The sequence below is a fragment of the Streptomyces sp. GLSS-08 genome (assembly GCF_056387915.1).
On record NZ_JBWJAQ010000002.1, the window covers coordinates 1 to 228,521 of the forward strand.

Below are 228,521 nucleotides of genomic sequence, written 5' to 3' on the forward strand. Positions count from 1 at the left end.
GTCGCGAACATCAGCAGCATGATCGTGCCGTGCATCGTGAACGCCTGGTTGAACTGCTCGTTCGACATGACCTGCTGACCCGGGCGCGCCAGCTCGGCACGCATCAGCAGCGCCATGACGCCACCGACGCAGAAAAACGCGAACGACGTGATCAGGTACAGCGAGCCGATCGTCTTGTGGTCCGTGGTGGCCAGCCACCTGACCACCGCTCTTCCGGGGCGGCGCGCGGATACGGGGGCGGGCGGCGCGGTGCGCGTCGCCGGCACAGTGTTGCTCTCCATGCCCCGCCTGTGTCCGCACCCCGCGCCGCCGTCACACTGGGGCAGAGCGACGAGCGTCACACCGACGGGTGTGACGATCACGGACCTGCCGGACACCTACGGAGCATGAGCGACGACGAGACCTTCGCCGCTGCCTATCGCGAGCACTACTGGGCGGTCAGCCGCTACGTCGCGCGGCGACTGGACGGCCGGACGAGCGAGGTGGAGGAAGTGGTGGCGGAGGTGTTCACCGTCGCCTGGCGCCGGCGTTCCGAACTGCCGCGGACCCCGCTGCCCTGGCTCTACGGCGTCGCGCGCAACTGCCTGGCCAACGCCGTACGGGGCTACGGCCGCCGGCGACGGCTCGTCGACCGGCTCGGCCATCACGAGACCGCGCACGGCCGGCAGATCGTGGACAGCCCCGACGCCGAGAGCCCCGGCGACTGGGTGCACGACGCGCTCGCCCGCCTCACCCCCGCCGATCAGGAGGTGCTGCGCCTCACGGCCTGGGAGGAACTCGGCATCGACGAGGTCGCTGTCGTGCTCGGCTGCGGCAGCCGGGCGGCTGCGATGCGACTGCACCGCGCCCGCCGCCGCCTGAGAGCAGAGATCGACCGCATGTGCGGCCCCGGCGGCCCGCCGACTGCCGAGGCGCTCGCAGCACCGGCACGCCGCCACGGCACCACGAAGGAGCACGGCCATGGCTGACGAACTCGACCTGCTGCGCCGCGCCAACCCGGTGCCGTCCGGCGATCCCCGCTTCCGGGACCGGCCGCTGGACCACCATGCCGAACGCCGGCTGAACCGCCTGCTGCCGGCCGCACGGCCGGAGCGAGGCGCATCGCCCCTGCGCGGCTGGGCCTGGGGCATCGCCGCGACCGTCGTCGTGGCGGCCCTCGCACTCACCCTGCTGCTGTCCGGGACGACGGCACCTCCCGCCGTCGCCGCGCCCCGCCCCCTCGTCGTGCAGACGGGTTCCGCCGCCGTGCCCCTGGACCGCGTCGCCGACCGGGCGGCGTCGGCGGGCGACGCGCCACGACTTCGCCGGGGCACGCACGTCCAGACCTGGAGCCTTGCCATGACGAGCGGCCCCGGCGCCCGGCCGCCGCTCACCCTGCCCGAGGAACGCGTCGTGCGCTGGAAGGCGGACGGCAGCCGCACCGAACTCGTGGTGGCGACCGACCCGCGCCGTCCGGGCAGGCCCGTCATCACGGGCGGCGACGACAAGCCCCGCACCGTCGAGGACGGACATGTGCTCAGCCGGCGGACCTACCCGCCGAGCTGGAGCGATGCCCCTCCCGAGGCCCGCCCGCCGCACGACGCCCGCCGGCTGCGCGCCTATCTGGAGGAGATCGACCCTCTCGAGGCGATGAACACGCCCCGCCTGCTGGACGCCACCGCCGTGCTGCTGGACCACTGGACCCCGGGCGGTCGCGAGTCGGCCGCGCTCGTGCGTCTCCTGGCCGACGCTCCGGGGCTGCGCCCGGCCGGCGCGGTCACCGACCGGCTGGGGCGCGAAGGGCAGGCGTACGTGTACGACGACAAGGCGCATTCCACGCGCCGGATGCTGATCCTCGATCCCGGGACCGGCGCCGTCCTAGGGCTGGAGGACACCGTGACGAAGAACGCCCCCGAGTACGGCGTCGAGGCGGGGGACGTGATGTCGTACAGCGCGTGGATGCGCTGACCGGGGTCCCCGCGTGCTGCCCGCTCACCGCGGCGGCAGGCGCCTGCGAGGGGCGGGCGGTACCGGGGGGCGCGGGCGGCGGGACACCGTGCGCAGTGCCGACCGCAGCAGACGGAGCGACGCCCGCCTGTCGGTCGCCGCCGGGGCCGGTCCCGGCCGGCGGGGCGGAGCGGGACGCGACCTGCCCAGGGTCGCCCGCGCCGAGAAGGTCCAGCTCAAATGGGACGTGAACCGGACCGAGGGCCACTGCCCGGCTACTCGTCCCATGCCTGCAGCAGTGTGTGATCGACGATCTTGCCGTCCCGCAGCGCGACCATGGACTGGGACAGCACCCTCACGCCGTCCGGGTACACGCAGGACTCCGTGAAGGCGACGTGATCGCCCTCGATGACGCACTGCTCCAGCTTGTGGGTCATGTCCCGGCTGTACACATCGTCAAGCATTTCGCCGATCCTGGCCCGTCCGTGCACGACCATCGGGTGGCTGGGCTGCGTGTTGCGGTCGACGACGCGTACCTCGGCGTCGTCCGCGTAGAGCGACAGAAGCGTCGCCGCACTGTGTCCTTCGATGCCCCGGCGCAGGGCTTCGGTGTCGAACGCGGGGCCTGCTGCGGTGCCCATGATGACCTCCTCGCGAGGGCGCGGCCCGGCAGGGAGCGGGCCGCGAGGGCCTCTCCCCTCGAGCGTCCTCCCCCGCGACGCGGGAGGCAAGCGCGGCCCCTCCTGTGCGCCTCCCGGGTGAGGAGCCCGGCGCGGCCGTGTCCGGCCGGGGCCGCGGCCGTTGCTGAAGGCATGATCTCAACACGACGCATCGTTGCCGCCGTTGGTCTTGCCGTCAGTGCCACGGGCCTCGCCGCTCCCGCCGCGAGCGCACTCGGTGCCGACACCCTGGGCGTGGCGCCGATCAGCCCGGTCGCCCAGCTCGACGCGATCGCCCAGAGCAATGTCCCGGCGCAGCACCGGGAACAGCTCCCGCACGTCTCCAGCCAGCTCGCGGGGCTCAACCGACTGCACGACCTCGACCAGCTGCACCAGGCCACCGACCTCGTCGCCCCCGTCTTCGGGCTGCTCCCCGTCGGCTAGCACCGGACGCGCCGGACGGTCACCGGATCCGGACGCGCCACTCTCGAGGGCCCCCGCCCCGGCGGGGGCCCTCGACTCTGTCCGGGCGGGGCGCAACCTTCAGTGGTTGCATGACGGAAATTTCACTGTGCGAACAGAAGGGTCACGCGGCAACCACTCCGACCAGGGGGACTCCGGGCATCCTGGATGTGTACCGCCGCAGTGATACCGAAGGAATCCGCGCATGGCCATCACCCGTGAACTGCTGATCGGCGGCGAGGGCGTTCCCGCCGCCTCGGGCCGCACCGCCGAGGACATCGATCCCTGCACCGGCGAGGTGTACGCGACGGTCGCCGCAGCGGGGCCGCGCGACGTCACCCGGGCCGTGGACGCGGCCGACGCGGCCTTCGACGCGTGGGCGGCGCACGCCCCCTTCGCCCGCCGGGCGATCTTCCTCAGGGCGGCCGACCTCCTCGACGCCAAGGGCGACGAGGTGGCGGAGCTGATGGCACGGGAGGCGGGCGCCACCCGTCCCTGGGCGCACTTCAACGTGGCGCTCGCCGCCAACATCCTGCGCGAGGCCGCCGCCGCGATCACCGCCCCGCGCGGCGAGGTGCTCAGCGCCCAGGAAGAGGGCGTGCTGGGACTCGCGGTACGCGAGCCGCTGGGCGTCGTCGCCGCCTTCGCCCCGTGGAACGCGCCCGTCATCCTCGGCGTGCGGGCCGTCGCGGCGCCGCTGGCCGCGGGCAACACCGTCGTCGTGAAGGCCAGTGAGGACGCGCCGATCGCCTGTGCCCTGCTGGTCGCCGACGTGCTGCGGGAGGCGGGGCTCCCCGACGGGGTCCTGAACGTGATCACCAATGCGCGCGAGGACGCGGCGGAGATCGCCGAGGCGCTGATCGCCGACCCCCGCGTCCGCGCAGTCAACTTCACCGGCTCCACGGACGTCGGCCGCATCATAGGTACGCATGCCGCGACCCATCTCAAACCCGCCGTACTGGAGTTGGGCGGCAAGAACGCGGTGCTCGTCCTGGACGACGCCGACGTGGACTACGCCGTCGACGCCGTCACCTTCGGCGTGTTCATGAACTCCGGCCAGATCTGCATGTCGGGCGACCGCGTCCTCGTCCACGAGTCCCTCGCCGAGGAGTTCACCCGAAAGTTCACCGCGAAGGTCGCCTCGCTGAAGGCCGGCGACCCCGGGCACCCGCACACCGTCCTCGGCCCGCTCGTCAGCGCCTCCGCCGCCCGGCGCGTCGCCGCGCTCGTCGAGGACGCCGTATCCAAAGGGGCCACCGTCCTCACCGGAGCCGGCGAACCGGAGGGTGCGGTGCACCGGGCGACCGTGCTCACCGACGTGCCGAAGGAAGCCGAGCTGTACTACGCGGAGGCGTTCGGCCCCGTCTGCGTGGTCGAGACCTTCACCGACGACGACAGCGCCGTCGCCGCGGCCAACGACACCGACCACGGACTGACCTGCGGCGTGATCACCGAGAACGCCACCCATGGGCTCGCCGTCGCGCGCCGGGTCCGTACCGGCATCGTGCACATCAACGACCAGTCCGTCGCCGACGAGCCGCACGCGCCCTTCGGTGGCGTCAAGGCGTCCGGCTACGGCCGCTTCGGCGGGCGCTGGGGCATCGAGGCGTTCACCAGCACACGCTGGGTGACCGTCGCCACGCGGCAGGCGCACTACCCGTTCTGACGCTCCGTCACCGACGGGCGCCCGAACGTCCGGTCAGGGGCGACCCGGCGAGCGCGGTCAGCCCGCGGTCGCGAGGAACTGCGTGGCGGCCAGCTCGGCGTAGAGCGGGTCCCCGGCGACGAGTTCACGGTGGGTGCCCACCGCGCGGACCCGGCCCGCGTCCATCACGACGATCCGGTCCGCCATCGTCACGGTGGACAGCCGGTGCGCGACCACGAGGACCGTCGTCGTACGGGACACGTCGGCGACCGTGTCGCGCAGCGCCGCCTCGTTCACGGCGTCCAGCTGCGAGGTGGCCTCGTCGAGGAGCAGCAGACGGGGCCGGCGCAACAGGGCCCGGGCGATCGCCACGCGCTGGCGTTCGCCCCCGGACAGTTTGGTGCCCCGGTGGCCGACGAGCGTGTCGAGTCCCAGCGGCAGCCGCTCGACCAGGTCCTCCAGACGGGTGGTCTTCACCACCCGGTCCAGCTCGGCCTCGTCCGCGTCCGCGTTGCCGAGGAGCAGGTTGTCGCGCATCGACCCCGAGAGCACCGGGGCGTCCTGCTCCACGTAGCCGATGGCCGCGCGCAGCCGGGGCAGCTCCCACTCCTCCAGCGGACGGCCGTCGACGCTGATGACGCCCGCCTCCGGGTCGTAGAACCGCTCGATGAGGGAGAACACGGTGGTCTTGCCCGCGCCGGAGGGGCCGACGAACGCCGTCATGCCCCGGGCCGGGACGGCGAACGTCACCCCGTGATGGACGTACGGCAGATCGTCGGCGTACCGGAAGCGGACGTCCTCGAAGGCGAGCGCGGCCGGTTCCGCGCCGGGCGAGGGCAACGGCGCGGGGCGGGCGGCCGGTTCGGCCGGCAGGCTCAGTGCCTCCTGGATCCTGGCGAGGGCCGCGGCGCCGCTCTGGTACTGCGTGACGGCGCCGACGACCTGCTGGATCGGCGACATCAGATAGAAGACGTAGAGGAGGAAGGCGACCAGCGTGCCGACGTCGATGGCGCCGGTCGCGACACGGGCGCCGCCCACCGCGAGCACCGTGATGAACGCGATCTGCATCGCCAGGCCGGCCGTATTGCCCGCGGCGGCCGACCACTTGGCCGCGCTGACGCTCTGCCGCCACGACTCCTGCGCCGCCGCGTGGACGGTCCGCTCCTCGCGGTCCTCGGCGCCGGACGCCTTCACCGTGCGCAGCGCGCCCAGGATCCGCTCCAACGCGGCACCCATGACGCCGACCGCGTCCTGTGCCCGGCGGCTCGCCCGGTTGATGCGCGGCACGATGACACCGAGCACGGTGCCCGCGCCGAGGATCACCGCGAGGGTGACGCCGAGCAGCACCGGGTCGACGAACCCCATCATCACGACCGTCGCGACGAGGGTCAGTCCGCCGGTGCCGAGGCCGACCAGCGAGTCCGTGGTGACCTCCCGCAGCAGCGTCGTGTCGGAGGTGACGCGGGCCATCAGGTCACCCGGCTCGCTGCGGTCCACCGCCGGAACGCGCAGCCGCAGCAGATACGACGAGAGCGTGCGCCGCGCGCCGAGCACCACGGACTCGGCGGTGCGCCGCAGGACGTACGAACCCAGCCCGCCCACCGCCGCGTTGGCGACCACCAGCACCGACATGCCCAGCAGGGCACCGGTGATGGAGCGGTCGTGCTCCAGGTCGTCGATGAGCCCCCTGGCCACCAGGGGCAGCACCAGACCGGTGGCCCCGGTGCCGAGCGCGAGCAGCGCGCCCCCCAACAGGGCCCACCGGTGGGGCCGTACGTAGCCGAGGAGCAGGCGCCAGGCGGGCGGGGCGGCTTCGGACCCGGTGCTGCTCACGGCGCTCCTCGGGGAGTCGGGGCGGGGCACTCAGGCTACGTCGCCCGGTGGCCGCGCCGGCGCCGGGGACGCCGGGCCGCCTGGCCTGCTACCGGCCGGTCACCCCGTAGGGTCGGTCGACGGAACGTCGACCGAGGAAAGGTTGCTCACATGGCGCAGGAAGTACGTGGCGTGATCGCACCGGGGAAGGATCAGCCGGTGCGCGTCGAGACCGTCATCGTGCCCGATCCGGGGCCCGGCGAGGCCGTGGTGCGGATCCAGGCCTGCGGGGTGTGCCACACCGACCTGCACTACAAGCAGGGCGGCATCAACGACGACTTCCCCTTCCTGCTCGGCCACGAGGCCGCCGGCGTCGTCGAGTCCGTCGGCCCGGATGTCACGGACGTCGAGCCCGGTGACTTCGTGATCCTCAACTGGCGTGCCGTGTGCGGGCAGTGCCGCGCGTGCCGGCGCGGGCGGCCCTGGTACTGCTTCGACACGCACAACGCCCGGCAGCGGATGACCCTCACGGACGGCACGGAGCTGTCACCGGCCCTCGGTATCGGCGCGTTCGCCGAGAAGACCCTGGTCGCCGCCGGACAGTGCACCAAGGTCGACCCGGCGGTGTCGCCGGCCGTGGCCGGGCTGCTCGGCTGCGGCGTGATGGCGGGCATCGGGGCCGCGATCAACACCGGCAACGTCGGACGCGGGGACTCGGTCGCCGTCATCGGCTGCGGCGGCGTCGGCGACGCCGCGATCGCCGGGTCCCGGCTGGCCGGGGCGGCGCGGATCATCGCCGTCGACATCGACGACCGCAAGCTGACCACCGCCCGGGAACTGGGCGCCACGCACACGGTCAACTCCCGCGAGAGCGACCCCGTCGAGGCCATCCGCGAACTGACCGGCGGCTTCGGCGCGGACGTCGTCATCGAGGCCGTCGGCCGCCCGGAGACGTACCGGCAGGCCTTCTACGCCCGTGACCTCGCCGGCACGGTCGTCCTCGTCGGGGTGCCCACACCGGAGATGGAGCTCGAACTGCCCCTGCTGGACGTCTTCGGACGCGGCGGATCCCTCAAGTCCTCGTGGTACGGCGACTGCCTCCCGTCCCGGGACTTCCCGATGCTGATCGACCTGCACCTCCAGGGCCGCCTGGACCTCGGTGCGTTCGTGTCGGAGGCGATCGCGCTCGACGAGGTGGAGCAGGCCTTCGAGCGGATGCACCAGGGCGACGTCCTGCGTTCGGTGGTGGTGTTCTGATGACGCACACACGCATCGACCACCTCGTCACCTCGGGCACGTTCTCGCTCGACGGCGGCACCTGGGACGTCGACAACAACGTCTGGATCGTCGGCGACGACCACGAGGCGATCGTCATCGACGCCGCCCACGACGCCGACGCGATCGCCGAGGCCGTGGGCGACCGCACGCTGCGGGCCATCGTGTGCACCCACGCGCACAACGACCACATCGACGCCGCGCCCGCCCTCGCCGAGCGGACCGGCGCCACGATCTGGCTGCACCCCGACGACCTGCCCCTGTGGAAGCAGACCCACCCCGGCCGCCTCCCCGACGCCTGGCTGGCCGACGGCCAGGTCATCGAGGTGGCGGGCACCGACCTCACCGTCCTGCACACACCGGGCCACGCCCCGGGCGCGGTCTGCCTGTACGCCCCCGGTCTGGGCAGCGTCTTCACCGGCGACACGCTCTTCCAGGGCGGACCTGGAGCCACCGGCCGCTCCTACTCGCACTTCCCGACGATCGTCGAGTCGATCCGCGAGCGTCTGCTCGGCCTCCCCGCGGACACCGTGGTGCGGACGGGGCACGGGGAGACGACCACCGTCGGCGCGGAGGCCCCGCACCTGCAGGAGTGGATCGCGCGCGGCCACTGAGAGCCCGGCCCCCCGGCCGTGCGGGCCTCCTACGGCCGGGACCCGCCCACCCGTGGCCGGCCACCCGGGACCCGCGTGGCCAGAACCCGCGCGGGTCCCGGGTGGGCGGGTCCCGAGCCCGCCGCAGGTCGCCGAGAAAAGGCGACAGAGGATGTCCGCCTTTTACGACACCCTCGGAGCGACACCTGCCGACGCGCCGCGTCGGTCAAGGTGGTGTCACGGAACACGGGAGGTCGGGAAATGGCGGGAGCGCTGGACGGCAGGGTCGCGCTGGTCGCGGGGGCGACCCGGGGCGCGGGCCGCGGAATCGCCGTGGAACTGGGCGCGGCCGGAGCCGTCGTCTACGTCACCGGACGCAGTACGCGCGCCCGGCGCTCGGAGTACGACCGGCCGGAGACCCTGGAGGACACCGCGGACCTGGTGACCGAGGCGGGCGGCCACGGCATCGCCGTACCCACCGATCACCTGGTGCCGTCCGAGGTCCGCGCGCTCGTGGACCGGATCGCGGACGAGCGGGGCCGGCTGGACGTACTCGTCAACGACGTCTGGGGCGGCGAGCTGCTCTTCGAGTGGGACACCCCCGTCTGGGAGCACGACCTCGACAACGGGCTGCGGCTGCTGCGGCTCGGGGTCGAGACCCACGCGATCACCAGCCACCACGCCCTGCCGCTGCTGCTGCGTCACCCCGGCGGCCTCGTCGTGGAGATGACAGACGGCACCGCCGAGTACAACCGCGCCAACTACCGCGTCTCCTTCTTCTACGACCTCGCCAAGTCGTCCGTCCTGCGCATGGCGTTCGCCCTCGGCCACGAAATCGGGCCGCGCGCCGCCACCGCCGTCGCCCTCACGCCCGGCTGGCTGCGCTCCGAGATGATGCTGGAGCACTTCGGGGTGAGCGAGGACAACTGGCGCGACGCCCTGGAGCGCGTCCCGCACTTCGGCATCTCCGAGACGCCCCGCTACGTCGGCCGTGCGGTGGCCGCCCTGGCCGCGGACCCCGGACGGGCCCGCTGGAACGGCCAGTCGCTCTCCAGCGGCGGGCTCGCCGGGACCTACGGCTTCACCGACCTCGACGGCAGCCGCCCCGACGCCTGGCGCTACATGGACGAGGTCCAGGACCCGGGCCGTCCTGCGGACCCGACCGGCTACCGCTGAGCGCGGTGCTCGAACCCCGCACGCGGCTGTCGGGGTGATCTCCGGAGCACTACGGTCGCCCGTATGACTGCGACGAGACGTTTCGAGGGGTACGGAGTTCTCATCACGGGCGCGGCCCGGGGGATCGGTGCCGCGACAGCCCGCCGCCTGGCCGAGGAGGGCGCCGCGGTCCTCGTCACCGACATCGACACGGCCGAGGCGGAGCAGACCGCCGGGGCGATCCGGGCGGCGGGCGGCCGGGCCGAGGCATTCCTGTGCGACGTGGCAGAACGGGCCTCCGTGGAGCGGGCGGTGGCGTACGCGGTGGAGGCGTTCGGCTCGCTGGACGTGCTGGTCAACAACGCGTACGGGTGCACCCCGGACCAGCCGCTCTTCGAGGACGAGCCCGACGAGGTCTGGGCACGCGATCTCGACCTCACACTGACCGGCGCCTACCGCTGCTGCCGCGCCGCGCTGCCCCACCTGGTGGCCTCCGGCCGCGGCGCCGTCGTCGGCATCGGCTCCGTCAACGGCTTGCAGGACTTCGGCAACCACGCCTACAGCGCGGCCAAGGCGGGCCTCGTCTCCCTGACCCGCACCCTCGCCGGGCACGCGGCCCCGCGGGGAGTGCGCGTGAACCTGGTGGTGCCGGGCACGGTCCGCACCACGGCCTGGGCGGGCCGGGACGCCGACCTCGCCGCGGCGGGAGAGCTGTACCCGCTGGGCCGGGTGGGGGAGCCCGAGGACATCGCCGCCGCCGTGGCCTTCCTGGCCTCGCGGGACGCCGCCTGGATCACCGGTACGGCACTGTGCGTGGACGGCGGCCTCACGGCGGTCAACACCGGCTGGCGGCAGGCGGTCCGGCACCACGGTGACTGATCCAGCCCGCCCGTGTCACGAGAGCGCGGACGGGCACCGCTCACGGCTCCAGGGTGTCCAGGGCCCGCACCAGCGCGTCGAGCACCAGGTCCGTGTCCGCCTCCGACGTACGCCAGTTGCTGAACGCGGCCCGCAGGGCATGCGTCCCGTCGTACACGGTCGGGGTCAGGAAGGTCTCGCCCGACGCGGCGACGGCCGCGGCGAGTGCGTGCACCCGTTCCCGTGTCGCGTCGCCCGCCGGGGTGAAGCAGACGACGTTGAGACGCACGGGCGCCAGGAGCCGCAGGCCCGGGGTGGCCGCGATGCGCTCGCCGAGCCGCCCGGCGAGCGCGATGTTGCGCTCCACGATCTCGCGGTGCCCCTCGCGCCCGTACGCCAGCAGGGAGAACCAGGACGGCAGGGCGCGCAGCCGCCGTGAGTTCTCCGGCGTCAGATGCAGGAAGTCGGGTTCCTCGGTGGGGAGTCCCAGGTAGGGCGAGGCGTTGTGGAAAACCCGGACCTGGAGGTCCTGGCGCCGGGTGAACTGGACGGCAGCGTCGTAGGGCACGTTCAGCCACTTGTGCAGGTCCACACAGACCGAGTCGGCCGCGTCGAGACCGTCGGTGAGGTGGGCGTGCGCGGGGGAGAGGGCGGCGAAACCGCCGAAGGCCGCGTCGACGTGGAGCCAGAAGTCGTGGCGCTCCTTCAGTGCGGCGATCGCCCGCAGGTCGTCGAAGTCGACCGTGTTGACGGTCCCGGCGTTGGCCACCACCACGGCCGGCCGCCCGTCGAGAGCGTCGAGCGCCTCGGCCAGCCGCCCGACGTCGACGGCCTCGCGGTTCCCGGCGAGTACGGGAACGCGGCGCAGCCGTTCCCGGCCGACGCCGAGCACGGACAGGGCCTTCGCGATGCTGGAGTGGGGGCTGCCGGACAGTACGTCGACGGGCCCCAGCGCCGCGGCGCCCTCCCGCGAGACGCAGACCCCGAGGCGCTCACCGAGCCATTCGCGGGCGACGGCGAGACCGACCGTGTTGGAGACGGTCGCACCGGTCACGAAGGCCCCGGCGTGTTCGTCGCCCAGGCCGAACAGCTCGCGCAGCCAGCCCAGCGTCTCGCGCTCCAGGGCGGTCGCGGACGAGTCTCCCGCGCCGGACACGTTCTGGTCGTACGTGCCGGTCAGCCAGTCCCCGGCCAGGGCCGCCGGAGTCGCGCCCCCGGTGACGAAGCCGAGATAGCGGGGGCCGGCGGAGCCGGAGAACCCGGGTGCCCACCGCTCGGCGAAGTGAGCCAGCGCACCTTCGGCCCCGAGGCCCCCGGCCGGGAGCCGCTCGGCGGCCGGCGCCTGCCCGGGCCGGGCGACCGGCCGGTCCGCGAGGCCGCTCACCTCACGGGCGGCGAGATCGCGCGCGGACTGCAGGAGTGCGGTGAACCGGGCCAGATCCTCGGCGAGAGTGAGGTGCATGTCCGCAGGGTAGGCAGTCCACTGCACGGAATTCAGGGGCCAGTCGGGGAAAAGTGGCCCCTTTGCACGCCGAGCCCGGGGCGAGGCGTAATGTCACCGTTCCGTCGCAGCGCGCGGGGACCTACAACCGATTCCCCCGGCGGTCGGTCTAGGTGTCAGAGATCGCAAGACCGAATGAAGGGGAAGGGCCTGCCATGGGGGACATCCGCAGACGGGGCGCCGTCGCACTCGGGATCACCGGGCTGATCGCACCGCTCTCGCTCGCGCTCGGGACCTCGCCGGCGCACGCCGCGAGCTGCACCACGCAGACCGGCCCGTATCAGAAGCAGGTCGAGAAGTTCCTCGGCCGCCCGGTCGACGGCAGGCAGTCCAGCGCGGACTGCAAGGCGACCCAGGCCTTCCAGACCAAGCACGGCATCAGCCCGAACATCGGCTACGCGGGGTCCGTCACCTGGGGTGTGATGGATCTCATGAACAAGCAGAAGGCCGTCGGGAGCAACCCCAACCGGGACGGCGCGTGTCCCGTCAACAAGGGCCGCATCGCCTGCGTGAACCTGACGCTCCAGCTGAGCTGGATCCAGGACGGCAGCACGCTCGTCTACGGCCCGGTCCCGGTGCGGACCGGGCGCGACGGGTACGAGACCCGCACCGGCCTGAAGAAGGTCTACTGGCGTGACATCGACCACGTGTCGAGCATCTACAACGTCCCGATGCCCTACAGCCAGTTCTTCGACGGCGGTCAGGCCTTCCACTCCGTCGGCGTCAGCATGTGGAACCCGCCGGGCTCACACGGCTGCGTCAACATGACCACCACCACCGCGAAGAAGTACTGGTCGCTGCTGAAGAACGGCGACGACGTGTTCGTGTACGGCCGCAAGCCCGGCACCTGACCGGCCGTCCCGTGGGCGGCGGGCCCGCGCCCCGATGCCCGGTCACGAACGGGACAGTTGCGACAGGAGTGATCAGCTTCACGGTCCGGGATGCCCCTGAATGCGCCTTTACTCACATCGCCTTCACTCTCGGCGCCGTATGCTTCACATCATGTCCACCACTCCTGAATCCGCTTCGGCGCGCTCCGCGGCCGAGGTCAACGAGGAGATCCGGGCTCTTTGGTTCCGGACGGGCGGGACGCTGACCATGGACGAGCGGCGGGAGTACCAGCGGCTCGTCCTCGAGTGGGCAGCGGCCTCCCCGCGCACCACGCAGGTTGCGTGAGCGCGCCTCCCACCGACCGATCACTCACCCTCCGCCGTCACAGGGCGGTCGCGCCCGCCGGTGCCCCGGCCCGGCCGCCCGGCGGAGATCATCCCCAACTCTGCGCATAGTGGCGCCGGTAGCGGCTGCGGTCCTGTTCCGTCCGGATGTACCGGGTGGCGACCAGGGCGACGATGCTGCCCGCGATGACCAGCAGGCCGGGCCCGATGTTCCTGGGGTCCGTGAGCCGCGACACAAGCGTCTCCGCGGTGCCGGGTGTGCCCACCGGCTCGACCGAGCCCGGCGCCGCCGCACCCGGCGCGACGGCGGCACCCTGCGTGGCCGAGGGCGCCGGCGCGGCCTGACCGCCGGCCGCCGACGCACCCTGCTGTCCGGCCAGGCGCACACCGAGCGCGGTGAGCGCCTTGGTCACCGGCTGGAAGAACGTCGTGCCGCCCGTGTCGCAGTCGCCGTTGCCGCCGGACGTCACGCCCAGGGCGACACCTTCCGAGAACAACGGGCCGCCGCTGTCGCCCGGTTCGGCGCACACCGTGGTCTCGATGAGACCGGTGACCGTGCCCTCCGGGTAGTTGACCGTGGCGTTGAGCGCGGTCACCTCGCCGTCGTGCAGCCCGCTGGTGCTGCCGCTGCGGAAGACCCGCTGGCCGACCGCCGGATCGGCGGCCGCCGTGATCCGCACCCCGCGGTCCCCGCCGATGGCGACGACGTTGCTGTCCGTGCCGGTCTGGCCGTCCGCGTACCGCACGAGCGAGAAGTCACCCCCGGGGAACGACCGTGACACCGTCCGTCCCACCTGCCGGGTGCCGTTGGTGTCGGAGAACCAGACGGAGCCGGCCGGACCGCAGTGCCCGGCCGTCAGGATGAAATCACCGCGCCCGTCGGTCACGTTGAACCCCGCCGAACAGCGCCCGCCGCTCGAAAGGATCGGCTGCGCGCCGTTGAGCCGTGTGGTGAACGCCCCCCGGGTCCGCTCCATGCGGACCCGGTCCCCGCTGCCGTCGGCCAGCTTCGTCATACGGGACCAGTCGGAGGCGGAGACGGTGCTGTCGCCCCGGACCACCACCTTGTTGTGCGCGTAGTCGACGGCCCAGGCGGTGCCGGGCACCCGGGGAGCCGAAGCCAGGCTCTCCGTAACGGACTTGAGGTCCCGCAGGCTGTGGTCGACGATTCTGGGCCGGGCACCGGCCTTCCGCACCTCGGCCGCCGCCCCCGCGTCCGTGACGCCCACGACCGGGCGGCCGTCGGAACCGATCCAACTGCCCGCGGCGCGGTCCGTGCCGAGGCGGGCGACCAGCCCGGACCCCGTGTCGGCGGCGGACGCCGCGGAACTCCCCTGCGCACGTGAGACGTCGGACGGCTCGCTCGCCACGGCGTGCGTGACCATCAGCCCACCGCAGAGCAGTCCGCCCACGGCGGCGAAGCGCGCTCCCCGTCGGACGATCCGTCGTCGTGCGTGCCTCATCCATGGCTCCCGAAGCCGAGCTGCGCGGCGTCACCACCGCCCGGGCGCCGGTCGAGCGCCCCCCTTGCATACGTGCGTACGCGCCGCGGTGTTCACCTCTCGGCGCCGAGGTCTCCCGGCACGGCCGCCGTCAGAGCTTGCGCCCCACCCCGCCGAACATGGCCACCTCCTCCGGCTCCTCGCCGGAGGAGGTCTCCGGGCGCCAGCGCGAGCAGGAGACCACGCCCGGTTCGAGGAGTTCCAGCCCGTCGAAGAAGCGGGCGACCGCCTCCGGGGTGCGCTGGGTCAGCTTCGGGGTGCCGTGCTCGTTCCAGAAGGCCACGGCCGCGTCCACGTCGGGCATCGCGGGGCTCGTGACGGTGTGCGAGAGGACGAGGTGGCTGCCCGGGGCGAGGGCGTCCAGGAGGCGGCGCACGATGCCGTACGCCTCCTCGTCGTCGTTCACGAAGATGACGACGCCGAGCAGCATCAGCCCGACCGGCAGGCTCAGGTCCAGTGTCCTGGCGGCGTGTTCGAGGATCGCGTCGACATTGCGCAGGTCCTCGTCGAGGTAGTCCGTGCTGCCTGCCGGGGTGCTCGTCAGGAGCGCGCGGGCGTGGGCGAGGACGAGCGGGTCGTTGTCGACGTACACGATCCGCGCGTCGGGGGCGAGGCGCTGGGCGACCTCGTGGGTGTTGTCCGCCGTCGGCAGCCCCGTGCCGATGTCGAGGAACTGCGTGATCCCGCGGTCGGCGACCAGATGCCGTACCGCCCGTCCCAGGAACAGGCGGTCGGCCTGGGCGTAGTCGCCAATGCCGGGGTGCAGTTGACGGATCTGGTCGCCGGCGGCGCGGTCGACCTCGTAGTTGTCCTTGCCGCCGAGCCAGTAGTTCCAGATCCGCGCGGTGTGCGGCTGTGTGGTGACGATGCGGCTGCGCACCGGCTCGGAGGGGTGTTCCGCGGCTGCCTGGTTCTCGGGCACGGTCGGCTCCTGGGTTTCTGGGGTCACTGGGGTCACTCGGTCAACAGGCAATCTAGACTGCCGAGTTGCCGCCCACCTAAGTGCGCACCCATCCCGACGACGTACTGCCGCTGTGGGTGGCCGAGATGGACGTGCCGTCGGCCGCGCCGGTCGTGCGGGCGGTCACGGACGCGCTCGCGCGGGGCTACACCGGCTAGCCGGCCGGTACGGCGTACGCCGAGGCGCCGGCCCGGTTCGCCGTCGCCGGCCCCAAGGCGGCGGACGATCTGGACCGCCTTCCGGAGTAGGTCGGACACAATCCCAGCCATGTCGGCGTGATCGCCCACGCCGCCGTGCTGCGGGAGGGCACCGCCCGGCTCGACGCCCTGCTGGCCGGCCTGGACGAGAACCGACGGCTGCTCGCCGCCCTGCCGGCCTAGCACCTGCCCGAGGTGCGGTACCGCCGGCGGAGGCCGCCTTCCTCGCCTGGCTGGACTGCCGCGCCCTCGGCCTCGGCGGCGACCCGGCGGTGGTCTTCCTGGAGCGCGGCCGGGTCGCCCTCAACTCCGGGCTTCCCTTTCGGACCGGCGACGCGGTCCACGTACGCCTGAATCCGGCGACTTCGCCGGAGCTGATCACGGAGGCGGTGCGACGGATGGCCGCAGCGGCCGGACAACTCTCTACCAAGAGGTAACTTTCGCGTCGCCTGCTCTCCACTTCTTGTCGTGACCATGGCTGAAGCGGCGTGGGAGGTCTATCCTCGCCGCTTCGGGTCGACGAAGGGGACGGACATGAGAGCACGCGGTGCGGGGCGTCGGATCGGTGCCATCTCGGTGGTCGTGGCGCTGGGCCTCGGCGGAACCGCCGGGGCGACGGGGGCCGCCGCCGCGGCCCCGCGCGCGGCAGCCGTGAGCGCGGCGACGGCGCAGGCGGCCGACATCGACTACGCCACCTGGCAGCGTGACGTCCAGGCCGTCATCGACCAGGCACAGCCCTACGTGCAGCAGCGCACCGCGCACCCCGGTGGGCAGAAGCTCGCGGTCGTCTTCGACATCGACAACACCGCGCTGGAGACGGACTTCCACCCGTGGTACGAGCTGCCCACCCCGGCGCTCAAGGCCTCGCTGGCGCTGGCCCGTTACGCCCACGCGCAGGGCGCCGCCGTGTTCTTCGTGACCGCGCGTCCGGGCATCATCGCGAGCGAGACGAAGTGGAACCTCAAGGCCGTCGGCTACCCCGTCGACGGACTGCACGTGCGCAGCCTGCCCGACCTCTTCGACGAGGTCAGCGCCTACAAGACCGGCAGGCGCGCGGCGATCGAGTCGCAGGGATACACGATCATCGCGAACGTCGGGAACAACACCTCCGACCTCGTGGGCGGCCACGCCGAGCGGACCTTCAAACTGCCGGACTACGACGGCCAGTTGTCCTGACGCGGCGGCACTGCGGGCCGGCGGCGGAGCGGGGGCGGGGGCAGGTCCGGCCCGAGTGGACCGGCCGGACAGGGCCTAGAATTCAGGTATGGACGATTCCCCGCTGGACGCGCTCGCCGCAGGCAAGTACCTGCTCGTCACCAGCTACCGCAAGAACGGCACGGGAGTCTCGACACCGGTCTGGGTGGTCCGCGACGGCGACGCCCTCGGCATCTGGACGGCCGCGGACACCGGCAAGGTCAAACGCATCCGCAACCGCCCCGACGTCCTCGCCGGCCCCTGTGACCTGCGCGGCCACCCGACCGGCGCCCAGCTCCCCGCCACGGCGGAGATCCTGGACGAGGCGGGGACCGACCGCATCCGCCGGCTCATCGCCCGCAAGTACGGCCTTTCCGGCCGCCTCACCCTGCTCGGCAGCCGGCTGCGCCGCGGCCGCGGCGGCACGCTCGGGATCCGGATCACCCCGGGCTCCTGAGCGGGCGCGGCGCCTCGGCGCCCCACCGGGACCGGCGGGCGCCCGGTCAGGCCCGCCTGCGGACCAGCAGCAGAGCCACGTCGTCGTCGGGTTCGGGGCGCAGGGCGGCGAGCAGCTGGTCGCTGGTCGTCTCCAGCGGGCGCTGGGGCCCCTGAAGCAGTCGCGTCAGCGTGTTCAGACCCGTGTCGATGGGGTCGTAGCGGTTCTCGACCAGCCCGTCGGTGTACAGGGCGAGCAGGGAGCCCGGGGCCATGGCGACTTCCATGGTGCCGAAGTCCACGCCGCCGACGCCCAGGGGTACCCCGCCGGGGATCTCCAGGAGCCCGGCGCCGCCGTCGGGCCGGATGAGGACGGGCGGCAGGTGGCCGGCGCTGGAGAGTTCGCAGCTGCCCCGGCCGAGGTCGCACACCGCGTAGACGCACGTGGCGATCGTGTCGCCGAGCGATCCCGTGATGTCGTCGAGATGGCGCAGCAGCTCGGCGGGCGGCAGGTCGAGCCGGGCGAGTGCGCGGGTGGCCGTGCTCAACTGCCCCATGACCGCGGCCGACTGGACGCCCTTGCCCATCACGTCGCCCACGATGAGTCCGGTCCGGCCGGGCCCCAGGGAGAACACGTCGTACCAGTCGCCGCCCACCTCGCTCAGCGCCGGGAGATACCGCGCGGCGATGTCCAGGCCCGCGTGCTCCGCGGGCGCGGGCGGCAGCAGACTCCGCTGAAGGGTCAGCGCGGCCGCGCGTTCCCTCCCGTAGAGGCGGGCGTTGTCGACGCAGATGGCCGCCCGCGCGGCGAGCTCGGAGGCGAGGATGCGGTCCTGCTCGTCGAAGGCGCGCGTGTTGACCGAGCGGTAGAGGCTGAGCGTGCCGAGGACCTCTCCCCGGGCCACCAGCGGGACGGCGAGATAGGAGTGGACGCCTGCCGTGTGCAGGGCCTGGGCGGCGTGCGCGTCCCTGGCGATGCGGCGCATCATCGCCGCGTCCACCCGCTCCACCAGCACCGGCCGGGCCTCGCGGACGCACTGCGTGATGATCCTCGACGAGCTGTACGTGGCCAGCTCGCCCACCGGGTCCGCCGCGTGGATCGCGTCGGTGAGGTAGCCGGCCGCGACCGCGAGCGCCCTGAACTCGGCGTGCGAGTCGCCGGTGACCGCCGAGGTGGTGCCGTGCGTGACCACCGTCTCCAGCACGTCGACGGCGGCCAGGTCGGCCAGCTGCGGCACCGCCACGTCCGCGAGCTCGCGGGCGGTCTGCTGAAGATCCAGTGTGGTGCCGATGCGGGCGCCCGCGTCCGCGATGACCGAGAGCCGTTCGCGTGCCTCGGAGACCTCCGTCGCCGCGTTCTGCCGCTCGGTCACGTCGATGATTGCCATCGCCAGCCCGAGGACGCGGCCGTGCGTGTCCTCGATGCGGTGGTACGACTCGGAGAACGCCCGGGGATCCGGGTGCCCCGGCGTCCGGCCGACGGTCATCTGGTCCAGCAGGGGCCTGCCCGTGATCAGCACATGCCGCATCCGCGACTCGATCGCCTCGACGTCGAGATCCGGCAGGACCTCCCCGATGCGGCGTCCGAGGACCGCTTCCCCGGGCACGCCGTTCATCCGCTCCAGGGCGGGATTGACGCTCACCCACCGCAGATCCGTGTCGAACACGGCGATGCCGAGCGGCGTCTGCCGGACCAGACTGTGCGACAGGGCCAGGTCCCGCTCGACGCCCCGTACGGTGGTGGCGTCCGCCGCGAGGCCCAGCAGGTGCGTGTTCCCCCGGCGGTCGCGCAGCCGCATGGTGCGGAACTCCACCGGGACCTCCGTGCCGTCCCGGTGCTGGAGCGGGAACACGCCCGCCCATCCGGCACCGGACCGCACATGGGCGAACAGGTCCCGAGCCCGCTGCCGGTTGTCCGGGGACACCAGCAGCTCGTCGGCCCTGCGGTTCAGGGCCTCCCGCGCCAGGTATCCGAGCAGCTGCTCGGCCTCGGGGCTCCACAGCACGACCCGTCCGTCGCCGTCCAGGACCACGGCCGCCACCTGCAGCAGGTCGAGCAGGCCTCCCGGCGTCGCGGTGGCCCCGTCGCCCGACCCGGATGCGTACTCGTGCATTCCAGCCGCTCCTTCCGGCGCGGCTCCGACACCGCGAAGATCCGCCCCGCGGATTCTTCGATTACGGCACAGCACGGGCGGCCGGGCAACCCCTGCACCACGCGTCACCGGGGCCGCGCGCCCGCCGACCGGCCGTCCCGGCCGCGCCCCCGGCCGGCCAGTGCCCGCAGCACGGCGGAGCGTCCGCGGTCGGGCACGGTCCACAGGGTCTGGCCGCGCACGCCCCAGCCCTCCAGCAGCGCGTTCGCGGCCAGGAACCCGGAGGTCGCCGCGCGCTCCATGAGCGCCACGGGCAGATCCGTGCGGACCAGGTCGCCCGCCACCGTCAGACCCGGGTCCGGCGTCCGCACGGTGGGCCGGTCGGCGTATCCGCCCACCGGGAAGAGCGGGCAGTCGGCGCGCCACTCGTGCCGCACGTCGACGACGCCGGCCCCCCGCGTCTCCGTATACACCCGGTGCAGCTGGTCGACGACCCGCTTCTCCTCCACGTCCCGTACGCAGTCCTCGGGCAGCGCGTAGGCGTGCAGTTCGACCACGGAGCCGCCCGTGCGGGCGGCCCAGCGGGCGGCCTCGCCCTCCCAGCCGGAGACGACGCTGACGTTGTCCAGGGAGCCGAAGCCGCTCGTTCCCAGAAAGCCGGGGCGGCGCGGGGCGACCGGGCGGTCCAGCCACAGCCGGGACACGAGGAACGGGGGAGCGGTGCGCAGCCCCGCCACCCGGGCGCGCCAGCCGGCGTCCCCCAGCTCCGGGGATCGGCCCACGACGGTACGCAGCCCCTCCGTGTCAAGGGCGAGCACGACGGTGTCGTGGTGCCGTTCGCCCCCGGAGTGCACGACGCGGTAGCCGCCCCGGGGAGCGGGCTTCACGCACTCGACGGGGGTTGCGGTGCACACCTGTGCGCCGAGGGCGTCGAGACGGCGGGCCAGGGGTTCCCACAGCGCGGCCGGAAAGGGTTCGCGGGGGACGTCGAACAGCAGGCCCTCGGAGGAGCCCAGGAAGTAGATGTGGAACATCAGCACCATCTCCGCGGCGGACAGCGTCCGCGGATCGGCGAAGAAGCTGCGGGAGAAGACCTCGAAGGCCAGATGGTGTGCCGCCGCGGGAAAGCGGATCGAGGCGAGGAAGTCGTGGGCGCTGGTGCCGTCCAACCGGTCGTAGACGTCCGGGACACGCACGTCCAGCAGCGGAAGGGCCGCCGACGGGTTCATCCGCAGCAGATCGCGTGCTCCGAACGTGGGACTGAGGGCGGCGAAGCCCAGGGCACTCCAGGGCGGCGTGCGCGGCACGTGGCGGAAACTGTCGTGCACGCCGCTGCTGTGCCGCAGGGGATAGTCGGGCAGGGCGGTGAGCATGCCGAGGTCCGGATCGGCCCGGCGCAGCAGGCCCCGCAGGTTGTAGTACTGGCGGAAGAACGCGTGGAAGCCCCGGCTCATCGTCGCCGGACTCCCGTCGGCGAGCGTGACGGGCCGGCCGGAGACCCGGCCGCCGAGCACCTGGTCGCGTTCGTAGAGCGTCACCCGCACCCCCCGCTCGGCGAGAGCGGTCGCGGCGGCGAGCCCCGCGACACCGCCGCCGACCACGGCAGTGGAGGGCGCTTCCCCCGTCACCCGCGGACGGCCCGGACACGGGAGGAGCACCCGGGCGCGCCGGTCCCGGCCCCGCCGCGGCGCGCCGCCCGTACGCCGGTTCACGCGGCACCGCCGTGCGGGCCGGCCTCGCGCCTGCCGACCACCGTGTGCACGATGCCGGTCTGCCAGCCCGGGACCGGCAGCACCCGCACCCGCCCGAAGCCCGCGCGCCGCACCCGCTCGCCGAAGGCCTGCGCCGTGTCGAACTCGACGACACTGCGCCACAGATGCCGGTAGAGGCGGCCATTCCCGGCCGCCGTGCCGGCCGGCAGGACGATGCCCCGGCACACCGCGTTCCACACCGCGCGGTGGGCGGGCAGACCGCTGAGCGTGTACTCGTGCACCGCGAGTCTGCCGCCCGGGACGAGCAGGTCGCGCACGGCCGCGAGGATCCGGTCGGGATCGGCGACGTTGCGGAACAGGTACGCCGCCAGGACCGCGTCGAACGGTCCCTCCACCCCTTCCACGGCCAGGCGCTCCGCCGAGGAGTGCCGGAACGTCACCCGCGCCGGCCAGTTCTTGGCCGCCGCCCGCTCCAGCATGCCCGCCGACGCGTCCACCGCGACGATGTCCGCCTCGGGCAGCACGGCGGCGAGCGCCGCGGTGGACGCCCCCGTACCGCAGCCGAGGTCGAGCACCCGCCGCCCGGCCCCGCCGTCCGGGAGGGCCAGGCGGCGCACCGAGCGCCGTAGATGGGCGTGGTACCCGGGATTGAAGGCGACCAGGCGGTCGTAGGTGCGGGAGGCGCGGTCGAACGCCGTGGCCAGCTCCGCGTCGCACAGCAGGGGCATGCAGTCTCCTCGTTTTCCGGAAGGGGGCGGTCGCTTCGGCGGCGTCAGGTCTCCGCGGACGGCCGGCGGGGCAGCCAGGGCAGTTCGGCCGCCGTACGCAGCATCGGCAGGACGGGGGTGTGCAGGCCGACGGCGATGTCCTCGCGCAGCCGCGTGCGTCCGTCGAGGAAGCGCAGCAGACGCTCCGCGGGGACGCGTCCGAACAGGTGGGAGAAGAAGTCCGCCCCGTCGATCCGTCCCGCGGCAAGCGCGCGCAGCAGCACGGCGTCCATGGCACGGGAGCGGACCGAATGCGCCGGCGGAGGCGCCGGGCGGCGCCCGGCCCGGAACGCTGCCGCGACGGCGCGCGTCTGACGCTGCACGGCCGCGAAGGTGTATCCGGTCGACGGCCGGGTGGCTCCGCCGGCCGTGCCGATCCTGAAGATCGCCTCGCCGGTCTGCCGGGCGAACACGGCGTCCGTCATGGGAATCGCGCCCGTCTCCCGCGCGGTGACCTCGAACGCGCCCAGACCGAGAACGTCGCCGGTGTAGTGGCGCAGGGCGGCGTCGTACTGGTGCGCGGTCAGCGGCGCGGCCGAGAACTCGGTGTACTCGACCAGCGCGGTGCGGCGCCCCGTGGGCAGCACGTAGCCGAACGAGAGACCCCGGGCGGGCTGCGGGGTCCGGAAGTCCATCAGGTCCACGACGTCCCGGTCGAAGGCGGGGCGGTCGGTGCGCACGAACCAGCCGTGGAAGTGCTGCAGCAGGGTGGTGCGGGCCGCGGGAAGCGCCTCCAGCGGGCGCGAGTCGAACACCCAGCGCGCACGCACGTCCACCGACGCGCCCGCCGCGGTGGACCCGCGGACCTGAGCACCACCGCCGGACAGGCCCTCGACACTGTCGACGACGGCCTCGACCACGCGGACCGAGGCCCGGTCGGCGAGATCGTGGTGGACGAGTTCCTCGAAATCGTCCGAGCACAGCATCTTGTAGCGCAGGGGAGCGATACGGCTCTCGGTCGAGGAGCCCCCCTTGCCCCGGACCCTGAGCCGCTGCCAGGAAGCCGTCAGCGCACGGTCGTAGACACCGGGCCCCGCCTCCCAGAAGCACCAGGTCCGGCGGGGTGGGCGCAGCGGTCCGGGCGGCGCCGTGAGCAGGACGACGGAGGGGGTACGGCGGCCCGCGGCACCGGACGAGAGGCGGTGCGCCAGGGACAGGCCCGCGGCTCCCGCGCCGATGATGGCGACGTCCGCGTCGAGCACAGGTTCCACTCCTCGGGTGTACGGCGGGGAAGACGGCGGGCACGGAGATGCGCCCGCCGAAGCATTCCGCGTGCACCCCTTCCACGGATGCGCGCCGCACCGAACCCGCGGGCGGGGTAGGCCGGTCGGCGCATCGCCACCCCGCGAGGGTGAGCGGACCGGGGCACGCCGGCACGGGTGCGGCGACTGCTGTGACCACCCACGGCCGGGCACGGTGACGCCCCGTCGGCCGAGTGCCGTGACCGCTCACCCGGTAGGGCGCCGTGCCCCGCCGCCCTGGTGGGGTACGACGTACCGTCGGCCGGACGCCGTGACCCTGCCGCCCCGGTGGGGTACGACGCACCGCCAGGTGGGCCTGGTCGCTCACCCGAACAGCGTCCGATTCGGGTGCCGCTCGTGTGTCGCCGCGCTCCCGGCCGGAGCCCGCAGTAGCTTCACCGCTCGCGGCCGCCCCCGTCCGGATCGGCCCCGGCACCCCCCAACTACCCCGGCGGACGGGAAAAAAGGACGCCATCGCATCCGCCACCCCCACCCCCGCCGAATCAGCTCCGGCAAACCCGCGTCCGCAACGACGAGAGGAACCGGGATGCGTCGTACGAGGGCCGGGGGGCACCCCGCGATCGGCCCGGCACCCCTGACCCCGCACAACATCCGGGAGGCGAGCGCCTCTTCGGGCCCGCCCGGCGGCTCGCACCCGCACCCGGAGGCGGTGGACGCGGACGTGCCCGCCGCCGTGGGACGCGTGCTGGACACGGTCCTGCGTGAACGCGTCACCCAGGCGTCCGCGCTGGACACCGACTTCGGAGCCGACGTGGCCGAGCGGGTGGCCCGGTTCACCCGGCAGGGCGGCAAGCGGATGCGTCCGCAGTTCCTGTGGTGGGCGCTGCGCGGCTGCGGCGGCGGACGGAATGCCGTCCAGACCGAACACGCCCTGCGGATCGGCGCGGCGCTCGAACTCATCCAGACCTGTGCGCTCGTCCACGACGACGTCATGGACGCGTCCGTACTGCGCCGGGGCCGGCCGGCCCTGCACGTCGACCTCTGCGCGCAGTACGCCCGACTGGGCGGCCGGCGGGCCCGGTCGCTGGGCGAGGCCGGGGCGATCCTCGCCGGCGACCTGGCCCTCGCCTGGGCGGACGACGTCGTCGCCGACCTGGGCGCCGACCCGGGGACGCCGCCCGCCGTCCAGCGGATCTGGCGGGCCATGCGCACCGAGATGGTGGCGGGCCAGTACCTGGACGTGCTCGACCAGGCGAGCGTCTCCGGCTCTCCGGCACGGGCCATCCGCGCCGCCTGCCTCAAGAGCGCCCGCTACTCCGTGGAGCGGCCACTGGCTCTGGGCGCCGCGCTGGCCGGAGCGGACCCCGGCACGACCGACGCCCTGTGCGCGGCGGGGCGCTGCGCCGGAGTCGCCTTCCAGCTCCGGGACGACCTGCTGGGCGTCTTCGGCGACCCGCTCGGCACGGGCAAGCCGTCCGGCGACGACATCCGCGAGGGCAAGCGCACCTACCTGGTCGCTGTGGCGCGGGCGCGTGCCACGCAGGCCCGGGACACGGCGGGCATCGAGGTTCTCGACCGGTGCGTCGGCGCCGGTGACCTGACCCCGGCCCAACTCGCCGAGGTGCGGCACGTCCTGGAGGCCACCGGCGCGCGGACCGCCGTCGAGCGGAGGATCGGGCGGCTCGCGGACCGCAGCGCCCAGCACCTCGCCGCGGCCGCACTCCTGCCATCTGCCAGGACCCGCCTGCACGCCCTCATGTGCGCGGCGGCCGGGGTGACACCGGCCCCGGAGCCGGCGGCGGAACCGCCGGGCACCGCCGGGCAGGACCCGACCGCATGTCTCACCGGCGCCGGAACCGCGGGAGGAACACGATGACGAGGACGATCCCCGGCCGCACCGACCACGTGGTGGTGGTCGGCGCGGGCCTGGCCGGGCTGTCGGCGGCACTCCACCTGCTGGGAGCGGGCCGCCGGGTGACCGTCGTCGAGCGCGGCACCCTGCCGGGCGGACGGGCCGGCCGCATCGACCGCGCCGGGTACCGGATGGACACCGGCCCCACCGTGCTGACCATGCCGGACATCGCCGACGAGGCGTTCGCCGCCGTCGGCGACAGCCTCCACGACCGCGTGGACCTGATCCCCCTCCACCCCGCCTACCGAGCGCGCTTCGCCGACGGCAGCGAACTCGACGTCCACACCGGGGCGGACGCCATGGAGGCCGAGATCGAACGCTTCGCCGGGGCCGGCGAGGCCGCCGGCTACCGACGGCTGCGCCACTGGCTGGAGCGGCTCTACGCCGTGCAGCTGCGCCGCTTCATCGACGCGAACTTCGACTCGCCGCTGCAACTGCTCACCCCGGACCTCGGCCGACTCGCCGCACTCGGCGGGTTCGGCAGACTGGACGCCCGTATCGGACGCTTCCTCGGCGACGAACGCCTGCGCCGCGTCTTCTCCTTCCAGGCCCTGTACGCCGGAGTGCCCCCGGAGCGGGCCCTCGCCGCGTACGCCGTCATCGCGTACATGGACACCGTCGCCGGTGTGTACTTCACGCGGGGCGGCATGCACGCCCTGCCGCAGGCCATGGCCGACGCCGCCGCGGACGCGGGTGCGGAACTGCGCTACGAGCACGACGTGACGGGTCTCGAACGCTCCGGCGCGCGTGTCACCGCGGTCCTCACCTCCCAGGGCCGCATCCCGTGCGACGCCGTCGTGCTCACCCCCGACCTGCCCGTCACCTACGGCCTGCTGGGCCGCCGCCCCCGCCGGCCGCTGCGCCTGCGGCACGCGCCCTCCGCCGTCGTCCTGCACGCGGGCACCGACCGGACCTGGCCGGGCCTCGGGCACCACACGCTGTCCTTCGGCCGGGCCTGGAAGGGCACGTTCGACGAACTGACCAGGACCGGGAGCCTGATGACCGACCCGTCCCTGCTGATCACCCGTCCCACCGCCACCGATCCGTCACTCGCCCCCGAGGGCCGCCACCTGCACTACATCCTGGCGCCCTGCCCCAACACCGACATCGGACCCGGGGCCGCCGCCTGGGGCGACCTCGCGCCCCGCTACCGCGACAGCCTCCTGGACGTCCTGGAGCACCGCGGACTCACCGGGATCACCGCGTCGATCGAGGAGCAGTGCCTGGTCACCCCGGCCGACTGGCACGGCCAGGGGCACGCCGCAGGTACGCCCTTCTCGGCGGCGCACACGTTCACGCAGACCGGCCCCTTCCGCCCGCGGAACCTCGTCGCCGGCACCGAGAACGCGGTGCTGGCGGGCTGCGGGACCACCCCGGGCGTCGGCGTACCGACCGTCCTCATCTCCGGCAAGCTCGCCGCGGCCCGCATCACGGGCCCCCGCGCCCGCCGGGGCCCCCGCCCACCCGTCCGCCGTACGACCGTTGAAGGCGTCCGCCCATGACCGACCGCGAACTCGATGCCGCCGGCATCCACGAACCGGACCTGCGCGCCGCCTACGCCCACTGCCGCACGCTCAACGCGCGGCACGGGCGGACCTACTTCCTCGCCACCCGGCTCCTGCCCGTGGCGCGTCGGCCGGCCGTGCACGCACTGTACGGATTCGCCCGCTGGGCCGACGACATCGTCGACGCCCTGGACGAGCGCCGCACCGTCCACGACCGCACTGCGGCGCTCGCCCGGCTGGAGACCCGCCTGAGCCGCGGCCTGCGCCGGGACGGCCCGGTGGACGAGCCGGTGGTCGCGGCCCTCGCCGACACCGCCGCCCGCTACCGCATCGACCACCGCCACTTCACCGACTTCATGGCCTCGATGCGCAGCGACCTGCACGTCACGGACTACGCGACCTACGCGGACCTGTACGGCTACATGCACGGTTCGGCCGCCGTCATCGGGCTCCAGATGCTGCCCGTGCTCGGCACGGTCGTACCGCGCGAGGAGGCCGCCCCGCACGCGGCGGCGCTCGGCGTGGCCTTCCAGCTCACCAACTTCCTCCGCGACGTGGGGGAGGACCTCGACCGGGGGCGCGTGTACCTGCCCGCGGACCTGCTGGGCGCCCACGGCGTCGACCGGGCCCTGCTGCGCTGGAGCCGGGACACGGGCCGCCGCGACCCCCGGATCACCGCGGCCCTGCGCGCCGCCGAGGACCTGACCCGCGGTGTCTACCGCGCGGCTGCCCCCGGCCTTGCCATGCTCGACCCGGTGTCACGGCCCTGCATCCGCACCGCTTTCGTCCTCTACGGAGCCATTCTCGACACCCTCGCCGACGAGGGATACGCCGTGCTGCACCGCCGTGCGGTGGTGCCCCGGCGCCGGCGGACCGCGGTCGCGCTGGACGGCCTGGTGCGCGTGGTGGCCGCGCGGACCAGAGCCCGCGGCGCGGACCGCACGGCACCGGGGTCCGCCGGCCCCGCCTCCCGCGAAGGCCGCGCGCGGCCGTCCCGGCGCAAGGAGGCGGCGTGAACAGCCCGCGCCGGCCTGCCCTGCGGCGGCTGCCGCTGCGGCTGCGCCACCGTCCCGTCGCCTGGGAGAAGCAGCGGCCCACCTGGCGCGAGGCGCGGCCGGGCGTCATCGCCGACGCCCTGAAGCGGGCCCTCGCCCGCCCGTCGGGCAACTGGTACGTCGTCGGCGCCACCCGGGACCTCGGTCCGGCCCGCCCGCTGGCCTGCTCCGTCGCCGGGCAGGAAGTCGTCGTCTGGCGGGACGCCGGCGGACGGCTCGTGGCCGGGCCGGGGGTGTGCCCGCACCTGGGCGCACCGCTGGCCCGCAGCCCCGTCCGCTGCGGCACTCTCGTCTGCCACTGGCACGGCCTCGCCCTGGACGGCGGCCCCGCGGCCGGCTGGGACCCCCTGCCCGTGCACGACGACGGGGTGCTGGTGTGGGTGCGCCTCGACACGGTCGGCAAAGAGGAGCCGCTGCCCGCACCGGTGGTACCGGCACGACCGCCGCTGCCGGGTGCGGTCGAGGCCGTGTACGGCGCGGTCGGCGGGTGCGAGCCGGAGGACGTGGTGGCCAACCGCCTCGACCCCTGGCACGGGGCCTGGTTCCACCCGTACTCCTTCGTGGACCTGACCGTCGTCCGCAGCCCCGCCGACCCGGGGTCCGGCTCCGGCGACGGCGACGCCGACCGTGACGACGGGTTCGCCGTGGACGTCTCCTTCAAGCTCACCGGCCGGCTCGTCGTGCCGGTACGGGCGGTGTTCACGGCGCCGGAACCCCGCACGGTGGTCATGCACATCACCGACGGGGAGGGACAGGGCTCAGTGGTCGAGACCCACGCGACCCCGCTGGCCCCGGACGCACTCGGCCGCCCGCGCACCGCGGTGACCGAAGCCGTCGTGGCCGCGTCGGACCGCCGCGGCTTCGCCGTCGCCCGCGGCGCGGCGCCCCTGCTCCGCCCGCTGATCCGAGCCGCCGCGGGCCGCCTGTGGCGCGACGACCTGGCCTACGCGGAAAGACGCTGGCAGCTACGCCACACGGGACGGTTCCCGGGCTGAGGCAGGGGCCGGCACTGCCACGTCAGGCCGTCGACCCCACCTGCGCGCTCTCCCACGCGAATCCGTCCGGGTCGGTGAACGGTGCGCCGTCGCCGCCGATCGTCAGCCGGTGCGATCCCGTGCCGTCGGGGGAGACCCCGGCGTCCTTGGCCAGGGCGCGGCGCCGGTACAACGCCAGCTTGACGGGGCTCGGCCCGGCCTCGAACTCGACGTACACGCGGCTGAAGCTCTTGGCCACGGCGAGGCCGTGCTCGACGTAGAACCGCTTGCTCGCGGCCACGTCCGCCACGCCCAGCAGGAGCACGATGTCGTCGATCTGCCGGGTGCCCGGGCCGGTGTCCTTCTTCGCCGACGTCGCCACCTTCCAGATCGTCCCGTCCGGAGCCCGGACGACACCGCCGTAACCCCAGAGCGACTTCGCGGCGGGCTTCAGCGGCTCGGCACCGGCGTCCAGGGCGGCGCCGATGAGGTTGTCGACGGTGGCCGGCTGCGACACCGTGAGGGACAGCGTGAATCCGCGGAAGCCGGTGGTGGGTGCCTGTGAGGCGCGCAGACGTACCTGCGAGCCGAGACCGAAGGCGGTGGTGCAGAAGCGCCGGGCGGCCGTGGGGTCGGCCACGTGAAGGGTGACGGATGCGATGGATGCCATGCCCGTCACGCTAGTTGCGCCCGACCGACGCGCGCTTCTCCGATCCTGACCGGTTCGGGTGACGGCCGGGTCGTCGTACACCCGCCGGCCGCGCACCCTGTGCCCCCGCGTGCCGAGCAGCGCGCCCCCGGGAGAGGGCACTTCCCCGCGGCGGGAAGTGCCCCGCCCGTCACTGGCCCCCGACGCGCTCCCGGAGCTGCTCGGGCGTCAGATAGGCGTTCGTGTACTCGAAGTCCCGCAGGGTCGCCGGCGTACGGGTCAGGAATCCCGTACGGACGAAGTCGTCGCCGGCCACCGAGTTCAGCGCCCAGTTCGTCGCCACCCTGACCTTCGCCACGTTGGTGCGCAGCGCCGACCAGTGGTAGCCGCGGGCGGCGATCAGAGCGGGCAGTCCGCGCAGCTCGACACCGAGCGGCTTGGACACGGCGTCCATGCCGCCGAGGTCGACGACGAGCCCCAGATCCTTGTGCACGTACGGCGTCATCCGCTGCCCGCGCAGCGACGCGATGACGTTGTCCGCGACGTGCCTGCCCTGCCGCAGCGCGTGCTGCGCGGTCGGCGGGCAGATGGCGCCCGCCGTGTCCTTGGCCTCGTCCGGCACGGCGGCGGAGTCACCGAGCGCGAAGACGCCGTCGTGGCCGGGCAGGCACATCTCCGAGGTGACCGCCAGCCGCCCCTTGACCGTCTCGGCCCCCAGGGTGGCGATCAGCGGGCTCGCCGCGACACCCGCGGTCCAGATCAGGGTGTGGGTGGGGATCACCCGTCCGTCGGTGAACGTGACCTCGTCGGGGCCCGCCTTCGCGATGGACACCCCCAGGGAGACGTCGATGCCCCGCTTGCGGAGGATGTGCAGGGCGCTGCGCCCCAGCTTGTCGCCCAGCTCGGGCATGAGCTTCGGCGCGATGTCGATCAGGTGCCATTTGATCAGCTTCGGGTCGAGCCTCGGGTAGCGCTTGACGGCGTTGTGCGTCAGGCGCTGCAGGCACGCGGCGGTCTCCGTGCCCGCGTAGCCCCCGCCGACCACCACGAACTGCAGCCGCGCCGCCCGCTCCGTCTCGTCCTCGCTGGCGTCGGCGATGTCGAGCTGCGAGATGACGTGGTCACGGATGTACACGGCTTCGGCGAGCGTCTTCATCCCCCGGGCGTGCTCGGTGAGGCCCGGGATGTCGAAGGTGCGGGTGATGCTGCCCGGTGCCAGCACGATGTGGTCGTACCGCTCGTTGACGATCTCGCCCGAGATCTTGCGGACGACGCACACCTTGGCCTTCAGGTCCACGCCGATGGCACCGCCGGGGATGATGCGCGTGCGGTACTTGCGGCTCCGGCGCAACGACACCGCGACCGACTGGGGGGTCAGCACCCCGGAGGCGACCTGCGGCAGCAGTGGCAGATACAGCTGGTAGGAGAACGGTGTCACCAGAGCCAGTTCCGCCTCGTTCGGTGTGAGCTTGCGTTCCAGCCGCCGTACGCACTCCACTCCCGCGAAGCCCGCTCCCACTACCAAGATCCTCGGTCGTGACACGATGTTCATCCCTTCACCGGCTGCCGACTGTCTGGCTTCCACGGGTTCCTCTGCCCCCGGTCCGCCGCCTCGCACATGATTGATCCCACCGCGCTACGAGCCGGCGCGCCACCGGGCGCCGCTGCGCGCCGCATCGGTGTTGGACAGTCACGGAGCCGGGCGCTTCGAGGATCACTCTGCTGAGGCCCGGTGCGGCGCCGGCGGGAGGGACAGCCGGGTAGCTTTTCCGGACTCGGACGCCTCAAAAAGTCCACTTCCCCGTGTCGTAGGAAATCTGTCGTGGCGGGAGTAGACATTCGGCGTTGCGTGAGGTTAGTGTCTTCCTCGTAGCCAAGAAGTCGTTGAGGCGGCAGGGACGAACTGCCGTATGTGCAGTACCCGCAGTGCCAAGGCACGGCAGCGGAGTGACAGGGCCGGAGAAAGCCGGGGTCCTGTGGCTGGCTGCCGGGCCTGGCGGCTCACAGGAGCCGCCAGTCGTACGCAGGAACCGAAGCTGCAGGTCGATCGAACAGGACAAGCACGAAGGAGGTCGACACCATCAGGATCGCCCGGGTGAGCGCGTAGTCGTCCCGGGTACCGCAGGCCCCGGATCGGAAGGTGGTCACACGGTTAAGCATCAGCGATCCCCGCACTCGCCCACGTCCCCCTGGCGACCGTGCGGAAACAGAAGGCCGGCGCAGACGTAGGCCGGCAGATGGTGTTGTAGAACCAGGGGCTCCGGTGCCGTACGGCACCGGAGCCCCTCGACTTGCGCCCCGCGCCGGGCCTCGCCACACCCGCCCGTGGCCGTCCACCGGCCGGCGGGGGCTGCTCCCCGCGCCGCCGTGCCGTACTCCGCGCCCCTGCCGGTGAACACCGGTCGCCCCCGCGGTTCCTGACAGCGGATCAGCCGGACGGCGACGTCGATGACCGGTCCCGGCCCCCGCGCACCGGGCGGGTCGTAGTATCGGGTGATCTCGGGTGGGAGATGGGGGTGGGGTATGGGCAGGCAGCGTCCCGGTGTCCCGACGCTGGAGGAGGTGGCCGCCCGCGCCGGTGTGGGGCGCGGCACCGTCTCCCGCGTCATCAACAACGCGGTGGGCGTGCGCGCTTCGACCCGGGACGCGGTGCGCCGCGCCATCGACGAACTGGGCTACGTGCCCAACCTGGCCGCCCGCTCACTGGCCGGACGTCGCGCCGACGCCGTGGCGCTGGTGATGACGGAGAAGGACTGGCGGCTGTTCGGCGAGCCCTTCTTCAGCGAGATCGTCCGCTCGGTCGGCGACGCCCTGACCGACAGCGGGGTGCAACTGCTCCTGACGCTGATCCGTTCCGAGACCGAGCGGCAGCGCTTCGTGGAGTACGCGCGCGGCGGCCGGGTGGACGGGGTCCTGATGATGTCCGTCCGCGCCCAGGACCCGCTGCCGGACATGCTCGCGCAAGCCGGTCTGCCCACCGTCCTGCTGGGGCGGCGCACGGGCGACGAGTGTGTGACGTACGTCGACGCGGACAACGTCGGCGGTGCTCGCGACGCGGTCTCCCACCTGCTGGACAGCGGACGCAGGACCATCGCCACGATCACCGGTCCGCTCGACATGTACGTCGCCCAGTGCCGGCTGCGCGGCTACCGGGAGGCGCTGCGGCGCGCGGGAGCCGAGGACGTGCCGTCCCTCGTCGTGGAGGGTGATTTCACCGAGGAGAGCGGACGCCGGGCGATGACCGGCCTCATCGAGCGGCACCCCGGGATCGACGGGGTGTTCGCCGCTTCGGACACCACGGCCGCCGGTGCGCTGACCGCCCTGCGCGCGGCGGGCCGCCGGGTTCCCGACGACGTCGGAGTCGTCGGCTTCGACGACTTCCTGCTGGCCCAGCACACGGATCCCAAGCTGACCACGGTCCGTCAGCCGGTGGAAGAGATCGGCCGGGCCATGGTGGGACTGCTCGAGGAGGAGATGAAGGAGCCGGCCGTGGCCTGGCGCCATGTCATCCTCCGGACGGAACTCGTACTGCGCGACTCCGCCTGAGCGCGCGGTACCGAAGGACCCCCGCACCGACGGGCTCGCCGCCGCCGGCATCCGGTGCCGTGCCTCGGAGTTGCGGACCCGGCGACTCCGGGGGCGCGAGGCGTGGTCCGGGAGCGCTCCCGGAAAGAACGGACCCGGAGCCCCGCCGAGGTAACACTCCTCGGACCAGCGGTTTCGGGATTGCGTCCACGCCGTCCCGTCCACCCTCTTGTCAGGGACATGGGTGACTCCTACAGTCCCTCTCGAACCACGCATGGGAGCGCTCCCACTGATTCCGGGACGAACGGTTACGCCGCACACCCCGGCCGCCCCTCCGAGAGAGGACCCCCCGCATGCGACCGTCGCAGTGCATCACCGCCACCGACGCCGGGTTCCGCGCCGCATTCGCAAAGCCGACGGCCTTCAGCCTGAACGGGGCCGCCTGCACGACCGCGTGACGTTCCGTGTGGGGTTTGCCGCGCATCGCTCGCCGGCCCGGGAGGCGGTGCGTGCCTGACTCCCCGCCCGTCCGGCCGGCACCCTCGCCGGACGGGCGGGGCTTCCAACGCCCCGGCCCCTGGGCGGTAGCCGTTTCCCGACCGACGCGTGCGAACCCGACGGCACCCGTCGGCCGGGGGGCGCACCACCCCGCACACCCGACCGAGTACGACCGGAAGGAGAAAAGCATGGCTCGACGCAGCACCGTACTGTCGATGGCGGCCGCCTTCGCCACCCTGCTCGCGGCGCTCGGCATGACCCTGCTGGGGCAGGGCTCCGCCGAGGCGCACGGGGTGGCGATGCTTCCCGGCTCGCGCACCTACCTCTGCTACCTGGACGCCCGTACGGGCAACGGAGCACTGGACCCGACGAATCCCGCCTGCCGGGACGCTGTGAACAAGAGCGGCACCACGCCGCTGTACAACTGGTTCGCCGTGCTCGACTCCCAGGCGGGCGGCCGGGGCGCCGGTTATGTGCCGGACGGCACCCTGTGCAGTGCCGGCGACCGGTCGCCGTACGACTTCTCCGGCTACAACGCGGCCCGCGCCGACTGGCCCAGAACGCATCTGACGTCGGGGAAGACCATGCAGGTGCAGTACAGCAACTGGGCGGCGCACCCGGGTTCGTTCCGGGTCTACCTGTCCAAGCCCGGCTGGTCGCCCACGTCCCAGCTGGGCTGGGGCGACCTGGACCTGATCCAGACCGTCACCAATCCGCCCCAGCAGGGGTCACCGGGTGCCGACGGCGGCCACTACTCCTGGGACCTGGCTCTGCCCTCCGGCCGTTCGGGCAACGCCCTGATCTTCATGCAGTGGGTGCGGTCCGACAGTCAGGAGAACTTCTTCTCCTGCTCGGACATCGTCTTCGACGGCGGCAACGGAGAGGTGACGGGCATCAGGAACCCGGGCGGCACGCCGACGCCGACGCCCACACCGACGCCCACCCCGACCCCGACGCCCACCCCGACCCCGACGCCCACCCCGACCCCCTCGGATCCGCACACCGGATCGTGCATGGCCCAGTACACCGTCGTGAACTCCTGGAGTGGCGGCTTCCAGGCGTCCGTCGAGGTGATGAACCACGGCACGGAGCCGCGCAACGGCTGGGCCGTGGCGTGGAAACCGGGCACGGGGACCAAGATCAGTAGCGTGTGGAACGGGTCCCTGTCCACCGGCACGGACGGCACGGTCACGGTCAGGAACGTCGACTACAACCGCGTCATCGCCGCCGACGGCAGTGTCACCTTCGGCTTCACCGCCACCTCCACGGGCAACAACCTGCCCGCGGGCTCCATCGGCTGCGTACCGGCCTAGGTTCTGCATGTGACGTGACGTGACGTGACGTGCCGGTCGCAGTCCGCACGGAGGGCTGCGACCGGCACGTCGCATCACCATGCCGCGTGACGATCCGTCATGGACGTCCTGCCGGGGGACTCCCGTCCGGCTCGCGCGAGTCGGCCCCGGACAGGCCCCGGCGGGGAGCGGTGAAGCGGGTCCGCCACAGATCGCGGAGCAGGGCGATCTCGGCCATGTGATGGATGAACTCGAGGTTGGCCCCCGACAGCACGGTGATGAACGGGTCGTCGGGGTCGGAGCCGTACGGATACTGCGAGAAGCCGACCCTGTCGAGCTGTTCGTCGGTGACGGCACCGACACTGTCGCGCCAGCGGTCGATCAGTGTCCAGAAGCGCTCGAGTGCCAGGGCGGGGGAGGGAGTGAAGTCGACCAGCAGCTTCGGTTCGTGCCGCCGTTCACCGAAGGTCCACTCCCATCCGCCCGCGAAGTGGAAGTGCAGGTGCGCCAGCCGCCAGGCGATGGTCGTGACGGGCGTCTCGTCGGGCTCGGGCGTACCGGTGTGGGCGAGGATCTGCTCGACCCGCTCGACACCGACACTCCAGTCGTCGGCGATCTTGGCCACGGTCATGCCGCCGGCCGCCTGCCGGGCCACCTCGGCGTACTCGCTCGCCGGGATGTCCGGGTTTCCCAGGTCGAGAACCCACTCGCCCGGCCCGAACGCCCTCGGTGTCGTCGCCTCGCCCCGGCGCCGGAGCGACCAGCAACCGGGCACCGGCTCCCACAGGTACTCCTCCTCGCCGAGCCCCGCCAGCCGTACCTGGGCCATCTCCCTGGCGTGGTCGAACTGATCGAGCAGCAAACCCAAGCGGTCGGTTCGCGGGCCCTGACTGTCCATACCCGGCTGCTCCCTCATGTCGCGTCTCACCGCACCACAGCCGGAAGGTAGTCGCTCACCCCACAGCGCGCGACCGGTTAATCCGCCCGTGAAGCGGTGCCGCCCGCCGGCGACGGCGTTCGCCGCGCCACCGGCGCACCAGGTCGCGCCCGGCGTCCGGCCACTGCCCGTGGTCGAAGCGGAAGCCCGCGGCCGGCAGGCGGCCGGGGACGACGCGGCGGCTCTTCAGGAGGAGTTCGGTGTCCGAGCGCAGCGCGAAGGCGCCGAGCTCGGCCATCCACGTCGTCGCCGGCAGGCCGACCGGGACGCCCCAGGCCGCGCGCAGCTCCCGCATGAAGGCGCGCTGCGGAAGGGGAGCGGGGGCGGCGAGGTTCACCGGTCCCGCGATGTCGTCCCGGTCGATCAGGAACTCGACGGCACGCACGAAGTCCCGCTCGTGGATCCAGGACACGTACTGCCTTCCTCCCGCGACCGGGCCGCCGAGCCCGAGCCGTGCCAGTCGAGACAGGACGTCGAAGACCCCGCCCCGGTCGGGGCTCATGACCATCGCGGAGCGCAGGGCGACCTTGCGGGTGTGGGGTGTCGCGGCCTCTTCCTGCGCCCGCTCCCAGGCGCGGGCGATCTCGACGCTGTAGGCCCAGTACCCCGGTACGCCGGGTTCGGCGCCGCCGAGCACGCCGGTCGCCTCGTCGTTCGGTGCGTCATGGCGATGTGCGTAGATGGTGGCGGTGCTCATCTGCAGCCACACCCGGGGCGGCCGCGCCGCGGCATGGATCGCCTCGCCCACCACCCGGGCGGAGTTCACCCGGGAGTCCATCATGGCCCGCAGGTTGTCCGCGGTGTAGCGGCAACTGACGCTGCGTCCCGCCAGGTTGACGACGACGTCGCTGCCGTCGATCGCCTCGGCCCAGGGGCCCGGAGTCTCGCCGTCCCAGTGGATCTCGCGTTCGCGCACGGGCCGCCTGGTCAGGATCAGGACGTCATGACCCGCCGCCGTCAGCGCCCGGTCGAGGATCGTGCCCACCTGCCCGGTTCCCCCGGGTATCACTATCCTCATCGGGCTGCCTCTCCCTTGTCGGCCCCTGGTGCAATGAGTTGAACACGTTCAAAAATCTCGCACAAGGCGGCAGGACTGAACGGCCGGACGGCGATCGGCACGGATCACCTGGCCTGGGGGCGGGGGAGCGTCGCGGCTGAACCTGCGGCTCGGTGTCCACGTATCTCTGCACAGGGGATGCCGACGACCCACGCCCGCGGAAGGAGAGCAGTGTGCCGACACCGCCCGAACCCGGCCCGCGGCCGGAGGGCCCGGCGATAGAGCCCACGCACGTCGAGCGAGGGCGCGCGCCCGATTCGCTGGCGGACCTCCTGAGGCGGGTGCGCGAGAAGGAGGACGGCAGGGCGGCGGCCCGCGACCCACGGGACACCTCGGACCAGGAGCGCGCGTCAGGTCAGTCGTACGTGCCTGACCCCGGCGCGGTTTCCGGGCAGCCCTACGAGTCTGACCCCGGCGCAGCTTCCGGGCGGTCGTACGTGCCTGACCCCGGCGCGGTTTCCGGGCAGCCGTACGCACGTGACCCCGACGCGACTTCCGGGTCCCCGTACGGGACTGACGGTGGTGGGGCTTCCGGGCCGCCGTGTCCGTCCGTGCCGGACCCCGGGTTCACGCCGGGGGCCTTTAGCGAGCCCGGCCACGAGTTCTCCTTCGTCGACCCGCCCGGGGCGCCGCCGTTCGCGGAGGAGGACACGCAGGAACTGCCGCCCGTATCCGAAGGGCCCGAGCCCGCCTCCGGGAGAAGCGCGCCCACTGGAGGCGCGGTTACCGGGGGCGGGGCTACCGGAGGCGCGGCCACGGAAGGCATGCCTGCGGGAAGTCCCCCTGTCGAGGGCGCGTCCACCGGGATCGCGACCGCGGATGACGGGGCGGCGGAATCACCGCCGCAGGGGAAGCCGGCGACAGGAATCGGGCCGGCGCCAGGGAGGCAGAACGGCGCTAGGCGGGTGGCGGCCGGCCGAGGGGCCCACGGGTGGACGGCTGGAACACCCGGCGGGCGGGCGGCCGGGCGGCGCGCCGCCGCGAGGGCCGCGGGGCGCCGACGCGTACGAGGGCTCGGCGAGAGACCGGCCCTGCGCCGTGCCGCCATCGGCGTGGCGATGGTAGCGGCGGCCGTGCTCGGCTTCGCCGTCGCCGTGCTGCTGCCCGGCGACGACGAAGCGCGCGCCGCCCGGCCCACCGCGCCAGCCGCTCCGTCCGCGACGCCCGCCGCCGGCGCGCACCCAGGGGACGGCGACCCCGACGGCGCCGGCACCCTCCGCGAGGGGGACAGCGGTCCGGAGGTGGCCGAACTGCAGGAACGACTGCTGCGCATCCCGGACGTGTACGAGGACGGACCCACCGACGGCACCTACGACGCCGCGCTGACCGCCGCGGTCGCCCGCTTCCAGCGCTGGTACGGCATACGGGGTGACGAGACGGGTGTGTACGGGGACGACACGCGTCACGATCTGGAGGCGCGGACCACGCCGGCTGCGGGATGAACGACGCCTCCAGGTCCGCACCGCGAAGCCCTGCACCCCGCGCCCCCGCCCGCGAGGGCACGCGGTCGGTACAGGTCACTTGGCTGGGCGGCGTCGCAAGGGCACGCATCATCGATGGTCGCGACCCCGCCCCCTTGCGGACGCACCCGGGCCGACGGCAACAACGGCCTCGCTATCTCCCACAGTCCGTCCGGAACGATCCATCCCCACCGTCCACTCCCCATGCCCAGGACAACTGTCAACTGACCATGCAGGAAACGGTCCGCGTGCTCCTGGACGGCACCCTCAGCGAGTGCGACCGCCTGGGCGACGGACGAGCCGACTACTCCCACAAGCACCGGCGCCACGGCGTGAACGTGCAGGTCGTCACCGATCCCGAAGGCCAGCTTCTGTGGATCTCACCGGCCTTGCCGAGCCGCGCTCGCGAGCTGACCGCCGCACGCACCCACCGCATCATCCGAATCTGCGAACGCCAGGGCGCCCCGATCGTCGCCGACCGCGCCTACATCGGCGCCGTTTCCTGGGTCACCACCGCCATCCGCCGCCCGCCCAACGGCGAACTGTCGTCACTGGCGATGAAGTAGTTGTATGCGGCGCGCGGGAGGGACCGCCATCTCCCGTTGGACTGGACCTCGAGTCGCGTGACAGGATTCCGGTGGTTGCGGAGCTGGATTGCGCACCAGTGTGCTGTCGAGCGCTCCTTGTATCGGATTGACAGTATGTTGCCGGTGGCGGGGCTGACGAGCTTCCACGACACACGGACCCGCGCCCCGCCTGCGGGTTTCCGATCCGGCTGAACACAGCGCGGTTGAGATCAATGTCGCCGGGTCTGCACTCGGGGCACCGATCGATGATCTCTACTGTTTCGGTGCCGCGGGGACCGGTGACCTGGATATGGGCACCGCACATGCGTGCGTTGTCGTAGTCGGCGCTGTTGAGGGCAGCGATTCTGGTGATCAGTCGTGCTGCCCCGCAGAAGTTCGTTGAAGGGGTTGATCATGTTGTCCCCGTCATCGGGAAGGTGCTGGAGCCCGCTCGTTCACCGGATTCCGGAGTCGGGATATTCGGCATCCCATTCCTGGCGTGCTTGCGCGATGGCGTCGCGGTGTTCCGCCGACCAGTCCGTGAGGGCCTTGACCAGATAGGTGAGGCTGTGGCCCATCGCCGTGAGCTCGTACTCGACCTGCGGGGGCACCATGGGGTGCACGGTCCGGGTGACCAGGCCGTCGCGTTCCAACCGGCGCACGGTGAGTGTCAGCATCCGCTGTGAGATACCTGGTATGGCGCGCTGTAGCTGTCGGAAACGGCGGACACCCTGGGCCAGTTCGACGACGACCAGGACCGACCATTTGTCGCCGATCCGGTCGAGTACATCGCGGATCCCGCAGTCCTCGTGCTCGTCGCCGCAGCTGACGACGGGTTCGGTGGTTACCCCGGTGTGCCCCACTGACATGGAAGTGCCTCCTTACGCTCCCTGCCGCAAAACCGCAGGATGATCCCGGTTACCGAAGAGAACCTACCGGAACGGGAAAACCCTGATGATGCTGATTACTGGCGCCACCGGCGCCTTGGGCACGCTGATCGCCGAGCGGCTGGCCGACCGCGACGACACCGTTCTTGGAACGCGCGAACCTCAGCGGCTCAAGGCCCCGCTGCCGGTTTGCCACATCGACTTCGACGAGCCCGGCACCCTCGCCGGGGGCTTCGAGGCTGTGGATGTACTGCTGCTGATCTCCGCGGGCTACGGCGAGGATGACACCGTCATAGCCCGGCACGGTGCAGCCATCGACGCCGCGGAGAAGGCCGGTGTGGGACATGTCGTCTATACGAGCCTGACCGCCGACGGCGATCACCTTCCCTACGCGCTGCCGCACCGTTGGACCGAGCGTCGGCTCCAGGCGAGCACCATGGACTGGACTATCCTGCGCAATGGCCTGTACGCGGAGTTGCTGGGTGGCCTCGCGGCGCCGTCAGCCGACGGTCGGATTACCGCCCCGCTCGGCGAGGGCCAACTGGCCGCCGTTGCACGGGCGGATCTGGCCGATGCCGCGGCACGTGTGACGGTGGATGCGCCCGCTCATGCGGGGCGCATCTACGAACTCGTCGGCGAGCAGGCCATCAGCGGCGCCGACCTGGCCCGCGCTCACGGCCCACAGGTCACCTACGAGCCGGAGACCCTCACCCAGGCCCGCACCCGTATCGCCGCGTCCGGCGCCGAGCCGTTCCAGGTGCCGATGCTGGTAGGCACCTACTCCGCCATCGCGGCCGGGTTCATGTCCCGCACCGGCGGTGATCTGCGTCAACTGCTGGGCCGCGCACCACACTCCGCGCTCGCAGCAGCCCTCGCGTAGCCCACACAGCAACCAATCCGCGCCGCCAGGAAAGAACGATGCCCCGCGCAACCAAGAGGGTTCCGACGGCGGTTGTGGTGGACCTTGCGGAGCCGGTGTGTGCGCGCCTGCGGCGGCTGACAGCGTTTGTGACCGCACAGGTCCGGCAGGTCCTGCGGGCGAAGAGCGTTCTTGCTGCGGCTGACGGGCTGGCCGACGCCGCGATCGCACGCGAGCTGAAGGTCTGCGTCAACACGGTGCGCAAGTGGCGGGGCCGGTTCGCCGCCGCTGGCCTGGCAGCTCTGGCCGACGCGAAACGCTCCGGCCGGCCCTGTGTCCACGGCCGCAGGTGCGCGTCGCCGTAGTGGCCGCCGCCACCAGCGCGCCCCCGCACCCGGCGTCGAGCTGGTCGCACCGCAGGATCGCCGTGCAGGTGGCGGGCACGGCCTTCGCCGCGATCTCGCCGTCCCAGGTCGGCCGGATCCTGGCGGATCTGGATCTGAAACCGCACCGGGTGCGGGGCTGGCTCACCCGCCGGGATACCGGGCTTCCGGCAGCGGGCCGCCGACGTCTGCACCTTGTGCCTCCTCCCGCCCGAGGGCGCGGTGGTGCTGTCCGTCGACGAGAAGACCGCCAGCGCGCGACCCCGACGGGACCCTGGGCAGGCGCCCCGGCCCGGACGGATAGCCCGGCAGGAGTTCCGCACGTCGTCGCGGACCTGGTCGGCGTCCCACTTGGCCCGCCCGAGCAGGTGCTGCATGCCGTCCGGGGTCCTGTCCCCGGCCCACTCGGCGATGGTCCGGCAGTTCTCGCGCGGCAGGTCCGACAGCAGGCCGAGTACCAACTTCCGGGCCCGCCGTCGGGATTCCACCCGTGTGAACCGTCCCGCTATCCGGCTCATCAGGCCCTCGAACTCTTCCTGCCAGTGAGCAGGGTCTACGCTGTCACCTGCGACCACTGCATGATCGTTTGTCTTCACACGCCGATGATCAACGGTGGCCGCACCCGTCTCCACAGCGCGTCGGGGTCGCGCAGCGTCTGCCTGCCGTCCAGTATCTGGAGGACTTGTGCAACGTGGCGAAGTCTGGTGGGTTCAGTTCGACGAGCGCAGGTTGGTCGTACTGCTGTCGGGAGAGAACACGTCCGGGATCCAGGTGATGCAGGTCGTCCCTCCGGCGGGCGTCGACATCAGCGGTCTGGGCATCGAAGTGATGGTGGGCGCCGGTGAAGGACTGCCGTTCGAAGGCGTGCTGCGGCTCGCGCTCCCGCGTCCAGGCTTCACCCCGTGCACGTGGCTGACCACTGTGTCCCGGGACGACCTGATGGAGCGGGAGGCCGTCCTGTCCTCCCTGAAGCTCAGCGAGATTGACGACGCCCTCCGACTCGCTGAACAAGCGCACGAGCGTACCCCGGCAACGACCGCGAAGCTCAGCGAGATACGGGACGCCCTCCGTCTCGGTGAACTCGGGTAGACGAAGAAGAAGCCGACGCCCGCCACGGCGTGGGCGATCTCGGGCGAGATGATCCACGCTGGCCGCCTGCCGCCTCGGCGCCCTCACCATCGAGATCACGATCTACGGCTGGAGTATGAGGCACCGTTCGCGGCACCTCAGCCATCGGGGTGCTTCCGGCCAGACGCCACCTCCGGTCCGTGGGCCCGGCCAGCGTCCGTTCCTGACGTGACTCCACAACGTCGAGGTCGCACGGAACGGCGTTCGGGAAGGCGTCACGGCGACGCTCTTCACGCAGCGCGGCGACTTCCCTCTGCTCCTGCTCCGTCCAGCCCGGCGAGTCCGGGTACGCGCGGAACTGGAACGCGACCTCACCGCCGCGATCGACAACGCGATGGTGGCGCTCAACCTCGCAGGCCATCGTCTCCCGCTGCCGCCCGAAGTCGCCCGGCTAGTTCGTGCGCAACACGACCAGTGCCAGGCACGCTGGCAGCTCGATCAGACAGCCAGCGCAACACCATGGCTGTTCCCCGGCCAGGAGCCTGCCCGCCCTCTCGGAGCCACCTACCTCAATTTGAAGCTCCGCCGACACGGCATCGCGCCTCGCGCCGGCCGCAACAATGCTCGTCTCGCACTGGCCACAGACTTGCCGGCGTCCGTCCTCGCCGACTTCACCGGCACCAGCATCAGCAACGCCACCCGCTGGACCGGATACGCCAGACGCGACTGGCTCGACTACATCGCGTCCCGCACACAGATCTGACCGCTCCCCCGGGCGGCGGCCATGGTCCAGAGAAACCACCCCAAGATGGGGGCGGTCATAGCGCCTCTGCGCATTCGTCGACGAACGCGCAAAGCTGGCGAATGAGGCTCAAGAAGAAGGGGGTGGGGTCCGAATCGCCCTGCATGTGAGGTGCATCCTGAAGCCACTGCTGCCACAGGCCCCCCGGTTCCCGAAAGCGGTCGGCTTGACCACCTCCAAGGTTCAGGTCGATGAACTGGAGAGCGCCCATGACGACGGTCTGGTCGTAGGCGAGGTCAGGGCGACGAAGGTAGCGATCCAGGTAGGCAGCGAGCAGATCAGCGTCGCGCGCCGTTCCGAAACTGGCCAGGGCCACGCAATAGGCCAGCCCAGCACAGCAGACCTCGCTAGCCAGCAGGAGTTCCCCGAGGCGCTCACGGAACTCGGTCCGGCGGGAGACAGCTACGAGCCAAGCCGCAGTTCGTCGCTCGCGCCAGCCGCCCTCAAGAAGCTTGGCGATCTCATCTGCGGTGATGAGTCCAGCGTCCTCACGGAGATCTCGCATGAATCGGTCGTACGCAGGACTTCGCATGCGCAGCAAGCTGCCGCCGAGCTTCAGATAACGCCGCTCGGGCGTGACATAGCAGCGAACCAGAGCCAGCAACTCGGCATCGTCACGAGGATCGCGTATCACACAGCTGATCTTGCCTCGCTGGTGCAAAACGAGGCCATCCCATTCTTGCGCTCCTAGTCCGCCGCCCTCACCGGCACCAGCGCGACGGACTGGACGGAACTCGTCAAGCGCGACTGGACTGGGCCGCATCAGCAGCCCGCGAAGTGACAGCTGAGAAGTCGGTTTCCCTCGGGGGTGAGCCCCGGCATCATGGTCGTCGGTAAGTCCATACGCGAGAGGGGCGAGTGCGGGGGGTGTCTGGAGACGGGCAGGCGGATTTGACGGAGCTGTGGCGGCAGCGTTGGCCTAGTTGCCCTCCGGTTGGGTACAAGCTCCGTGACCCGTATCGGGATGTTTGGGTACGTTTTCACAGCTTGCCAGAGTCGAAGCGGTACGCGGACGACGAGAGCGAGCACACCGTCGTCCTGGAGCGCTACAACACCGTCCTCGATGAGTTGTTCGCTGGTGCGGACGTGTACGTGATCACTCCGCTCTGGACGACCGAAGCCGAGGTTCCGTCATCGCAACCCGTCACGGGCTATTGGCAGAGCTTGCTGGTGGAGGACGATCCTGACCCTGAGTTCCGCACGTACTGCCACCTCTTCGCCGCTCGCCTGCCCTGGCGGCGAGGCTGCATCGACGAGTTGCTCCGAGACATCGCCGTCGACAAGGTGGCGGGGGTCCTCATCACCGACACCCGGATGCAGCGCATCCATTACCCCTACGACGGTTGCGCCGACGTCTTCCTCGCCACGTCGCAGGAGCGGGACCGGATGCGCGATCGGCATGCCGATTGGCGTTCCAGTCATCTGTCGGGTCTCTGACCGGCTCGGATCGCCGCCCCGCTCAGAATGGTCTCCACCGCAAGTACCGGGTTGAGAGCTCCACGAGTTCCTTGGTGGCGACGGCGTGATGCATCGCGCTGAGCTGGGCATTTTCCTGTTGCATTGATGTTCGTTGGAGTCGTCGCCGCGCGGGGGCCTTTGTCCGGTTGATGGTCGGGGGGTGGTTTCGTGGCGTCGATCGAGCGGACGGCGTATCCGCGGTTGAAACACGCGGTGTCGGCGCGGGAGTTGCCCACCTCGGCAGCACGAATCCGGGAGGCAACGGCGCTGCCCCGGCTCGAGGCCGCGTCAGCGGCAGGCCGGAGAGGGCACGGAGGGTGGCGGTGCAGGAACTCGGCCGTTCAGCGGCTCCGGTCGACGCGGTCGACGAAGTCGCCGACCGCGGTGGCGAAGGCGGCGGGCGCCTCCTGCGCGACGAAATGCCCGACGTCCGGGATCGTGACCGCGGTGACGTCGCCGGCGACCTGGCGCATCGTCCGCTCGGTGAAGGGGGCGTTGATGCCGTCGACGGCGAGCACGGGAACGGTCAGCGGCCGCGACTCGGCCAGTGCCCGCATCCGGTCGCCGCCGGTCAGGGAGGAACGGTAGAGCCCCTCGGTGCCGCGCCAGCCGCCCGGCCGCGCGTAGGTGCGGGCGAACTCGTCGAGGTCGGCCTCGGTGACCCCGCGCGGCACCATCGTCATCACCGAGACGGCCCAGTCGAGCATCACTCGCTCGCGGCCGGCCAGGAACAGCTCCGGAATTCCCGGGGCGGCCAGGAATCCCACGTGCCAGGAGCCGCCGTTCCTCACGTCGGCAAGCATCTCCCAGCCGTACCCCGGAAGGGTGGTCTCGACGCCGGTGAAGCTGAGGACGTCGCCGGGGTGCGTGGCCGCGAACGCGAAGACCGGCCCGCCGCTGATGTCCTGGCAGGTCACGTGCACGGGCCCGACGCCGAGGTGGGCGACCAGCCGGTGCAGGTCCTCCGCCATGGTGGCCAAGTCGTGGTCGCCGTCGGCGATGCCGGAGTCGCCGAAGCCGCGCAGGTCGACGGCGAACACCCGGTGGGTGGCGGCGAGCAGCGGGATGACGTCGCGGAAGGCCCACCAGGACTCCGGCCACCCGTGCACCAGCAGGATCGGGGAGCCGGTGTCGCCCGCCGAGATGTAGTGCAACGTGGTGCCGTTGACCTCGGCGGTGTGGTGCGTGACGCCCGCCACGGCGGGCGAGGCGGTCACGAAAGAGCTGGTCATGCGATGACTCCCAAGATAGACAATCAGGTTGACTCCAGTGTTGGTCAACCTGGTTGTCCAGGTCAAGGGAAGATCTAGACTGTGGTCATGTCCTCACGATCCGGCGCCGATCTCGCCCTGCTGCTCCTGGGCAGCTATCGCAATCTGGTGGACGAAGTGGTCCGGGAGCTGGCGACCCGGGGATACCCCGACGCCCGGCCGTCGCACGAGTACGCGATCCGGGCCATCCGAGCCGGCGCCGACAGCGCCTCGGACTTGGCCCGCAGACTCGCCGTCACCAAGCAGGCCGCGGCGAAGACGATCGCCGCGCTCGTCGAACGCGGGTACGTCACCACCGAGACCGACCCCGCCGACATCCGCCGCAAGAACATCCGGATCACCGATCACGGGATCGGGCTGATCACCGAGAGCACGGCGATCTTCGACGAGGTGCGGGCCCGCTGGGAAGTGCGTCTGGGCGCCGCCGAACTCGCCGAGCTGGAAACGCAGCTCGCCCAATTCGTCGGCGACTCGCCCATCAACCTCGACGCTCCGGGCTGGGCGGCGGGACAGGAACTGCGCTAGCGGTCAGCCGAGGGTCGTGGTCGGCCGGTCGGCGCCGCGAGGCGCGCGGGTGCATCACCGTCCAGCAACGCCCTCACGTATTCGATGGGCTCCGCAGGCGAGAGCACAGGCAGCCTCTGGCGCAGTGTCCGCACAGCGTGCATGCGTCCGCGCGTAGCGGCGACTTCGCACAGCGCATCGTGTAGATCGTCTACTGCGGTGCGCACTGGCAGCCCACGTATCCGGTCTCTGTAGTCGGCCTCCCACTCTCCGGTTACCGCAGAGACGACGCCGATCTGGTGCAGTCCGCCGTCGACACGGTCGACCAGGTACGGCCCGTTGCCGGCCAGCATGAACTCCGAGTTCCGAGTGCGCACGAACTCCTCGGAGGTCCAGTAGACGATCCACACCAGCTCGTGCTTCTCGACGTCGACCACAGCCATCCGTAGCGCGTCCACACTCGCAGCCCGCCACTTTTGATAGTCGCGCTCCAGCTGTTCTTCGACAGCCCGAACGGCGGCTTCTCGCTCGATCACGCGTGCAGCATCCCGTACGGGCCCGGTTTCGACCAGCGAATTCCCACGGCTCAGGACCACGCAGAAGGGGCCAACGAACCTTCTCGCCCAGGAATAAAGCAGCTGAAAAACAAGTGCTCTGCGCCAGTACGCAACGATCCACGATTCCGGGCGGCGCCGGCGACCGCCGCCCGGTCGAACGCAGAGGGACGGCAAGACTGACGACGCCGTCCAGCCCGCAAAGTGCTCCGCCGCAGTGATCCGGCGCCGCGATCGCCGGGTATGGAATGCGCCGCCTGCGCCGGTCGACCGTTCTCGGCGTGGCGCCGGTGTGACCGGGCGTACGTCGGCCTGGCGGAGGCAGCGGGCCGTCGGGGGATTCGGCTCCGGTCGTCAGCCGAGTCGGGTCGAAGGAGGTCCGCGGCCGAGGCGCCGGCCGTTCCCGGCGGCTGCCCGTCGCGCGGCCGCCGCGCCCACTACGGCGTGCAGCCTCAGATCTTGTGACTGGTGATCGGTGCTGACCGTTGTCCGGTCATGCTGATGGATGTGAGGGTGGAGCACGTTGAGGGGTGGGCAGAGGAACTGGCTGCCCTGACGGGCGGGTTGGGGCATCCGAAGGGTGCCGCCCCTTCGCCCGGCCGGAGCCGCGGGAGGTGTTCGCCGATTTGATGGCGGCGCTGGAGCGGTATCTGCGCCAAGCCGAGGGCGCCGTCGTCGTCGACCTCGATGAGGACCGCGGGGGTGAGCTGCACGCCCTGGCGGTCACCGTGATTAAGGGCCTCGATGCGCGTGCTGGCCTGCTGACTGACTACGACCGCTCCCGGTTGAAGCTGACCGGCGACCATCTGGGGCACGCCCGGGAGGAACGGGGCCGGCACCGTGCCGCGGTCCTTCGCGCCGCCGCGGTCCTGGCTGCTGTGCAGGCCGGACCGCGGAGCGGAAGGCGGCCGAACTCGATTTCAAGACGTCCGTGCCACCCAAGGCCCGGGAGGTTCACAGCCGGATCGGGCCGCTGACGACCAGCGCGGAGGCGGCCCGGCAGAAGCTGGCGGCGGACGACGCTCTTCGGGCGAAGAACGCCAAGGTGATCGACGCGGGCCAGCGGGCGAACACGAAGCTGCGGCTTCGGCTGCGCAGCCGGCTCTCCGAAGCGCTCAGCGGCACGGAGCTGCTGCCGGTGTGGTTCGTCACCGCGCTCGGCTCGATGGCGCCTTCCCGGAACGCCAACGACTGGATGGACGCCGCGACCGATGTCCTGGCCTGCCGGGTTACCCACCGGATCGCCGATCCTGTGGTCGCCCTTGGCGCTCCGCCCGACGGCCACCGCGCCCCGCGCCGTACGGGGTGGCACCGGGAGCTGACTCGGGAGCTGAGGCGCTGGGGGTAGTGGGTCGAGCAGCCACCCTCTCCTTAAGCTGAGGAAAGGGCCCGGCCCATCCAGCCTTCTGGTGCCGCGGCCGCCGAAGTAGAAAGAGCCGGTGTGCCCCCACTGATAGGGGGAGTCCGGTTCAGCGCAGTAGCAGAACCGGTGAGACACCTGCGCAGGCAGGCCCCATCGCGGGTGGCACGAGCATTGTCTCGGCGTGCTGCTGCTCGTGCTGGGCAGCGTTCCGGCAGGGACCCCGGGCCGCATCGCCATCACGGTCGCCGCCCACTCCGACGAGGCGCGGCAGATGGCCATGCGCCTCGTGAACGACACAGGCTTCGACCCCTACGACGCCGGCGCACTGGCCGACTCCTGGCGCCAGCAGCCAATGGGCCCCGCCTACTGCACCGAGCTGACCCTCGAGGAACTGCCGGCGGCCCTGGCCGCGGCCGACCGCAAGGACACCCAGGTCCGCGACAGCATGATGGAGCGCTTCGACGCCCTCCCGGCCAACCCCACCCTCGCGGACGTCGTCGAGATGAACCGCGCCGCCCACCGCTGACACCTGCCCGCCGCTGACATCCTGCCGCAGGCCACCCACCAGCCCCGATCCGTCTACCGCACGGCCTTCTTCATCAGTCGACGGCCTTCAAGTGGCGCAGGGCCTCTCCTAGCGCGAGTTCGGTGGCGCCACGGGTTTGGAAGCCTCGCCTGAACAGCTCAGCCGTGCGCTGCTGCACCCCCTCACCTCGGACGAATTGCTGGAACAGTGCGGCGTCTGCGCGTACTTCGGCAGGAGTTGGCAGGCTGATGGCGTTGATTGCCGCCTTGGCTGCGATCAAAGCGTCACGGGGGAAACCGCTCATGCGCGCGGCGATGCCTGCTACGAACTCACCTCCTCCAGGTGGACCGATCGGGTGACAGATCCAGGCCGAACCGTCTTCCCCGCCCCGGCTCAGCCGCTCACACTGACCTCAGCGTTCTCGGTCGCGCGGTCCCCCTCCTCGCTGTAGTAGACACGCAGCTAGCTAGTCCGGGACCAGATGACAAACCGGCGATGCACGGTCGACTTGGACGCCCCGAAGCGCGGCGTCAACGCCAGCCAGGCACGCGCTCGTGGTTGCCGGTGTCTTGGCACGGCCCGATGCATGCTGGTGGCCGTGGTGCCGCACCCGTGCGTGCCGCGACGGCCGAACAGGGACGCGTGACCTGCGTCCCGTGACAGGTGAGGGGCATCGGGGTGGTGGACGACCAGCGAGCGGATCTGCCGCCTGGCACGGAGGCCGGCGCCCTGGCGGATCGTCTGAAAGAGCGCATCTACGCGACCATCACGATGATTGCCGTGGTCGTCGGTCTGTCCTCCGGTGATGTGGGTTCCCTCGGCGCTGTCGCTACGGTCCTCACGACCGCTCTGGGGCTGTGGCTCGCGGCGTTCGTCGCCGACCAGCAGGCGCACCGCACAGTGCACCGCCACCTCGCCACCGGCCACGAGCTGCGCCGCATGCTGTACGTCAGCAGCCCACTTCTGTCGTGCGCCGTGGGACCGACCGTGCTGATCGCTCTGGCCGCGCTGGAGGTTTTTTCCGTGCACACCGCACTGCTGGTGGCGGCGTGGGTGGGCGTCGTCTCCCTCTTCCTGTGGGGCTGCCTGGGCGGGCTGCGCATGGGAGGCGGCGCCTTGGCGGCGGTGGTGGCAGGCATCCTGGACGCGGTGATCGGTGTGGCGGTGGCCCTGGTGAAGGCCTCTGCCGGGCACTGACACACCGGGGGCGCCGCCAGTGTCAGCGCCCGGCCGCTCCTCGGCCCATGCGGATCGCGAGCACGAAATAGACCACCACCCGCGTCGGCAGCAACCGCGACCGCTGTTCCACGACCCCCAACAAAGTCACCGGTTCTGGAGATGACGCTCGCGTGGTCTCCAGCCCCGCTGAGATATCCCCCGACCTTGATTGACTCCTGGCTTATAACGCCTGCATTCAAACGGAACCGCACGTTCTCGATAGTGGCCCAAGCGCCCACCGCCCCCTCGGCACCGCCGCTGCGGATCAGGCTGCGCCTTTGGACCGTCCGCCTCGCGCCCGCGCCGCTGACCCGGTAGACCTCACGGACGACAGCTTCCGCAGCAGCGCCGTTCTCACCTCCGGGGCACACACTTCGTCCGCCGGGAGGTCCTGGCTCACTCTTCCGGGCTCCGGCGCGAATTTGGGGGTTCGTGACGATCACGAGCTGGTGGGCATCACCCATCTGAGGGGAATCCGGCGGTGAGGTAGGCCGACAGTTGCCCCGGTGCGTCTTCCTGGAGCAGGTGGCCCGCGCCCTCGATCCAGTGCAGCTCGGCGTGTGGGATTCGCTCGTGCAGCCACTCGGCGTACTCCGGGGGGAGGATGCGGTCCTCGCGGCCCCAGATGAGGCGTACCGGAAGGGACAGGCCGTCCAGCAGGTGCTCGTACGCGGCGGTGTCCGCCTGCCGGATCTGGCTGTACTGGCGGTAGAACGCGGCCTGCCCCGCGGCTCTCCGCCACGGTGCGAGAAACGCGTCGAGGACTTCCGGCCGGAAACCGACGTGCGTCGCGTGCCGCATGTGGCTGGCAACCAGCGCCTCGTGCGCGTAGTCCGGAAGCTGTTCGAAGGCCTCCGCGTGCTCCAGGATGAGCTGGAAAAGCCCTCGCTCCCACTCACCGCCGCTCACCGCGTCGAAGAGGGTCAGGTCCCGGTAGTTCCTCTCTTCCAGCAGTAGCGTCCGGAGGGCCACGGCCCCACCGATGTCATGGGCGACGACGCTGGGGCAGGACAGTTCCCAGTGGTCGAGGAGTTGGGCGAAGTTCCTCCCGTGAGCCGCCAGGCTGAGGTCCTGGCCCTCGCGCTGGTCCGACTGGCCGAAGCCGAGATGGTCGAAGACGAAGACCGTTCGGGTACGGGCGAGCGCTGGAGCGATGTCCCGCCAGAGAAGGGAGGAATACGGGGTGCCGTGCACCAGCACGATCGGGTCTCCGCTGCCGAGGACCCTCCAGCGCACCATCCCCTCAGGCGTCTGGAATTCCTCGCCAAGTTTCCAGTTCACCCTTGTTCTCCTCTTCTGCGGCATGACCAGCAACTTTCTCCAAGAGCATGGCCGATGCCGCCCTGGCAGGAGGTCCAGTGCGTCCGGAACTCATCAACATCACCCTTCCGTGATCTGGCGCCTCCCAAATCCATCGCTCAGGATCAGGCTTGTCGTGCGATCCGAAGCCATGAGTGCACCGGCCGCACGTCCTGCGCAGCTTCGCCGGCACCCGGTCGATCTCCGCCGTCATACGTCTTCCGTCAAGACGGATCCGGGCCGTGCCCCGCGCCGGAACCGTTCGACGGCGGCTGCCCAGACGTCCGGCCCCTGATCCGCCCTTCAGGCGCATCCAAAAGCTGTTGATCATGGGACTGTGGGCTTGTCCGCTCGTTGGTCTGGTCGTAGGGAAACGCCAGTCGCGACCGTGGATCGTGTCGGATGAACTCTGGTCGCTCATCGAGCCGTTGCTGTCCGTGCCGGCGCCGAAGCCGGCCGAGGGCAGACCTCGAGTGCCGGACTGCCTGGCCCTGTGCGGGACCCTGTTCGTCCTGCACACCGGGATCCAGTGGGAATACCCGCCCCAGGAGCTGGGCTTCGGCTCGGGCATGACCTGCTGGCGGCGTCTGTCGGCGTCTGGAGGCGTCTGGCGGCCTGGAACGAGGCCGGCGTCTGGGGTCGGCTGCACGTGCTGATGCTGGAGAAAGAGCTGCGGTCGAAGAACCAGCTGGACTGGTCCCGGGCGGTGATCGACTCCTCGCACGTCCGCGCGGCCCGACGGGGTTCAAAAGCGGATCCAGCCCGGTCGACCGCGCACGTCCGGGCAGCAAGCACCACCTCATCGTCGACGGCCAGGGCATCCCGCTCGCGGTGTCGCTGACCGGCGGAAGCCGCAACGACGTCACCCAACTCCTGCCCCTGCTCGACAAGATCCCGGCCGTCGCGGGCGGGGTCGGCAGACCCTGCCGACGTCCCGACGCGCGGCCGGCCGACCGCCGCCACGACCACGACAAGTACCGGCGCCTGCTCCGGCAACGCGGCATCCCCCCGTGATCGCGAAGCGAGGCCAACCCCACGCCACCGGCCTCGGCACCTTCCGCTACGTCGTCGAACGCACGATCGCCTGACTCCACAACTGCCGCTGCCTGCGCATCCGTTGGGAACCACGCGACGACATCCACGAAGCATTCCTCGGGCTCGCCGTCTGCCTGATCACCCACCGTCACGTCCAACGGCTGTGTCAGGGACAGTAAGCGGAGGCTTTGGCGCCGCGCCTCCGACGGGCGAGCGGCACGCACCGCGGCCATCGGTCGGCAACGCGGAACGGCAGCTTCACAGTTGGCCGGATGCATTCTGCGCGACACGTTGACTAGAAAGCGCTTTCCCCATACCTTCCCGTTCAGCAGCGTGACCCGCAGGCGTCCCCGCACGTACGGCATGTCGGTGCGCGAAGGCCGTGCGACCTGGGGAAGTGCACCTCCCGGAAAGCTTCACGATTCCTGCGGAAAGCGCTCGCATGCGCACCGAGTTCAACATGGCGTACGTCGTTCATGCACATAACCTCCGGATCGCACCCGAAGGGACACACCCGCATGCGTACTCACCCCCTGCGCACCCGCTCCCGCAGACCGGCCCTCGCGACGGGCGCCGCAGCCGTCCTGACCCTCACCGCCGCGCTCGTCCTCCCGCAGACCGCGAGCGCCGCGGAGACCGCACCGATCGGCTTCGGAGCCGGCACCACGGGCGGCGGCAGCGCCACCCCGGTGACCGTCACGACGCTCTCCGGCTTCAAGTCCGCCGTCGCCGGCGACTCGGCCAAGGTGGTCAAGGTCAGCGGCCTCATCTCACTGTCCGGGCAGGTGGATGTCGGCTCCAACACCACGGTCCTGGGCGTCGGTTCGTCGTCCGGCTTCACCGGCGGCGGCCTGCGCGTCAAGGAGGAGACCAACGTCGTCGTACGGAACCTGAACATCAGCAAGCCGCTCGCGCCCTCCGACGGCATCACCGTCCAGAAGTCGACGAAGGTGTGGATCGACCACAACTCGTTCTCGGCGGACCGTGATCACGACAAGGACCACTACGACGGCCTGCTCGACATCACCCACGCCTCGGACAACGTCACGGTCTCCTGGAACACCTTCAAGAACCACTACAAGGGCTCGCTCGTCGGACACAGCGACAGCAACGCCTCCGAGGACACCGGGCACTTGAAGGTGACGTACCACCACAACCACTTCAGCAACGTCTACTCGCGGATCCCCAGTCTGCGCTTCGGCACCGGGCACTTCTACGACAACTACGTCGAGGGTGCCGACACCGCGGTGCACTCCCGCATGGGCGCGCAGATGCTCGTGGAGAACAACGTCTTCCGCTCGACGAAGATCGCGGTCACCACCAGCCGCAGCAGCGACGTCGACGGCTACGCCAACCTCCGCGGCAACGATCTCGGCGGAGCCGCCACCGAGATCTCCCGCACGGGCTCCTTCACCAGCCCGCCCTACAGCTACACCGCCGAACCCGCCTCGTCCGTCGTCGCCTCGGTGACGGCAGGCGCGGGAGCCGGAAAGCTCTGAAACCCCCACGCACAGAAGGAATCGGGACATGACCTCATCAGTAGACCCGCAATCGCGTCGCCGCCCCCACCGGCGTCGCGCCCTGACCAGCACCCTCGCCGCCCTCGGCCTCACCGCCGGCACCTTCCTGGTGAGCGGCCTGGCCGGCACCGCCGACGCGGCGGCGGCCTGGCCGACACCGACGAGCAGCGTGGCGGTCACCGCCACGAAGTCGGTCTCCGGCACGTACGACGGCGGTCTCAAGCGCTTCTACGGCAGCGGTGACCTCGGCGACGGCGGTCAGGACGAGGGCCAGGACCCGCTGTTCAACCTCGCGGACGGCGCGGTCCTCAAGAACGTCGTCATCGGCGCCCCGGCGGCCGACGGCATCCACTGCGCCGGCACCTGCACGCTGCAGAACGTGTGGTGGGAGGATGTCGGCGAGGACGCGGCCACCTTCAAGGGCAAGTCGTCCTCGGCGACCTACCTGGTGAGCGGCGGCGGCGCGAAGTCGGCCTCGGACAAGGTGTTCCAGTTCAACGGGGCCGGCAAGCTGACCGTGACCGGCTTCCAGGTCTCGAACTTCGGCAAGCTGGTCCGCTCGTGCGGCAACTGCTCGACGCAGTACAAGCGCACGATCGTCGTGAACGACGTCGACGTGACGGCGCCCGGCAAGTCCGTCGTCGGCATCAACACCAACTACGGTGACACGGCGACACTGACGAAGATCCGCATCCACGGCGACAGCAGCAAGAAGATCAAGCCGTGCATCCGGTACACGGGCAACAACACCGGAGCGGAGCCCACCGAGACCGGCAGCGGTCCGGACGGCACGTACTGCAAGTACACGGCGTCCGACATCACGTACGGCTGATCCGGCGTCCCGGACCGGCGTGACCGGGCGGCCGGATCTGGGCCTGCCGGGGCGGAGGTCGCCCCGGTCAGTGCCCGGTGTAGACGAAGCCGACCTTGTCGACCCCGTCACCGCTGCGGCCGTGGAGTCCGGCGATGTGATGCCCGTCGGGCGCGGTGCGGGTCACGCAGTCGGACGTCGTCGTCCCGCCCGCGAGAACGCGGCCGAGGTTCGTCGTGAACTTCGCGTAGAAGATGCGGGTGCGGCCGTCCTTGGTGCCCCGGCACAGCTGGGCCGAGGCCAGGTACTCGTCGGCGCCGAGCGTCAGGGACGAGGCCGTTCCGCCGGTGCCCCCGTGGGCGAGTACCGTGCCGTCGCCCAGCGTCAGCCCCATCCGGTCGACGCGTGAGCCGCTGCGCAGGGAGACAGTGGTCACCCGCGCCCCGGGCGGTACGCGGTCGATGTCAGTGAAGTGGTCGCCGTGCGGTCCGCCGAACTGGTCGCTGAGCCGGTAGGCCGCGTTGCGGGACCAGGTGAAGCCGGCGGAGACGGGGTCGTGGTCGGAGAGCCTGAGTCCGTCGTCGGTCAGGAAGCGGGCGCGCTCGTTGTGGTGGGACGTGGCGTCGAGCGAGACGAGCCGGCTGCCCCGGTAGAGAATCTTGTCGACCACCTCGCAGGTGTCGGTGGCTGCCTTCTCGTCGCAGACCAGGGCGTCGCTGCCCTTGGCCGGCGGGGTGCCGCCGCGTACGAGCCGCACCCAGGTGTCGGTGAGCCCGTTGGCCGACGCGAACTCGGCGATCGTGTCGCCCGAGCGCGTGTAACGGGTGTTGGTGTCGCCCATGACGACGACGGCGTTGCCCGCGGAGTGGCTCCTGATGAACGCCGTGAGCTGGCGGAGGTTGTCCGCGCGGGAGGCCAGATCACCCTCGCCGGTACCGGCGTTGGTGTGCAGGTTGTAGAAATCCACGTAGACGCCCTCGGCGAGGCGCTCGCGCATGAAGGTGAAGCCCTTGGGGGTGAGGCAGTCGCCCGAGTCGAGCTGACAGGAGTTCCAGCGCACCCGCTCGAACTCGTCGGGGTCGTCCGGGAGTCCGGCCAGCGTGTTCAGCCCGCTGCCGATGCCCGCGCCCCCGCTGGTGGCGGTGCGGTACGGGTGGGAGTCGGCGGCGTACAGGTGGGCGTGGTAGTTGAAGTCCTCCTGCACGTGGACGATGTCGTACGGGCCGAGGCGTCCGCCGATCGTCGTGGTGGCTGCCCCGCGGGGGGTCGGCGCGCTGGAGATGCCGTCGGGCAGTCCCGCGACGTTGTAGGTGAGCACGTCGAAGGTGCCCGAGTCGGCGGCGGCGGCGGGTGGGGCGGCGGCGGTGAGCCCGCCGAGGACGGCGGCTGCCGCCGCCAGGCAGGAGAGAAGTCTGCGCACGGAAGGTGTCTCCTCGAGTGGGGGGTGAGCGGGCGCCGCCAAGCCGTGGCGCCGGGCGGACGGTGCGGGAGGACCGGTGACGCGTGCCCGACGGGCCGAACAGGCTTCGGATCGAGCGCTGAGAACCTAGAAGCCGATCGTGTACGCGTCAATAACGCGGATGGCTCGACACGTGAACCGAGCCAGTCCGCACGGCCCGTGCCGTTCCGGGCCGGCTCAGACCCCGTGCCGTTCCGGGCCGGCTCAGACCCCGTGCCGTTCCGGGCCGGCTCAGACCCCGTGCCGTTCCGGGCCGGCTCAGACCCCGTGCCGTTCCGGGCCGGCTCCGCCAAGTGCCGCTCCCCGGGCCGATCTCGACCCGTGTCGCTCCGCCCCGCTTCGTGTCGCCCGGCCCCGACCCTGTCGCCCTCCCACCCCGATCGTGCGTCCCGTCCCGTGCCGCCCGTTCCGGGGATGCCCGGGATCAACCACCCGCCGTGAGGTCCGCCGGTACCACCAGGTCCGCGCGGTCGCGGGTGGTCGCGACCAGCTCGGCGTTGCGCTGGTCCGTGCCGCGCACCCAGGCGACCGCCGCCTCGTGGTCCTTGCCGAAGCGTTCGTGGCGGGCGACGAGACGGCGTACGCGCTCCGCCTCGTCGAGTTCGCAGAACCAGACCTCGTCGAGCAGCGGCCGGACGCGGGCCCAGTCGCCGTCCGGCACGAGCAGGTAGTTGCCCTCCGTGACGATCAGGCGGGCCGCGCGGGGGACCGGGACGGCACCCGCCAGGGGCTGCTCCAGGGTGCGTTCGAAGCCCGGCGCGTACACGACGTCGTCCTCGTCGTCGCGCAGCCGGCGCAGCAGTGCCGCGTAGCCGGCCGCGTCGAACGTGTCGGGAGCGCCCTTGCGGTCCCGTCGGCCGAGCCGGTCCAGTTCGGCGTCCGCCAGGTGGAAGCCGTCCATGGGGACGTGCGCCGCCCACGGCGCCCCGGTCCCGTTGAGCGCCTCGACCAGGTGCTCGGCGAGCGTCGTCTTGCCCGCGCCAGGACCGCCCGCGATGCCGAGCAGGGCGCGGCGGCCGGGACGCACGAGCGCTGCCGCCCGCTTCACGAGGTCGTCGAAGGTCATGGACGTGTTTCCCCTTCGGTGTCGGCCGGGCGGTGCGAGGACTGGTGGGGATGACGGCCCCCATCTCGGGCAGACGCTCTGTCGAGCTCGTGGAAGGAGTATGAACCGACGATGCCCGCAGCCGAACAGCACCTCCGTACCCGGCGTCGCGCGGCTGACGCAAGCGATAGGCATGTGGTGCCCGACACCCGCTGGAAGGGCACCGACCGGGGAAGGTTGTCACCATGACGCAGTTCGGTCTTCCGAAGAAAATCCAGGCCTGCCTCTTCGATCTCGACGGGGTCATCACCAAGACGGCCGTCGTGCACGCCGCCGCGTGGAAGCGGACGTTCGACGACTTCCTGCGCCGACGCGACGGCGACGGCTTCCGTCCCTTCTCCGACGACGACTACGGCCAGTACGTGGACGGGCTGCCCCGTGCCGACGGCGTCCGCGCCTTCCTCGCCTCACGCGGCGTCGAACTGCCCGAGGGCGGCACCGACGACGCGCCGGACAAGGAGACGGTGCACGGTCTCGGCAACCGCAAGAACGAGCTGCTGCTCGACCTGATCCGCACCGACGGTGTCGAGGCGTACGACAGCACGCTGCGCTACGTCCAGGCGCTCCGCGCCGAGGGACTGCTCACCGCCGTCGTCTCCTCCAGCGCCAACTGCCAGGACGTCCTGCGGTCGATCGGCGCGGAGTGCCTCTTCGACGTCCGCATCGACGGTGTCGTCGCCGCCGAGCGGAAACTGCCGGGCAAGCCGCGTCCGGACACCTTCCTGGCCGCTGCCCGTGACCTCGGCGTCGACGCGTCGGCCGCCGCCGTCTTCGAGGACGCGCTGGCCGGCATGGACGCGGGACGTTCGGGCCACTTCGGGTTCGTCGTCGGGGTGGACCGGGTCGGCCAGGCGGACGCGCTGCGGAAGCACGGCGCCGACATCGTCGTACAGGATCTGGCCGAACTGAGGGAGCAGCGTTGATCACCCACACGTCGTACGCCGTCGCGCCGTGGACGGTGCGCGAACACATCCTGCACCTCGACGTACTGCCGCAGAGCGAGTCGGTGTTCGCGCTCTCCAACGGCCACGTCGGCTGGCGTGGAAACCTCGACGAGGGCGAACCGCACGGCCTGCCCGGCTCCTATCTCAACGGCGTCTACGAGAGCCACCCGCTGCCCTACGCGGAGGCGGGCTACGGCTACCCGGAGTCCGGGCAGACCGTCATCAACGTCACCAACGGCAAGATCATCCGGCTGCTCGTCGACGACGAGCCGTTCGACCTGCGGTACGGCAAGCTGCGCTCGCACGAGCGGACCCTGGACCTGCGCACCGGCCTGCTCACCCGGACCTGCGAGTGGACGTCGCCTGCCGGGTCGACGGTCCGCGTCCGTTCCACCCGGCTGGTCTCCTTCACCCAGCGGGCGATCGCCGCGGTCGCCTACGAGGTCGAGGCCGTCGACAGCGAGAGCCGGATCGTCGTCCAGTCGGAGCTCGTCGCGAACGAGCAACTGCCGGGCCACAGCGGCGATCCGCGGGCCGCGGTCGCCCTGGACTCGTCGCTGGAACCGGAGGAGCACTTCGCGAAGGACTGCCGGCTGCGGCTCGTGCACCGTACGCGGCGCAGCGGCCTGCGCGTCGGTGCCGCCGCCGACCACGCGGTGGAGGGACCCGAACCGACGACCACGGACAGCGAGAGCGACGACGACGTCGCCCGGCTGACCGTCACCTCCGTCCTGGCCCCCGGACAGACGCTCAGGGTCGAGAAGTTCGTCTCGTACGGCTGGTCCAGCGCGCGGTCGCTGCCCGCCGTGAGCGACCAGGTGGACGCGGCGCTGGCGGCCGCCACCCGTTCGGGCTGGCAGGGGCTCGTCGACGAACAGCGCGCCTACCTCGACGACTTCTGGGCGCGGGCCGACGTGGAGGTCGACGGCGACGAGGAGATCCAGCAGGCCGTCCGCTTCGCCCTCTTCCACGTCCTGCAGGCCGGCGCCCGTGCCGAGCAGCGGGCGATCCCCGCGAAGGGGCTCACCGGTTCCGGTTACGACGGGCACGCCTTCTGGGACACCGAGACCTTCGTGCTGCCCCTGCTCATGTACACCTCGCCGCGTGCCGTGGCGGAGGCGCTGCGCTGGCGCCAGAACACCCTGCCCGCCGCCCGTGAGCGCGCCGCGCAGCTCGGCCTCAAGGGCGCGGCCTTCCCCTGGCGGACCATCGCGGGATCGGAGGGGTCGGCGTACTGGCCGGCCGGCACCGCCGCGTTCCACGTGAACGCAGACATCGCCGACGCCGTGGTGCGCTACGTCGCCGTCACCGGTGACAAGCACTTCGAACGCGACACCGGAGTCGAACTGCTGGTGGAGACCGCCCGGTTGTGGAGGTCCCTGGGACACCACGACCACCAGGGGAAGTTCCACATAGACGGGGTGACCGGGCCCGACGAGTACAGCGCGGTCGCGGACGACAACACGTACACGAACCTGATGGCCCGGACGAACCTGCTGGCCGCGGCCGAGGTCGTCGAGCGCCATCCCCGGCAGGCCTCGGCTCTCGGCGTCGACGACGAGGAGAGCGCCGCCTGGCGGGACGCCGCCGAGGCCATGCACATCCCGTACAACCACGAACTGGGCGTCCACGAGCAGAACGCCGGGTTCACGCGCTATCAGCGCTGGGACTTCGCGGCCACCGGCCCCGAGCAGTACCCGCTGATGCTGAACTTCCCGTACTTCGACATCTACCGCAAGCAGGTCGTCAAGCAGGCCGACCTGGTGCTGGCGATGTACAAGTGCAGCCCCTTCTTCGACGACGAGCACAAGGCACGCAACTTCGCCTACTACGAACCCCTCACCGTCCGCGACTCCTCGCTGTCGGCCTGCTGCCAGGCCGTCATCGCCGTCGAGGCAGGTCATCCGCACCTCGCCTACGACTATCTGATGGAAGCGGCGCTGATGGACCTGGAGGATCTGGAGCACAACACCCGCGACGGCCTGCACATCGCCTCCCTCGCCGGTGCCTGGATGGCGCTGGTCGCCGGTTTCGGCGGGCTGCGCCACCACGGGGACGCGATCCAGTTCGCGCCGCGGCTGCCCGAGCGGATCGGCCGCCTCGCCTTCCATCTGGAGATGCTGGGCCGCCGCCTGCGCGTGGAGGTCAGGCCGAACAGCGCCACCTACACCGTGCTGAGCGGCGAGCCGCTGACGATCCACCACTACGGCGAGCCGCTCACGGTCGACGCCGACAAGCCCCAGCAACGGGACATACCGAAGACCCCGCAGCGTCCGGCGCCGGAACAGCCACCGCACCGGCGCCCGAACAGCGGGCTGCTGGGACGCGTCGGCGGGGGGTGAGCGGGCCGGCCGTATGCTGCCGGTATGCAGCGCATCCTCGTGGCCGGCAGCAGCGGGGCCGGTAAGTCCACCCTGGCGCGTGCCGTGGCGGCACGGCTGGACGTGCCCTGCCACGAGATGGACGCGCTGTACTTCGGCGGGCCCGGCTGGGCGGTGAGCGCGACGTTCAGCGAGGACGTCGGCCGGATCGCCGGGTCCGGGAGCTGGATCTTCGACTCGTTCGGCGCTCCCGAGGTCCGCGACCTGCTGTGGGAGCGTGCGGACACGGTGCTGTGGCTGGACTACCGGCGACGCGTGATCATGCCCCGTGTCCTGCGCCGTTCACTGCGCAGGACGCTGTCGCGCGAGCGCCTCTTCGGCGGCAACCGGGAGACCCTGGCGGACTGGTTCCGGGCCGACCATCCCGCCTGGTGGGCCTGGTCCCAGCACGGGACGAGGCGCGCGGAGATCCACCGGCGCGCCCTCGACCCCCGGTTCGCGCCGCTGCGCGTGGTGCGCTTCGGCACTCCGGGCGAAGCCGCGCGGTGGCTGCGCTCCCTCGGTCCCGCCGACTCGTCCTGACGGAGCGTCAGCCGGAGAACCGCTTCTGGGACAGGGCCCCGTCGGTGTCCCCGGGCTCCCCGGTCGGCACGGCCGCGCGCATCGACCTGAGAGCGAGGAGCAGGACGCCGATGTCGTCCAGGTAGACGGGGTCGGGCAGCAGGTCGGCGGGGAGTACGAGATAGGCGACGGCGCCCCAGAACACCCAGCGGGGCCCGGCCGGGAGACCGGCGCGGCGCAGGTCGCGGCGGGCCCGCACCAGCCGGACCAGCAGCGCGACCGCCACCGCCAGGACCGCCGCCGCGAGGATCGCGCCGACGACGAGCAGGTTCCGTGTCGTGAAGTCCATGTCCGCGTCCTAGTCGTGGTCGGGTGCGTCGAGGCGGCAGACGGCGACGTCGGCGAAGGCGTGCCGTCGTGCCGACCCGGTACGGCACACATCTCGTCCCGGGCCCGGCACGGCCGCGCCGCCGCCGGGACATCACCACGGCTCGCCTACCCGCCCTGGTCGCGATCAGGCGTCGGGTGGCGTTGGAGCGACAGCCGGAAGAGCCGGCTGAGCCCCCCAGCCCGGGGCCGGGGCGTCCGTCAGTGCGGACGGGCGGCCCCACCGCCGGTGAGGGCCTGACTGACGGCCCTGATGCTGCGGGCGATGTGGTGGAGCTGGCCGACCTCGGCGGCGTACATCTTGATGGTGTGCTCGATGACGGACTCCGGGATGCCGAGGGCGGGGAGTTCGGCCCGGGCGGTCTGCAGGGCGGTCCGCGCGACCCGGATCTCGTGCTGCACCTGGATCTGCGCGTGGCGGGCGAGCAGCACGGGGTGGCGCATCAGCGCCGGGTAGCTGGCGTAGCGGGCCGGCACCAGGTCGCGCAGCCACTTGGCGGCCGACCTCTCCCAGTCGTAGCTGCCGGGATTCTTGACCTGGCAAGGCCAGTCCGTACTGATCGGCGAGTAAGTCAGGGCCATGTTCATCGCTTCCGGGGGACATCGGCGGCTCAGTGCGGGTTCTGGGGCGGCCCCGACCTAGGGGATTGACCGGGACCGCCGCCACGGCACTCGCGAGCGAGTCCCGTTCCGAGCACCCGGGACCCGTTGGGTAGGAGCGGACGGTCCCGGGCACTCGTCGGACGCGGCCCCGGAGGCCTCTGGGGCCGCGTCCGTCAGAAGTATTTATATATACCGCGAGATACGCAAGGACATGAAAAAATTCATGCACCGTATGGGCCGAATAGTCCCGTGAAGATGTCGTGACGCACCGTGCCGCGGTCCCTCACGCCGACGGCCGCCGCGACCGCAGATCCTCCGGTCTCCATCCCGCCGGCCCTTCAGTCCTTCAGGAAGAACTGGTGCTGCTCGGCGATCTGCTCGTACCCCTCCAGGCGTCCCTGGGTCCGCTCCGGGTCGGCGTCCGTCATCGCCTGGAGCAGCGCCGCGGACATCACCAGGGGCGCGGCATACGTGTCGAAGACGAGGCGGGAGCCGGTCCCGGTGGCGAAGGTGACGTCGGCCTCGTCGGCCAGCGGCCCGAGCGGCAGGTCGGTGACCAGCGCGACCCGCAGCCCCGCCCGGCGTGCCACCCGCATCGCGGTGAGCGTCTCGTGCGCGTGGCGGGGCATGGCGAAGGCGAGCACCCAGGTGCCGCCCGCCTCACGCGACTGGAGCAGGGCGTCGTACGCGACGCTGCCGCCCCGGGTCACCAGGCGCACGTCCGGGTGGATCCGCCGCGCGGCGTAGGCGAAGTACTCGGCCAGGGACACGGAGATCCGCAGGCCCAGCACGGTCAGCGGCGTCGAGCGGGACAGGGCCCGGCCGACGTCGATCACCTTGTCCGGGTCGGCGAAGTCGCGCCGCAGGTTCTCCAGGTTCTCGATCTCGGCGTCCACCGCCGCCTGCAGTTCGTTGCTCCGGTTCTCCGCGGGCGTGCCGGGCGCGCTGCCGAGGGTGGCGAGCGCGATGGCCTGGAGCCGCTCCCGCAGCGCGGGGTAGCCGCTGAAGCCGACCGCGGCGGCGAACCGGGTCACGGACGGCTGGCTGACCCCCACGCGCTCGGCGAGGTCGGTGATCGACAGGAACGCCGCCTCGGTGATGTGCTCGATCAGGTACTGGGCGATGCGCCGCTGTCCGGGTGAGAGCCGGGGGCCGTCGAACAGTTCCCTGAGCTGCGAGGGCGGCGACGCGCCGGTCTCGGGTGCCGTTCTTCCCGAGGTGATCGCAGATGCCTGCGCGCGTGCCTGCTGCGGCGATGGCACCGAGTCGCCTCCTTCACGTCCCACAAGCACTCAACATAGCTCACTGTCCGTGCTGACCTGGGCGGGTACGGCCACACGAAGGTGGCCGCGAACCTGTTTCACCGCCACCCTCGGGGTACCCGTGTCAGCACGAACGCGTCTGCGCGCAGGCGCTAGGGAGAGGGTTTTCGAATGAGTACGAGTCCGCTGGCCGCATCGCAGGTCCAGGTGGTGCTCAGCGACTGCTCCGCGGCGGACGCCGGGAGTCTGTTCGCCGCACTGTGCAGCCGCTTCTCCTCGGACCGCTGTGCCGAGGACAAGCCCCATGAGACCGAGGGGAACCGGCCGACGATGTGGACCGGTACCTTCGACACCTCCGGCACGGCCGGAGATTCCCCCGTATCGCCGACCGAGCTCTCGGCGCCCGTGACGGCGGACGTGCAGGGTGGTCCTCTCGCGGTGAAACACCTGCGTGAGGCGCTCGCCGAGGCGTTCACCGTGCACCAGCTGGGCGAGGAGGCCGGTGACCAGGAAGTGGAGATCCAGTTGCGGCTGGAGAACAAGCCGGCGCATGGGTCCACGTCCATATGAACACGGACGCGGCCGTGAGGGGAGGGCGTTTCCGCGTCCGTAGGGCGGCGACCGGGTCTCCGACGGAGACCGCCGCCAAGGCCGGGCTGGCCGCCCGGGGTGTGATCTATCTGCTGGTCGGTGTGCTGGCGCTGCAGATCGCCTTCGGCGAGGGGCACCGCCAGGCCGACCGCACCGGCGCGCTGGAGGAGATAGCGGCGCAGCCCTTCGGTGCGGCGCTGCTGTGGATCCTCGGGGCCGGGCTCGTCGGCATGGCGCTGTGGCGGCTGTCCGAGGCGGTCTTCGGCGCGGTCGGTGAGAACGGCCGTTCCTGGCGGAAGCGGCTGATGTCGGCGGCTCGCTGCGTCTTCTACGCCTTCGTCGCCTACTCGGTGCTGTCCTTCGCCGCCGGTACCGGCGGGAAGCAGTCCAGTGACAAGCAGTCCAAGGACGCGACCGCCCGGGTCCTGGAGATTCCGGCGGGCCAGTGGATCGTCGGAGCGGCCGGGGTCGGCATCGTGTGCGCGGGCGTGTGGATCGCCGTCCGGGCCGTGATGCGCAAGTACCACAAGCACATGAAGCTCGGCGAGATGTCGCGTACGACGCGCCGGGTGGTGGACATCTCGGGCGTGGGCGGCGGCGCCACCCGCGGTGCGGTGTTCGCGGTCGCCGGTGTGTTCGCGGTGCGGGCGGCGGTGGCCTACGAGCCCGACGAGGCCAAGGGGCTGGACGACACTCTGAGGTCGTTCGCCGGGACCCCCGTGGGGCCCTGGCTGCTGGCCCTCGTCGCCGTGGGGCTGGTCCTGTTCGGCGTCTTCTCCTTCACGATGGCCCGCTGGCGCAGGGTCTGAGTTCGGGGCCCGAGAACAGAGCAGACGGCCGGCTCCCGCACGTCGGGGCCGGCCGATCTGTGCCCGGGGCCGTGCCGCCGCTCCCGGCGGCGGGCGCGGTCGGGCAGGACCCGGCCGGGGGAGCGAACCGGGGAGCGTCAGGTCGACCAGATGACTCCGCCGTTGTGCAGGACGACCACCTTGCCGTCCGCCCGCAGCACCAGCTGGGCGTTGGCGTGGCCGTGTGTGCGGGAGGCCCAGATGGGGCGGTCGTCGCCGTTGTGGATGACGAGGTTGCCGTCCTCCTGGAAGATCGCCCGGTGGTTGGCACCGAAGGTCATGGACGCCCAGATGGCCTTGTTGTCCTCGTTGTAGACGACGAGGTTGCCGTCGGTCTGCATGATCATGCGGATGCGGTTGGTGGACCAGGACTGTCCGGTCTGCAGGACGCTGGTCGCGTAGACGGTCCTGGTGCCCCAGTTCGGCTTCGGGTCCGCCTTGGGCTTGGTCTCGGCCTTGGGCTTCTTCTCGGGCGACTTGCTGGGCCTGACCGACGGCGAGGGCGCGACGGGCGGGGCGGCGACGGCCTTCGGAGCCCTGCTCTTCTTCGGCTTCTTCCTGCTCGGTGACGAACTGGGCTTCTTGGCCACGTAGTCGTCGAGCACGGCGGGGGCGGAACTGGCGTTCAGGACGGTGTCGGAGCCCGCGGCCAGCCCCTTGGCCGAGTCGGGGCGCTCGTCGTTCGCGCTCCCGGCCAGCAGCAGAGGTATGGCGACCAGGACGGCGCCGGCGATCGCGGCCCCCGCCAGGATCGGCCCCCGGGGACGGCCGGTGTCGGCGCCGGTGCCGGACTTGACGCCCGGTGGCGCCGCCGCGACGGCCACCGCCGCGGCGGCGCCCTCCTCGGGTTCCTCGGCGGACCCGGCGGCGGCCGGCGGCGCCGACGGCGCGGCGGCGGTCTCCTCGGTCTCCGGAGCGGTGCCGGCCCCCGCTTCGGGAATCGCGGTCGCGCTCGGAACCTGCTCGTCCGGTGCCGGGGAAGGGGGTGGGGACCCGGCCTCCTCCGTGCGGGCGGCGACCGCCTCCGCGTTCGCGCCGGGGGTCTGGGGCTGGGGGGACATGCGGTACTCCTCCTCGGTGGCGGAGCTGTCGGTGGTGGGCACGGGCCCGGGCGGCGGGCGGAGCGACGAACACCCCTCGGCCCCCGGGCGTTGGTCAAGAGCCGCACCAAGTAAGCCAGTTCGGTCAGTTCCGGTCCGCCGAGCCCGCACGACCCTCCGCGGCGACAGCCGCAGACCGGTCCGATGCCTTCCGAGCTGCGCGAAGTACTCCCGGACGGCCCTGGGTTGGACGTCCGGGCGGAAGGCACTTGTGCGTTCGACGGGTCCGATGGCCCACCCAACTTAGCCCGTCACCCGGGCGACAGCAGCACCCGCCGCCCCGAGGGCCCCACCGCTTTGTCCACCCACGCCTCACTGCTCCCCAAAAGTTCTTCAATCGGGCAGTGAACGGGCACGTGGGAGACCCCATACGGGCCCGCCCTCCGCGCCCACGGAGGGGGTGCGTGTGGCATCCTGTTGGCTCCCCGATCTGATCAGAGTCGGCGTGCGCGCATCCGGTGCGGCACCCAGGAACCCGTACGGACCGAAGAGTTCAGGTGAAGATGCGGCCCGGAGAACGGCAAGAGGGCAGGCATGACGCCCTGTCCGTGGCACCAGAGGGCTTCGGCCCGGCCGTCGCCGCCGAGCCACCCGTGGCCGAGGCCCCCGAAACCGGCGAGAGCGTCGGGGCGCCCGAGATACCCGAGGCCGTGCGGGCCGCCGCCCGCCAGGCGCCGGGGCACTGGATCGGCGTCGTCGACCCTGAGTGGACGGACGCGGGGACGCCGCCGGAATGGGCCGTGCTGGGGGAGTGGCAGTCGGACGGGAGCGGGGGCGTGGGGGGCTACCGCGCCAACCCCGCCTACCGGCCTTCGGCCCGCGTGCTCGGCTGGCCGGAACCCACCGACCCGGTGGACGCGGCGGCCCAGCGCGCCGCCACCGGCTACGGCTCGGTGGACGAGGCGATCGCGGAACTGGCGGCGGCGGACGTCACCGTGGTGCGCGGCGCGGACGGCGGACCGCTCACGGCCGCCGGTCAGGACGGGGTGCCGGTGGTGCTGTTGTTCACCTCGCCCACACACGAGTTCATGTCCCCGGCACTTCGGCATGGCACGCTTCCGGCCCGGGACCTGGCCCGTTCGCTGCGCGGCTCCGGCACCCGACTGCTCGCCAACGCCGGGGCCGCGGCCCCTTTGCTCGTACCGGCGGACAGCCTTCTCGATCCCGCACGCGTGCCCGGTGCCGAGGAGACGCCCGCACCGGACGGCGGGGAGGTGGAAGGCGGCGGTGGCCTCGCCGGCTCCGACAATTCCTCCGGTTCCGCGGGCCCCACCGGCCCCGCGGCCGCGCCCTCCGACGGCAACTCCCCGGAACCCGGGCCCCACATCACAGGGAGGACCACGTGACACGTCCGGCCCAGCAACCCCCCGTCTCCCCGCGCGCCTCGGCCGGTTCGGAGGGCGGTGAGACGGCCGCCACCGCGTCCGCCGCGTCCACGGCTGAGCCCGACTCCGGGCCCGCCGAGGCGAAGGCCGGAGCCGAAACCGGTACGGCCGCTGCGAAGGCCACCGAGCCCGAGCACGCGAGCGTGTCCGCGCCTACAACAACCGTCGGCAAGGCCGAAGTTGAGGCCGAACACGGAACGACAGCCGGTGCGGCCGAGGGGACGACCACAAGGGGCGGAACCGCGGAACCCGACGCAGAGGCCGACCCCGGTGCCGCCGCGGCGGCCAAGAGCCGGCTCCCCGCGCTCGTACGGACCATGACCGCGACCGCGATCGACCGGCCTCGGCAGGAGACCGGGCCGGTGGGACGGCCGGGCAGGGCGGTGCTGGCCGGAGCCGCCGTCGTGGGCGCACTGCTCGTGTCGGTGCCGTTGCTGATGCTCGGCGGTGGCGACGACAAGGACCCCAAGGGGCCCGCGTCGGCGGGAACCGTGCTCGGTGGCAACGCCCAGGAGGCGCCCGGCGAGTTCGCGGCGGCCGCACCCAGCACCAGTTCCCCCGACGCCGACGCAAAGGACGCCGACGGGAAACAGGGGAAGCCGGTGAAGGAGGCTTCCGCGTCCCCAACCGAGAAGACCGACAACGCCGACGGGCCGAAGGACGCCGGCGAGAAGGAACAGCCGAAGAAGCAGGACAGCGGGAAGAAGGCCGACAGCGGGAAAGACCAGGCCGTGAAAGCCGGTTCGGGCGTCACCCTCGGTGCTCCCGTCTCCCTGCGCAGTCATCTCTCGGGCCGCTGCATCGACGTACCGGACGGTGACTTCTCGGACGGCAAGCAGCTGATCGTGTGGGACTGCAACGGCGGCGCCGCGCAGAGATGGCGGTTCGCGTCCGACGGCACCCTCCGGACCAAGGGCGGCCTCTGCCTGGACGTGGCCGGCGCGAACTACAGCGACGGCACACCCATCCAGATCGCCTGGTGCAGCGACAACGCCGCCCAGAAGTTCGTACTCAACGCCAGCCACGACCTGGTCAACACCGTGGTGGGCAAGTGCGTCGACATCAAGGACAACAACCGGGGCAGCGGGGCCCGGCTCCAGCTGTGGAGCTGTGCGGGGACCGACAACCAGAAGTGGAGCGTCTGACAGGACGCCCGCAGGGCGGGAGCAGCCCTCCCGATGCCCCTCCGCCCCGCGGGCGGGGCATGATGGCACCGTCGGCTCGCCGACACGCGCCCCCGAAGCAGGGGACGTTCACTGAAGACGCCCCCGTGGCAAGGAGGTTGGTGCGTGTCGCGCCAGGTACTGTCGGTCGGTCCCGGGGACCGGGACCGCTACCGGACAATCGGTGAGGCCCTCGCGGCTGCCCGGACCGGCGCACTCATCAGCGTCCGGCCCGGGACCTACGCGGAGAACCTGGTGATCAACACCAGGGTCACCCTCACCGCCGCCGAAGGGCGGGGAACGGTGGAGATCCGTCCGCGCTCGGGCAGCGTGATCGCGCTGCGCGCCGACGCCGTGATGCTCTCCGAGCTGACGCTGCGCGGCGGCGACGCCGAGCTGCCGGCCGTGGACGTGCGGCGCGGGCAGGCCGCGCTGGACGGCTGCGAGATCATCGGCGCCGCGTGGACCGCGATGCTGGCCGGCGGGACGGGCTCGCTCGCGCTGCGGGAGTGCCGGGTCAGCAACGCTCAGGGCGCGGGCATCGTGGTCACCTCCACCACGCCCACCACCGTCGAGTCCTGCACCTTCGAGCACCTGGGCACCAGCGGCCTGGTCCTCGCGGAGCAGGGCGAGGCGCGCATCCGCGGCTGCACGGTGCGCGACGCCCGCGGCAACGGCCTGCTCGCCAACGACGAGTCCCGCGGCACGGTCGAGGACTGCGACATCTCCTCCACCGACAAGCCCTCCATCGCCCTGGAGGCGAACTCCTCACTCTCGGTAATCCGCACCGTCGTACACGACACCAGCACCGGCGTGCACCTGAGCAGCGCGGGCCGTACGACGCTGGAGGACGTCCGCGTCACCGGGGCGTCCGGGAACGGGATCACCCTGGCCAAGGGGACCGACCCGGTGCTGCGCCGCTGCCGCGTCTCACGCACCCGCGGGCACGGCGTGCTGGTCACCGACCGGGCGCGCGGCACCTTCGAGGACTGCTGGGTGGACGGCGCGCAGGGCGCGGCGCTGCGGGTCGCCGGGGCCGCCTCCCCGGCCCTGACCGGCCTGACGGTCCGCGACTGCGAGCAGACGGGGCTGCTCCTGGAGGAGGACTCGGCGGCGGAGCTGGACCGCCTCGAAGTGATCGGCGGCTCACCCGCCGTCGCGGTGCGCGGCGGCGCCAACCCGCTGCTGCGCCGGGCCCGGCTGGTGGAGCCCTCCGGCGACGGCATCTCGACCGCCAAGGACGCCCGCGGCCGCGTCGAGGACTGCGAGGTCGTCCGGCCGAAGGGCGCGGGCGTACGCGTGGCCTCCGGCAGCACCCTCTACCTGGCCGGCGGTGGAGTCTCCGACACGGCCACCAACGGTCTGGTCGTGGAGGACGGCGGCAACGTCACCGTCCGCGACTTCCGCGTCGAGATGTCCGGCGAGGAAGGTGTGGTCGTCGCCACGGGCGGCGAACTGACCGCCAACCGCACGACCGTGCACGCCCCCAAGGGGCACGGCTTCCTGCTCCGTGAGGGCGCGCTCGCCTCGCTCAGCGGCTGCGAGGTCTCCGGCGGCGCCCAGGACGGCTTCCGGGTGGAGTCCACCGCGCCGGTCTCCCTGGTGAACTGCCTGGCCCGCGAGAACGAGGGCGGCGGCCTGGTGCAGACCGCGCCCGGCGAACGGCTCGCCGTGGACGGCCTGAACAGCACCGGCAACGGCAAGCGCGACGCCTGGGGCTCCGGCAGCGCCGAGAACACCGACCCGGCCGGCTCCGGCGCCGCGGACGTGCCTCCGCCGGACCGCGCGGACGGCCCGCTCGGCGCCCTGAACGCGCTGATCGGCCTGGAGAACGTCAAGCAGCAGGTGCGCACGCTGGTCAACCTGACCCAGCTCGCCCAGCGCCGTGAGCAACTCGGCATGTCGGCACCGCCGATGAGCCGGCACCTGATATTCGCCGGGCCGCCCGGCACCGGCAAGACCACCGTGGCCCGCCTCTACGGGGCGATCCTCGCCGAACTGGGTTCGCTGCGAAGCGGGCACCTGGTGGAGGTCTCGCGCGCCGACCTGGTCGCGCAGGTCGTCGGCGGCACCGCCATCAAGACCACCGAGACCTTCCAACGGGCCCTCGGCGGTGTGCTGTTCATCGACGAGGCGTACACCCTCGCCTCGGACAGCGGCAACGGCGGCGCCGACTTCGGCCGCGAGGCCGTGGACACCCTGCTGAAGCTGATGGAGGACCACCGCGACGACGTGGTGGTGGTCGCGGCCGGCTACTCCCGGGAGATGGACTCGTTCCTCGGCTCCAACCCGGGCCTGGCCTCCCGCTTCTCGCGGACCGTCGAGTTCGAGAACTACTCGGTGCCCGAGCTGGTCGCGATCATGGAGAACATGTGCGCCCAGCACCAGTACGAGCTGGGCGAGGGCACCGCGGCCGCGCTGGCGGCGCACTTCGAGGCGATGCCGCGGGACAGCGGCTTCGGCAACGGCCGTGCCGCGCGCGGGGTGTTCGAGGAGATGGTGGACAGGCAGGCGGTCCGGCTCGCGTCGCTGCCGCAGGTCGGTGAGCACGACCTGCGGCTGCTGCTGCCCGAGGACGTCTCCGCCACCGCCGCCGCCGCGCAGGCCACCGAGACCGCCGCCCCGGCCGACGACCCGCTGACCCGCCTCGGCGACATGATCGGCCTGGCCGAGGTGAAACGCGAGGTCGCGGACCTGGTCAACCTCATCACCACCGCCCGCCACCGTGCCGCTGCCGGCCTGCCGGTGCCCTCGCTCAGCAACCACCTGGTCTTCACCGGGCCGCCCGGTACCGGCAAGACCACCGTCGCGCGTCTGTACGGGGAGATCCTGACCCAGCTCGGCATCCTCGACCGGGGGCAGCTGGTCGAGGCGGCCCGCGCCGACCTGGTCGGCCGCTACATCGGCCACACCGCCCAGCTCACCCGCGAGGTCTTCGAACGGGCCCGTGGCGGCGTGCTGTTCATCGACGAGGCGTACACGCTCACCCCCCGCGGCGGCGGTGCCGACTTCGGGCAGGAGGCCGTGGACACCCTGCTGAAGCTGATGGAGGACCACCGCGACGAGGTGGTCGTCATCGTCGCCGGCTACACCGAGGAGATGGAGCGGTTCCTCGCCTCGAACCCGGGTCTGTCCTCCCGCTTCCCGCGCCGGATCGGTTTCGCCGACTACTCCTCCGAGGAACTGGTCACCATCGTGCGTGCCCAGGCGGCGAGCATGGGGTACGAGTGCGGACCGGGCACCGGCCCACTGCTCAAGGAGTACTTCGACTCACTGCCCCGCGACCGCTCCTTCGGCAACGCCCGGCTGGCCCGCCAGGTGGTCGAGTCGATGGTCACCCGCCAGGCGGGGCGGCTCAGTTCACTGGCCGCACCCACCCTCGACGACCTGCGTGTCCTGCTGCCCGAGGACGTCGTGTCCGCGGCACCGAAGACGGCCCCCCGATGAGAGCGTCCGTGCGCGGGATCGCGCGCCTGCTGCCCTGCACCGGCCTGGCCGCCGCGCTGCTGCTGCCCGCGGCCGTCCCGGCCCAGGCGGCGCCTCCCACCCGGCTGCCCGCGGCCGACGGGAAGAACGGCCAGGAACTGCCCGGCATGCCCTCCGCGTTCGCCGCGGACTCCGACGCGGTGAACTGCACGCCCGCCTCCCGCGAGAAGGCCAGGAAGCAGGACTGGTCGCGCCAGCGCCTCGACCTGGACCGGCTGCACGGGTACAGCACCGGCGCGGGCGTGACGGTCGCCCTGATCGACACCGGCGTCGCGCCGGGCGCCGCAGGACTGGACGGCCGGGTCACCGCCCAGGGCGCGGCCGGTGAGGACTGCGTCGGGCACGGCACCTTCCTGGCCGGACTGATCGCCGGAGCCGGCGAGGGCAGCGCGCCGCTGACCGGAGTCGCCCCGGACGCGAAGATCCTCGCCCTGCGCGGTACCGATACGCGCGGCCGGGCGAGCACCGGCCTGGTCACGGCGGCGGTGCTCGACGCGACCGAGGCGGGGGCCGACGTGATCGCGGTCGCGGTGGCCCTGCCGCGCCGTGACGCGGAGTTGACCCGGGCCGTCGCCGAGGCACGTGACGCGGGCGCGCTGGTGGTGGCCGCGGCCACCCCGGACCCCCCGCGGAGCGGCACCGACGAGATCCCGGCCCGCACCTACTGGCCGGCCGGTGAACCCGGCGTCCTGTCGGTCGCCGACATGCTTCCCGGCGGTGGCCGCCCGGACAACGCGCTCGCCACCAGCGGGATCGACCTGGCCGCGCCCGGCGCCGGGGTGGTGTCCGGCGGCCCGCGTGGTGACGGCCACTACCTGGGCGCCGGTTCTTCGGTCGCCGCCGCCTACGTCGCCGGGGCCGCTGCCGCGGTCCGTGCCGTCCGGCCCGACGACTCGCCTGCCGCGGTCGCGCGCCGCCTGACCGCGACCGCCTACCCCGCCGACATCCCGCAGCTCGACCCCTACGCCGCCGTCACCACGGTCCTCGGTGACTCGGGTACGTCTTCCGGCGCTGAGCGCGCCGCAGTACCCGTGACCGTCCGCGACACCTCCTCCGCCGAGCGTGCCACGGGCCGCGCGACGCTCTTCGTCCTCCTCGGCACCGGCGGCGTCCTCGCCGTCCTCTGGGGCGCCTTCGTCCTGCCCCGCGCCCGGGCCCGGGGCTGGCGCCCGGCGGGAGCGGGAGCGGGGGCGCCGGAAGAGGACCGCTGAGTACGGTCCGAGGGGCGTGGACGCCCCTGGGGCCGCCCACGGGCTCGCACGGCTGAGCGGTTCGCCGACCGCGGACCGGCGGGGGCTGGTCGCCCCTTCCCCGCGCCCCTGGCGGGGCACGTGCAACCGGAAGCGGGGGCCACCTCATCAGGTGGCCCCCGCTTCCCGCGCTTCGTGCTTCCTCAGTCGTCCTGGCCCCGGGGATCCGCCACCAGCGCGGTCTGCATCAGCTTCGCGCGGCGGCGGGCGATGTGCAGTGCCCGGCCGGGCGGGAGGTTCCTGGGCTTCGCGTTGCCGAAGAGACGGCCCTCCGTGGGCGGGCAGGAGAGCAGGACGGCCGGATTGTTGGCCTCGTCCAGGCGCCGGATCAGGCCGTCGCTGAGGCCGCGGCCGGCCCCCATGGCACTGCGGGCGACGACCAGGTGCAGACCCATCTCGAAGCCGAGCGTCAGGTACTCGAACAGCGGCTCCATGGGGCTCTGGAACGAGCTGCCGGAGACCATGTCGTAGTCGTCGATCAGGATGAACAGACGCGGACCGGTCCACCAGTCGCACTTGCGCATACGGTTCGGCGCGATGTCGGCGCCGGGGACGCGGGTCTTCATGGCCCTGGCCGCCCCCTCGATGGTCTCCTTGAGGTTGTCCAGCGAGATCACGTGCCCGATGCGGTACTCCTCCGGGACGGTGTCCACCAGGGTGCGGCGGTAGTCCACCACGATGATCTTCGCCTCGGCGGGGGAGTAGCGGGCGGTGATGCCCGCGGTGACGTGGCGCAGCAGGTTGGTCTTGCCGCTCTCGGTGTCGCCGACCACGATCAGGTGCGGAGTACGGCTGAAGTCGTGCCAGACCGGTTCCAGGGCGTCCTGGTCGATGCCGAGCGGCAGGCGCATGCCGTCGCCCTCGGTGGACTCGGGCGCCGGGAGCTCGGCGGCCGGCAGCCGGTGCGGCAGCATCCGGACCTGGGGCGCGGGTGCGCCGGGCCAGTGCCGGGCGACCTCGGAGACCAGGTGGGCGACGCCGTCGCCGAGGTCCTCCAGGGAACCGCTGCCGTCCAGCCGGGGCAGGCCGGCGAGGAAGTGCATCTTGCTGTCGGCGGTGATGCCGCGACCGCCGCTGCGCGGCACCGAGCGGGCCTTGCGGGTGTCGATCTCGGAGTCCATCGGGTCACCCATCCGCAGTTCCAGACGGGTCGCGGACTGGTCACGGACCTGGGCGGACAGCTCCACCCAACGGGTGGTGGTGATGAGCAGGTGAATGCCGTAGTTGAGGCCGCGGGCGGCGAGTTCGTTGAACTTCGGGATCAGGTCGTCGTAGTCCTGCCGGACCGTGGACCAGCCGTCGACCACCATGAACACGTCGCCGAACGGCTCGTCGGGGAACTCCCCGGCGGCCCGCCGGCGGCGGTAGGACTGCATGGAGTCGATGGTGTGGTCGACGAAGAACTGCTCGCGCCGGGCGAGCAGTGTCATCACCTCGGCGACCGCGCGGTGCACCCGCTCCGGGTTGAGCCGCGCCGCGACGCCGCCGACGTGCGGCAGCGCGGCGAGCTGCGAGAGACCGCCGCCGCCGAAGTCGAGGCAGTAGAACTGGATCTCGGCGGGCGTGTGGGTGAGGGCGAGGGCGCCGATCAGGGTGCGGGTGAGCGTGGACTTGCCGCTCTGCGAACCGCCCGCGACGGCGACATGGCCACCGGCCCCGGAGAGGTCCACGACCAGCGGGTCGCGGCGCTGCTCGAAGGGCTTGTCCACCAGTCCGACCGGAACCCGCAGCCTGCCGGTCCCGGACCAGTCGGCGGCGCTGAGACCCCGCTCGGGGTCGGGGGCGATGCCGGGCAGCAGGGCGTCCAGCGGGGACGGCTCGTCCAGCGGCGGCAGCCACACCTGGTGGGCGGCGGGGCCCGAGTCGCGCAGCCGGTCGAGGGCCACGGCGAGCAGTGTCTCCTCGTCCTCCTCGCTCTCCTCGCTCGCAGGCTCCGGATCGGGCGCGGCCTCCAGGGTGCGCGGCACGACCCAGCCGCTGGTCCACGGCACCACCTGGCTGGCCACCCGGGCCTGGACCACCGCGCCGGTACGACGACGGTAGGTGCCGGACGAGTAGGCGGCACGGAACCGGGTCAGCGCCTCGACACCGGACTTCAGGTAGCCGCTGCCCGGCTGCGCCGGAAGCTCGTAGGCGTCCGGCACGCCGAGCACGCCCCGGCTCTCCATGGCGGAGAAGGTGCGCAGGCCGATCCGGTACGAGAGGTGACTCTCCAACTGGTGCATCCGGCCCTCGTCCAGGCGCTGCGAGGCGAGCAGCAGGTGCACCCCGAGTGAGCGTCCGAGGCGGCCGATCATCACGAACAGGTCCATGAACTCCCGGTGCGTGGAGAGGAGTTCGCTGAACTCGTCGACCACCACGAACAGGCTGGGCAGCGGGGTGAGGTCGGCCCCCGCGGCGCGGGCCCGCTCGTACTCCAGGGCGGAGGTGTAGTTGCCGGCCGCGCGCAACAGCTCCTGGCGGCGCATGAGTTCGCCGTGCAGGGCGTCCTGCATACGCTCCACCAGCGCGACCTCGTCGGCCAGGTTGGTGATGACGGCGGAGGTGTGCGGAAGTTCCTCGAGGCCCAGGAAGGTGGCCCCGCCCTTGAAGTCGACCAGGACGAAGTTCAGGGTCTCGGAGGAGTTGGTCAGCGCGAGACCGAGTACGAGAGTGCGCAGCAGTTCGCTCTTGCCGGAGCCGGTGGCGCCGATGAGCATGCCGTGCGGACCCATGCCCCCTTGCGCGGACTCCTTGATGTCGAGCTCCACCGGACGGCCGTCCACGCCGACCGCGACCGGGACCCGCAGCCGCGCGGAGCCGGTGTGCCGCGCGAAGAGCGTGGCCGGGTCGTGCCGGTGCAGGTCGGGGATGCCCAGCAGGGTGGTCAGCTCGACGTCGGCGTCCAGCGGCTGCGCGATGTCGGTGCCCAGGCTGATCCGGCGGGCCGTGAGCAGCCGGGCCAGCGACTCGGCACCGAGCGGGCCGAGCCGGTCCGGACGGCCGAGTGCCACCGAACGCTCCTTGCGGCTGCGGTCGGTGCGTACCAGATTCACCCGGTCGGGGCCGACGGTCAGCCGCAGCGTGTTGCGTCCGGGCCGCCAGCGCAGCGCCCCGGAGACGTCGAGGACCACGGCGTTGCGGTAGCCGTGCCCCTCCCAGCGATGGCCCTCGGGGACGGTGACGCCGTCCAGGACGACGACGGTGTAGGGCTCGTCACGGCCGGGGCGGGCATCCGGGTCGAAGCCCGGGCGCTCGGCGAACTCGGCGCCGAGCAGGTCGTCCAGCTCGGTCAGGTCGGCGGTGATCCGGCGGACCTGGCCCGCCCCGTCCTCCTCCTGCGGATGCAGCGCGTGCGGCAGCCACTTGACCCACTCCCAGTCGGGCCGGCGCTCGTCGCTGACGCAGACCGCGAGCCACAGCTCCTCCGGCGCGTGGAACACCGCGAGCTGGGCGAGCGCGGCGCGCACCAGGGCACGTACGGCGTCGGCCGGGTCCTTGGCCGGAGCGCCGCCCCCGGTCCCGGCCTCGCCGCTGTCCCCGTTCGGCCGGACGCCCGGCTCGGCGGACGCCCGGCCGGGGGTCTCCTCGGGGCGCAGCAAAATCCGGGCCGAGGAACGCAGGTAGAGGCCGAGCGGCTGTTCCGGGACGGTGGAGTAGGCGCGGATGAAGCGGCGCAGGGCGTGCGCGCAGAGGGGTTCGAGATCCTCCACCGGGCGGGTGGAGACCGGCTGCAGGGTGAGCGCGAGCTGCTGTTCACCCACCGCGAGGCGGGCCTCGCCGAAGTCCTCGTCGCCGGGGCGGCGCTCCCACAGCCGCGAGGTGCGGGCCAGGGAGCGGAGCGAGGCCGGGTCCGGGTGGCGCCAGGCGAGCGCCCGCTGCTGCTCCACGATGGTGGACCTGACCCGCTTGCGCATCTGCGCCAGGTAGCGGAGGTAGTCGCGGCGCTCGCCCTTCAGACGCTGCTTGCGCTCGCTGGAGCGGCGCATCAGCTGCCCCAGCAGCATCGCACCGGCGGAGAGCGCCATGACGCCCATCGCCAGATACATGAAGACGCCGTTCCCACCGCCGGGGCGCAGGAACATCAGCATCATCGACACCGACATCAGCGCCATCGGCAGATAAGTCCATATCGCCGAGGTGTCGGGCACCGTCTCGGCGAGGACCGGTGGCTCCTGCAGGGTCAATTGACCCTCGGGCATCTCCGGTCCGCGTCTGCGGGCCGGCCGGCGAAACAGCACCACACTCAAGGAACGAAACCTCCGGTTTCAGTGGCTTTCCGGCCCGCACCGAATACCGGCGCACCCGGCAGCGGGAAAGACCGTACCGAGCTGATTCTCCGGGTTCCGCGTCGGGCGGTGAACGCCGGGGTGAATGTTTCGAGCGGATAGCGGGGACGGTCAACTCCCGTGAAGGACAACTCCATACCGGACAATGAGTCCGGTCCGCAGCACGATCCGGCGGGCGTAGGCAGTAGTCTGCATTCACGGAACGCGACCTGTCCACGTGGGACAGGCGGTCGCCGGCGGCGCGGACACAACTCTCCCGCTCTGTACCCCCCGTTCGCGGTCGCGCCGGCCTTCCGTACTCTTCGCAGGTCCCCCTGCCGGGGAAGCCTTCCTGCCAAAGCCCCCACGGAAGACGAGAGTTCAGCTGATGACCGACAGCGCTGTGGCCGAACTGTGCCGCCTGACCGTACGTGCGCCGAGCGTCTCCGTCGATCTGGCCGTGCCCGCCGACGTGCCGGTCGCCGATCTCCTGCCCACGCTGCTTCGCTATGTCGGCGAGGAAGCCGAGGAGGCCGGTCTCGACCACGCGGGCTGGGTGCTCCAGCAGCTCGGCGACGCCCCGCTCGACGAGGAGACCACCCTCACCCGCGCCGGGCTAGCCGACGGCGCCGTGCTCTACCTGCGCCCGCACACCGAGGCGCTGCCCGAGGCCCGCCTCGACGACCTGGTGGACGGGATAGCCGACACCGCGGGCCGCAAGCTGCACACCTGGCATCCCGAAGCGGCCCGCGGACTCCTGGTCGGCACCGCGGTGGCGACCGTGGTGGCCGCCCTCGCCCTGGTGCTCTGGCCCGGGACGACCGGCTCCGGCCGCCTCCAGGTCGCCTTCGCGGCCGTGACCGGGCTGCTGCTCCTCGCGGGCGCCGGCTCGGCCAGCCGCGCGGTCGGCGACCGTCTCTCCGCGACCGCGCTGGCCCTGCTGGTCGCGCCCTGCCTGGCACTCGCCGGCTGGCTGCTGCCCGGCGGCGACCTGACCGGCCCGGACGCGGCCCGCGTCGCGGGGGCACGGCTGCTCGCCGCGGGCGCGGCGGGCGCGGGCGGTGCGGTCCTCGCGCTCGCCGCCACGGCCGTCGGCGCGCCGGCCCTCTTCGCCACCGCGGTCGTCTCGGTGGCGACCGCGGTCGTCGGCGCCCTGATGGGCTACTCCGGCCTGGACGTGGCGGCCTCGGCGGCTCTCGTGGCGACGGTGGTCGCCCTCGCCGCCGGAGCGGTGGCACCCTTCGCCTTCAAACTGGCCGGGATGCGGCTGCCCGCCCTGCCGTCCTCGGCCGCCCAGCTCCAGGAGGGCATCGAGCCCTACGCGGGCGACGAGGTGGCCGAACGCACCGAACTGGCCGGACGCTGGGTCACCGCGCTCTTCGCCGCCACCGGCATCGTCGCCGCGGCCGCCCTGGTCGTCCTGACCCACGATCCGAACCTGCCCGAGGTGCTGACCTCCGCCGGGCTGAGCCTGCTGCTGCTCCTGCACAGCCGCGGCCTGGTGCACATCGGACAGCGGCTGACCCTGGCCGTACCCGGCGTCTGGGGGCTGCTGCTGCTCGCCCGCGCCTGGGCGGTGGACGACCACGGCGACGTACGCGCGGTGGTCTTCGCGGTGCTGCTCGCCGCCGCCGCCGCGCTCGTGATCGCCGCCTGGACGGTGCCCGGCCGCCGGATGCTGCCGTACTGGGGCCGTGCGGCGGAACTGGCGCACACCGGCCTCGCGGTGGCGCTGCTGCCGTTCAGCCTCTGGGCGGCCGGGCTCTTCGGCTGGCTGCGCGGCCTGTTCGGCTGAGCAGATCCCCCACGCCGCGGCACGCAGAAGGAGTTGAGGACAAGCCGTGCAGTCCAAACGAGACCAGGTCCACGCCCACACGTTCATGATGGGCAGGCTCAGCTCGAGCCTGCTGATGGCAGACCCGGACGCCCCGGAGAGCCCGCTCGGACGCACCACCCGCGGTGTGGTCTTCGGCGTGCTGGTCACCGTCCTGATCGGCGCCGGCGCCACCGTCTACGGCCTGCTGCGCCCCGGCGGGAACGACGGCTGGCGTGACGGCGAGCACCTGGTGGTCAACCGTGACACCGGCGCCCGGTACCTGTGGACGGGCACCGACGGTGTGCTGCACCCGGTGCGCAACTACGCCTCGGCGAAGCTGATCGGCGGTTCCGACCTGGCGACCGCCGACGTCCGCACCCCGTCGCTGCAGGGCGTCCCGGTGGGCGCCCCGGTCGGCATCCCCGGCGCCCCGGACGTGGTGCCCGGCCCCGGCCAACTCGACGACGGGGCCTGGCACATGTGCGTCACCGGACCGGACGGGGCGCTGCCCAGCACCTCCGGAGCCGTGACGACCAGCGGGGTGGACAAGCCGGGAGCCACCACCGTGGCCGCCGGGATGTCCCTGGACGCCCGCGGTATCGGCCGCGACCGCGCGGTGCTGGTGCGCGGCCCGGAGGGCACCGAGTACCTGGTGTGGCGCGGCAGCCGACTGCCGCTGGACCGCGACTCCGACGCCCGCAACGCCCTCGGCTACGGCTCCCAGAAGCCGATGCCGGTCTCGGCGGCCTTCCTCGACGCGCTGGCACCCGGCCCCGCGCTGAAGCCGCCCGCGGTGCCGGGGCGCGGCGAGGAGGGCCCCACGCTCGGTGGAGAGGCCAGCAGGATCGGCCAGCTGTTCAAGGTCAGTGTCCCCGGCGGCGGCAGCACCTACCACCTGCTGCGCAAGGACGGTCTGGTGCCGCTGACCCGGCTCGGTGCCGCCCTGGTGCTGGGCGACCCGGCCACTCAGCGGGACGCCTACCAGGGGGAGTCGCCCGAGGTGCGTACGGTCGGCGCGGACGCGCTGCGCGAACACCGGGGGGAGGACTCCGACGCCGCCGCGTCCGCGGAGCTGCCGGACGCACCGCCCCTCCCGCAGTCCGCGGAGCGCGGCACGGCCCTCTGCGCGCAGGTGGACGGCGACAACGCCGGCGTACGGATCAGGTCGGTGCTGGTCCCGCTGGCTCAACTCGCCCCCGTCGCGGTGTCGCAGGGCACCTCGCAGCCGCTCGAGCCGGCCTGTGTCCCGACGGACGCCACGGTCGTACGGCCCGGGCACGGCGCCCTGGTCCGGGCGCTGCACGCGAGCGGCGCCGCGCACGCCGCCACCACCTACCTGGTGGCGGAGAACGGCGTGAAGTACCGCGTGTCCGCCAAGGAGTCGCTGGCGGCGCTCGGGTACGAGGCCTCGGACATCGGCTCCGTCCCGGCACCGCTGCTGGCGGCCTTCCCCACCGGCGCGGACCTCGACGCGACCGCCGCCTCCGGTGCCACGGAGCCCAGGGTCACGGCTCCGCAGTGCGGTACGGCGGGCCGGTCGGAGAAGGCCGGGGAGAGCGGTGCGGCGGACAAATCCGACAGGGCGGGCGAAGCAGTCACGGCGGGCACCGCTCCACAGAGCTGACACCGCACGGTGATTCCGGCAAGGAACGCATACGGGCTCAGGAAAGGAAAACGGAAAGGCCGGGTGGAGGAAGAGATCGGGCCGAAATCGGTGTCGGTGGCGTGAATTGGCCAGTGCCGCCCAGTGTCGCGGTACCGGTTACCCGGGGGAAACCTCAGAAAAAGCTCAAAGATTTGAACGGTGCGCACCCGTGGAATCCCGCGGGTGCGCGCGCACATTGCCGGGCGCGGTCATTCTCCATGACCGTTCGGTCTCTTCGCGTGCCCGCTTTCTGCCCGCTTCGCGCACCGTGCGGTGACGGTTCCCGCCCGGTTGCCGCCATCGTCGGCGCCCACCTGTTCATCCCGCTGCAACATCGGCACAACTCCGTTGCCATGCAGGCGAATTCTCCCGGACCGGCTGTTGCTCACATCCTTCCTGCACGCGTTGCGCGAAACCCTGTTTTCTCTTTAGCCTCAACTCGCAACGGTGCGACGAGACGCGCCTGAACGAAGGGAGCGTGACATGGCGGACAGCGCCGCAAGGAAAGCGGACTATGCCAAGGGCTTGGGGGGCGTCTCCTCCCTGGAGACCGCCCGGGACCAGGTCGAGAAAACGCAGAACAACGTCGCTGAGATCGCCGCGCGTTCCGGCGTCGGCGGCGACGAGGGCCAGGCCCTGCTGAAGCTCTTCCGCAGCTGGAACGCCGAGGCGCAGAAGGTCGTCATCCAGATCAGCACGATGATCGACGCGCTCCAGGAGAACGTGACCTCCGCCAACCGCCTGGCGAAGGAGAACCAGGACCTGACCGAGGTTCTCAACAGCAAGACCAGCCAGGGCGTCTTCGAAGCACTGAGCTGAACCACCCGCGGTACCGGCGCCCTTCGGTGCGGCCGGACTTCGTGAGCGTCCCGGGCCCCGCGCCCGGCCTTCGAGAGGAGACGTCATGGCTGACGGCATCATTGACGTGCAGTATCCCAAGGTCCAGCAGGCCATCGAGGAACTGATGGAGCAGACCCAGGTCATCATCAACACCCTCAACAACCTGGAGGACGAGCTGAAGCCGCTCGTCACGTCCTGGGAGGGTGCGGACCAGGAGAAGTACCGTGAGGTCCAGGCGGAGTGGGACAACGCCACCAAGAACATGGCGCGGCTCCTCGGTGACAACGGCGAGCTGATCCGGACCATCCACGACAACCACTCCCGTGACGAGCGCAGGAGTGCCGACAACTGGGGCAACGTACGGGCCCGTTGAGCCTCGGGGCCCAGCGCCTGCCCGGAGCTTCCCCTCCGTCCTGAGGGCGGGGCGGCGACCGAAGTCGCGCGCGTGCGATCGAGAACGCCGAACCGCCCGCATGGCGGCGCCGTGCGGGCGGTTGAGGCAACGGTCCCGCGCGGGCGGTTGCGGCAACGCCAGCCCGGGCCCGCAACGCCCCCGTCCGACCCGGGCCCGCAACCCCCCGTCCCACCCGGGCCGCAACGCCCCCGGCCCCGCCCACCGGGGCCGTCCCCGTACCCCCGTCCGGCGCCTAGCAGCAGGAGATCGTCCCATGGCCGGTGAAAAGGCCGACGTCAAGCATTTCGACCTCAAGCAGATGGAGAACTTCCGGGACAACGAGGTACAGCCGGTCTACACCGCCGCGAAGAAGCACCGTGAGGACGGCGACGGCTCCACCATCCGCCCGCTCGGCCAACTCGTCGACGGACACACCACCCCGGACAACCTCGCCCAGGACAAACAGCTCCTGCGCATCGGCAAGATGGTCACCGACCCCCTGGTCTCGGGACCGAAGCTGATCGAGGGCGTCCGCACCGCGGCCGAGGCCATCGACAAGCTGCTCGGCGACCAGATGGACCTCTTCAAGGAGCTGAAGGAAGCGCTCACGGACACCATCGAGGAGGCCAACAAGACCAAGGACAAGAACCTCGGGGCGATCGACGCGCAGACGCTGCTGCAGACCTTCGAAGAGGTCGACACCCTCACCGCCGGCACCGCGGAAGAAGAAGACTGATCCCTCGCGCGCCGACGGCGGACACGGCCGACCGGCGCGCCCCGTGAGCGAGACCCGCCTGCACGTCCGTACGAGAACGCGGTGTGCCGGCACGGACGACAACCGACCAGAAAGGGCGCCCGGTGGCCGATCGGTACGATCCCAACTCCGTCGCCAATCTCGACAAGTTCGACAACGCCGGCAACCCGTCGAGCGACACCTGGGCCACCCTGGTCACCCACATCACGGGATATCCCGTGCCGGACCGCAACACCGTCTTCGACACCCTCCGCTCCGACCACGGCGGCAAGCTCTTCCGGATGGACATCAAGGAGCGCAGCCTCGGCCTGCTCGTCAAGGACTCCGGCTTCCTGCGGAACAAGGGCGAGGACTACGACATCTGGTTCTTCGACAGCGGCAAGAGGCGGTCGATCATGCAGGCCCGGATCGTCTTCGAGGGCCGCGTGAAGGCCGGTGACGAGGTCATCTTCGCCGGCCCGGGCTCCGACAACGTCCACGACGCCCAGGTCCGTGAGGGCAACGAGTTCACGGACTACAACAAGGACAAGATGTCCACCGTCGCGCTCGCCCGGTACATGAACGGGCCGCGGGCGGCGCTCCTCGCCCTGCTGGGCGGCAGCAGCCAGGACGCCCGGTTCAGCAACCTCGGGGTGCCCAGTGCCGACGCGGTGGACCTGAACTCCTTCGACACCACCGGGGACTCCTTCGACTTCGCCGCGAAGTTCTTCCGTGACCACGCCGTGGTGCTGAAGGACTGGGAGGACCGGTTCGGCCGGGACGACGCGAGCTGGAAGGGCGAGGCGGCGGAGGTCTTCCGCAGCCTGCTGAAGAAGATCCGCGAGAACTACGACAGTTACATCGAGACCTTCGACTCCTCGGCCGGCACCGGCGACGAGACCGGCACCGGCAACACCGTGTACTCACGCGCCCTGTCGCTGGGCCGCAAGTACCTCGAGGACTCCGCCACCAAGCTGCTGGACGCATGGCTCGCCTGGGCCAAGTCCTCGTACTACGACCCGCATCAGGTGCTGCGGTACGTCCTGGACGACCTCGCCCAGTGGGTCGACGCGAACAACGTCGCCAAGACGGACATCACGTCGACGACCATCCGCTACTCCACCACCGTCAAGCACAGCCCGCAGGGCGGTTTCTCCCAGGTGCACCCGGAGTACGGCGACCTGACCGACATCGCCAACTGGGCGAAGGTCGGCGACAAGGCGGTCAAGATCTGGACCCAGGGCGTCGACGAGTACCTGGGCAAGCCCGCCGCGCAGGTGCAGTCCGCCCTGAACAACCACTTCCTCGAACTCGGCGAGGACTTCTCGGACAACGTGCCCAAGCCGAAGTCGACCGGCACGGCCTCGGAGGAGTACGAGAAGAAGAAGCTCAAGGAGGAACAGGACGAGATCAAGAAGCAGAACGCGGAGAACAAGAAGTACCAGGACGACCTGCGCGCGGAGCAGGAGCGCCAGCGCGAGGAGGACAAGAAGTACCAGGAGGAGCTGCGCGCGGAGCAGAACCGGCAGCGCGAGGAGGACAAGAAGTACCAGGACGAACTCCGCGAGGAGCAGAACCGGCAGCGCGAGGAGGACAAGAAGTACCAGGACGAACTCCGCGAGGAGCAGAAGAAGGAGCAGGACGAGGCCAAGCGCATCCAGGACGACCTGCGCAACGAGCAGAACCAGCAGCGCGAGGAGGACAAGAAGTACCAGGACGACCTGCGCAACGAGCAGAACCAGCAGCGGGACGAGGACAAGAAGTACCAGGACGAGCTGCGCGAGGAGCAGAAGCGCGAGCAGGACGAGGCCGAACGCGAGGCCCGGGAGCAGACCAGGGCCATGCAGGAGAGCCTCGGCGGCCTCAACGATCCGAACGCGGTCACCGAGCAGAGCCTCGACGGCCTCGACGACCTGCTGAACCAGAACAACCCGGTCACCGAGAGCACCGGCGGCATCGGCGACATCAACGGAACCGGCCAGGGGTCCGAAACCGACCTGGGGCCGGTCACCCAGAGCCTCGGCAACCTTGGCGGGCTGAACCCCGGGGGCGGCTCCCTCAAGACCCCGACCGGCGGGAACACACAGGCCGACGGAGGCAAGCTCACCACCGACTTCCCGGACGGCAGCAGCACCTCCTTCGACCCGGACAGCGGGGTGCTCACCACCACCTCGCCCGACGGCACCGTGACCACGCAGGATCTGGGTGACGGCCTCAAGGTGACGAACCCGGACGGTTCGGTGACGTCCCTCGGTGACGACGGCAAGCTGACCACGACGTTCCCGGACGGCACCACGCAGACCGTCGATCCCGCGACCGGTCAGGCCGTCACCACCAACCCGGACGGCAGCACCACCACGACCGACCTGGGCAGCCTCACCGACCTCAACGGCAGCCTCAACGGCGACGGTGTGCTCGACGGCCCGACCGGCACCAGCACCCAGCTGACCAACGCCGGTGACCTGACCACCGACTTCCCGGACGGCAGCAGCACCTCCTTCGACCCGGACAGCGGGGTGCTCACCACCACCTCGCCCGACGGCACGGTGACCACGCAGGATCTGGGTGACGGCCTCAAGGTGACGAACCCGGACGGTTCGGTGACGTCCCTCGGTGACGACGGCAAGCTGACCACCACGTTCCCGGACGGCACCACGCAGACCGTCGACCCGTCGACGGGCCAGGCGGCCACCACCGGTCCGGACGGCAGAACCACCACCGAGAACCTGGGCAGCCTGGGGGGCCTCAACAGCCAGAACAACCTCAACGGCCTCGGCGATCCGAACGGCCTCGGCGACCTCGGCGACATCAACCCCGATGTGACCACCGAGACGATCGGCGATCTGGGGGACATCAACAGCGGCCACTCCGGCCTCGAAACCCCGACCGGCGGTCACACCGAGCTCGACGACAGCGGTGATTTCACCACGACGTTCGCGGACGGCAGCAAGGCCACGTTCGACCCGGACAACGGGATGCTCACCACCACGGACGCGGACGGCACCACCACGACCACCGACCTCACCCACGGTGCGAGGGTGACCAACCCGGACGGCTCCACCACCCTCCTGGACAACGGCCAGCTGACCACCACCTTCCCGGACGGCAGCAAGCAGGTCATCGACCCGGACACCGGCATCGCCACGGTCACCGACCCGCAGGGCAACACCGAGACCGTGAACCTGCACGACCTCAACTCGTCGCTGAACGGCAGCCGTTCGGGCATCCTGGACGGTCTCGGCGACCTCGACGCGAGTGGCGGTGGCGGCACCACGTCCCGCGACGTGCCGCTCTCCGAACTGAACCTCGGCGGCGGCGGGGGCGCTGGGGCATCCGGCGGCGGCCTCTCCGGAGCGGACTCCCTCTCCTCGGACGTCTTCGGCGCGTCCGGTTCCACCCCTCTCTCGGGCAGCACGGCCACCCCGCTCGGTGCAGCCTCCGCGGCTGCCGCCGCCCCCGGCGCCCCCGGAACGCCCGGCAGCCCCGGTATGCCGATGGGCGGCGGCATGGGCGGCATGGGCGCGGGCGGCGACAAGGGCAACGGCGAGCGGGTGCGTGCCGTCCTGGTCGACGCGGCCGAGGAGAGCGAGCGCCGCAACCGCCGCCGGCGCAGTCCGTGGAACCGCCAGGAGGACAGTGACACCTTCCTCGCCCCGTCCCGGGTGAACACCACCGGCGGCGGCGACTCCACCGAGGAGGAGGCGGAACCGGGGCGCAGGTCCACCAGTCCCGCCGACTACCTGGAGGAGGACGAGGACGTGTGGGGCACCGAAGAGGGCGGCACCCCGGCCGTCATCGGGCGGTGAGCACCGTACGAGCCCGGCACGACCACCGCGGGGAGACGAATCCCACCCGGTCCCGACTTTCGCTGCGGGACCCCCACCAGGCAAGATCAGCAGGGGAGTTGCCGGAACCCGGAACCGGAATCCGACGCACGGACCGCTCGTCGGGACGTACGGACCGGACTTCCCAGGCACGGACCGGACGACCGGGCATGCGCACAGACCGACGGAGAAGGGCGGAGCGGGCGTGACGGAACCGCTGGAGAAGCGCCTTGAGAAGGCGATGGCCGAGCTCCAGGCTGCCCAGGAGGCGATCGCGCGCACCGAGCGCGAGCTGCGGCAGGCGTCGTTCGCGGTCCTCTCGTCGGACCGCGCGGTCCGCGCCACCGCGGGCCCGCAGGGTGAGCTGACCGGGATCGAGTTCCTGGAGAACAAGTACCGCGACATGTCCCCCCAGGAGCTGGCCGCCAGCGTCCTGGAGGCGGCGAACGCGGCGCGTCTGAAGATGAACCGGCACGTGATGAAGGCGATGGCGCCCTTCACCGAACCCAGCAGCAACGTGCCGGAACTGAAGGGCTTCGAGCTGGACTGGGAACGGATCTTCGGCCCCGAGGTCCTGCGCGAGGACGACGAGGACACGGCGCGCGGCGGCCGGGCCACCCCCGCCTGGCGGGACGCGCTCGGCGAGGACGGGGAGGACTGACGATGGGACAGCGGTACTACGTAGACCCGCAGCGCATCGAGGCCCTGGCGGGGCAGCTGGAGGAGATCGGCACCCTGGCCAGGAGCATGACCGAGGAGTTCCTCGACGAGCTGGCGCCCACCGTCAGGTGGCCCGGTACGGAGGGCGACTTCGCCGAGAAGGCCAAGCCGCAGGAGCAGAAGGAGCGGCAGACCACCAAGGACACCATGATGTCCATCCGTGACGCACTGGTGGGCATCACCGACGCCACGGTCAGCCAGGTCCGGCTGATGAAGACCACCCGTGACGGCAACATCGAGGACATCGAGCGGAACAACCGGGAGCTCGACACCCATGGGCTGGACGGCAACGGCGGCCCGGGCGGGCATGGCCGCCGCTGACCGGATCGCCGCCGGCCGCTCCCGCACCGTGCCGGGAGCGGTCGCTCCGCCCTGCCCGAACGACGTGCGCGGTGAGTCCCGATGAGCATGATGGCCTCGCCCGAGGTCAACGCGATGCTCTTCATCCTCACCGGGGAGCGGCTCATCGACGCCGACGAGGACCTCGCCTACGAGAGCCGCCGGCCCTACTCCGGCCTGGGCCGCAAGCTCGACAGGATGTCGTCGCTGATCGAGAAGTCCATCCACGACATCGCCGAGGTCATGCCCGACGACCTCTCCAAGTCGTACGCCAAGGCGATGGGCATGCTCATCGACGACGGCGGCAAGAACTACCTGCGCGACTTCGCCGAGCAACTCGACAAGATCGCCGAGGGCCGGCGCAAGACCTCCATGGACATCATGGAGTCCAAGTGGCAGGTCATCGCCGAGGTCATCCGGCTGCTCATCGAGATCGCCATCTACCTGGCGATGTCCTTCTTCACCGGCGGCGCCTCCGCCAGCCAGATCATGATGGCCAAGCTGCGCAGCCGGTTCATGATCCTCACGACCCTCAGCCACCTGCTCCAGCGGCTGCACCTCGCGCCCTCGCTGACCGAGGCGTTCGCGGAGGCGTTCACCACCTTCGCCGTGCGGCTGGCGATGATGAACTTCGCCCCGAACGGCCGCCGCCCCGACGGCTTCGACTGGAACGACATCCTCAAGTCGGCCGCGTTCGGCGCCGCCGCCGGCTTTCTCACCAGCATCTTCGACGACTTCGCCAAGAGGATCGTCAAGAGCTACGACAACAACTTCCTCAAGAACGGCCCCGACCTCAACTTCAAGAACAACCCCAACCTCAAGAATCCCCCGAACCTCGATCTCAAGAACAACGGCCCGAACCCCAAGCCGAATCCCGACCCCACCCCGAGCCCCCACGACAACACCCCGAAGGACCGCCCGGAGCCCACCCCGTACGGAAACGGCCCCAACGGCACGAACCACACGCCGGTCACCTTCCGGAACAACCCGCTGTCCTTCCGGAACAACACCAACCTGTGGCGGAACAACCAGATCCTGCGCAACAACGCCGACCGGCCTGGCGCGCTGGCCGGGCACTACGGGGTCAAGGGCACGGCCGACTTCCTCGCCGCCGGCTCCGGCGAGGCGCTCGCCGAGATCCTCATCAAGGGTGCCTTCGACGGAGACTGGTCCACCAGCTGGTCCACCTTCGTCGGCGCGGGCCTCAGCAGCCAGGTCGAGGCCACGCTCAGCGACACCGCCCTGAACAGCGGTGCCGAACTGCGTCACGCCATCGACAAGTTGCGCAACCCGCCGCCCACCGTCTCCGGCGGCAGCACCGACTCCGACACACGCGACCCGGACTCCACGCGTTCCCGTGGCGGCTCCGACCGCACCGACGGCCCCTCGGACACGGACACCTCGGGCTCCGCGGGCTCCGCGGCCTCCGTGGCCTCCGTGGCCTCCGCGGACGGTGGCGGTTCCGGGCGCGCCTCGCCCTCGCTCGTCCCCCAACAGACCACCGGCCCTGGGGACTTCACCGCAAGCGGTTCGCCTCCGCCCTACTCCGCCGCGGAACCGCCCCCGTACACCAGCGTGGACCCGCCGGCCTACTCGCCGGGGCCGCTGCCGGTGACCGCCGCCGAGAACGAGCTGTGGCAGCAGATCCACAGCGGCACGCCCGAGGTCCGCGAGCAGGCCCTGCGGGACCTGGCCGCACTGCGCGGCTCCCAGCCGCCCGGGAGCACCGAGATCGGCGTCCGCGACAGCCTGCACGGCAACCTGTCGCAGGTGCCAGAGGTCCGCGTGGTGCCGGCCGGGAACGGCCCCGCCGCCCGGATCGACACCGACGAGGTCCGCCGCGCCCTCGACGCCTTCGGCACGCCGGTCACGGTGGACTCCCCGGTCACCGCCGGCGGGTTCGGCCGTGGCTCCACGGGCGATCCCGCTCCGGGCCCCGGCGGGAACGCCACCGACGGCGACCCGGTGGCGGACCTCGACGCCGACGTCCGGGTTGACGGCGGCGCCGATCTGAACCGTGCCGGTGCCGGTGCCGGTGCCGGTGTCGGTGCCGGTGCCGCACCAGTGGTGTCGCCCGAGAACCCGGTCGTGGGTTCGCCGGACGCCGCCATCGGGGGTTCGCCGGACGACTCTGTCGTCGGTTCGCCGGAGAACGACGTCCAGACCTCGCTTTCGCCGGGGAGCAACGTCCAGACCTCGCCGGACGAGGTGGCCGCGCAGGACGTCCGTACGAACGGCGACCGCACGAATCCGGTGCCCGGGCAACCGGTCGGCGGTCCCGGCAACGCCAACTCCGCCGCACCTACGACGGGGACCGGGCCGGGGTCGGGCACGGGCTCCGGAGCCGGCACCGGCGCCCGGCCGAGTGGCGTCGCCGCCGGCGGCGGCAACCAGACCCCCGCGGGCCCGCAGCCCCAGGGCACCCGCAACCCGGACGCCACGGCCCCGGCGGGCGGCCCGCGGACCACGACCGACGACACCTCGCGGACACCGGTCGACGACGGTCCGCGGACCACGGCCGACGACGGCCCCCAGGTCCCGCGGTCGCCGGTGACCGTCACTCCCTCGGAGACCGTCTCTTCTCAGGGCGCCGATCCGGCGGGCAGTGACGGCACTTCGGGCCTCGCCGGGAGCGGCCCCGCCCCGGTCGCCCCCGACGTCAACGGCGCTCCGCCGAAGGTGAGCACCACCGGCTCGTACGCCGACGAGGGCGACGTACGAGAAATCGGCGAGGTACGCGGCCCCAGCGAGGTACGTGGCACCGGCCAGGTACGCGGCACCAGCGAGGTACGTGGCACCGGCCAGGTACGTGGCACCGGCGAGGTACGCGGCAGCGGCGGGCCGAGCGACATCAAGGCCGGTCCGTCGCCCATCACCCCGCACCTCTCGTCCGTCCGGCCGCAGCCGTTGACCATCGTGGTCTCGCAGGTGCCGCCGCCGGGGGAGGGGGCGCCGGAAGCCGCCGAACTGCTCGACGGGGCAGGGGTCGACCGTGCCGTCGTACTCGGACCGGCGGTCGCGTCGGACGGCGCGGGGCGTCCGGTACGCGCCGCTGCCGAGCTGACCCGCGAGGGCCCGGGCGCCCCGGTCCGGGTTCGTCCGCTGACCGGTCCCCCGGCCGCCGTGAGGCCGGACGGCACGTCCGACACCCCGGACGCCGCGTTCCCCGGCGCGGACGTGTTGCTGCCGCTCGCCGACGCCCTGGGCCAAGCGCCCTCCGGTCCCGTCACGCAGAGCGGCGTGACGACCGACAGCGACCCGCTCCTCGACCCGGTCACGCGCCCCAAGCCGGTCTCGGACGTGAAAACCGCCCTCGACGGCATCGGAGCCGGACCGAACCCCACGAACGTGGGCGCGCCCGTCACGTCCAAGCTCGCCACCCTGTCCCGCCCCTGGACCGAGACGGCCACCGACCTGCACCTGGAGTCGGGCAACGGTGACGCGAACGGCGGACAGATCTCCGGCCCGGGTGCCGGCCGAGGGGCGGGCAGCGGCGGAACCCCGCCTCCGCCGCCCCCCACCGATCGGGACGACTCCCAGGCGGCGCCCGCCCCGGCGACACCCCCAGCGGTGCTCCCGCCCACGGGACGGATCGTCGTGCGGCCCGCGAACGGCGACCGGACCTCCGACACCGGGAACGGTCCCGCACGGCCCGCGGCCGAGCCGGTCGTCACCACCCTGGACGGCCACACGGTGCCCGTCGCCCAGCTGCGGCGCCTGATGCCGGACACGACCGTCAAGCCCCGACCGGGCCGGGCCGTGCGGACGTTGACCATCTCGCAGACCGCGGCGGAGGACGGTACGGCGCACGGTGCGGGGCGGCGCGCGCTGCTCGGCCAGGACACCTTCCGCGGTGTGCGCACCACGTCCGCCGGCCCCACTGCGGCAACCGCGACGGACCCGCCGGTCCGCCGTACGGTGTTCACCGGGCCGCCGACCGCGCTGCCCGGCTCGGGCACCGGGCGGGGTGCCGACTACTTCGCGGCGCACGGCACCTCCCGTACAGTCACGCTCGGCACCGAGGACCCGGCGCGTCCCACCGTGAAGGTCAGCGGTGTGCAGTTCGGCGACGTGCTCAACTCCTGGGCGCAGGACGGCGACCAGGAATGGCCGCTGGTGCTCTTCTCCTGCGAGACCGGGCGGCAGCCGAAGGTGGCGGGACTGCCGGTGGCGCAGCATGCGGCCAACCGGACCCGGCGGCACGTGTACGCGCCGACCACCGAGGTGGGCACGGCCCGGGACAAGGACGGCAACGTCCGGGCGGTGCTCACCGAGGGCCCGGACGGGCCTGGAGGGTGGAAGCTGTTCACCCCGGAGCCCACCGGTACCGATCTGGACGGGCTGGCGCGCGACGCCGGCCTGCACGCGGGCCCGGAACCGGCCGACGCCTTCACCCGGGCCCGTACCCTCCAGCAGATCCGCACACTGCGTGACGCTCTCGGCACCGACGCCGAACAGCGCCCGGAAAACCGGGAGTTGCTTGCCGGTCTCGCCTTCGTGGACGGTCTGCGCTGGCTCAGCCCGGACACCGCGGCCCGTTACGGCGACGGCCGGATGACCTTGGACCTGCTGCGCCGGATGGTCGTCGACCGGAGCCGTGCGACGGGCGCCGCCACCAGCGATCCCGCCGCCGGGCCCACGGTCGAGCAGTACACCGAATTCCTCCGCTCCGCGGGGGAGTTGCGGAGCACCGCGGGACCCGGCACCACGCTCGACGCACTGCTTCCCCCGCCGCCGCCCGTGCTCCCGCCGACCACCCTGGTCTCACCGGAGGACGTGCGCGGTCTCTCCTACGCGCCCTCCGCGCAGATCACCTGGTCGCTCTCCAGCACCCCGCTGCCGCTGTCCGAACTGGGGCTGAGTTCCGAGGACACCGCCGAACTCGCCCGCCGCCGACCTGACCTGGCGCCCACGCCGAGCCGCCCGGAGAGCCTCGCCGAGGACCTGGCCCTCCTCAGCAAGGCCACGCCCGGCACGGCGGACACCGTCCACGCGGACGGCCTCGCCTTCCGGCGGCTGGAGACCTCGGGCGGCGGCAACTGCCTCTTCCGCTCGCTGCTCGACAGCGCGCGCGGCCGGCAGATCCCACCGGCGTGGGCCGCACGGAACGTCGCCGGACTGCGCGGTCTGCTGCGCGATCGCATCACCGGGTCCGAGCTGGGCGACAACATGGCCCTGGCGATCCCGGACCCGGTGTTCTCCGTGGTGGACGACCTGCGGATGCGCGCCGTCACCGGGGTGCGGGACGCGGACGAGCGGAACCGGATCACCCAGCTCTGGAACCGCATCGCGCAGGACGTCGTCACCGGCGCCGACACCGACGAGTGGCAGCGGATCCTCCGCGAGAGCGACTACCCGCAGCTCGCCGCCGTGGCGCCCACCCCCGCCGCCGCCCGGCGGCTCGGCGCCAGAGGGCTCGTCGCCGCGGCGGCCGAACTGCCCGTGCTCTGGTCCTCTCCGTTCGCCGACCTTCTCCCGGAAGCGCTGGCGCACACCCTCGACCTCGACCTGCGGCTCGTCCAGCCCGACCCGCGGTCCCCGGGGAACACCTTCGTCAACACCCTCAACCCGGGCGGCCGGGGCGGCACCCTGCACCTGTCCTACAACGGTACCGACCACTACGACGCGCTGGTCCCGGCCTCGGCGCCGCTCACCCCCGTACCCGGCCCGGCGACCGGCCCGGACCCCGACCCGACCACCACCACCGGCCCGGCGACCACCCAGGACCCGGCCATCCAGGACCCGGACGGTGCCGACCCCTTCGGGGAGTGGCTGCGCGGCATGGGTGGGATCACCGACCTCGACGGTCCCGCCACCGAGGCGCCCGACCGCGGCGACCCCGTGCCGCTGGAGACCCAGCTCGAGCGGCACCGCCCGGCAAGGCTGCTGACCGGCCGGGACGCCCGGCCACCGGGCCCGGTACCGACGAGCGTCACCTTCGAGGACGGCAGCCGGCTGCCCACGATCCTGATCGATCCGGACGCCGACCCGGGCGACGGGACCCCGGGCGGCCGGACGGACGGCACCCCGCGCAGTCGCCCCACGGGTCTCTTCACCGGTCCCGGCATGACCACCCTGCGCTCGCCCGAGCAGGTGGCCGAGGAGATCCTCGGCAAGCTGCCGAAGAAGCTGCGCGCCCAGTTCGACGAGGCGGAGCTGCTGCGCCTGCTGACCGAGCAGCCCGGCGCGTTCACCGCTCCGCGCGGGGCGCGCTTCGTGGGCCGGGAGAGGTCCGGGGTCGGCCACGAGATGACGGTCGAGGCCATCCCGTACCACCGCTGGGAGCGGTTCTCGGACGTGAACGGCGGCACCGTCCGGCTTGACACCATGCGACGCGGCCAGGCCGGTACGGGCGGCGGGCGCAGCGTCGGCTTCGGGCGCCGGATCGCCGGCGGGCTGAGCATGGGCCCGCCGCTCAACTGGCTGCTGAAAATCGGTGTCTCGCTGGGCTGGACCCGCCGGACCGACTACGCCCAGGGCACACAGGCGTACAACCAGTCCGAGTGGCGGGCCCACGAGGGCTCGCACCTGCACCTGGACGACGTCTACTACCGGGTGCGGGTGGACCGCGTCACCGAAGCACCCGGGAACGCCGGTACGGACAACGGGGCCGGCCGGAGCGGTGACCCGTCCGGTCGTCCCCCCAAACCGTCTCCGGTGGCGCCCCCTTGGCTGCGCACCCGGGTGCACACCGCGGAGTTCGCGATGCGCGACGGGCTGAGCTGGCGGCTGCCCGACGACGTCACCGTGCCCTACCAGGGACCGCGGCGGGCACCGAAGACGCTCACCTTCCCGGACGGGGTCGAGCCGCGGATCACCGACACCGCCGGGCTGCACCTGGTGGACCCGCCCGAGGACATGGCACTCGCCATCTCCGGCGCGCGGCCCGGGAGTTCCGCGCACCGCACGCTGGTCTCGTACGTCCGTCCCGGTCGGCTGCTCGCGCTGTTCGGCCGGTTCGCCGGGCCGGTCACCGGGCCCGAACTGACGCGGGGCAGCGGACAGCACCCGCTGGGCCACCTGATCGTGCAGCGGTCGGTGCCGCACCGGGCCACCCTGGTCACCGAGTCGGTCAAGGCGGAGCTGCGGGACCTCACCCAGACCACGTACCAGAACGAGCGCGGCCACGTCCGTGACACCCGCCTGGGCATCCAGGTCACCGCCGGGCCGAACTACACCCTCGTCGGCCCCGAGACCGATGTGCGCCTGCAGGGCGGTCCGCTGGTGCGCGCGGACCTCAGTGCCGGGCGCGGCCACTACCTCGGCGTGGACGCGGCCCGGAAGACCACCGGCCGCGTCCGCAACCACCCGATCGCCCTGTATCGGGTGGAGCGCACCCTGATGGTGCGCAGGCCCGGCGAACCGCCGGCGGCCGCCCGCCCGGTCCGGGTGGTCAGCCTGGACTGGATCTCCACCCAGGACGCCCGCCGCCTCGCGGGCTGGGACAGCCGCACGCCCGGCCGGGCGGGCCCCAACCCGGACGCCGAGCCGCCGGTGCCGTGGTACCTCACCCGTGAGGATCCGGTCCACCTGAGCGGTCAGGTCCGGGCCGAAGGCTTCCGCCCCGTCCGCCCGCAGACCCAGCCGCAGCCGCAGCCGCAGGTCCAGGTGCAGCCCCAGACCCAGCCGCAGTCCCAGCCCCAGACCCAGCCCCAGGTACAGCCGCCCCAGACCCAGTCGCAGAGCCAGAGCCAGCCGCAGCCCCAGCCGCCCGTTCCCCAGGACCCCATGCGGGCCTTCGCGGACGCCGTCCTGGACACCCTGCACCGCTCCTACCCGTCGCTGTTCGTCCCGCCGTTCATGCTGCGGCACCCGCGGCTGGCCAAGTTCTGGTACGGCGACGGGCGGATGCGGACCGCACTGCACAACGACCGCCAGGTGCGCGAGGCGCTGAACCGGCCCAGCCTGGCGCAGAGCCTGGACGACCTGACCACCACCGGGGTGCCGGTCACCCTCACCGAGGACGGCAAGGTGCGCCGCGGCCACCACACGCCCATCCTGCGGGCACGCCTCACCGACCGGCAGTTCGAGACGACCATGAGCGAGCGCTCGCTGCGGAACGCGGTGATCGGCATCGAGGTCTCGGGCCAGGGACAGCAGGCGTCCCTCACCCTCTCAGGAGGGGTCGAGGTGGGCGTCTCGCCACGCGACCACGACAAGGTGCCCGATGTCGGGCTGCCCCGTCAGGCGGGCAACGTGACCGTGGGGGTCCGGCACGCCAGGACCGACCAGAAGGCCACCAGGAACACGGTCGCGGTCGCCCACGACCAGCTGACGTTCCAGACCGGCGCCGACCTCTACAGCTACCAGGTGGAGCTGAGTGCCACCTTCGAGGGCCACCGCCGCCCGCGCGGCTGGGCCCGGCTCGCCTCGGTCGGTCTGCTCGGCGCGGGCGTCTTCGTCAGCAAGATCGAGGAACGGCCGCTGTTCAGCGGGGGCAGCGAGACCGTGGGGCGGGTCGAGCTGGCCGTGCCGTCCGCGCACGGCTCCGACCGCTACGCCCCCGCCGACCCGCCGCCCACCGGGCCGGCCCCGGCGACCACGCCCGCGCCGCAGCAGCTCACCCCCGCCGAGGCCGACCAGCTCCTCGACGGCACCCGCCCGCTGCCCACGACGGACTCACCAGACCAGCAGCTCATCAGGAAGCTGCTGAGCGTTCCGCACGTGGTGCTCAGCGCCGAGGGCGGCCCGCAGCGCCAGCAGCTCATGCAGGACACCGCCGACCGGGCCTCGGGCACCTCATGGCACGTCAGCGCCCCCGGCGCCCCGGTGCGCACCGCGCTGCGCCGGGCGATGGCCAACCTCAGCGTGGCCGGACAACTCGGCCAGTACCTGGGCCCGTTCGGCTCCCGCGTCACCGGACTCAACGGCGCCGGACCGTTCCGTACCCACTACCTCAAGGCAGCGGTCCGCGGCGAACTGGGCAACTTCCGGGTGAAGAGCGACCCCAAGCCCGCCAGCCTCGAGGCCACCATCGGCAACGAGCACCGCGTCACCGGCAGTACGAGCACCGTCTCACGCACCACCGTCGGCCTCCAGGGCGCCGACATGCCGCTGCAGCAGGCACCAGGCCAGCCGGCGGTGGTCGGTTCCTACTCGACCGCGTTGCAGTACGCCTGGGGCAAGGGCCGCGGCGTCTCGCAGACCCTCACCCGGGGACGCAACACCACCCTCACCTTCGCCGGGCGCATGTACCTGGTGGTCGCCGACGCCGCCGAGACCGTCGCCGTACGGGACCGCTGGACGGCCGCGATGGGCGCGGTCGGCACCCGCGCCGGGGCCCGGATCAGCTCCGCGGCCGGACGGCTCTCCGGGCGCCTCGGCGACAGCCTCGCCCCGCGCCGGGCCGCCGCCGCGCTCCAGCGCATCCGCGACGCGGTGATGTTCCATCTGCCGATGCAGGACGTCATCGAGGCCGGGCTCGCCCCGGACGGCCTGGGCACCACCACCCCGCACAACCTCGGCCGCGGCTACCGCGTGCCCCCCTATCTGCGCGACCGCCGCTTCCCCACCCACCCGAGCGGCCGGCTCGACGCCGGCCCCGCGGTGCAGCAGCTGAGGGGACAGCTGGAGAAGATCGGGGTGCCCTCGCACGACCGGGAGCAGGTCCTCCAACGGCTCTCCCCGGACTTCCTCCGCGGTCACCTGCACGAGCTGACGACCGACGGGATGAACCTGCCGGTCCGCTACCGCGCCTGGTCAAGTCCGCATCACCTGCCGGTAGGCGGCAGCCCCGGCCAGGTCAGGTTCCAGCTGACCCCGGTCACCACCACCGTGGACAGGCTGCGTACCGGCTACGAGCTGGAGGACTACCGCACCATCGCCCGCGACGACGCCGGCGGCACCTCACAGGACCGCGGCGCGGACGTGACGCTGAGCGCCGGCCAGCGCGCGGCGGAGAGCGGCATCCTCGTCGCCAACCCCTCGCTCCAGGGCACCGCGGCCAAGCAGCGGTCGAGCACCCGGACCCAGACCGCCGGCACCACCGCGATGCCGAACATCGCCACCACCCAGGCGCACGCCGAGATCGTCACCGGCTACGTCCTGACCGTCACCATGACGGACGCGACCGGCGATCCGCTCGCCCCCCGCGTCAGCACCCCGGTCGGCAGCCTTCACGAGATCCTCCCGGCGAACCTGCTCACGCCGGACGGCGACGGCGCGGACGGCGCGCTCACCGAGCAGGACGTCCCGGAGCCCGAACGCGCGGTGAAGCTGCTGACCGCCTCCGAGGCCCGCCCGGAGAACATCGCCGCCTGGCGCACCTCCGCCGGGGACGGCACCGGCGGCACCGACCCGGACATCCTGCCCTTCGACGACCGGATCGGTTCCGGCATCCTCGCCGTGGACATCCGCGGCGCCGCCAACGTGCAGGACGCACTGACCCTCGCCACCGCGCGCGCCGACGGCCTGGGCGACGGCGACCTCGGCGCACGGCACACCGGCAAGGCCCTCGACTCACGCGTGCGGATGGCCCGCCAGACCCCGCTCACCGGCCTAGGCACCGCCCCCGCCCAGGCCCAGCAGGAGGCCACCGCGCAGGGCGGTCTGACCGCCGGCTTCCGGGAGGCCCTCGGCGCGAACGGCTCACCGCTGCCGGCACAGACCTCCGCGCGGCTCCTCGGCCAGTACCACACCGCGGACTCCCGCCTCTACGCGAAGATGCACCGCCGCGGCGCCCGCCTGCTCGCAGTGGAGAACAAGCCGCGCATGGAGGCCATGCAACGGGCGAAGACCTCCGACGCGCTGGACGCGGGCATCACCGACAACGTCGAGGGCGCGGTGGGCACCGCACCGATGGCGGGCAACAGCAACGCGGGCATGACCAACCCGGGCGCCACGGTCCCCATCGGCGGAACCAACGACGGCACCGCCCTCAAGGGCACCGCGGACACCACGCTCGGCACCCACCTCAAGGTCGTCACCGACCGGAGCATGCTCTTCGCGCTGCCGGTGAGCTGGCTGTCCGTGGCCGAGGTGGACCACCGCATCACCGACAGCCGCCCGCTGCACGCCCTCGGCAAGGCCAGGCGGGGACCACGCGCCGCCGAGGCCGAGACGACCGCGCTGGTCTGGCTGCGCGAGGACATCGCCCGCGACTACGGCCTCCTGGACGACACCACGTTCCCCGACGAGGTCGTCGCGGCCTGGGACAGCCAGGCCAAGGCCGCCGCCGACCTCGCCGCGGCCGAGAAGAACTACTACGACGCCCGGGCACGGGCCCGGGAGACGTGGCTCGACCTGAGCACGGAGGAGCAGGACGCGCTCGGCGACGACAACTCCGGCCCGCCGGTTGACCTGCCGCAGGACCTGCTCTGGTCCCCGGCCGTCGTCGCCTGGCAGGCGGCCCGCCAGGAGGTCCACCGCTGGGAGCAGCACACCGACGCCGCCGCCCGGGACCACCACCGGCTGCACCTGGCCGCCTCCCGCCTCACCGCCCACCACCAGGGTTCCGCCGCGGTCACGGTGCCGGACCTGCCGCAGGAGTACACCGCGCCGCAGTGGCGCTCCGAGGCACCCGCGCCGTACGTCCTCTCCGAGGGGACCGATTCCGCCCCGCGCACCATCACCTCGCCGGACGGCGCCACGGTGCGCGAGCTGCACGACATGCCGCACGACGGCGCCTCGTTCTTCCACGCGCTGCTCGCCGCCGCCGAGGCCCGGGGCCGCCTTCCCCACCTGCTCGGCAACGACCTCGCCGACCGGTTCGCCCGCACCCCCGGCGACCCGGCGGTCACCGCCGAGGCCATCGACACCGCCCGTGGCCGCCTGGCCTGGGCACTGGGCGAGGACAGCAACCAGGACCTGCTGGACGCTCTCGCCCTGGACGCCGAGGACACCTTCACCCAGGACGAACTCGACACCGCCGGAGTGGAGTTCACTCCCGCGCAGCAGGCCGAGTTCGACGCCCTGGGCCGGCTCCCGCAGACCTTCTGGCCGAACCCCGCACAGCGGGTGGCGCTCGCCACCGCGGCCCTGTCCCGCCCGTTCGCGAGCGAACCGCCACAGGACGGCGGCACGGCGCGACCGGACGGTGAACCGGCCCCGCCCGAGCGCCGCGCGGGCGACCACGGCGGAGCGGACCTGCTGCCCGCCCTTGCCGCCCGGGTCCTCGGCACCCCGCTCACCGTCGTGACCGGTGAGGGCCGCGATCAGCTGTTCCTCCCGCACGGCGCCGATCCGGCAGCCGTGGACCCGGCCGGCGATCCGGTCCTCTTCGCCACCGGAGGCTTCTTCCACGCCGCACTGCCGCCCGGCACACCGCCTCCGGTCGCCACCGCGCTGCCCGCCCCGGCGACCGGATCCGGTACGCACACCGCCGCCTCCGGGACCCCGGGTGCCGAGACGACGCGCCCGGCCCCGGAGCAGCCGCCCGCGCACCGCAGTCACACCACCGCGCCCTGGCTGCCGCCCGCCGACCACAGCGGCCCGCGCTACCGCCTCGACCGCGACGGCGTCCTCACCGCACCCGACGGCGCCCCCTACCGGCAGGGCACGCCCGCCGGCCGCGGAAACGGCTTCTTCAGCGCGCTCGCCACGACCTTGCGCCGGGCGGCGGAGCAGCCCGGGCTCGACCGTCGGGAGTCGGCACGGCTGCGCCTGCGCGCCGGGGCGACGCCCGCCCAGCTGATGCGCCTGAACGGCCTGCCCGGCGACCGTGCCAAGCGCGACGCGCTCTTCACGCCCCCGCCCCTCCGGGTCCGTCCCGGCGCGCCCGCGCCGAGCCAGGACGCCCTCGACGGGCAACTGCGCCGGCACCTCGCCGAGGCGCCGTGGGGCCCCGGGGCCGACCGTGCGGTGGCCGAGTGGGCCGCCGCCGCCACTGGCACCACCGTCACCCTGATCGAGGAGAACGGAACCGCCCACACCTATGCCGGGCCGTCCGGCGACAGCGGTCCGCACATCCGTCTCCGCCGCCGGGGCGGCGACTTCGTCCCCCTGATCCCGCTGACCCCGGCACCCGCGCCGAAGGCACCGGAATCGAAGGCTCCGGAGTCGAAGGCACCGAACCCGAAGGACGTGAAGGCGCCCGAGACGAAGGCGCCCGAGGCCAAGGGGCCATTGACGAACGCGCAGGACCCCGCCGCGCAGCAAGTGATCCTCCAGGACGCGGCCGGGCTTCCGCTGCCCCCGTCACCGACGGACAGTGACCTCCCGGGCCTCCTGGAGGAGGAGGCCTACGAGCTGAGCACACTGTCCGGCACCGGCGCGGGCCCGGACGTCCCCGGGGACCCGGACACGGCGCCCGCCGCACCGGAGCCGGCGCTGCGTCCCTTCAAGTTGGGGAACTTCGAGTTCACCAACCTGAATCAGACGGAGAGGTACCTGGACAAGGCCGTCCGGATCATCGAGCTGCTGGACGAGCACGGCACGATCAAGGACTACGTCGGCGAGCGCACCGTCCGTATCACCCTGCACCTGCGCACGACGGAGACCCCGGCCGACGTGCGCGACCTGGGCGACGAAGGCGTCGAGATCAACCTGGCGAGTTACTACTTCGAGAAGTACGACATCGGTTACATCATGGGGATGCTGGCCCATGAGATCGGCCTGCATCCCCTGGCCTCCCGCAACACGGACATTCCCGAGCAGGAGGAGGCGTACCAAGGTATGCCGCTGACCGTACCGGGACTGACCGATCTGAAGACGCCGCGCACCATGAACACCGAGGGGGCGGGCCAGGCCGACCACGTCATGGCCGCCTACCCCCGCACCATCCGGCACGGCATCTACCGCGACATCGTCATCGACATGGCCAAGGTGCTGGCGCGGCGCGCGCGGGTCGGCGTGCCGGGAGCGAAGTCCCAGGACGTCACCGACCTCTTCGACACCTACCTGATGGACCTCGCCTCCATCGCGGTCACCAACGACTTCCGGTTGAACGCGGTCAAGGAGCCCAACTACACGGCGAGGGTCTACAACGCCTACAAGGAGATGCTCGACGAGCAGTTGGCGGACAACACCGCACTCAGGGACCTCCTGCCGTCGAACAAGAGCCTGTTCGGCGTGGCACGGTCCTTCACCCAGCTCGCCACCAGCATCGCGACCAACAACCGTGGCGACAGCATCCAGCGGCCCGTCGCTCCCGACCAGGCCGGCACCACCACCGGTGAGGCACGCCCCCGGCTTCCCGGGGCCGGCGCCGGGGCCGCGCCGCGGACCGCGCCGCCCGCCACCTCGTCGGCGCGCGGCCAGCGCGACAGCCGTCCCCGGTTCGTGGTGCGGTCCGGCTTCGACGCCCGGCGTTTCTCGTACCGGGGCGAGCCGGTCACCGACCTCACCGTCCGCATCGCGCTGCGCGGTACGAACGACCAGGCCATCCATGTGTTCGGCCAACTCCGCGCGGGTGTGGAGGAGTTCCTCAACGACCCGGAGTACCGGCTGCCCAACGGTGAGCGGCTGCACGTGACCGTCGAGCACGTCGACCCCGCCGATGGCCCCCACCTCACCGTGGACCTGGCGGGCCGGGACCGGGCGATGGAACAGACCACCTGGTGGGCCGACGCCGCACCGGTGCAGCTGGTGCACGAGCTCACCCATCAGCTCGGCCTGCGGGACGAGTACCGGGACGCCGACTCCCCGCACCGCCCCCACATCCTCGGCAGCCTGCTGGGTGACCTCGACGAGGCTCCCGAGGACCCGTCCCAGACCTCCGTCGGCCTACGCGACCGGCACCTGGCCCTGCTCGGCGCGCTCATCGGCGACGTGACCCCGGCACCCCAGCGGAACGGCGACCAGGCCGACCAGGCCGATGACGCCGATCAGGCCGACCAGAGCTGGGCAGCCGCCCGGAGCGCCGCCGCTGCTCAGACCCGCGAGTCCATCTGGGTCGACCCGGTCTCCCTGCCCCGACCTGCCGACGGCACGGCGGGCACCGAGGTGCCGGCTCACATGCCGCAGGACCCGAACGCGCCGCCCACCGCGCCCGAACCGGCCCTCGAACCCTTCAAGTTGGGGAACTTCGAGTTCACCAACCTGAATCAGACGGAGAGGTACCTGGACAAGGCCGTCCGGATTATCGAGCTGCTGGACGAGCACAGCACGATCAAGGACTACGTCGGCGAGCGCACCGTCCGTATCACCCTGCACCTGCGCACGACGGAGACCCCGGCCGACGTGCGCGACCTGGGCGACGAAGGCGTCGAGATCAACCTCGCCAGTTACTACTTCGAGAAGTACGACATCGGCTACATCATGGGGATGCTGGCTCACGAGATCGGTCTGCATCCCCTCGCCTCCGGCAACACGAGGATTCCCGAGGAGGAGGACCTGTACCGGGGCATGCCCCTCATGGTTCCGGGACTGGAGACCCTGACGACGCCGCGCTTCATGAACAGTGACGGCGCGGGTCAGGAGGACCACGTGATGGCGGCCTTCCCGCACACCATCCGGCACGGGATCTACCGCGACATCGTCCTGGAAATGGCCGAGGTGCTGGCGCGGCGCGCGCGGGTCGGGGTGCAGGGCGCCAAGGCCAAGGACGTCACCGACCTGATCGACACCTACCTGATGGACCTCGCCTCCATCGCGGTCACCAACGACCACCGGGCGCAAGCGCTCAGGGAGCCCGGCTACACGGCAAGGGTGTACAACGCCTACAAGGCCCAGCTGGCCGAGCGCATCGCCCAGGACAGCCCCGTCCGACCCCTGCTGCCCGCCGACAAGGGGCGGTTCGGTGTCCTGGGAGACTTCGCCGCCCTTGCCACCAGTATCGGGACCAACAACCGCGGCGACAGCATCCAACGGCCCGTCGCTCCCGTCCAGGCCGCGGGCGGCACCGGCGAGGCACGCCCCAGACTGCCCCAGAGCAACACCGACACCGTGGCGAACACCGGAGTGCCCGCGCGCATGCAGCAGGACCCGAACACCGCGCTCGCGGCACCGGAGCCGGTCCTCGTCCCGTTCAAGTCGGGGAATTTCGAGTTCACCAACCTGAAGCACACGGACGAGAGGTACCGGGACAAGGCGGTCCGGATCATCGATGTGCTGCGGAAGCACGACACGATCCGGGAGTACATCGGCAACCGTCCCTGCCGTATCACCCTGCACGTGCGGACGACGGAGACCCCGGCCGACGTGACGGATCTCGGCGACGAAGGCGTCCAGATCAACCTCGCGAGTTACTACTTCGAGAAGTACGACATCGGCTACATCATGGGGATGCTGGCCCATGAGATCGGTCTGCATCCGCTCGCTTCGCGGGATGCGGGCATTCCCGATGAGGAGGAGATGTTCGCGGGGATGCCGTTGACGGTGCCGGGGCTGACGGATCTGAAGACGCCGCGTTTCATGAATACCGAGGGTGCGGGTCAGGCCGATCACGTCATGGCCGCGTACCCCAGTAGTACGAGGCACCGCATCTACCGGGACATCGTGCTCGGCATGGCCCATGACCTGGCGGAGGACGCGCGGACGGGTGAGGAGGGTGCGAGGGCGCAGGATGTGACGAATTTGATCGACTGCTATCTCATGGACCTGGCCACGATCGCGCTGACCAATGACAAGCGCAAGGACGCGGCGTGGGAGCCGCGTTACACGGCGAAGGTCTACAACGCCTACAAGGCGCAGTTCGCCGCGCGGCTGGCGCAGGACAGTCCCGTACGGGCCCTGCTGCCGGCCGACAAGAGCTGGTACAACGTCACCGGCAACTTCCTGGGCCTGGGCAGCAGCGTCGCGTTCAACAACCAGGGCGACAGCATCCAGACCCCCGTCCTGACGCAGACCGGCGGCGACACCGGTGGAGCCCGTCCTCAGCTCCCGCCGGGCACAACCGACACCGGGCCCCAGGCCTCACCATCGGGCACCTCGCGGCCCAGAGGACCGCGGGACAACCGGCCGCGCTTCGTGGTGCGGTCGGGCTTCGACGCACGCCGGTTCACCTACGACGGCGATCCGGTCACCGACCTCACCGTCCGCATCGCGCTGCGCGGCACGGACCAGCAAGCCTCGCATGTCTTCCGTCAACTCGGCGCGGGTGTAAGTGAGTTCTTGAACGTGCCGGGCTACCGACTGCCCAACGGTGACCTGCTGCACGTGACCGTCGAGCACGTCGATCCCGCCGACGACCCGCATCTGACCGTGGACGTGACGGGCCGGGACCGGACGATGGACCAGAACACGTGGTGGGCGGACGCCGACCCGGCGCAGCTGGCGCATGAGCTGACGCATCAGCTCGGGTTGCGGGACGAGTACCGGGACGCCGACTCCCCGCACCGCCCGCACATCCCGGGAAGTCTCCTCGGTGACCTGAACGCCGAACCCGAGGACTCCTCCCTCGGCGCCGCGGGTCTTCGGGGCAGGCATCTGGCCCTGTTGGGTGCGCTGGTCGGGGACCTGACTCCGGCGCCCGAGTCCAGCACGCAGGACGGCGAGCAGACCTGGCACGCGGCGCGCACCGGCACCGAGCCGGTCCTCCGGAAGTCGGTCTGGGTGGATCCGGTCTCCCTGCCGCGACCGGCGGACGGCACCGACGACACCACGTCCGCCGAAGTCCCGGCGCACATGCCGCCGGAGGCGAACACGGCACCTGCCGCTGACGCCGACTCCGGACCCTTCGTGATGGAGAACTTCGAGTTCACCAACCTGAAGCGGTCGAACGAGAGGTACCGGGCCAAGGCCGTCCGGATCATCGAGGTGCTCAGGGACCACCCGACGATCAAGGCGTACGTCGGTGACCGCACCGTCCGGATCACCCTGCACGTGCGGACGACGGAGACCCCGGCCGACGTGCGGGACCTCGGTGACGAAGGCGTCCAGATCAACCTGGCGAGCTACTACTTCGAGAAGTACGACATCGGTTACATCATGGGGATGCTGGCCCACGAGATCGGTCTGCACCCGCTCGCCTCCCGGAATCGGGACATCCCCGATGAGGAGGAGATGTTCCGTGGTATTCCGCTGCCCGTGCCGGGGCTGGCCGATCTCAAGACGCCGCGCACGATGAACACCGAGGGTGCGGGGCAGGCCGACCACATCATGGCCGCGTTCCCCAGCAGTACGAGGCACCGGATCTACCGGGACATCGTGCTGAGGATGGCGGAGATGCTGACCGAGTTCGCGCAGGCCCAGGTGCCCGGAGCCAAGCCCCAGGACGTCACGGACCTGATCGACTGCTATCTGATGGATCTCGCTTCCATCGCGATCACCAGTGACTACCGGGTGAACGCGGCCAAGGAACCCGGCAACACCGCCAAGGTCTACAACGCCTACAAGGCGCTGTTCGCCGCGCACATGGCTGAGAACAGCCCTGCCCGTGCCCTCCTGCCCGCCGACAAGGGGATGTTCGGCGTGGTGCGGGACTTCGCCACCCTGGCCGCCAGCCTCGCCACCAACAACCGCGGCGACAGCATCCAGCCGCCCGCGCCGACGGACGAGGCCCGCCCCAGGCTGCCGCACGAGCCCGGCAACGCTCCGCAGACCGCGGGGAGCGTCCGGCAAAGCCCGCCCGCCCGCACCCGGTTGGCCGGCCCGCGCGACAGCCGCCCCCGGTTCGTGGTGCGCTCCGGCTTCGACGCGCGGCGGTTCACCCACGCCGGCGAACCGGTCACCGACCTCACCGTCCGTATCGCGATGCGCGGCGCGGCGGAGCAGATTCCACGCGTGTTCGGCGAACTCAGTGCGGGCGTGCACGAGTTCCTCAACGCTCCCGGCCACCGCCTGCCCAACGGGGACCTGCTGCACGTCACCGTCGAACTGGTCGAACCGCCGGACGCCCCGCACTTGACCGTGGAGCTGGCGGATCGGGACCGGGCGATGGACCAGAACACGTGGTGGGCGGACGCCGACGCGGTGCAGCTGGTGCATGAGCTGACACATCAGCTCGGGTTGCGGGACGAGTACCGGGACGCCGACTCCCCGCACCGCCCGCACATCCCGGGCAGTCTCCTCGGTGACCTGAACGCGGACCCGGAGCACCCTTCCTCGACGGCCGCCGGTCTGCGGAACCGGCACCTGTCCCTGCTGGGTGCGCTGATCGGTGACGTCGCCCCGCGACCTCAGCGGAGCGAGCAGGGCGGCGCGCATGACACCGAGCAGACTTGGGACACCGCCCGCACCGCCGCCGAACCCGTCCTGCGCGAGTCCGTCTGGGTGGACCCGGTCTCCCTGCCCCGCCCGGCCGACAGCACCGACAGCACCGCGCCCACCGGCGTGCCTGCGCGCATGCAGCAGGACCCGACCGCGGCGCCCGCCCCGGCAGTGACCCACGTGCCGTTCTCGTCGGGGAACTTCGAGTTCACCAACCTGAAGCACACGGACGAGAGGTACCGGGACAAGGCGATCCGCATCATCGATCTGCTGCGGAAGCACGACACGATCCGGGAGTACGTCGGCAACCGTCCCTGCCGTATCACCCTGCACGTGCGGACGACGGAGACCCCGGCCGACGTGACGGATCTCGGCGACGAAGGCGTCCAGATCAACCTCGCGAGCTACTACTTCGAGAAGTACGACATCGGCTACATCATGGGGATGCTGGCCCATGAGATCGGCCTGCATCCGCTCGCCTCCCGCAACACGAGGATTCCCGAGGAGGAGGACCTGTACCGGGGCATGCCCCTCATGGTTCCGGGACTGGAGACCCTGACGACGCCGCGCTTCATGAACAGTGACGGCGCCGGTCAGGAGGACCACGTGATGGCGGCCTTCCCGCACACCATCCGGCACGGGATCTACCGCGACATCGTCCTGGAGATGGCCAAGGTCCTTTTGGAGGACGCGCGGGCAGGGGAAGAGGGGGCCAAGGTCCAGGACGTGACCGACCTGATCGACTGCTACCTCATGGACCTCGCCTCCATCGCCCTCACCAACGACCACCGCACGAACGCGGCGAAGGAGCCCGGCTACACGGCGCGGGTCTACAACGCCTACAAGGACCTGTTCGGGGAGCGGTTGGCGCAAGCTCCTGATCTCCGGGCGCTCCTGCCGTCCGGCAAGAGCATGTTCGGCGTGATGAACGACTTCCGGCGCATCGCCACGTACGTCGCGATCGGCAACAGCGGCGACAGCATCCAGCGGGCCGGTACGACCTGAAGCACGCGTGTCCCCTGACATGCGCGACGCCGGACGCATCAGGAGAGGCAGGCCCGCGCGCGGACGGGAAGGTGTCAGACTGACGCCATGAACGAGCGCGAATTCGGCAGGTCAGGACAGCATGCATCGGTCATCGGCCTCGGCACGTGGCAGCTGGGCGCGGACTGGGGCGACGTGAACGACCAGGACGCACTTGCCGTGCTGGAGGCGGCGGCGGAGTCGGGGGTGACGTTCTTCGACACGGCCGACGTGTACGGCGACGGGCGCAGCGAGCAGACGATCGCCACGTTCCTGCGCGGCCGGCCGGATCTGCATGTGCAGGTCGCGACCAAGATGGGCCGCCGTGTCGACCAGATCCCGGAGAACTACGTCCTCGACAACTTCCGTGCCTGGAACGACCGGTCCCGCCGCAACCTCGGCGTCGACCGCATCGACCTGGTGCAGCTGCACTGCCCCCCGACCCCCGTCTACTCCTCCGACGAGGTGTTCGACGCCCTCGACGCCCTGGTCGCGGAGGAGCGGATCGCCGCGTACGGGGTGAGCGTCGAGACGTGCGACGAGGCGCTGACGGCCATCGCCCGCCCGAACGTGGCGAGCATCCAGATCATCCTCAACCCCTTCCGCATGAAGCCGCTCCGTGAGGTCCTCCCGGCGGCGGCCGAGGCGGGCGTCGGCATCATCGCCCGGGTCCCGCTGGCCTCCGGGCTGCTGTCGGGCAAGTACACGAAGGACACCGTGTTCGGTGCGAACGACCACCGGACGTTCAACCGGCACGGTGAGGCGTTCGACCAGGGCGAGACCTTCGCGGGCGTCGACTTCGCCACCGGGGTGGAGGCGGCGGCCGAGTTCTCGGCCCTCGCCCCCCAGGGCTTCACCCCGGCCCAGCTGGCGCTGCGCTGGATCGTGCAGCAGCCCGGCGTGACCACGGTGATCCCGGGCGCCCGCTCGCCCGAGCAGGCCCGCGCCAACGCGGCCGCCGCGAGGATGCCGGAGCTGCCCGCCGAGACCCTCGACGCGATCGAGGACCTCTACACCCGCAGGATCAAGGAGCAGGTGGAGGGCCGCTGGTAGCGGCCGACGCGACTGCCGCAGGACCGCAGGGGCTGGAGGGGCTGGAGGGGGATCCAGCCCCTCCGGGCGTTTCGGGCTCCGGAGCGGAGCCGGGAGCCGGTCCTGCTGAGGGCCCGGGCCCCCGGCAGGACGAGTGAGCCGGGCAGGGCGGCGGGGCGATACACACCACCAGGGATGCGCTCAGGCGAACATGTTCGTCACGTACTTGTTCTGAACGAACATGTTCGCTACCTTGGGGGAGTGACAGCACATCCCCCGGAACAGCCCGCCCCCCGCCCGAGCCGCCGCGAACGTCCGGCCAAACCCGCTCTGACCAGGGAAGGCATCATCGCGACCGCCGTCGCGCTGATGCATGCCGAGGGTCTCCAGCGGGTCACCATGCGCCGCCTGGCGCAGGAACTCGACACCGGCCCCGCTTCGCTCTACGTGTACGTGCGCAACACCGCCGAACTGCACGCGGCGGTCCTCGACGACATGCTCGGCACCGTCGACCTGAGCCCGGCCGCCGCGACCGGCGACTGGCGGGACCGTCTCGTCGGCGTGCTCACCTCCTACACCGCGGTGCTGTTCGAGCACCCCGGGCTCGCCCGTTCGGCTCTGGTGGCCCGCCCGAGCGGCGGCCACTACCTGGACCTGCTGGAGGCCGTGCTCGCGCTGCTGCGCGAGGGCGGCGTCCCCGGCGCGCGGGCCGCGTGGGCGGTCGACCTGCTGCTGCAGTACGCCACCGCGACCGCCGCCGAGCACGCCGCCGGTGACAAGGACCCCGCCGACACCGAGGGGGAGTGGGCGGCGCTCGCCACCGCCCTGCGCGGCGCCTCCGGCGACAGGCACCCGAACGTGGCCGCCCTGAACACGGAACTGCTCTCCGGACCCGGAGAGGCCCGCCTGGACTGGGGCTTCGAGGTCCTGGTCAACGGAATTCTGCACACCCCAGTACCCGACGCACTCTGAAGCCCACCGCCACCAGGAGAAGAGCCATGACCACACCCCACCACCCCCTGGCCGTGATCGGTGCGGGCCTCGGCGGACTCACGCTCGCCCGGGTCCTGCACGTCCACGGCATCGAGGCCGCCGTGTTCGACCTCGACGCCTCCCCGGCCGCCCGCACCCAGGGCGGCATGCTCGACATGCACGAGGACTCCGGGCAGGCGGCGCTGCGGGCCGCCGGCCTGCACGACGCGTTCCGCGCCCTCGTCCACCCCGGGGGCGAGGCCATGCGCGTCCTGGACAAGGACGGCACCGTCCTGATGGAGGACGACGGCGCGGACGGCGAACGGCCCGAGGTCGCCAGGGGAGCGCTGCGCGACCTGCTGCTCGGTTCACTGCCCGAGGGCACCGTCCGCTGGGGCGCCAAGGCCACCGGCGCGCGGACCCGGGACGACGGCCGGCACGAGGTCGCGCTCGCCGACGGGCGGACGTTCACCGCCGACGTACTGATCGGCGCCGACGGGGCCTGGTCGAGGGTGCGCCCCCTGCTGTCGGACGCCGCTCCCGTCTACTCGGGGCTGTCCTTCGTGGAGGTGCACCTGCTCGACGCCGACACCCGGCACCCGGACGCCGCCGCCGCCGTGGGAGAGGGCATGCTGTTCGCCCTCTCGGACGAGAAGGGCATCCTCGCCCACCGGCTCCCCGGCGGCGCGCTGGAGGCGTACATCGCCCTCAAGTCACCCGCCGACTGGGCCACCTCCGGTCCCGTCGACTTCACCGACACCGACGCCGCGAAGAAGGCGCTCGCGGACCACTTCGACGACTGGGACGAGCGGCTGAGGTCTTTGATCACCGGCGCGGACGGCGCACTCGTCCCCCGGCCCCTCCACGCCCTGCCGGTCGGCCACCGCTGGACCCGCACGCCCGGCGTCACCCTGCTCGGGGACGCGGCGCACCTGATGTCGCCGTTCGCGGGTGAGGGCGCCAACCTCGCCATGCTCGACGGCGCCGAACTCGCCGCAGCCCTCGCGGCCCACCCCGGTGACGTCGAGAGCGCCCTGGCCGCGTACGAGAGGGCGCTGTTCCCGCGGAGCGAGGCCGCGGCCGCCGAATCCGCCGCGAACCTGGACATCTGCTTCGGCCCGGACGCACCGCAGGCACTCGTGGACCGGATGGCCGGCTACCGCGAAGGCGCCGCCTGACCCGCCGGTCGCCGCCACGGCTCGCCGAGCGGCCCGGCACCGCGTGGGGGCCCGACCCGGCAGGGCTGCCCCGGTGACTGCGGCGGCTCCGTGCGGACACTCGTCGTGTTCTCATGGAGCCGCACCTCCCGGACGGGAACTCTCCCTGCCGGCTGCGGCGTTGACGCTGCGAAGGACGCCGCGTCGCACGCACTCCGGATCCGCGATGTGACGGCCTTCACGTTCATGTGTCGGAAAGTGATGAATTCCTTACAGGGGAAACACGTACCGGTGTGCGTAGAGGCATCGTCAGACCGCGGGAGGTTCTTCGTGCGACCGTTCACGCTCGACTACGCCCTGACCACGGGGCAACCGCCGGCCGCTCTGCCTCCGTACCACTTCGACGCGTCGCTCCAGCTGAACGTGCTGCCGGACGGCCGCCCGGCGGTGAGTGACCGGGCGCTCCTCCTGGCCGCGGGCACCACGACCTCCACCGCCGGTTCCCAGACGCACTTCGACGACTGACGGACCGCCGCGGATGACCGTTCTGGTCCTCACCGCCGAGCAGGATGTCACCGCCGACATGGTGGTGGCCGAACTGAACGTGCGCGGTGTCCCGGTGGTGCGCCTCGACCCCGCCGACGTCCCCGACAAGGCCGTCCTGTCCGCCGACTACGCCCACGGCGACTTCGAGGGACACCTGTCCGTGAACGGGCACGTGCTCAGCATGACGGGCCTGCGCTCCGTCTGGGTACGGCGGCCGGGCGAACCGGCCGCCCACGCGGCGCACGCCTCGCCGTGGCTCACCGCCGAGACCCGGCAGGCCCTGTTCGGCATGCTGTACTCGGCCGTCACGCGCTGGATGAACCACCCGAGCAGTGCCGAGCAGGCCCGGCACAAGCCCTGGCAGCTGCGGGTCGCGCACCTCAGCGGCTTCGCCGTGCCACCGACGGTCGTCACCACCGCCCCGCGGGTGGCACAGCAGTTCGTGGCGGAGTACCGGCAAGTGGTCGTGAAGTCGGCCTCGGGCCCGCCGCCCGGCGACCCCACGGTGTCCCTGCCGACCACCCTCATCGGACCCGAAGCGGACTTCACCGGCGTCGCCGCAGGCCCCGCGCTGCTCCAGCGGTACGTGCCCAAGCGGGCCGACATCCGGCTGACCTGCGTCGGAACCCGCCTGTTCGCCGCCCGGAAGACCGCCGCCCCCGGACAGATCGACGGGCGCTACGGCGACACCGGCCACACCTGGGAGACCGCCGCCGTGCCCGACCGTGTCGCCCGGTCGGTCCAGGAGTACCTGGCGTTCACCGGACTCGCCTACGCCGCCTTCGACTTCGCCGAGGACGCCGAGGGGCTCTGGTGGTTCCTGGAGTGCAACCAGGGCGGACAGTTCGGCTTCGTCGAACTGGAGACCGGGCAGCCCATCGCCGAGACGGTCGCCCAGTGGCTGGCCCACCGAAGACCGGGCCGGGACACCCGGCCGGCCTGAGCGGCACCGGAGGGCACTTCCGACGGAGTGTCCCGGGGCCGCCCGCCGGCCTCTCCCGGGGCCGTCTTCGGGATCCGTGAGAAAAATGTGCGGTGGGATGTCGAGAACCCGAGCCCGGCTTCGTCCCCTGAGTGAACGCGGCCACCAGGGGCCGCACCGCACCAAGGAGAACATGATGGCCAAGTACCTGCTGCTCAAGCACTACCGGGGCGCGCCGGCACCGGTCAACGACGTGCCGATGGACCAGTGGGAGCCCGCGGAGGTGTCGGCCCACGTGCAGTACATGCGTGACTTCGCGGCCCGCCTCGAGGGCACCGGCGAGTTCGTCGACAGCCAGGCGCTCTCCCCGGAGGGCACGTTCGTGCGCTACGACGGCGAGGGGCGGCCCCCGGTCACCGACGGCCCGTTCGCGGAGACCAAGGACCTGATCGCCGGCTGGATGGTGATCGACGTCGAGACCTACGAGCGCGCGATCGAGCTGGCCGGCGAACTGTCCGCGGCTCCCGGCGCCGGCGGGAAGCCGATCCACGAGTGGCTCGAGGTGCGCCCCTTCTACGCCGAGCACTGCAGGGCCACCGAGTGAACGAGTCGCTGCTCCGGGAGCTGGTGCCCGCGGTGACAGGTGTTCTCGTCCGTCGCGGAGCCGACTTCGCGGCGGCCGAGGACGCCGTGCAGGAAGCCCTGGTCGAGGCCGTGCGGGGGTGGTCCGACGACCCGCCGCGGGACCCCAGGGGCTGGCTGGTCACGGTGGCCTGGCGCAAGTTCCTCGACGCCGCCCGCGCCGACACCTCCCGCCGGCACCGGGAGGTACGCGTGGAGAGCGAGCCGGCTCCGGGACCGGGCGAGGCGGTGGACGACACGCTCCAGCTGTACTTCCTGTGCGCGCATCCGTCCCTGTCCCCGGCCTCGGCCGTCGCGCTCACGCTGCGCGCGGTCGGCGGTCTTACCACGCGGCAGATCGCGCGGGCCTACCTCGTGCCGGAGGCGACCATGGCCCAGCGGATCAGCAGGGCCAAACGGACCGTCTCGGGCGTCCGGTTCAGCCGTCCCGGTGACGTCGCCACGGTGCTGCGCGTGCTCTACCTGGTGTTCAACGAGGGCTACTCCGGCGACGTCGACCTCGCGGCCGAGGCGATCAGGCTCAGTCGCCAGGTCGCGGCCGGCACCCGCCACGAGGAGGCCGCGGGACTGCTCGCGCTCATGCTGCTGCACCACGCGCGGCGCCCGGCGCGGACCGGCCACGACGGCAGGCTCGTGCCTCTCGCCGAGCAGGACCGCCGCCTGTGGGACACCCGCATGATCACCGAGGGGGTCGACATCCTCCAGGCGGCCCTCGCCCGCGACCGCCTGGGCGAGTTCCAGGCCCAGGCGGCCATAGCGGCGCTGCATGCCGACGCCCGGACGGCCGAGGAGACCGACTGGGTGCAGATCGTCGAGTGGTACGACGAACTGGTGCGCCTCACCGACAGCCCGGTGGCACGCCTCAACCGGGCCGTCGCGGTCGGCGAGGCCGACGGCCCGCGGGCCGGCCTGGCCGCCCTGGCGGCGGTCGACTCCCCCCTGCCCCGCCACACCGCCGTCGCGGCATACCTGCACGAGCGCGACGGAGACCCGGTGACCGCGGCACGGCTCTACGCCGAGGCGGCCCGCTCGGCGGCCAGTGTCCCCGAGCGCGACCACCTCACCCGGCAGGCCGCACGGCTCCACGCGCGGCTGCGCCGATGAGCGACGGCCGGCGGCAGCAACCGTCCCGACGAGGACACCCCGGCGGCCGGCGCGCGCGTCAGGTGCCGGAAGGGCGGAAGGAGCGCAGGAAGACGTCCAGCGCACGCCGGTTCGCGGCGTCGTCCCAGTCGGCGGCCGGGGTCGTCCAGCGGAAGGAGAAGCCCCGCCCGGACCCGATGACGAAGCCGCGCCCGAGGGTGTGCTCGCGCACGCCCGCGGAGTCGGAGAGCCACTCCAGGTCCGCCGCGTCGTAACCGCGGTAGTCGACGGCACGGATCTCGCCCACCCGTTCGTAGCGGACGGACGCCCGCTTCAGGGACGGCTCCAGTGCGCGCCAGACGTCGACCGGATCCGGCCCGAGCCGCTCGCTGTAGGTGATCGCCAGCTTGCGCGGGTCGCCGGGCGCACCGAACGTGACGCGGTAGGACACCTCGGAGGAGCCGGTGCGGGCGAGGGCCTTCCAGCCGGTGGGCAGAGCGATCGAGAACCCTTCGCGCGCCACGTAGCGGTGGAAACCGGCAGGCGGCTCGTCGCCGCCGGACGGAGCGGAGGACGAAGGCGACGCGGACGCGGACGCGGATGCGGACGCGGACGCGGAGGGAGATGACGGAGACGAGGGGGGCCGTGACGCGGGGGGCCGCGACGCGGGCGGGTTCCCGTCGGCGGGCCCGCCTGCCGTCGGCGGGGACGGCGTGGGGCGCGCCGCGGAGGAGCCGCCGTCGAAGCCGCCGCCGGTCAGGGCGAGAGCCGCGAGCGAGACCCCGGCCACGACGAGCGCCACCACCCCCAGCAGCGCCGGCCGGCCGACGCTCCGTCTGCTCCACACCCGGCCCGTCCGCCGGGCGGCGGCGTACGCGTCGCGCAGGGGCGCCGCCTGTTTCGGTTCCCCGGGGTCCTCGCGCAGGATGCGGGTGAACGCGGCGCGGACGACCGGTTCGGGCAGGCGCTCCTGAGGGTCTCTGCGGAGCAGCCCCTGTATGGCGGGGCCGAGCGGTCCGGCGCTCAGCGGGGACCGGATGGGCAGCAGATCGACCGCCCGCAGTGTCGCCTCGACCGGCCCCCGGTCCCGGACGGGCGGCCGCCCCTCCACCATCGTGTAGAGGATCGCCCCGAGGGCCCACAGGTCCGCCGCGGGACCGGTGCCCTCGCCGCGGGCCTGCTCGGGGGAGGCGTACGACGGGGCTGTGACGCGCGGGGACGACGTGGCTCCCAGCACGCCGAAGCCGGTGATCAGCACCCCGCCGTCGGCGCGGACGAACACCTGCCCGGGGCTGAGGTCGCCGTGCGTGATGCCGTCGCTGTGGGCCGCGGCGAGGACGTCGAGGATCGCGAGGCCCATTCTGGCCGCCCGCACAAAGCTGACCGGACCGTGCCGCAGGAGGTCGTTGAGGGGGGCACCCTCGATCCGGTCCATGACCGTCCACAGCGCGCCGTTCTCCTCGACTACGTCGAAGACGGCGGCCACCCGGCCGGGGCAGGCCAGGTCCATGGCCTCGGACTCGCGTAGGATCCGGGCGACGGTACGGCGGGCGTCCGTTCCCGGGGCGGGCCGTGACTCCACCAGGGAGACCGGCCGGTGGAAACCGACGTCCTGACCGTGCCAGCCGGTCCGTCCCTCCTCCCGGTGCACGACCTCCTGCGGCCAGTACCGTCCGGCGATCAACTCCTGTGTGGCGGTCTGCCCCTCGGTCATGATCATCCTTCGCTGCGCACGGGTCTCTCGCCTTACCCGGTTGTACGGCGGGCGCGACCGCGGGTGTTCAACGTCTGCGCGATTTGGGTGCCGGTTTTTCTCCCGTCCCGCCCACTTCGAGCACCCGTACGGACAACGGCCCGGATGTGTTGGCCAGTAGGTGACGCTAAGGAGTGATGCGGGCGACGACCGCGCAGTCGACGCGCCGCCCCTCACCGCTCGCCGGGTCCGTGTACGACAACGACGGCTCCGCGCCCTCGATGCCGGTCAATGCCACGTCGCGCAGCCGAAGCGGATGTCACCGCCCCGGACGTGCGCATGGGTGGCCTGCCCGCGGTCAGGCGAACGCGTCACGCAGCGCCGGCAGCAGTGTCTTCTCCGACCAGTCCAGATAGGCGTGCTGGGAGTCGCCGCCGATCTGCACGAGCGCGACCTCGGTGAAGCCGGCCTCCGCGTAGGGGCGTACGGCTTCGACGAAGGCCTCCGGGTCGTTCCCGCACGGAATCGACTCGGCGACGTCGTCGGGCGTCACGAACTGGGTCGCCCCGGCGAACGACTTGGGGTGCGGCAGCTCGGAGTTGACCTTCCAGCCGCCGCCGAACCAGCGGAACTGGTCGTGCGCCCGCCGCACGGCCGCGTCCCGGTCGGGGTCGTAGCAGACCGGGAGCTGCCCCACCCGCGGCTTGCCCTGTCCGCCGTGCCGGTCGAAACCGTCGAGCAGCTCCGCCTTGGGCTCCGTGGCGATGACGAGGTCGGCGAGCCGGCCCGCCAGCCGGCACGAACGCTCCCCGGAGACGGCGACCCCGATCGGCGGCGCCTGGTCCGGGAGGTCCCAGAGCTTGGCCGACTCGACGTCGAAGTGCGTCCCGCGACGGGTGACATGGTTGCCCTCGAACAGGTCCCGGATGATGCCGAGCGCCTCCTCGAACATCTCGTGCCGCACGTCGACCGACGGCCAGCCGCCGCCCACCACGTGCTCGTTGAGGTTCTCGCCCGAACCGAGCCCCAGTCGGAACCTGCCCTCGGACAGCAGCTGCATCGTCGCCGCCTTCTGCGCCACCACGGCGGGGTGGTACCGGAAGGTCGGACACGTCACGTACGTCATGAGGGGGATCCGCGAGGTGGCCTGGGCGGCGGCGCCGAGCACGCTCCAGGCGTACGGCGCATGGCCCTGCGACTCCAGCCAAGGGAAGTAGTGGTCCGAGGTCACCGAGAAGTCGAACCCAACCTGCTCGGCCCGCACCACGTGGTTGACGAGGTCACGGGGTCCGGCTTGCTCCGTCATCATCGTGTATCCGATTTGCACCATGGAAGACGGGTCCCCGATCCGGTGATCCGGAAACAGGACCGTCCCCCGTACGGATCCATGCCCCCGGGGGACCTACGGACTCCTAGCTTCCGTTCTCCTGGCGCCACTGCGCGACCTGCCCCGGAAGCGGAAGCGGAAGCGGAAGGGGCTTGCGGGGGCACGTGGACACGGGGGACGCGTGGCGGAAAGATGGCGCGTGCACGCAGCCGCTCTTCCCGCCGACCAGCTTCGCCACCGCTTCGCATCACCCCTGAGCCGCCTCCGGAGGCCGCCCCGCATGAGCGCCCGCCCGCTGTCCGTCAGCAGTCCCGCCGCCCAGGGCGTCGACGCTTCCGGCATCCACGCGTTCCTCGACGCCCTCGACGCCGCGCCCGACATCGAGCCCCACAGCCTGATGATCCTGCGGCACGGTCGGCTCGTGGCCTCCGGCTGGTGGGCGCCCTACGCTCCCGAACGCCCCCACCTGCTCTACTCCCTCAGCAAGAGCTTCACGGCCACGGCCGCCGGACTCGCCGCCGCCGAAGGGCTGTTGGACCTCGACGACCCGGTGATCACGTACTTTCCCGAATTCGCGGCCGACATCACCGACCCGCGCAGCCGGGCCATGCTGGTCCGGCACGTCGCGTCCATGGCCAGCGGACACCTCGCCGAGACCCACGACGTGGCCTTCCGGCGCGATCGCGCGGAGCCCGTACGCGGCTTTCTGCTCACCCCGCCGGACCGTGACCCGGGCACCGTCTTCGCGTACAACCAGCCGGCCACCTACACCCTCGCCGCGATCGTCCAGCGCGTGACCGGTCGGACGCTGACGGACTATCTCCGCCCCCGCCTGTTCGACCCGCTCGGCATCGGCGAGGTGGCTTGGCTCCAGCGGCCGCCCGGCCGCGACCTCGGCTTCAGCGGACTGCACGCCACGACCGACGCGATCGCCCGCCTGGGCCAGCTGTATCTCCAGGACGGGGTCTGGGAGGGGCGACGGCTGCTCCCGGCGGCATGGATCGCCGAGGCGACCCGCGCCCACGTCTCCACCTCGGACGGGACGGCGGACGGCGCGGAGTCGGACTGGCAGCAGGGCTACGGGTTCCAGTTCTGGATGGCCCGGCACGGCTACCGCGGCGACGGCGCGTACGGCCAGTTCTGCCTCGTCCTGCCCGAGCACGACGCGGTCGTCGCGACGACCGCGGCGACCGAGCGGATGCAGGACCTGCTCAACCTGGTCTGGCGGCACCTGCTGCCCGCGTTCGGTCCCTCGCCGCTTCCCGGCGGGGACGACGAGCGCCTCCGTGAGCGGCTCGCCGGTTTGGCCCTGCCGCCGGTCCCGGGCCGGGCCGAACCGCCGGGGCGGGCGGAATCCTGGTCCGGGGCACGCTTCACACCCGGGCCGGACGAGGACGGAACCGCCCGGCCCGGGAGACTGACGGGTGTCGTCGTCGACGGGGACGCGGGCGGCTGGACCCTCCGCCTCGACGAGGGCGCCTCGGGTCTCGTCCTGCGGCTCGGCGACGCCGGATGGGCCCTCGGCACGGGACCGGTCCCCACCGCGGTGAGCGGGGGATGGCGCGACCCGGACACCCTGAGCGTGGACGTGCTGTTCCTGGAGACGCCGCACCGGCTGAGCGTCACCTGCGCGCTCACCACGCGTACGTTCACGGCGCGCTGGCACACGACACCCCTGCACGGCGGCCCGCTCAGCTCCCTGCGCGCACCGTCCCGCGACAAGGCGACGCCGGCTCCCGACGCCGCGCCTGCCGCTCGCTGACCGCGTCCGCGCCCACCTCTTTGGTGTGATCGACGCCTTGCGCGAGTGACACCGCCGGGGTGGACCGACCAGCCTGGCCAGCAAGGAGATTGCCCCCTGACTCCCCGTCCTCGCATGCGGACGCCGACGTCCCAGGTCGCCGTGGACAGCGGCCTGGCCATGGCGGTCGGAAAACCACCGCTGCAGACCGGGTCAGGGCTTGACGGCGACCGCGCCGAACTGCGGCAGTGCCGGGGCCGTGTTGGAGCCGGCGCGCCACTGCGAACACGACACGAGGCCCGGGGTGACGAGGTCCAGTCCGTCGAAGAAGGAGGCGATCTCCTCGCGGCTGCGGGCCGTGATCGGCGGGGTGGCGTTCTCGTTCCAGAACTTCATCGCCTCGACGTTGCCCTCACCGCCCAGGTCGGCGTCGGTGGTCGGGTGGGTCAGGGCGAGACAACTGCCGGACGGGACGGCCGCCATGATCCGGCGCACGATGTCCCGCGCCTTGTCGGTGTCCAGGACGAAGTTCAGGATGCCCAGCATCATGACGGCGACGGGCCGGCCGAGGTCCAGGGTCGCCGTGGCGCCCCGGACGATGGCGTCCGGGTCGTGGACGTCGGCGTCGATGTAGTCCGTGACGCCCTCGGGGGTGCTGGTCAGCAGGGAGCGGGCGTGGACGAGGACGATGGGGTCGTTGTCGACGTACACGATCCGTGACTCGGGGGCGATCCGCTGGGCGATGTCGTGGGTGTTGTCCAGGGTCGGCAGCCCGGTGCCGATGTCGAGGAACTGCCGCACCCCGAGGTCCGCGGTGAGGAACTCCACGGCGCGGCCGAGGAATTCGCGGTCCGCACGCGCCACTTCGCGGATCACCGGGAACATCGAGGCGACCTGCTCGCCGACCCGCTGGTCGACCTCGTAGTGGTCCTTGCCGCCGATCCAGAAGTTCCACACCCGGGCGTTGTGCGCCACCGAGGTGTTCAGTCTTCCGGAGGCACCTGTCGGGCGCTGCGTCTCGCTCATGTCGTTCCCTTCCTGCGCACCCGCGGGCGTTCGGGGTGCATGCGGCCGCCACGGCGGCACCTGACCGTCGCCGCCATTGTGCCCCCTTGATCAGGGCGCGGCCGCACGCGGTAACGGCGCACCCCCGCAAGGGGGTTGTGCCGTTGTCCCACCATCGTCCGCGGAGGGGTCAGGAGAGGCAGCCGACGTGCGCCAGGGCCTGCCTGAGCAGGACTCCGTGGCCGCCCGGCATCTCGTTGAGGACCATCGGCGACGACGCCTCCTGGGGGCTGAACCAGACCAGGTCGAGCGCGTCCTGCCGCGGGCGGCAGTCACCGGTCACCGGGACGATGTAGGCCAGCGACACCGCGTGCTGCCGGGGGTCGTGGTACGGCGTGACCCCGTGCGTCGGGAAGTACTCGGCGACGGTGAAGGGCTGCAGGGACGCGGGGACCCTGGGCAGTGCCATCGGGCCCAGGTCCTTCTCCAGGTGGCGCAGGAGCGCGTCCCTGACCCGCTCGTGGTGCAGCACCCGGCCGGAGACGAGGGTACGGCTGACCGTCCCGTCGGGCCCGATGCGCAGCAGCAGGCCGATGCTGGTGACTTCGCCGCTGTCGTCGACGCGCACGGGTACGGCTTCGACGTACAGGATCGGCATGCGCGCGCGGGCCTGGTCCAGTTCGTCGGAAGTCAGCCAGCCGGGCGAGGTCTCGGTCATGTCAGACATTCGTTGATCATACTTTCAGCGTCCCCCGCTTCGCTCGTACGACTCCGAGCCGATCGCGGACGCGCCTCGCGGCACGCCGCACAAATGCTCCCCGACCGGACGGCGGAGGTCTAGAGTGAGTCGAAATATTTTGTTGAATTACAAACCATATGTGACGGACAACGGAGGAGCCCCCTCATGGAGCCTGTGGACCTGGCCGCGGTCGAGGCGGAACGCGCACGGATCCGGGAGACGTACCTGGTGACGGCGGACCGCCCGGCGAGTTCCGCGCGGGGCGTGCACCACGTGGCGCTCCTCTCCTCGGACGTGGAGCGGACCGTGCGCTTCTACCAGGAGACCCTGGGGTTCCCGCTCACGGAGATGATCGAGAACCGCGACTACAAGGGCTCCACGCACTTCTTCTTCGACCTGGGCAACGGCAACCTGCTGGCCTTCTTCGACTTCCCCGGACTCGACCTCGGGCCGTACGCGGAAGTGCTCGGCGGACTGCACCACCTCGCCATCTCGGTGGACCCCACCACCTGGCGGCGGCTGCGCGAGCGCCTGGTCGCCGCCGGCGTCGACCACCAGGAGGAGAGCGGCACCTCGCTCTACTTCCGCGACCCCGACGGCGCCCGGGTCGAGCTGCTGGCCGACCCGCTCGGCGAGATGTACGGCACGACCGTGCTCTGAGGGGGTGTGACCGAGATACGCGCCAAAGGGGCAACGGGATGATCTTGAAGCCCTGATCCGCTCGGATCTACGTGCGGCGACGTGCAGCGGGGTCGCGTTCGGCGACGTGCCGAGCGACCGAGTCGACGCCGGGCCGTGCGTATCGCTCCAAGGAACGGACGGAGGCGTGGCGGGAGCGGGCCAGCAGCATCGGGGTTGAGGTGCCGTCCTCGGCGTCGTGCGTCAGGGCACTGTGCCGGAGCCGGTGGAGCGTCCACCCGTCCAGGGACTCGATGTCCTCGGATGAGGCGAGGGGGTTGGCCAGCAGGCGGGTGTTCTCCTCGAAGATCTCCTCGGCCCGGCGGTAGGAGAGCCGGGCCCGGCCGGTCTCCGGGCACACGTCCAACGTCGGCGTCCCGGCGGGGGCCTTGCGGTCGGTGAGGAACAGCGGGCCGCGGGTACGTCGGGCGATGAGGCGGGGCAGGAGCTGGGCGGTGCCGGACTGCCAGTGAATCCACTCGGTCGCCCCGCCTTTGGCGGTGATCTTCCCGCGTTTGTCCTGCGGGTACAGGTCTTCCACGTTCAGGCACAGCACCTCGTCGGCCCGTGCGGCGGACTCGTAGAGCATCTTCCACTGCGTCTTCTCGCGCAGGGCGACGTCCAGGCGCCACAGGGCGGCGATCTGGTTCTCCGCGAGGGCCTTGGTGCGGTCCGGTGGTGCCGGCCGCCGCTCGATGCCGATCGTCGGATCGCGTTCGATCCAGCCCTGGCGCTGCCACCAGCCGATCGCCTTGCGCGCGATGGACAGCTCCCGGTTGACGGTGTCGGCGTCCATCTCGTCCGCCCTGGCCGCCGCCAGCTCGGCCAACACCTCAGGCAGGGATGGGTCGTCGATCGCGGCGACGGGGAAGACGGGCGGCTTCGCGCCCCGGCGGGCGGGCCCGGTCGGCGCCGGTTCGCCGGCGAGCATCCACCCCCACGTCGTCAGCGAGATCCGGTAGATCCGCGCGGAGGACTTCGCGATGCCCGCGCCGGTGAGGTACCGCTCGACCGCCGCGCTGTAGGACGACGGAGGGGCGGACAGGGGCACCACCCGGGCGCGCGGCAGCCGGAGCGAGCCCCCACTCCCGAGTTCGGTCACCGGTTCGATCGCCACGTCCACCCCGCCCTTCCGGCACTGCCGCAGTAAATGCGTACACCTCACCCCGGCGGCCGGAATCGTCCGCCGCAGGTCGCGGTGATCACCGTAGAGGCTCTGCCGCAGTAAATCCGGCATTTACTGCGGCAACACCCTGGCAGGGCGTCAGGGCCCAGAAGTCCGATAAGTCGACCTCGATGCGGCATCCCTGCTACCGCATCCGCTGCTCGATTGGCCCTCACCCCGAGCCAGCGACCGACCGTCACGTTGACTACAGAGAGCTACTCGCTACTTCGCCGTAGCTTCGAGAGAGCAGGGCCGGGTCAGCCCTGGTCCTTCGCCCTCGCCGCGTAGACGGGCACGTACTCCTGGCCGGAGACCTCTGCTATTGCCAGCACGATCAGGTCAGAGACAGCCCTTCGGGCACCGGCGTCAGCAGCGGAGTCCTCGTACAGGGAGAGGTCGACGGGCTTGCCGAAGGTGACCTTGACCTTGGCCGGACGCGGAAGTACGCGCCCGGGCGGCAGGACGCGATCGGTGCCGCTCATGGCCACCGGCACCACGGGCGCGCCGGACTTGAGAGCCAGCCATGCCACGCCCGTCTTGGCCCGGTAGAGCCGGCCGTCCGGGGAGCGTGTGCCCTCGGGGTAGATACAGAAGACGCCGCCGTCCTTCACCACCCCAAGACACGCGTCAAGCGAGGCTACCGCCGCCCGTTGGTTCTCGCGGTCAACTGGAACCTGCCCACTGCCCCGCATGAAGGACGAGACGATCCGCGTCGGCCAGGAACCTCCTGCAAAGTACTCCGCCTTCGCCATGAAGGTCACCTGTCGGTCCAGCACCAGCGGCAGGAAGGTGGAGTCCACGATGGACAGGTGGTTGGACGCGAGAATGACGCCGTTCGACTGCGGCACATTCTCCAGGCCCACGGCTTCGAGCCGCGCCGCGGTACGCAGCACCGGTCCGGTCAGCCGCTTCAAGTGCTCATACATCAATCGTTCCTCTATTGGATCTGTGCCGGGTCCGCGGCGAGCGAACGCTGCAGGCTGGGCCGCGCCACAAGCAGGACGGTGCCGTCCAGTGCGACGATCACCGCCCCGGCCACGCTGACGAGAAGCGGGACCGAGCGCCGCAGCCGCCCGGTCATGAGGCCATCGGCCGGAGATGGGCGTCCAGCGCAGCTTCGATCAACCGGTCGTGACTGTCGGAACCCTCGCCGCCAAGGGCGAGTTGCAGGCTGCCCCAGGACCGCAGTTGGGCGATGCCGTGCAGGTTCGCCCACAGGGCAGCCGCGGTGACTGCCGCCGAAGGCTCCAGCGCCTGCGCCCGGCACCGAGCGACGAGCTCGGTGAGGCGCTGGAACATCGGGAGCGTCGCCTCCCTCAGCCGAGGCCCGTCCGGAGTGCCACTCTGCTCGCCGCTGTCGAGCAGGTCGTGACGGAACATCAACTCGAACATGCCGCGCCGTTCCAATGCGTAGGTGACGTACACCCGCGCCAGCGCCGCCAACTCATCACGCGGCACGGCAGTACCTGCCGCGGCGGCGGCGGACCGCGCACCCAGCTCCTCGAAGCCTCTGCGCGCGATGGCCGACAACAGCGCCCGGTGTGTCGGAAAGTAGCGCCGCGGCGCACCGTGCGACACACCTGCCCGGCGGGCGATCTCCCGAAGACCAACCGAAGCGGTGCCCTCAGACAGCACCAGCTCTACGCCGGCATCGACCAGTCGTTCCCGCAGGGGCCCTTCAACATCCATAGACAGTGTCTACCAGACATTCATAGACACCGTCTACCGCCAACTCATCTGCGCGGACTGAGGGCTGGAGGTCCGCATGGTGCCGTGCGCCGTTTGCTCGGCCTGCGATGCAGGCCGAGCCGGCTACACGGGGTGCCGGTAAGAACGCTGTCACCAGCCGCAAACGGCGGTGATCAGTCCTCTACAGCCGCAAGCTCGCCGCCTCGCGCGGCATGCGCCCGCTGGGCTGGAACGTGGACACCAAGGACTTCGAGCAGCCGGGCGCGGACGCCATCGTCGCCACCGTCGAGCGGGAGCTGCCCAACGGGCCGACGCTCCTCTTCCACGACGCGGGCGGCGACCGCTCCCAGACCGTCGAGGCCCTGCGCCGGATCCTTCCCGAACTCAGGGATCAGGGTTACTCGTTCGGCTTCTCGGTGCGTTGAGCGTCGTCGGCGCCGGCCGAGCCCAGCGGCCGAGCATCGCCGCGCGTCAGCGACCACTGCCACTGCGACTGCGACTGCGACTGCGACGAGTTGATCTGAAAAAAGATCTCGGCTTCGGCAACCCTTTGCAAAGTCTGTGACGACAAGGAGTCGGATCCGGCCTTCGGGACCTGGATCCGCCTTTGTCTGGTGAACGGCATGCAAGGAGAGCACCTCCCCATGAAGAACCCCACGACCGGCGGGCGCCGCGGGCGTCACCGTCGGCGCTGGACCGCGACCGGCCTGCTGCTCGGCGCACCCGCCCTCGTCGTGCCGTATCTCCTGTTCACGCAGGAGGACTCGCAGGCCGCGACGGTCGACGGCGATGCCTACTACCGGCTGGTTTCGGTGCGCAGCGGCAAGGTGCTGGACGTCGACGGCTTCTCCACCGCCGACGGCACCCGCATCCAGCAGTGGACCGACCAGAACACCGCCAACCAGCAGTGGAAGCTGAAGCCCACCGGGGACGGCTACTACGAGCTGATGAACCGCAACAGCGGCAAAGTGCTGGGGATAGCGGGCAATTCGACCACCGAGAGGGCCGCCGCCGAGCAGCAGACCGACAGCTCCGCCGCCTCCCAGGAGTGGCGGATCGACGATGTGAGCGGCTCCGACGCCGTCACCTTCACCTCCCGCAGGAGCGGCCTGGTCCTGGACGTCTCCGGAGGCTCCACCGCCCAGGGTGCGACGGTCATGCAGTATCCCGACAGGCACAGCACCAACCAGCAGTGGAAGCTGGTGAAGACGGCCGAGACCCCGTCGACCGGGACCGGTGGGGCGCAGACCACGGCCGCGGCCGGACCGTATGCGTGGAAGAACGCCCAGGTGGTGGGTGGCGGTTACGTCACCGGGCTGGTGTTCAACCAGCGCGAGAAGGGGCTGTTGTACGCGCGCACCGACATGGGCGGCGCCTACCGCTGGGACACCGGGGCCGAGCAGTGGATCCCACTGACGGACTGGGTGGGCGAGAAGGACTGGAACCTGCTGGGCATCGACTCGCTGGCCACCGACCCCGTCGACCCCAACCGGCTCTACATCGGGGCGGGCACCTACACCAACGGCTGGGCAGGCAACGGCGCGGTCCTGCGCTCCACCGACCAGGGCCGCACCTTCAAGCGCACCGAGCTGCCCTTCAAGCTGGGCAGCAACGAGGACGGCCGCGGGGCGGGCGAACGGCTCGCGATCGACCCCGGCAACCACACCACCCTGCTGCTGGGCACGCGCAAGAACGGCCTGTGGCGCAGCACCGACAGTGGCGTGACCTGGGGGCAAGTCTCCTCGTTCCCCGTCAAGGACGGCGCCGGCAGCGGCGCGGGAATCTCCTTCGTGACGTACGGCCCGGCCGGCAGCAAGGACGTCTACGTCGGCGTCGCCGACAAGTCCCGCTCCCTCTACCGCTCCACCGACGGCGGCAGCACCTGGCAGGCCGTCTCCGGGCAGCCCACCGGCCAGATGCCGCAGCACGGTGTGCTCTCCGGTGACGGCTCGCTGTACCTGTCGTACACCAATGCCGTCGGACCCAACGGCGTCACCGCGGGCTCGGTGTGGAAGTACACGCCGACGGGCGGCTCGTGGAAGAACATCTCGCCGTCCCAGGGCAGTTACGGGTTCTCCGGTCTGGCCGTCGACCCGCAGAAGCCGTCCACGGTGATGGTCACCACCCTCGACCGCTGGTGGCCCGGGGACGAGATCTACCGGAGCACCGACGGCGGCGCGAACTGGAAGGCACTGTCCGACAAGTCGGAGCGGGACGCCTCCGGCGCTCCTTACGTCGGTACCGACGTCGGGCACTGGATGACCGCCCTGGCCATCGATCCCTTCGCCTCCGGGCACGTGCTGTACGGCACCGGCAGCGGCATCTGGCGCAGCAAGAACGCCAATGCCTCGGACACCGGTGGCACCAGCCACTGGACCATCGGGGCCCAAGGGCTGGAGGAGACCGCCGTGCTGGACGCGGTCGCCCCGCCCGGCGGTGCCACCGTCATCTCCTCCATGGGCGACCTGGGCGGTTTCCACTACAGCACCTCCAGTGCCCTGACAAAGGTGCCCGCCGGGCGGCTGAAGAACCCGATGATGGTCACCAGCACGAATATCGACTTCGCCCAGTCCAACCCCTCGATGATGGTCCGCGTCGGCCGGGGCGGCACGCAGGACGGCGCCTACTCCACCGACGGCGGCAGCAACTGGACCGGCTTCAAGTCGGAGCCGGTGGGCAGCGCCGACAGCGGCCATGTCGCGCTCTCGGCCGACGGCTCCGCCATCGTCTGGACCGAGGACGGGCAGGCCCCGTACCGCTCGACCGACAAGGGGGCAAGCTGGTCGAAGGTCGGCGGCCTGGGCACCGGCGCCGTGGTCGTCGCCGACCGCTCCTTGGCCAGGACCTTCTACTCACTGGCCGACGGCACCCTCTACGCCAGCACCGACGGCGGCGCGACCTTCAGCGCTCGCGCCACCGGCCTGCCCGCCGGCAAGCTCACGGCCGTTCCCGGCATCGCCGGGGACCTGTGGATCGCCGACGGCGGCAAGGGGCTGCTGCACTCCACCGACGGCGGCCGGACGTTCACCACGCTCACCACGGTGAAGTCCGCCTCCGCCCTCGGCTTCGGCAAGGCGGCACCCGGCGCCTCCTACCAGGCCCTGTACCTGATCGGCACCGTCAAGGACGTCACCGGCGTCTTCCGCTCCACCGACATGGGCGCCACCTGGCTCCGCGTCAACGACGACGCCCACCAGTGGGGCAACATCGGCGGCACCGCCGTCGTCACCGGCGACCCCGACATCTTGGGGCGCGTCTACGTCGGCACCAACGGACGCGGTCTCCAGTACGGCGACCCGTCCTGACCCCGAGCCGTTGAATCCCTGCACTCCCTGCACGCAACTGTTCTTGAGTTAGCTCGGGAGTGGTTGACGAGATCCCGTCCAATCGGAAGATCGGGCGGGATCTTCGTCGTTTCCGGGTGGTGCTCGATGCGGTGTCCGAATGTGCGGGACGGCACGGGTGGCTGCTGGTGGGGATTCCGCCGGGGGATCGGAACCACACGCTGCGTGAGCGCCTGCCCCGACTACCGCGGTCCTGGGGCGCGGTGACGCTCCGTCAACTGCCGAACCACACCAGCCGCCCGCTGGACTGCACGGAGGCCCCCTCGTTCCGCGAAGCGGTGACCGCCGACCCCCGGCGCCACTTCGACTCCCGCCGGCTTCTCGACCACGTGGCGCACGAGTCGCTGGACTTCGAGCCCGGCGGCGGTGACCCCGGCGCCGGGCGGGATCACGACGGTCCCGCCCTGGTCGGGCCGCCCCGGAGACGACCGGACTCCGCGCCGGCGATGAGTTCTCGCGCCCGCCGGAGTCTTCCCTGTGCCACCGCTACCGCGGGGGCACCCGCGGCAGGAAGGAACACCCCATGACCACCACACACACCCTCACCGTCCCCGGCGTGCGCCTGCACTACGAGGTCCGCGGCGCGGGCCCGCTGCTGTTTGTGATGGGAGCGCCGATGTCCGCCGCGGCCTTCGCGCCGTTGGCCGACGCGCTGGCCGGCGACCACACGGTCGTCACCCACGACCCGCGCGGCATCGGGGGCAGCCTCCTCGACGATCCCGGGCAGGACTCCACCCCCCAACTCCGGGCGGATGACGTCGCCGCCCTCCTCGACGCCCTCGGAGCGGAGTCCGCCGACGTGTTCGGCAGCAGCGGGGGCGCGGTGGCCGGGCTCGCCCTGGCCGCCCGGCACCCCGGCCGGGTGCGCACGCTCGTCGCGCACGAGCCGCCCGTCCTCGGCCTGCTCCCCGACGCAGCGGAGCGGCACGCCGCGACCGAGGACATCATCGAGACCTTCCACAAGGAGGGTGTGGGAGCGGCGTGGGCGAAGTTCATGGCCGTGTCCACAGCCCCCGGCGCCGTTGCGGGCCAGCCCTCGGAGTCCTCCGGCGGCCCGGAGTCCTCGGCGTCCCGGGAGTCCCACGAGCCCTCGGCGCAGGATCTCGCCGACAGCGCCCACTTCTTCGCCCACGAACTGCGCGGCACCACCCGCTACATGCCGGACATCCCGGCGCTGACGTCCGGCCCGGGGCGTGTCGTGGTCGGAATCGGCGCCACGTCGGGACCGCTGCTCACCCACCGCACGTCCACCGCGCTGGCCGGACTGCTCGGCACACCGCCGGCCGAATTCCCCGGCGGCCACGGCGGCTTCATGGAGCAGCCCGAGCAGTTCGCCCAGGTCCTGCGCGAGGTACTGGCGGGCGGGGGAGACGGCGGTCCCGCAGCAGGCTGACCGGAGCGGCACGGAGGGCACGGAGCCGCCGGGACCGTACAGCGGGTCGCGTGGCCAACTCCCGCGCACGTCAGCGCAGTGTGTCCGCCCAGTTCGCCGGGACGCGTCCCGCGGGTCCCGGCACCGGCTGCTCGGCGGGGTGGCACAGCGGCGGAACCAGGTCCGGGCCCGACTCGTACAACTCGGAGCTGTCGAAGTTCCAGAACCAGTTCTCGCCCGGTTCGAAGCTGCGGATGAAGGGGTGCCCGGTCTCCCGCGCGTGGGCGGAGGCGTGCTTCGAGGGCGAGTCGTCGCAGCAGCCGATGTGACCGCACTGGGCGCAGCGCCGCAGATGGAACCACCATCCGCCGTCCGCGTCGCAGTCACCGCACCCCGTGCCGCTCGGCGGGGCGCTGGGATCGATTCCGGCGGGCAGGGTCATGATGGCTCCTCGGGTGTGTCGGGTTCCGCGGCGGTCAGGGGGAGGCGGACCTGGAAACGGGTGTCGCCCGGTACGGACCGCACCTCCAGATGACCGTGGTGCTTGTTGACGACGATGCGCCACGAGATGTCCAGGCCGAGGCCGGTGCCCTCACCCACCGGTTTCGTGGTGAAGAACGGATCGAAGATGCGGTCGCGGATCTCCACGGGCACCCCGGGGCCCGTGTCCCGGAACTCCACCACGAGCCGGTCCCGCTCGAGCGCCGTCCGCACGGTCAGCGTGCCGTCACCGTCCGTGCTGTTCATGGCCGAGACCGCGTTGTCGACGAGGTTCGTCCAGACCTGGTTCAGCTCGCCGGGATAGGCCGGGATCCTCGGGAGGGTGCGGTCGTAGTCCTTGACGACGGTGATGCGGGAACCGATCTTCCCGGACAGCATGAGCAAGGTGCTGTCGAGCAGTTCGTGCACGTCGCAGACCTGGTACGGGGCCCGGTCGAGCTGGGAGTACTGCTTGGCCGCGTCGACGAGATGCGAGATGCGGGCGGTGGAGTCCTCGATCTCGTTCATGAGGAGCTCGGTCTCCACGGTGTAGTTGAGCCAGCCCACGGCACCGGGCAGAATCTCCGCGTCGACGGCCGCAGCGACCTGGTCGAGCCAGTCGACGTCGAGGCCGGCCTGCACGAAGGTCGGCGCGAGCCGCCACCCCTCGGTGATGCCGTGGTCGTCGAACCAGTCGCTGAGGGCGTCCTCCCGGTCGGACGCCTCCAGCGGGCTCAGCGCGGGGGCCTTGGCGACCCGCTCCGCGGTCCGCTCCTGCAGTTCGATGAGGCCGGCCAGGGCTTCGCGCGAGAAGGGGCCCGTGGCGATGATGCCGAGTTTGTGCCGCATCTTGGCCACCCGCTCCCGCAGGGACGAGGTGGCCCGCACCGCCGCGGCGGCGGGGTTGTTCAGCTCGTGGGTCAGGCCCGCCGACAGCGAGCCGAGCGCCAGCAGCCGCTCCCGCTGCCCGATCACCTGCTGGGTGTTCCGCGAACCGAAGAACAGCCCCTCCAGCAGATGCACGGCCATCGGGAACCAGTCCTGCATGATCGCGGCGAACGTCTCGGCGGGCAGCACGAAGAACCGTGCGGGCTCGGTGACCCGCATCGAGCTGTTGTAGACCGGGCGCACCCGGTCGCCCAGGTAGGCCTGCATGGCGCCCGAGTACACACCACGCATGGAGCTGCGGCTGATCTCCACGTCGTCGTCGCCGACCCGGCGCGAGAGCACCACCGTGCCCTCCAGGAGCACGAAGAAGCACGTGGCGGGCTCGCCCTCGGTGTAGACCGGGCCCGGCTCGAACCGCTCCACGCGGCCCTCCCGGCACAGCCGGTCGAGCTGGTCGCCGTCGAGCTTCTCGAAGAGGAACAGCGTGCTCAGCTCGGCGGCGCTGCACGGCACCGGCCGCCCGCTCACGACTGCTCCAGATAACGGTGGACGAGCATGACGGCCATGGCTCCCTCTCCGACCGCGGACGCGACCCGCTTCGCGGACTCGGCCCGCGCGTCACCGGCCACGAACACGCCGGGCACGTTGGTCTCCAGGTGGTACGGCGGCCGGTCCAGCTCCCAGCCCGCCGGCGGCTGCCCGTCCTCGGTCAGGTCGGGACCGGCCACGATGAACCCGCGCGGGTCCCGCAGCACGGTCCCGTCCAGCCAGTCGGTCAGCGGCGCCGCGCCGATGAACACGAACATCCACTGCGCGTCGACGAGTTCGGTCTGCCCGCTCGCCACGTCCCGCAGGGTCAGCTGCTCCAGATGGTCCGAGCCGTGCGCGGCCTCGACGACCGTCCCCGTGCGGACGCCGATGTTGGGCGCCTCCTCGATCTGCTGGATCAGATAGTGCGACATCGACGCGGACAGCGACGAACCGCGCACCAGGATCGTGACCGACTTCGCGCCCCGCGCCAGATGCATGGCGGCCTGCCCGGCCGAATTCGCGCCACCGACGATGTACACGTCGTGGCCCTGGCAGGAGGCCGCCTCCGTGAGCGCCGAGCCGTAGAACACCCCGCACCCGGTCAGGTCCGCCAGCCCCGGTGCCGCCAGCTGCCGGTACGACACACCGGTCGCCAGGATCACGCTGTGCGCGGCGATCGCCGAGCCGTCCGAGAACCGTACGGTGCGCGACGCCCCGGTGACCTCCAGGCCCGTCACCTCCCGCGCGGTGAGGATCTCGGCGCCGAACTTGGCGGCCTGCCGCCGCGCGCGGTCGGTGAGCTGCGCCCCGGACACCCCGTCCGGGAAGCCCAGGTAGTTCTCGATCCGTGAGCTCTGTCCCGCCTGCCCGCCCGTCGCCGACCGCTCCACCAGAACGGTCCGCAGCCCCTCCGAGGCCCCGTACACCGCCGCGCCGAGGCCGGCCGGGCCGCCGCCGATGACGACCAGGTCGTAGAACTCCGCCGTCGGCGTCGTGGCCAGCCCGACGTGCGCCGCGAGGTCCGGGTCCGCGGGCTCCACCAGCGGTGTGCCGTCCGGTGTGATCACGAGCGGGAGCCGCTCCGCGTCCGCTCCGGCGGCGGACAGCAGACGCCGCCCCTCCGGCGTGTCCGACGAGTACCAGCGGTACGGCACCTGGTTGCGGGCCAGGAACTCCCGGACCCCCGACGAGCGTGCGGACCAGCGGTGCCCGACCACCTTGCAGACCGGCACGGGCCGGTGGTCGGCGGCCCGCCACGCTTCCAGCAGTTCGTCCAGGACCGGGTACAGCTTCTCCTCGGGCGGGTCCCACGGCTTGAGCAGATAGTGATCCAGGTCGATCACGTTGATCGCGTCGATCGCCGCGTTCGTGTCGGCGTACGCGGTCAGCAGCACCCGCCGCGCCCCCGGATACACGTCGAGGGCCTGCTCCAGGAACTCGATGCCGTTCATCTGCGGCATCCGGTAGTCGGCCAGGATCACCGCCACCTGGTCGCCGCGCAGCTTCAGCTCGCGCAGCGCCTCCATGGCCGCCTCACCGGACTCCGCCCGCACGATCCGGTGGGCCTCGCCGTAGCGGCGCCGCAGGTCACGGGCCACGGCCCGCGACACACCGGGATCGTCATCCACGGTCAGAATGACGGTCCTCGCGGAACCGGCCGCCTGTGCCATACGTCTCCCACCCCGAGCAGGTCGTTGTACTCGCTCAATCGTATGTATGAACGGTCACCTTCGCTTCTGAACCGCCGCCTGCCCGGTCGGCGCGGGTCAGGCGGGTGGCCCTGCCTCCTCGGCCGGGGGCGGCAGCTCCGCGCGTACCCGGGGCAGCACGTTCGCCACGAAGTCCTGCACGGCCGTGTCCAGGCCGATGTCGTGCTGAGCGTGCTCGGACAGGTACCAGCGGTGCTCCAGCAGCTCGTGGTAGAGCTCGGCCGCGTCCATCGTGCCGCGCAGCTCCCGCGGCACGGCCCGCACGGTGGGGCGGAACACCTCGCGGACCCAGCGGTGGGCGAGGACCTCGGGACGGGCGGCGAGCGGATCGCCCGGCGCGTAGTCCTCCTGGGTGGCCATCCAGCTCTCCAGGTCGTTGAGCAGCCGGCGCGCCTGGTTCTCCTCGGCGTCGAGACCGGTCAGCCGCAGCAACTGTCGCTGATGGTGACCGGCGTCGACGACCTTGGGGACGAAGGTGACGGTGTCGCCGTTCGGCGAGTGCCCTATCTGCATCTCGGCGACGTCGAAACCGAGGTCGTTCAGCCGCCGGATCCTGCGGTCGATGTAGTGGTGCTTGCCCGCCGGATACACGGAGGTACGGGTCAGCTCCTGCCAGAGGCCCTGGTAGCGCGCGCAGATCTCGTTGCCGAAGTCGATCGGGTCCACGGAGGGATGCAGCGCCCCCGCCGCCTCCAGGTCCAGCAGCTCGCCGCTGATGTTGACCCGGGCCAGGTCGAGGTCGTACTCGCGCTGGCCCTCGCTGAGCCTGGCGTGCAGCTCCCCGGTCTCCGCGTCGACCAGATACGCGGCGTAGGCGCCCGCGTCGCGCCGGAACAGCGTGTTGGACAGCGAGCAGTCGCCCCAGGCGAACCCCGCCAGGTGCAGCCGGACCAGCAGCACGGCGAGCGCGTCCATCAGCCGGTGCATCGTGGCGGGACGCATCGTCGTCTCGAACATCGACCGGTACGGCATCGAGCCGCCCAGGTGCCGCGTGATCAGCACCGGCTCCAGCGGCCCCTCGGCTCCGGTGCGACCGGTGACCACCGCGAGCGGGTCCACCGAGGGGATGCCGAGCCGGTCGAGGCCGCGCAGCAGCTCGTACTCGCGCAGCGCGGGACGCTCGGCGAGTTCCTTGACGGCCACCACCTCGGTACCGGCGCGCGCGTAGCGCACCACGTGCCGCGAGATACCGCGCGGGAGCGGCACCAGGAGATGCTCGGGCCACTCCTCCAGCGGCAGTTGCCAGGGCAGTTCGAGCAGGAGCGCGGGATGCTCCGGGTTGGTGGCGCTGATCTGCAATGCCATCGATGTGCTGCCCTCACCTCAGGGTCGACGTATCGCCGCAGGAGCATCTCCGCATCCGCGCGCCGGTTTCGTCAACCGGGTGCCCGAAGGGTGGGCGGCCGCGGGGCCGTTACGGGAGGGACGCGGCGTCGACCAGGTCCGTCAGCGCCGCGGTGAGGCGGGCGAGCCCCGGACCGGCAGAGCCGCCCGGCTCGCTCATGTAGGTGTCCCGCCGGATCTCCACCATGAGGGCGCTCACACGTGGTTCCCTGCCGTGGAACTCCAGCGGCACATAGGTGCCGGAGAAGGGACTGTCGGTTCCCGTGCCGCCGAGTCCCGCGCAGGCCTTCCGCGCGGCCGCCAGCAGCCCGGCAGGCGTGTGGAAGGAGTCGGTGCCGAGACAGACCGGTGGACGCGGGCCGTCGCCGTGCAGTTCGTACGGCAGCCGGGCCGTCGGGTAGGAGTGGACTTCGATGACCACCGCGCGCCCGGTGGCCGCCAGCCGGTCGGCCACCGCGTCCGTCATCGCCCGTGCGTAGGGGTGGAAGTAGCGGTCGATCAGCGGTTGCGGGTCCACGTCGTCGGGGCGCAGCGGCGCGCGTCCCGTGGTGCGTGTGTAGACCGCGCCCATCCCGACGGCCAGCATCTCCCTCGCTCGTCCGGGAAGCGCTCGGGGTCGACCACCAGCCGGGACAGCCGGTTGACGAGCCGCCAGGGTGTGACCCGGGCGGATCGCGCGACGAGCGCGGCCAGTTCGGCGGTGTGCGCGTCGGTGATGTGGTCCAGTTCCCGCTCCAGCGCGGCGTCGTCGAGGAGGATGCCGTCGCGTACCGCGGCCGGTATCGCCCGCGCGGAGTGGGGCACGTGCAGCAGCACGGGGGAGTCGGTGGCGCCGGGGAGGACGTCGAAGGACCGGGGGGACCGGGAGGTGTCGTTCACGGGACGATTGTCGCGGTGGGCCCCGGCGTCATCTCACCACGCCGCCGTGGCGGGCGTAGTGCTCGATCAGGGCCTGCCGGGTCGTTTCGAGCCGGTGGGCCAGGATGGCGCCGATCGTGCGGGTCAGCGAGAGCTCAAGGGCCGGGTCGTCGGCGCACAGCGCGAGCACCGCGTCCGCCTCGAACTCGTAGGCGCGCACGGGGCTGAACGCCTCGGCGCCGAAGTCCCACCGGTGCGGCGGGAACAGCCAGGACCAGCCGAGCAGGTCGCCCGGCCCCAGCGCCGCGACCGAGATCCGCCGGTCCGCGACGACCTGCTGGTAGAGGGAGACCGTGCCGGACCGGACCACCCAGAAGCGGTCCGCGTTCCCCCCGGCCTCGAAGATCCTGCCGTCCGCGGGGAACGCGACCTCCCGGGCCACGCCCATGAGGCGTTCGCGATGGTCGGCGGAGAGTGCGTGCAGCAGCCGGAGAGCAGTGGGCATCGCGGACCTCCGTCGCGCCGCCCCGGGAGAGTCCGCTCCGGGGGAGTGGGGCCCCGGGCCTGTGACGGGATTGGCGCATCTCGTACCGGTTGTCTTCCGTCACCCTCCATTGGAGCGGACTCCGCGCGTTCCGTCGCGCCGGAGGCCGGAATCCTTGTGTTCACCGGCCTCCGGGGCACCGGTGGTCACGGTTTGCGGGCCACGCCCCCGTGCACGTCCGTCGGCTCGGGCGAGGTGCCCGGGGCGGGCCGCCACAGCGGGCAGGACACCACGCCGGGCTCGACGAGCTCCAGGCCGTCGTAGAACGCGCTGACCTGCTCGGGGCTGCGCAGCACGTAGGGGACGGCGCCGGTGTCGTCGTAGCCCTGCTGGGCCTCCTTGAGCGCGGCGTCGGTGTCCGTGCTGTCGTAGTGCACGAAGCAGCTGCCGGGCGGCAGGGCGTCCTGGAGGCGCCGGACGATCGACTTGGCCTCCTCGTAGTCCTGGATGTGGCCGAGGATGCCCATGAGCATGAGGGCCACGGGCCTGCCGAGGTCCAGGATCCGGCCCGCCGCCTCGATGATCTTCTCGGGCTCGCGGAGATCCGCGTCGATGTAGTCGGTGACGCCCTCGGGCGTGCTGGTCAGCAGCGCCTGTGCGTGGCGGAGGACCAGGGGGTCGTTGTCGACGTAGACGATGCGGGACTCCGGCGCCACGCGCTGGGCGACCTGGTGCGTGTTGTCGTACGTGGGCAGGCCCGTGCCGATGTCCAGGAACTGGCGGATGCCGAGTTCACCGGCCACGAAGGTCACCGTGCGGACCAGGTAGTCGCGGGAGGCGCGGGCCATGGTCTCGATGTTCGGGGCGACCTCGCGGTAGGCGTCGCCCGCCGTCCGGTCGACCTCGTAGTTGTCCTTCCCGCCCATCCAGTAGTTCCAGATGCGGGCCGAGTGCGGGACGGTGGTGTCGATCTTGGACAACGCCTCCTGGTCGGGGAGGGGCCGGCCGTCTGCCATGGGAGTCTCCTGCCGTGCGTCTCACGTGGTCTGCCACCAACCTATCGACAACTGCCGCTCGGAAGGCGCGAGTTGGGGGCGACTGGGTGGCTGGTGCGCAGGGTGTGGCCGAATACGTCGCACGGTTGGGGCGTCCGGCGCCCGCGGGCGCCTGTGACGTGCGGCCCAGGCGGAGCGGCGGTGCGGCTCGCGCGGACGGCTCGCTCCGTGACGGCCGGTTTTCCTCGGTGGGGGACGACCCGCACGGGGACGACCCGCACGGGGGCAGCCCGCACGGCGAGAGCGCCGTGCGGGCTGCTCGGTGGTGCGGGCGCGGTGGCGGCCGCCGCCCGCACTTTTCGGGGTCGGCTCCGTGGATCCGGCCCGCGTGTCAGGAGATCAGGAAGTCGGCCTGGCCGGACTTGACGCCCGCCAGGAAAGCGACCATCTCGGCCCGGGAGTAGACCAGCGCGGGCCCCTGCGGGTCCGTGGACTGGCGGAGGGCCACACTGCCGTCGGCCAGCAGCTTGGCCTCGACGCAGCTTCCGCCGTTCGTGCCGCTCCAGGGCTTCAGCCAGCCCTCGGTTCCCAGGTCGGTGGCGGTGACGCCGCTGCGGACGGGGCCCGTGGATTCCATGGTCACAACTCCTTACGCAGTTCAGCCAGGATGTCCCTGGTCCGAGTGACCGGCTCCGCCTGCACGGACATCCGGTCCAGCACTTCGAGATAGGTCACGACGTCGGCGGGCTGGTCGACATAGACGGCGCCCGCGAGGCTCTCGGTGTAGACGACGTCGGGCAGTTCCGAGAAGCCGAAGCGGAAGTAGTGGAACGGGCCGAAGGCGCCGGGGTGTGCCCCCACGCCGAAGCGCATGATCTGGATCCTGACCTTCGGCATGTCCAGAGCCTCGGCGATGCGGTCGATCTGGGAGCGCATGACCGCGGCCCCGCCGACCGGCCGGCGCAGCACCGTCTCCTCCAGGACGGCCCAGACGGCGGGCGCGTCCGGCTTGGCGAGCAGATCCTGGCGCCTGGCGCGCAGATCGACCCGGCGGGCGATCTCCTGTGGCGACTCGTTGGGGAAGCCGACGTGCAGGAGGGCGGCGGCGTACTCGCGCGTCTGCAACAGGCCCGGTACGTAGTGCGGCTCGTAGAGACGGATGACGCTGGCTTCGCTCTCCAGACTCACGTAGGCGCTGAACCACTCGGGCAGCACGTCGCGGTACTTGTACCACCAGCCCGGCCGGTTGGCCTCCCTGGCCATGGCGAGGAAGTCGTCCACCTCGGTCGCCGGGACACCGTAGGTGCGCAGCAACTCCTTCACGTACGGGATACGGAGACCGACCTCGGCCTTCTCGATCCTGCGGACCGTCAGGGGGGTGACCTCGATGGCCCGCGCCGCGTCCTCGAACGAGACTCCGGCCCGTTCCCGCAGGTGCCGAAGCCGCTTGCCGAGAACGATCCGCAGGACGGTCGGCGCACTGCCGCCGGAACGGTTGTCGCCCACGTCCTGCCTCCCGGTACGGCCGTCACAGCGTGCAGTGTGGCACGCGGCGGCCGACAGAGACAGGGTGATGCGAATCGTTCTGAAATTATCAGAACGCAGGTTGCGACCTGAGTCCGTCCGCCACCATAGTGATCGGTGAACCTGTCGCCCGGAGAGGGGCGACGACGAGCAACTGCGCCTGTCCGCAGCGTTTCTGACGGAAAACCAGGTACGGGGCGCAGCGGCACACGACGTGACGTGAGACCGGGTGGCCACCGTGACGGATGGACGATCGAGCACCGTGCACAGCGAGCGGCCGTGCCGGGCGCCGCGCGACTTCCGCCGACGTCCGGAGCGGCGGCGGCGCGAGCGGCTCGTGCTGGACTGCGAGCGGCGGTGCCACCCCGTCCTGGGGGTGGTGGCGTGACGGGGAACGCGGGGCCGTTAACCGCGGTGCCCTCGGCCGCGGGGCCGGCCGGTGTTCCGTTCGGTGCCGGGCCGTTCGGTGCCGGGCGGTTCGGTGCCGGGCCCCCCGGTGCCCCGGCCGGGGTGCTGCCGTTCCTCCGATGCGCCGGGGTCGTGCGACTCGGCGCCCCACCGGCCCCCCGACGGCGCGGGTCCGCCCGAGCCCGGCTCTGCCCCGGCGGGCTGTACGGGCCGCGACACCGGTGGGCCCGCGGGAACGATTCCCCGGAGCGCCGGCAAGCTCTGCGACGCGCTGTCGCCGTTGCGCGGCCGGCCGGCCGGACCGTCCCCCCAGCCGCGCCGCACGCGAAGGAGGCTCGATGACGGCATCCGGAGCGCACCGCCGCCGGCCGTCGCCCTCACCGGCACCCGGCGCCCACGCGCCGTACGTCCCCGCACACTTCGGCCGGCACAGGCCCGGTGAGACCGTGAACCAGGTGACCGGGCCCCGCCTGCTCCGCACCGTCGTGCCCGCCCACCCCTCACAGGCCGCAGGCGTCCGGCGTGCGATCACCACGCACCTCACCGCCCTGCCGCTCCCCGCCGAGACCGTCGACAGCGCCGTCCTCGCGGCGGACGAGATCTTCGCCAACGCCGTCGGACACGGCAGCACCGGCCCCGCCGACACGGTCACCGTGACGGTCGAGTCCTTTGGGCGGCACCTGTGCGTGACGGTCGCCGACAGTTCGTCCGCCGTCCCGCGGGCCCGCCCGCAGGACGCGAGCGCGGAGTCGGGCCGGGGCCTGGCGATCGTCGCGGCGCTGGCCGACGACTGGGGCGTCGCCCCGCCCGCGCCCGGCGCGGAAGGCAAACAGGTGTGGTTCACCCTGGCGCTCCGGGAGGCGCTGTGAAGCGCTCGGAGCAGGTGGCGGGCGAACAGGCCGACGGCGTCGGGCGGATGCCGCGGCCGGACGGGCGCGCCGACGGTGTGCCGATCTTCCTGCCCGGTCAACGGGCCGGCGCGGCGCGGAAGCGCCCCCCGGACGACCCCGCGGGCCACGCGCCGGGGCGACCCGTACGCGACGGGGGTCGCCACCGCGGGACGGCTCTCACCGCGGACGGGTGCCCGGCCGGTGACGCGGCGCCCTCCGGGGGCCCGCAGTCCGGTCCCGCCGACGGCTGCCCCCTGGACGGGGGAGCGGCGGGAACCCGCATGCCCCCCGGGGTCGCCACCCTGCTGGCCGGGGAACTGATCCGCAGGGCGGAGGAGGACACCAGGCTGACGCGGCGGGCACAGACAAACCTCGCCCCCGGCAGCCGCCGCGCCCTCCTCGCATGCCGCCGAGCCAACGCCGACGCCCTCCGCACGATCGTCTCCCGGCACGGCTGGCCCACCGCCGACCAGGTCGGGGTGGCGGCGTCGACGGCCGCCGTCATGATCCTCCTGCACACACCGGACCTCGACTTCCAGCTGCTGTGCCGCGACCTGATCGCCCAGGCGGCGGCCGACGGGCACTGCCCCGCGGCCCAGCACGCCTACATCGCGGACCACTGCGCCGTCGAACTCGGCGAACCGCAGTTCTACGGAACCCGGGTCAATCCGGTGACCCTGCGCCCGTACGCGATCCGGCAGCCCCACACCATCGACGAGCGCCGCCGTGACGTCGGGCTGTGCCCGCTGGAGGAGCAGATGCGCGCCCTGCGCCACCACGGCTGAGCCGCCCGGCTCTCACACTCCCGGGCGTGATGTGCAGCACGCGCCCGGGCGTCGCCGTCGCCCCCCGGGGAAGGTTCCCGCTGCGCACGGCTTGATCGACGATCACGCGGGGAGAATTCCCTGGCCACGGTACGTTCCACGCATTTGACACGTCGTCGAGCGCACGGATAAGAAAGCACCTCTCGGAGGTCGAGAGGTGAACTGTGTACGAGCCGAATGTGGTCGGAGACTGGCAGGAGTGCGACGAGCACGCCGGCCTGCGTGTCCGCGTCCACGGCTTGGAGAAGGCGGAACCCCCGCGCGGACGCGACGACGCCGCTGAGGGACTCACCTACTTCAGATTCCGGGTCACCGTCGAGAACCGCGCGAGCGAGCACTTCGGCATCCACGTGGAGGACGGCCAGATCGACGTCCGCCTCGGCACGGACGGCGAGAGCGCGATCCTCGACTGGCGGAACTCACAGTTCATCGAGGGCTTCGACGTCTACCCCCTGCGCCGGGCCACGGCGGTCGCGTACGCCGCCGGCACGGACACCGACCTGGCCCGGATGGACATCCAGGTCCAGCTGAAGGTCGACGAGGAGTGGACCGACCGCTACCTCTGGTCGGGCGGCGTGGGCCTGCCCGAGGACCCGGTCGGCACCGGCGTACGGACCGGTGCCGTGGAGGAGAGCCTCGCCTGTCAGGTGAGCAACTTCCTCAAGAAGGAAGCCGGCCCGGGCGTCGAGTGACGCCACCCCGGCCGCACCACCGCCCGGCCACGTCAGCACCGTCGACGCGCCAAGACCTAACCCCCGCCGCGCCGCCGGGGCCCGTCGCGGGCTCACCGGCGCGGCGCCCGCCCCGGCTACAGGAATCGCCGAATCGGCAGGACGGCGCACTCCTTGAGGCGCTGGACCAGCGGGCGGTGCTCCCAGCGGACCGGGTCGATGATCACGGCCCGTTCCCGGTCCTTCTCGAAGTCCTGGTCGAGAGCCGCGGTGAACTTCTCGTCGAGCACGGCGAGCATGACCTCCTCGTCGTGCTCCATGGAGCGGCGGTTGAAGTTGGTGGAGCCGATCAGGGCGGCGACCCCGTCCACGGTCATGATCTTCGTGTGGATCATGGTCGGCTGGTACTGGCTGATCTGGACGCCGGCGTCCAGAAGGCGGCTGTACAGGTGCTGACCGGCGAGACGACAGGCACGCTGGTCGGTGTAGGGACCCGGAAGCAGGATCTCGACCCGCACCCCGCGGCGGGCGGTCGCGGCCAGCAGATCGGCGAAGTACGCGTCCGGGGCGAAGTAGGCGGTGGACAGCCGCACGCGCTCCTCGGCGGAGGTGAGCATGATCCGGATGAGCGTCTGCATGTCCTGCCAGCCGAAACCGGCCGAGCCCCGCACCACCTGCACGGTCGAGTCGCCCGGCTGACCGTGCCGGGTGAAGCGGTCGCGCTCGTCGAACAGCTCGTCGTGGCACTCGGCCCAGTTCTGGGCGAAGGCGGCGGCGATACCGTCGACGGCCGGGCCGCGGACCTGCACATGGGTGTCGCGCCATTCCGACGGATTGCGGGCGTCGCCGCACCACTCCTCGGCGATGCCGACGCCGCCGGTGAACGCCGTGTGCTCGTCGATGACCAGCGCCTTGCGGTGACAGCGGTGGTTCTGCTTGAAGGGGGAGAGCAGCAGCGGCTTGCGGAACCAGCCGATCTGCACACCCGCGGAACTCATGGTCCGCAGCAGGTCAGCCTCGATCTTCTTCGCTCCGAAGCCGTCGAGCAGCAGCCGGACGCGCACACCCGCGCGGGCCCGGTCGGCCAGCGCCGCCGCGAAGTCGCGCGCTATCTGCCCCCGCCAGTAGACGAACGTCATCATGTCGACGGTGTGCTCGGCAGCGTGGACCGCGTGCAGCATGGCGGGAAAGATCTCGTCGCCGTTGCGCAGCGGGACGAGTTCGTTGCCCTCGGTCGCGGCGATGCCGAGCAGCCGCTCCAGTCTTCTCCGCAGCCGCTGCTTGCGCGCGTCCGGGTCGCCCCCGCCCACCGTGTCCTCGTGCTGGGGTTCCAGCGCCGTCGCTTCACGCATTCGCCGTCTCCTGTGTCCGTTCACTGTCGTCGACGGTCCGAGCCGGACCTCCGACCGGGCCTGCGGGCGTGCTGCCGGACCGCTCGCCGACCGGGCGGGACCGCGGTGGGGAGGGGCCGCCGCGCCCGCCCTGAGTCTCCCAGGACGCGGCCGTGCCCCTCCGCTCGACCGCGCGGGCGCCGGGGTGACCCGGCCCCGTGGCTCCGCGCGGGAGCATAGCCACCGACGCGACCGGGGGGAGTCCGTCGGTGGCACACGTTCTGGTGCCCCCGATCGGCAGTTGTACTCCGGCGGATGTCCGCGGTGCCGCGGACATGGAACGGCATACTCCCACGACTGCCGGAGCGGGCGGTTCCTGCGGGACACTGGTGCCATGGACACGTACGCATCCGCGGTCTCCGGCTTGCGTGAGCGGCTCGGTGCCGAGCTGTTCAGCCGGGTCGCGGGCCCGGAAGGTCCGGCCAACCGGGCCCGTATCCACGACACACCGGGACCCCGGTGGTTCGGCCCGGACCGTCCGATCCGCACCGTCCACGGCGACGCGTCGATGTTCGTCGGAGGGGTGCGCGCACTGCTGCTGCAGTCACTGCACCCGCTGGCGATGGCCGCGGTCGCCGCCCACTCCGGATACCAGGGCGACCCGTGGGGACGCCTCCAGCGCACCAGTACGTTCCTCGCCGTCACCACCTTCGGCACCGCCGAGGACGCCCAACGGGCCGTCGACCACGTCCGCGGCATTCACCGCAGGGTGCGCGGGACGACGGACCGGGGCGAGCCCTACCACGCGGCCGACCCGCATCTGCTCGGCTGGGTGCACGCCGCCGAGACCGACAGTTTCCTCGACGCCCACCAGCGCTACGGGGCGCACCCGCTGGACGCCGCCGCCTGCGACGCGTACGTCGCGGACACCGCGCGGGTGGCCGAGGCGCTCGGTGTCGTGGACCCGCCCCGGAACCGGGCGGAACTCGCCGAGGTACTCGACTCCTACCGCCCCGAGCTGCGTGCCACGGAGGCGGCCCGGTCGGCGGCGCGCTTCATCCTGTTCCGCCCGCCGCTGCCCCTCGCGGCCCGTCCGCCCTACGCCGTCCTGACGGCGACGGCGGTGGCCGATCTCCCGCCGTGGGCCCGCGGCCCGCTGCGGCTTCCGCGGATCCCGCTGCTCGAAGGCGTCGTGGCGCGCCAGGCCGGCCGTGCGATCGTCGGGACGATCCGCTGGGTGATGACCCCACCGCCGCCCCTGTCGCGGTGACCGGGCCGGCGCCTGCCGGAGATCCTTCGGTTCGTCCACGCGACACGCGTGCGTGGGCGGGATGTCCGCAGTACGAAGCCCGTGTCCGGGGTGTGAAATCGTCCCGGGACTTCTTGACCGGCCGAGCGCCCCGCTGATTCGATCGGGGACATGAGGCGACGGGGACTCACGCGGCGGCACCACGTCGATCCGGCGCAGGTCTCCAGCTCGGCCTGTCGCCGGCGCGTCTGAGCGCTTCCGGCCCCTCGCCGGGGTACAACCGGCCCGGCAGCCGGGTCTCCGACGTCCCCGTTGTCGAGGGCGTCCTGGACGGCACCGACCAGCACGTCTTCGCGATCGTCCCGTCCGACACCGCGGGCCTGACGTTCCACGACGACTGGGACAACGTCGGCCAGCGTCCCCGACGCCGTCACCGAGCGGGCGCGCGGTGCCTTCGAGGTCCGGGCCGCCGCGGTGATGGCACGCGCCACCACGTCGCCCTGGAGGTCACCAGCGGAATCTTCGAGGTCACCGGCACCCGCGCCACCGCGACCGCCGAGGGCCTGGACCGCTTCTGGCGCAACGTGCGCACCCACACCCTGCACGGCCCGGTGGCGTACAAGCGCCGGGAGGTGGGCCGCAACGTCCTGACCGGCGAACTCCCCGTCCCCACCTGGTACTCCTGACCCCTCACGTGCCGGGGCTCACGTGCCGAGGATCGGCGGCCCATGCCGACACACGCGGACGGCTCCCGCCCTGCGAGCAGGGGAGGGAGCCGTCCGCGTGTCGTGGGTGTTGCCGCCTGGCGCGTTACGCGTGACGGTGCCGGTTACCGGTGACGAGACGGTAGATGGCGAGCAGGATGACGGAGCCGATGATCGCGGCGATCCAGGTGGAGAGTTCGAAGAACCCGTCGACGGAGTCGACACCGAAGACGACCTTGCCGAGCCAGCCGCCGAGCAGGCCGCCGGCGATGCCGATGAGCATCGTGATGATGATGCCGCCCGGGTCCTTGCCCGGCATCAGGGCCTTGGCGATGGCGCCGGCGAGCAGGCCGATGATGATCCACGCGATGATGCCCATGCTGTGTCTCCGTCTGATCGTGTAAAGACTGTGTCAGCACACCGTCTGCACCGTCCGCGCCCGGACAAACATCTCGCGTGCATCACGGTTCCAATTTTTCGGTCGGCAGCAGCAGAACCGCTGTTGGACCCCTCCGTGAACGACGGGGACGTGACGCCCGATAGCCTGCACGCCATGATCACCTCGAGCCTTGACGACACCGATGTCGCGATAGCCGCGGCGCGGGCCGGCGCGCAGACCGTGCACGCCAGGTACGGCAAGCGGCTCACCCGCATCGACAAGGGCGCCGGAGACTTCGCGACCGATGCCGATGTCGCGGCCGAGGAAGCGATCCTCGGCGTCATCCGTGCCGCGCGGCCCGACGACGCGGTGCACGGCGAGGAGGGCGGGCGGCGGGGTGCGACCGGCGCGGCACGGCAGTGGCTGGTCGACCCGCTGTGCGGCACGCTCAACTACGCGGTCGGCACCATGCTGGTCGCCGTCAACGTGGCGCTGCGCAACGGTCCGGCCGCGGTGGCCGATCCGTTCAGCGGTGAGATCTTCTTCACCGACGGTGCGACCGCCCGGGTCCGGTGCGACGGGGACGACACGCGGCTGGCGCCGACAGCCGCCTCCCGGCTCGTGGACGTGAACCTGGACCCGCCCTTTCCCGGCGCGCCCGGGTTCCGAGCCGTCGACCTCCTCGCTCACCCCGGTTTCGTCGAACGGTTCCGGCCGCGGGTCGTCTCCACGACCCTGGCCCTGGCATGGGTGGCGGCCGGCAAGCGCGCCGCATACGTGACCGACGGCGGTGACCTCACGGAAAGCGTGCACTTCGCGGCGGGCATCGCACTGTGCCGGGCCGCCGGTTGTGTCGTCACCGGCGTCGACGGCGCCCCGCTCGGACGGGCCGGCCGGGGGCTCGTCGTGGCCGCGGACGCGGAGACGCACGGGCTGCTGCTCTCGATGATCCGCGGCCGGGGCTAGGGTCGCGCCCGAGGGGGCTACGCGGGCCGGGTGCTCGTGCGGTGCAGATGGGCGTCGACCAGGGCGAAGGTGGCTTCCGGCTGTTCGATCTGCGGAAGATGGCCGGCCCCCGGGATGACCTCGAGCCGGCCGTCGCCGAAGGCTCCGGCGTAGGCGGCGCCGTAGGCGGGGGTGACGATGCGGTCGCTCTCTCCCCAGAGCAGGAGGGAGGGCACCCGCACGCGTCCGAGCCTGCGCAGCAGTCGGGGGTCGTGCATGTAGGGGTCACCCGCCAGGATGCGCATCGTGGCCATGTTGCTCTGCCGGCGGGCGAGTTGGTCGGCCGGGATGTCCGCGGGGTCGAGGTGGTACCGGTCCGGGTCGTGCCAGGAGTGCTCTGCGACGCCGCGGGCGTCCAGGGCGAAGAAGTCGGTGACCGGTTCCGTCTCGACGTGCACGCCGACCGGGTCGATCAGGACGAGGCCGGTGATGATTCCCGCGGTGTCGCGGACGGCCATCTCGGCGGCCGTCCAGCCGCCCAGTGAGGATCCGACGACGAGAACGTCGCGCAGCCGTCGGTCGTGCAGGTGATGCAGGTAGGCGAGGGCGAGGTCGTCGATACCGGTGAGCCAGTCGGGCCGGTGGGTGCCGTCCCAGCCGGGGTGCACGGGGGTGAGGGTGTGGGCGCTTCGGGAGAGGTGCTCGGCGAGGCCGGCGACGGTGGCCGGGCCCCCGCCGCCGTGCAGGATCAGGACGGGCCTGCCGGCTCCGGCCTCGGACAGGGTGAGGGACAGGTCGGGGTATACGGCTGCTGCTGCGTCTGTAGGCACCCGTTCAGAGTAACTAAAGTTCTTTATATAAGCTAGCTTGGTCGCAAAGTAGACTCGACCCATGCATGAGGATCTGGATCTCCAAGAGCTGGGCAGAGCGGTGAAGCAAGTCCAGTACCGCCAGCACAGGGCGCTCGACAGCGCGCTGACGGCTGCCGGTACGACGCTGGCCCAGTGGGACGCGCTGCGCGCGATCAGCCGCTCACCCGGGGCGTCGGCCCGCGCGCTCTCCGCGGCGACGTTTCAGACCGAGCAGGCGTTCGGGGCGCTCGTCGGCCGCCTGACGGCGAAAGGCCTGGTGGAGCGACGGCCAGGACATGGCCGACGCATCGAGCACCACCTCACGCCCACCGGCGAAGAACTGCTGGCGGCCGGCCACAAGGTCGCGGACGAGGTGCTCGCCCGCTGCTTCTCCGGGTTGTCCGCCGCGGATCGCGCGTCCCTGCTGGACCTGCTCCAGCACCTCACCACGGAGCCAGAGGCATAGCCCGGGACGCCGGTCCGGAATCCGGCTCCGGCTCCGCCGCTGGCTTCGGCTCGCGACGCTTGGCCGCGGGACCCCGGCTGCCCCGCGGGACCCCGGCTGCCCGGGGGCTACCGGGTTGCTCGCCGGGCGCTGGTGTCGCGGGTGAGGAGGAAGCCGAGGGCGATCATGCCGATGCCGAGGACGAAGTGGAGCCAGTTGTCGGCCGTGTTGACGGGGATGAAGTTGGCGTCACTGGCATGGTCGATGAACAGGCCGTACAGCCACAGCACCAGGTAGACGGCGCCGCCGACGAGGAGGTAGTTGCGTGCGGTGCCGGGGGTGCGGGCCAGGGCGAGGCCGGCGATGCCGAAGAGCAGGTGGACGATGTTGTGCAGGACGGACACCTGGAAGATGCCGAGGAGTTTGGCGCCGGAGTGGTGGGCGGCGAACTCCATCGTGTCGTAGTGGGTGGTGACACCGGGGATGAAGCCGAGGATGCCCACGAGCAGGAAGACGGCGCCGACGAGCAGCGCGGCCTGTTGCACCCGCGTGCGGGTGGGGGCTCTGGAGGGTGTGTGCGCGGTCATGGGCCTGTTCCCTTCGTCCATGCGTCGGGCTGAAGCCGCTCCGGGCTGTGTGTCTTGGCCAGTACCCACGGTGAGGAAAACATTCGGCTCACGGCGGGTGAGCTTTCGGGGCGCTCGGGCTCGTCACCGAGGCGTCTGCGGGCGACCGGCCGGGCGCCGCGAATCCCGGCCGTCGGCGGGAGTGGATCGCGTCCTGGCCGGTGGTGCTGCGGCCTCCCGGGGGCGCCAACAGCGTAGATCCCGTCATGGAGGCGGACCCGCATCGTCGTACACCAGGAGGCCGTCCTCGCGAAGCCGCACGCCCGGCGTCGGACTGTGCGGGGTGAGCCGGCCGTCGTGCATCAGATGATGGACGGGCACGCCGTGGGCCAGGACGGCGAAGTCGGCGATCAGGCGCCGGTGGCACCGCCACCACAGCGCTTCACCGCACATCACCGCGGTGCGCTCCCCGGCCGCCCGGTGCACGAGATCGTCCATGGCGGCGACGAAGTCGGGGCTGCGGGTATGGGCGGCGTAGCCACGGAAGGACGCGTTGCGCCAGACCGTGTCGGGCGAGTGCGGCGGCGGCTTGCGGAAGCCGCCCAGGCGCGGCTCCCACCGGTAGGTGAGGTGCTCCTCTGGCATCCACTCGGAAAGTCGCTGCCGTGACACGTCCGGGTTCCGGCGGCTGCCGGGAGCGGTCCTGACGTCCACGACGGCGGTGACGCCGGCTCCCCGCAGGAGTTTCGCCAGCGAGGACCGGTCCGCGGTGCTGTGGCCGAAGGTGAGCAGCTCCCGCGTGGGCACCGTGGATCCGTCTGCGGGGGCCGCCCGGTCGTGGTCCATGCGTCCAGTGCAGCAGCTTCGGGCCGGCATGTCCCTTGCTGGAGTGCGCCGGTCGTCCTGCCGGCGCCTCGACGGTCCGCCGCGCCATACCGGCGGCGAGGACCGCCCCAAGGTGCCGGCACCTCGTCGTGCGGGGCCGGCCCCCTCCACCGGCTGAGGTATCCGGCATCCTCACCACCCGTCACGCCCGTACTCCGGGCACGTGAGGATACGGCCGGGCCACGGGCGGGATGTACTGCCGCCGCCGTGTCGGCCGGGGAGCCCGCCGCGAGCGTCGTAGCGTGGGTCGCGCCGACCGCGCAGGCACCCGGCGACGGCCGACCCCGAGGTGGCGTGATGTGCTGGAGTGCGAAGGCGGACCTCGTGGCGGGCGCCGGAATCGCGGTGCTCGGAGCCGCCTGCCTCGTGCGTTCACGGCGATGTCGGGATCTGCCCATGGCCGCCCTGCCGGTGCTGCTCGGGACTCACCAGATCGTCGAGTCGGTGGTCTGGCACGCCGGAGGCGGTGCGGGACCCGCCACCGTGGCCTGGGCCGTCATCGCGCTTCCGCTGCTGGCGGTGTGGGTGCCCCTGGGCGTGATGTGCGCGGTGCCCCGAAGAGCCCGGCACAGGGTGGCGACGCCCCTCGTGGCGGGAGCCGTGACGGCGACGGCCCTCGCCCACGCCCTTGCCGTGCGTCCCGTGACCGCCGAGGTCCGTGGCCACACCCTCGGCTATGTGCTGGACCTGCCTCACGCCCAACTCCTCATCGGGGGATACCTGTTGGCTACCGTGGGCTCGCTGGTGCTGTCCGGCGACCGGGGGCTGACAGCGCTCGGGATGCTGGTCGCCGTGGGCGCGATCGTCTGCTGGGCGCTGTGGCGGCTGGAGTTCGTCTCGACCTGGTGCGCGTTCGCCGCCCTGTGCTCGGTCGTCCTCTGCTTCTGGGTGCGCGGACGGCAGGACGCCGGGGCGGCGGACCGGACGGGGCGCGCCCCGGAGCGGGTACGGGGGAGCGGTCCCGGAGCGTGAGGCGCGGCGCCCGCACCGGTCACGGGGCACGCGGGGCGACGCCTGTCACCGCACCACTCGCCGTTGCCGCCAACGTTGCGACACTGGTGGAGTGACGGACGGCGAAGGGCGGACGGACCGGCGCTTGGAGCGAGCCATTCTGGAGCTCCTGGAGCGACGTGCCCCGACGGCGACGATCTGTCCCTCGGACGCCGCGCGGGCGGTGTACGAAGGGGACGACGACGGCTGGCGTGCGCTCATGGAACCGGCCCGCCGCGCGGCCCGGCGGCTGGTCGCGGCCGGCGAGGTGGACATCACCCAGGGCGGCCGTCCCGTCGATCCGGCACAGGCCCGCGGCCCGATCCGCATCCGCCGCGCCCGCTGACACCACGTGCGCGTCCACCGCGGCGGGGTCAAGAGCCTCCTTCACGCCTCGGGCGGCCCGCCGACTTCCCAATTACGACACCGGTCGAAGTTTGACGGTCATTGAAAGATGTGTTTCGTTGGCGCATGGACGGCCGGGTGGCCGACGCCGTGGCCGTACTGCCGGGCGTCCGTTCCGCGTCGCCGGCCTGCTCCGTCGATCCCGCGGCCCATCCGGCGCCCGGCGCACCCCACGGGCCTGCGCCGGATTCACCTCAGTGGAAAGGACCACGTCCCGATGCGTGCCTGGCAGCTCGAAGACTCCGGCCTGGACGACCTGCGCCTGGCGGAGCGGGCCCACTCCGAGGCCCGGGCCGTGGGACACCTCGTCCGCGGCGTCCTCGGCACGATCGTCATCCGCGTCGCGGACTGACTCCCACCCGGCCCGGCGGCAGGCCCCCGGCCAGGACATGGCCGGGCGGCGCAGGAGCCCTGTCGCAGCACCGTCACCCCGTTCTCAGGAGAGTCCCCATGGCGAAGATCGTTCAGTTCGACCGGCTCGGCGGCGCGGAGGTCCTGACCCTGCGCGACGTGCAGACCCGCGATCCCGGACCCGGCGAGGTGCGCGTCCGCGTGGACGCCGTCGGCCTGAACCGGGCCGAGATCATGTACCGCGAGGGTGCCTACTGAAAGAGCGGTTCGCTGGCCCCTCTCCTCGACCGCACCTTCGACCTCGCCGACATCGCCGACGCCCACCGCTAACTGGAGTCCAACACCCACCTCGGCAAGATCGTGGTCACCGTCACGCACGACGCGGACGAGCCCGCGGCCTGAAGTCCGCGGTCATCACGGTCCCCGTCCAGGACGCGGGTCCCGCCGGGCGGCCCGGGTGTCCTGCCGCCGGACCCGCCTACGCGGCGGAAGCGGCCAGGACCGCCGACAGCAGGCCGGGGAAACGGGCCTCCATCTCCTCGGTCCGCAGCGTGTTCATCTTCGCCGTCCCCACGTAGTACTGGCGGATCAGCCCGGCCTCGCGCAGCACGCTGAAGTGGTGGGTCAGCGTCGACAGCGACACCGGAGCCTCGAACGTCCCACAGCTCATGTCCTGACCGGCGTACGCCAGTTGGGAGACCACCCCACGCCGCACCGGATCCACCAGAGCCTCCAGCACCTGCTGAAGGGACACCTGCGACAACTCCGGGTGCTCCACCGTCCGGGCGGCGGTACGGGGGCGGGCCATGGTGACTCCTCAGAACGGCATGAGCGTGCGGCTCCATAGTACGACCGCCATCAAAATTGGGTGTCGCGCCGGCCCTGGAGCGCGTGGGGCGAGTCCCTGTTCCCGCCCTGTGCCGGCGCCCCGGGTCAGGACTTCCAGGGGCCGATGCGGTCCAGGCGGCGCGACTGCTGACGCGCCGTGGCTACGTCCAGGCTCCCGCCACGCTGGGTGAGGCGACCGGCGACGCCCGCGCGGTGTTCCACGGGCTTGTGGTCGTCGTACTTGAACTTGGCCCGCACGTCGAGGACTTCGAGCCGCAGGCCGCGGATGCCGGGGAGCATCCGTCCGTAAGGGGGCCCGTCGGGGTCGATGGGAGCGTGGTCGCCGTCGGGCTGGAAGTGCGCCATCTGGCGGCGCAGCAGATCGGCCTTGGCCTCGGGGTCGTCGACGATGTGGGCGCGGCAGGTGAACTGGACGGCCGCGTAGTAGCTGGTGGGCACGCCGTCGGTGGGCGGGGTGGCGGGCTTGGCGCGCCAGGGGCCGGGGATGAAGGCGTAGTCGCCGACGACGGTGAAGGTGACGTTCGCGTCGTGCTCGATCGCCTGCCAGACCGGGTTGGGGCGAGCGAGGTGGATCAGCAGAAGGCCGTCGTCGAGGCTGAAGTGGGTGGGGACGACGGCGGGGGCCTCGCCGGGCGGACCGTTGACGCTGAGCTGGCCGAAGTCGTGGCCGTCGGCGATCCAGGCCTGCCACTCGGCGTCGTCCAGGGCGGCGTCCCAGGGCTGGATGAACATCAGGTGCTCCCTGTGTGCGTGCGTGGGCGGGCGTGTCGGGTGGGGCGGGTCAGGTGAGGGCGAGGAGGCTGACGGCGACGGCGGCGGTGCCCAGACCGATGAGCTGGCCTCGGTGTATGCGTTCGGCGAGGACGCTGCGGGCGAGCAGGACGGTGCCCGCCGGATACAGGGCGGTGATCACGGCGACGACGGTGAGGTCTCCGCTCCGGGCGGCGAGCAGGAACAGCAGGTTCGCCAGCGAGTCCAGCACCCCGGCGGCCGCGGAGATCGCGAGGGCGGGCTTCTCCGTGCCGAGCCGGCGGAACATCACGGCGGCGGCGGCGAGCGTGACGGCCGAGGAGACCGCCCTGCCGACGATCAGCGGGGCCACGCCGCTGTCGGAGGGCGCCTGGTGCAGGCAGACGAGCTGAAGGGCGATCGCGGCGCCCGCCCCGAGGGCCAGCAGCAGCGCCGTGCGCGACGGACGCGAGGAGCCCACACCGTGCCCGGCGCTGACCAGGACCACCGCCACGAGCGCCAGCGGCAGACCCACCAGGCCGCCCATCCCCAGGTGATCGCCCTGGAGCAGGCCGACCGTGACCGGCAGGGCGGCGGACACCAGCGCGGTGACGGGAGACAGGACGTTCATGGGGCCGATCGCCAGCGTCCTGTAGAGCAGGGCGAACGCCGCGGCGGACGCCACCCCGGACACCGCGCCCCAGCCGACGCTCGCCGGGGTGAACGAAGCACCCAGGAAGGGCCACAGCAGCAGCTCGACCGCGAGACTGGCGGGGGCCGCGACCATCACGGTGCGCAGCACATGAGCCTTGCGGGCGCCGAGGCCGCCGAGGAAGTCGGCACACCCGTAGGCGAGAGAGCTGCCCAGGGCCAGCAGGAGGGCGATCACGGTACTTCCCTATGTTTCACAATGGAACGACTCGACCGTACAATGAACCGACCGATGGTTGTCAACCAAACGACCGAACGGTTCATTCCAGTGATTCGCAGTACGGGACAGGACGGTGACCGGGTGCCCGAGGCAGAGGAAGCCCTGCGCACGCTCGCGCACAACGTGAGAGCCGCACGGACACGGGCGGGCCTGTCCCTGGACGAGCTGGGCCGGCGCGCCAGGGTCAGCAAGGGCGCCCTGGTCGGGCTGGAGAAGGCCCAGGGCAACCCGAACTTCTCCACCCTGGTCCGCCTCGCCGACACCCTCGGTGTCTCGGTGTCGGCCCTGATGGAGGGGCCGGCCGAAGGCCGGGTCCGAGTGGTGTCCGCCGACGCCGTCATGCCTCTGTGGGCCGGCGAGCGGGGCGGCGAAGCCCGGCTCATGCTGACCACCGCGGGGCCGGCTCCGGTCGAGGTCTGGCGCTGGAGACTGGAGCCGGGTGAGGAGTACCCGAGTCACCCCCATCAGGCCGGCGTCGTGGAGACCGTCAGCGTCACCTCCGGACGGATGACACTGGTCGTCGACGGCACCGAGCATCCGGTCGAGGCCGGGCAGACCGCCACCTTCGACGGCGACACCGCCCATACCTACCGCGGCTCGGGTACCGGAACCTGCCACCTGATCATGACCGTCCACATCCCGCCCGGCCCGGGCTCCCCGGCCTGACCTCAAGGCGGGCGAGGGAACTCAGGGCGACACCGGTCAGAGGGACTGCCGACGGCGCGCGTTCTTCCGATTGGCGACCAGCAGGCACGGCCACACGAGGACCATGCACACCGCGACGGTGATGCGGCCCGCGCCGACGCCGTCGATCACTTTCCACACCAGCAGACCGACGCTCAGACAGGACATCGGCCAGTACACCCGAGGGCCCCACCTGTTGCCGGGTCTCGTCCAGGGCGGCGGAACACTAGAACCGGAGCGCAGTGTCATGCGGGACCTCCCTCTCCGCCAACCCTCCTGCCCGTAACGGCCGTTGATGAACGTCGACCCGTCGCCCGCGCGGTCCGCTCACCCCTCGTATTCCGTCAGGTCGATGCCGTACACGCCCAACGGATAGCCGTACACCGGGTGTTCGGTCTCGCGCTCCAGCGTCAGTCCGAGCTTGCTGATGACGTTCTCGGAGGCGTCGTTGCCCATCTGATTGATGCTGATGACCCGGTCCAGGCCGCGGTCCTGGAGCGCGAACTCCAGGACCGCGTGGGCGGCTTCCGAGGCGTATCCCTGCCCCCAGAACGAGGAGCCGAGCCGCCAGCCGATCGCCACGGCGGGCAGCACCTCGGGAAGGAACTCGGGCACCGAAAGGCCCGCGAAACCGGCCAGTTCACCGGAGGCCAGCAGTTCGACGGCGAAGATGCCGAAGCCCTCCTCGTCCCATTCCTCTTCCCACTGCTCGATCTCGGTGGCCGTCTCGTCCAGGCCGAGGACCGACCCGTCGCCGATCCATCGCATCACCTGGGAGTCGGCGTTGATGTCGGCCAGGGGCGCGAGGTCGTCGTCGGTCCAGCGGCGGAGGACGAGGCGGGGGGTGCGGATCTCGGTCATGAAGCACATCCTGCCTGACGTACGAGGCCACGGCTGACCTGGGGCCGGACCCGGCGGGGGGTCGGCTCCACGCCACGGGGCCGGCCGGGGGAGCACGTGTCGCGGGCGAATGATGCATCGACGCGCGGCAAAACGGGCAAGAACCCGGAGCGGTCGGGAGAGACCCCCGGACGACCCGGTTTCCCAGCGGCGTGAAGGCCAGTGCGGACTGCTTCACGGCGTATGTCACCTCGTGACCGGGACCGCGGCGTCCAGGACCGGACCGCGCACCGCACTGCCTGCTGCCGAGAGCGGACCCACTTCATACGGACCCTTGCTTCGCGCCGCACCCGGCCGCACGGATGGCATGTACACGAAGTTGGGTGGCGGCGCCGCGTGCTCGCGCTCCCCTTGCATCACGTGAAGGGGCGCGTGCGCGACCGGGACGGCATCGGCAGAGGGCTTTCAGGGGAGAGAGGCGTTTGCGATGGAGCACGCGGAGACAGCGCCCGAGGTGTGGGTGGAGAAGCTGCCCGTCCAGGTGGGAAGCGGGCGGTCGGCGTGGCTGATACGCCCGGTCGGCACCGTCGACGGGGCGGACCATCCCCTCTTCGAGGCCGTCCGGACGGCGGGGGAGCGTGCGGACACCGCGGTCGTCGTCGACCTCTCGCACGTACGTGCCCTGTCGGCGGCGGCCGTCCGGGAACTGCTGGACTGCGCCCACACGCTGGAGGCCGCGCGGGCCCGGCTGCTGCTGGCGGGCCCGGCCCAGGACGTCGACCCGCTGCTGAGGCTTGCTCTCGGCCTCGCCCCGGTCCCGGTCTTCGCGACGCTGGGGGCGGCGGTCCACGCGTGCGCGAGCCGCGTGCCCGCGGACGCGACCGGCATCCCGGGAGGCGGCACGGCCGCCGACAGGGGCGGCCGGACGGCGGCGCGCCATGACGAGCTGGCTCAGCTCCAGCAGGCCGTGTCCTCGCACGCCGTCGTCGACCAGGCCATCGGCATCGTCGTCGCGCTGGCCGGTCTGCGCACCGAGGACGCCTGGCACGTCGTACGGGAGATCTCCCAGCACACCAACATCAAGATGCGGCACGTCGCCGAGCTGATCGTCGAGTGGGCCCAGACGGGGCATCTGGCCAGTGACATCCGCCATCACCTGCAGAAGAGCCTCGCGACACGGCGGCCGGCGCTGCCGGAGGCGGGCTGACGAGACGGCCGCGCGGTGGACAGGGCCGCGGACAGCCACCTGCCCGACGACCAGTCCGTCGCAGTACGGGGGAGGGCGCCGGGCAGTATGGGGGAGGGCGCCGGGCAGGAGTGAGACGGCCGCCTGCCGCTCCCCCGTGACGCGGCTCCGCGGCCGGCGCAGCTCCCGTTGCGACCGGCCGCGGAGCCGCGTCGTGTCCGATCGTCCCTACGCGGTGGTACGTGTCCGGCGTCCGGGCCGGCCATCCGCTGACGAAGCGTCAGCGGCCGACCTCTTGACGGGTGTTGGGGACGCAGTGCGTCATCGTCAGGCCGGACACGTCCCGGGGCTCGTTCTCGCCCAGGTTGGCGAGCCGCTTGCGGTCGTCGTCGGTCAGATCCTGGCTGGCCAGCGGCTCGAGACCGGCGACGTCCCGGGGGCTGATGCCGAGCCCCTCACCGACCCTCAGACCGAGCTCGTTCTCCACCAGCAGGAAGTGCCACACCATCCGCTCCTGCACCGGCCGGTCGCACTGGGACAGCAGGGTGGTGAAGTTCTTCACCAGGTCGTCCCGCTCCCACTGCTCCATCAGCTGATAGCGCTGACCCGCCTGCAGGTAGTCGTTGGTGCGGGGGATGCGCTTGCGGGTGACCCGGCCGTGGATCTCCGGCCCCTGCTCGTCGTGGGACGGGTACTGCGCCTCACGCAGGCCGCCGGTGATCGACGGCTCGTAGTTGACGATCGGGTTCTCGCCGCCGCCGTCCTGGTGGTAGGCCATCTGCCCGTCGCGCTGGTTGGTGCGCACGTCGGCGTTCTTGGCCCGGTTGACCGGAAGCTGGAGGTAGTTCGGGCCGACCCGGTAGCGCTGGGTGTCGCTGTAGGAGAACGTCCGGCCCACGAGCATCTTGTCGTCGGAGAAGTCCAGGCCGTCCACCAGCACACCGGTGCCGAACGAGATCTGCTCGTTCTCCGCGAAGTAGTTCTCCGGCATCCGGTTGAGCACCATCCTGCCCACCGGCCGGGGCGGGAAGTCCTGCTCCGGCCAGGTCTTGGTGTCGTCCAGGGGGTCGAAGTCCAGCTCCGGGTGGTCGTGGTCCTCCATCATCTGGACCAGCAGTTCCCACTCCGGGTACTCGCCGCGCTCCACCGCCTCGTAGAGGTCCTTGGTGGCGTGGCCGAGACCCTGGGCCTGGACGTTCGCGGCGTCCTCCTCGGTCATGCTGCGCACGCCCTGCTTGGGCATCCAGTGGTACTTGACCAGGACGGTGCTGCCCTCCTGGTTCACCCACTTGTACGTGTTGACGCCGAAGCCCTGCATGTGGCGGTAGTCGGCCGGGATGCCGCGCGGGCTGAAGAGGTTGATGAGCATGTGCATGGACTCGGGGGTCTGCGACATGAAGTCGAAGATCCGGCGCGGCTGCTGCTCGAAGGTGACCGGGTCCGGCTTGAGCGCGTGGATGACGTCCGGGAACTTGATGGCGTCCCGGATGAAGAACACCCCGAGGTTGTTGCCGACGAGGTCCCAGTTGCCGTCCTCGGTGTAGAGCTTCACCGCGAAACCGCGCGGGTCGCGGGCCGCCTCCGAGGAGTCCCGGCCGCCGATGACGGTGGAGAACCGGACGGCGAGGTCTGTGCGCTTGCCGCGCTCGGCGAAGACCTTCGCGCGCGTGAAGCGGCTGATGGGCTCGTCGCCCCAGGAGCCGTACGACTCGAAGTAGCCGTAGGCGGTCACACCGCGGGCGTGGACGACGCGCTCCGGGATGCGCTCACGGTCGAAGTGGCTGATCTTCTCGAGGAACTGGTAGTTCTCCAGCGTGGCCGGGCCGCGGGCTCCGACGGTGCGCTGGTTCTGGTTGTCGTAGACCGGGTGGCCCTGCCGGTTGGTGAGCGCTTTGCGCTCGTCGTCCGGGGCGGGACCCTTGCTTGACACGTCCGTCACGATCGTCGACTCCTTCGGCCCGTATGTGCGGTTCTATCCCGATGTACCACTATTTCCAGTCATACGTTCATCCGCTACGGCAGGACGGCCCCTGGGTACCCCTGTCGTCGCCCTCGAGTCCCCCGGGTGGCCGTGCCTACGCGAGAGGGCGGACCCCGGTGATCCGGAACCCGCTGCGGGGCCGCGTCGGGATGTGCCGCAGCGGGATCGTCAGATCCTGGACCGGAACGCCGTACGTCAGCCGCGACAGCCGGACGCCGAGGGCTTCCAGCAGGGCGGTCGTGACGGCCTCGCCGGGACACCGGTGGCCGCCGGACGGATCGGCGCCGCCCTGCGGGACCGGTTCGTCGCGTCCGTGGCGTGTCACCGGGCGGGCCAGGAAGCGTTCGGGGCGGAACCTGTACGGGTCGCCCCACAGCCCCGCATCGCGATGCCGCCCGTACAGGCCGAGCAGGGCGGGACCCCCCGCCCGCACGTGCTCGCCCCTCCAGTACAGGTCGGCGGCGGCCCGGCCGCCGGTGAAGGGGGCGAACGGGTAGAAGCGTCGGACCTCGTGCGCGAAAGCAGCGACGTACGCCGCGTGTCCGGCCCGCAGCGGCGCGCGGTTCTCCGGCCAGCGATGGAGGGCGTGAGCCGCGAACGTGACGAACCACGAGACCGCGACGGCGGGCCGGACGATGTTCAGCAGTTCCACGGCGGCCGTACGGGCGTCGAGCGGGCGCCCGTCGGCGTCACGGTGCTGCACCACGACGGACACGGCCGACCCGGCCGGAGCCTCGACCTCCCCGGCGCGGATCCTCCCGACCAGATCCGCGATCCGGGCTTCGCAGCCGGCGCGGGCCCGGCGTGCCTGCCAGTGCCGCGCCCCCGGCGTGGCGAAGCCGTCCACCATCGCCACCAGGTCCTGCGCCGTGACCTCCACCCGGTCCTCGTCCAGGGGTAGCCCGGCCCAGCGGCACACACCGGCCGTGAGGACCTTCGCCGCCTCCTCGAACAGGACGATCTCCGGCCGCACCCGCCAGGCGTCCACGGCCTCGTCCCACGCGTCCGTGACGTGTCGCACCAGGAGGGCCACGCGGGCCGGCGGGGTCAGCAGCGAGAAGAGCAGCGCCTCGCGGGCCCGGTACGCCGCACCGTCGGGCGTATGGGCCGCACCCTGGCCGAACAGCGTGCTCCGGACGCGCTCGGGCGCGGCCCTGTGCCGGTGCACGTGCCGCTCGTCGTAGAAGAACCGGACGGCGTCCGGGCCCCGCAGGCCCCCGGCGTGCCGTCCGAGCAGCCGGGTCCTGACGGCCGGGCTCGTCGCGTGGCCCATCCTGTCCGGCAGCCAGGCGCGGCCCTCCGGCGGCAGCGAGCCGGTGCGGTCGGCGAGAGGGCCGGGTGAGGTGCGCATGGGGCCCGGGTGCCCGACGTGACGGTGCGAAAAACGCTCGAGCCCGGTGGATGCCCGGAATGCGACCGCGGCACCCGGCACGGCATGCCCGGGATGCTTCGCGGTCGGGCGCGCCTGCGGACGCCTCCTGGACAAAAGGGAAATATTCCGCTGGGTCCGTGTGTTGACACGGACGTGGGCGCGGAGGGAACTGTGTCCCCGGGCCTCATTTTCATAGCCCACGAGGACGATCGTCCGGCTGAAGCCTCGTGGAGCCTCTTGCCGGAGGCGACCGCCCTCCGCGTCCACCCTCGATCGGCCCCGACCGGCTGTCCCCCGAGCCGGTCGGGGCCTTCGTCCGCCCCCGGCACCCCCGGACGGACGTCTGTGAAAGCATCAGTCCATGATGACGTCAGTCGACACTGATCTGATGCGGGTGCTGGCCGATCCGCTCAGGCTCCGGATCGTGACCCTGCTCGCCCGCGAGACGCTGTGCACCACCCATCTGGTGGAGGAGACGGGCGCCAGGCAGACCAACCTCTCCAACCACCTGCGCGTGCTGCGCGAGGCCGGCGTCGTCGACACGGAGCCGTGCGGGCGCTGGACGTACTACCGGCTGCGCCCCGAGGTCATCGCCCGGCTCGCCGACGGCTTCGCCGCCCTGGCCGCGTCCGCCCGCACCGCCGCAGACAGCAGGAGGACCTGCAGATGACGTCCGCCGGAGCACCCGCGACCGCCGAGGATCAGCCGGTCGCCGCCAGGCTCTCGACCCTCGACCGCTTCCTCGCCGTGTGGATCCTGGCCGCGATGGCACTCGGGCTCGGCCTGGGCCGCGCCGTCCCGGGCCTGAACGACGCTCTCGCCAAGGTGGAGATCGGCGGCATCTCGCTGCCGATCGCCGTCGGCCTGCTGGTCATGATGTATCCGGTGCTGGCGAAGGTCCGCTACGACAAGCTCGACTCCGTCACCGGTGACAAGAAGCTCATGGTCTCGTCCCTGGTCATCAACTGGATCGTCGGCCCGGCGGTGATGTTCGCGCTGGCGTGGATCCTCCTGCCCGACCTTCCCGAGTACCGCACCGGCCTGATCATCGTCGGGCTCGCGCGCTGCATCGCCATGGTCGTCATCTGGAACGACCTCGCCTGCGGCGACCGGGAGGCCGCCGCCGTCCTCGTGGCCCTCAACTCGGTGTTCCAGGTCCTCGCGTTCGGCCTGCTCGGCTGGTTCTACCTCGATCTGCTGCCCGGCGTGCTCGGCCTCGACGACGGCGACGGGCTCGACATCTCCACCGGGAAGATCGCTCTGAACGTCGTCATCTTCCTCGGCATTCCGCTCCTCGCCGGATTCCTCACCCGCCGCCTCGGCGAGACGAGGCTGGGACGTGAGTCGTACGAGGCGAGGTTCCTGCCCAGGATCGGTCCGTGGGCGCTGTACGGGCTGCTGTTCACCATCGTGGTCCTCTTCGCCCTGCAGGGAAGGACGATCACCTCCCGGCCGCTGGACGTCGCCCGGATCGCACTGCCCCTGCTGGTCTACTTCGCGGTGATGTGGTTCGGCACCTTCGCGCTCGGCAAGGCGCTCGGCCTGTCCTACGCCCGCACCGCGACCCTCGCGTTCACCGCGGCGGGGAACAACTTCGAGCTGGCGATCGCGGTGGCCATCGCCACCTTCGGGGTGACGTCGGGCCAGGCGCTCTCGGGTGTCGTCGGCCCGCTGATCGAGGTGCCCGTCCTGGTGGCCCTCGTGTACGTGTCGCTGGCCTGGCGGAACCGGTTCGCGACCGGCCGGCCGGGGACATGAGCCGGCCCATCGACGTCGTCGTCATCGGCGGCGGCCAGTCCGGGCTCGCCGCCGGCTACCACCTGCGCCGCCTCGGCCTGGAGTTCGTCGTCCTCGACGCCGGCCCCGCCCCGGGCGGCGCGTGGCAGCTGACGTGGGACTCGCTGCGCCTGTTCTCGCCGGCCGCGTTCTCCTCACTGCCCGGCCGGCTCATGCCCCCGCAGGCCGGCCAGGAGTATCCGGACGCGACGCACGTCGTGTCGTATCTGCGGGACTACGAGAAGCGCTACGACCTGCCGGTCCAGCGGCCGGTGACCGTCCTTGCCGTGCACCGGGACGGTGGGGTGCTGCGCGTGGACACGGACGCGGGGAACTGGTCCGCGCGGGCGGTCGTCAGCGCGACCGGCACCTGGTGGCGCCCCTTCCTGCCCGCGGTGCCCGGACACCGGGACTTCCGCGGAGAGCAACTGCACACCGTCGGCTATCGCACCCCACGGGACTTCGAGGGGCGCCGTGTGCTCGTCGTCGGCGGCGGCAACTCCGGCGCGCAGATAGCGGCAGACCTCGCCCGGGTCACCGAGCTGACCTGGGTCACCCGGCGGCCGCCCCGCTATCTGGCCGACGAGGTGGACGGCCGCGTCCTCTTCGACGCGGCCACCGCCCGCCGCCGCGCCCTCGACGAGGGCCGCGCGGACACCCGGGGCGTCGCGTCGCTGGGAGACATCGTCGCCGTACCGCCCGTGCGGGAGGCCCGGGACCGCGGACTCCTCGATGGCGCCCCGATGTTCACGCGGCTCGTCCCCGACGGTGCCGAGTGGGCCGACGGCACGCGGGCCGGGGCCGACGCGATCATCTGGTGCACCGGGTTCCGCCCCGTCCTCTCCCACCTGGCGCCCCTCGGGCTGCGCGGCCGGCGCGGCCACGTCGCGACCGCGGGCACCCGTGCCGCGGACGAGCCGCGGCTGCATCTGCTCGGATACGGCGACTGGACCGGCCCGGCGTCCGCGACCCTCGTCGGCGTCGGACGCACGGCGAAGGAGGCGGCCCGCGAGATCGCGGCGCTCGTACGCGGGTAGCGGCACCGGCACACGAGGGAGACCTCCGGCCCGGTGGGGAGGCGCTGCGACGACGGCCCCCCTCCCCACCTGCGGCGTCAGGCGCGGTCGCGCTTCATGGAACGCCCGGTCTTCGGGGTGCGCTCCTGGGCCTTGCCCTGGACCTGCTTGGCCCCGCCGCGGGCCTGCTCGAGCTTCAGCCCCAGGACGACGTCCGTGTGCTGTTCGATCCGGCGGGTCTCCCGTTCCGCCTTTTCGTGCGCGCCGCCTCCGCCCGGTAGTTTGCCGACGCGGGTTCGAGGGACGCGGTGACCATGTTCGAAGACTTCGAAGCAGAAACGGTCCAGTTGAAGGAAGCGTCCCTCTTCGTACGTCACGGCGGGGAGGGCCCGCCCGTGCTGCTGCTGCACGGGCATCCCCGGACCTCGGCGACCTGGCACCGGGTGGCCCCGCAGCTGGTCCGGCGGGGATTCACGGTCGTCTGCCCCGACCTGAGGGGCTACGGCCGGTCCCGGGGTCCTGCGCCGACACCGGACCACAGCGGATACTCCAAGCGGGCGGTCGCCGACGACCTGGTGGCGGTCATGCGCTCGCTCGGGCACACCCGGTTCGCGCTCGCCGGACACGACCGCGGAGGTGCCGTCGCCCTGCGTCTCGCCCTCGACCACCCCGACGCGGTCTCCCGGGTGGCACTGCTCGACTGTCTGCCGATCAGCGAGCATCTGTCCCGTGTCACCGCGAAGTTCGCCACGCAGTGGTGGCACTGGTTCTTCTTCGCCCAGCCGGACGTTCCCGAGCGGGTCATCAACGCCGACCCGGACCGCTGGTACCGCGGCGACCCGGCGGTCATGGGGCAGGAGAACTACGAGGAGTGGCGCGAGGCCACCAGGAACCCGGACGTGGTGCGGGCGATGCTGGAGGACTACCGGGCCGGTCTCACCGTCGACCGGCGCCACGAAGAAGCCGACCGGGCCGACGGGGTGCGGATCCAGTGCCCCGCGCTGGTCCTGTGGTCCCTCCGGGACGACCTGGAGGACCTCTACGGGGATCCGCTGGAGATCTGGCGGGACTGGGCGCCCGACGTGCGAGGTCACGGGATCGACTCCGGCCACCACGTGGCCGAGCAGGCCCCGGACGAGCTCGCGGCCTGTCTCGGTGACTTCTTCGGCGGCTGACCCGGCGTCCGGCGGCGGCCCGTACGGCGAGCCGCCGCCGTGCGGGTCCCGGAGTCCGGGCTGCATCGGCCCCGGCAGCAGGGGCACACTGGAGAGTGATCTTTGGCGCCGGACTCCCCGGACCCCGGAGGCGACCTTGACGTCGGACATGCATGAAGGGCGACTCGCTCCCCAGGGGTGGGAGCAGGACGCGGAGCGGCTCGTGCAGCTGGAGGACGAGAACCTCCAGCTGAAGCGTGCGGTCCACTCGCACGCGACGATCGACCAGGCCATCGGTGTCGTCCTGGCGAGGGGGGAGCTGACGCCAGCCGAGGGCTGGGACGTGCTGCGCGAGGTCTCCCAGCGGACGAATGTGAAGCTGCGGAAGGTGGCGGAAGCGGTCCTGGAGTGGGCTCGGACGGGAGAGCTGCCCGAGGCCGTCAAGGACGAGCTGGAACGCGGGATCCGGTCGGCCCGGGCCCGGCGACGGATGGACGGTCCGTACTCCTGACGGCCCGGTGCCCCCGCGGAACGCCCCGCGTCACGTCGGCGCCGGCGTCAGGCCCCCGGGCACGGCACGCCCGGCGTCATCGACCACCCGATGGGATGGGTTTGGAGCCATTTGTTGCGGTCAGTCGTAAAATGGATCCGCATTGCTGGAGCACTGAGGATGTGAGCTGTGGTGGCCAAGGACCAGAAGGCGAAGGCCAAGGGGGAGCAGGCCAAGGGCAAGGCGAAGGAAGCAGTGGGACGCGCGGTGGGCAATGAACGCATGACCACCGAGGGAGCGGCAGGACAGTCCAAGGGCGACGCGCGGCAGGCCAAGGAGAAGGTGAAGGACGCACTGGGCCACTGACCGGTACCCGTGCACGCGGACGGGGTCCGCCGAGATCACGTGTGGCGGACCCTGCTGCGTTCCCGTTCCCGATATCCGGATATGTCGTGCGGCCGTTGCGTATCCGAGGGCAAAGGCTCCCCGGAGTCAGAGGTGCCCGTCGTCCCTCGTGGATCCGGACGTCACCCCTCCGCACCCGCGATCAGTTCGGCGAGGAAATCGTCGACGGAGACCTTCTCCTGCCCCGGTGGGACGACCTCGTAGGTCTCGTCCAGGAAGGACATGACGGCCGGGGCCCAGGCCAGGATCACAGCGTGGTGCCGGTTTCCGTCGGTGTGGGGCTCACCGAGGAACTCCATGCGCAGCTCCCGCCACAGCCCGGTGGCCTGCGGACCCATCCGCACGTCCCCCTCACCGACCGGACGTTCCATTCCGTCGGCCATCATCTGGCGGTCGAGTCTCCACCGGGCGAGGACCCGGCCGTCGTGGCTGAACACGACGGTGACGGCGAACGGATCGTCGGCTTCGTACGTCATGTGCGCCAGTACGGAGAAGCGGCCGGTGCCGCCTGCCTCGAGCTGCATGACGAGCGTCCTGTGCACGATCGGGATCAAGGGAAGCCTCCGGGGGAACGGGCCTAAAGCCCCCTACTACCCCCGTTGCGCGCATGATGCTCACGCAAATGGGGGATTCACACAAAGGTGACGGGACGCACGTTGCTCCGCCGCGTCGGCGGGCGCCCGACGCGGGCGGCCGGGAGGCCGCGGCCACCCGGGCGCCGTACCGGCGAGACCTCTCGAGCGGCGGCATGCGCGCGGGCGCACCATTCTGGATGCAGATGCGATCACGTCGCCTACATCGGGGAAGTCGAGTGCCATGAGCGAATCAGAACTTCCGCCGGAGGGCCGGCCCGTCGACCTGTACCTGGACCTGCTCCGCCTGCGCATGGCCCCCTCGGACTATGCGCTGCTGCTGCGCATGGTCGAACCAGTGCTGGAGGCCATCCAGGAACAGCGGGCAGGACCGATCGAACTGAGTCTGGAGGGCGCGGACGGGGAGAACGTCTCGCAGGAGGTCCGCGACGAGGCCTCTCTCGTCGTCGCGGTCGCCGTCACGGGCCGTCTGGACAACCAGATCGTCGAGATCGAGACGGAGGAGCAGGGGCCGGTCAGAGTCGTCACGGACTCGGGGACCGCGGCCGATCCCGTCAAGTGTCAGGAGATCGCCGAGTTCATCGGCGAACGCCATCGCCAGGACGAGGAACTGCGGGGCATCGCGGAGGTGAGCGGCCTGCCCACGGACGTCTGAACGGCCCCGGGCCTTCGGCCGGCCGTGACGCCCGTCGGCTTCCGGCGGGTCGCCCCGGCGTCACCAGGGCAGGAAGACGTGCACGTCCTTGCCGTCGGGCTGGCGGACCACGCTGACCTGGTCGCTCAGCGCCTGGATCAGATGCCAGCCGATGCCCCCGCCGCCCCCGTCCGGACTGAAGGACCGCGGGGTGGGCCGCACCGTACTCGTGTCGTGCATCGTCACGTGGACGCCGTCGAAGGTGGGTCGCAGCTCCAGACGGAAGGCGCCCGGAGCGTACTGCACCACGTTGGCGGCCAGTTCCGTCACCACCAGCAGGATGTCGTCCAGATGCTCGGGCGCGCCGGGCGGGGACGTGCGCGCAAGGGCGCGCAGGTAGTCCTCCGCGGCGATCCTGGCATCGGTCACGTTGCGCAAGTCACCGGCAAAGGTGCTGGTCAAGCTGGTCATCTTGGTGGAAGCCAGGTCGTTGTCCCACTGGGGCTCGGTCGTCATCTCGCCTTCCCGGTGTCGTGCGGACCGGACGCCGTGCGGTGCTCCGGTCTTTCCCGGCCGTGTGCTGCGGCCGGGCGTGTGCTGCCCGCGTCGTGCGGCCTACGCCGCAAAATCACCGCGGCGACTGCCCAGGCGACGCTTCAGCGCTCGGCGCTCGTTCTCGCTCGTACCGCCCCAGACGCCCAGGGTCTGTTCCGTGTCGAGCGCCCACCGCAGGCACGCGTCGCGCACCGGGCAGCGGCGGCACACGGCCTTGGCCTCCCGGATCTGCAGCACCGCGGGCCCCGTGCTGCCGACGGGGAAGAAGAGGTCGGGGTCGACGCTCCGGCATGCCGCAGCGTCCCGCCAGCTCTCCATGGCAGTCTCCTTCGATCGAATCGTTCCGGTCGGTGGGACTTCGTTCGTTGTCCGGGTCACCTTCAGACGCGGGGGTGAAACAACCAACTCGGATCCGATGTGCGTGCCGAGGGGCGGTCAGGAGCAGACATACGTGACATGCGTCGCATTCGTACGTCGCTCGGGGGAGAGCAGGCGCAGCTCCGCGCGACCCGTGTAGCGGCCCTCGCCGTGGAAGGACCACAGGAGGTGCAGCCGGGCCGTGCGCCGGCCGCCAGGCACGTTCTCGCGCAGGACTTCGGAGGACGTGCCGTCGCTGCGCACCCAGCGGTAGGAGAGGATGCCGGGTCCACCGCTGGTGGTGACGGTGGCGACGATGTCGGCGGTGCCGTCGCAGCCGGGCGAGGGCCGCTCGACGGAGACGGTGACGTCGCGCACGTCGACGGGCGGCGCGGCCCGGTCCCAGGCGAGGAACGCGAGGACGCCCAGCACCACCAGCGTGGGCAGTGCGTGTCTGCGCCAGGCGTGGTGGCGCGGCCCCGGACGTGCATCGGGCTGCGCGGGGAGGTTGACGTGGGCACGGCGTACGGTGTCGGCGTTCACGCCGGGTCCGAAGCGCAGCAGGGTGCCGTCGACGCGGTCGGGGTGCACGCCTGGGCCGAGGCGCGTGGCGTCGGCATGCGGGGCGGGATCGGGACGCGCGCTCTCACCGAGTGAGGCGGGACCGAGGCGCCCCGTCGCGGCGGTCGTGTCCGACGGAGCCGCCACCAGGGTGTCCGCGTCCGACCGCGTGTTGTCGGAGTCCGGCCGCTGGATCCAGTGACTGGCCAGCGCCGTGGCGCTGTAGTCGTCGTCCGCGTCGGGGCGCTCGCCATGGGCCCGGGGGTCGTCGTTCACCGGAGGTCACACGCCCGGGTCAGAAGCTGCTGCCACGCGTCGCCGCCCGCCGGGGCCGGGTCCGTCGTCGCCCGCACCCCCCAGTAGCAGCCCGTCCCCTGGAAGGTGTGCTCGACAGGGAGCGTGTACTGCGTCGAGCCGCTCCGCTCGTACGTCGAGGCCGCCCCGTCCTGGGTGCCGGACTGTCCGCGGGTGTCCCCGGTGAACCAGGTGACGCTGAGAGTGACGGGTCCCGTTCCGTCGGTGGTGACGGTCACGGTCGCCGTGCCCGTCGCGGAACCCGTCTGCTGGAAGCCGGTCAGCGTGACGTCCTTGACCGCCGCGGGGGCCGCAGGAGCCACGGTGGGTGCGCCGGTCGGCCCCGCCGTCGGCGTCGCCGCCCCACCCCCGGCGGAGGCGGACGCCGAGGGCTGCGCGGAGGAGCCGTCGGCCGTTGCGGACGCGGAGGGCGGGGGAGTCCCGTCCGGCGCGGAGGAGCTGGGCGAACCGGATTCCGTCGTACCCGCCGGCCCTTCGGAGACATCCGGCTGCGTACTCGTCGTGGCGAGAGCCTGCGCCGCCTGCTGCGGAGTGTCCGCGGTGCCCGGTCCGGCGCGGTGCGCCAGCAGGAGGGCGGCGACGAGGGCCGCACCCGCGACGAGCAGGCCGCGCCGGCCCGGCAGCCAGGAACGGAACCCGCCGGGGTGCTGGGAGAGGACCGTGCGCGCCGTGTCCGTGGTGCCGTTGGACGTGTGGGGAGCGGACGGCAGCAGCAGGAGGGAGAGGGCCACGAGCGCGGCGAGCCGGCCGCGTCCGCGTTCCTCCCAGTCGGCTCCGTACGCGCCGCCCGCAACGGTCTCAAGTTCCGCCACGAAGTCCCCGGCGTCCGGCGGCCGTTGGCCGGGGGACTTCGCCAGACCCGCGAGGACGAGGGGCCGCAACGCCTCGGGCACCTCGTCGGCCGGGATGGGACCGTCCACGTGCTTCAGGGCCAGTTCGGCCATGTTGTCGCCGGTGTAGGGCTTGCGGCCGGTCAGGCACTCGAAGAACGTGGCGGTCGCCGCGTAGACGTCGGCCGCGGGGGAGGCGGGAGCGCCGGTCCACTGCTCCGGGGCCATGTAGGACGGAGTGCCCGCGATGCCGGCCGCGGTGCCGTCCGTGGCGGCGATCCCGAAGTCGACGAGTTTCGAGTGGCCGTCGGCGGTGACGAGGACGTTCTCCGGTTTGTAGTCGCGGTGCACCACGCCGAGGCGGTGCGCGTCGGCGAGCCCGAGCAGCGAGCCCTTGAGCAGCGTGAGTGCGGCTTCCGGGGCGAGAGGAGCCTCCCGGGTGAGCAGCCGGCGCAGGGAGAGACCGTCCACGAGTTCCATCACGATCGCCGCGCCGTCCGGGCCCTCGACGTACTCGTACAGACCGGCCACGTACCGGCTCCCGAGCCCGCCCAGGAGCCGTGCCTCCGCGCGGAACTCGGCGACGAAACCGGGGCGGGTGCGCAGCGACTCACTGAGGTACTTGACCGCGACGGGAAGCCCGGTCTCCTCGTGGACGGCCAGCGCGACCCGCCCGCTCGCTCCCGAGCCGAGCTCACGTGTCTCCGTGTAGCCCGGCACTGCCCAAGTGTTCATGGCCCGTCCCCCCGAGACGCGGGGCGCGGGAGTGTCCGAGGCCCCCGCGCTTCCAGTCGTGTGCACAGAGACACGTTTCCGGCCATGACGGTTGCACTCGGGGCGGGCCGGGACGGCACGACGGCAAGCCGCATGCGCGGCGGGCCGTCGTGCCGTCCCGGATGGTGGCCCTGCGACAGGGCCGGGCCGCGGTCAGCCGAGGATGCTCCACGACGTGGTGCCGTTCACCGCCATGAGGACGGCGAGCACCACGATGTCCGCGATGCCGAGCGCCAGTCCGAGCCGAGCCCGGAAGCGGCGCGGGGTGTTCCGGCGCAGCGCCATGACGGCCAGCACGATGGCGACAGGGCCGAGGACGAAGTTCATGACGAGGAGTCCGACCAGGCCGAGGACGAAGGAGGCGACCGCCATTCCTTCGGTGTCCCGCCTGCCGGTCTCCCGCCGTGGGGGCGCGGTCAGCTTCATGGTCACGCCCTTCCGGTTCGGCCGCGCCGTCGGCGCTCACGGACGGCGAACACCGCCAGCCATGCGGCGATGACCACACCGGCCACGACGGTCACGGGCAACGGAAGGTAGGCGGCCGATCCGAGCACGACGGCCAGGAAGAGTACGGCCACGACAAGGAACAGCACGGCTACCTCCGTTCGCGGGCGGGCACGGGCGTCAGCGGGGATCGCCTCGGTAGGAACATGCCCATACAGGTGTCCCGTGTCCTCACCGTCACACCTGCGCATCCCGGCACTCGGGCGCCGCCTCGAACGAGTCGGCGCCGCACGACCTCCTGTAGTTCCGCTTCGGCATGAGTCGACCTCCGCAGGCCGGGCACCCGCGAGTGAGGAAGCGGCACGCCCGACGACAAGGAGCCTTCTGTCATGACCGTCCCCGAAGAGAACCGCGCCAAGACCGGCAGCACCGATCAGGTGCTGGACGGCCGGGCCGGTGCGGAGAAGCCGCAGGAGCAGGGCGGCACCGGCCGGACGCTGCGCGAGGCGCTGGAGGAGGCCCAGGTGCGCCCGGACGACTTCGCGGAGAGGGAGGAGAACTAGGGCGTGAGCTCACTCACCGGCTTGGAACGAGCGCTGGAGCGCTTCGGAGGAACCCTGCTCGCGCACATCCGCCACAAGGAACCCGTGGAACTGCTCGGCGCACTGCACCGCGAATGCGACGACAGCGCCGTCGTGTGCAGCGAGACCCGGGTGGTCGTCCCCAACGCCTACGACGTCGAACTGGCCGAGTTCGTCATCGAGGAACTCGAACGGAACGGCGACCGCGTCGGCCAGCTGCTCACCGACAGCCTGGCCCGCCACGGCGAGCGCATGGGGTACGAGTGGGCCGGCCCGCTCGCGGTGCATGTCACCAAGTCCCGCCAACTGCCCAACGGCCGGTACCGGGTGACGAGCCGTGTCATGCGGCACGTGCGTGCCGACGCGTTCCAGAGCGGCGCAGCGGACCCGGCCCCGGCAACGGCCCCGGCGCACGCGCCCGTTCCGGCCGAGGCGCCGCCCGTGGCTCCCCGGCGCGGACTGCTGCCGGAACCCGGGATCTGAGACACGGGCCCTTGCCCCGGCGTGCCGCGGGCGTCCGTCGATCCGGTCGGCAGCCCGCCGGACCGGATCGACGGACGCCCGCTGCTACCGCCTGCGAGGTGCCCCGCTTCCCCCGGCTGTTCGTGGTGGACTCGTCTCTCCGCGCGCAGGACCTGACAAACCTCCTCGGGCGCGACATGGCCCGGATGTATGAAGGTCTGCCGAATACGTTGACCGGGGCGTGGCGGGCGGGAACGCGGCTCGTTCTCCCCGTCATGACCGATGTCTCCGTCCCGCAACGCCATGCCCGACTGCTGGGCGCCTACTGGCTCGACTCGCCGGTCCTGCCGCACGACCACTGCGTCTGCTGCGAGCGCCTGGCACTCCCGGTGAGCGGGAGCCGCCGGGACCGCGGCCCGGGAGTGCGCGGTCCGGGACTCCGGGGCGTCGCGGTCGCCGTGGCCGTCCTCGTGATCGCCGCCGCCGTCGCCATGGCACCCCTGTAGTCCATGTCCCTGTCCGTGGGCGGGTGACAGGCCTCGGACCTGCTTCTCTTCCTGGCCGTCAGGATCCGTCGACGGTCGCCCGCCGATGGGACGCTGCTTTCGGCGCCGCCGAGTGAGCATGCAGGGGGTGGTGCGCGGTGCCATCCTGGAGACAGGACACGGAGGCTGCCATGGGCTGCTATGCCGACCGCGTGCTGCCGCGGATCATCAACGTCGCGTGCGGGGTCAAGACCGCGGGACCGCTGCGCCGCCGTGTCTGCGAGGGCCTGACGGGCGAGGTGATCGAGATCGGGTTCGGTACCGGTCACAACGTTCCGTACTACCCGCCGACCGTCACCGGCGTCACGGCGATCGAGCCCTCGGACCTCGGCTGGCGGCTCGCCGGCGAACGGGTCCGGGCGGCACGCGTCCCGGTCCGGCGCGCGGGGCTGGACGGCCAGTCGCTGCCGTTCGTGGACGACAGCTTCGACGCCGCCCTGTCCACCTGGACGCTGTGCACCATCCCCGACGCCGGGGCCGCTCTGCGCGAGGTGCGGCGGGTCCTGAAGCCCGGGGGAACGCTCCATTTCCTCGAACACGGTCTCGCCCCGGAAGAGGATCCGGGCGTGCGCCGCTGGCAGCATCGCCTGGAGCCGGTCAACAAGCGGCTCTTCGGCGGCTGCCACCTCACGAGACCGACCGCGGACCTGGTGACGGCCGCGGGCTTCACGATCACGCAGCTGGACGTCTTCTACGAGAAGGCTGCCCCGAAGCCGGTGGGCGCCGACTCCTTGGGCTTGGCCCTGGCCCCGTAGCCTCACGCGCGACCGGGTCCGCCCCTGGGCCGGCCCTCCCCGTCCATCGGGGCTCAGTCGACGGCCGCGACTCCGATACCGATGGCGATGAACAGCCAGCCGGTCGTCATGTCCCATCGGTCGCGGAAGGCAGGCCGGCCGAGCAGCGTCCGCAACTGCGCCGCCGCGCTCACCAGGATCAGCCAGTAGAGGACACCGACAAGGACGTCCAGCACGCCGAGGAAGAGGATCTGCCCGGTCATCGAGCCGTGGCCGTCGACGAACTGGGGCACGATGCTCAGGAAGAACAGCGCCGCCTTCGGATTGAGCACGTTGGTGAGGAAGCCCTGGGTGAAGCCGTCCCGACGGCTCGGCTCCGGCTTCGTCGCCGGCTCCTGAGCGGTGCCTTGGCCAAGGATGCGGCCGTCCCCGCCCTGCGCGGCCCCGCGGCGGCGTTCCGCAGCGGCGCGCCGGGCGGCTGCCACGGCCCGGATGCCCAGGTACACGAGGTAGGCGGCACCGGCCAGCTTGATGGCCGTGAACACGGCCGGAGAACGTGCGGCGACGACGGACAGACCGAGAGCGGCCGCCAGCATGTGGACGCACAGACCGGTCTGTGCGCCGAGCGCGGCCATCCGCCCCAGCGACGGACGTAACGCCGCCGCTCTGACGATCACGAAGAAGTCCGGGCCGGGGATCAGATAGGCGAGCATCACGACGCCGAGGAATCCCATGAGGTCGATCGACATGCCTCGCTCCGCTTCTCCCGGCCGACGGTCGCGGCGGCACTCCGACGGACCGGCCGGTGCAGACCGTCGAGACTCCCTGTGTGTCCCGGGAGGCGGCATTCACGCCTCCTCGTCCGTGGACAACACCGCGAACGCGTGTGCGGAGGAGTCGGGTCGGACCGGAAGGAGGGGGCGGACGGCAAAGACCCCGACTGGACGGGGGAGACCAGCCGGGGCCGTACGGGGTGACAGGCGGAGGGCGGTCGCCTCGCGGCGAAAGGCTCCATGGGGCTTCAGCCGGACGATCGTCCCCATGGGCCATGGGTGAGGCCCGGGGACACTGTCCCCTCCGCAGCCACGTATAGATGAACGATAAACCGTTGTGGGGAGTTCCCGCGCCACCCCCGGTCGGATGTGACGTGCGCCATGGCACTTCTGCCGCCCGCTCTCCTGGTCTTCACTCAAGGTCAGCGGGCGGACCGCAGGCGCTGCAAGACCCGAATGCGACGCTGGGATGCGGCGTTCTCCGCGGTGCGCGGCGCCTCCGCGTCGCCCCGCGCCAGGTGGCGGGGTACCGGGGCGACGGCCGCGTCTTCCGGGGAGGATGTGTCACGCACCGGTTGTGGCCGCCGCTCAGGAGCGGCCGCGGTCCGCGAGGACCGTCGCGACGAGTTCGCGTCGACTGCGTACGCCGACCCGGTCGAAGACCGCGGTCAGGTGCTCCTGCACGGTGTTGGCGGAGATGTGCAGCTCCCGCACGATCTGGCGGGTGGAGCTTCCCCGGACGACCATGGCCGCGACGCGGGTCTGCGCGTCGGTGAGGCCGTACGCGCTCAGCAGCAGGGAGCCGGTCTCGGTGGGAGAGGCCGGTTCGATCACGATGCCGATCTGCGATTCGCTTGGCCCGTGCAGGCGGGTGGCGTGCAGCGTGAACCATCGTCCGGACCGGCCGCGCAGCCGCACGGTGGCCGAAGCCGGCAGCGTGGGGGATGCCTGCTCCAGGGTGCTCAGCCGGGAGGCCGCCGCCTGCACGGCCAGCGGCAGTCCGCCGGTGCCCGCGCCGCTGGCGTCCTCGGTCTCCGCCAGCCAGGCGTGCGCTTCCGGGTTCATGGACACGACGGTCAGACCGGCGTCGAGCACGATGATGCCGGGGGCGGCCGGAGCCGGGGCGCCCGCGGCGGTGGACTCGAAGGTCACGGCCCTGCGCAGGCCCTCCGCGAGGTGCGGTGCGATGTTCCGCACCAGTGCCAGGTCACGGGAGTCGAAGCCGGCGGAGGCGTCCTCTCGGTGCAGGCACAGCACCCCCCAGCAGCCATCGCCGCTGATGAGGGCCGCGCGCAGCTCGTCGCCGAGCCCGAGCGGCGCCATGATCTCGCGGTAGCGGGCGCTGGCGGACCGGTCGCCGAGAGTGGCCCGGTCCAGGGAGCCGACCGGATCGCCGGACCTCGCGAGCGCCGCGAACTTGTTGACGTCCGCCCGGCCGAACTCGTTGTCCAGGAACAGCGTCCGTGCCTCGGCCAGGGGTTCCTCGGCGACCGCCGAGGTGAACAGCAGCGTCGCGGGGTCGACGGCCGCGAAGAACACCGCGTCGACGGACAGGAGACGCCGGATCCGGCGCAGCGCCTCCGTGCTCAGACTCGTTACGTCCAGGCCCGCGTGGCAGCGGTCGATGAGGACCTCGGCCTGGTGTGCCGTCGCTGTCGCGACCATGTGTACGACGCTACTCCTCGCGCCCACCGCCCGCACCGGACGGGCGGCGGGCGCCCGTCGGCGGGGCGCGCCCACTTGCTCAGGGCCCCCGGACGAGACCGAGCCCGCGCAGCAGGCCCAGCTCGTCCAGCCGGCCCCAGCGCTCCACCACGCGGCCGTCACGGAGCCGGAAGACATTGATGCCGGGAAGGCTGAGCGTGCGCCCGGTGGGAGCTGCTCCGAGGATCTCGCCCCGCTGTGTGCCACTGGCGGTGAACTGCTCGGCCACCAGATCACCCTCGCCGATCATGAGCTCGGTGTCGCTGTGCCAGTCGGGGAACGCGGCACGGAACATCGCGCCCGCCCCGCGCATCCCCTCGCGGTCGGCCGGCCCGCCGAAAGGTGGATCGTGATCGACGAAGTCCTCGGTGAGCCAGGCGTCGACGGCGCCGAGGTCACCCTTGGTGAACAGCGCCTCGATGAAGTCGGAAACGGTCTTCTTGTTCTGCTCGATGATGTCCATGCCCCCAGTCTTCAACCGCGGACACGACCGGGGTACCCCAGAAACCTGGGGTATCGGATGCCGCCAGGATCATCCGGTCGGCATCCGGCAGCCGGCCCAGCGCATGATCGGCCGGACAGTCTCAGGTCAGTCGAGGAGATCCGCGACCAGGACGGCGAACTCGGCCGGAGTGACAAGGCGCACCCCCAGCGCCTCGGCCTTGGCACGCTTGGACCCGGCACCCTCGCCGGCGACCACGAGACCGGTCTTCTTGGAGACGCTGGAGGACGAGCGCCCCCCGGCGCGCTCGACGAGTTCGTTCATCTGGTTGCGGCTGAGCTTCTCCAGGGCGCCGGTCATCGCGCCGGTGACGACGACGGTCATCCCGGCGAGTGGCCCGGCCGCGGGCGCCACGGCCGCCGCGCCGTCGGCGTCATCGCCCGCGGGGGCCGGCGGAGTGGCTCCGGGCTCGGACATGTTCACCCCGGCCGCGGTGAGTCTGTCGATGAGCGGGGCCAGTTCGGCCAGTTCGGCGACGATGGAGGGGGCCTTCTCGGTGCCGATGCCCTCGACCTGCTGTATCGCCGCGGCGTCGGCGGCGCGGAGGGCGTCCATCGTGGCGAAGTGCCGGGCGATGCGCCGGGACATGGAGCGGCCGGTACCCCGTACGCCGAGCGCGCACAGCACCCGCGACAGGGGCTGTCCCTTGGCCGCGGCGATCGCGGCGAGGAGGTTGTCGGTGCTGGTCTCGCCCATGCGCTCCAGGCTCAGGAGCTGGTCCCGGGTGAGGGCGAACAGGTCGGCGAGATCGGACACGAGGCCCGCCTCGACCAGCTGGACGACGCGAGTGGCTCCGAGGCCCTCGATGTCGAGCTGGTCCCGTCCGGCCGCGTACGAGAGGGAGGCCACCAGGTGGCAGTTGCGGCCGTTCTCGCAGCGCCAGCGCTGCTCGCCGGTGTCGATGGCGGAGCCGCACCGCGGACAGGCGGCGGGGAAGGCGATCGGCTGTTCTTCGCCGGTGCGCAGATGCGCGACGGGGGCTTCGATGCGGGGGATGACGTCACCCGCGCGGTGGACCATCACATGGTCGCCCAGGCGCAGGTCGCGGCGGGTGATGTCGGCCGGGTTGTGCAGGGTGGCGTAGGTGATGACGGAGCCGTCGATCTCGACCGGCTCCAGGACCGCGCGAGGGGCGATGATGCCGGTGCGGCCCACGTTCCACTCCACCCCCAGCAGGCGGGTGATCTTCTCGACTGCGGGGAGTTTGTAGGCGATCGCCCAGCGGGGAGCGCGCGAGCCCGAACCCGCGGCCCGCTGGTCGGCGGCCAGGTCGGCCTTGACGACGATTCCGTCGATCCCGAACGGCAACTTTGCCCGCAGCGCGGCGATTTCCCGGACGCGGACCAGGACCTGTTCGGCCGTGTCGACCACGACGCCTGACACGGCGGTGTCACCAGGGGTGTTGACCCCGAGGCGGGCGGCCTCCGACATGAGGTCGCCGTGGGCGAGTTCACCCAGTCGCGCCGCGAGGTCCGGGTCGGTGCCGGCGAGCGGCAGCAGGCCGTAGCCGAAGAACGTCATCGGCACCGTGTAGGCGCGGTCCCTGGCGCGCAGTGTGCCCGCGGCGGCGTTGCGCGGGTTCGCGAACGGCTGCCCGCCGTGGGCGGTGCGCAGCTCGTTGGCATGCTCGAACTGGCCGGTGGTCATGAGGACTTCGCCGCGCACCTCCACCGTGACCGGTTCGGCCAGCCGGACCGGCAGGCCGTCGACGGTGCCTATCGCGTGCGAGACGTCCTCCCCGGCCGTGCCGTCGCCGCGCGTGACGAGCCGGACCAGGCGTCCCCGGGTGTAACGGGCGGCGATCGCCAGCCCGTCCAGCTTGGGTTCGACGCTGAACCGCGTGACGTCATGGCCGATCCGGCGGGCCAGCGACGCGGTCCACGCGGTGAACTCCTCGGCGGAGAACACGTTGTCCAGGCTCAGCATCGCCACCGTGTGCGGAACGTCGCCGTCGACCGCGCCACCGGCGACCTTCCCGGTGGGAGAGTCGGGCAGGACCCGGTCCGGGTTCTCGGCCTCCCAGGCCGCGATGGAGCGCACCAGCCGGTCGTAGGCGTCGTCGTCCAGCGCGGACGTGCCGCCCGTGTAATAGGCGGCCGATGCCTTCACGGCCTCCTCGACGGCCTCGGCGTAGCCGGCGGCATCGACGATCACTGCTGCGGGTGTGGTCATGGCCGCCATCCTGCCCGCCACCACTGACAATGCCGCGCTGTGGACGTCCCGTCACGCGCTGCGTCGGTCACCGTTCGGTCGCCGCGCGATCAACGCACTGACACATTAGTCCCTTTCTTTGCGTTTCGTACCCATAGGTCCCGGTGACCCGTGCAAGAGCCGAATGCTGAAGAGCACGCTGAGAAGCACAGAGGGAAGGTGCTGAGGAATGATCACGCAGGAGCAGATCTCGACGGTTCTGGAACACCCTGTCTACGACTCCGAAGGCAACAAGATCGGCGAGGCGAAGCACGTCTTCTACGACGACGCCACCGGCCAGCCGGAATGGGTCAGCGTCAAGACGGGACTGTTCGGCACCAGCGAGTCGTTCGTGCCGATCGGTGAGGCGGTGGTGGTGGAGGATCACCTCGAGGTGCCGTACGCCAAGGGCATGGTCAAGGACGCGCCCAATGTCGACGTGGACGGCGGCGGGCATCTGTCCGAAGCCGAGGAGCACCGTCTTTACGAGCACTACGGCATCGACTGGGACGACGCGTGGCAGCAGGCGAACCAGCCCGGCGGCGAGGGCTGGGCCCACTCCGGGACCACCGGCACCGCGGGGATGACCGGCACGACCGGAATGGCCGGCACCACCGGCACGACCGGAATGGACGACACCGCCGACTCCGGGGGCATGGCCGGCAGGCCGGGGATGGCAGGTACCGGCCGTGGCGCCGCGGGCGGCGTTTCCGGTGAACGCGAGGACATGCGCGGCGACGACGCGATGACACGCTCCGAGGAGCAGGTGCACGTCGGTGCCGAACGGTACGAGACCGGTCGCGCCCGCCTGCGCAAGTACGTGGTGACGGAAGAGGTGCAGCGCACCGTCCCGCTGCGGCACGAAGAGGTCCGTATCGAGCGTGAACCCATCACCGACGCCAATCGGGACGCAGCGCTGTCCGGCCCGGAGATCACCGAGGCCGAGCACGAGGTCACCCTCCACGCCGAACGCCCCGTGGTGGAGACGGAAACGGTCCCGGTGGAACGCGTACGGCTGAGCACCGAGGAGCAGGTCGAGAACGAGACGGTCACGGGTAAGGCCCGCCGTGAGGAGATAGCCACCGAGGGCGTCATGGACGACGACGAGGAGGAGGGCGGCCCGCGCCGGTAGGCTCCTTCGTCGCGCGTCCGTCCGGTGACCTCGGGGTGCCGGACGGACGCGACCCCCTTTGCGGGCAGAGGCTCCCGGCCGCCTCCCCCTCCACGGAATGGTCACGCGTCCTTCACCGTCCGCGGCTTTCGCCGGGCGGGAACCGGGCTACTCGGCCAGGAGGGCGCCGAAGGGGGACTTGGCATGGTTTTCATCGCGGTCGGTGTGCCGCCTCTGCTGCTCGGCCTGTTACTGCTCTTGGACCGGTACGAGGAGAGGATGTTCCGTCCCGTGCGGGGCGCGCGGCACGCGCGGCGCCGGGGGCACCTGTGGCTCGTGCCGAAGGCGGGGCCCGCCAGGCCGTCCGTGGAGCGGGAGGGTCCGGGCGCGGAAGCCGCCTGAGACGCCCCTCGCACAAGCGGCGGAACTCCCGCACCGCATCGGACCTCCGCTCCCTCCAGGACGTGCGGCACGACCGGGTCCACGGCGGCCGGTGCGACGCCACCGCTTGCCACGGGCACGACCGGGTCCACGGCGGCCCGTGCGACGCCACCGTTCGCCGCGTCGAACGGTCCGGTTTCGGCCGAAGCGCACGAAACGGCGCGCAGCGGGCAGACGCCCGGCGTAATGCTGGACGCACGTCGGCGCCGTCGCCGCCTTCCGCCCCGCCCGCCCGATGACGTACGGAGTCACGATGACCAAGGCCGAACACCAGGGAAGCACCGTGCTGAGCGACGAGGAGGTGCGCACCCTGGACGCCCACTGGCGGGCGGCCAACTACCTTGCCGTGGGCCAGATCTACCTCCTGGCCAACCCGCTGCTGAGCGAGCCCCTCACCCCGGCCCACATCAAGCCGCGACTGCTCGGCCACTGGGGCACCTCGCCCGGCCTCAACCTCGTGTACACCCACCTCAACCGGGTGATCAAGGCCCGCGGTCTCGACGCGCTGTGCGTGTGGGGGCCGGGCCACGGCGGCCCCGCCGTGCTCGCGAATTCCTGGCTGGAGGGCAGCTACAGCGAGACCTACCCGAACGTCTCACGGGACGCTGCCGGGATGGACCGGCTCTTCCGGCAGTTCTCGTTCCCCGGCGGAGTGCCCAGCCACGTCGCTCCGGAGACGCCGGGCTCGATCCACGAGGGCGGCGAACTGGGCTACTCCCTCGCGCACGCCTACGGAGCCGCCTTCGACAACCCCGACCTGCTGGTCGCCTGCGTCATCGGTGACGGCGAGGCGGAGACCGGCCCGCTCGCCGCCTCCTGGCACTCCAACAAGTTCCTCGACCCGGTCAACGACGGCGCCGTCCTGCCGATCCTCCACCTGAACGGGTACAAGATCGCCAACCCGACCGTGTTGTCCCGTATCCCGGAGTCCGAACTCGACGAACTGCTGCGGGGATACGGCCACGAACCGATCCACGTCACCAGCGACGACCCCCGCCAGGTCCACCGCGCCATGGCCGACGCCTTCGACCAGGCGCTGGACCGCATCGCACTCGTGCAGCGCACGGCGCGCGTGGACGGCGTGCCCGAGCGGGCACGCTGGCCCATGATCGTGCTGCGCACGCCGAAGGGCTGGACCGGTCCCGGCGAGGTCGACGGCCTGCCCGTCGAGGGCACCTGGCGCGCTCACCAGGTGCCGCTGTCGAAGGTGCGCGAGAACCCGGAGCATCTGCGGCAGTTGGAGACCTGGCTGCGTTCGTACCGCCCCGAGGAACTCTTCGACGCCGACGGACGGCCGACCTCCGACGTCCTCGCCTGCGTCCCCGAGGGAGCGCACCGCCTCGGTGCGACCTCGCACGCCAACGGCGGTCTGCTCGTGCGCGATCTGCCCATCGCCCTCCTCGACCGCTTCGCCGTGCCCGTGGACAAGCCGGGCGCGTCCGTGCACGAGCCCACCCGGATCCTCGGCGACCTGCTCGAACAGGTCATGCGTGACTCCGCGGACCGCCGTGACTTCCGGGTCGTGGGCCCGGACGAGACCGCCTCCAACCGGCTCGAAGCCGTCTACGGTGCCAGCGGCAAGGCGTGGCAGGCGCAGACCCTCCAGGTGGACGAACACCTGGACCACCACGGCCGGGTGATGGAGATCCTCTCCGAACACCTCTGCCAGGGCTGGCTCGAGGGGTACCTGCTGACCGGGCGGCACGGGCTGTTCTCCTGCTACGAGGCCTTCGTGCACATCGTGGACTCGATGGTCAACCAGCACATCAAGTGGCTGCGGACATCGCGGGAGTTGGCTTGGCGCGCGCCGATCGCCTCCCTCAACTACCTGCTCACCTCGCACGTCTGGCGCCAGGACCACAACGGCTTCTCCCACCAGGACCCGGGCTTCGTGGACCACGTCCTCAACAAGAGCCCGGACGTCGTCCGGGTCTATCTGCCGCCGGACGCCAACACCCTGCTCTCCGTGGCGGATCACGCCCTGCGCAGCCGCGACTACGTGAACGTGATCGTCGCGGGCAAGCAGCCCTGCTTCGACTGGCTCTCCCTCGACCAGGCCCGCGCCCACTGCGCCCGCGGTGCCGGAATCTGGGAGTGGGCGGGCTCCGAGAACGGGGACCGGGAGCCGGACGTCGTCCTCGCCTGCGCGGGTGACGTCCCCACCCAGGAGGTCCTCGCCGCGTCCGCCCTGCTCCGGCGGCATCTGCCCGAGCTGGCGGTGCGCGTCGTGAACGTCGTCGACATGACCCGTCTGCTCCCCCGCGAGGAACACCCGCACGGCATGCCCGACGCCGAGTACGACGGGCTGTTCACCGAGGACAAGCCGGTCGTCTTCGCCTACCACGGCTATCCGTGGCTGATCCACCGGCTCACCTACCGGCGCACCGGCCACGCCAACCTCCATGTGCGCGGCTACAAGGAGATGGGCACCACGACGACGCCCTTCGACATGGTGGTCCGCAACGACCTGGACCGCTACCGGCTCGTCATGGACGTCATCGACCGCGTCCCCGGCCTCGCCGTCCGCGCCGCCTCCGTACGCCAGCAGATGGTCGACGTCCGCACCCGGCACCACGCCTGGATCCGCGAACACGGAACCGACCTGCCGGAGGTCGCCGACTGGTCCTGGAACGGCTGAGACCCGCTGCGCCCGTCCCCGGGCGCGAGGGCCAGCCGACTGGCACTTCTGCCGTGCCCCGAGAGTCGCGGGCACGGCAGAAGTGCGAGCATCGGCCGGACGGGTTCCGGCGGGACCGGACGGGACCGGGAGAGCGGGCCGCCGAGCGCGGAGCCCGCACCTGTCCGTGACGATGTCCGCGGTCGCCGTCCACCCGCCGGCGTAACCGGCGAGCAGAACCCCGTACGGGCGGGCCACTCGGGCGACCGCCGGGCCGTGGGCGTCCTTCCGGCGGACGCCCGACGCCGGCTACTGGTCCTGCGGCTCGGGGGAACCCGCCCGCTGCCGTACGGCCGCCTCGACCTCCGCGCGCTCCTGGCCGGTGGCCTTCGCGTACTCGGTCGCCGCGGCCTGGACGTCCCGGGTGAGGTCGCGCCACGCGCGCCACGCCGTCTCGTAGGTCTCGGACTGCCGAGCCGTCCAGCCTCCCTGCTGCATCGGCGCCCCGAACCTGTCCCGCAGCTCCAGGACTTTCGCGTGCGCCTCGTCGGCTACCTGCTGCTTCTCGACCAGTTCGTCGAAGGTGTCTGCCACAGCGACGGATCTTAGGCGCGCCATCGCGCGGGCCCGCCGCGACACGTGGTGCGTACGCCGGGTGTCACCACGGTGCGCGCGTCACCGTCCGTGTCGGACGTGCCGCGGCGAGAGGTCGTGGGCCCGGAGTCGCACGCACCGACGCGAGCCGAGGCCCGGACCCGCTGCCCCCGTCACCGGGTCCGGGGCCGGGCCCCTCACTGTCCGCGGGCCCCGGGTGTCAGGCGCCCTCGGGCATCGGCGGCCCGGTCCGCCGCGAGGAGGGCGTCTGCGGTGATCAGCGCGGTGGAGCCCGGGGCGGTGCACGCGTGGGCGCCCGCGATGGCGCCCAGCCGGGCGCAGCCGAGCACGTCCCGGCCGCTGTGCCGCCCGTAGAGGAAGCCGCTGACGTACGCGTCGCCCGCGCCGTTGGAGTCCACCACCGGGGCGGGCGGGGCGACGGCCGGGACGTGGTGCGGGGAGGAGCCGCCGTCGCGAATCAGGACGTAGGAGCCGTCCGCGCCCGCCGTGGCGACGACGGTGTGGGCACGCCCGGCACGCAGGATCTCCCGCATGAGGGCCGGGGTGCCCTCACCCGCGCCCGCCGCGCTGAGGAACACGAGGTCGGAACGGAGGGCGAACTCCCGATGGTGCTCGGCCAGCCCGTCCCAGTCGTGCAGATCCGTCGAGACGGGGACGCCGACGTCCTCGATGTCGTCGAACAGGAAGCGCGTGAAGTTCATGATGGACAGATGGACGTGCCGGGTGCGTCGCAGCCGGGGCAGGTACAAGTCCCGGGGCATCCGCAGGCCGTCCGGGTCGCGGGCGTCGTAGAAGGACATCCGCCGGCCGGTGGCGTCGACCAGGTTCACCGCACGGCGCGTGCCCGCCGGTGAGATCGACGGGACGAAGTCCACGCCTCCCTCGGCCAGGCGCTCGCGTACCTGCGCACCGGTCCGGTCGTCGCCGATGCAGTCGAGGAAACCCACCTCCAGGCCGAGCGCGCGGGTGCCCAGCGCGACGTTGCCCCCCGTATGGCCCGGCCACTCCTCGATGGGGCCGACGTGGACCGAGTCGGCGAACGGGACCGGCAGGGAGTCGACGCGGACGATGGTGTCCACCCCGCTGCCGCCGACCACCAACACGTCGTACTGCCACTGCTGTTGCGTCACCTGTCCGCCTCTCCGTTCCCGCGGGTCCCAGTATGGCGGGCCCCCGCCGGTGGGCAGGGCCACCCGTCCGAGGGCACTGCGGGCCGGGTGGAGCGACGGCAACGCGGGGTTGTAGGGACGCGCGCGCCATGGCCGGATAGAAGCCGTACACCGTCCGAGCTACGGGAGCCAACATGATCGTCCCCTTCGGGGCCCGGGATTTCCTGGACCGCGCCACCACCGTGTACGCCGACCGGATCGGCATCGTCGACGAACCCGACCAGCCCGCCGAGCCGTGGGAGGGGCTCACGTACGGACGGGTCGGCGAGCTGGCGCGTGCCCAGGCCGCCGGGCTCGACGCGCTCGGGGTGCCGCACGGCGCACGGGTGGCGGTGGTCTCGCCCAACAGCGCGCGGCTGCTCACCTCGTTCTTCGGGGTCAGCGGCCACGGCCGGGTCCTGGTGCCGGTGAACTTCCGGCTGACGGCCGAGGAGGTGGGCTACATCGTCGGCCACTGCGGCGCGAGCGTGCTCCTCGTCGACCCCGAACTGACGGACCGCCTCGCCGGTGTGGACTGCAAGCACCGGTTCACGCTCGGATCCGTCGCGGACACCGAGCTGTACCGGTTCGGGACGGAGCCGCGGCCCTGGCAGGCGGACGAGAACGCCACCGCCACCGTCAACTACACCAGCGGCACGACGGCCCGTCCCAAGGGCGTGCAGATCACGCACCGCAACATCTGGGTCAACGCCGTCACCTTCGCACTGCACGCGGGTGTCACCGACCGGGACGTCTATCTGCACACGCTGCCGATGTTCCACGCCAACGGATGGGGCATGCCGTTCGCGATGTCGGCCCTGGGCGTGCGGCAGGTCGTGCTGCGCAAGGTCGACGGGGCCGAGATCCTGCGCCGGGTCGCCGAGCACGGGGTGACGGTGATGTGCGCGGCGCCCGCCGTCGTCAACGCCGTGCTGGCCGCGGCGCGTGCGTGGGGCGGGGAGATCCCCGGCCGGGACCGGGTGCGGATCATCGTCGCCGGGGCGCCGCCGCCCACGAAGACCGTGGCACGCGTCGAGGCCGAGCTGGGCTGGGAGTTCGTCCAGATCTACGGTCTCACCGAGACCTCGCCGCTCCTCACGGTCAACCGTTCCCGCGCCGAATGGGACGGCCTCGACCCCCAGGCGCGCGCGGAGAAGCTCGTGCGGGCCGGCGCTCCCGCGCTGGGCGTCACCCTGCGCACGGACGACGAGGGTGAGATCCTCGCACGCTCGAACGTGGTCCTGGGGGGCTACTGGGACCAGCCCGAGGAGAGCGCGCGAGCCCTGGCAGGCGGCTGGTTCCACACCGGGGACGGCGGGTCCGTCGGCGAGGACGGATACCTGACGATCAGCGACCGCAAGAAGGACGTGATCATCACCGGCGGCGAGAACGTGTCCTCGATCGAGGTGGAGGACGCACTCTTCGGACATCCCGCGGTCGCCGAGGCCGCGGTCATCGGAGTGCCGCACGAGAAGTGGGGTGAGACGGTCAAGGCGCTGGTCGTCCTCGCCCCCGGCGCGCAGGTCACGGAGGAGGAGCTGATCGCCCACTGCAAGGAGCGCCTCGCCGGGTACAAGGCCCCCACCTCGGTGGAGTTCCGCGGCCAACTGGCCCGCACGGCCACGGGGAAGCTCCAGAAGTACAAACTGCGCGCGCCGTACTGGAAGGGGCACGAGCGAGGCGTGCACTGACGCTTCCCGTCGGGTTGTTGCGGTGCCGGTGCCGTGGGCCCTTGTCCGCTCGGCACGGCGGCGGCCCGGCCGGCGGGCCAGCACCCAGGTCTCCGCCGGTCACCGGCGTGCTGGGCGCTCCGCTTGATCGTGGGTCGCACGCAACAGGGTGGACGGGGAGGGATCGGTGGCGGCCATGTCATCCTTCGGAAGCGCGGTCAGGAGGGTCGGCCTGGAAGCCGGCGATCAGGGTGTCGATGAGGAAGTGGAAACTCCGCGTGACGTCGCGGGGCATCCTGAAGCCGCCGGTGCCCTCAAGGGTGACGAACCCGTGAAGTGCCGAGCGCAGCGCCCGTGCGGAGTCGACTACCCGCGCGTCGGGCAGGCCGAAACCGGCGAGGACGTCGAGCAGAACCTGCAACGCCGCTTCGCTGACGCGGCGGTCCTCCTCGTCACCGGCCGCCGGAGCGGGGACGGTGGCGGCGTAGCGGCCGGGATGCTCCAGGGCCCAGTGGCGGTAACTGTCGGCGAACGCCCGGACCGCGTCCGGGCCGGAACGGCCGACGGACTCCCGGGCCAGCTGATGGGCGAATTCGCGCTTGGCCTGGACGGAGATGCCGTGCCGCAGTTCGTGCAGGGAGCCGACGTGCTTGTACAGGGACGGCGGCCGTACGCCGAGCCTGTCGGCCAGCAGACCCATGGTCAGGCCCGCCAAACCGACCTCGTCGGCGAGCGCCGCTCCCGCCGCGACGACGGCGCTCGTATCGAGGCCCGCCCTAGGCACGGGCGTGTGCGCTCAGGAAGGCCAGCATCAGGGACACCGTCTCCTCCGGGTACTGGTCGTGCGGGTAGTGGCCGGCTCCGTCGATCACCGCGAGTTCTCCGACACCGGCCGGCATCGCGGCCACGATCGCCTCGCCCTCGGCGCGCGGATCGCCCCAGTCGGGGTCGAGCGAGCCCTGCACGATCAGGGCGGGGCACCGTACGTTGCCCAACTGGGCGCCCGCGTCGGCCGGCGCCGACTGCCCCATCTTCTGCATCGCCCGCATCCGGCCGGGCTCGCCCAGCATCGCCTCGATGCGGGCCAGCCTGTCGGTCCAGTCGGCCGGCTTGCGGCCCGGGTAGGCGTGGTCGAGATAGCGGGACCACAGTCCCTTGCTGCCGAACAGGCTGGAGCCGAGCAGCCGGAAGGCACCCCTGCGGTAGCTCTTCGAGCGGAAGTCGCCGAATTTGATCGACTGTGCGCGCGTGAAGGGGCCCAGCTCGATGATGCCCCTGACCAGGCCGGAATCCTGGGCGGCCGCGATGGTGGCGGCGCCGCCGGAGATCGAGTGGCCGACCAGGACGGCCGGGCCGCCGGCGATGTGGCGGATCACCGCGAGCAGATCGCCCGCGATGTCGGTGCGCGAGTAGGAAGGCCATTGCGCGCTCGACTCGCCACAGCCCCGCAGGTCGACCGCGGCCACTCGATACCCCGCCGCCACCAGACGCGGCAGGACGAACCTGTACGCCGCTCGGCTGTCCCCCATGCCGTGGGCCAGGACGACCAGCGGGCCTTCTCCGGCGGCCTCGTAGGCGATGGTGCCGCCCGGGACGGAGACGAACTCAGCCATGACATCTCCCTGCTCGTCAAGCGCAATAGCTACAAGCTAATGCGACTAGCCAGAAGCTAATGCCCATAGCTATGACAGTCAAGTCCGGCCGGTTACCAGGGGCGGCGCGTACGCCTGTTGAAGCCAAGCGTCGAGTGCTGAAGGTTGCCGGTGAGCACTTCGGGCTGTCACTGCCGCGACAGGTCATCGAGAATGAAAGGCTCCCCGCCGTGGTCACCCGGACCTCACCCCCGTCCTCCTGGTAACCACCACCGTGCTCAATGAGCCGCCGGTGTGGGGCCGGCCCGCCGGAGAGTGCGGCCCGGCGCCGAGGCCCGACCGGGCCTCGGCAGGCGCACACGGGCGTCAGGCGAAGGTCACGCGGGCGACGGGCTCGAGCTGTCCTTCGGCGAGCAGCACCCGGCAACGGAACCGCTGGATCTTGCCGCTGGGCGTCTTCGGCAGCACGCCGCGCGGCAGGAAGAGGCACTCCGCGAGTGCGACCCCGGCCTTCTCCATGGCCAGGGACGCCGCCTCCTCGGCGATGGGCCGGTAGTCGCGCGGGTTGCCCTGCGGCTCCACCATCAGGACGAGCCGCGACCTTCCCGAGTCACCCGTGTCGACGACCGCCGCACACCCCTTGCGTACATTCTTCAGGCTGTCGACTGCCGACTCGATCTCGGAGGCGTAGACCTTCCGCCCGCCCACCGACAGCATGTCGTCGGCGCGGCCCAGGACATAGAGCTCGTCGTCCTTGATGAAGCCCAGGTCACCGGTCCGCAGCCAGCCATTCCGGAATCGGGCGGCCGTGCGCTCCGGGTCCGCGTAGTAGCCCCTCGCCAGGCTCGGTGAGGACACCTGGATCTCCGCGATCGCGCCGTTCGACCCGGCGCGCACGGAAACACCGGGCAGCGCGCAGCCGTTGGAGACGAGCCGGGTGGCCTTCGGATGGTCGGGCGCCACTTCGATCACCGAGCCCTCGACGAGCGCGGGCCCGTCGAAGGCGAGTGCGGTCGGCGCCTGCGCCCAGGGCTTGCCGGTCACCGCGAGCGTGGCCTCGGCCATGCCGTACGCGGGTTGGAACGCGGAGTCGGTCAGACCGAACGGCCGGAACTTCTCCGTCGCCGTGCTGAGTGTGTCCCAGTCGACGCGCTCCGCTCCGATCACGGCAGCCCGCAGCTTCAGCTCCCTGGGCAGCGAGCCCCGCCCCTGCGCCCGCGCCGCGAGATACACGGCGGTGCTGGTGCCCGCCGTCATCGTCGCCTCGTACTCCGACATGTCCCGGAACCAGCTGCGCGGCGCCATCCCGAACCGGTCGGGTGTGGACAGCACGAAGTCGAAGTCGTACGCCCACGAGTACAGCAGGCAGCCGAACATGCCCATGTCGTGGGAGAGCGGGAGCCAGGAGGCCACGGTGTCCGCGCCCGGCCGGCCGCCCGTCAGATGCAGGATGATCTGCAACTGCTGTTCGATGGCACGGGTGGTGAGCGCGCACCCCTTGGGTGTGCTGGTGGAGCCGGACGAGTACTGGACGAACGCCAGGTCGTCCCGTCCCGGCGGACTCGGCTCGATGCGTCCCGAGCCGCGCAGGGCCGACCAGCCGCGCACCGGAAGCTGCCGGGTCAGCTCCCCGGGGACCATGCCCGTCAGCCAGTCGTCGACGAGCAGGAGTGCCGGGTCCAGCCGCGCCGAAAGGGCGACGAGCTGCTGGCCGTACGCTTCGGGGCTCTGTCCCCGTGTGGGCAACGGGAGCGAGGCCACCACGCCGCCCGCGAGCCAGATCGCGAGCAGTCCGCGGACCGTGTCGGGGGTGTTGGTGAGGATGCAGGCGACCCGGGCTCCGGGTCGCACACCGAGGGCGCGGAGCCCTGCGGCCAATCCGTGTGCGTCCCCGACGACCTCGCGCCAGGGTGTGTGTGCGAACGCTTCGCCGTTCCACTCGTGCAGTACACCGTGCGAGGCACCGTCGGTCAGGGCGCTGAAAAAATCCATGTACGTGTTTCCCCGTCTCTCGTCTCGTTCGGCTTCCCCGGTGTGGCTATTCGACGTCGACGAGGGAGGCGTCGGAGCCGCGGTCGCGTTCGGCCATGGGCGCGATCTTCTGCTGGGACTCCAGGAGTTCCCTCTCGTCCAGGGAGGAGCCGGAGACGCGGCTGACATTGGCCTCGCGCATGGTCATGCGGTCCGGGTCGATGCGAACGACCTTCCAGGCCAGACGGCTCTTCTCCAGCGACCAGATGAGGATCGCGGAGAGGTCGATCTCGTACCACTTCATGCCGTGGCGGGCGGAGCGGGGGAAGGCGTGGTGGTTGTTGTGCCAGGCCTCCCCGAACGAAGGGATCGACAGCCAGGCGACGTTGCGCGACTGGTCGGTGGTCTCGAAGCGGCGACGCCCGAAGACATGCCCGACGGAGTTGACGGCGTACGTCATGTGGTTGATGAGGAAGATGCGGACAAGGCCGCCCCACAGCGTTCCCGTAAGGCCGGCCCGGAGGGATCCGCCGGTGATGCCGAAGGCGATGAGGCCGGGCAGGACCACACTGGAGGCGGTGACCAGGACCAGATGTTCGCTCAGCCAGCGCAGGGGCTTCTCTCGGACCAAGTCGGGGCAGTAGCGCATCGGGTCGGAGCTGAGGCCGACGTCGAAGAGCCAACCCAGGTGGGCGTGCCACAGTCCGGCCACGGTGCCCCTGAAGCCGGGTTCGAAGTCCAGGTGCGGGGAGTGCGGGTCGCCCGGCTTGTCGGCGACGCGGTGGTGCTTGCGGTGGTGCGCGGCCCAGATCAGGGGCGGGCCCTGCCCCGCCATCACTCCGGCGGTGGCGAGGGCGATGCGGATGGGCTTGTAGGTCTCGAACGATCGGTGGGTCAGCATGCGGTGGTACCCGGCGGAGATCCCGAAGCCGGAGACGGCGTACATGATGACCAGGACGACGACGTCCGACCAGCCGAAGATCTCGTTCCACAGCAGCCCCATGGCGCCGAAGACCGCGAGCAGCGGAATGAGCGACGCCCCGAGTATGAACCAGCGATGCTTCTTGCCGTCCATGTGCTTCTCACTTCCGGGAGTTGACTGTCTGACGGTTCGCGACGGTGCCCCTGGCATTGCGGAACAGGGGAAGAACTGCCGCGCGCAGCAAGGGGAAGAGCAGTGCGCGGGGGAGGTGGCGGCCAGCGAGGTACTGGGCCTTGGCGGCAGGGCCGGGGACCACGACACGACGCCCCCGCGCCATGCCTCGCAGGCCCGCCTCGGCGACGCGCCGGGGCGTGAGCCAGGCGAGAAACGCGTGCCTCTGCAGGCTTGAAATGCCGCCCGTCGCATAGAAAGCGGTGCGCACGGGTCCGGGTGCGAGCAGTGTGCAGCTCACCCCGGTGCCGCGCAGTTCGATGTGCAGCGACTCGGCGAAGGCATTGGCGAAGGCCTTGGTCGCCGAGTAGGTGGCCGCAGTCGGCACGGGCTGGCAGCCCGCGGTGGAGCCGGTGACCAGGACGCGACCGTGCCGGCGGGCCAGCATCCCGGGAAGAAGGGCCTGGGTGAGGGCGTGCAGCGAGACGACGTTGACCTGGACCTCGGCGGTCTCCTCCGCCGGGTCGTTCTCGCTGAACGGCCCGCAGGTGGGGAACCCGGCGTTGACGCAGAGCACGGAGACCGGCTCCCCGGCCAGCTCCCCGGCCAGCTTCTCGCGCGCGGCCGGGTCGGCGAGGTCGCAGGTCCTCACGCGCACGCTCACGTGGTGCCTGTCCCGCAGTTCCTCGGCGAGCAGCTCCAGGACCTCGGTCCTCCGCGCGATCAGCCACAGGCCGTATCCGCGCGCGGCCAGGCCCCTGGCGAGGTGCTCGCCGATGCCGGACGACGCGCCGGTGACCACCGCCCACTCCGGGCCGCTCACGCGGGGGACACCGGAGAGCCGAGGTGCTCGGCGAGCCGCCCGGCCGCGGCACGGCCCGTCCGCGCGCATGCCTCGATGGACACTCCCTGGATGTAGTCACCCGCGAGCTCCAGGCCGGCGATGTCCGTGACGCTTTCGCGGATTTCGGCCAGGAACTCAGCGTGGTAGGGGAGATAGCCGCTGTAGGCGGCCTTCCAGTGCTTGACCAGGAGGTTGACGCGCTCGGCGCGCGGCGCTCCCAGGTGGGTCACCAGGCGCTGCTCGGTCTCACGTGTGAGCCGGTCGATGTTCTCGGCGCTGAGGTCGGTGAGCCTGCCCTCACGGCCGCTGTAGGTGTAGCGGACGATGTGGCGGTCCCCCTGGCCGTACGAGCCGGCGTTGCTGCATGGTCCGTCGTCCATGGTGAGCGCCCGCACGTCATGTGTGAACATGTCCCGGTCGTACTCGACGAGCACCACGGTCGACGGGAAGTAGTTCACGTCGTCGAGGCGGCGGGCGAGTGCCGGCCGAGCCGAGCGGACGATCTCGGCGGTGGCGTAGGCAGGGGTGGCAAGGACGATGCCGTCGTAGTCGCGGGACGTGGCCGCGGCGCCCTCCTGAGAGATCCGCAGACCCGTGACCCGGCCGTCGCGGATCTCCACGCCCTCGACCTTCGAGTCGAGACGGACGGGCACCCGCTTCGCGAATGCCGCCAGGACGGGCTGGATACCGCCCGACAACTGGTCGTAATGGTCCAGCAGCATCGCGAGGTTGGTGCCGAACGTGCCGGGATAGACCTCGTCGGGCTCCGCTCCGTTGTTGCGGAGGACCATGGGCCGCACCAGCATGTCCGTCATCTGGGCGCCGAAGAACGCGCTGAGCGGGGCGTGGTCGTGCCGTGCCGAGACACCGCTGAAGTAGCGCGAGCCGAGGAAGCGGTTGCGCCGGTCGGCGCGGATACGGGCCGCCATGCCCGCCATTCGGGCGAAGTCCCGGGTCGAGCCCATGCGCCGGACGTTCTTCAGGGTCTGACCGCGGCGCTCACTGTCGATCGTGAGCACCGCGCCGTCCTTGATGCGGGACGCGTTGTATCCGAAGCTTTCGTACCGGTCCGAGCCGAGCTCCGAGGTGAACCAGCGGAAGGTGTGGTACTGGCGGCCGATGTTCTTGCCGCCCGTCATGACCTCCCGGTCGCCCAGTCTGCCGAGACCGAAGCGGCCACCCAACGTGCCCTGGGATTCGATGACTTCGACGTCGTGACCGAGCAGGTCGAGGCGGAGCGCAGCAGTGAGACCGGCGATGCCGCCGCCCACCACGGCCACGCGGCGCCGGGTACGTTTCAATGACATGGATCAGACTCCGTGGCCTTGTGTGGTCGAACGGGGATGCGGGCCGGCGTCGGGCAACAGCTCGATACGGCCCTCGACGATCGTTTTGCCGAACTGCTGGATGCGCACGGCCACCGGCAGCCTGCCGTCCGCGCCGGGGACCGAGGCCTGAGCCTCGTAGACGACGTCCGCCTCGAACTCGGCGAAGTCCAGGAAGGCCGCGTCGCAGCCGACCGCCAAGGCGTGGGGGGATGCGATGGCCCCGCCCCGGCAGGCCGCCGCGACGGCCGCCTGCCGCATGCCCTCGACCATCAGAGGACCCGGCACATGGTCGTACTCGTGGTCGAAGAAGGCAGGGTGGCGCCGGTCGGCGGCGAGGAGATAACGGATCGGGCCGTCGTGGGGCTCCGAGCCCGTCGGGCCCGTCGAACCGATGACGACGTTGCGCGGGATCTCGCGGCCGACCAGGGAGGGCGCGAGCCGGTGTGCCGGGGTCGGCCGGCTGTCCTCCACCGGCTTCTGGGCCCGCTGGAAGGCACGGAAGATGTCGTAGTCCTCCTGCGACATGAAGGCGAGGACCGCGCCGAGCGTCATCGCCCGGCGGCCGTCGATCTCCATGGCGCCTTCAAGGGTCATGCTCACCACGTCGGAGCCTCTGCCCTGCTGTTCGGCGACGCGGTAGTGCAGACGGCCCTGGAGCGCGGAGATCCCATCGTCCCTGTACGCCGCCGGGTCCTCGACCCGCAGCGTGATCCGCTGGAGGCTGAAGGGTAGCCCCACGGGCACGCCCACATGGCGGTGCAGCAGCACGAAGATGGCCTGCCGCGCGGCCTCGGCGGACGCGAGCGAGTCGTGATACGCCTCGTTGCGGTCGGACCACAGGCTGTGCGCGCGGGGGATCTGGAACGACACATGGAAGTCGACGTCCGAGCTCTGCGCGGAGTCCGCGACGAAGACCTCGCCGATCTGTCTGCGGTGTGCGAACGAGCGTGGCACGGTCTGCTCGAAGCCCAGCTGGACGCCGGGCGGCAGCACCGGGCCGGGGATGACGGGGTAAGGAAGCGGACTGGTCATCGGATCGACTCCGGTTCAAGCGGGTCCTGTTGTACGGGGCGTGGCTGGGCGCCGCTCTGATATACGGGCGTGCGCATGGCGCTGCGGCGGCGGACCTCCGTGGTGGCGAGCCGCCCCAACTCGCCGAGCGCGGCACGGCGTCGGCCCCGGCCGCGCAGTACGGCCGCGCCGGTGGCGCCGAGCACCCGCCCGGGGGTGAGGACGTCCATGACGGAGGTGCGATGGCTCAGCAGGTCCAGTACGCCGTCGACCTTCCCCTTCGCGTGCAGCCTGCCGACGACCCGCGGGACGACGCCCGCGATGGGACCCGCGACGCCGAGGTCCGCCGCCAGGCCGTAGTACTCGGCGTAGGTGCGGTCCCGCCATGCGCCGAACTCGGCGGTGGCGAGGTCGATTCCGGCGGGGTTGGGCAGAGCCGCCGAGATCGCGGGTGCGAGCCGCTCCGCCTGGTGGAAGGCGTCCCCGATGCCCCGCCCGCCCGCCGGGTCCTTGAAGTGTCCGGCGTCCCCGAGCAGCACCCAGCCGGCGCCCGCCGCTTCGCGGAAGTACCCGACGAAACGGCGGATCCCGTAGATCTTGCTCGCCCGGGTGGCGCCCGAAAGAGCCTTGGCGATGGGTGCGCAGCGCAGGACGTGGGCGTGTACGGAGCCTTCGGCGTCGGCGCGGAAGGACTCCCGCTCGTGCTGTTGCGGGGAGACGCCCACGATGTACAGGCCGTTGTCGGCGGGGCCGCCCAGCATGTGCCGGTCGCCCCAGCGGTGGAAGACGAAGGTGGGGTCCGCGCCGAAGTCCGCGCCTTCGAAGTAGGTCCAGTAGTAGCCGCGTTCACCCGGGCAGACGTGATACATGCGGGAGCCGCAGGTCTCGGCCACCTTGGAGTTCCGGCCGTCGGCGCCGACGACGAGGCGGGCGTGCAGGACGGTCTCGGTGCCCCCCGACACGGCTCTGACCCCCGAGACGCGGCCGTCCTCGCGGATCACCCCGACGACCCGGGTGCCCAGGCGCACCTCGGCGCCCGACGCGCGGGCCGCGCCCACCAGCACCGGATCGAGGACCTCCCGGCGGATGCACGCCGCGCCGCCCACGTCCCCCTCCCGCTGCGGAAACGCCGCCACACAGCGGAACTCCTCCAGACGCATGTCGACATGGGTCATCGTGGTGACCCCGGCCACCCTCAACTCGTCGGTCACGCCCAGACGGTCGAGGAATTCCAGGGAATCGGCCTGGAGGATGTTCGAGGAGAGCGTCGAACGGATCTGTGAGGCCTGATCGAGCACGACGACCCGCAGTCCCCGGCGCGCGAGGAGTGCGCCGAGCGTGGAGCCTGCGCAGCGTGCTCCGACGATGACGATGTCGAAATCCTCCGTCGCGGTGCCTCCCGTGCCGCCGCTCATGACGCGTTCCAGCGCACTGCCGCCGCGGCCGCGAAATCGCCGGCGTGCGCGAAGCCGGACATCACGATGAGGTCGCCGTCGCGCAGCTCGCCGGCGCGCGCGGCTTGGTCGAGGGTGACGGGAACGGCGGCGCCGTACAGGTTGCCGAAGCGGTCGAAGGTGTCGAAGTGCCGCTTCTCGTCGAGTTCCAGGGCCCGCCGCCAGTTCCTCAGGAAGATCCGGTTCGGCTGGTTGGTGACGAGGACGTCGATGCCGGACGGTTCCTCGCCGAGGTCCGAGCAGAGCTCCCGGACGAGTTCGGGGACCAGAGCGTTGCCGCGGCCCAGGATCTGAGCCTGTTTCTCGTTGTCGAACCAGATGTCCGTCTGCCCGGTGCCCGGCTCCCAGTACTTGCGCCCGTCCGGAGCGGACAGCCCCAGGTCGACCGAGTACGCGGGAGTGCTCCGCTTGCTCACGCCGAGGATCGGCGACCCACCGCCCGCCTCCAGATAGGCCACGCCACACCCGTCGCCCGGTACCGCCGCGTGGGGGTGCTTGCGCACCTCGGACTGGGCGAACATCTGCCCCGCGGTGTTCTGCACATTGGCGATCAGAGCGGTACGCGCGGAGCCGTCGGCCATGATCTTCTGTGCCAGCTGCAGCATGTAGACGAAGGAGGCGCAGCCGCCGTTGTGCAGGTCCACGACCCACTCGGGGTCGATGCCGAGCCGGTGCGCGGCCTGGGCGCCGACGCCCATGAACGGCTCGTCCGGGAGCAGCACGTTCGTGAGGAGCACATCCGCCTGGGGTTTCCTCCCGAGCCGCTCGAAGAGCGGCTCGGCCGCCTTCGCGATCATGTCGGCGGCCCGCTCGTCCGGTGCGACGTGGTGCCGTGTCGCGGGGACCTTGAACAGCGGGGCGCCGGCGAGTGGGTCCACCGGAGCGTCCGGGTCGTGGAAGAACTCGGGTCCCACGACGTTCTCGGGCAGATAGCTCCCGAAGTCGACTATGCCGACGGGCTGCATGAACGTTCCTTTCGAAGCCAGTCCTCAACAGTCCGTGCCGTCTCGGCGGCGTGTTCCTCGAGGAGCGAGAAGTGATCACCCGGGACCGGCGTGACGGTGTCCGCCGCGCCCCACAGCGGCCAGTCCTGGCTGTTCGGCGCGTCGGGGCCGCGTTCGGCCCTGAGGAGCAGTGCCGGGGCGGCGAGCGGGTCAGCGGCCCAGTCGTCGAAGAGGCGCAGATAGCCGCCCATGGCCAGCACAGCCGCTTCGTCGACGCCGGCCGACGCCTGGTCCCTGGAGAGGACGCGGCCCATGGCCCAGGCGAAGACCTCGCTCTGCCGGGCGGGTTCGGGCTCGTACGTATCGATCAGGACGACACCTGCGACCTGGTGTCCGGCACGTTCGAGGCTCGCGGCCGCGGCGTGCGCGAGGGCCCCGCCGATGGAATGGCCGACGAGCAGCACGGGGGCACCGGCCGCGGCTGTGAGTGTCTCGGCGGCCAGTGTGTCGGCCGCCGCGCGCCAGGATCTCGGGAGGAGGGGTGAGGGGCCGCCGAGACCCGGCAGAGTGAGCGCCGACATCCGCAGGCGACGGCGGAAGCCCGCGGCGAATCGCGCGAACTGGTGCGGACCCGAACCGGCCAGGAACGACGGCACGCAGACCACGGCGGGCTCGGCGACGCCGTCGGAGACGAGGGTGGGTCCGCCCGTTGCGGTGAGCCGGCCGGGGGAGGAGAAGGTGGGGAGCGCGGCGGCGGCCTCCCGCAGCCACGGGACGGTGGCGGCGAGTTCGCCGCGCAGATGGGCGGACCGGAGCAGGGTGGTGTATGGGGTCGGGTCGGCCGCCGGGGCCGCCGCGGGCTCCCGGGTTTCGGGCATGGCCTGCCCGACCAGCGGCCGCAGATGATCGGCGACCGACACCGGGGTCGGGTGGTCCACGAGGAGTGTCGCCGGCAGGTCGAGTCCGGTGACGGTGGACAACCGCCGCTGGAGCCGGACCGCGCCGAGGGAGTCGATGCCGAGTTCCAGGAGGGATCTGCCCGGGTCCACCGCAGTGCTGTCCTTGTATCCGAGGACGAGGGCGACCGCGGCCAGGACCAGGCCCAGGACGTCTCGGGCCGGCTCCTCGAGCTCCTGCGAAGTCCCGCTGGGGGAGGGCGCGTCGCGGTCCGCCCGCTGCGTACCGCTGACAGTCCGCAGTACGTCGATCCAGTGGCGGCGGGGCTGGAATGCGTACGTGGGAAGGTTCACCCCGCGACCGGCGGCCGGCGGGAACAGACCCGCCGGGTCGGCGCCCGCGCCGTGGGTGTGCAGCTCCGCGAGCGCGGTAAGGAGCGCGGCGGGCTCGCGCCTGCGTCCGTCGAGCGCGGAGGCGAGGACGGCGGCGGACGGTTCGGCCAGACAGTCCTGCACCATGCCGGTGAGTACCCCGGCCGGGCCGAGCTCCAGGAAAGCGGTCACCCCCGCGTTCTCCAGGGTGCGTACGCCGTCCTGGAAGCGGACCGGAAGCTCGGCATGCCGCACCCAGTAGCCGGGGGTGGCGAGTGCGGCGGGGTCGGCGAGGGTGCCGGTGACGTTGGAGACGATCGGGATGCGCGGTGCCCGGTAGCTCAAGCCGCCCGCGATCTCGGCGAGGCGACCGAGCATGGGGCGCATCAGGGGTGAGTGGAACGCGTGGCTCACCCGCAGCCTGCGGGTGCGGCGGCCCCGCTGCCGCCAAGGTATTTCCCAGGTGTCGAGGTCGTCCGTGGCACCGGAGACGACCACGGAGCGAGGTCCGTTGACGGCTGCCACCGCCAACTGCTCGTACCCCGACAGGCTGGTGCGCACCTCCTCCTCCGAGGCCTCCACCGCGACCATCGCGCCCCCCTTCGGCAGCGCCTGCATCAGTGCGCCGCGGGCGGCGACCAGAGTGCTCGCGTCGGGGAGGGAGAGGACCCCGGCGACATGAGCGGCGGACAGTTCGCCGATCGAGTGGCCCAACAGGAGATCGGGGGTGAGGCCCCACGATTCGACGAGGCGGTAGAGGGCGACCTCCAGGGCGAACAGAGCGGGCTGGGTGTGGCCTGTGCGGTGCACGAGCTCTGCCTCCGGGGTGCCCGGGGCGGCGAACATCACCTGCCGCAACGGCATTTCCGTACGACGGTCGAGCTCGGCGCATACCGCGTCCAGGGCCTCCGCGAACACCGGATATACGGCGGCGAGTTCATGCCCCATGCCGACGTGCTGGGAGCCTTGCCCGGAGAAGAGGAAGGCGGTCTTGCCGGCCCGTGCCGCTACGCCCTGCACGTTGTTGGCCGAGTGCTCGCCCTTGGCCAACACCGCCAGACCGGCCAGGAGTTCGGCAAGGTCCGCGCCAACGACGACGGCCCGGTGCTCGAAGCGGGTGCGGCCGCGGGCGAGGGCCGCGCCGACCTCGGTGGGCCCGGCGCCGGGATGCGCGACGAGGTGGGTGTGCAGGCGGCGGGCCTGGTCGCGGAGGGCGGCCGGAGTCCTGGCGGAGAGCACCCACGGGACCGCGGGAAGGCCGGGCGGTTCTTCCTCGCCCTCCGGTCCGCCGACCGGTGCTTCCTCGACGACCACATGGGCGTTGGTGCCGCTGATGCCGAAGGACGAGACGCCCGCGCGACGGACCCGCTCCCCACGTGGCCAGGGTGTGGCCTCCACCAGCAGGGAGATGCCGCCGGACCAGTCGGCCTTCGACGTGGGCCGGTCGACGTGCAGGGTCCGCGGAAGCAGCTCGTGGCGCAGGGCCTGGACGATCTTGATGAGCCCGCCGACACCGGCGGCCGCCTGGCTGTGCCCGAGGTTGGATTTCAACGAGCCCAGGAATAGAGGCGGTCGTTCCCCGCGCTCCCGGCCGTAGACGGCGTCCAGCGCCTCGATCTCGATGGGGTCGCCCAGTGTGGTCCCGGTGCCATGGCCCTCGACGACGTCGACATCGGCCGGACGGACACGGGCGGAGGCGAGCGCCTGGCTGATGACGTGCTGCTGAGAGGTGCCGCTGGGCGCGGTCAGTCCGTTGCTCGCGCCGTCCTGGTTGACTGCTGAGCCCCGGACGACGGCGAGGACCCGGTGGTCATTGCGGCGGGCCTCGCTGAGCCGCTCGAGGAGGACGACTCCGACGCCCTCGCCCCAGCCGGTTCCGTCGGCCGCCTCCGCGTAGGAGCGGCATCGGCCGTCCCGCGACAGGGCGCGCTGCCTGCTGAACTCCGTGAACAGGCCCGGCGTGGACATCACCGTGACGCCACCGGCGAGCGCGAGGGAGCACTCGCCGCGGCGCAGTGCCTGCGCCGCCAGATGCACACCGACCAGGGACGAGGAACATGCCGTGTCGACGGTGAGCGCCGGACCCTCGAAGCCCATGGAGTACGAGACCCGCCCCGACAGCACGCTGCCGGCCGAGCCGATGCCCCAGTAGCCCTCCAGATCGCTCGGACCGGAGCGGGCGAGCAGGGCGTAATCCTGCCCGGTCGTCCCCACGAACACGCCTGTACGTGAGCCACGCAGTGTGCCGGGGTCGATTCCGGCGTCCTCCAGGCACTCCCAGACGGTCTGCAGGAGCAGCCGCTGCTGCGGGTCCATGGCACGCGCCTCGGTGTGCCCGATGCCGAAGAATTCCGCATCGAACTCCGTCGCCCCGTGGAGGAAGCCACCGGATCGGGCGTACGTGGTCCCGGAGCGGTCGGGGTCGTCGTCGAAGAGGCCGTCGAGGTCCCAGCCCCGGTCGTCGGGAAAGGGCCCGACGACGTCCCGCCCTTGGTCCACGACCTCCCACAGATCGGCGGCGGACGTGACACCGCCCGGATACCGGCAGGCCATGCCGACGATCGCGACCGGCTCGTACAGGAGTTGCTCAGCCTGCTGCAACCGCTCGCGGGTGCTCTGAAGTTCGGCGACCACGCGCTTGAGATAGCGCAGGGTCCTGTCGTCGTCGGTCATGGCTCAGACCACCCCCAGGTCCTTGTCGATCAGGTCGAACATCTCGTCGGCGGTGGCGTCCTCGATCCGCTGCGCGCGGCTGCCGGGGGCGCCGGGTTCCGTGCCCTCCAGAGAAGCGAGGAGGGATCGCAGCCGGGCACTCACGGAGTGAAGGTCGGACGCCGGGACGGAGGGCAGGAGCGCGGTGAGCCGGTCGAGGCCCGCGTACAGGGCGGCAGCGGCCTGCTCCCGCGCGTGCGGTTCTGTCCCTTCCTCCAGCAGGGCCCGCAGATGGGCCGCGAGTGCGGGGATCCTGGGGTGGCTGAAGACAAGCGTGGACGGCAGGGTGAGCCCGGTGGACAGGCTGAGCCGATTGCGCAGCCGCACCGCACCGAGCGAGTCCAGTCCCATCTCCTTGAAGGGCCGTTCCGGGTCGACTGTCCCTGCATCGGCATGGCCCAGTACGGCGGCGATCTCCGTGGTGACGACGCTCGCGACGATGGCGTCCCGCTCCTCGGGAGATGCGGCGTCGAGCCGGGCGAGCAGCGCCCCGCCGAGGGCCTCCGCCGGGCGGGCCGCGGCCGGCGCGAGGGCGCGCAGGACGGCGGGGAGCGTGCCGTCGCGGCCCTGAGCGCGCAGAGCGGCCAGGTCGAGCCGTGCGGGCAGCAGCAGCGCGTCACCGGTGCCGTGCGCGGCATCGAAGAGTCGAAGTCCTTCGGCGGTGGCGAGAGGGGCGAGCCCCGATCTGCCGAGCTGCGCCACGCCGCCGTCCACGAGATGCCGGGTCATGACGCTCGTCTCCTCCCACAGCCCCCAGGCGAGGGACACGGCGGGCAGTCCCTGCGCGTGCCGCCACTGGGCGAAGCTGTCGAGGAAGGTGTTGGCGGCGGCGTAGTTGGCCTGGCCCGGCCCGCCGATGGTCCCGGCCACCGAGGAGAAGAGCACGAAGGACTGGAGTGGGGTTTGCGCGGTCAGCTCGTGCAGATGGACCACGGAGTCCACTTTGGGCCGCAGGACACGGTCGAGGCGTTCGGGAGTGAGCGTTTCCAGGAGTCCGTCGTCGAGGACCCCGGCGGCGTGGATCACGGAGGTGAGCGGATGCACCTGCGAGACGGACGCGAGGAGCCCGGCCACGTCCGCTCGCTGGGTGAAGTCGCAGGACGCGACGGTGACTTCGGCGCCGAGAGCGGTAAGTTCGGCGGTCAGCCCGTCGACGCCGTCGGCCGCGCGGCCCCGACGGCTCGCGAGAAGCACATGCCGGGCAGCGCGCTCGCCGACCAGGTGCCGAGCCACCTGGGCGCCGATCCCGCCGGTGCCGCCCGTAATGAGGACGGTGCCGTCCACGGTGAACGGGAGCGGCTCACCGGGGGTCTGGGCGCGCACCACACGTGGCATGTACGGGATCGCGTCGCGCATGGCGAGTTGGGGCTCGGACGTGGCGAGAAGCGTGGGCAGCGCCGGACCCCGCACACCCTCGCGCACGCCGAGGAGCGCGGACAGCGCGGGGCCTGCCGCCTCCTCCACGTCGATGAGCGTGAAGCGCCCCGGGTGCTCGGACTGCGCGGCACGGACGAGACCCCACAGGGTGGCGAGGCCCGGCTGGACAGTGTCGGCGTCCGGAGTGACAGCGACGGCGTTCCGCGTGACGAGGACCAGCCGGGAGGCGGCGAGGCGGTCGTCGGCGAGCCATTCCTGGAGAAGCGCGAGGGTGCGGACCGCGAGGGCACGGGCCGTCGCCGCGTTCGGCACTGCGTTCGGCCCCGTGCCGGGAGCGAATTCGGGTGCGATCACAGTGTCCGGGACGGGTGCACCCGAGTCGAGAGCGGCGCGGAGGCCGGACAGATCGGCGTACGCCGCGAGATCTCCTGTGGCCGAGGGGGCTAGAGCATTGTCGGTTGCGCCCAGGACCGCAACCGGCCCGTGGGATCGCGCCTCTGCGGCCGGTGTCGGCACCGGCCGCCATTCCAGACGGAAGAGCCACCGCGTGGCCGAGCGCAACGATGCCGGACCGGCTGGGGACACCGGGCGGGCCACCACCGAGTCGACCGAGACGACTGGGGTGCCGGTCTCGTCGGTCGCGGACATCTGAACCACGCCTTCGCCCTTCGCGGTGAGCGTCACCCTCAGGCGCGTGGCGCCTGGGCGGGCGATCCGTACGCCGGACCAGGTGAACGGAAGCCAGACCTGCGCCGACTCGGCGTCCGCGCCTGTTGTCTCCCCGAGCTGGGCGTGGAACGCCGCGTCCAGCAGCGCGGGGTGCACCACGAAGCCCTCCTCGTCCGCTGTGGTGTCCACCTCCGCCAGGAGTGTGCCTTCGTGCCGCCAGGCGGCACGAAGGCCCTGGAAGGCCGGGCCGTAGCCGAAGCCTCGGTCCGCCAGGCCTTCGTACAGGCCGTCGATGTCCACCGGTGTGGCGCCGGGCGGGGGCCAGACGGTCGGTTCCGTCGGGGAACCGCCGGGCGGCGCCGTCCCCAGGAGGCCGGCCGCGTGACGCGTCCACGCCTCTTCCTCATCGGCGTGGGCGGGGCGTGAATACAGGGTGATCGGCCGTTGTCCGGCCTCGTCCGGCGTACCCACCGTCGCCTGCAGGTCCACCGCGACCGCGTCCGGGAGGGCCAGTGGTTCCTCCAGCGTCAGCTCGGTGAGCACCTCGCAGCCGACCAGTGCTGCGGCGCGTGCCGCCATGTCGACGAAGGCGGTGCCGGGCATCAGAACGGTGTCATGGACAGCGTGGTCGTCCAGCCAGCTGTGCGTGCCCCGGGAAACCCGCCCGGTGAGCAGCCACCCCGCGCCGTCTGCGAGTCCGGTGGCCGCGGTGAGCAGCGAGTGCCCGGTGCCGAGCAGACCCGCGCCGGTGACATCGCCCGTGACGGTCCGGGGAACGGCCCAGTACCGCTCCGGCTGGAAGGCGTACGTAGGGAGTTCGACCCGCCGTGCGGTGTCCGGGTCGAACAGAGCCTCCCACGCCACCGGTGCTCCGTGCGCATGCGCTTCGGTGACGGCGCCGACGAAGCGCGCCAGTTCGCCGTCGCGCCGGGCCGAGCCGAGGACGGCGGCCGAGGCGCCCGTCGCCTCCACCGTCTGCTCCAGCGGGACCGTGAGGACCGGGTGCGGACTCACCTCGATGAACGTCGTGTGACCGTGTGCGAGGAGATTCCGTACGACAGGGTCGAAGCGGACCGTCCGGCGCAGATTCCGGTACCAGTAGCCGGCGTCGAGCCCCGCCGTGTCGAACTCGGCCGCTGTGACGGTGGAGTGGAAGCGGACTTCGCCGGAGCGTGGCTCCAGAGGTGCGAGGACCTCTGCGAGGCGCTTCTCGACGGCTTCCACCTGGGGGGAGTGCGAGGCGTAGTCGACGGGGACACGACGGGCCCAGATGTCCTGGGCGGCACAGAATGCGAGCAGTTCGTCGAGGGCATCCGGGTCCCCGGAGACGGTCATGGAGGACGGCCCGTTGACGGCGGCCACGGAGAGACGTTCGCCCCAGCGTTCGAGCAGCGGAAGAAACCTTTCCGGGGACGCCGTCACCGACGCCATTCCGCCGCGCCCGGACATCACGGCGGCGATGGCCCGGCTCCGCAGCGCCACCACGCGGGACGCGTCCTCGAGCGACAGCCCTCCGGCGACGTACGCGGCGGCGATCTCGCCCTGCGAGTGTCCGACGACGGCGTCCGGACGCACCCCGTGCTGCCGCCAGAGCGCGGCGAGCGAGACCATCACGGCGAACAGCGCGGGCTGTACGACGTCCACGCGGTCCAGCGGGGGCGCGCCGGGCACGCCGCGGAGCACGTCCTCTAGCGACCAGTCGACGAACGGCGCGAGCGCGTCGGCGCAGGCACGTAGCTGCTGCGCGAACACCGGTCGCGTGGAAGCCAGTTCACGCCCCATACCGATCCACTGGGACCCCTGCCCGGGGAAGACGAAGACGACTTTGCCGCCGCCGTGGCGGGCTCGGGCGAGGGTGACCCCGTCGACGGCCTTCCCGCGCGCCAGGGCGGCCACGGTGCCGAGCAACTCGTCTCGCGTGGCACCGGTGACGGCGGCACGGTGACTCAAGTGGGCCCGAGTCAGCGCGAGCGCGGCCCCCACTTCGGCGACGGTGCCTTCGGGCCGTGCCGTGAGATGCCCATGGAGGACCTCGGCCTGCTTTCGCAAGGCGGCCGGGGTCTTGGCGGAGAGAACCCAGGGGACGACCGGCAGAGCGCCCCCGGGGGCTCCGGTCTCGCCACGCCCGGCGGGGAGTTCCGCCGACGGCTCGTCGACGGGTGGCTCCTCCAGGAGGACGTGCGCGTTCGTACCGCCGACCCCGAACGCCGACACCCCTGCCCGGCGGACGCGCCCACCCCGTGGCCACGGGGCCGACTCCGTCAGCAGGGACACCGCACCACTCGTCCAGTCCGCCTTGGGCGTCGGCCTGTCGACATGCAACGTCCTGGGCAGCACTTCATGGCGCAGAGCCATGATCATCTTGATGAGTCCGCCGACGCCCGCCGCGGCCTGGCTGTGGCCGATGTTGGACTTCATGGAGCCGAGTCGCAGCGGCTGCGCCGGGGGACGGTCCTGGGCGAACACCGCCGTGAGGGAGTCGATCTCGATCGGGTCACCGAGTTTCGTGCCCGTGCCGTGCCCCTCCACCGCGTCGATGTCGCCGGGACGAAGGCCGGCCGACGCGAGCGCCTGTGCGACGACCCGGCGCTGCGCGGCGCCGTTGGGCGCCGTCAAGCCATTGCTCGCACCGTCCTGGTTGACGGCCGAGCCGGGGATGAGCGCCAGGACACGGTGGCCGCGTCGGCGGGCATCACCGAGGCGTTCCAGTACGAGGATCCCCACGCCCTCGGACCAGCCCGTACCGTCGGCCGCCTCCGCGTAGGACCTGCACCGGCCATCCGGTGACAGGGCCCGCTGCCTGCTGAACTCCGTGAACACCTTGGGCGTCGCCATCACGGCGGCGCCGCCGGCCAGCGCGAGTGAACACTCCCCGTCACGCAGCGCCCGGGTCGCCAGGTGCACGCTCACCAAGGACGAGGAGCAGGCCGTGTCGACGGTGAGCGCCGGGCCTTCGAAACCGAACGCGTAGGCTATGCGGCCGGACAGGACGGAGCCCGCCGAGCCGATGCCCCAGTAGCCCTCCAGTTCGCGTGGCCCCGAGCGCGCCAGCTGTTCGTAGTCCTGGCCGCTGCTGCCGATGTAGACCCCGGTCGGGGAGTTCCGCAGCGTGCCGGGGTCGATACCCGCGTCCTCGAGGGACTCCCAGACGGTCTGGAGGAGCAGCCGCTGCTGCGGGTCCATCGCCAGTGCTTCGCGCCGCGCGACCCCGAAGAAGTCGGCGTCGAAGTCGGCGACGGACTCCAGGAAGCCGCCGGTGCGGGCATAGCTCGTACCGGGCCGCTCCGGATCGTCGCAGAAGAGGCCGTCCAGGTCCCAGCCGCGGTCCGTGGGGAAGTCCGAAATGACGTCCCGCCCGGCGGCCACGACGTCCCACAGGCCGGCGGGGGAGGCGATGCCGGCCGGGTAGTGGCACGCCATTCCGACGACCGCGATCGGGTCGCCGTCGGCCGGCTCCGGGGCGGTCCGCGAAGACTCTGCGTCTGCTGGGGCGAACCCCAGCGCCGACAGCAGGTGCTTCGCCACGGCCGCGGGCGTCGGATGGTCGAACAGCAGCGTCAGCGGCAGTTCCAACCCGCAAGCCGCCCCGATACTGCCGGTCAGCTCCACCGCGGCCAGGGAGTTGTAGCCGAAGTCGCGATAGGCGAGGTCGGGATCGACATCCCCGGGGTCCGAGCCGAGGAGTTCCGCGGTCTTCTCCCGCACGAGGTCCAGCAGGACCGGGTACCGGGCATCCACCGACAGCCCGGCCAGCCGCCCCGCCAGGGGATTGCTCCGCTCGTCCGTCGGATCGCCCGAGTCCCTCGCGTCCGCCATGCCATCCTCCACGTCGTCTTCCTTCGCCTCGCGCCCATGCCTCACCACCGCTTCCCGCGCGAGAGAAGCGGCTGCGGACGAGTCACGTCGTCCTGACTAGTCGGTGGCCCTGCCCGTGAGCAGGAAGGACCGGAGGTGCGCGGCGAGTTGTTCCGGCTGGTCCTCCGGGATGAGGGTGTAACTGTCCGCGATCTCCACGAGCTCGCTCTTGGGCAGCAGCTCCGCGAGCCTGCGCCCGTGCGCGAGCGGCATGACCTTGTCCTCGGCGGCCCAGACCACGAGTGCCGGTCGGTCGAACTCCCGCAACTTCTCCGCCCAGTTCAGGAGTTCGTCCTTGGGCGGTACGCCCAGGACGTACTTCCGCAGATCGCGGCGGATCTCCGCGGAGGTCCACAGGGGTTCGAACCACGCGTCCATCACCTCGTGCGGGACGGGCCGCTTGCTCATCCAGCCCCAGGTCATGGGAAGACGCCGCATCGGCTTCAACTTCAGGAGCTTGAAGGCAAAGTTGATACCTCCGGGCATCTTCGCGGAGGTGTACAGATTGGAACCGGGCACACCTGGGGGGAAGTTGTCGAACGCCTCGCATGAGGTGATGACGAGGCGGCCGATCCGCTCGTCCCGGCCCAGGGCGACCAGTGCCTGCGCCCCACCCCAGTCGCTCATGACCAGCGTGACGTCCCGTAGGTCCAGTTCGTCGAGGAACTCAGCCACGAGCCGGGCGACACCGGGGATCGACAGGTCGGCGTCGGCCTTCATCGGGGTGCGGTGTCCGCCGAGCGGCAACGTCGGGGTCACACAACGGAATTCGGTGCGCAGAGGGGCCACCACGTTCCGCCACAGGGAGCTGTCCATCGCGACACCGTGCAGCAGGACCACTACGGGCCCGTCGCCACCTGTGTCCTGGTACTCGACCGTGCCCGCCGCAAGGTGTACCTCGGCCATTCGATTTCTCCTTGGTCCTCGTCGGATCAGAAGGGGCGACAGCGGCCCCCGCGGCAGTTGCCACGACACAGGGTCAGCTCGCGCGCCCTTGCCCCCCGGGCCGGGCGAGCCTTCGCAAGCAAAACACGTCAGCCCTTTTTTCGCCAGCAGTATGTCGGTTGAAAACGATCACTACCCTAAAGGGCAATAGTGCCCCGCCGGTCACCTGGGTACCGTGGCAACTCCCGTCCCGCACTGGAATCTCCGTCCTACCGTCGACGGCGGTGCGCACCGGCCTTCGAATGTGCCCCGAGTCGCTTGGTGGCGTGGCCGGATCGCGGATGGTGAGAAGATTTATGGCATTCATCGCCTCGTATCCGAAAGGCATCCTGTGATCACTGCTGACGAAGTGTGCTCCCGCATTGCCAAGAAACTCGGCAGCAAAGCAAATTCCTATGACCTCAACGCCGATACGGCTTTCGAATCGGTCGGCCTTTCGAGCCTTCAGATAGCCGATATCGTGTACACGATCGAGGACGACCTCGAGATCCAGTTCGATGAGAGCAAGGCCGCGAGCGTCAAGACGGTGGCGGATCTCGTGAAGCTGGCGGAGGAGAGCGAGAAGGGCGGCGCCGCCGCGTGAGGACAGGCGAATACCAGGGTGCGACGGTCGAGTCCATTCGTCATCACTACGACGTGTCGAACGACTTCTTCGCCCTGTGGCTGGATGCCGATCTCACCTATACCTGCGCGCTGTGGGACGAGAACGATTCCGGTGACACTCTGGAGGCGGCCCAGAAGCGCAAGCTGGACCATCTGATCGAGGGTGCGCGGGCGGCCGGCGCCCGCCGGGTCCTGGATGTCGGCTGCGGCTGGGGCAGTCTGCTCGACCGCCTGGTCAACACCCATCGTGTGCAGCGGGCGGTCGGACTCACACTCAGCGAGAGCCAGGCCGAACGGCTGCTCCGGACGGCTCTGCCGCGCACCGAGGTGCGGGTGGAGAACTGGCTCGACCATGAACCGGACGAGCCCTACGACGCCATCATCTCCATTGGCGCTTTCGAGCACTTCGCCCGCACGGGCCTGTCACGCGCCGAACGGGTCGCCGCGTACCGGGAGTTCTTCGACCGGTGCCGCACATGGCTTCCGAAGGGCGGTCGGATCGCTCTGCAGACCAACATCAAGGGCAACAACGTCCAGATGGACAAGCAGACCGTCCGCGACCTGACCTTCATCATCGACACCATCTTCCCGGAATCCGAGATCCCGGCCCTCTCCGAGGTCATCGAGTCGAGCGAGAAACGTTTCGACATCGTCAGTCTACGCTCCGACCCGGACCACTACAGCCGTACCTGCCAGGAATGGCTGAACCGCCTCCGGGCCAATCGCGATCAGGCCGTCAAGGCCGCCGGCGAGGAGAATGTCGCCAACTACGAACGCTATCTGGGCTCGACGGTCGGCCACTTCGCGAAACGCCACCTCGGCCTGTCCAGGATGATCCTCGAAGCCGTGTGAGGCGGGTCCACGAGATTCTGGTGACCGACAGCTCCACGATGGCCCTGTGAGGAGCAATGAGTGAACGTATACAAGCACGTCGTCTACTGGCACGACACCGAACAGGTCGCCGTCGAAGCCCCCTTGCGGGAAACCGTCGACTGTGATGTCTGCATTGTCGGGGGCGGCTTCACCGGGCTGTGGACCGCCTATTTCCTCAAAGAGGCCGAGCCCGCGCTCGACATCCGTATCGTCGAGGCGAACCACTCCGGCTACGGGGCGTCGGGTCGCGCCGACGGATTCGTCACGCCCACCATCGGCAAGGACATCCAGGCCCTGGTCAAGGAATTCGGTCTGCGGCGGGCCCTGGAAGCCTCCCAGGCCGTGGGCCGGTCGATTCTGGAGATCGGCAGGTTCACCCGCAGGAACCATGTCGACGCGGAGTACGAGGCCAATGACTACCTGATGGTCGCCACCGACGCGGCTCAGCTCAAGCGCCTCCAGCGAGACCGTGAACTCGCCGAGCGGATGGGTGCGGCACGGGCCGAGATCCTGACGCGAGAGGAGTCCCGGGCGGTCATCGGCTCGCCCGCGGTCCTGGCCGGCATGCGCACCGGCGGTGCGCTGGTGAACCCTTTCAGGCTCGCTCGCGGCATCGCCCGCGTCGTGCGCGAGAAGGGCGTGACCATCTACGACAACTCGCCCTGCCTGCGCGTCGAGCCGGGCGTGCGGCCCACGGTGATCACCACCGGCGGCCGGGTGACTGCGGACAAGGTGGTCCTCGCCACCAACGTCCACATGGACGCCTTCCCGCCCTTCCGCAAGAAGGTCGTTCCGATCTGGACGTACGCCATGGTGAGCGAGCCCCTCACGGATGGACAACTCGCGCGTGTGCGGTGGCCCGGACGCGAGGGCATGGTCGAGGCCAAGTCCCTCCTCACGTGCGCCCGTTTCACGCACGGCAACCGTGTCATGTTCGCCGGAGGACCCGCTCCGTACTACTTCGGCCGGGACAAACGGCAGCGGAACATGAACCGCACCGAGGTCTACCGCGAGATCCACCGGGAGTTCCTGCGGTTCTTCCCGATGTGGGCCGATCTCGAATTCACCTACGCATACGGCGGAACCGCGGATGTCGTGCGTGACTACGCTCCGCACTTCGGTTCCCTGGGCGGGGGCAACATCCTTTACGGATACGGCTATTGCGGCAACGGCATCGCCGCGACCCACACCGGTGGCAAGGTCCTGCGTGACCTCACCCTCGGCAAGGACACCGATTACACCCGGCTGCTCTTCGTGGACGACAAGCGACGCAAGCCCCCCGCCGACTTTCCGCCCGAACCGGCTCTCTATGTCGGCGCCCGCGCGGCGGCCCGCCTGATGGACTGGAAGGAGTCCCGCTCATGAGCGCCCGTCGCACGGTCCTGCTCACCGGAGCCTCCGGCGTGGTGGGCCGCAGCATCCTCAGGGAGAACGGTGCCGACGGGCCGCGGATCATCGCCGCCGTCCATAGCGCGCCGATCCCCGAGGCCGTGGACTCCACGGTCTCCCTCGATCTGACGACGGAGCGCTTCGGGCTGGACGCGGACAGCCATGCCGCGCTCGTGACCTCGGTCGACACCGTCGTCCATTCGGCAGGGCTGACCGAATGGGGCCTGCCGGCCGAGCGCTATGCGCCGATCAACATCGAAGGCACCCGCCGGGTCATCGAGTTCGCCGAAGAGGCGGGTGCCGCGGTCCACTTCATGGGCACGGCCTTCGTGGCGGCCCTCGCCGAGGACGCGCCCGTGCCGCTCGGCGAGGAGAACGTCTGCAAGAACTACATCCGCTCCAAGCACCGGGCGGAGCAGCTCCTGCGAGACAGCGGACTGCCGCACACCGTCTTCCGGCCCACCAACCTCATCGGCGACTCCTCGACGGGCTGGACCTCACAGGGCCAGATCGTCCAGCTGATGTCGGACTGGCTCGGCCGGGGCCGGGCGCCGTTCGTCCCCGTGCACCCGGGCATTCGGATGGACTTCGTCCCGCAGGACCTGCTGGCGAAGGCGGTGTTGCGCGCCATCGAACTCGGCGACGAGCAGGGTGAGTTCTGGGTGACCTACGGCGAGGAGGCGATGGACGTCGAGACCTGCCTCCAAGTCCTGGTCAAGCACGCGGCCGGGCGCGGCCGCTCGCTCGTCTTGCCGCCGCTGCTGAACCCCGACGAACTGGTGCCTGAGGCCATCGCGAAGACACCCCCGATGACCCGTTCGTATCTCTCGGTCCTCAGGGACGTCAGCGAGGTCACCCGCTGCTGCGGCGGCGTCCTGCCCTCCTCCATGGCGGAGCTGCGGGACCGTTACGCAATCCCGCGGGTCGACGGCGAGGCCGCGTACCTGGCCGGCCTGGAGTACGCCGCCGAGCATCTCGGCTGAGAAGGCGACTCGGACATCGTACGAAAAGGGCGCGATCCCAAACCAACGGAAGGACTCTGGCGTGAACGACGCGTGGAACGCTCCGGATCTCGGCGGAAAGGTAGCTGTGGTCACCGGGGCCAGCCGGGGCGTGGGCCGCGGCATCGCGCTCGCGCTCGGTGAGGCGGGCGCGACCGTGTATGTCACGGGCCGCAGCACTCGCACGGGCCGGCGCACCGAGGGGCTGCCCGGCACGGTCGACGACACCGCCGACGAGGTGACGCGGCGTGGCGGCAAGGGCATCGCCCTGCGCTGCGACCACGCGGCGGCGGGGGACAACGAGGCTCTCGCCGAGCGGATCAAGGCCGGTCACGGCCGACTGGACCTTCTGGTCACCAACGCCTGGGGAGGGTACGAGCGGTCCGCCGAGGTCCGCTTCGACGCGCCCTTCTGGGAGCAGCCGATGTGGCGCTACGAGCTGTTCGAGGCTTCGCTGCGCGGGCAGTACGACGTCACGCGCAGGCTGGTCCCTCTGATGATTCCGCAGCGGAGCGGCCTGGTTGTCGGCATCAGCTTCTCCGACGGGGACATCTACCTCGGGCAGGTCGGCTACGACGTGTTCAAGTCCGCCTCCGACCGCATGTGCCGCGGCGTCGCCTCCGACCTGCGTAGGAGTGGTGTCGCGGCGGTCTCCCTGCACCCGGGCTTCGTACGGACGGAGAGGGTGGAGGCGGCCTGGGAAGCGATGGGCAGCGGCCCGGCGTCGGTGGTGCACTCCCCGGAGTACGTGGGCCGTGCCATCGCCGCCCTGCTGGCCGACCCGGACGTCATGAGGCGCACGGGCACCGTGCTGAGCACCGGCGACCTGGCGGTCGAGTACGGCTTCGACGACGTCGACGGCCGCCGACCCCCGGCCTTCCGCCTGGAGGGCCGTATGAGCCTGGCCACGCGGATGCACCGCCTGAACAAGGTGGTCGGCGCCGCCGGACAGCAGTAGGCGGAAGTGATCTCAGGACAGACGCAGTTCGGCGGGCCGCACCCCGGGAGGTGGGCCGCCCGCCCTGCCCGCGCCGTCCGACGTGCCCTTGTCGCGGACGGCGATCGCGGCCTGGTAGCCGTCGGGCGCCTCCACGTCGGCGAGAGACCAGCCCTTGGGCCCCGCCGGGGCCCAAGGGGGCGCCAACTCCGCGGCAAGGCCGACGTGATGGCTGCCGAGCCCGCCTGCAAGCCCGGTGCCGATGCCCTTGAGATACGCCTCCTTGCGCACCAAGCAGCCGAGCAGAGCCCTCGCGCGCAGGGCGGGGGAGAGGGCGGCGACGGCACACCGCTCGGCGGGGTGGAGGCGCCTGCCCGCGCGTTCCAGGCCATCGCGCACCAGTCCCGCCGACTCGATGTCCGCACCGACGGGTGTGTCGGCAATCGCGTACAGAGCAGCGTCCCCGGCGTGCGAGAGGGAGAAGTGCAGCCCGGACAGGCCGGCGATCACCGGCCGTCCGTGCGGCCGTTCGCAGTCCGGCACCCCGCAGGCCTCGCGGCGGAACCCCACGTCCTGCGGCGCCATCCCCACATACCCGCCGAGCAACACGCGAAGGCCCACATGGGAGGTGACATAGCGTTCACGCGCCGCCGGGTCCTGGAAGCGAGCGGCCCGTTCGGCTTCCTCGGCGTCGAGCGCCCACGCGCTGTCAGCCGCGACCGCCGCGTTGTCGGGGATCCACAAGGTCCAGACGGCTACCTCACCGGGCCCTGCCGGACGGATCGTCACCTGCGCTCGCAACCCTGTCCGTCCGGGCGGAGTTCGTCCGCCCACCGCACCGACAGGAGGGTGGCCTCGACCCGGTTCCGCAGCCCCAACTTCCGCGTGATGCTCGTCAGATGGGCCTTCACCGTTCGTTCGGCAATGCCGAACCGGCGGGCGAGAGCCCTGTTCCCTTCGCCGATCGACAGCACGCTGAGCACTTCGCGCTCGCGCGGTGTCAGCTTCTGCAGGGCAGAGCGTTCCACCTGCGCTAAGCCCACAGCGCCCCCTGCCCCTATTCCCCATTCGGTCTCATCCGTGGTTGTGCGGTCCCCGTTCATGCGCTCTCCAACTCCTTGATGGAATCGTCTACCGTACGAGGAAACAAATGACCACGTGGCCATGTGCGGCCATTCCCCCGTGATCTCTGCACCCTACCTCCGTGTCGAGAGGCTGTCAGCTGACAATCTTACGGGGTGCCGGTCGCGGACGAAACTAATTGACTACTCAACTTCGTATCCTGGCAGGGGCGTTGACCTGTCAGGCGGGCATCAGGACGCTGAATCCGATGTCGATGACCTGGCGTGGAGCCAGGCGTCTCCTGTCTCTCTGGAGCGGCAGAGATTTGATGCAACCTTGAGCTTCCGCCGCTCCGCCCAGTGCTGCCTGCATTCGTATTCCAGGACGCTTGGAATTGAGGGCAGCTGCCGAGTTGCCCGCTGTCGCAGATTTACCGAGGTGGCCGTATGTCGTCCCATTCTTCCGTACCGATCACTTTTGATGCCGGACCGGGCTCGCGAATCGCAGCCGTGGCGGGCGTCCGGCCCGAACGGGTCGTGGCGAATTCGGAATTGGGGGATCCGCTCGGCGTTTCCGCCGAGTGGATAGAGCGGCGGGTCGGTATCCGCGAGCGGCGCTTCGCGGGCCCGGAGGACTCCCTGACGGGTATGGGAGCCACCGCCGCCGCGAAGGCTCTCTCGGCCGCAGGGCTGGCCCCGGCGGACGTCGACCTCATTGTCCTCGCCACCTGTTCAATGCCCTCTCCCATGCCGAACGGCGCGGCGTCCGTGGCCGCTCTGCTCGGCATCCCAACGGTCGCGGCCTTCGACGTCAACGCGGCGTGCGCGGGCTTCTGCTACGGACTCGGGATCGCCGACGGGCTGATTCGCTCGGGCACCAGTCGGTGTGCCCTGGTCGTCGGCGCCGAGCGGATGACCGACTGGGTGGACCCAGCGGACGTGGACACCGCCACGGTATTCGCGGACGGAGCGGGTGCCGCGGTCGTCGTCTCCGCCGAGTACACCGGAATCCACCCGGTGGTGTGGGGCGGCGACGGCGAGCGGGCGGGCCTCGTCGCCATTCCGGACCGGCACGGCAGCGTGACGATGAGCGGTCGGGCCGTCTACCGCTGGGTCACCACGGAGCTGGCGCAGGTCGCCCGCGCGGCCTGCGCTCGCGCCGGACTGTCCCCGGCCAGCCTCAAGGGCTTCGTCTCCCACCAGGCCAACCTGCGGATGATCGAGCGCCTCGCGACGAGCCTCGGCGCGACGAACGCCGCGGTCGCCCGCGACATCGTGGAGACCGGCAACACCTCGGCGGCCTCCGTCCCGCTGGCCCTGACGCGGCTCATCGACCTCGGCCAGATCCAGTCCGGCGACCCGGTCCTCCTGATGGGCTTCGGCGCGGGGCTCAGTTATGCGGCACAGGTGGTGACCTGCCCCTGAGTCGGCTCTGCCCCGGACCGGCGCGCTGCCGGCCGCCCTGGCAGGCAGCGCGCCGGCGTCGCGTCGGGTGCCGCATCCAGCCGAGCGAGACGAACTGGCCCGGCGAGCCGGGGGTACGTCCAGGCCGACGTCGATCCCGGTGCGGTGATTCAGGTCGTTGGGGCGGTCGGTGTAGCTGGTCAGGCGGAGCAACGCATGGAAGAACTGCACAAAGCGCACGGCCGCTAGCATCTCTCCACACCCCCGCCCAGGAACACAAAGGTCCCCCGCATGAGCTTCGCTGTCACGCCGGACGAACTCCTGAACACCTTTGGCCTGTCCGGCGTCGTGTACTTCCCCCGGTACCGAGCGCCCGACAAGCAACTCCACCCGCGCACCGCAGTCTTCCTCGGCCGGGTCGGACTCCCGGACGACGACTACTTCAAGTCCAAGGCCACCGTCGGTCAGGTGGAGCCGATCGCTCTGACGGAGTGGTTCAAGCCTGACGACGGCCCTTTGCCCTCCGAATGCCGCTCGTGGCTGGTCCTTGCCTACTTCGCAGCCTCCGTCATTGCCCTCGACCCCGGGGACGGCAAGGTGTACGCGTTTGGCGAAGGTGAGCCCCCGAGCCGCTACATGCAACTCCACCTAGATGTCGAATCCCTCGTCTACACCCTGCACCTGTTCAAGAAGTTCGATGAACAAGAGCGCGACGACAACAGCGGCATCGAGGGGCGGCTCGAGCAGTTGCGCACCAGCATCAAGGCCCTCGATCCGATGCCCTTTGAGAGTGAGCGATCCCAGTGGGCCCTCGTCTTCGACGAGGTTGCCGAAGGGATCTGGTGATCCCCGGGGCCTGGCGCTTGCCGGCCGACATCTCAGCGCACTACGACGAGGTCGTCCATGCCGCCAGCCTTTGAGGGCCGGCGGCGGTGGGTGGGGTTCCCGCCGGCTCAGTAGCCGTCCACCGACCTGCGTGCGCGGGCGAGGACGTCCGCGGGGACGGCACTCAGGTCGTCATCGGACATGACGGACAGGAGCCGCGCGGTTTCCGAGCCGAGCTCGCGTGCGAAGTGCTCGTCGGTGGACCACAGGGTGAACAGCCGGGCCGGATGCGCGCGTGCGAGCGCCTCGGTGCAGGCGCGAGTCCCCCGGCGCAGCGCCTCGTCCGAGGTGTGCGTGCGCAGGGCGGTCACACCGGCCGTCACCCCTCGTGCGAGCCCCTCGGTGTCTAGCCGGTCGAGGTCCGGCGCTTCGAGCACCGCGGCCACCACGGCGGCCGGGAGCCGGGCGGCATCGGACGCCAACTGGCCGAGCACGAGCCGCGCGACCTGTCGGCGGGAGTCCTCGTCCAGCGCGCACCACGGTTCGAGGAAGGCGGCGCAGTGGAGGTAGAGCGCGGCGAGTTCGTGCTCCGGGGTGTCCAGCCCGCCCGCGAGCCACAGGGCGGTGAGGCCGCCGGCGACCGAGGTGGCCGTGCCCTCCTCGGAGCCGACGAAGGTGGTGACGGCGGGCCCCAGCCGGCGGAACAGCGGGTCGACGGCGTGCAGGACGACGCCGTCGTTGGTACCGGCCGACACTGCCATCTTGTGCCGGATCGCGTCCGGGTAGGGGCGTGCCCAGCTGATCGACCGGTTGCGGTGTTCGCTGCCCGGCGGTCGCCCGTAGAGCCAGTAGGCGTCCACCGGCTCGGGGGAGTCGAGCAGGTCGTGCGCCGGGCGTACGTCGAGGTCGCGCCGGTTCCCGGCCCAGATGCGGCGCAGGCTGAGGGCCAGCGCGAACTCGGTCCACTCCGGTTCCGTGAAGGCCGCCCGCCACAGAAGCACCCGCCGGTGCCAGACGCCCGCGGGATCGTCGGCGCCTGGGAACAGCTCGCTCGCCCTGCGTCCGCCGGTCACCAGAAGGGTCAGCAGCAGCAGGTTCGCCTCGTAGACGCCGTGCCGGGACGACGTGGCCCGAGGAGCTGGGCGGTAGTCGGCGAAGCGGTGCTCGGTCCGGGTGCGGTGGGCGGCCATGACGGTGACCAGGAGGCCGCCGAGCCGCTCCCGGTCCTCCTGGGGGATCCGCCTGATCCGCGCGCCGACGAACCGCAGCATCTGACGTGCGGAGAGAGGAGCGTAGGAGAGAAGGACGTACATCAGGTCGTCGTCGACGGCCGACCGGCCCAGTGTCAGTGCCGGGCGCTGGCCCAGCAGCCCTTCCAGCAGCTGCACCGCGAGCCGGGCGGCGAGGTACTCGCCGAAGGTGGCGTGCAGGAACTCGTAGGTCGCCAGCCGCCGGTCGTCGCGGACGGCCTGCGCTCGCTGGACGAAGAAGAACCGGCCCAGCGCGATCTCGCCCTGGTCCAGCGGAGCGCGGAAGCCGTCGCGGGCGGGTTCGGGGCGCCTCAGGAGTGCTGCCAGATCCTGCTCCGCCTCCGTCGCGGTGATCCACTGACGCCGCCGGTTGAGCATGCCGAACGAGATCAACGACAGGCGCTGCAGCTCCTGCTCGGCACGTCCGCTCAGTTCTCCCTCCTGCCAGGCGCTGGCCGCCTTGCCGACCTCGCGGACCGCGAAGGAGACCAGCAACTGCTCGTACAGCTGCGCTTCTTCGAGTGGATCGTCGTCCCGGACCCGTTGCAGGGCGTTGTCCGCGGCGTCGTACAGCGCGAGCATCAGCAGGAGCAGCGGCTGGGAGGCGAGGACCTGGTGGCGGCCGGCCACCTCCGCGGGCAGGGCCCGCAGGCCGCGCTCAGCGAGATAGGGCGAGTTGAGTTCGTTCCAGAGGTCGAGCCAACGTCCGATCTGGCGTCGCCGGAAGGGCTCCAGGCGCAGCGCCACCGCGCCGTCGGGGTAGCGCGCCCGATCCGCGACCGCCGTCCGGCTGGTCACCAGGGCGAACACCGGCCGGCCCTGGTCCGCCTCGCGCTCCTGGAAGCGGGCCACCCGCACCAGGAAGTCGGACTGGCTGACACCGGTGGTCTGCAGCAGTTCGTCGAAGCCGTCGAAGAGCAGCACCGGAACGGCACCGTCGGCGGCGCGCACCAGCTCCGGCCACGAGACGCGCTCTCCGGTCGCGGCGCGGACCGCGGCCTCGATCTGGTCCTGGACCTCCACGTCGCCCGGCACATCCCGGAGCACGATCCGCACCGGCAGGAAGCCGGCCGCAGGCAGCCGGGCGGCGAGGATCTTCGTCAGGACGGACTTGCCCGCGCCCGGCTGGCCGAGGACGACCAACGGGGCGGTCGTCGAGGTGGGGGAGGTGAGGACACCGGCGAGGTACTCGGTGAGGTCGGACCGTACCGCCTGGGCTTCCCACCAGTCCTCCTCCGCCGGACCGTGGGTGCCGGCCAGCACGGCCCGGACCCTGAAGTCGGGGTCGACGTAGCCCTCGCCGAGGGTGGGCAGGACGATGCCCGCGGGAGCCTGCCCGTCGGAGAGGATCGGCCGGTCCAGTGAGGCCCGGTAGCCGCGTACGAGCGCTTCGGCGGCATGGGTGAGCGGGCTCGGGGAGCTGAGTCCCACCAGGGCCGTCTCGATACCGGCAAGAGCCTGGCGCAGGGAGAAGCGGGTGGCCTGGTGCTCCACCTGACCGGACCAGTAGCCGAACTCCGGTACGTCCTGGGCGAGTTGCGCGTACAGCTCCTCATACCGTGCGACGGCCGGTTCGTGCAGTCGGCCTACCTCGCTCTGGAGCGTCGCGCGCCGCGTGTCGTCGAGCCGGTCCCACAGGGCCAACCCCTGGACGAAGCGCAGCAATTGCCCCGCCCGGCCGGCGTACCAGGTGTGGAGGTCGGCGAGGACGAGCTCGTGCGGCTGGTGCGGTGCGGGCTGCGGCGTCCCGGCGTCCAGCAGCGACGCCACGAGGTCGCGGCCGTCCGTGCCGTCACCGGCGATCGCGAGCTGCTCCTGCCGGGTCAGCTCCAACTCGGCCAAGGAGAAGGGAAGTTCCAGCTCCGCGAGTGCCTCGAAAAAGGCGGTGGTTACCAGCACGGCGTGTCCGGCGGCCAGCCGTTGGGTGCGTGTGGCGCGGTTCCCCGTTCCGCGGCTGTCCCTGAGCCCCGCGATGAGATCACGTCCGACCCGCAGTACGCGGCCCTGTACGTCCAGGACGGTGAGGGCCGTGTCGCTGAGCCCGCCCGTGGCCGCGGAGAGGACAGCGCCGAGTGCGCGGTCGGCCGCGACCAGGGCGTCGCCGTCGCCGGTGAGAATGGCCACCGCGTCCCCGTAGCTGAGCAGTTGGCGTCCGCGCACTCGTCCCCCCGGGCCTTGCCTCGGCACGTTTCAGGTCCGGTCTACCATGCGCCCCGCCCTCGATGGTCGTGTTCGTACTGGGGGCACCCCGTCACGCCGACTGCGGCTCCAGCTCCTCACGTGCGCGGTCGGCCCTCCACCAGTTCCGGCGGCCCGGTGGACCTCAGAATACGCACATAGTGCAACGAAATGTTACATAGAGTTATCGATCGTCGCGGGGTACTCAATCTGGCGGAGAACAAGAGCAACCTCCGGCAGCCAGTCCACGACGAGTGCCCCGAAGCAGGTCAGCAGGTCAGCAGGTCAGCGGGCCAGGAAGGCCCGGGAGCGGTACTCACGTTTTCCCCTCTCCATGACGGGGACCCGGCACGAGATGACCTTCCGCGGCTGCGGGGAGTGGACATGGCCGAGCTGACCTTCATCGGTACCGCGACGGTGTTGCTGCGGTTCGGGCCCTTCACGGTTCTTACCGACCCGAACTTCCTGCACAAGGGCCAGTACGCCTATCTCGGCAAGGGGATCGTGAGTCGTCGGCTGACCGAGCCGGCTGTGGGCATCGACGACCTCCCTGAACTGGACTGCATCGTTCTGTCCCATATGCACGGAGACCACTGGGACCGCGTGGCCAAGCGGAGACTGGACCGCGGCACCCGCATCCTCACCACGCCCAAGGCGGCCCGCGCTCTGCATCGGCAGAGGTTCGCCGGAGCCGAAGGGCTGCGGACGTGGCAGACCGCCGAGTTGGAGAAGGACGGCCACGTACTCACTCTCACCGCCGTTCCCGCCCGTCACGCGAGAGGCAGCGCCCGCGTGCTGCTGCCGCCGGTGATGGGCAGCGTACTTGAGCACAGGGAGCCGAACGGCGCTCTCGCGACCCGTCTCTACCTCACCGGCGACACCCTGCTGATCGACGAGCTGCGCGAGCTACCGCGGCGCTTTCCCGATCTCGACGTGGCCGTCGTGCACCTGGGCGGAACGACGCTGCCCGGCGGCCTGGTCGTCACCATGGACGGACAGGAGGGCGCCGAACTGGTTGAACTGCTCCAGCCTCGGTGTGTGGTGCCGGTGCACCATGACGATTACGGCGTTTTCAAGTCACCGCTGTCGGACTTTCTGGCTGAGGTGGAACGGCGAGGACTGGCCCGTCTGGTGCGGGTGGTCCACCGGGGCGCCACCTGTGCCCTGTAGGCCCGCCGGACCCCGTCAGCGGTTCAGCAGCATGAGAAGGATGACGGTCGCCACCGCACTGATGAGCAGGGAGCCTAGGCAGCCGACGCGGTTGCTGAAGAAGAACATGTCCCCCGGGTACCCCATGCGCGCCTGACGATCGCATTTACATGGGAAGAAGGTGTGGAGTTGCGCCCGCGTGCCTGCGACCGGATCGGCCGCCCAGGACCCGGGTGCCGCCGCGCCCACCGGGCGGCTGCGCCGAACTGCCGCGCAGGGCGTCTCGTCGTCTCGTTTGCCGTCTTCACAGGTGGAGACCCGCTTGCGTATGAGTACAACGCATAGCCGCCCCGTGATGCGGCAGAACCGGGCCCTGTGGCTGCTGGACCGCCTGGAGCGGGACCCGCGGGCCGACGTGGTGATCGATGCCCTCCGCAGGGGCGTACGGTCCCTGCCGCTGGGGCCCGGCCGTGATGCGCTGCACGGTCGCTGGCTGGGACACCCGGTCCATCCGCTGATGGTGCAGGTACCGATCGGCAGCTGGCTGTCCGCGGCGGTACTGGACCTGCGCCCGGGCTCCTCCCGGGGGGCGGATCTGCTGGTCGGTGTCGGACTGGCCGCAGCCGTGCCCGCGGCGCTTGCCGGTGCCGTCGACTGGGCCGAGCTGCACCCCCAGCAGCAGCGCGTCGGCCTGGTGCACGCAGCTTCCAACGCGGTGGGCGTCGCCCTGTACGCGGCCTCGCTCGCATGCCGGATCAAGGGGCGTCCCGCAGCGGGCCGTACATACGGCTTCCTGGGCCTCACGGCCGTCGGCCTCGGCGGCATGCTGGGCGGACACATGGCGTACCGGCAGGCCTCGGGCGCCAACCATGCCGAGGAGGTCCCGCACGTCGTTTCGGCCGGCTGGCACCGTATCGGGACCGTCGAGGAGTTCCCGGCCGGTGAGCCGGTACGGCGCAGCGTGGACGACGTCCCGGTCCTGGTGGTGCGCGAAACCGGTGGGACGATTCATGCGCTGGCCGAGCGGTGCAGTCATCTGGCGGGACCGCTGTCCGAGGGCACCGTCGCCGACGGATGCGTGGAGTGTCCCTGGCACGGCAGCGTCTTCCGGCTCGCCGACGGCTGGAACGTACGCGGCCCCGCCACCGCGCCTCAGCCCGCCTTCGACACCCGGATCGTCGAGGGTCACGTCGAGATCCGCTTGCGCATGCAGGACCAGGAGGAGCCCCGTGACGACGGTCGGACGGACGTCCCCGGGCACGACGGCTGACAGGTGTCGTAACGACGTCTGCTCGACCTGCCGACGTGCGGACGTGCCGACGTGCGGGATTCAACTACCCCGTGTGCCCGCACGTCCACCAGGTCCTGCACGTCGTCGGCTTGGATGACGTCCTGCCTCTACGTCACCGACAGCGTGAGGGCCCGAAGCCGGGAACGGCTTCGGGCCCTCACACGCACCAGCCGGGGCCGGTGCCCCGCATCTCTCGCCCAGACCGGCGCGGAGCAGACAAAACTCTGGTCGGTCTGTCGCCCTGGCTCCGCCCGGGTAAGCGAAGGAGGGGGAGGGGCTCAGCGGGATTCGTCGTAGGGGTCGCGGCTGCCGGACTTGGCCAGGCCTCGGCTGATCATGTAGCCGACGGTGAGGATGACGATGTAGAACCACGCCTTGTCGGCGCGGAAGTAGTCGGCGTGGCCTTCGTCGTCTCCCACGACCATGGAGGCGATCAGTACGGCGACGACCGAGGCGAGGTAGACGAAGAACTCGGTCGTCTTGAAGGCGGCCTTCGTCTCTGTCGACAGTCGGCGTGACTGGTGAGCGGGCGTGCCGTCAGTCGTGTGGTGCCCCGCGTTGCCGACCGGGTTAACAGTGCTCATGAGAAGGCGACTTTCTCGTCGTGCGACGCACCTGATGCGCTTCGCGGAATCGGACGGCGTCAAGATCGACGCTGCTGCTACCGAGTGCCCACCGCCGGTGAAGTAAACAAGATTTCAAGGCATGCGCAAAACAACTTTCCCGGGTAGTCGGCCGCGGCTACCACGAGCTGGGCGGTACCCGAGGCGCGGTTCGATTCGTGCGGGCAGTGGATTTGCGCGTAGCTGACCATGTCACCGCCGTTCAGCGTCTCCATTTCGTCAGCGGCCCGCGCGGCGTGGGCTGCGGGAGCGAGCAAGGTCGTACTCGCCATCGACCCAAGACGGCGCCGCCGGCTCAGGCCGCACCGTGATCAAGCACGGTGCGGCGCGCTGCGTCAGCGCTCGTACAAGTGACTCCGCTTCACGAAAGGACGGCAGAGACGGTTTGGAACAAGGCATACGGGACGGGGATGAGGAGTGCGGCCATGAGCCACGGTCGCAGCGGCTTTCGGCGATGAGAGGGAATGAGGACGTCAACGACGGCGACCGCCAGCAGGACCAGCACGCCGGTGACAGCCAGTGCAAGCCCGGCCAGCCCTGCCTGGTCGCAGTCGGCTCCGCAGACTTCGATGAGTGTGCCGGGCTGCCCATCGACGAAGCCGTCCTTGACCATGTGGTGGTTCAGCAGCCACCAGGCGCTGTGCAACGGCGCCATGGCCAGGATGCCCAGAAGAACATTGGCCCCGACCGGGGCCCGAACGGACTGGACGGTCATCCGAGGTGCTCGAGCATCGGTGCGTAGGACATCTCGAAAACGTGGTACAGACCCATACGTTTTTTCCTTCCTTCTCCGCATCAGCAGTCGTGCCTGGTATCGAATCAGAATGCTCTCGGTGTCTGCATCCGAGGTGTTGAGGTCAGGGTGGGGCACGTTGGATGGTCCAGGGCATAGATGAGGATCACCGCGCGCACGACCGCGGGTAGCCGCCGCACTTGCCCTGAGCGTCGCTCCGCTCGCTGCGGTGCCGGGGCGGGCCGGTCGCGGTGACCGGCGATCGCCGTCGCGGTGACCGGCAATCGCAACGCGCCAGCGCAGGCCATCAGCCGTGCGTGAGCCTTCGCCACCTGCCGGATGTCGTCCGAGAAGATGACGAACCGGCAGCACTGCTGCGCCCTTGTCGAGTTCCGTTGCCGGCTGCTACTGGGCCAGGCGTCCGCTGTCGTCGTGGCGCAGGCGCAGCTCCCACGCCTCCTGTGGGGATGACTGGGCCAGCCCGGCGGCGAGTTGGCCCGGGATGACGTGGGCGGCGAGCGTGGCCCGGTCGGCGGGCGGTCCGGTGCCGGGCAGCCCCTCCAACCCACCGCCCTGCGGCGGTACCTTCGCTTTCTGTACATGCCCACTTCGCGCGCGTGACGTCCGGGGGCCGTTGCACGCTTCCAAGATCGCTAAGTCGAGTGTCCTCGACTGTACTGCTCTTGACGAAAGGGAGTTGTCGCGTGACCAGGTCCCGGCCCATCCGTCCGGTCTTCCTCGCCCTGTCCACCGTGTTCGTCGCCTTCGGTGCGACCCTGCCCGCGCAGGCGGACAGCGACGGCGGAACACTGCCCGCGATCACGCCCACGGCGGAGACACCCGCCCTGTACGACGACGAGGCCGGGGGCGACGCCAACGCGGACGACCCCGCCATCTGGCGCAACAACGCCCAGCCGGGCCGCAGTCTGGTGATCGCCACCGCCAAGCAGGGCGGCCTGCGCGTCTACGACCTGGACGCCCGCCCCGTGCAGTCCGTCCCGGCGCCGCCGGCGCAGTCGCCCGACGACGCCCCCGGACGCTTCAACAACGTCGATCTCGTCAGCGGCCTGAAGCTCTTCTCCGGGCGCGCCGATCTCGCCGTGACCAGCGACCGCGGACACGACAGGCTCCGCTTCTACCGCATCGACCGCGACGCCCCCGGCGGCCCCCTCAAGGACGTCACCGCCCCCGACGCGCCGCCCGTCTTCTCCGCGGACCAGGCCGAGATCAACGACCAGCGCACGGCGTACGGCCTTGCCACCTGGACCGACCGGAGGACCGGGCGCTCCTACGCACTCGTCAGCCGCCGCGAGCGCACCTCCGTCGCCCTGCTGGAGCTCACCCCGAAGTCCGGTGGCACGGTCGGCTACCGCAAGGTGCGCACCCTCGACCTGCCGTCGTCCTTCCGGCTGCCGGACGGCACCTCCTGGTCGCCCTGTGGGGAGCCCGGCGAACTGCCCCAGGTCGAGGGCATGGTCGTCGACCCGGCCGACGGCGTGCTGTACGCGGGGCAGGAGGACGTCGGCATCTGGCGCGTGCCCGCCGACCTCACGGGCACCCCGGTCCTCGTCGAGAAGGTCCGTGAGTACGGCGTACCCGGCACGTACGACGAAGCCACCGAGGAGTGCGCCGCGGGCGCCGATCCCGGCTTCGGCGGCACGCGGCTGACCGCGGACGTCGAGGGCCTGACGCTCCTGACCGAGTCCGACGGCGACGGCTACCTCCTCGCGTCGAGCCAGGGCGACAACACCTTCGCCGCCTACGACCGCGAAGTCGAGGACGACAACGAGTACGAGGGCGGCTTCCGGGTCGCCGCCGCCACGAGGGAGCTGGACGGCTCCGAGCAGTGCGACGGCGCCGCCGTGCTGAACGCGTCCCTCGGCTCGAAGTACCCGAACGGGCTGCTGGTCGTCCAGGACGGCGAGGAGACCCCCGCCGTCGGCGAACGCGAGGCGACCGGCTTCAAGTTCGTCGACCTGAAGAAGGTCAAGGACAGTCTCGACGACTGAGTCCCGGCAGCACCCGTCAGGCCGCCCGGCCGGAGCGCGCCGTCCAGCGCCCGCCGTGGCGGCCGACCTCGATCGGGCGGCCGAAGCAGGCCGTCAGCCGGGCCCCGGTCAGCACCTCCGCGACCGGGCCCGACGCCTGGATCCGTCCCTCGCGGAGCAGCAGGGCGTGTCCGATCGCGGGGGACAGCTCCTCCAGATGGTGCGTGACGGTGATCGTCGCCAGCCCGGGCCGGCCGTCGGCGAGCCGGCGCATCGAGTCGATGAGGTCCTCCCGGGAGGGCAGGTCCAGCGCGTTGAACGGCTCGTCCAGGAGCAGCAGGGCGGGGTCCGCCATGAGCGCGCGGGCGATGAGGATCCGCGCCCGCTGTCCGCCGGAGCACACGCCGTACGGCCGCTCGGCGAGTTCCTTGACGTCCAGTTCGGCCATCAGCGCGTGCGCACGGTCCCGCACCTCGGCGCCGTAGGTCCGCCACAGCGGCTGCACGGTGCCGCTGTGCCCGGTGAGCACCACGGTGAGCCCGGGCGCGTCCTGCGGCACGCGCTGCGCCGGGGACACCAGGCCGATGTGCGCACGCAGTTCCCGTACGTCGACGCGGCCGAGCCGGTGTCCCAGCACCTCGACCGTGCCGCTGGTGGGATGCATCAGCGCGCCGATCAGCCGCAGCAGGGTGGTCTTGCCGGCCCCGTTGGCACCGAGCAGCGCCCAGTGCTCACCGGAACGCACCCGCCAGTCGACACCGTCGAGAATGACCTGATCCGTGGTGAGGCGGCGCACGCTCACCCCGTCGAGGGCGGCGACGATCCGCCCGTTGTCCGTGGTGTGCACGCTCACCCTCGGTCCTCCCCGTGCCGCGCGGCTCGCCGGCCGCCCAGCCGGCGAGCGGCAGTCCCCGGGGGTCTGATCCCCCGCGCGCCAGGGTAGCTATCGCTGCACATACCAGTCGGGGCGTCCGTTCCTCGGACGGTGGCGCCGTCCGGGGAGGGCGAAGGTCGCCCGCGGGAGGACGAGGGCACCGTCCGCCGGGAGGGCGAGGGGCACGGCGGGCGCGCCGCTCCACCCGTCGTTACGATGGAAGTGATCTTCGCGCGCCTTCCCGGCCCGCCGCCGAGGGGGCCCACCCGAGGCAGGAGGCCGCCGTGCGCACGGTCGCGGTGAAGTCCGTACAGCTGGCGGGAGGGCCGCTGCTGCCGTACGCCGAGGCGGGCCGTCCCGACGGCATCCCCGTGGTCTTCGTGCACGGCATCGGGGACTCCTGGTGGACGTTCGAGCCCCTGCTCAGACAGCTTCCCGCGGCGCTGCACGCCTTCGCCCCCACCCAGCGGGGACACGGCGACGCCGAACGGCCCGCGGACGGCTACCGCCCGGAGGACTTCGCCCGCGACCTGGTGCGGTTCCTCGACGCCGCCGGGATCGAACGCGCCGTCCTCGCCGGAGCGTCCAGCGGCGGGGTGCCCGCCCGGATGGTCGCGGGCAGCCACCCGGACCGCGTCGCGGGGCTGGTGCTGATGGGCGTACCGGCCGTGCTCGACGACAAACCCCGCCTGGCGGCCCTGTGGGAGAGCGTCCGGCAACTGCGGGACCCGGTGCCGCGTTCCTTCGTCGAGGACCTGCTCGACGGCATGACGAACCGGCCCGTGGGGCGCGGATTCATGGCGACGATGACCGAGGAGAGCCTCAAACCGCCCGCGTACGTGTGGCGCGAGACGCTGCGCGGCCTGCTGGAGACGGACCTCGCCGCGACCCTGCGGGGAATCCTCGTCCCGACCCTGCTGCTCTGGGGCGACCGGGACGGCTTCCTGTCCCGTGCCGACCAGCAGCTCATCCTGGACACGATCCCCGGCTCGGCCCTGGTCGTCCACGAAGGCTGTGGCCATCTCCTGTACTGGGAGCAGCCCGAGCGCGTCCTCCAGGACATCGCCGGATTCGCCGCGCGGGTCGTGCCGCGCGGCCCCGGCGGTGATGCCTCCCGGGACGGCGTGACGCGGGGGAGCGGCGGCGCGGGCTCCGGATGACGTCGTGATCAGCGCGACGTTCAATGAGTGGGTCGGACGCGTCGTACGGAGGAGCAGCCCATGCCGGCCACCCGATCCACCCCAGGAGGCGGACGAGTACGGGCCGGGAGGCTGCGCCGGCTGGGGGAGTGGTGCGCCCGGCACTTCGCGATCGTCATCGCGGCCTGGCTGGTCGCCGTCGTCGCCCTCCAGGTGCTGGACCGCTCGTTCGGCGGGGACTACTCGGACAATTTCTCGCTCTCCGGCGTCCAGTCGCAGCAAGGCCTGGACGTCCTCGAGAAGCACGACCCGGCGGCCGGCGGCTACAGCAGCCAGATCGTCCTGCGCGACACGAGGACACCGCTGACCTCGCTCGGATCGCAGATGAACCAGACCGTCACCGATCTGGGGAAGCTGCCGCACGTGCTGTCGGCGCAGAGTCCGCTGCCACCGCCCGGGACCCCGCCGCCGTCCTCCCAGCAGAACGTGGGACCGCTGTCCGGCGACGCGAAGACCGGCTACATCACCGTCCGCTTCGACGTCCAGCCGTCCACGCTCGGCGACGCGTACCTCGCCGGCGTCGACAGCTCCGTGCAGCCGTTGCGGGCCGCCGGCGTCGACGTCGACTACGGAGGCCCGCTCGGCGAACTGGCCCGGCCGGCGGCGGACGACCGCGTCAGCGAACTGATCGGTTTCGCGGTGGCGATCGTCGTACTGCTGGTGGGCTTCGGCAGTGTCCTCGCGGCGGGCATTCCGCTGCTGACCGCCCTGATCAGCGTCGTGGGCGGCCTGGCCTGCCTCGGACTGCTGGCCGCCGCGTTCACCTTCGCCACGGTGTCACCGACGCTGGCCACGATGATCGGGCTGGGCGTCGGCATCGACTACGCGCTGTTCCTCATCACCCGGCACCGGCAGCACCTCATCGACGGCGCCGACCCGGTCACGGCGGCGGGCCGGGCCACCGCCACCAGCGGCCGGGCCGTGCTCGTGTCCGGCTGTACCGTGATCATCGCGCTCGCCGGACTGTCCGTCTCCGGCGTCGGTTTCATCGCCAGACTCGGGGTCGCCGCGGCCGTGACGGTCGTCTCGGCGGTCGTCGGCGCGCTCACCCTGGTCCCCGCTCTGCTGGGACTCCTCGGCCGCCGCATCGACCGCTACCGGGTGCGCCGCCCCGTCGCGGAGACCGACGCGGTCGCGGGCGAACCGGTCCAGGGCACCTGGCACCGCTACGCGCAGCGCGTCCAGCGGCGTCCCTGGTGGTTCCTGGCCGGCGGAGTCCTCGTGGTGCTGGTGCTCGCGATTCCGCTGCTGTCCATCCAGCTCGGCCACATCGGCGACGGCGCGGATCCGAAGTCGTTCACCGACCGCCGGGCCTACGACACCATGGCGCAGGCCTTCGGCCCCGGTTCGAACGGCCCGCTCACCGTCGTCATCGACCAGAGCGCCGTGCCCGCCGACCAGCGCTCCGCACTGGCCTCGCAGGCGCAGAAGTCGCTCGCCGGCGTACCGGGCGCGGCCACGGTCACGCCGCTGACCGCCACCAAGGACGGAGACGTCCTGGTGGGCACCGTCTTCTCCGCGCAGGCCCCGCAGAGCTCGGTGACCACCGACCTGACGAACCGCCTGGTCGACCAGACCCTGCCGCAGGCCCTGTCCGGCACCGGCGCCAAGGGCTACGTCACCGGGACCACGGCCGCTCAGGTCGACTTCCGTGACATCGTCGCCGCCCGCCTCCCGCTGATCATCGCGGTGGTGGTCGCGCTCGCCTTCCTCGTCATCCTGATCGTCTTCCGCGGACTGCTGGTCGCGCTCAAGGCGGCGGTGCTCAACGTGCTGTCCATCGCCGCCTCGTACGGCGTCGTCGTCGCCGTCTTCCAATGGGGCTGGGGCGGACCCGCCCTGGGCGTGTCGGGCAAGGTGCCGATCGAGAGCTACGTGCCGATGATGATGTTCGCCATCATCTTCGGACTGAGCATGGACTACGAGATCTTCCTGCTGTCGCGCGTCCACGAGGCGTGGCTGCGCACCGGGGACGCCGGTGGGAGCGTGGCGCACGCCCTGGAGATCACCGCCCGCGTCATCACCTGTGCGGCCCTGATCATGGTGAGTGTGTTCGCCGCGTTCATCGTGAGCGACAACATCGTGGTGAAGATGCTCGGCCTGGGGCTGGCCGTGAGCGTGCTGATCGACGCGACCGTCGTACGGCTGCTTCTCGTACCCGCCGTGATGACACTTCTGGGCAGTCGCGCCTGGTGGACGCCGCGGTGGCTGGACCGCGTGCTGCCGCACGTCGACCCGGAGGGCGAGCACGGCTGAACCGGGGGCACCGCCCGTTCGCTCGCGGTCGGCCCTCGGTCCCGGCTCGCTCCGACGGCCCTGCGATGATCGACGGCAGCACTTGTCCGCAGCCGTTCGCAACCGTCGGACGGGCCGCGCCCCGACCGCCCGGCGACGGGTGGCGCCCGGACGCGGCCGCGTCCCGTGAGGAGCCCCAGGTGACGTACGACGTCGACGCCGTGCGCGCGCAATTTCCCGCCCTGCGCGCCGGAACCGCGCACTTCGACGGGCCGGGCGGCACACAGACGCCGACCCCGGTGATCACCGCCATCGCCAACGCCCTCGGCAGTCCCCTGTCGATCCGCGGGACCACGGTGCCGGGTGAGGTGAACGCCGAGACGGCCGTGCGGGAGTTCCGGCAGGCCATGGCGGACCTGCTGGGCGCCGAGCCCGGCGGGGTCGTCTTCGGACGCAGCGCCACCCAGTTGACGTACGACTTCGCGCGCACGCTCGCCGCGACCTGGCAGCCGGGCGACGAGGTCGTGGTCAGCCGCCTGGACCACGACGCCAACATCCGCCCGTGGGTCCAGGCCGCCGAGCGCACAGGTGTCCTGGTGCGGTGGGCGGACTTCGACCCCGGCACCGGGGAACTGCCCGTGTCCGCCGTCGGTGACCTGCTCTCGGAGCGGACCCGGCTCGTGGCGGTCACCGCCGCCTCCAACCTGATCGGCACCCGTCCGGCCGTCGCGGAGATGGCCCGCCTGGTCCACCGGACCGGTGCGCTCCTCCACCTCGACGGAGTCCACTACGCCGCGCACGACTTCGTGGACGTCACGGAACTGGGCGCCGACTTCTTCGTCTGCTCGCCCTACAAGTTCTTCGGCCCCCACCACGGAGTGCTCGCCGCCCGCCCCGAACTGCTGGAGACGCTGCGTCCGGACAAGCTGCTGCCGTCCACGGACGCGGTTCCGGAGCGTTTCGAACTCGGCACGCTGCCCTACGAGATCCTCGCCGGCACCCGGGCCGCCGTCGACTTCCTCGCCGGACTCGCTCCCGGGGCCGGCGGGAAGGGCGGCCGGCGGGAGCGCCTGCGGGCCGCGTTCGCCGCCGTCGGCGGCCACGAGGGCGCGCTGCGCGAGCGGCTGGAAGGGGCGCTCGCCGGGCTGGAGGGCGTCACCGTCCACTCCAGGGCGGCCGACCGCACGCCCACCCTGCTCGTCACCTTCGACGGCCGGCCGGCGGCGGACGCGTACCGCTTCCTCGCCGGGCTGGGCGTGCACGCGCCCGCCGGGTCCTTCTACGCGCTGGAGGCCTCGCGGCACCTGGGTCTGGGCGAGACCGGCGGTCTGCGTCTCGGCCTCTCCCCGTACAACGACACGAGCGACGTCGACCGGCTCGTGGAGGGCCTCGCCGACTTCCTGAAGTCGTAGGCGTCCCGAGCGCGCACGCGCGGTATTCGGGGGTACTAGGGCCTGTCCGACAATGCCCTTCGTCGTCCGGAGGGCGGCGCCGCGAGGCAGACGGGAATTGTCGGACAGGCGCTGGCCCCGCAGCGGTGTGCACCCCACAGGAGGACGCGTGACCCTGCCCACGAGTGCGACAGATGTGCCGGGATGGACGCGGCTGAGAGCGGTGTGGCCGACGGCCGCGCGGCGGGTTCCCGCGGCGATGTGGAACGACAACGTGTCCGACTGGGCGGCGGCACTGACCTACTACGCCGTCCTCGCGCTCGTGCCCGCGCTGCTCGTGACCGTCTCGCTCATCGGTCTGGTCAGCCCGGACCTGACCGACCGGCTCATCGAGCACGTGACGACCTGGGCCCCCGCCGAGTCCGGTGCCCAACTGCACAGTGCCCTCCGGGACATGGCGGACGAGCGCTCCGCCGCCCTGACCGTGGCGGTGGCGGGCGGGGTCGCCTCGCTGTGGTCGGCCTCCAGCTATCTCGCCGTGTTCCGGCGCGCCCTGCACACGATGCACGGGATCCCCGACCAGCGTCCCCTCATGCGCCGGCTGCCCCGGATCGTGCTGACCGCCCTGACCCTGCTCGCCCTGCTGGTCGCGAGCGCGTTCGCCCTGGTGCTGACCGGGCCGCTCGCCGAGGGGATCGGTGAACGGAGCGGCACCGGCCGGACCGCCGCGGCCACCTGGTTTCTGCTGCGCTGGCCCGCGCTGGTGTGTCTGGTGGCGCTGCTGGTCGTCGTGCTCTTCCGCAGCGGGCCGCCGGTGGCACGGCAGCGGCGGCACGCCCTGCCCGGGGGAGTCGTGGCCGCGGTGCTGTGGCTGATCGCCTCGGCGTGTTTCTCCCTCTACGCCTCCGGCATCGGAAGCTACGGACGGCTCTACGGATCGCTGGCCGGCGTCGTCGTCTTCCTCATCTGGCTGTGGGTGTCCCACCTCGCCCTGCTGGCCGGGGCGCAGTTCGCGGTCGAGGTCAGCCGCATGCCGTAGGCGGCCCCGTCTCGTGGCACCGGTCCGCCCTCCGCTCATTGCACTGGTCGCCGTCGACCAGCGGGACGGCGCGGTCGTCGCCACCGCCGCGCTCGACGCGCGGGGACCGGAGACGGCGCAGCTGCGCAGGGTGTACGCACGCCCCGGGCACCGGAGGCGGGGACTGGCCCGGCGGCTGGTCGGTGAACTGCTCGGCTTCGGCTTCGCCGCCCGGGACGGCGGCTACCAGGCCGTGTACCTGCACACCGACCCGTCCGTGCCGGGCGCCGAGCAGTTCTGGCGTTCGCTCGGCAAGGTCGCGTGCGACGAGCGCGCACACGCGAACAGCCGGGCGGCCAGAGCGCCCGGGAATGCTGCGGAAGAGTGGCCCGCTCCTGCCGTATCAGGGCGGTGGTGTACGTGGAGAGCGGAGCCCGGGCGACGTGGCGGTCCGGCGACGCGCAGCCGGTTGCCTCGGGGCGCTGGCGGTGACCGCGGCCGACGGGCCGCGGTGGCCGCGGCCGAGACGGTGCGGGCCACGGCCGGCGTGACCCAACCATGCCCTCGTGTCCGTTCCGTCCCGCATCCGTAGGGGCGTTCCAGGGAAATCCGCGAGGCCGTCCGCACGCTCTCCCATTGGGCCGTGTCGGGCGTCGACTTGGGGGCATGCGGACTTCACCACATCGACAAAGGAGATCTCATGCTCGGCATCGTGGCAGCGGTCCTGTTCTTCATCGCATTTCTGATCAACGCGGCTGACATCTCGACGAACGACGTGTTCACCTCGACCAACTTCATGCTCATCGGACTCGCGCTGCTCGCCCTTCATGTCGCGGGGATCGGCAGTGGCTGGTCGAGCCGCAGACGCT

At 71.7% G+C, this 228,521-nt stretch carries 191 protein-coding genes and 9 pseudogenes (1 of these 200 running past the window's edge); 107 read left to right on the forward strand and 93 right to left on the reverse strand.

Annotated elements, in window-relative coordinates; genetic code table 11:
• A partial coding sequence (locus tag AC0ZLC_RS02710) for a cbb3-type cytochrome c oxidase subunit I (protein WP_476750230.1) occupies positions 1–281 on the reverse strand: 281 nt, incomplete at its 3' end.
• A gap of 105 nt (positions 282–386) precedes the next feature.
• Between AC0ZLC_RS02710 and AC0ZLC_RS02715 the strand changes: the two genes are divergently transcribed.
• On the forward strand, positions 387–968 hold the full coding sequence (locus AC0ZLC_RS02715; protein ID WP_476750231.1) for an RNA polymerase sigma factor: 582 nt from the start codon (positions 387–389) through the stop codon (positions 966–968).
• Entirely contained in the window at positions 961–1,947 is a 987-nt protein-coding gene (locus tag AC0ZLC_RS02720; RefSeq protein ID WP_476750232.1) for a CU044_5270 family protein, read from the forward strand. The genes AC0ZLC_RS02715 and AC0ZLC_RS02720 overlap by 8 nt, the downstream gene beginning before the upstream one ends.
• A 254-nt stretch (positions 1,948–2,201) precedes the next feature.
• On the opposite strand, the gene AC0ZLC_RS02725 is transcribed toward AC0ZLC_RS02720, so the two are convergent.
• On the reverse strand, positions 2,202–2,567 hold the full coding sequence (locus tag AC0ZLC_RS02725; RefSeq protein ID WP_476750233.1) for a nuclear transport factor 2 family protein: 366 nt from the start codon (positions 2,565–2,567) through the stop codon (positions 2,202–2,204).
• Between the two features lie 171 nt (positions 2,568–2,738).
• Here AC0ZLC_RS02725 and AC0ZLC_RS02730 point away from each other — a divergent pair, with 171 nt between their 5' ends.
• On the forward strand, positions 2,739–3,029 hold the full coding sequence (locus tag AC0ZLC_RS02730; protein WP_476750234.1) for a hypothetical protein: 291 nt from the start codon (positions 2,739–2,741) through the stop codon (positions 3,027–3,029).
• A 223-nt stretch (positions 3,030–3,252) separates the two neighbouring features.
• A complete protein-coding gene (locus AC0ZLC_RS02735; RefSeq protein ID WP_476750235.1) occupies positions 3,253–4,713 on the forward strand; it encodes an aldehyde dehydrogenase family protein in 1,461 nt (486 codons plus the stop codon).
• Positions 4,714–4,770: 57 nt separating this feature from the next.
• Here the strand turns inward: AC0ZLC_RS02735 and AC0ZLC_RS02740 are convergent, their stop codons facing one another.
• Entirely contained in the window at positions 4,771–6,525 is a 1,755-nt protein-coding gene (locus AC0ZLC_RS02740) for an ABC transporter ATP-binding protein (protein ID WP_476750236.1), read from the reverse strand.
• Positions 6,526–6,675: 150 nt separating this feature from the next.
• Between AC0ZLC_RS02740 and AC0ZLC_RS02745 the strand changes: the two genes are divergently transcribed.
• The 4 genes from AC0ZLC_RS02745 (at position 6,676) to AC0ZLC_RS02760 (ending at position 10,406) form a co-directional block, all read left to right on the forward strand.
• Positions 6,676–7,761: an S-(hydroxymethyl)mycothiol dehydrogenase gene (locus tag AC0ZLC_RS02745; RefSeq protein ID WP_476750237.1), complete on the forward strand. Its 1,086-nt coding sequence runs from the start codon at positions 6,676–6,678 to the stop codon at positions 7,759–7,761.
• Positions 7,761–8,393 (forward strand): MBL fold metallo-hydrolase, encoded by a 633-nt coding sequence (locus AC0ZLC_RS02750; protein WP_476750238.1) that lies wholly within the window; start codon positions 7,761–7,763, stop codon positions 8,391–8,393. Before AC0ZLC_RS02745 ends, AC0ZLC_RS02750 begins: the two co-directional genes overlap by 1 nt.
• A 240-nt stretch (positions 8,394–8,633) precedes the next feature.
• Positions 8,634–9,548 carry an SDR family oxidoreductase gene (locus tag AC0ZLC_RS02755; RefSeq protein WP_476750239.1) on the forward strand — a complete coding sequence of 305 codons (915 nt, stop codon included), beginning with the start codon at positions 8,634–8,636 and terminating at the stop codon, positions 9,546–9,548.
• A gap of 63 nt (positions 9,549–9,611) precedes the next feature.
• A complete protein-coding gene (locus AC0ZLC_RS02760; RefSeq protein WP_476750240.1) occupies positions 9,612–10,406 on the forward strand; it encodes an SDR family NAD(P)-dependent oxidoreductase in 795 nt (264 codons plus the stop codon).
• A gap of 40 nt (positions 10,407–10,446) precedes the next feature.
• Here AC0ZLC_RS02760 and AC0ZLC_RS02765 read toward each other — a convergent pair whose 3' ends face one another.
• Entirely contained in the window at positions 10,447–11,847 is a 1,401-nt protein-coding gene (locus tag AC0ZLC_RS02765) for a pyridoxal phosphate-dependent decarboxylase family protein (protein WP_476750241.1), read from the reverse strand.
• Positions 11,848–12,041: 194 nt separating this feature from the next.
• Here AC0ZLC_RS02765 and AC0ZLC_RS02770 point away from each other — a divergent pair, with 194 nt between their 5' ends.
• Together AC0ZLC_RS02770 and AC0ZLC_RS02775 are read left to right on the forward strand one after the other, a co-directional pair.
• The gene (locus AC0ZLC_RS02770; RefSeq protein ID WP_476750242.1) at positions 12,042–12,737 is read left to right on the forward strand and encodes a L,D-transpeptidase; all 696 of its coding nucleotides are present in this window, start codon (positions 12,042–12,044) and stop codon (positions 12,735–12,737) included.
• A 139-nt stretch (positions 12,738–12,876) separates the two neighbouring features.
• Positions 12,877–13,062: a hypothetical protein gene (locus tag AC0ZLC_RS02775; protein ID WP_358855046.1), complete on the forward strand. Its 186-nt coding sequence runs from the start codon at positions 12,877–12,879 to the stop codon at positions 13,060–13,062.
• Positions 13,063–13,150: 88 nt separating this feature from the next.
• Here the strand turns inward: AC0ZLC_RS02775 and AC0ZLC_RS02780 are convergent, their stop codons facing one another.
• Positions 13,151–14,524: a S1 family peptidase gene (locus AC0ZLC_RS02780; RefSeq protein ID WP_476750243.1), complete on the reverse strand. Its 1,374-nt coding sequence runs from the start codon at positions 14,522–14,524 to the stop codon at positions 13,151–13,153.
• Between the two features lie 130 nt (positions 14,525–14,654).
• The gene (locus AC0ZLC_RS02785) at positions 14,655–15,485 is read right to left on the reverse strand and encodes an SAM-dependent methyltransferase (RefSeq protein ID WP_476750244.1); all 831 of its coding nucleotides are present in this window, start codon (positions 15,483–15,485) and stop codon (positions 14,655–14,657) included.
• Between the two features lie 227 nt (positions 15,486–15,712).
• On the opposite strand from AC0ZLC_RS02785, the pseudogene AC0ZLC_RS02790 reads away from it, so the two are divergent.
• The 3 genes and pseudogenes from AC0ZLC_RS02790 to AC0ZLC_RS02800 form a co-directional block, all read left to right on the forward strand.
• A pseudogene (locus tag AC0ZLC_RS02790) lies at positions 15,713–16,158 on the forward strand (beta C-S lyase family protein); the annotation flags it as partial.
• Positions 16,159–16,255: 97 nt separating this feature from the next.
• Entirely contained in the window at positions 16,256–16,897 is a 642-nt protein-coding gene (locus tag AC0ZLC_RS02795; RefSeq protein WP_476750245.1) for an HAD family acid phosphatase, read from the forward strand.
• 88 nt (positions 16,898–16,985) lie between these two features.
• Positions 16,986–17,372 (forward strand): PPOX class F420-dependent oxidoreductase, encoded by a 387-nt coding sequence (locus AC0ZLC_RS02800; protein WP_476750246.1) that lies wholly within the window; start codon positions 16,986–16,988, stop codon positions 17,370–17,372.
• Positions 17,373–17,418: 46 nt separating this feature from the next.
• Here AC0ZLC_RS02800 and AC0ZLC_RS02805 read toward each other — a convergent pair whose 3' ends face one another.
• The 4 genes from AC0ZLC_RS02805 to AC0ZLC_RS02820 form a co-directional block, all read right to left on the reverse strand.
• A complete protein-coding gene (locus AC0ZLC_RS02805) occupies positions 17,419–19,464 on the reverse strand; it encodes a SpoIIE family protein phosphatase (protein ID WP_476750247.1) in 2,046 nt (681 codons plus the stop codon).
• Positions 19,465–19,568: 104 nt separating this feature from the next.
• Positions 19,569–21,155, reverse strand: a complete 1,587-nt coding sequence (locus AC0ZLC_RS02810) for an FAD-dependent oxidoreductase (protein WP_476750248.1) — start codon at positions 21,153–21,155, stop codon at positions 19,569–19,571.
• Positions 21,152–21,883, reverse strand: coding sequence for a methyltransferase domain-containing protein (locus AC0ZLC_RS02815; RefSeq protein WP_476750249.1), 732 nt, complete (start codon positions 21,881–21,883; stop codon positions 21,152–21,154). Before AC0ZLC_RS02815 ends, AC0ZLC_RS02810 begins: the two co-directional genes overlap by 4 nt.
• A gap of 44 nt (positions 21,884–21,927) precedes the next feature.
• Positions 21,928–23,124 (reverse strand): lycopene cyclase family protein, encoded by a 1,197-nt coding sequence (locus tag AC0ZLC_RS02820; protein ID WP_476750723.1) that lies wholly within the window; start codon positions 23,122–23,124, stop codon positions 21,928–21,930.
• Positions 23,125–23,710: 586 nt separating this feature from the next.
• Here AC0ZLC_RS02820 and AC0ZLC_RS02825 point away from each other — a divergent pair.
• From AC0ZLC_RS02825 to AC0ZLC_RS02840, 4 genes are read left to right on the forward strand one after another with little or no spacing between them, the layout of a single operon-like run.
• Positions 23,711–25,000 carry a polyprenyl synthetase family protein gene (locus AC0ZLC_RS02825; protein WP_476750250.1) on the forward strand — a complete coding sequence of 430 codons (1,290 nt, stop codon included), beginning with the start codon at positions 23,711–23,713 and terminating at the stop codon, positions 24,998–25,000.
• The gene (gene crtI, locus AC0ZLC_RS02830; RefSeq protein ID WP_476750251.1) at positions 24,997–26,538 is read left to right on the forward strand and encodes a phytoene desaturase family protein; all 1,542 of its coding nucleotides are present in this window, start codon (positions 24,997–24,999) and stop codon (positions 26,536–26,538) included. Before AC0ZLC_RS02825 ends, crtI begins: the two co-directional genes overlap by 4 nt.
• Complete coding sequence (locus tag AC0ZLC_RS02835; protein WP_476750252.1) at positions 26,535–27,557, forward strand: phytoene/squalene synthase family protein; 1,023 nt, start codon at positions 26,535–26,537, stop codon at positions 27,555–27,557. Before crtI ends, AC0ZLC_RS02835 begins: the two co-directional genes overlap by 4 nt.
• Positions 27,554–28,591 carry a Rieske (2Fe-2S) protein gene (locus AC0ZLC_RS02840; RefSeq protein ID WP_476750253.1) on the forward strand — a complete coding sequence of 346 codons (1,038 nt, stop codon included), beginning with the start codon at positions 27,554–27,556 and terminating at the stop codon, positions 28,589–28,591. The genes AC0ZLC_RS02835 and AC0ZLC_RS02840 overlap by 4 nt, the downstream gene beginning before the upstream one ends.
• 22 nt (positions 28,592–28,613) lie before the next feature.
• On the opposite strand, the gene AC0ZLC_RS02845 is transcribed toward AC0ZLC_RS02840, so the two are convergent.
• The 3 genes from AC0ZLC_RS02845 to AC0ZLC_RS02855 all read right to left on the reverse strand — a co-directional run bounded on the left by AC0ZLC_RS02845 (position 28,614) and on the right by AC0ZLC_RS02855 (position 31,367).
• The gene (locus AC0ZLC_RS02845) at positions 28,614–29,240 is read right to left on the reverse strand and encodes a glyoxalase (protein ID WP_476750254.1); all 627 of its coding nucleotides are present in this window, start codon (positions 29,238–29,240) and stop codon (positions 28,614–28,616) included.
• A gap of 169 nt (positions 29,241–29,409) precedes the next feature.
• Positions 29,410–30,771 (reverse strand): NAD(P)/FAD-dependent oxidoreductase, encoded by a 1,362-nt coding sequence (locus tag AC0ZLC_RS02850; RefSeq protein ID WP_476750255.1) that lies wholly within the window; start codon positions 30,769–30,771, stop codon positions 29,410–29,412.
• Positions 30,772–31,220: 449 nt separating this feature from the next.
• Positions 31,221–31,367, reverse strand: coding sequence for a hypothetical protein (locus tag AC0ZLC_RS02855; RefSeq protein WP_476750256.1), 147 nt, complete (start codon positions 31,365–31,367; stop codon positions 31,221–31,223).
• A gap of 375 nt (positions 31,368–31,742) precedes the next feature.
• Here AC0ZLC_RS02855 and AC0ZLC_RS02860 point away from each other — a divergent pair, with 375 nt between their 5' ends.
• Both AC0ZLC_RS02860 and AC0ZLC_RS02865 read left to right on the forward strand, forming a co-directional pair.
• The gene (locus AC0ZLC_RS02860; protein ID WP_358855915.1) at positions 31,743–32,765 is read left to right on the forward strand and encodes a LacI family DNA-binding transcriptional regulator; all 1,023 of its coding nucleotides are present in this window, start codon (positions 31,743–31,745) and stop codon (positions 32,763–32,765) included.
• 665 nt (positions 32,766–33,430) lie between these two features.
• Positions 33,431–34,555, forward strand: a complete 1,125-nt coding sequence (locus AC0ZLC_RS02865; protein WP_476750257.1) for a lytic polysaccharide monooxygenase — start codon at positions 33,431–33,433, stop codon at positions 34,553–34,555.
• Positions 34,556–34,652: 97 nt separating this feature from the next.
• On the opposite strand, the gene AC0ZLC_RS02870 is transcribed toward AC0ZLC_RS02865, so the two are convergent.
• Both AC0ZLC_RS02870 and AC0ZLC_RS02875 read right to left on the reverse strand, forming a co-directional pair.
• Entirely contained in the window at positions 34,653–35,432 is a 780-nt protein-coding gene (locus AC0ZLC_RS02870) for a DinB family protein (protein WP_476750258.1), read from the reverse strand.
• Between the two features lie 55 nt (positions 35,433–35,487).
• A complete protein-coding gene (locus AC0ZLC_RS02875) occupies positions 35,488–36,489 on the reverse strand; it encodes a TIGR01777 family oxidoreductase (protein ID WP_476750259.1) in 1,002 nt (333 codons plus the stop codon).
• 1,097 nt (positions 36,490–37,586) lie between these two features.
• Between AC0ZLC_RS02875 and AC0ZLC_RS02880 the strand changes: the two genes are divergently transcribed.
• Positions 37,587–37,970, forward strand: a complete 384-nt coding sequence (locus AC0ZLC_RS02880) for a peptidoglycan-binding domain-containing protein (protein ID WP_476750724.1) — start codon at positions 37,587–37,589, stop codon at positions 37,968–37,970.
• A gap of 107 nt (positions 37,971–38,077) precedes the next feature.
• Here the strand turns inward: AC0ZLC_RS02880 and AC0ZLC_RS02885 are convergent.
• Positions 38,078–38,194: pseudogene (locus AC0ZLC_RS02885) on the reverse strand (IS5/IS1182 family transposase); the annotation flags it as partial.
• A 42-nt stretch (positions 38,195–38,236) separates the two neighbouring features.
• Here AC0ZLC_RS02885 and AC0ZLC_RS02890 point away from each other — a divergent pair.
• Positions 38,237–38,536 (forward strand): annotated as a pseudogene (locus AC0ZLC_RS02890) (transposase family protein); the annotation flags it as partial.
• 473 nt (positions 38,537–39,009) lie between these two features.
• On the opposite strand, the gene AC0ZLC_RS02895 reads toward AC0ZLC_RS02890, so the two are convergent.
• Complete coding sequence (locus AC0ZLC_RS02895) at positions 39,010–39,423, reverse strand: winged helix-turn-helix transcriptional regulator (protein ID WP_217240014.1); 414 nt, start codon at positions 39,421–39,423, stop codon at positions 39,010–39,012.
• A gap of 85 nt (positions 39,424–39,508) precedes the next feature.
• On the opposite strand from AC0ZLC_RS02895, the gene AC0ZLC_RS02900 reads away from it, so the two are divergent.
• Both AC0ZLC_RS02900 and AC0ZLC_RS02905 read left to right on the forward strand, forming a co-directional pair.
• Positions 39,509–40,321 carry an NAD(P)H-binding protein gene (locus AC0ZLC_RS02900; RefSeq protein WP_476750260.1) on the forward strand — a complete coding sequence of 271 codons (813 nt, stop codon included), beginning with the start codon at positions 39,509–39,511 and terminating at the stop codon, positions 40,319–40,321.
• A gap of 38 nt (positions 40,322–40,359) precedes the next feature.
• The gene (locus tag AC0ZLC_RS02905) at positions 40,360–40,665 is read left to right on the forward strand and encodes a helix-turn-helix domain-containing protein (RefSeq protein ID WP_476750261.1); all 306 of its coding nucleotides are present in this window, start codon (positions 40,360–40,362) and stop codon (positions 40,663–40,665) included.
• Positions 40,666–41,000: 335 nt separating this feature from the next.
• On the opposite strand, the pseudogene AC0ZLC_RS02910 reads toward AC0ZLC_RS02905, so the two are convergent.
• A pseudogene (locus tag AC0ZLC_RS02910) lies at positions 41,001–41,201 on the reverse strand (transposase); the annotation flags it as partial.
• Positions 41,202–41,367: 166 nt separating this feature from the next.
• On the opposite strand from AC0ZLC_RS02910, the gene AC0ZLC_RS02915 reads away from it, so the two are divergent.
• Together AC0ZLC_RS02915 and AC0ZLC_RS02920 are read left to right on the forward strand one after the other, a co-directional pair.
• Positions 41,368–41,772, forward strand: coding sequence for a type II toxin-antitoxin system PemK/MazF family toxin (locus AC0ZLC_RS02915; RefSeq protein ID WP_476750262.1), 405 nt, complete (start codon positions 41,368–41,370; stop codon positions 41,770–41,772).
• A gap of 373 nt (positions 41,773–42,145) precedes the next feature.
• A complete protein-coding gene (locus AC0ZLC_RS02920; RefSeq protein ID WP_476750263.1) occupies positions 42,146–42,514 on the forward strand; it encodes a hypothetical protein in 369 nt (122 codons plus the stop codon).
• A 55-nt stretch (positions 42,515–42,569) separates the two neighbouring features.
• Here AC0ZLC_RS02920 and AC0ZLC_RS02925 read toward each other — a convergent pair whose 3' ends face one another.
• The gene (locus AC0ZLC_RS02925) at positions 42,570–43,187 is read right to left on the reverse strand and encodes a DUF6000 family protein (protein ID WP_476750264.1); all 618 of its coding nucleotides are present in this window, start codon (positions 43,185–43,187) and stop codon (positions 42,570–42,572) included.
• A gap of 233 nt (positions 43,188–43,420) precedes the next feature.
• On the opposite strand from AC0ZLC_RS02925, the gene AC0ZLC_RS02930 reads away from it, so the two are divergent.
• On the forward strand, positions 43,421–43,990 hold the full coding sequence (locus AC0ZLC_RS02930; RefSeq protein ID WP_476750265.1) for a DUF3885 domain-containing protein: 570 nt from the start codon (positions 43,421–43,423) through the stop codon (positions 43,988–43,990).
• A 362-nt stretch (positions 43,991–44,352) separates the two neighbouring features.
• Here AC0ZLC_RS02930 and AC0ZLC_RS02935 read toward each other — a convergent pair whose 3' ends face one another.
• Entirely contained in the window at positions 44,353–45,243 is an 891-nt protein-coding gene (locus AC0ZLC_RS02935; RefSeq protein WP_476750266.1) for an alpha/beta fold hydrolase, read from the reverse strand.
• A gap of 87 nt (positions 45,244–45,330) precedes the next feature.
• Here AC0ZLC_RS02935 and AC0ZLC_RS02940 point away from each other — a divergent pair, with 87 nt between their 5' ends.
• On the forward strand, positions 45,331–45,807 hold the full coding sequence (locus AC0ZLC_RS02940; RefSeq protein WP_476750267.1) for a MarR family winged helix-turn-helix transcriptional regulator: 477 nt from the start codon (positions 45,331–45,333) through the stop codon (positions 45,805–45,807).
• Here the strand turns inward: AC0ZLC_RS02940 and AC0ZLC_RS02945 are convergent.
• Complete coding sequence (locus AC0ZLC_RS02945) at positions 45,804–46,322, reverse strand: YrhB domain-containing protein (protein WP_476750268.1); 519 nt, start codon at positions 46,320–46,322, stop codon at positions 45,804–45,806. The genes AC0ZLC_RS02940 and AC0ZLC_RS02945 overlap by 4 nt on opposite strands.
• 949 nt (positions 46,323–47,271) lie before the next feature.
• Between AC0ZLC_RS02945 and AC0ZLC_RS02950 the strand changes: the two genes are divergently transcribed.
• Complete coding sequence (locus AC0ZLC_RS02950) at positions 47,272–47,688, forward strand: hypothetical protein (protein ID WP_476750269.1); 417 nt, start codon at positions 47,272–47,274, stop codon at positions 47,686–47,688.
• Positions 47,689–47,884: 196 nt separating this feature from the next.
• Positions 47,885–48,229 (forward strand): hypothetical protein, encoded by a 345-nt coding sequence (locus tag AC0ZLC_RS02955; RefSeq protein ID WP_476750270.1) that lies wholly within the window; start codon positions 47,885–47,887, stop codon positions 48,227–48,229.
• A gap of 73 nt (positions 48,230–48,302) precedes the next feature.
• On the opposite strand, the gene AC0ZLC_RS02960 is transcribed toward AC0ZLC_RS02955, so the two are convergent.
• Positions 48,303–48,533 (reverse strand): hypothetical protein, encoded by a 231-nt coding sequence (locus tag AC0ZLC_RS02960; RefSeq protein WP_476750271.1) that lies wholly within the window; start codon positions 48,531–48,533, stop codon positions 48,303–48,305.
• 374 nt (positions 48,534–48,907) lie between these two features.
• Between AC0ZLC_RS02960 and AC0ZLC_RS02965 the strand changes: the two genes are divergently transcribed.
• Positions 48,908–49,426: a hypothetical protein gene (locus AC0ZLC_RS02965; RefSeq protein ID WP_476750272.1), complete on the forward strand. Its 519-nt coding sequence runs from the start codon at positions 48,908–48,910 to the stop codon at positions 49,424–49,426.
• A 22-nt stretch (positions 49,427–49,448) separates the two neighbouring features.
• On the opposite strand, the gene AC0ZLC_RS02970 is transcribed toward AC0ZLC_RS02965, so the two are convergent.
• A complete protein-coding gene (locus AC0ZLC_RS02970; RefSeq protein WP_476750273.1) occupies positions 49,449–49,556 on the reverse strand; it encodes a transposase domain-containing protein in 108 nt (35 codons plus the stop codon).
• A 347-nt stretch (positions 49,557–49,903) separates the two neighbouring features.
• On the reverse strand, positions 49,904–50,728 hold the full coding sequence (locus AC0ZLC_RS02975) for an alpha/beta fold hydrolase (protein WP_476750274.1): 825 nt from the start codon (positions 50,726–50,728) through the stop codon (positions 49,904–49,906).
• 347 nt (positions 50,729–51,075) lie between these two features.
• Between AC0ZLC_RS02975 and AC0ZLC_RS02980 the strand changes: the two are divergent.
• The 3 genes and pseudogenes from AC0ZLC_RS02980 to AC0ZLC_RS02990 all read left to right on the forward strand — a co-directional run bounded on the left by AC0ZLC_RS02980 (position 51,076) and on the right by AC0ZLC_RS02990 (position 54,133).
• A pseudogene (locus tag AC0ZLC_RS02980) lies at positions 51,076–51,960 on the forward strand (IS5 family transposase).
• A 339-nt stretch (positions 51,961–52,299) separates the two neighbouring features.
• Positions 52,300–53,280 (forward strand): pectate lyase family protein, encoded by a 981-nt coding sequence (locus AC0ZLC_RS02985; protein ID WP_476750275.1) that lies wholly within the window; start codon positions 52,300–52,302, stop codon positions 53,278–53,280.
• Positions 53,281–53,308: 28 nt separating this feature from the next.
• Entirely contained in the window at positions 53,309–54,133 is an 825-nt protein-coding gene (locus tag AC0ZLC_RS02990; protein WP_476750276.1) for a pectate lyase, read from the forward strand.
• 67 nt (positions 54,134–54,200) lie between these two features.
• Here the strand turns inward: AC0ZLC_RS02990 and AC0ZLC_RS02995 are convergent, their stop codons facing one another.
• Positions 54,201–55,532 (reverse strand): jacalin-like lectin, encoded by a 1,332-nt coding sequence (locus AC0ZLC_RS02995; protein ID WP_476750277.1) that lies wholly within the window; start codon positions 55,530–55,532, stop codon positions 54,201–54,203.
• A 463-nt stretch (positions 55,533–55,995) separates the two neighbouring features.
• Entirely contained in the window at positions 55,996–56,739 is a 744-nt protein-coding gene (locus AC0ZLC_RS03000) for a nucleoside/nucleotide kinase family protein (protein WP_476750725.1), read from the reverse strand.
• 122 nt (positions 56,740–56,861) lie between these two features.
• Here AC0ZLC_RS03000 and AC0ZLC_RS03005 point away from each other — a divergent pair, with 122 nt between their 5' ends.
• From AC0ZLC_RS03005 to AC0ZLC_RS03015, 3 genes are read left to right on the forward strand one after another with little or no spacing between them, the layout of a single operon-like run.
• Positions 56,862–57,599: an HAD family hydrolase gene (locus tag AC0ZLC_RS03005; protein WP_476750278.1), complete on the forward strand. Its 738-nt coding sequence runs from the start codon at positions 56,862–56,864 to the stop codon at positions 57,597–57,599.
• Positions 57,596–59,962 (forward strand): glycoside hydrolase family 65 protein, encoded by a 2,367-nt coding sequence (locus AC0ZLC_RS03010; protein WP_476750279.1) that lies wholly within the window; start codon positions 57,596–57,598, stop codon positions 59,960–59,962. Before AC0ZLC_RS03005 ends, AC0ZLC_RS03010 begins: the two co-directional genes overlap by 4 nt.
• Before the next feature lie 24 nt (positions 59,963–59,986).
• Positions 59,987–60,523: an AAA family ATPase gene (locus AC0ZLC_RS03015; protein WP_476750280.1), complete on the forward strand. Its 537-nt coding sequence runs from the start codon at positions 59,987–59,989 to the stop codon at positions 60,521–60,523.
• A 7-nt stretch (positions 60,524–60,530) separates the two neighbouring features.
• On the opposite strand, the gene AC0ZLC_RS03020 is transcribed toward AC0ZLC_RS03015, so the two are convergent.
• The 3 genes from AC0ZLC_RS03020 to AC0ZLC_RS03030 all read right to left on the reverse strand — a co-directional run bounded on the left by AC0ZLC_RS03020 (position 60,531) and on the right by AC0ZLC_RS03030 (position 62,754).
• A complete protein-coding gene (locus AC0ZLC_RS03020) occupies positions 60,531–60,851 on the reverse strand; it encodes a YkvA family protein (protein WP_476750281.1) in 321 nt (106 codons plus the stop codon).
• A gap of 239 nt (positions 60,852–61,090) precedes the next feature.
• The gene (locus AC0ZLC_RS03025; protein ID WP_476750282.1) at positions 61,091–61,471 is read right to left on the reverse strand and encodes a hypothetical protein; all 381 of its coding nucleotides are present in this window, start codon (positions 61,469–61,471) and stop codon (positions 61,091–61,093) included.
• A 359-nt stretch (positions 61,472–61,830) separates the two neighbouring features.
• Positions 61,831–62,754, reverse strand: coding sequence for a MurR/RpiR family transcriptional regulator (locus AC0ZLC_RS03030; RefSeq protein WP_476750283.1), 924 nt, complete (start codon positions 62,752–62,754; stop codon positions 61,831–61,833).
• Positions 62,755–62,925: 171 nt separating this feature from the next.
• Here AC0ZLC_RS03030 and AC0ZLC_RS03035 point away from each other — a divergent pair, with 171 nt between their 5' ends.
• Together AC0ZLC_RS03035 and AC0ZLC_RS03040 are read left to right on the forward strand one after the other, a co-directional pair.
• On the forward strand, positions 62,926–63,324 hold the full coding sequence (locus tag AC0ZLC_RS03035) for a hypothetical protein (RefSeq protein WP_476750284.1): 399 nt from the start codon (positions 62,926–62,928) through the stop codon (positions 63,322–63,324).
• Positions 63,321–64,154: a DUF1206 domain-containing protein gene (locus AC0ZLC_RS03040; RefSeq protein ID WP_476750285.1), complete on the forward strand. Its 834-nt coding sequence runs from the start codon at positions 63,321–63,323 to the stop codon at positions 64,152–64,154. Before AC0ZLC_RS03035 ends, AC0ZLC_RS03040 begins: the two co-directional genes overlap by 4 nt.
• A gap of 137 nt (positions 64,155–64,291) precedes the next feature.
• On the opposite strand, the gene AC0ZLC_RS03045 is transcribed toward AC0ZLC_RS03040, so the two are convergent.
• Complete coding sequence (locus tag AC0ZLC_RS03045; RefSeq protein ID WP_476750286.1) at positions 64,292–65,254, reverse strand: mannose-binding protein; 963 nt, start codon at positions 65,252–65,254, stop codon at positions 64,292–64,294.
• Positions 65,255–65,796: 542 nt separating this feature from the next.
• Between AC0ZLC_RS03045 and AC0ZLC_RS03050 the strand changes: the two genes are divergently transcribed.
• From AC0ZLC_RS03050 to AC0ZLC_RS03065, 4 genes are all read left to right on the forward strand, one after another.
• Complete coding sequence (locus tag AC0ZLC_RS03050; protein WP_476750726.1) at positions 65,797–66,639, forward strand: type VII secretion system-associated protein; 843 nt, start codon at positions 65,797–65,799, stop codon at positions 66,637–66,639.
• The gene (locus AC0ZLC_RS03055; RefSeq protein WP_476750287.1) at positions 66,636–67,823 is read left to right on the forward strand and encodes a ricin-type beta-trefoil lectin domain protein; all 1,188 of its coding nucleotides are present in this window, start codon (positions 66,636–66,638) and stop codon (positions 67,821–67,823) included. The genes AC0ZLC_RS03050 and AC0ZLC_RS03055 overlap by 4 nt, the downstream gene beginning before the upstream one ends.
• A 144-nt stretch (positions 67,824–67,967) precedes the next feature.
• A complete protein-coding gene (locus AC0ZLC_RS03060) occupies positions 67,968–71,288 on the forward strand; it encodes a right-handed parallel beta-helix repeat-containing protein (protein WP_476750288.1) in 3,321 nt (1,106 codons plus the stop codon).
• The gene (locus tag AC0ZLC_RS03065) at positions 71,285–72,538 is read left to right on the forward strand and encodes a S8 family serine peptidase (RefSeq protein ID WP_476750289.1); all 1,254 of its coding nucleotides are present in this window, start codon (positions 71,285–71,287) and stop codon (positions 72,536–72,538) included. Before AC0ZLC_RS03060 ends, AC0ZLC_RS03065 begins: the two co-directional genes overlap by 4 nt.
• Positions 72,539–72,720: 182 nt before the next feature.
• Here the strand turns inward: AC0ZLC_RS03065 and eccCa are convergent, their stop codons facing one another.
• Complete coding sequence (gene eccCa, locus AC0ZLC_RS03070) at positions 72,721–76,758, reverse strand: type VII secretion protein EccCa (protein WP_476750290.1); 4,038 nt, start codon at positions 76,756–76,758, stop codon at positions 72,721–72,723.
• A 454-nt stretch (positions 76,759–77,212) separates the two neighbouring features.
• On the opposite strand from eccCa, the gene eccD reads away from it, so the two are divergent.
• From eccD to AC0ZLC_RS03150, 16 genes are all read left to right on the forward strand, one after another.
• The gene (gene eccD, locus AC0ZLC_RS03075) at positions 77,213–78,619 is read left to right on the forward strand and encodes a type VII secretion integral membrane protein EccD (protein WP_476750291.1); all 1,407 of its coding nucleotides are present in this window, start codon (positions 77,213–77,215) and stop codon (positions 78,617–78,619) included.
• A gap of 46 nt (positions 78,620–78,665) precedes the next feature.
• On the forward strand, positions 78,666–80,264 hold the full coding sequence (gene eccB / locus AC0ZLC_RS03080; RefSeq protein ID WP_476750292.1) for a type VII secretion protein EccB: 1,599 nt from the start codon (positions 78,666–78,668) through the stop codon (positions 80,262–80,264).
• Between the two features lie 504 nt (positions 80,265–80,768).
• A complete protein-coding gene (locus AC0ZLC_RS03085; protein ID WP_121409269.1) occupies positions 80,769–81,104 on the forward strand; it encodes a hypothetical protein in 336 nt (111 codons plus the stop codon).
• 85 nt (positions 81,105–81,189) lie between these two features.
• Positions 81,190–81,498: a WXG100 family type VII secretion target gene (locus AC0ZLC_RS03090; protein ID WP_476750293.1), complete on the forward strand. Its 309-nt coding sequence runs from the start codon at positions 81,190–81,192 to the stop codon at positions 81,496–81,498.
• A gap of 295 nt (positions 81,499–81,793) precedes the next feature.
• Positions 81,794–82,255, forward strand: coding sequence for a type VII secretion system-associated protein (locus AC0ZLC_RS03095; protein ID WP_476750294.1), 462 nt, complete (start codon positions 81,794–81,796; stop codon positions 82,253–82,255).
• 122 nt (positions 82,256–82,377) lie between these two features.
• On the forward strand, positions 82,378–86,058 hold the full coding sequence (locus AC0ZLC_RS03100) for an AAWKG family protein (RefSeq protein WP_476750295.1): 3,681 nt from the start codon (positions 82,378–82,380) through the stop codon (positions 86,056–86,058).
• 223 nt (positions 86,059–86,281) lie between these two features.
• Positions 86,282–86,737, forward strand: a complete 456-nt coding sequence (locus AC0ZLC_RS03105) for a YbaB/EbfC family nucleoid-associated protein (RefSeq protein WP_476750296.1) — start codon at positions 86,282–86,284, stop codon at positions 86,735–86,737.
• A gap of 2 nt (positions 86,738–86,739) precedes the next feature.
• Positions 86,740–87,117: a hypothetical protein gene (locus tag AC0ZLC_RS03110; protein WP_476750297.1), complete on the forward strand. Its 378-nt coding sequence runs from the start codon at positions 86,740–86,742 to the stop codon at positions 87,115–87,117.
• Between the two features lie 81 nt (positions 87,118–87,198).
• Positions 87,199–107,166, forward strand: a complete 19,968-nt coding sequence (locus tag AC0ZLC_RS03115) for a hypothetical protein (RefSeq protein ID WP_476750298.1) — start codon at positions 87,199–87,201, stop codon at positions 107,164–107,166.
• Positions 107,167–107,253: 87 nt separating this feature from the next.
• On the forward strand, positions 107,254–108,237 hold the full coding sequence (locus tag AC0ZLC_RS03120) for an aldo/keto reductase (RefSeq protein WP_476750299.1): 984 nt from the start codon (positions 107,254–107,256) through the stop codon (positions 108,235–108,237).
• 240 nt (positions 108,238–108,477) lie between these two features.
• Positions 108,478–109,188, forward strand: a complete 711-nt coding sequence (locus tag AC0ZLC_RS03125) for a TetR/AcrR family transcriptional regulator (RefSeq protein ID WP_476750300.1) — start codon at positions 108,478–108,480, stop codon at positions 109,186–109,188.
• Between the two features lie 26 nt (positions 109,189–109,214).
• Entirely contained in the window at positions 109,215–110,366 is a 1,152-nt protein-coding gene (locus tag AC0ZLC_RS03130; RefSeq protein ID WP_476750301.1) for an FAD-dependent oxidoreductase, read from the forward strand.
• A 309-nt stretch (positions 110,367–110,675) separates the two neighbouring features.
• Positions 110,676–110,870, forward strand: a complete 195-nt coding sequence (gene tgmA / locus AC0ZLC_RS03135; RefSeq protein WP_476750302.1) for a putative ATP-grasp-modified RiPP — start codon at positions 110,676–110,678, stop codon at positions 110,868–110,870.
• Positions 110,871–110,883: 13 nt separating this feature from the next.
• The gene (tgmB, locus tag AC0ZLC_RS03140) at positions 110,884–111,834 is read left to right on the forward strand and encodes an ATP-grasp ribosomal peptide maturase (protein WP_476750303.1); all 951 of its coding nucleotides are present in this window, start codon (positions 110,884–110,886) and stop codon (positions 111,832–111,834) included.
• A 175-nt stretch (positions 111,835–112,009) separates the two neighbouring features.
• Positions 112,010–112,417 carry a YciI family protein gene (locus AC0ZLC_RS03145; protein WP_476750727.1) on the forward strand — a complete coding sequence of 136 codons (408 nt, stop codon included), beginning with the start codon at positions 112,010–112,012 and terminating at the stop codon, positions 112,415–112,417.
• Positions 112,414–113,559, forward strand: a complete 1,146-nt coding sequence (locus AC0ZLC_RS03150; RefSeq protein ID WP_476750304.1) for an RNA polymerase sigma factor — start codon at positions 112,414–112,416, stop codon at positions 113,557–113,559. The genes AC0ZLC_RS03145 and AC0ZLC_RS03150 overlap by 4 nt, the downstream gene beginning before the upstream one ends.
• Before the next feature lie 58 nt (positions 113,560–113,617).
• Here the strand turns inward: AC0ZLC_RS03150 and AC0ZLC_RS03155 are convergent, their stop codons facing one another.
• Positions 113,618–115,252: a protein kinase domain-containing protein gene (locus tag AC0ZLC_RS03155; RefSeq protein WP_476750305.1), complete on the reverse strand. Its 1,635-nt coding sequence runs from the start codon at positions 115,250–115,252 to the stop codon at positions 113,618–113,620.
• Between the two features lie 337 nt (positions 115,253–115,589).
• On the reverse strand, positions 115,590–116,561 hold the full coding sequence (locus tag AC0ZLC_RS03160) for an LLM class F420-dependent oxidoreductase (RefSeq protein WP_476750306.1): 972 nt from the start codon (positions 116,559–116,561) through the stop codon (positions 115,590–115,592).
• 277 nt (positions 116,562–116,838) lie between these two features.
• Between AC0ZLC_RS03160 and AC0ZLC_RS03165 the strand changes: the two genes are divergently transcribed.
• Positions 116,839–118,320 carry a serine hydrolase domain-containing protein gene (locus tag AC0ZLC_RS03165; RefSeq protein WP_476750307.1) on the forward strand — a complete coding sequence of 494 codons (1,482 nt, stop codon included), beginning with the start codon at positions 116,839–116,841 and terminating at the stop codon, positions 118,318–118,320.
• 192 nt (positions 118,321–118,512) lie between these two features.
• Here the strand turns inward: AC0ZLC_RS03165 and AC0ZLC_RS03170 are convergent, their stop codons facing one another.
• Positions 118,513–119,325, reverse strand: a complete 813-nt coding sequence (locus AC0ZLC_RS03170) for an SAM-dependent methyltransferase (protein ID WP_476750308.1) — start codon at positions 119,323–119,325, stop codon at positions 118,513–118,515.
• A 169-nt stretch (positions 119,326–119,494) separates the two neighbouring features.
• Positions 119,495–120,022, reverse strand: a complete 528-nt coding sequence (locus AC0ZLC_RS03175) for an NUDIX hydrolase family protein (RefSeq protein ID WP_476750728.1) — start codon at positions 120,020–120,022, stop codon at positions 119,495–119,497.
• Between the two features lie 186 nt (positions 120,023–120,208).
• On the opposite strand from AC0ZLC_RS03175, the gene AC0ZLC_RS03180 reads away from it, so the two are divergent.
• Positions 120,209–120,703, forward strand: a complete 495-nt coding sequence (locus AC0ZLC_RS03180) for a VOC family protein (protein WP_476750309.1) — start codon at positions 120,209–120,211, stop codon at positions 120,701–120,703.
• Positions 120,704–120,770: 67 nt separating this feature from the next.
• Here AC0ZLC_RS03180 and AC0ZLC_RS03185 read toward each other — a convergent pair whose 3' ends face one another.
• From AC0ZLC_RS03185 to AC0ZLC_RS03200, 4 genes are all read right to left on the reverse strand, one after another.
• Positions 120,771–121,838 (reverse strand): tyrosine-type recombinase/integrase, encoded by a 1,068-nt coding sequence (locus AC0ZLC_RS03185; protein ID WP_476750310.1) that lies wholly within the window; start codon positions 121,836–121,838, stop codon positions 120,771–120,773.
• A 305-nt stretch (positions 121,839–122,143) separates the two neighbouring features.
• Positions 122,144–122,812 (reverse strand): lysophospholipid acyltransferase family protein, encoded by a 669-nt coding sequence (locus AC0ZLC_RS03190; protein ID WP_476750311.1) that lies wholly within the window; start codon positions 122,810–122,812, stop codon positions 122,144–122,146.
• 11 nt (positions 122,813–122,823) lie between these two features.
• The gene (locus AC0ZLC_RS03195) at positions 122,824–122,967 is read right to left on the reverse strand and encodes a hypothetical protein (RefSeq protein WP_476750312.1); all 144 of its coding nucleotides are present in this window, start codon (positions 122,965–122,967) and stop codon (positions 122,824–122,826) included.
• Positions 122,964–123,575, reverse strand: coding sequence for a TetR/AcrR family transcriptional regulator (locus AC0ZLC_RS03200; protein ID WP_476750313.1), 612 nt, complete (start codon positions 123,573–123,575; stop codon positions 122,964–122,966). Before AC0ZLC_RS03200 ends, AC0ZLC_RS03195 begins: the two co-directional genes overlap by 4 nt.
• A gap of 182 nt (positions 123,576–123,757) precedes the next feature.
• Here AC0ZLC_RS03200 and AC0ZLC_RS03205 point away from each other — a divergent pair.
• From AC0ZLC_RS03205 to AC0ZLC_RS03215, 3 genes and pseudogenes are all read left to right on the forward strand, one after another.
• Positions 123,758–124,000: pseudogene (locus AC0ZLC_RS03205) on the forward strand (polysaccharide deacetylase family protein); the annotation flags it as partial.
• A 219-nt stretch (positions 124,001–124,219) separates the two neighbouring features.
• The gene (locus AC0ZLC_RS03210) at positions 124,220–126,880 is read left to right on the forward strand and encodes an RICIN domain-containing protein (RefSeq protein WP_476750314.1); all 2,661 of its coding nucleotides are present in this window, start codon (positions 124,220–124,222) and stop codon (positions 126,878–126,880) included.
• 562 nt (positions 126,881–127,442) lie between these two features.
• Positions 127,443–128,312: an alpha/beta fold hydrolase gene (locus AC0ZLC_RS03215; protein WP_476750315.1), complete on the forward strand. Its 870-nt coding sequence runs from the start codon at positions 127,443–127,445 to the stop codon at positions 128,310–128,312.
• 70 nt (positions 128,313–128,382) lie between these two features.
• Here the strand turns inward: AC0ZLC_RS03215 and AC0ZLC_RS03220 are convergent, their stop codons facing one another.
• The 9 genes and pseudogenes from AC0ZLC_RS03220 to AC0ZLC_RS03260 form a co-directional block, all read right to left on the reverse strand.
• A complete protein-coding gene (locus AC0ZLC_RS03220; protein WP_476750316.1) occupies positions 128,383–128,733 on the reverse strand; it encodes a UBP-type zinc finger domain-containing protein in 351 nt (116 codons plus the stop codon).
• On the reverse strand, positions 128,730–130,187 hold the full coding sequence (locus AC0ZLC_RS03225) for an ATP-binding protein (protein WP_476750317.1): 1,458 nt from the start codon (positions 130,185–130,187) through the stop codon (positions 128,730–128,732). Before AC0ZLC_RS03225 ends, AC0ZLC_RS03220 begins: the two co-directional genes overlap by 4 nt.
• Positions 130,184–131,860 carry an NAD(P)/FAD-dependent oxidoreductase gene (locus AC0ZLC_RS03230; RefSeq protein WP_476750318.1) on the reverse strand — a complete coding sequence of 559 codons (1,677 nt, stop codon included), beginning with the start codon at positions 131,858–131,860 and terminating at the stop codon, positions 130,184–130,186. The genes AC0ZLC_RS03225 and AC0ZLC_RS03230 overlap by 4 nt, the downstream gene beginning before the upstream one ends.
• Before the next feature lie 96 nt (positions 131,861–131,956).
• Complete coding sequence (locus tag AC0ZLC_RS03235) at positions 131,957–133,204, reverse strand: DUF4032 domain-containing protein (protein WP_476750319.1); 1,248 nt, start codon at positions 133,202–133,204, stop codon at positions 131,957–131,959.
• Between the two features lie 109 nt (positions 133,205–133,313).
• Positions 133,314–134,122 (reverse strand): annotated as a pseudogene (locus AC0ZLC_RS03240) (N-formylglutamate amidohydrolase).
• Positions 134,123–134,150: 28 nt separating this feature from the next.
• Entirely contained in the window at positions 134,151–134,606 is a 456-nt protein-coding gene (locus AC0ZLC_RS03245; RefSeq protein ID WP_476750320.1) for a cyclic nucleotide-binding domain-containing protein, read from the reverse strand.
• A 185-nt stretch (positions 134,607–134,791) separates the two neighbouring features.
• The gene (locus AC0ZLC_RS03250; protein ID WP_476750321.1) at positions 134,792–135,601 is read right to left on the reverse strand and encodes an SAM-dependent methyltransferase; all 810 of its coding nucleotides are present in this window, start codon (positions 135,599–135,601) and stop codon (positions 134,792–134,794) included.
• Between the two features lie 370 nt (positions 135,602–135,971).
• Entirely contained in the window at positions 135,972–136,217 is a 246-nt protein-coding gene (locus AC0ZLC_RS03255; protein WP_476750322.1) for a DUF397 domain-containing protein, read from the reverse strand.
• A gap of 2 nt (positions 136,218–136,219) precedes the next feature.
• Complete coding sequence (locus AC0ZLC_RS03260; RefSeq protein WP_476750323.1) at positions 136,220–137,086, reverse strand: helix-turn-helix domain-containing protein; 867 nt, start codon at positions 137,084–137,086, stop codon at positions 136,220–136,222.
• Positions 137,087–137,850: 764 nt separating this feature from the next.
• Between AC0ZLC_RS03260 and AC0ZLC_RS03265 the strand changes: the two genes are divergently transcribed.
• The 3 genes from AC0ZLC_RS03265 to AC0ZLC_RS03275 all read left to right on the forward strand — a co-directional run bounded on the left by AC0ZLC_RS03265 (position 137,851) and on the right by AC0ZLC_RS03275 (position 139,918).
• Positions 137,851–138,381: an ATP-binding protein gene (locus AC0ZLC_RS03265; RefSeq protein WP_476750324.1), complete on the forward strand. Its 531-nt coding sequence runs from the start codon at positions 137,851–137,853 to the stop codon at positions 138,379–138,381.
• On the forward strand, positions 138,378–139,187 hold the full coding sequence (locus AC0ZLC_RS03270; RefSeq protein ID WP_476750325.1) for a DUF6624 domain-containing protein: 810 nt from the start codon (positions 138,378–138,380) through the stop codon (positions 139,185–139,187). The genes AC0ZLC_RS03265 and AC0ZLC_RS03270 overlap by 4 nt, the downstream gene beginning before the upstream one ends.
• 203 nt (positions 139,188–139,390) lie before the next feature.
• A complete protein-coding gene (locus AC0ZLC_RS03275; protein ID WP_476750326.1) occupies positions 139,391–139,918 on the forward strand; it encodes a hypothetical protein in 528 nt (175 codons plus the stop codon).
• 116 nt (positions 139,919–140,034) lie between these two features.
• Here the strand turns inward: AC0ZLC_RS03275 and AC0ZLC_RS03280 are convergent, their stop codons facing one another.
• The gene (locus tag AC0ZLC_RS03280; RefSeq protein WP_476750327.1) at positions 140,035–141,249 is read right to left on the reverse strand and encodes a phospholipase D-like domain-containing protein; all 1,215 of its coding nucleotides are present in this window, start codon (positions 141,247–141,249) and stop codon (positions 140,035–140,037) included.
• Between the two features lie 373 nt (positions 141,250–141,622).
• Here AC0ZLC_RS03280 and AC0ZLC_RS03285 point away from each other — a divergent pair, with 373 nt between their 5' ends.
• Both AC0ZLC_RS03285 and AC0ZLC_RS03290 read left to right on the forward strand, forming a co-directional pair.
• The gene (locus AC0ZLC_RS03285) at positions 141,623–142,498 is read left to right on the forward strand and encodes an oxygenase MpaB family protein (protein WP_476750328.1); all 876 of its coding nucleotides are present in this window, start codon (positions 141,623–141,625) and stop codon (positions 142,496–142,498) included.
• Positions 142,499–142,857: 359 nt separating this feature from the next.
• Positions 142,858–143,163, forward strand: a complete 306-nt coding sequence (locus AC0ZLC_RS03290) for a hypothetical protein (protein ID WP_476750729.1) — start codon at positions 142,858–142,860, stop codon at positions 143,161–143,163.
• A 124-nt stretch (positions 143,164–143,287) separates the two neighbouring features.
• On the opposite strand, the gene AC0ZLC_RS03295 is transcribed toward AC0ZLC_RS03290, so the two are convergent.
• Positions 143,288–143,560 (reverse strand): GlsB/YeaQ/YmgE family stress response membrane protein, encoded by a 273-nt coding sequence (locus tag AC0ZLC_RS03295; RefSeq protein WP_476750329.1) that lies wholly within the window; start codon positions 143,558–143,560, stop codon positions 143,288–143,290.
• Between the two features lie 174 nt (positions 143,561–143,734).
• Between AC0ZLC_RS03295 and AC0ZLC_RS03300 the strand changes: the two genes are divergently transcribed.
• Entirely contained in the window at positions 143,735–144,526 is a 792-nt protein-coding gene (locus tag AC0ZLC_RS03300) for an inositol monophosphatase family protein (RefSeq protein WP_476750330.1), read from the forward strand.
• A gap of 17 nt (positions 144,527–144,543) precedes the next feature.
• On the opposite strand, the gene AC0ZLC_RS03305 is transcribed toward AC0ZLC_RS03300, so the two are convergent.
• The gene (locus tag AC0ZLC_RS03305) at positions 144,544–145,335 is read right to left on the reverse strand and encodes an alpha/beta fold hydrolase (protein ID WP_476750331.1); all 792 of its coding nucleotides are present in this window, start codon (positions 145,333–145,335) and stop codon (positions 144,544–144,546) included.
• A 61-nt stretch (positions 145,336–145,396) separates the two neighbouring features.
• Between AC0ZLC_RS03305 and AC0ZLC_RS03310 the strand changes: the two genes are divergently transcribed.
• Complete coding sequence (locus tag AC0ZLC_RS03310) at positions 145,397–145,822, forward strand: MarR family winged helix-turn-helix transcriptional regulator (protein ID WP_476750332.1); 426 nt, start codon at positions 145,397–145,399, stop codon at positions 145,820–145,822.
• Positions 145,823–145,929: 107 nt separating this feature from the next.
• Here AC0ZLC_RS03310 and AC0ZLC_RS03315 read toward each other — a convergent pair whose 3' ends face one another.
• Both AC0ZLC_RS03315 and AC0ZLC_RS03320 read right to left on the reverse strand, forming a co-directional pair.
• Complete coding sequence (locus AC0ZLC_RS03315; protein WP_476750333.1) at positions 145,930–146,388, reverse strand: DUF4383 domain-containing protein; 459 nt, start codon at positions 146,386–146,388, stop codon at positions 145,930–145,932.
• Between the two features lie 243 nt (positions 146,389–146,631).
• Positions 146,632–147,213, reverse strand: a complete 582-nt coding sequence (locus AC0ZLC_RS03320) for a DUF488 domain-containing protein (RefSeq protein ID WP_476750334.1) — start codon at positions 147,211–147,213, stop codon at positions 146,632–146,634.
• A gap of 336 nt (positions 147,214–147,549) precedes the next feature.
• On the opposite strand from AC0ZLC_RS03320, the gene AC0ZLC_RS03325 reads away from it, so the two are divergent.
• The 4 genes from AC0ZLC_RS03325 to AC0ZLC_RS03340 all read left to right on the forward strand — a co-directional run bounded on the left by AC0ZLC_RS03325 (position 147,550) and on the right by AC0ZLC_RS03340 (position 149,256).
• Positions 147,550–148,224, forward strand: coding sequence for a DUF6629 family protein (locus AC0ZLC_RS03325; protein WP_476750335.1), 675 nt, complete (start codon positions 147,550–147,552; stop codon positions 148,222–148,224).
• A gap of 124 nt (positions 148,225–148,348) precedes the next feature.
• Positions 148,349–148,588 (forward strand): DUF3253 domain-containing protein, encoded by a 240-nt coding sequence (locus tag AC0ZLC_RS03330; protein ID WP_476750336.1) that lies wholly within the window; start codon positions 148,349–148,351, stop codon positions 148,586–148,588.
• A gap of 276 nt (positions 148,589–148,864) precedes the next feature.
• Entirely contained in the window at positions 148,865–148,999 is a 135-nt protein-coding gene (locus AC0ZLC_RS03335; protein WP_476750337.1) for a hypothetical protein, read from the forward strand.
• A 98-nt stretch (positions 149,000–149,097) separates the two neighbouring features.
• A complete protein-coding gene (locus AC0ZLC_RS03340) occupies positions 149,098–149,256 on the forward strand; it encodes a hypothetical protein (protein WP_476750338.1) in 159 nt (52 codons plus the stop codon).
• A gap of 220 nt (positions 149,257–149,476) precedes the next feature.
• Here the strand turns inward: AC0ZLC_RS03340 and AC0ZLC_RS03345 are convergent, their stop codons facing one another.
• The 3 genes from AC0ZLC_RS03345 to AC0ZLC_RS03355 all read right to left on the reverse strand — a co-directional run bounded on the left by AC0ZLC_RS03345 (position 149,477) and on the right by AC0ZLC_RS03355 (position 151,465).
• Positions 149,477–149,806: an ArsR/SmtB family transcription factor gene (locus AC0ZLC_RS03345; RefSeq protein ID WP_476750339.1), complete on the reverse strand. Its 330-nt coding sequence runs from the start codon at positions 149,804–149,806 to the stop codon at positions 149,477–149,479.
• Between the two features lie 125 nt (positions 149,807–149,931).
• On the reverse strand, positions 149,932–150,579 hold the full coding sequence (locus tag AC0ZLC_RS03350) for an FMN-binding negative transcriptional regulator (RefSeq protein WP_476750340.1): 648 nt from the start codon (positions 150,577–150,579) through the stop codon (positions 149,932–149,934).
• A gap of 49 nt (positions 150,580–150,628) precedes the next feature.
• Positions 150,629–151,465 carry an EamA family transporter gene (locus tag AC0ZLC_RS03355; protein WP_476750341.1) on the reverse strand — a complete coding sequence of 279 codons (837 nt, stop codon included), beginning with the start codon at positions 151,463–151,465 and terminating at the stop codon, positions 150,629–150,631.
• A gap of 123 nt (positions 151,466–151,588) precedes the next feature.
• Between AC0ZLC_RS03355 and AC0ZLC_RS03360 the strand changes: the two genes are divergently transcribed.
• Positions 151,589–152,173 (forward strand): helix-turn-helix domain-containing protein, encoded by a 585-nt coding sequence (locus AC0ZLC_RS03360; RefSeq protein WP_476750342.1) that lies wholly within the window; start codon positions 151,589–151,591, stop codon positions 152,171–152,173.
• A 36-nt stretch (positions 152,174–152,209) separates the two neighbouring features.
• Here the strand turns inward: AC0ZLC_RS03360 and AC0ZLC_RS03365 are convergent, their stop codons facing one another.
• A complete protein-coding gene (locus AC0ZLC_RS03365; protein ID WP_476750343.1) occupies positions 152,210–152,359 on the reverse strand; it encodes a hypothetical protein in 150 nt (49 codons plus the stop codon).
• 159 nt (positions 152,360–152,518) lie between these two features.
• The gene (locus AC0ZLC_RS03370; RefSeq protein ID WP_476750344.1) at positions 152,519–153,052 is read right to left on the reverse strand and encodes a GNAT family N-acetyltransferase; all 534 of its coding nucleotides are present in this window, start codon (positions 153,050–153,052) and stop codon (positions 152,519–152,521) included.
• 466 nt (positions 153,053–153,518) lie between these two features.
• Between AC0ZLC_RS03370 and AC0ZLC_RS03375 the strand changes: the two genes are divergently transcribed.
• Complete coding sequence (locus AC0ZLC_RS03375) at positions 153,519–154,238, forward strand: ANTAR domain-containing protein (RefSeq protein ID WP_476750345.1); 720 nt, start codon at positions 153,519–153,521, stop codon at positions 154,236–154,238.
• A 259-nt stretch (positions 154,239–154,497) separates the two neighbouring features.
• Here the strand turns inward: AC0ZLC_RS03375 and AC0ZLC_RS03380 are convergent, their stop codons facing one another.
• Both AC0ZLC_RS03380 and AC0ZLC_RS03385 read right to left on the reverse strand, forming a co-directional pair.
• Positions 154,498–156,156, reverse strand: coding sequence for a catalase (locus AC0ZLC_RS03380; RefSeq protein WP_476750346.1), 1,659 nt, complete (start codon positions 156,154–156,156; stop codon positions 154,498–154,500).
• Positions 156,157–156,292: 136 nt separating this feature from the next.
• Positions 156,293–157,549 carry a cytochrome P450 gene (locus AC0ZLC_RS03385; RefSeq protein ID WP_476750347.1) on the reverse strand — a complete coding sequence of 419 codons (1,257 nt, stop codon included), beginning with the start codon at positions 157,547–157,549 and terminating at the stop codon, positions 156,293–156,295.
• Between the two features lie 382 nt (positions 157,550–157,931).
• Here AC0ZLC_RS03385 and AC0ZLC_RS03390 point away from each other — a divergent pair, with 382 nt between their 5' ends.
• From AC0ZLC_RS03390 to AC0ZLC_RS03400, 3 genes are read left to right on the forward strand one after another with little or no spacing between them, the layout of a single operon-like run.
• Entirely contained in the window at positions 157,932–158,240 is a 309-nt protein-coding gene (locus tag AC0ZLC_RS03390; protein WP_476750348.1) for an ArsR/SmtB family transcription factor, read from the forward strand.
• Positions 158,237–159,328: an ACR3 family arsenite efflux transporter gene (arsB, locus tag AC0ZLC_RS03395; protein WP_476750349.1), complete on the forward strand. Its 1,092-nt coding sequence runs from the start codon at positions 158,237–158,239 to the stop codon at positions 159,326–159,328. The genes AC0ZLC_RS03390 and arsB overlap by 4 nt, the downstream gene beginning before the upstream one ends.
• A complete protein-coding gene (locus AC0ZLC_RS03400) occupies positions 159,325–160,383 on the forward strand; it encodes an ArsO family NAD(P)H-dependent flavin-containing monooxygenase (RefSeq protein WP_476750350.1) in 1,059 nt (352 codons plus the stop codon). Before arsB ends, AC0ZLC_RS03400 begins: the two co-directional genes overlap by 4 nt.
• Before the next feature lie 77 nt (positions 160,384–160,460).
• Here AC0ZLC_RS03400 and AC0ZLC_RS03405 read toward each other — a convergent pair whose 3' ends face one another.
• A complete protein-coding gene (locus AC0ZLC_RS03405) occupies positions 160,461–160,772 on the reverse strand; it encodes a hypothetical protein (RefSeq protein WP_476750752.1) in 312 nt (103 codons plus the stop codon).
• Here AC0ZLC_RS03405 and AC0ZLC_RS03410 point away from each other — a divergent pair.
• The 3 genes from AC0ZLC_RS03410 to AC0ZLC_RS03420 all read left to right on the forward strand — a co-directional run bounded on the left by AC0ZLC_RS03410 (position 160,677) and on the right by AC0ZLC_RS03420 (position 162,372).
• Entirely contained in the window at positions 160,677–161,537 is an 861-nt protein-coding gene (locus AC0ZLC_RS03410; protein WP_476750730.1) for an alpha/beta fold hydrolase, read from the forward strand. The two genes, AC0ZLC_RS03405 and AC0ZLC_RS03410, sit on opposite strands and share 96 nt — an antisense overlap.
• 148 nt (positions 161,538–161,685) lie before the next feature.
• Entirely contained in the window at positions 161,686–162,027 is a 342-nt protein-coding gene (locus AC0ZLC_RS03415; protein ID WP_476750351.1) for an ANTAR domain-containing protein, read from the forward strand.
• 171 nt (positions 162,028–162,198) lie between these two features.
• Entirely contained in the window at positions 162,199–162,372 is a 174-nt protein-coding gene (locus tag AC0ZLC_RS03420; protein WP_476750731.1) for a CsbD family protein, read from the forward strand.
• 161 nt (positions 162,373–162,533) lie between these two features.
• Here AC0ZLC_RS03420 and AC0ZLC_RS03425 read toward each other — a convergent pair whose 3' ends face one another.
• Entirely contained in the window at positions 162,534–162,935 is a 402-nt protein-coding gene (locus tag AC0ZLC_RS03425; protein WP_476750352.1) for an SsgA family sporulation/cell division regulator, read from the reverse strand.
• A gap of 292 nt (positions 162,936–163,227) precedes the next feature.
• Here AC0ZLC_RS03425 and AC0ZLC_RS03430 point away from each other — a divergent pair, with 292 nt between their 5' ends.
• Entirely contained in the window at positions 163,228–163,659 is a 432-nt protein-coding gene (locus tag AC0ZLC_RS03430) for a hypothetical protein (protein ID WP_476750353.1), read from the forward strand.
• A gap of 60 nt (positions 163,660–163,719) precedes the next feature.
• Here the strand turns inward: AC0ZLC_RS03430 and AC0ZLC_RS03435 are convergent, their stop codons facing one another.
• From AC0ZLC_RS03435 to AC0ZLC_RS03460, 6 genes are all read right to left on the reverse strand, one after another.
• On the reverse strand, positions 163,720–164,154 hold the full coding sequence (locus tag AC0ZLC_RS03435; RefSeq protein WP_476750354.1) for an ATP-binding protein: 435 nt from the start codon (positions 164,152–164,154) through the stop codon (positions 163,720–163,722).
• A 99-nt stretch (positions 164,155–164,253) separates the two neighbouring features.
• Positions 164,254–164,511, reverse strand: coding sequence for a WhiB family transcriptional regulator (locus tag AC0ZLC_RS03440; protein WP_476750355.1), 258 nt, complete (start codon positions 164,509–164,511; stop codon positions 164,254–164,256).
• Positions 164,512–164,628: 117 nt separating this feature from the next.
• Positions 164,629–165,387, reverse strand: coding sequence for a hypothetical protein (locus tag AC0ZLC_RS03445; RefSeq protein ID WP_476750356.1), 759 nt, complete (start codon positions 165,385–165,387; stop codon positions 164,629–164,631).
• Positions 165,384–166,991 (reverse strand): protein kinase domain-containing protein, encoded by a 1,608-nt coding sequence (locus AC0ZLC_RS03450; RefSeq protein ID WP_476750357.1) that lies wholly within the window; start codon positions 166,989–166,991, stop codon positions 165,384–165,386. Before AC0ZLC_RS03450 ends, AC0ZLC_RS03445 begins: the two co-directional genes overlap by 4 nt.
• A 192-nt stretch (positions 166,992–167,183) precedes the next feature.
• Positions 167,184–167,456, reverse strand: coding sequence for a DUF4190 domain-containing protein (locus AC0ZLC_RS03455; protein WP_476750358.1), 273 nt, complete (start codon positions 167,454–167,456; stop codon positions 167,184–167,186).
• A 2-nt stretch (positions 167,457–167,458) separates the two neighbouring features.
• Positions 167,459–167,623: a hypothetical protein gene (locus AC0ZLC_RS03460; RefSeq protein ID WP_358855631.1), complete on the reverse strand. Its 165-nt coding sequence runs from the start codon at positions 167,621–167,623 to the stop codon at positions 167,459–167,461.
• A gap of 240 nt (positions 167,624–167,863) precedes the next feature.
• On the opposite strand from AC0ZLC_RS03460, the gene AC0ZLC_RS03465 reads away from it, so the two are divergent.
• The 4 genes and pseudogenes from AC0ZLC_RS03465 to AC0ZLC_RS03480 all read left to right on the forward strand — a co-directional run bounded on the left by AC0ZLC_RS03465 (position 167,864) and on the right by AC0ZLC_RS03480 (position 169,817).
• Complete coding sequence (locus AC0ZLC_RS03465; protein WP_476750359.1) at positions 167,864–168,037, forward strand: hypothetical protein; 174 nt, start codon at positions 167,864–167,866, stop codon at positions 168,035–168,037.
• 3 nt (positions 168,038–168,040) lie between these two features.
• A pseudogene (locus tag AC0ZLC_RS03470) lies at positions 168,041–168,427 on the forward strand (DUF3662 domain-containing protein); the annotation flags it as partial.
• 365 nt (positions 168,428–168,792) lie between these two features.
• A complete protein-coding gene (locus AC0ZLC_RS03475) occupies positions 168,793–169,023 on the forward strand; it encodes a hypothetical protein (RefSeq protein ID WP_476750360.1) in 231 nt (76 codons plus the stop codon).
• A 170-nt stretch (positions 169,024–169,193) separates the two neighbouring features.
• Positions 169,194–169,817, forward strand: coding sequence for a class I SAM-dependent methyltransferase (locus AC0ZLC_RS03480; RefSeq protein WP_476750361.1), 624 nt, complete (start codon positions 169,194–169,196; stop codon positions 169,815–169,817).
• A 53-nt stretch (positions 169,818–169,870) separates the two neighbouring features.
• On the opposite strand, the gene AC0ZLC_RS03485 is transcribed toward AC0ZLC_RS03480, so the two are convergent.
• The 4 genes from AC0ZLC_RS03485 to ligA form a co-directional block, all read right to left on the reverse strand.
• Positions 169,871–170,545, reverse strand: a complete 675-nt coding sequence (locus AC0ZLC_RS03485; protein WP_476750362.1) for a LysE family translocator — start codon at positions 170,543–170,545, stop codon at positions 169,871–169,873.
• Positions 170,546–171,157: 612 nt separating this feature from the next.
• On the reverse strand, positions 171,158–172,234 hold the full coding sequence (locus AC0ZLC_RS03490) for a LuxR C-terminal-related transcriptional regulator (RefSeq protein WP_476750363.1): 1,077 nt from the start codon (positions 172,232–172,234) through the stop codon (positions 171,158–171,160).
• A 79-nt stretch (positions 172,235–172,313) separates the two neighbouring features.
• Positions 172,314–172,736, reverse strand: coding sequence for an ester cyclase (locus AC0ZLC_RS03495; protein WP_476750364.1), 423 nt, complete (start codon positions 172,734–172,736; stop codon positions 172,314–172,316).
• Positions 172,737–172,862: 126 nt separating this feature from the next.
• Positions 172,863–174,947, reverse strand: coding sequence for an NAD-dependent DNA ligase LigA (gene ligA / locus AC0ZLC_RS03500; RefSeq protein ID WP_476750365.1), 2,085 nt, complete (start codon positions 174,945–174,947; stop codon positions 172,863–172,865).
• 208 nt (positions 174,948–175,155) lie between these two features.
• Between ligA and AC0ZLC_RS03505 the strand changes: the two genes are divergently transcribed.
• The 3 genes from AC0ZLC_RS03505 to AC0ZLC_RS03515 all read left to right on the forward strand — a co-directional run bounded on the left by AC0ZLC_RS03505 (position 175,156) and on the right by AC0ZLC_RS03515 (position 179,155).
• On the forward strand, positions 175,156–176,097 hold the full coding sequence (locus AC0ZLC_RS03505) for a DUF2382 domain-containing protein (protein ID WP_476750366.1): 942 nt from the start codon (positions 175,156–175,158) through the stop codon (positions 176,095–176,097).
• 183 nt (positions 176,098–176,280) lie between these two features.
• A complete protein-coding gene (locus AC0ZLC_RS03510) occupies positions 176,281–176,478 on the forward strand; it encodes a hypothetical protein (RefSeq protein WP_476750367.1) in 198 nt (65 codons plus the stop codon).
• 292 nt (positions 176,479–176,770) lie between these two features.
• The gene (locus AC0ZLC_RS03515) at positions 176,771–179,155 is read left to right on the forward strand and encodes a phosphoketolase family protein (RefSeq protein WP_476750368.1); all 2,385 of its coding nucleotides are present in this window, start codon (positions 176,771–176,773) and stop codon (positions 179,153–179,155) included.
• Between the two features lie 288 nt (positions 179,156–179,443).
• On the opposite strand, the gene AC0ZLC_RS03520 is transcribed toward AC0ZLC_RS03515, so the two are convergent.
• Together AC0ZLC_RS03520 and AC0ZLC_RS03525 are read right to left on the reverse strand one after the other, a co-directional pair.
• Positions 179,444–179,728, reverse strand: a complete 285-nt coding sequence (locus tag AC0ZLC_RS03520) for a hypothetical protein (RefSeq protein WP_476750369.1) — start codon at positions 179,726–179,728, stop codon at positions 179,444–179,446.
• Between the two features lie 197 nt (positions 179,729–179,925).
• A complete protein-coding gene (locus AC0ZLC_RS03525) occupies positions 179,926–180,879 on the reverse strand; it encodes a carbohydrate kinase family protein (RefSeq protein ID WP_476750370.1) in 954 nt (317 codons plus the stop codon).
• Between the two features lie 173 nt (positions 180,880–181,052).
• Between AC0ZLC_RS03525 and AC0ZLC_RS03530 the strand changes: the two genes are divergently transcribed.
• Complete coding sequence (locus AC0ZLC_RS03530) at positions 181,053–182,588, forward strand: AMP-binding protein (protein ID WP_476750371.1); 1,536 nt, start codon at positions 181,053–181,055, stop codon at positions 182,586–182,588.
• A 178-nt stretch (positions 182,589–182,766) separates the two neighbouring features.
• Here the strand turns inward: AC0ZLC_RS03530 and AC0ZLC_RS03535 are convergent, their stop codons facing one another.
• The 12 genes from AC0ZLC_RS03535 to AC0ZLC_RS03590 form a co-directional block, all read right to left on the reverse strand.
• On the reverse strand, positions 182,767–183,351 hold the full coding sequence (locus AC0ZLC_RS03535) for a TetR/AcrR family transcriptional regulator (protein WP_476750372.1): 585 nt from the start codon (positions 183,349–183,351) through the stop codon (positions 182,767–182,769).
• Positions 183,344–184,180, reverse strand: coding sequence for an alpha/beta fold hydrolase (locus tag AC0ZLC_RS03540; RefSeq protein ID WP_476750373.1), 837 nt, complete (start codon positions 184,178–184,180; stop codon positions 183,344–183,346). Before AC0ZLC_RS03540 ends, AC0ZLC_RS03535 begins: the two co-directional genes overlap by 8 nt.
• Positions 184,181–184,525: 345 nt before the next feature.
• The gene (locus AC0ZLC_RS03545) at positions 184,526–186,151 is read right to left on the reverse strand and encodes an AMP-binding protein (protein ID WP_476750374.1); all 1,626 of its coding nucleotides are present in this window, start codon (positions 186,149–186,151) and stop codon (positions 184,526–184,528) included.
• A 46-nt stretch (positions 186,152–186,197) separates the two neighbouring features.
• Entirely contained in the window at positions 186,198–187,205 is a 1,008-nt protein-coding gene (locus tag AC0ZLC_RS03550) for an acyl-CoA desaturase (protein ID WP_476750375.1), read from the reverse strand.
• Positions 187,206–187,212: 7 nt separating this feature from the next.
• A complete protein-coding gene (locus tag AC0ZLC_RS03555; RefSeq protein ID WP_476750376.1) occupies positions 187,213–188,046 on the reverse strand; it encodes an SDR family NAD(P)-dependent oxidoreductase in 834 nt (277 codons plus the stop codon).
• On the reverse strand, positions 188,043–189,374 hold the full coding sequence (locus AC0ZLC_RS03560; protein WP_476750377.1) for a protoporphyrinogen/coproporphyrinogen oxidase: 1,332 nt from the start codon (positions 189,372–189,374) through the stop codon (positions 188,043–188,045). The genes AC0ZLC_RS03555 and AC0ZLC_RS03560 overlap by 4 nt, the downstream gene beginning before the upstream one ends.
• Positions 189,375–189,377: 3 nt before the next feature.
• Positions 189,378–190,427 (reverse strand): AfsA-related hotdog domain-containing protein, encoded by a 1,050-nt coding sequence (locus AC0ZLC_RS03565; protein WP_476750378.1) that lies wholly within the window; start codon positions 190,425–190,427, stop codon positions 189,378–189,380.
• Entirely contained in the window at positions 190,424–191,821 is a 1,398-nt protein-coding gene (locus AC0ZLC_RS03570) for an NAD(P)/FAD-dependent oxidoreductase (protein WP_476750379.1), read from the reverse strand. Before AC0ZLC_RS03570 ends, AC0ZLC_RS03565 begins: the two co-directional genes overlap by 4 nt.
• A complete protein-coding gene (locus AC0ZLC_RS03575) occupies positions 191,818–192,825 on the reverse strand; it encodes a 3-oxoacyl-ACP synthase III family protein (RefSeq protein WP_476750380.1) in 1,008 nt (335 codons plus the stop codon). Before AC0ZLC_RS03575 ends, AC0ZLC_RS03570 begins: the two co-directional genes overlap by 4 nt.
• On the reverse strand, positions 192,807–196,745 hold the full coding sequence (locus AC0ZLC_RS03580) for a type I polyketide synthase (RefSeq protein ID WP_476750381.1): 3,939 nt from the start codon (positions 196,743–196,745) through the stop codon (positions 192,807–192,809). Before AC0ZLC_RS03580 ends, AC0ZLC_RS03575 begins: the two co-directional genes overlap by 19 nt.
• Positions 196,746–196,748: 3 nt before the next feature.
• Positions 196,749–202,646, reverse strand: a complete 5,898-nt coding sequence (locus AC0ZLC_RS03585; RefSeq protein WP_476750382.1) for a type I polyketide synthase — start codon at positions 202,644–202,646, stop codon at positions 196,749–196,751.
• A 96-nt stretch (positions 202,647–202,742) separates the two neighbouring features.
• Positions 202,743–203,591, reverse strand: coding sequence for an alpha/beta fold hydrolase (locus AC0ZLC_RS03590; protein ID WP_476750383.1), 849 nt, complete (start codon positions 203,589–203,591; stop codon positions 202,743–202,745).
• Positions 203,592–203,961: 370 nt separating this feature from the next.
• On the opposite strand from AC0ZLC_RS03590, the gene AC0ZLC_RS03595 reads away from it, so the two are divergent.
• From AC0ZLC_RS03595 to AC0ZLC_RS03615, 5 genes are all read left to right on the forward strand, one after another.
• A complete protein-coding gene (locus tag AC0ZLC_RS03595; RefSeq protein WP_476750384.1) occupies positions 203,962–204,213 on the forward strand; it encodes an acyl carrier protein in 252 nt (83 codons plus the stop codon).
• Entirely contained in the window at positions 204,210–205,085 is an 876-nt protein-coding gene (locus tag AC0ZLC_RS03600; protein ID WP_476750385.1) for a class I SAM-dependent methyltransferase, read from the forward strand. The genes AC0ZLC_RS03595 and AC0ZLC_RS03600 overlap by 4 nt, the downstream gene beginning before the upstream one ends.
• A gap of 60 nt (positions 205,086–205,145) precedes the next feature.
• Positions 205,146–206,471: an NAD(P)/FAD-dependent oxidoreductase gene (locus tag AC0ZLC_RS03605; RefSeq protein ID WP_476750386.1), complete on the forward strand. Its 1,326-nt coding sequence runs from the start codon at positions 205,146–205,148 to the stop codon at positions 206,469–206,471.
• Positions 206,468–207,478 (forward strand): SDR family oxidoreductase, encoded by a 1,011-nt coding sequence (locus AC0ZLC_RS03610; protein ID WP_476750387.1) that lies wholly within the window; start codon positions 206,468–206,470, stop codon positions 207,476–207,478. The genes AC0ZLC_RS03605 and AC0ZLC_RS03610 overlap by 4 nt, the downstream gene beginning before the upstream one ends.
• Before the next feature lie 61 nt (positions 207,479–207,539).
• Entirely contained in the window at positions 207,540–208,454 is a 915-nt protein-coding gene (locus tag AC0ZLC_RS03615; RefSeq protein ID WP_476750388.1) for an SDR family NAD(P)-dependent oxidoreductase, read from the forward strand.
• A gap of 12 nt (positions 208,455–208,466) precedes the next feature.
• On the opposite strand, the gene AC0ZLC_RS03620 is transcribed toward AC0ZLC_RS03615, so the two are convergent.
• Positions 208,467–209,222 carry a 4'-phosphopantetheinyl transferase family protein gene (locus AC0ZLC_RS03620; RefSeq protein WP_476750389.1) on the reverse strand — a complete coding sequence of 252 codons (756 nt, stop codon included), beginning with the start codon at positions 209,220–209,222 and terminating at the stop codon, positions 208,467–208,469.
• Positions 209,219–209,536 carry a response regulator transcription factor gene (locus AC0ZLC_RS03625; RefSeq protein ID WP_476750390.1) on the reverse strand — a complete coding sequence of 106 codons (318 nt, stop codon included), beginning with the start codon at positions 209,534–209,536 and terminating at the stop codon, positions 209,219–209,221. Before AC0ZLC_RS03625 ends, AC0ZLC_RS03620 begins: the two co-directional genes overlap by 4 nt.
• A 405-nt stretch (positions 209,537–209,941) precedes the next feature.
• Here AC0ZLC_RS03625 and AC0ZLC_RS03630 point away from each other — a divergent pair, with 405 nt between their 5' ends.
• Positions 209,942–210,919, forward strand: coding sequence for a beta-ketoacyl-ACP synthase 3 (locus AC0ZLC_RS03630; RefSeq protein ID WP_476750391.1), 978 nt, complete (start codon positions 209,942–209,944; stop codon positions 210,917–210,919).
• Between the two features lie 270 nt (positions 210,920–211,189).
• Positions 211,190–211,744 carry an SUKH-4 family immunity protein gene (locus tag AC0ZLC_RS03635; RefSeq protein WP_476750392.1) on the forward strand — a complete coding sequence of 185 codons (555 nt, stop codon included), beginning with the start codon at positions 211,190–211,192 and terminating at the stop codon, positions 211,742–211,744.
• Between the two features lie 107 nt (positions 211,745–211,851).
• Here AC0ZLC_RS03635 and AC0ZLC_RS03640 read toward each other — a convergent pair whose 3' ends face one another.
• A complete protein-coding gene (locus tag AC0ZLC_RS03640) occupies positions 211,852–215,133 on the reverse strand; it encodes an NACHT domain-containing protein (RefSeq protein WP_476750393.1) in 3,282 nt (1,093 codons plus the stop codon).
• Positions 215,134–215,535: 402 nt separating this feature from the next.
• Here AC0ZLC_RS03640 and AC0ZLC_RS03645 point away from each other — a divergent pair, with 402 nt between their 5' ends.
• Both AC0ZLC_RS03645 and AC0ZLC_RS03650 read left to right on the forward strand, forming a co-directional pair.
• Positions 215,536–216,321 (forward strand): MBL fold metallo-hydrolase, encoded by a 786-nt coding sequence (locus AC0ZLC_RS03645; protein ID WP_476750394.1) that lies wholly within the window; start codon positions 215,536–215,538, stop codon positions 216,319–216,321.
• A gap of 334 nt (positions 216,322–216,655) precedes the next feature.
• Positions 216,656–217,570, forward strand: coding sequence for a Rieske (2Fe-2S) protein (locus tag AC0ZLC_RS03650; RefSeq protein ID WP_476750732.1), 915 nt, complete (start codon positions 216,656–216,658; stop codon positions 217,568–217,570).
• 299 nt (positions 217,571–217,869) lie between these two features.
• Here the strand turns inward: AC0ZLC_RS03650 and AC0ZLC_RS03655 are convergent, their stop codons facing one another.
• From AC0ZLC_RS03655 to AC0ZLC_RS03665, 3 genes are all read right to left on the reverse strand, one after another.
• On the reverse strand, positions 217,870–218,175 hold the full coding sequence (locus AC0ZLC_RS03655) for a hypothetical protein (RefSeq protein ID WP_476750395.1): 306 nt from the start codon (positions 218,173–218,175) through the stop codon (positions 217,870–217,872).
• Positions 218,176–218,575: 400 nt separating this feature from the next.
• Positions 218,576–218,929, reverse strand: a complete 354-nt coding sequence (locus AC0ZLC_RS03660; RefSeq protein ID WP_476750396.1) for a hypothetical protein — start codon at positions 218,927–218,929, stop codon at positions 218,576–218,578.
• A gap of 423 nt (positions 218,930–219,352) precedes the next feature.
• Positions 219,353–219,511, reverse strand: a complete 159-nt coding sequence (locus AC0ZLC_RS03665) for a hypothetical protein (RefSeq protein WP_476750397.1) — start codon at positions 219,509–219,511, stop codon at positions 219,353–219,355.
• 140 nt (positions 219,512–219,651) lie between these two features.
• On the opposite strand from AC0ZLC_RS03665, the gene AC0ZLC_RS03670 reads away from it, so the two are divergent.
• Positions 219,652–220,956 (forward strand): phytase, encoded by a 1,305-nt coding sequence (locus AC0ZLC_RS03670; protein WP_476750398.1) that lies wholly within the window; start codon positions 219,652–219,654, stop codon positions 220,954–220,956.
• 16 nt (positions 220,957–220,972) lie between these two features.
• Here AC0ZLC_RS03670 and AC0ZLC_RS03675 read toward each other — a convergent pair whose 3' ends face one another.
• Positions 220,973–221,788: an ABC transporter ATP-binding protein gene (locus tag AC0ZLC_RS03675; RefSeq protein ID WP_476750399.1), complete on the reverse strand. Its 816-nt coding sequence runs from the start codon at positions 221,786–221,788 to the stop codon at positions 220,973–220,975.
• A gap of 305 nt (positions 221,789–222,093) precedes the next feature.
• Between AC0ZLC_RS03675 and AC0ZLC_RS03680 the strand changes: the two genes are divergently transcribed.
• The 6 genes and pseudogenes from AC0ZLC_RS03680 to AC0ZLC_RS03705 all read left to right on the forward strand — a co-directional run.
• On the forward strand, positions 222,094–222,969 hold the full coding sequence (locus tag AC0ZLC_RS03680) for an alpha/beta fold hydrolase (protein WP_476750400.1): 876 nt from the start codon (positions 222,094–222,096) through the stop codon (positions 222,967–222,969).
• A 60-nt stretch (positions 222,970–223,029) separates the two neighbouring features.
• Entirely contained in the window at positions 223,030–225,264 is a 2,235-nt protein-coding gene (locus AC0ZLC_RS03685) for an MMPL family transporter (protein ID WP_476750401.1), read from the forward strand.
• A gap of 179 nt (positions 225,265–225,443) precedes the next feature.
• On the forward strand, positions 225,444–226,655 hold the full coding sequence (locus AC0ZLC_RS03690) for a cysteine desulfurase-like protein (protein ID WP_476750402.1): 1,212 nt from the start codon (positions 225,444–225,446) through the stop codon (positions 226,653–226,655).
• A 148-nt stretch (positions 226,656–226,803) separates the two neighbouring features.
• Positions 226,804–227,673 carry a YihY/virulence factor BrkB family protein gene (locus AC0ZLC_RS03695; RefSeq protein ID WP_476750403.1) on the forward strand — a complete coding sequence of 290 codons (870 nt, stop codon included), beginning with the start codon at positions 226,804–226,806 and terminating at the stop codon, positions 227,671–227,673.
• 13 nt (positions 227,674–227,686) lie between these two features.
• Positions 227,687–227,986: pseudogene (locus tag AC0ZLC_RS03700) on the forward strand (GNAT family N-acetyltransferase); the annotation flags it as partial.
• Between the two features lie 366 nt (positions 227,987–228,352).
• A protein-coding gene (locus tag AC0ZLC_RS03705; protein ID WP_183117244.1) for a hypothetical protein crosses the window boundary here: on the forward strand, positions 228,353–228,521 show its 5' portion. The gene runs 2 nt beyond the window's last position; the window shows 169 of its 171 coding nt (coding positions 1–169); its start codon is at positions 228,353–228,355; the stop codon is cut by the window's right edge — 1 of its three bases falls inside, at position 228,521.

What these genes read in the sequence shown, in the direction of transcription:
- AC0ZLC_RS02715 (WP_476750231.1), top strand. Translation starts at nt 387, where the DNA reads ATGAGCGACGACGAGACCTTCGCCGCTGCCTATCGCGAGCACTACTGG.
- AC0ZLC_RS02720 (WP_476750232.1), top strand. Translation starts at nt 961, where the DNA reads ATGGCTGACGAACTCGACCTGCTGCGCCGCGCCAACCCGGTGCCGTCC.
- AC0ZLC_RS02725 (WP_476750233.1), bottom strand. Translation starts at nt 2,567, where the DNA reads ATGGGCACCGCAGCAGGCCCCGCGTTCGACACCGAAGCCCTGCGCCGG.
- AC0ZLC_RS02730 (WP_476750234.1), top strand. Translation starts at nt 2,739, where the DNA reads ATGATCTCAACACGACGCATCGTTGCCGCCGTTGGTCTTGCCGTCAGT.
- AC0ZLC_RS02735 (WP_476750235.1), top strand. Translation starts at nt 3,253, where the DNA reads ATGGCCATCACCCGTGAACTGCTGATCGGCGGCGAGGGCGTTCCCGCC.
- AC0ZLC_RS02745 (WP_476750237.1), top strand. Translation starts at nt 6,676, where the DNA reads ATGGCGCAGGAAGTACGTGGCGTGATCGCACCGGGGAAGGATCAGCCG.
- AC0ZLC_RS02750 (WP_476750238.1), top strand. Translation starts at nt 7,761, where the DNA reads ATGACGCACACACGCATCGACCACCTCGTCACCTCGGGCACGTTCTCG.
- AC0ZLC_RS02755 (WP_476750239.1), top strand. Translation starts at nt 8,634, where the DNA reads ATGGCGGGAGCGCTGGACGGCAGGGTCGCGCTGGTCGCGGGGGCGACC.
- AC0ZLC_RS02760 (WP_476750240.1), top strand. Translation starts at nt 9,612, where the DNA reads ATGACTGCGACGAGACGTTTCGAGGGGTACGGAGTTCTCATCACGGGC.
- AC0ZLC_RS02765 (WP_476750241.1), bottom strand. Translation starts at nt 11,847, where the DNA reads ATGCACCTCACTCTCGCCGAGGATCTGGCCCGGTTCACCGCACTCCTG.
- AC0ZLC_RS02770 (WP_476750242.1), top strand. Translation starts at nt 12,042, where the DNA reads ATGGGGGACATCCGCAGACGGGGCGCCGTCGCACTCGGGATCACCGGG.
- AC0ZLC_RS02775 (WP_358855046.1), top strand. Translation starts at nt 12,877, where the DNA reads ATGCTTCACATCATGTCCACCACTCCTGAATCCGCTTCGGCGCGCTCC.
- AC0ZLC_RS02780 (WP_476750243.1), bottom strand. Translation starts at nt 14,524, where the DNA reads ATGAGGCACGCACGACGACGGATCGTCCGACGGGGAGCGCGCTTCGCC.
- AC0ZLC_RS02795 (WP_476750245.1), top strand. Translation starts at nt 16,256, where the DNA reads ATGAGAGCACGCGGTGCGGGGCGTCGGATCGGTGCCATCTCGGTGGTC.
- AC0ZLC_RS02800 (WP_476750246.1), top strand. Translation starts at nt 16,986, where the DNA reads ATGGACGATTCCCCGCTGGACGCGCTCGCCGCAGGCAAGTACCTGCTC.
- AC0ZLC_RS02805 (WP_476750247.1), bottom strand. Translation starts at nt 19,464, where the DNA reads ATGCACGAGTACGCATCCGGGTCGGGCGACGGGGCCACCGCGACGCCG.
- AC0ZLC_RS02815 (WP_476750249.1), bottom strand. Translation starts at nt 21,883, where the DNA reads ATGCCCCTGCTGTGCGACGCGGAGCTGGCCACGGCGTTCGACCGCGCC.
- AC0ZLC_RS02825 (WP_476750250.1), top strand. Translation starts at nt 23,711, where the DNA reads ATGCGTCGTACGAGGGCCGGGGGGCACCCCGCGATCGGCCCGGCACCC.
- crtI (WP_476750251.1), top strand. Translation starts at nt 24,997, where the DNA reads ATGACGAGGACGATCCCCGGCCGCACCGACCACGTGGTGGTGGTCGGC.
- AC0ZLC_RS02835 (WP_476750252.1), top strand. Translation starts at nt 26,535, where the DNA reads ATGACCGACCGCGAACTCGATGCCGCCGGCATCCACGAACCGGACCTG.
- AC0ZLC_RS02845 (WP_476750254.1), bottom strand. Translation starts at nt 29,240, where the DNA reads ATGGCATCCATCGCATCCGTCACCCTTCACGTGGCCGACCCCACGGCC.
- AC0ZLC_RS02850 (WP_476750255.1), bottom strand. Translation starts at nt 30,771, where the DNA reads ATGAACATCGTGTCACGACCGAGGATCTTGGTAGTGGGAGCGGGCTTC.
- AC0ZLC_RS02860 (WP_358855915.1), top strand. Translation starts at nt 31,743, where the DNA reads ATGGGCAGGCAGCGTCCCGGTGTCCCGACGCTGGAGGAGGTGGCCGCC.
- AC0ZLC_RS02865 (WP_476750257.1), top strand. Translation starts at nt 33,431, where the DNA reads ATGGCTCGACGCAGCACCGTACTGTCGATGGCGGCCGCCTTCGCCACC.
- AC0ZLC_RS02870 (WP_476750258.1), bottom strand. Translation starts at nt 35,432, where the DNA reads ATGGACAGTCAGGGCCCGCGAACCGACCGCTTGGGTTTGCTGCTCGAT.
- AC0ZLC_RS02875 (WP_476750259.1), bottom strand. Translation starts at nt 36,489, where the DNA reads ATGAGGATAGTGATACCCGGGGGAACCGGGCAGGTGGGCACGATCCTC.
- AC0ZLC_RS02880 (WP_476750724.1), top strand. Translation starts at nt 37,587, where the DNA reads ATGGTAGCGGCGGCCGTGCTCGGCTTCGCCGTCGCCGTGCTGCTGCCC.
- AC0ZLC_RS02895 (WP_217240014.1), bottom strand. Translation starts at nt 39,423, where the DNA reads ATGTCAGTGGGGCACACCGGGGTAACCACCGAACCCGTCGTCAGCTGC.
- AC0ZLC_RS02900 (WP_476750260.1), top strand. Translation starts at nt 39,509, where the DNA reads ATGATGCTGATTACTGGCGCCACCGGCGCCTTGGGCACGCTGATCGCC.
- AC0ZLC_RS02905 (WP_476750261.1), top strand. Translation starts at nt 40,360, where the DNA reads ATGCCCCGCGCAACCAAGAGGGTTCCGACGGCGGTTGTGGTGGACCTT.
- AC0ZLC_RS02920 (WP_476750263.1), top strand. Translation starts at nt 42,146, where the DNA reads ATGGTGGCGCTCAACCTCGCAGGCCATCGTCTCCCGCTGCCGCCCGAA.
- AC0ZLC_RS02935 (WP_476750266.1), bottom strand. Translation starts at nt 45,243, where the DNA reads ATGACCAGCTCTTTCGTGACCGCCTCGCCCGCCGTGGCGGGCGTCACG.
- AC0ZLC_RS02940 (WP_476750267.1), top strand. Translation starts at nt 45,331, where the DNA reads ATGTCCTCACGATCCGGCGCCGATCTCGCCCTGCTGCTCCTGGGCAGC.
- AC0ZLC_RS02960 (WP_476750271.1), bottom strand. Translation starts at nt 48,533, where the DNA reads ATGAGCGGTTTCCCCCGTGACGCTTTGATCGCAGCCAAGGCGGCAATC.
- AC0ZLC_RS02985 (WP_476750275.1), top strand. Translation starts at nt 52,300, where the DNA reads ATGCGTACTCACCCCCTGCGCACCCGCTCCCGCAGACCGGCCCTCGCG.
- AC0ZLC_RS02990 (WP_476750276.1), top strand. Translation starts at nt 53,309, where the DNA reads ATGACCTCATCAGTAGACCCGCAATCGCGTCGCCGCCCCCACCGGCGT.
- AC0ZLC_RS03005 (WP_476750278.1), top strand. Translation starts at nt 56,862, where the DNA reads ATGACGCAGTTCGGTCTTCCGAAGAAAATCCAGGCCTGCCTCTTCGAT.
- AC0ZLC_RS03015 (WP_476750280.1), top strand. Translation starts at nt 59,987, where the DNA reads ATGCAGCGCATCCTCGTGGCCGGCAGCAGCGGGGCCGGTAAGTCCACC.
- AC0ZLC_RS03020 (WP_476750281.1), bottom strand. Translation starts at nt 60,851, where the DNA reads ATGGACTTCACGACACGGAACCTGCTCGTCGTCGGCGCGATCCTCGCG.
- AC0ZLC_RS03025 (WP_476750282.1), bottom strand. Translation starts at nt 61,471, where the DNA reads ATGGCCCTGACTTACTCGCCGATCAGTACGGACTGGCCTTGCCAGGTC.
- AC0ZLC_RS03035 (WP_476750284.1), top strand. Translation starts at nt 62,926, where the DNA reads ATGAGTACGAGTCCGCTGGCCGCATCGCAGGTCCAGGTGGTGCTCAGC.
- AC0ZLC_RS03040 (WP_476750285.1), top strand. Translation starts at nt 63,321, where the DNA reads ATGAACACGGACGCGGCCGTGAGGGGAGGGCGTTTCCGCGTCCGTAGG.
- AC0ZLC_RS03045 (WP_476750286.1), bottom strand. Translation starts at nt 65,254, where the DNA reads ATGTCCCCCCAGCCCCAGACCCCCGGCGCGAACGCGGAGGCGGTCGCC.
- AC0ZLC_RS03050 (WP_476750726.1), top strand. Translation starts at nt 65,797, where the DNA reads ATGCGGCCCGGAGAACGGCAAGAGGGCAGGCATGACGCCCTGTCCGTG.
- AC0ZLC_RS03065 (WP_476750289.1), top strand. Translation starts at nt 71,285, where the DNA reads ATGAGAGCGTCCGTGCGCGGGATCGCGCGCCTGCTGCCCTGCACCGGC.
- eccCa (WP_476750290.1), bottom strand. Translation starts at nt 76,758, where the DNA reads ATGCCCGAGGGTCAATTGACCCTGCAGGAGCCACCGGTCCTCGCCGAG.
- eccD (WP_476750291.1), top strand. Translation starts at nt 77,213, where the DNA reads ATGACCGACAGCGCTGTGGCCGAACTGTGCCGCCTGACCGTACGTGCG.
- AC0ZLC_RS03085 (WP_121409269.1), top strand. Translation starts at nt 80,769, where the DNA reads ATGGCGGACAGCGCCGCAAGGAAAGCGGACTATGCCAAGGGCTTGGGG.
- AC0ZLC_RS03090 (WP_476750293.1), top strand. Translation starts at nt 81,190, where the DNA reads ATGGCTGACGGCATCATTGACGTGCAGTATCCCAAGGTCCAGCAGGCC.
- AC0ZLC_RS03095 (WP_476750294.1), top strand. Translation starts at nt 81,794, where the DNA reads ATGGCCGGTGAAAAGGCCGACGTCAAGCATTTCGACCTCAAGCAGATG.
- AC0ZLC_RS03110 (WP_476750297.1), top strand. Translation starts at nt 86,740, where the DNA reads ATGGGACAGCGGTACTACGTAGACCCGCAGCGCATCGAGGCCCTGGCG.
- AC0ZLC_RS03115 (WP_476750298.1), top strand. Translation starts at nt 87,199, where the DNA reads ATGAGCATGATGGCCTCGCCCGAGGTCAACGCGATGCTCTTCATCCTC.
- AC0ZLC_RS03120 (WP_476750299.1), top strand. Translation starts at nt 107,254, where the DNA reads ATGAACGAGCGCGAATTCGGCAGGTCAGGACAGCATGCATCGGTCATC.
- AC0ZLC_RS03130 (WP_476750301.1), top strand. Translation starts at nt 109,215, where the DNA reads ATGACCACACCCCACCACCCCCTGGCCGTGATCGGTGCGGGCCTCGGC.
- tgmB (WP_476750303.1), top strand. Translation starts at nt 110,884, where the DNA reads ATGACCGTTCTGGTCCTCACCGCCGAGCAGGATGTCACCGCCGACATG.
- AC0ZLC_RS03145 (WP_476750727.1), top strand. Translation starts at nt 112,010, where the DNA reads ATGGCCAAGTACCTGCTGCTCAAGCACTACCGGGGCGCGCCGGCACCG.
- AC0ZLC_RS03155 (WP_476750305.1), bottom strand. Translation starts at nt 115,252, where the DNA reads ATGACCGAGGGGCAGACCGCCACACAGGAGTTGATCGCCGGACGGTAC.
- AC0ZLC_RS03160 (WP_476750306.1), bottom strand. Translation starts at nt 116,561, where the DNA reads ATGGTGCAAATCGGATACACGATGATGACGGAGCAAGCCGGACCCCGT.
- AC0ZLC_RS03165 (WP_476750307.1), top strand. Translation starts at nt 116,839, where the DNA reads ATGAGCGCCCGCCCGCTGTCCGTCAGCAGTCCCGCCGCCCAGGGCGTC.
- AC0ZLC_RS03170 (WP_476750308.1), bottom strand. Translation starts at nt 119,325, where the DNA reads ATGAGCGAGACGCAGCGCCCGACAGGTGCCTCCGGAAGACTGAACACC.
- AC0ZLC_RS03175 (WP_476750728.1), bottom strand. Translation starts at nt 120,022, where the DNA reads ATGACCGAGACCTCGCCCGGCTGGCTGACTTCCGACGAACTGGACCAG.
- AC0ZLC_RS03180 (WP_476750309.1), top strand. Translation starts at nt 120,209, where the DNA reads ATGGAGCCTGTGGACCTGGCCGCGGTCGAGGCGGAACGCGCACGGATC.
- AC0ZLC_RS03190 (WP_476750311.1), bottom strand. Translation starts at nt 122,812, where the DNA reads ATGTATGAGCACTTGAAGCGGCTGACCGGACCGGTGCTGCGTACCGCG.
- AC0ZLC_RS03195 (WP_476750312.1), bottom strand. Translation starts at nt 122,967, where the DNA reads ATGACCGGGCGGCTGCGGCGCTCGGTCCCGCTTCTCGTCAGCGTGGCC.
- AC0ZLC_RS03200 (WP_476750313.1), bottom strand. Translation starts at nt 123,575, where the DNA reads ATGGATGTTGAAGGGCCCCTGCGGGAACGACTGGTCGATGCCGGCGTA.
- AC0ZLC_RS03210 (WP_476750314.1), top strand. Translation starts at nt 124,220, where the DNA reads ATGAAGAACCCCACGACCGGCGGGCGCCGCGGGCGTCACCGTCGGCGC.
- AC0ZLC_RS03215 (WP_476750315.1), top strand. Translation starts at nt 127,443, where the DNA reads ATGACCACCACACACACCCTCACCGTCCCCGGCGTGCGCCTGCACTAC.
- AC0ZLC_RS03220 (WP_476750316.1), bottom strand. Translation starts at nt 128,733, where the DNA reads ATGACCCTGCCCGCCGGAATCGATCCCAGCGCCCCGCCGAGCGGCACG.
- AC0ZLC_RS03230 (WP_476750318.1), bottom strand. Translation starts at nt 131,860, where the DNA reads ATGGCACAGGCGGCCGGTTCCGCGAGGACCGTCATTCTGACCGTGGAT.
- AC0ZLC_RS03235 (WP_476750319.1), bottom strand. Translation starts at nt 133,204, where the DNA reads ATGGCATTGCAGATCAGCGCCACCAACCCGGAGCATCCCGCGCTCCTG.
- AC0ZLC_RS03245 (WP_476750320.1), bottom strand. Translation starts at nt 134,606, where the DNA reads ATGCCCACTGCTCTCCGGCTGCTGCACGCACTCTCCGCCGACCATCGC.
- AC0ZLC_RS03250 (WP_476750321.1), bottom strand. Translation starts at nt 135,601, where the DNA reads ATGGCAGACGGCCGGCCCCTCCCCGACCAGGAGGCGTTGTCCAAGATC.
- AC0ZLC_RS03255 (WP_476750322.1), bottom strand. Translation starts at nt 136,217, where the DNA reads ATGGAATCCACGGGCCCCGTCCGCAGCGGCGTCACCGCCACCGACCTG.
- AC0ZLC_RS03265 (WP_476750324.1), top strand. Translation starts at nt 137,851, where the DNA reads ATGACGGCATCCGGAGCGCACCGCCGCCGGCCGTCGCCCTCACCGGCA.
- AC0ZLC_RS03280 (WP_476750327.1), bottom strand. Translation starts at nt 141,249, where the DNA reads ATGCGTGAAGCGACGGCGCTGGAACCCCAGCACGAGGACACGGTGGGC.
- AC0ZLC_RS03285 (WP_476750328.1), top strand. Translation starts at nt 141,623, where the DNA reads ATGGACACGTACGCATCCGCGGTCTCCGGCTTGCGTGAGCGGCTCGGT.
- AC0ZLC_RS03295 (WP_476750329.1), bottom strand. Translation starts at nt 143,560, where the DNA reads ATGGGCATCATCGCGTGGATCATCATCGGCCTGCTCGCCGGCGCCATC.
- AC0ZLC_RS03300 (WP_476750330.1), top strand. Translation starts at nt 143,735, where the DNA reads ATGATCACCTCGAGCCTTGACGACACCGATGTCGCGATAGCCGCGGCG.
- AC0ZLC_RS03310 (WP_476750332.1), top strand. Translation starts at nt 145,397, where the DNA reads ATGCATGAGGATCTGGATCTCCAAGAGCTGGGCAGAGCGGTGAAGCAA.
- AC0ZLC_RS03315 (WP_476750333.1), bottom strand. Translation starts at nt 146,388, where the DNA reads ATGACCGCGCACACACCCTCCAGAGCCCCCACCCGCACGCGGGTGCAA.
- AC0ZLC_RS03320 (WP_476750334.1), bottom strand. Translation starts at nt 147,213, where the DNA reads ATGGACCACGACCGGGCGGCCCCCGCAGACGGATCCACGGTGCCCACG.
- AC0ZLC_RS03325 (WP_476750335.1), top strand. Translation starts at nt 147,550, where the DNA reads ATGTGCTGGAGTGCGAAGGCGGACCTCGTGGCGGGCGCCGGAATCGCG.
- AC0ZLC_RS03335 (WP_476750337.1), top strand. Translation starts at nt 148,865, where the DNA reads ATGCGTGCCTGGCAGCTCGAAGACTCCGGCCTGGACGACCTGCGCCTG.
- AC0ZLC_RS03340 (WP_476750338.1), top strand. Translation starts at nt 149,098, where the DNA reads ATGGCGAAGATCGTTCAGTTCGACCGGCTCGGCGGCGCGGAGGTCCTG.
- AC0ZLC_RS03345 (WP_476750339.1), bottom strand. Translation starts at nt 149,806, where the DNA reads ATGGCCCGCCCCCGTACCGCCGCCCGGACGGTGGAGCACCCGGAGTTG.
- AC0ZLC_RS03350 (WP_476750340.1), bottom strand. Translation starts at nt 150,579, where the DNA reads ATGTTCATCCAGCCCTGGGACGCCGCCCTGGACGACGCCGAGTGGCAG.
- AC0ZLC_RS03365 (WP_476750343.1), bottom strand. Translation starts at nt 152,359, where the DNA reads ATGTCCTGTCTGAGCGTCGGTCTGCTGGTGTGGAAAGTGATCGACGGC.
- AC0ZLC_RS03370 (WP_476750344.1), bottom strand. Translation starts at nt 153,052, where the DNA reads ATGACCGAGATCCGCACCCCCCGCCTCGTCCTCCGCCGCTGGACCGAC.
- AC0ZLC_RS03375 (WP_476750345.1), top strand. Translation starts at nt 153,519, where the DNA reads ATGGAGCACGCGGAGACAGCGCCCGAGGTGTGGGTGGAGAAGCTGCCC.
- AC0ZLC_RS03385 (WP_476750347.1), bottom strand. Translation starts at nt 157,549, where the DNA reads ATGCGCACCTCACCCGGCCCTCTCGCCGACCGCACCGGCTCGCTGCCG.
- AC0ZLC_RS03390 (WP_476750348.1), top strand. Translation starts at nt 157,932, where the DNA reads ATGATGACGTCAGTCGACACTGATCTGATGCGGGTGCTGGCCGATCCG.
- arsB (WP_476750349.1), top strand. Translation starts at nt 158,237, where the DNA reads ATGACGTCCGCCGGAGCACCCGCGACCGCCGAGGATCAGCCGGTCGCC.
- AC0ZLC_RS03400 (WP_476750350.1), top strand. Translation starts at nt 159,325, where the DNA reads ATGAGCCGGCCCATCGACGTCGTCGTCATCGGCGGCGGCCAGTCCGGG.
- AC0ZLC_RS03410 (WP_476750730.1), top strand. Translation starts at nt 160,677, where the DNA reads ATGTTCGAAGACTTCGAAGCAGAAACGGTCCAGTTGAAGGAAGCGTCC.
- AC0ZLC_RS03415 (WP_476750351.1), top strand. Translation starts at nt 161,686, where the DNA reads ATGCATGAAGGGCGACTCGCTCCCCAGGGGTGGGAGCAGGACGCGGAG.
- AC0ZLC_RS03425 (WP_476750352.1), bottom strand. Translation starts at nt 162,935, where the DNA reads ATGCAGCTCGAGGCAGGCGGCACCGGCCGCTTCTCCGTACTGGCGCAC.
- AC0ZLC_RS03430 (WP_476750353.1), top strand. Translation starts at nt 163,228, where the DNA reads ATGAGCGAATCAGAACTTCCGCCGGAGGGCCGGCCCGTCGACCTGTAC.
- AC0ZLC_RS03435 (WP_476750354.1), bottom strand. Translation starts at nt 164,154, where the DNA reads ATGACGACCGAGCCCCAGTGGGACAACGACCTGGCTTCCACCAAGATG.
- AC0ZLC_RS03440 (WP_476750355.1), bottom strand. Translation starts at nt 164,511, where the DNA reads ATGGAGAGCTGGCGGGACGCTGCGGCATGCCGGAGCGTCGACCCCGAC.
- AC0ZLC_RS03450 (WP_476750357.1), bottom strand. Translation starts at nt 166,991, where the DNA reads ATGAACACTTGGGCAGTGCCGGGCTACACGGAGACACGTGAGCTCGGC.
- AC0ZLC_RS03455 (WP_476750358.1), bottom strand. Translation starts at nt 167,456, where the DNA reads ATGAAGCTGACCGCGCCCCCACGGCGGGAGACCGGCAGGCGGGACACC.
- AC0ZLC_RS03465 (WP_476750359.1), top strand. Translation starts at nt 167,864, where the DNA reads ATGACCGTCCCCGAAGAGAACCGCGCCAAGACCGGCAGCACCGATCAG.
- AC0ZLC_RS03475 (WP_476750360.1), top strand. Translation starts at nt 168,793, where the DNA reads ATGACCGATGTCTCCGTCCCGCAACGCCATGCCCGACTGCTGGGCGCC.
- AC0ZLC_RS03480 (WP_476750361.1), top strand. Translation starts at nt 169,194, where the DNA reads ATGGGCTGCTATGCCGACCGCGTGCTGCCGCGGATCATCAACGTCGCG.
- AC0ZLC_RS03485 (WP_476750362.1), bottom strand. Translation starts at nt 170,545, where the DNA reads ATGTCGATCGACCTCATGGGATTCCTCGGCGTCGTGATGCTCGCCTAT.
- AC0ZLC_RS03490 (WP_476750363.1), bottom strand. Translation starts at nt 172,234, where the DNA reads ATGGTCGCGACAGCGACGGCACACCAGGCCGAGGTCCTCATCGACCGC.
- AC0ZLC_RS03495 (WP_476750364.1), bottom strand. Translation starts at nt 172,736, where the DNA reads ATGGACATCATCGAGCAGAACAAGAAGACCGTTTCCGACTTCATCGAG.
- ligA (WP_476750365.1), bottom strand. Translation starts at nt 174,947, where the DNA reads ATGACCACACCCGCAGCAGTGATCGTCGATGCCGCCGGCTACGCCGAG.
- AC0ZLC_RS03505 (WP_476750366.1), top strand. Translation starts at nt 175,156, where the DNA reads ATGATCACGCAGGAGCAGATCTCGACGGTTCTGGAACACCCTGTCTAC.
- AC0ZLC_RS03510 (WP_476750367.1), top strand. Translation starts at nt 176,281, where the DNA reads ATGGTTTTCATCGCGGTCGGTGTGCCGCCTCTGCTGCTCGGCCTGTTA.
- AC0ZLC_RS03515 (WP_476750368.1), top strand. Translation starts at nt 176,771, where the DNA reads ATGACCAAGGCCGAACACCAGGGAAGCACCGTGCTGAGCGACGAGGAG.
- AC0ZLC_RS03530 (WP_476750371.1), top strand. Translation starts at nt 181,053, where the DNA reads ATGATCGTCCCCTTCGGGGCCCGGGATTTCCTGGACCGCGCCACCACC.
- AC0ZLC_RS03540 (WP_476750373.1), bottom strand. Translation starts at nt 184,180, where the DNA reads ATGGCTGAGTTCGTCTCCGTCCCGGGCGGCACCATCGCCTACGAGGCC.
- AC0ZLC_RS03545 (WP_476750374.1), bottom strand. Translation starts at nt 186,151, where the DNA reads ATGGATTTTTTCAGCGCCCTGACCGACGGTGCCTCGCACGGTGTACTG.
- AC0ZLC_RS03550 (WP_476750375.1), bottom strand. Translation starts at nt 187,205, where the DNA reads ATGGACGGCAAGAAGCATCGCTGGTTCATACTCGGGGCGTCGCTCATT.
- AC0ZLC_RS03560 (WP_476750377.1), bottom strand. Translation starts at nt 189,374, where the DNA reads ATGTCATTGAAACGTACCCGGCGCCGCGTGGCCGTGGTGGGCGGCGGC.
- AC0ZLC_RS03565 (WP_476750378.1), bottom strand. Translation starts at nt 190,427, where the DNA reads ATGACCAGTCCGCTTCCTTACCCCGTCATCCCCGGCCCGGTGCTGCCG.
- AC0ZLC_RS03570 (WP_476750379.1), bottom strand. Translation starts at nt 191,821, where the DNA reads ATGAGCGGCGGCACGGGAGGCACCGCGACGGAGGATTTCGACATCGTC.
- AC0ZLC_RS03575 (WP_476750380.1), bottom strand. Translation starts at nt 192,825, where the DNA reads ATGCAGCCCGTCGGCATAGTCGACTTCGGGAGCTATCTGCCCGAGAAC.
- AC0ZLC_RS03580 (WP_476750381.1), bottom strand. Translation starts at nt 196,745, where the DNA reads ATGACCGACGACGACAGGACCCTGCGCTATCTCAAGCGCGTGGTCGCC.
- AC0ZLC_RS03585 (WP_476750382.1), bottom strand. Translation starts at nt 202,646, where the DNA reads ATGGCGGACGCGAGGGACTCGGGCGATCCGACGGACGAGCGGAGCAAT.
- AC0ZLC_RS03590 (WP_476750383.1), bottom strand. Translation starts at nt 203,591, where the DNA reads ATGGCCGAGGTACACCTTGCGGCGGGCACGGTCGAGTACCAGGACACA.
- AC0ZLC_RS03610 (WP_476750387.1), top strand. Translation starts at nt 206,468, where the DNA reads ATGAGCGCCCGTCGCACGGTCCTGCTCACCGGAGCCTCCGGCGTGGTG.
- AC0ZLC_RS03625 (WP_476750390.1), bottom strand. Translation starts at nt 209,536, where the DNA reads ATGAACGGGGACCGCACAACCACGGATGAGACCGAATGGGGAATAGGG.
- AC0ZLC_RS03630 (WP_476750391.1), top strand. Translation starts at nt 209,942, where the DNA reads ATGTCGTCCCATTCTTCCGTACCGATCACTTTTGATGCCGGACCGGGC.
- AC0ZLC_RS03635 (WP_476750392.1), top strand. Translation starts at nt 211,190, where the DNA reads ATGAGCTTCGCTGTCACGCCGGACGAACTCCTGAACACCTTTGGCCTG.
- AC0ZLC_RS03645 (WP_476750394.1), top strand. Translation starts at nt 215,536, where the DNA reads ATGGCCGAGCTGACCTTCATCGGTACCGCGACGGTGTTGCTGCGGTTC.
- AC0ZLC_RS03650 (WP_476750732.1), top strand. Translation starts at nt 216,656, where the DNA reads ATGCGGCAGAACCGGGCCCTGTGGCTGCTGGACCGCCTGGAGCGGGAC.
- AC0ZLC_RS03655 (WP_476750395.1), bottom strand. Translation starts at nt 218,175, where the DNA reads ATGAGCACTGTTAACCCGGTCGGCAACGCGGGGCACCACACGACTGAC.
- AC0ZLC_RS03660 (WP_476750396.1), bottom strand. Translation starts at nt 218,929, where the DNA reads ATGACCGTCCAGTCCGTTCGGGCCCCGGTCGGGGCCAATGTTCTTCTG.
- AC0ZLC_RS03685 (WP_476750401.1), top strand. Translation starts at nt 223,030, where the DNA reads ATGCCGGCCACCCGATCCACCCCAGGAGGCGGACGAGTACGGGCCGGG.